Annotated in this window: 207 protein-coding genes, 1 tRNA gene and 9 pseudogenes (1 of these 217 cut by a window edge); 110 read left to right on the top strand and 107 right to left on the bottom strand. The window is 71.1% G+C overall.

The genetic code is table 11. From position 1 onward, the window contains the following. Positions 1-109: 109 nt before the first annotated feature. Positions 110-954, bottom strand: a protein-coding gene (locus ACFYZS_RS24795; RefSeq protein WP_389016484.1) for an IS5 family transposase whose coding sequence is annotated in 2 segments (ribosomal slippage) — positions 110-624 and positions 624-954 — 846 coding nt in all. Because the reading frame shifts where the segments join, the coding sequence is not laid out codon by codon here. 91 nt (positions 955-1045) lie between these two features. Between ACFYZS_RS24795 and ACFYZS_RS24800 the strand changes: the two genes are divergently transcribed. Further along, positions 1046-2329: a HEAT repeat domain-containing protein gene (locus ACFYZS_RS24800; protein ID WP_389016487.1), complete on the top strand. Its 1284-nt coding sequence runs from the start codon at positions 1046-1048 to the stop codon at positions 2327-2329. 173 nt (positions 2330-2502) lie between these two features. Here the strand turns inward: ACFYZS_RS24800 and ACFYZS_RS24805 are convergent, their stop codons facing one another. The 3 genes from ACFYZS_RS24805 to ACFYZS_RS24815 form a co-directional block, all read right to left on the bottom strand. Then, positions 2503-4041, bottom strand: coding sequence for a hypothetical protein (locus ACFYZS_RS24805; protein WP_389016489.1), 1539 nt, complete (start codon positions 4039-4041; stop codon positions 2503-2505). Then, entirely contained in the window at positions 4041-5228 is a 1188-nt protein-coding gene (locus tag ACFYZS_RS24810; protein ID WP_389016492.1) for an FAD-dependent monooxygenase, read from the bottom strand. Before ACFYZS_RS24810 ends, ACFYZS_RS24805 begins: the two co-directional genes overlap by 1 nt. Positions 5229-5655: 427 nt before the next feature. Continuing rightward, on the bottom strand, positions 5656-5943 hold the full coding sequence (locus ACFYZS_RS24815; protein ID WP_389016495.1) for a hypothetical protein: 288 nt from the start codon (positions 5941-5943) through the stop codon (positions 5656-5658). Between the two features lie 746 nt (positions 5944-6689). On the opposite strand from ACFYZS_RS24815, the gene ACFYZS_RS24820 reads away from it, so the two are divergent. Next, entirely contained in the window at positions 6690-7940 is a 1251-nt protein-coding gene (locus ACFYZS_RS24820; protein ID WP_389016497.1) for an esterase/lipase family protein, read from the top strand. Between the two features lie 486 nt (positions 7941-8426). Beyond that, complete coding sequence (locus ACFYZS_RS24825) at positions 8427-8675, top strand: hypothetical protein (RefSeq protein WP_389016500.1); 249 nt, start codon at positions 8427-8429, stop codon at positions 8673-8675. Between the two features lie 170 nt (positions 8676-8845). On the opposite strand, the gene ACFYZS_RS24830 is transcribed toward ACFYZS_RS24825, so the two are convergent. Both ACFYZS_RS24830 and ACFYZS_RS24835 read right to left on the bottom strand, forming a co-directional pair. Further along, positions 8846-10075: an alpha/beta hydrolase family protein gene (locus ACFYZS_RS24830; protein ID WP_389016503.1), complete on the bottom strand. Its 1230-nt coding sequence runs from the start codon at positions 10073-10075 to the stop codon at positions 8846-8848. Between the two features lie 586 nt (positions 10076-10661). Next, positions 10662-10838: a hypothetical protein gene (locus ACFYZS_RS24835; RefSeq protein ID WP_389016506.1), complete on the bottom strand. Its 177-nt coding sequence runs from the start codon at positions 10836-10838 to the stop codon at positions 10662-10664. A 193-nt stretch (positions 10839-11031) separates the two neighbouring features. Here ACFYZS_RS24835 and ACFYZS_RS24840 point away from each other — a divergent pair, with 193 nt between their 5' ends. Together ACFYZS_RS24840 and ACFYZS_RS24845 are read left to right on the top strand one after the other, a co-directional pair. Next, complete coding sequence (locus ACFYZS_RS24840) at positions 11032-11199, top strand: hypothetical protein (RefSeq protein WP_389016508.1); 168 nt, start codon at positions 11032-11034, stop codon at positions 11197-11199. Then, a complete protein-coding gene (locus ACFYZS_RS24845; protein WP_389016511.1) occupies positions 11196-11426 on the top strand; it encodes a hypothetical protein in 231 nt (76 codons plus the stop codon). Before ACFYZS_RS24840 ends, ACFYZS_RS24845 begins: the two co-directional genes overlap by 4 nt. A gap of 56 nt (positions 11427-11482) precedes the next feature. Here the strand turns inward: ACFYZS_RS24845 and ACFYZS_RS24850 are convergent, their stop codons facing one another. The 4 genes from ACFYZS_RS24850 to ACFYZS_RS24865 form a co-directional block, all read right to left on the bottom strand. After that, the gene (locus ACFYZS_RS24850) at positions 11483-12121 is read right to left on the bottom strand and encodes a hypothetical protein (RefSeq protein WP_389016514.1); all 639 of its coding nucleotides are present in this window, start codon (positions 12119-12121) and stop codon (positions 11483-11485) included. A 686-nt stretch (positions 12122-12807) separates the two neighbouring features. Further along, positions 12808-15579, bottom strand: a complete 2772-nt coding sequence (locus ACFYZS_RS24855; protein ID WP_389016517.1) for a PKD domain-containing protein — start codon at positions 15577-15579, stop codon at positions 12808-12810. 685 nt (positions 15580-16264) lie between these two features. Continuing rightward, positions 16265-16801, bottom strand: a complete 537-nt coding sequence (locus ACFYZS_RS24860; protein ID WP_389016520.1) for a GNAT family N-acetyltransferase — start codon at positions 16799-16801, stop codon at positions 16265-16267. A gap of 436 nt (positions 16802-17237) precedes the next feature. After that, positions 17238-17678 carry an SRPBCC family protein gene (locus tag ACFYZS_RS24865; protein WP_389016523.1) on the bottom strand — a complete coding sequence of 147 codons (441 nt, stop codon included), beginning with the start codon at positions 17676-17678 and terminating at the stop codon, positions 17238-17240. A gap of 27 nt (positions 17679-17705) precedes the next feature. On the opposite strand from ACFYZS_RS24865, the pseudogene ACFYZS_RS24870 reads away from it, so the two are divergent. The 5 genes and pseudogenes from ACFYZS_RS24870 to ACFYZS_RS24890 all read left to right on the top strand — a co-directional run. After that, positions 17706-18083 (top strand): annotated as a pseudogene (locus ACFYZS_RS24870) (helicase); the annotation flags it as partial. Positions 18084-18276: 193 nt separating this feature from the next. Then, on the top strand, positions 18277-18951 hold the full coding sequence (locus ACFYZS_RS24875) for a hypothetical protein (RefSeq protein WP_389016526.1): 675 nt from the start codon (positions 18277-18279) through the stop codon (positions 18949-18951). 580 nt (positions 18952-19531) lie between these two features. Further along, positions 19532-21715 (top strand): RiPP maturation radical SAM C-methyltransferase, encoded by a 2184-nt coding sequence (locus ACFYZS_RS24880; RefSeq protein WP_389016529.1) that lies wholly within the window; start codon positions 19532-19534, stop codon positions 21713-21715. A 34-nt stretch (positions 21716-21749) separates the two neighbouring features. Continuing rightward, positions 21750-22013 (top strand): hypothetical protein, encoded by a 264-nt coding sequence (locus tag ACFYZS_RS24885; RefSeq protein ID WP_389016532.1) that lies wholly within the window; start codon positions 21750-21752, stop codon positions 22011-22013. Next, a complete protein-coding gene (locus tag ACFYZS_RS24890) occupies positions 22007-23338 on the top strand; it encodes a hypothetical protein (RefSeq protein WP_389016535.1) in 1332 nt (443 codons plus the stop codon). The genes ACFYZS_RS24885 and ACFYZS_RS24890 overlap by 7 nt, the downstream gene beginning before the upstream one ends. A gap of 712 nt (positions 23339-24050) precedes the next feature. Here the strand turns inward: ACFYZS_RS24890 and ACFYZS_RS24895 are convergent. From ACFYZS_RS24895 to ACFYZS_RS24905, 3 genes are all read right to left on the bottom strand, one after another. After that, entirely contained in the window at positions 24051-24656 is a 606-nt protein-coding gene (locus tag ACFYZS_RS24895) for a hypothetical protein (RefSeq protein WP_389016538.1), read from the bottom strand. 344 nt (positions 24657-25000) lie between these two features. After that, positions 25001-25300 (bottom strand): hypothetical protein, encoded by a 300-nt coding sequence (locus tag ACFYZS_RS24900; RefSeq protein ID WP_389016541.1) that lies wholly within the window; start codon positions 25298-25300, stop codon positions 25001-25003. 191 nt (positions 25301-25491) lie between these two features. Continuing rightward, positions 25492-27756, bottom strand: a complete 2265-nt coding sequence (locus ACFYZS_RS24905) for an MMPL family transporter (protein WP_389016544.1) — start codon at positions 27754-27756, stop codon at positions 25492-25494. A 175-nt stretch (positions 27757-27931) separates the two neighbouring features. Between ACFYZS_RS24905 and ACFYZS_RS24910 the strand changes: the two genes are divergently transcribed. Next, positions 27932-29104, top strand: coding sequence for a sensor histidine kinase (locus ACFYZS_RS24910; protein WP_389016547.1), 1173 nt, complete (start codon positions 27932-27934; stop codon positions 29102-29104). Beyond that, complete coding sequence (locus tag ACFYZS_RS24915; protein ID WP_389016550.1) at positions 29079-29741, top strand: response regulator; 663 nt, start codon at positions 29079-29081, stop codon at positions 29739-29741. The genes ACFYZS_RS24910 and ACFYZS_RS24915 overlap by 26 nt, the downstream gene beginning before the upstream one ends. Here ACFYZS_RS24915 and ACFYZS_RS24920 read toward each other — a convergent pair. From ACFYZS_RS24920 to ACFYZS_RS24930, 3 genes and pseudogenes are all read right to left on the bottom strand, one after another. Next, positions 29716-29880, bottom strand: a pseudogene (locus ACFYZS_RS24920) (transposase); the annotation flags it as partial. The gene ACFYZS_RS24915 and the pseudogene ACFYZS_RS24920 sit on opposite strands and share 26 nt — an antisense overlap. 809 nt (positions 29881-30689) lie before the next feature. Beyond that, the gene (locus ACFYZS_RS24925) at positions 30690-31175 is read right to left on the bottom strand and encodes a hypothetical protein (RefSeq protein ID WP_389017237.1); all 486 of its coding nucleotides are present in this window, start codon (positions 31173-31175) and stop codon (positions 30690-30692) included. 1 nt (position 31176) lies between these two features. After that, positions 31177-31941, bottom strand: coding sequence for an SDR family oxidoreductase (locus ACFYZS_RS24930; protein ID WP_389016552.1), 765 nt, complete (start codon positions 31939-31941; stop codon positions 31177-31179). 95 nt (positions 31942-32036) lie between these two features. Here ACFYZS_RS24930 and ACFYZS_RS24935 point away from each other — a divergent pair, with 95 nt between their 5' ends. Together ACFYZS_RS24935 and fxsT are read left to right on the top strand one after the other, a co-directional pair. Further along, positions 32037-32984, top strand: a complete 948-nt coding sequence (locus ACFYZS_RS24935; RefSeq protein WP_389016555.1) for an AraC family transcriptional regulator — start codon at positions 32037-32039, stop codon at positions 32982-32984. Positions 32985-34384: 1400 nt separating this feature from the next. Beyond that, entirely contained in the window at positions 34385-36823 is a 2439-nt protein-coding gene (gene fxsT / locus ACFYZS_RS24940) for an FxSxx-COOH system tetratricopeptide repeat protein (RefSeq protein ID WP_389016558.1), read from the top strand. Between the two features lie 235 nt (positions 36824-37058). On the opposite strand, the pseudogene ACFYZS_RS24945 reads toward fxsT, so the two are convergent. Further along, positions 37059-37220 (bottom strand): annotated as a pseudogene (locus ACFYZS_RS24945) (IS5/IS1182 family transposase); the annotation flags it as partial. 194 nt (positions 37221-37414) lie between these two features. Next, positions 37415-38170, bottom strand: a complete 756-nt coding sequence (locus ACFYZS_RS24950; protein WP_389016561.1) for a beta-glucanase — start codon at positions 38168-38170, stop codon at positions 37415-37417. A gap of 620 nt (positions 38171-38790) precedes the next feature. Between ACFYZS_RS24950 and ACFYZS_RS24955 the strand changes: the two genes are divergently transcribed. Continuing rightward, the gene (locus tag ACFYZS_RS24955) at positions 38791-40674 is read left to right on the top strand and encodes an exo-alpha-sialidase (RefSeq protein ID WP_389016564.1); all 1884 of its coding nucleotides are present in this window, start codon (positions 38791-38793) and stop codon (positions 40672-40674) included. 296 nt (positions 40675-40970) lie between these two features. Here ACFYZS_RS24955 and ACFYZS_RS24960 read toward each other — a convergent pair whose 3' ends face one another. From ACFYZS_RS24960 to ACFYZS_RS24980, 5 genes and pseudogenes are all read right to left on the bottom strand, one after another. Beyond that, on the bottom strand, positions 40971-41717 hold the full coding sequence (locus tag ACFYZS_RS24960) for a class I SAM-dependent methyltransferase (RefSeq protein ID WP_389016566.1): 747 nt from the start codon (positions 41715-41717) through the stop codon (positions 40971-40973). Between the two features lie 156 nt (positions 41718-41873). Beyond that, a pseudogene (locus ACFYZS_RS24965) lies at positions 41874-42128 on the bottom strand (ATP-binding protein); the annotation flags it as partial. A 50-nt stretch (positions 42129-42178) separates the two neighbouring features. Further along, entirely contained in the window at positions 42179-42379 is a 201-nt protein-coding gene (locus ACFYZS_RS24970) for a hypothetical protein (RefSeq protein WP_389016569.1), read from the bottom strand. Between the two features lie 718 nt (positions 42380-43097). Continuing rightward, on the bottom strand, positions 43098-43319 hold the full coding sequence (locus ACFYZS_RS24975) for a hypothetical protein (protein WP_389016572.1): 222 nt from the start codon (positions 43317-43319) through the stop codon (positions 43098-43100). A gap of 68 nt (positions 43320-43387) precedes the next feature. Beyond that, positions 43388-44002, bottom strand: a complete 615-nt coding sequence (locus tag ACFYZS_RS24980; RefSeq protein ID WP_389016575.1) for a TetR/AcrR family transcriptional regulator — start codon at positions 44000-44002, stop codon at positions 43388-43390. Between the two features lie 37 nt (positions 44003-44039). Here ACFYZS_RS24980 and ACFYZS_RS24985 point away from each other — a divergent pair, with 37 nt between their 5' ends. Further along, positions 44040-44366 carry a rhodanese-like domain-containing protein gene (locus tag ACFYZS_RS24985; protein ID WP_389016578.1) on the top strand — a complete coding sequence of 109 codons (327 nt, stop codon included), beginning with the start codon at positions 44040-44042 and terminating at the stop codon, positions 44364-44366. 161 nt (positions 44367-44527) lie between these two features. Here ACFYZS_RS24985 and ACFYZS_RS24990 read toward each other — a convergent pair whose 3' ends face one another. Further along, positions 44528-45244, bottom strand: a complete 717-nt coding sequence (locus ACFYZS_RS24990; protein ID WP_389016581.1) for a hypothetical protein — start codon at positions 45242-45244, stop codon at positions 44528-44530. Positions 45245-45610: 366 nt separating this feature from the next. Between ACFYZS_RS24990 and ACFYZS_RS24995 the strand changes: the two genes are divergently transcribed. The 4 genes and pseudogenes from ACFYZS_RS24995 to ACFYZS_RS25010 all read left to right on the top strand — a co-directional run. Then, positions 45611-46519 carry a GH25 family lysozyme gene (locus ACFYZS_RS24995; protein WP_389016584.1) on the top strand — a complete coding sequence of 303 codons (909 nt, stop codon included), beginning with the start codon at positions 45611-45613 and terminating at the stop codon, positions 46517-46519. 586 nt (positions 46520-47105) lie between these two features. Next, entirely contained in the window at positions 47106-48281 is a 1176-nt protein-coding gene (locus ACFYZS_RS25000; protein WP_389016587.1) for a molybdopterin-dependent oxidoreductase, read from the top strand. Further along, entirely contained in the window at positions 48278-48775 is a 498-nt protein-coding gene (locus ACFYZS_RS25005) for a hypothetical protein (RefSeq protein WP_389016590.1), read from the top strand. Before ACFYZS_RS25000 ends, ACFYZS_RS25005 begins: the two co-directional genes overlap by 4 nt. 482 nt (positions 48776-49257) lie before the next feature. After that, positions 49258-49374: pseudogene (locus ACFYZS_RS25010) on the top strand (translation factor Sua5); the annotation flags it as partial. A gap of 66 nt (positions 49375-49440) precedes the next feature. On the opposite strand, the gene ACFYZS_RS25015 reads toward ACFYZS_RS25010, so the two are convergent. Continuing rightward, positions 49441-50076, bottom strand: coding sequence for a carbonic anhydrase (locus ACFYZS_RS25015; RefSeq protein ID WP_389016592.1), 636 nt, complete (start codon positions 50074-50076; stop codon positions 49441-49443). 708 nt (positions 50077-50784) lie between these two features. Between ACFYZS_RS25015 and ACFYZS_RS25020 the strand changes: the two genes are divergently transcribed. From ACFYZS_RS25020 to ACFYZS_RS25030, 3 genes are all read left to right on the top strand, one after another. Further along, positions 50785-51522: a dienelactone hydrolase family protein gene (locus tag ACFYZS_RS25020; protein ID WP_389016595.1), complete on the top strand. Its 738-nt coding sequence runs from the start codon at positions 50785-50787 to the stop codon at positions 51520-51522. 376 nt (positions 51523-51898) lie between these two features. Further along, positions 51899-52801: a hypothetical protein gene (locus tag ACFYZS_RS25025; RefSeq protein ID WP_389016598.1), complete on the top strand. Its 903-nt coding sequence runs from the start codon at positions 51899-51901 to the stop codon at positions 52799-52801. Positions 52802-53016: 215 nt separating this feature from the next. Continuing rightward, the gene (locus tag ACFYZS_RS25030) at positions 53017-53877 is read left to right on the top strand and encodes a hypothetical protein (protein WP_389016600.1); all 861 of its coding nucleotides are present in this window, start codon (positions 53017-53019) and stop codon (positions 53875-53877) included. Positions 53878-54306: 429 nt separating this feature from the next. Here ACFYZS_RS25030 and ACFYZS_RS25035 read toward each other — a convergent pair whose 3' ends face one another. Beyond that, positions 54307-54807 (bottom strand): MarR family winged helix-turn-helix transcriptional regulator, encoded by a 501-nt coding sequence (locus tag ACFYZS_RS25035; protein WP_389016603.1) that lies wholly within the window; start codon positions 54805-54807, stop codon positions 54307-54309. A 69-nt stretch (positions 54808-54876) separates the two neighbouring features. Between ACFYZS_RS25035 and ACFYZS_RS25040 the strand changes: the two genes are divergently transcribed. From ACFYZS_RS25040 to ACFYZS_RS25055, 4 genes and pseudogenes are all read left to right on the top strand, one after another. Further along, positions 54877-55587: a hypothetical protein gene (locus ACFYZS_RS25040; RefSeq protein ID WP_389016606.1), complete on the top strand. Its 711-nt coding sequence runs from the start codon at positions 54877-54879 to the stop codon at positions 55585-55587. 5 nt (positions 55588-55592) lie between these two features. Further along, entirely contained in the window at positions 55593-56456 is an 864-nt protein-coding gene (locus ACFYZS_RS25045) for an SGNH/GDSL hydrolase family protein (RefSeq protein WP_389016609.1), read from the top strand. Positions 56457-56478: 22 nt separating this feature from the next. Continuing rightward, positions 56479-57006, top strand: coding sequence for a hypothetical protein (locus tag ACFYZS_RS25050; protein WP_389016612.1), 528 nt, complete (start codon positions 56479-56481; stop codon positions 57004-57006). Between the two features lie 338 nt (positions 57007-57344). Then, positions 57345-57431, top strand: a pseudogene (locus ACFYZS_RS25055) (IS5/IS1182 family transposase); the annotation flags it as partial. A 15-nt stretch (positions 57432-57446) separates the two neighbouring features. On the opposite strand, the gene ACFYZS_RS25060 reads toward ACFYZS_RS25055, so the two are convergent. Then, positions 57447-57647 (bottom strand): hypothetical protein, encoded by a 201-nt coding sequence (locus ACFYZS_RS25060; RefSeq protein WP_389016615.1) that lies wholly within the window; start codon positions 57645-57647, stop codon positions 57447-57449. A gap of 215 nt (positions 57648-57862) precedes the next feature. Here ACFYZS_RS25060 and ACFYZS_RS25065 point away from each other — a divergent pair, with 215 nt between their 5' ends. Then, the gene (locus tag ACFYZS_RS25065) at positions 57863-58285 is read left to right on the top strand and encodes a hypothetical protein (protein WP_389016617.1); all 423 of its coding nucleotides are present in this window, start codon (positions 57863-57865) and stop codon (positions 58283-58285) included. A 127-nt stretch (positions 58286-58412) separates the two neighbouring features. On the opposite strand, the gene ACFYZS_RS25070 is transcribed toward ACFYZS_RS25065, so the two are convergent. Both ACFYZS_RS25070 and ACFYZS_RS25075 read right to left on the bottom strand, forming a co-directional pair. Further along, positions 58413-58841 (bottom strand): hypothetical protein, encoded by a 429-nt coding sequence (locus ACFYZS_RS25070; protein WP_389016619.1) that lies wholly within the window; start codon positions 58839-58841, stop codon positions 58413-58415. 147 nt (positions 58842-58988) lie between these two features. After that, positions 58989-59399 carry a winged helix-turn-helix transcriptional regulator gene (locus ACFYZS_RS25075; protein ID WP_389016622.1) on the bottom strand — a complete coding sequence of 137 codons (411 nt, stop codon included), beginning with the start codon at positions 59397-59399 and terminating at the stop codon, positions 58989-58991. Between the two features lie 95 nt (positions 59400-59494). Here ACFYZS_RS25075 and ACFYZS_RS25080 point away from each other — a divergent pair, with 95 nt between their 5' ends. Then, complete coding sequence (locus ACFYZS_RS25080) at positions 59495-59845, top strand: DoxX family protein (protein ID WP_389016625.1); 351 nt, start codon at positions 59495-59497, stop codon at positions 59843-59845. Positions 59846-60028: 183 nt separating this feature from the next. Here ACFYZS_RS25080 and ACFYZS_RS25085 read toward each other — a convergent pair whose 3' ends face one another. Further along, positions 60029-60517: a hypothetical protein gene (locus ACFYZS_RS25085; RefSeq protein ID WP_389016628.1), complete on the bottom strand. Its 489-nt coding sequence runs from the start codon at positions 60515-60517 to the stop codon at positions 60029-60031. Positions 60518-60856: 339 nt separating this feature from the next. Further along, entirely contained in the window at positions 60857-61282 is a 426-nt protein-coding gene (locus tag ACFYZS_RS25090) for a MarR family winged helix-turn-helix transcriptional regulator (RefSeq protein ID WP_189736115.1), read from the bottom strand. Positions 61283-61453: 171 nt separating this feature from the next. Here ACFYZS_RS25090 and ACFYZS_RS25095 point away from each other — a divergent pair, with 171 nt between their 5' ends. The 4 genes from ACFYZS_RS25095 (at position 61454) to ACFYZS_RS25110 (ending at position 65304) form a co-directional block, all read left to right on the top strand. Then, complete coding sequence (locus tag ACFYZS_RS25095) at positions 61454-62098, top strand: MBL fold metallo-hydrolase (protein WP_389016635.1); 645 nt, start codon at positions 61454-61456, stop codon at positions 62096-62098. A 365-nt stretch (positions 62099-62463) separates the two neighbouring features. Continuing rightward, complete coding sequence (locus tag ACFYZS_RS25100; RefSeq protein ID WP_389016638.1) at positions 62464-63351, top strand: CPBP family intramembrane glutamic endopeptidase; 888 nt, start codon at positions 62464-62466, stop codon at positions 63349-63351. 28 nt (positions 63352-63379) lie between these two features. Beyond that, entirely contained in the window at positions 63380-64618 is a 1239-nt protein-coding gene (locus ACFYZS_RS25105; protein WP_389016641.1) for a sensor histidine kinase, read from the top strand. Next, entirely contained in the window at positions 64615-65304 is a 690-nt protein-coding gene (locus ACFYZS_RS25110) for a response regulator (RefSeq protein ID WP_389016644.1), read from the top strand. The genes ACFYZS_RS25105 and ACFYZS_RS25110 overlap by 4 nt, the downstream gene beginning before the upstream one ends. A gap of 176 nt (positions 65305-65480) precedes the next feature. On the opposite strand, the gene ACFYZS_RS25115 is transcribed toward ACFYZS_RS25110, so the two are convergent. Further along, entirely contained in the window at positions 65481-66323 is an 843-nt protein-coding gene (locus tag ACFYZS_RS25115; RefSeq protein WP_389017240.1) for a hypothetical protein, read from the bottom strand. A gap of 90 nt (positions 66324-66413) precedes the next feature. Further along, positions 66414-66694 (bottom strand): annotated as a pseudogene (locus ACFYZS_RS25120) (YbhB/YbcL family Raf kinase inhibitor-like protein); the annotation flags it as partial. A gap of 99 nt (positions 66695-66793) precedes the next feature. Here ACFYZS_RS25120 and ACFYZS_RS25125 point away from each other — a divergent pair. The 4 genes from ACFYZS_RS25125 (at position 66794) to ACFYZS_RS25140 (ending at position 70072) form a co-directional block, all read left to right on the top strand. Next, complete coding sequence (locus ACFYZS_RS25125; protein ID WP_389016646.1) at positions 66794-67471, top strand: GntR family transcriptional regulator; 678 nt, start codon at positions 66794-66796, stop codon at positions 67469-67471. Between the two features lie 97 nt (positions 67472-67568). Next, positions 67569-68192: a hypothetical protein gene (locus tag ACFYZS_RS25130; protein ID WP_389016649.1), complete on the top strand. Its 624-nt coding sequence runs from the start codon at positions 67569-67571 to the stop codon at positions 68190-68192. A 160-nt stretch (positions 68193-68352) separates the two neighbouring features. After that, entirely contained in the window at positions 68353-68766 is a 414-nt protein-coding gene (locus ACFYZS_RS25135; RefSeq protein ID WP_389016652.1) for a hypothetical protein, read from the top strand. A 553-nt stretch (positions 68767-69319) separates the two neighbouring features. Then, on the top strand, positions 69320-70072 hold the full coding sequence (locus tag ACFYZS_RS25140) for an ASCH domain-containing protein (protein WP_389016655.1): 753 nt from the start codon (positions 69320-69322) through the stop codon (positions 70070-70072). A 284-nt stretch (positions 70073-70356) separates the two neighbouring features. Here the strand turns inward: ACFYZS_RS25140 and ACFYZS_RS25145 are convergent, their stop codons facing one another. Both ACFYZS_RS25145 and ACFYZS_RS25150 read right to left on the bottom strand, forming a co-directional pair. Further along, positions 70357-71199, bottom strand: coding sequence for a MerR family transcriptional regulator (locus ACFYZS_RS25145; RefSeq protein ID WP_389016658.1), 843 nt, complete (start codon positions 71197-71199; stop codon positions 70357-70359). Positions 71200-71835: 636 nt separating this feature from the next. After that, positions 71836-72276: a cupin domain-containing protein gene (locus ACFYZS_RS25150; protein WP_389016661.1), complete on the bottom strand. Its 441-nt coding sequence runs from the start codon at positions 72274-72276 to the stop codon at positions 71836-71838. A 361-nt stretch (positions 72277-72637) separates the two neighbouring features. Between ACFYZS_RS25150 and ACFYZS_RS25155 the strand changes: the two genes are divergently transcribed. Together ACFYZS_RS25155 and ACFYZS_RS25160 are read left to right on the top strand one after the other, a co-directional pair. Then, positions 72638-72835: a hypothetical protein gene (locus ACFYZS_RS25155; protein WP_389016664.1), complete on the top strand. Its 198-nt coding sequence runs from the start codon at positions 72638-72640 to the stop codon at positions 72833-72835. A gap of 292 nt (positions 72836-73127) precedes the next feature. Then, positions 73128-73397 carry a hypothetical protein gene (locus ACFYZS_RS25160; protein WP_389016667.1) on the top strand — a complete coding sequence of 90 codons (270 nt, stop codon included), beginning with the start codon at positions 73128-73130 and terminating at the stop codon, positions 73395-73397. 35 nt (positions 73398-73432) lie between these two features. On the opposite strand, the gene ACFYZS_RS25165 is transcribed toward ACFYZS_RS25160, so the two are convergent. The 5 genes from ACFYZS_RS25165 to ACFYZS_RS25185 all read right to left on the bottom strand — a co-directional run bounded on the left by ACFYZS_RS25165 (position 73433) and on the right by ACFYZS_RS25185 (position 79495). Next, the gene (locus ACFYZS_RS25165) at positions 73433-75685 is read right to left on the bottom strand and encodes a HEAT repeat domain-containing protein (RefSeq protein ID WP_389016670.1); all 2253 of its coding nucleotides are present in this window, start codon (positions 75683-75685) and stop codon (positions 73433-73435) included. Between the two features lie 409 nt (positions 75686-76094). After that, a complete protein-coding gene (locus ACFYZS_RS25170) occupies positions 76095-76442 on the bottom strand; it encodes a hypothetical protein (protein ID WP_389016672.1) in 348 nt (115 codons plus the stop codon). Between the two features lie 175 nt (positions 76443-76617). Continuing rightward, on the bottom strand, positions 76618-78210 hold the full coding sequence (locus ACFYZS_RS25175; protein WP_389016675.1) for a sulfatase: 1593 nt from the start codon (positions 78208-78210) through the stop codon (positions 76618-76620). After that, positions 78207-78590 (bottom strand): DUF1330 domain-containing protein, encoded by a 384-nt coding sequence (locus ACFYZS_RS25180; RefSeq protein ID WP_389016678.1) that lies wholly within the window; start codon positions 78588-78590, stop codon positions 78207-78209. The genes ACFYZS_RS25175 and ACFYZS_RS25180 overlap by 4 nt, the downstream gene beginning before the upstream one ends. Then, complete coding sequence (locus tag ACFYZS_RS25185; RefSeq protein ID WP_389016681.1) at positions 78587-79495, bottom strand: haloalkane dehalogenase; 909 nt, start codon at positions 79493-79495, stop codon at positions 78587-78589. The genes ACFYZS_RS25180 and ACFYZS_RS25185 overlap by 4 nt, the downstream gene beginning before the upstream one ends. Positions 79496-79620: 125 nt before the next feature. Here ACFYZS_RS25185 and ACFYZS_RS25190 point away from each other — a divergent pair, with 125 nt between their 5' ends. Next, complete coding sequence (locus ACFYZS_RS25190; RefSeq protein WP_389016683.1) at positions 79621-80229, top strand: TetR/AcrR family transcriptional regulator; 609 nt, start codon at positions 79621-79623, stop codon at positions 80227-80229. Positions 80230-80405: 176 nt separating this feature from the next. Continuing rightward, on the top strand, positions 80406-80624 hold the full coding sequence (locus tag ACFYZS_RS25195) for a hypothetical protein (protein ID WP_389016685.1): 219 nt from the start codon (positions 80406-80408) through the stop codon (positions 80622-80624). A gap of 433 nt (positions 80625-81057) precedes the next feature. On the opposite strand, the gene ACFYZS_RS25200 is transcribed toward ACFYZS_RS25195, so the two are convergent. Continuing rightward, positions 81058-81570 (bottom strand): hypothetical protein, encoded by a 513-nt coding sequence (locus ACFYZS_RS25200; protein WP_389017243.1) that lies wholly within the window; start codon positions 81568-81570, stop codon positions 81058-81060. A 246-nt stretch (positions 81571-81816) separates the two neighbouring features. Here ACFYZS_RS25200 and ACFYZS_RS25205 point away from each other — a divergent pair, with 246 nt between their 5' ends. From ACFYZS_RS25205 to ACFYZS_RS25225, 5 genes and pseudogenes are all read left to right on the top strand, one after another. Continuing rightward, a complete protein-coding gene (locus ACFYZS_RS25205) occupies positions 81817-82827 on the top strand; it encodes a zinc-binding dehydrogenase (RefSeq protein WP_389016688.1) in 1011 nt (336 codons plus the stop codon). A gap of 235 nt (positions 82828-83062) precedes the next feature. Further along, complete coding sequence (locus tag ACFYZS_RS25210; protein WP_389017246.1) at positions 83063-83194, top strand: Na+ dependent nucleoside transporter N-terminal domain-containing protein; 132 nt, start codon at positions 83063-83065, stop codon at positions 83192-83194. Positions 83195-83549: 355 nt separating this feature from the next. Further along, entirely contained in the window at positions 83550-83981 is a 432-nt protein-coding gene (locus ACFYZS_RS25215; protein ID WP_389016691.1) for a hypothetical protein, read from the top strand. 72 nt (positions 83982-84053) lie between these two features. Beyond that, on the top strand, positions 84054-84395 hold the full coding sequence (locus ACFYZS_RS25220) for a hypothetical protein (RefSeq protein ID WP_389016694.1): 342 nt from the start codon (positions 84054-84056) through the stop codon (positions 84393-84395). A gap of 45 nt (positions 84396-84440) precedes the next feature. Beyond that, positions 84441-85026: pseudogene (locus ACFYZS_RS25225) on the top strand (transposase family protein); the annotation flags it as partial. A 13-nt stretch (positions 85027-85039) separates the two neighbouring features. On the opposite strand, the gene ACFYZS_RS25230 reads toward ACFYZS_RS25225, so the two are convergent. Beyond that, positions 85040-85684 carry a hypothetical protein gene (locus ACFYZS_RS25230; protein ID WP_389016697.1) on the bottom strand — a complete coding sequence of 215 codons (645 nt, stop codon included), beginning with the start codon at positions 85682-85684 and terminating at the stop codon, positions 85040-85042. Positions 85685-85973: 289 nt separating this feature from the next. Between ACFYZS_RS25230 and ACFYZS_RS25235 the strand changes: the two genes are divergently transcribed. Further along, a complete protein-coding gene (locus ACFYZS_RS25235) occupies positions 85974-86519 on the top strand; it encodes a hypothetical protein (RefSeq protein WP_389016700.1) in 546 nt (181 codons plus the stop codon). A gap of 551 nt (positions 86520-87070) precedes the next feature. Here the strand turns inward: ACFYZS_RS25235 and ACFYZS_RS25240 are convergent. Then, positions 87071-88306 carry an RCC1 domain-containing protein gene (locus ACFYZS_RS25240; protein WP_389016703.1) on the bottom strand — a complete coding sequence of 412 codons (1236 nt, stop codon included), beginning with the start codon at positions 88304-88306 and terminating at the stop codon, positions 87071-87073. A gap of 263 nt (positions 88307-88569) precedes the next feature. On the opposite strand from ACFYZS_RS25240, the pseudogene ACFYZS_RS25245 reads away from it, so the two are divergent. The 3 genes and pseudogenes from ACFYZS_RS25245 to ACFYZS_RS25255 form a co-directional block, all read left to right on the top strand. Further along, positions 88570-88737 (top strand): annotated as a pseudogene (locus tag ACFYZS_RS25245) (hypothetical protein); the annotation flags it as partial. A 243-nt stretch (positions 88738-88980) separates the two neighbouring features. Next, entirely contained in the window at positions 88981-89592 is a 612-nt protein-coding gene (locus ACFYZS_RS25250) for a hypothetical protein (RefSeq protein WP_389017249.1), read from the top strand. A 366-nt stretch (positions 89593-89958) separates the two neighbouring features. After that, complete coding sequence (locus tag ACFYZS_RS25255; protein ID WP_389016706.1) at positions 89959-92892, top strand: BTAD domain-containing putative transcriptional regulator; 2934 nt, start codon at positions 89959-89961, stop codon at positions 92890-92892. A 104-nt stretch (positions 92893-92996) separates the two neighbouring features. On the opposite strand, the gene ACFYZS_RS25260 is transcribed toward ACFYZS_RS25255, so the two are convergent. The 23 genes from ACFYZS_RS25260 to ACFYZS_RS25370 form a co-directional block, all read right to left on the bottom strand. Next, complete coding sequence (locus tag ACFYZS_RS25260) at positions 92997-93182, bottom strand: hypothetical protein (RefSeq protein WP_389016708.1); 186 nt, start codon at positions 93180-93182, stop codon at positions 92997-92999. An 81-nt stretch (positions 93183-93263) separates the two neighbouring features. Beyond that, positions 93264-93482: a hypothetical protein gene (locus ACFYZS_RS25265; RefSeq protein ID WP_389016711.1), complete on the bottom strand. Its 219-nt coding sequence runs from the start codon at positions 93480-93482 to the stop codon at positions 93264-93266. Positions 93483-93605: 123 nt separating this feature from the next. After that, on the bottom strand, positions 93606-94985 hold the full coding sequence (locus ACFYZS_RS25270; protein ID WP_389016714.1) for a helix-turn-helix domain-containing protein: 1380 nt from the start codon (positions 94983-94985) through the stop codon (positions 93606-93608). 186 nt (positions 94986-95171) lie between these two features. Then, positions 95172-95864 carry a guanitoxin biosynthesis heme-dependent pre-guanitoxin N-hydroxylase GntA gene (gene gntA / locus ACFYZS_RS25275; protein ID WP_389016717.1) on the bottom strand — a complete coding sequence of 231 codons (693 nt, stop codon included), beginning with the start codon at positions 95862-95864 and terminating at the stop codon, positions 95172-95174. After that, positions 95861-97882: a hypothetical protein gene (locus tag ACFYZS_RS25280; protein WP_389016720.1), complete on the bottom strand. Its 2022-nt coding sequence runs from the start codon at positions 97880-97882 to the stop codon at positions 95861-95863. Before ACFYZS_RS25280 ends, gntA begins: the two co-directional genes overlap by 4 nt. Further along, a complete protein-coding gene (locus tag ACFYZS_RS25285) occupies positions 97879-98724 on the bottom strand; it encodes a hypothetical protein (protein ID WP_389016723.1) in 846 nt (281 codons plus the stop codon). The genes ACFYZS_RS25280 and ACFYZS_RS25285 overlap by 4 nt, the downstream gene beginning before the upstream one ends. 4 nt (positions 98725-98728) lie before the next feature. After that, positions 98729-99460 (bottom strand): class I SAM-dependent DNA methyltransferase, encoded by a 732-nt coding sequence (locus tag ACFYZS_RS25290; RefSeq protein ID WP_389016725.1) that lies wholly within the window; start codon positions 99458-99460, stop codon positions 98729-98731. A 66-nt stretch (positions 99461-99526) separates the two neighbouring features. Beyond that, positions 99527-100774 (bottom strand): ATP-grasp domain-containing protein, encoded by a 1248-nt coding sequence (locus ACFYZS_RS25295; protein ID WP_389016727.1) that lies wholly within the window; start codon positions 100772-100774, stop codon positions 99527-99529. A gap of 108 nt (positions 100775-100882) precedes the next feature. Next, complete coding sequence (locus tag ACFYZS_RS25300; protein ID WP_389016729.1) at positions 100883-101707, bottom strand: 4'-phosphopantetheinyl transferase family protein; 825 nt, start codon at positions 101705-101707, stop codon at positions 100883-100885. Positions 101708-101734: 27 nt separating this feature from the next. Continuing rightward, positions 101735-103012, bottom strand: a complete 1278-nt coding sequence (locus tag ACFYZS_RS25305) for an MFS transporter (RefSeq protein WP_389016731.1) — start codon at positions 103010-103012, stop codon at positions 101735-101737. A gap of 93 nt (positions 103013-103105) precedes the next feature. Next, on the bottom strand, positions 103106-103840 hold the full coding sequence (locus ACFYZS_RS25310; protein ID WP_385575877.1) for an SDR family NAD(P)-dependent oxidoreductase: 735 nt from the start codon (positions 103838-103840) through the stop codon (positions 103106-103108). Next, on the bottom strand, positions 103840-104463 hold the full coding sequence (locus ACFYZS_RS25315) for a class I SAM-dependent methyltransferase (protein ID WP_389016734.1): 624 nt from the start codon (positions 104461-104463) through the stop codon (positions 103840-103842). The genes ACFYZS_RS25310 and ACFYZS_RS25315 overlap by 1 nt, the downstream gene beginning before the upstream one ends. Beyond that, positions 104460-105587, bottom strand: coding sequence for an HAD-IIIC family phosphatase (locus tag ACFYZS_RS25320; RefSeq protein WP_389016737.1), 1128 nt, complete (start codon positions 105585-105587; stop codon positions 104460-104462). Before ACFYZS_RS25320 ends, ACFYZS_RS25315 begins: the two co-directional genes overlap by 4 nt. Further along, positions 105574-106758, bottom strand: coding sequence for an acyl-CoA dehydrogenase family protein (locus tag ACFYZS_RS25325; protein ID WP_389016740.1), 1185 nt, complete (start codon positions 106756-106758; stop codon positions 105574-105576). Before ACFYZS_RS25325 ends, ACFYZS_RS25320 begins: the two co-directional genes overlap by 14 nt. Further along, positions 106755-107036: an acyl carrier protein gene (locus ACFYZS_RS25330; RefSeq protein ID WP_389016743.1), complete on the bottom strand. Its 282-nt coding sequence runs from the start codon at positions 107034-107036 to the stop codon at positions 106755-106757. The genes ACFYZS_RS25325 and ACFYZS_RS25330 overlap by 4 nt, the downstream gene beginning before the upstream one ends. A gap of 2 nt (positions 107037-107038) precedes the next feature. Then, on the bottom strand, positions 107039-107881 hold the full coding sequence (locus ACFYZS_RS25335; protein WP_389016746.1) for a 3-hydroxyacyl-CoA dehydrogenase family protein: 843 nt from the start codon (positions 107879-107881) through the stop codon (positions 107039-107041). Then, on the bottom strand, positions 107878-110952 hold the full coding sequence (locus ACFYZS_RS25340) for a type I polyketide synthase (protein WP_389016749.1): 3075 nt from the start codon (positions 110950-110952) through the stop codon (positions 107878-107880). The genes ACFYZS_RS25335 and ACFYZS_RS25340 overlap by 4 nt, the downstream gene beginning before the upstream one ends. Then, positions 110949-113396, bottom strand: a complete 2448-nt coding sequence (locus tag ACFYZS_RS25345; RefSeq protein ID WP_389016752.1) for a non-ribosomal peptide synthetase — start codon at positions 113394-113396, stop codon at positions 110949-110951. The genes ACFYZS_RS25340 and ACFYZS_RS25345 overlap by 4 nt, the downstream gene beginning before the upstream one ends. After that, the gene (locus ACFYZS_RS25350) at positions 113393-114913 is read right to left on the bottom strand and encodes an FAD-dependent oxidoreductase (protein ID WP_389016755.1); all 1521 of its coding nucleotides are present in this window, start codon (positions 114911-114913) and stop codon (positions 113393-113395) included. Before ACFYZS_RS25350 ends, ACFYZS_RS25345 begins: the two co-directional genes overlap by 4 nt. Next, positions 114906-115937, bottom strand: coding sequence for a phosphotransferase (locus tag ACFYZS_RS25355; protein ID WP_389016758.1), 1032 nt, complete (start codon positions 115935-115937; stop codon positions 114906-114908). Before ACFYZS_RS25355 ends, ACFYZS_RS25350 begins: the two co-directional genes overlap by 8 nt. Beyond that, entirely contained in the window at positions 115934-117190 is a 1257-nt protein-coding gene (locus ACFYZS_RS25360) for a hypothetical protein (RefSeq protein ID WP_389016761.1), read from the bottom strand. The genes ACFYZS_RS25355 and ACFYZS_RS25360 overlap by 4 nt, the downstream gene beginning before the upstream one ends. A 2-nt stretch (positions 117191-117192) precedes the next feature. After that, positions 117193-118152 (bottom strand): transketolase C-terminal domain-containing protein, encoded by a 960-nt coding sequence (locus tag ACFYZS_RS25365; protein ID WP_389016764.1) that lies wholly within the window; start codon positions 118150-118152, stop codon positions 117193-117195. Beyond that, complete coding sequence (locus ACFYZS_RS25370; RefSeq protein WP_389016767.1) at positions 118149-118973, bottom strand: transketolase; 825 nt, start codon at positions 118971-118973, stop codon at positions 118149-118151. The genes ACFYZS_RS25365 and ACFYZS_RS25370 overlap by 4 nt, the downstream gene beginning before the upstream one ends. A 325-nt stretch (positions 118974-119298) precedes the next feature. Here ACFYZS_RS25370 and ACFYZS_RS25375 point away from each other — a divergent pair, with 325 nt between their 5' ends. From ACFYZS_RS25375 to ACFYZS_RS25385, 3 genes are all read left to right on the top strand, one after another. Continuing rightward, positions 119299-120384, top strand: coding sequence for a Gfo/Idh/MocA family protein (locus ACFYZS_RS25375; RefSeq protein WP_389016770.1), 1086 nt, complete (start codon positions 119299-119301; stop codon positions 120382-120384). After that, positions 120377-121201: a hypothetical protein gene (locus tag ACFYZS_RS25380; protein WP_389016773.1), complete on the top strand. Its 825-nt coding sequence runs from the start codon at positions 120377-120379 to the stop codon at positions 121199-121201. The genes ACFYZS_RS25375 and ACFYZS_RS25380 overlap by 8 nt, the downstream gene beginning before the upstream one ends. A 163-nt stretch (positions 121202-121364) precedes the next feature. Further along, a complete protein-coding gene (locus ACFYZS_RS25385) occupies positions 121365-121661 on the top strand; it encodes a hypothetical protein (RefSeq protein WP_389016776.1) in 297 nt (98 codons plus the stop codon). Here ACFYZS_RS25385 and ACFYZS_RS25390 read toward each other — a convergent pair. Next, the gene (locus tag ACFYZS_RS25390; RefSeq protein ID WP_389016779.1) at positions 121630-122535 is read right to left on the bottom strand and encodes an aminotransferase class IV; all 906 of its coding nucleotides are present in this window, start codon (positions 122533-122535) and stop codon (positions 121630-121632) included. The two genes, ACFYZS_RS25385 and ACFYZS_RS25390, sit on opposite strands and share 32 nt — an antisense overlap. A 371-nt stretch (positions 122536-122906) precedes the next feature. Between ACFYZS_RS25390 and ACFYZS_RS25395 the strand changes: the two genes are divergently transcribed. The 9 genes from ACFYZS_RS25395 (at position 122907) to ACFYZS_RS25435 (ending at position 132145) form a co-directional block, all read left to right on the top strand. After that, the gene (locus ACFYZS_RS25395) at positions 122907-123437 is read left to right on the top strand and encodes a GNAT family N-acetyltransferase (RefSeq protein ID WP_389016782.1); all 531 of its coding nucleotides are present in this window, start codon (positions 122907-122909) and stop codon (positions 123435-123437) included. 241 nt (positions 123438-123678) lie between these two features. Continuing rightward, on the top strand, positions 123679-124671 hold the full coding sequence (locus ACFYZS_RS25400) for a DUF4344 domain-containing metallopeptidase (RefSeq protein ID WP_389016785.1): 993 nt from the start codon (positions 123679-123681) through the stop codon (positions 124669-124671). Between the two features lie 410 nt (positions 124672-125081). Further along, complete coding sequence (locus tag ACFYZS_RS25405; protein ID WP_389016788.1) at positions 125082-126383, top strand: PIG-L family deacetylase; 1302 nt, start codon at positions 125082-125084, stop codon at positions 126381-126383. Positions 126384-126498: 115 nt separating this feature from the next. After that, on the top strand, positions 126499-127293 hold the full coding sequence (locus ACFYZS_RS25410; protein ID WP_389017252.1) for a S1 RNA-binding domain-containing protein: 795 nt from the start codon (positions 126499-126501) through the stop codon (positions 127291-127293). A 216-nt stretch (positions 127294-127509) separates the two neighbouring features. Then, complete coding sequence (locus ACFYZS_RS25415; protein WP_389016791.1) at positions 127510-128775, top strand: PH domain-containing protein; 1266 nt, start codon at positions 127510-127512, stop codon at positions 128773-128775. 280 nt (positions 128776-129055) lie between these two features. Next, a complete protein-coding gene (locus ACFYZS_RS25420; RefSeq protein WP_389016794.1) occupies positions 129056-129349 on the top strand; it encodes a DUF5959 family protein in 294 nt (97 codons plus the stop codon). A 277-nt stretch (positions 129350-129626) separates the two neighbouring features. Continuing rightward, positions 129627-130190, top strand: a complete 564-nt coding sequence (locus ACFYZS_RS25425) for a dihydrofolate reductase family protein (RefSeq protein WP_389016797.1) — start codon at positions 129627-129629, stop codon at positions 130188-130190. 114 nt (positions 130191-130304) lie between these two features. Then, positions 130305-131123 (top strand): alpha/beta fold hydrolase, encoded by an 819-nt coding sequence (locus ACFYZS_RS25430; RefSeq protein ID WP_389016800.1) that lies wholly within the window; start codon positions 130305-130307, stop codon positions 131121-131123. 107 nt (positions 131124-131230) lie between these two features. After that, complete coding sequence (locus ACFYZS_RS25435; protein ID WP_389017255.1) at positions 131231-132145, top strand: helix-turn-helix domain-containing protein; 915 nt, start codon at positions 131231-131233, stop codon at positions 132143-132145. Here the strand turns inward: ACFYZS_RS25435 and ACFYZS_RS25440 are convergent. From ACFYZS_RS25440 to ACFYZS_RS25450, 3 genes are all read right to left on the bottom strand, one after another. Continuing rightward, a complete protein-coding gene (locus ACFYZS_RS25440; protein ID WP_389016803.1) occupies positions 132118-133620 on the bottom strand; it encodes a SulP family inorganic anion transporter in 1503 nt (500 codons plus the stop codon). The genes ACFYZS_RS25435 and ACFYZS_RS25440 overlap by 28 nt on opposite strands. 35 nt (positions 133621-133655) lie before the next feature. After that, positions 133656-133853: a hypothetical protein gene (locus ACFYZS_RS25445; protein ID WP_389016805.1), complete on the bottom strand. Its 198-nt coding sequence runs from the start codon at positions 133851-133853 to the stop codon at positions 133656-133658. Between the two features lie 117 nt (positions 133854-133970). After that, positions 133971-134375, bottom strand: coding sequence for a hypothetical protein (locus ACFYZS_RS25450; protein WP_389016808.1), 405 nt, complete (start codon positions 134373-134375; stop codon positions 133971-133973). Positions 134376-134688: 313 nt separating this feature from the next. On the opposite strand from ACFYZS_RS25450, the gene ACFYZS_RS25455 reads away from it, so the two are divergent. Further along, positions 134689-136752 carry a protein kinase gene (locus ACFYZS_RS25455; protein WP_389016811.1) on the top strand — a complete coding sequence of 688 codons (2064 nt, stop codon included), beginning with the start codon at positions 134689-134691 and terminating at the stop codon, positions 136750-136752. Between the two features lie 191 nt (positions 136753-136943). Here ACFYZS_RS25455 and ACFYZS_RS25460 read toward each other — a convergent pair whose 3' ends face one another. Next, on the bottom strand, positions 136944-137420 hold the full coding sequence (locus ACFYZS_RS25460; protein WP_389016814.1) for a cupin domain-containing protein: 477 nt from the start codon (positions 137418-137420) through the stop codon (positions 136944-136946). Between the two features lie 152 nt (positions 137421-137572). Then, positions 137573-138577, bottom strand: coding sequence for a helix-turn-helix domain-containing protein (locus ACFYZS_RS25465; protein WP_389016817.1), 1005 nt, complete (start codon positions 138575-138577; stop codon positions 137573-137575). A gap of 71 nt (positions 138578-138648) precedes the next feature. Between ACFYZS_RS25465 and ACFYZS_RS25470 the strand changes: the two genes are divergently transcribed. Then, the gene (locus ACFYZS_RS25470; protein WP_389016820.1) at positions 138649-139290 is read left to right on the top strand and encodes a DJ-1/PfpI family protein; all 642 of its coding nucleotides are present in this window, start codon (positions 138649-138651) and stop codon (positions 139288-139290) included. 72 nt (positions 139291-139362) lie between these two features. On the opposite strand, the gene ACFYZS_RS25475 is transcribed toward ACFYZS_RS25470, so the two are convergent. From ACFYZS_RS25475 to ACFYZS_RS25520, 10 genes are all read right to left on the bottom strand, one after another. Continuing rightward, positions 139363-139917, bottom strand: coding sequence for a hypothetical protein (locus ACFYZS_RS25475; protein WP_389016823.1), 555 nt, complete (start codon positions 139915-139917; stop codon positions 139363-139365). Positions 139918-140290: 373 nt separating this feature from the next. After that, positions 140291-142150, bottom strand: coding sequence for a M64 family metallopeptidase (locus ACFYZS_RS25480; protein ID WP_389016826.1), 1860 nt, complete (start codon positions 142148-142150; stop codon positions 140291-140293). Between the two features lie 49 nt (positions 142151-142199). After that, complete coding sequence (locus ACFYZS_RS25485; RefSeq protein ID WP_389016829.1) at positions 142200-145187, bottom strand: peptidoglycan-binding protein; 2988 nt, start codon at positions 145185-145187, stop codon at positions 142200-142202. Positions 145188-145289: 102 nt separating this feature from the next. Beyond that, positions 145290-146252: a WD40 repeat domain-containing protein gene (locus ACFYZS_RS25490; protein ID WP_389016832.1), complete on the bottom strand. Its 963-nt coding sequence runs from the start codon at positions 146250-146252 to the stop codon at positions 145290-145292. After that, positions 146249-147967, bottom strand: a complete 1719-nt coding sequence (locus ACFYZS_RS25495) for a hypothetical protein (protein WP_389016835.1) — start codon at positions 147965-147967, stop codon at positions 146249-146251. The genes ACFYZS_RS25490 and ACFYZS_RS25495 overlap by 4 nt, the downstream gene beginning before the upstream one ends. 2 nt (positions 147968-147969) lie before the next feature. Further along, complete coding sequence (locus tag ACFYZS_RS25500; protein WP_389016838.1) at positions 147970-152598, bottom strand: hypothetical protein; 4629 nt, start codon at positions 152596-152598, stop codon at positions 147970-147972. Between the two features lie 57 nt (positions 152599-152655). Continuing rightward, positions 152656-156186 (bottom strand): hypothetical protein, encoded by a 3531-nt coding sequence (locus ACFYZS_RS25505; RefSeq protein WP_389016841.1) that lies wholly within the window; start codon positions 156184-156186, stop codon positions 152656-152658. Beyond that, positions 156183-158873: a DUF6603 domain-containing protein gene (locus tag ACFYZS_RS25510; protein WP_389016844.1), complete on the bottom strand. Its 2691-nt coding sequence runs from the start codon at positions 158871-158873 to the stop codon at positions 156183-156185. The genes ACFYZS_RS25505 and ACFYZS_RS25510 overlap by 4 nt, the downstream gene beginning before the upstream one ends. A gap of 668 nt (positions 158874-159541) precedes the next feature. Then, positions 159542-159928, bottom strand: a complete 387-nt coding sequence (locus ACFYZS_RS25515; RefSeq protein ID WP_389016847.1) for a DUF3592 domain-containing protein — start codon at positions 159926-159928, stop codon at positions 159542-159544. Positions 159929-160004: 76 nt separating this feature from the next. After that, a complete protein-coding gene (locus ACFYZS_RS25520) occupies positions 160005-160847 on the bottom strand; it encodes a hypothetical protein (protein WP_389016850.1) in 843 nt (280 codons plus the stop codon). 715 nt (positions 160848-161562) lie between these two features. On the opposite strand from ACFYZS_RS25520, the gene ACFYZS_RS25525 reads away from it, so the two are divergent. From ACFYZS_RS25525 to ACFYZS_RS25535, 3 genes are all read left to right on the top strand, one after another. Further along, positions 161563-161985: a nuclear transport factor 2 family protein gene (locus tag ACFYZS_RS25525; RefSeq protein ID WP_389016853.1), complete on the top strand. Its 423-nt coding sequence runs from the start codon at positions 161563-161565 to the stop codon at positions 161983-161985. Beyond that, on the top strand, positions 161985-162833 hold the full coding sequence (locus ACFYZS_RS25530; RefSeq protein WP_389016856.1) for an NmrA family NAD(P)-binding protein: 849 nt from the start codon (positions 161985-161987) through the stop codon (positions 162831-162833). Before ACFYZS_RS25525 ends, ACFYZS_RS25530 begins: the two co-directional genes overlap by 1 nt. A gap of 172 nt (positions 162834-163005) precedes the next feature. After that, positions 163006-163611, top strand: a complete 606-nt coding sequence (locus tag ACFYZS_RS25535; protein WP_389016859.1) for a TetR/AcrR family transcriptional regulator — start codon at positions 163006-163008, stop codon at positions 163609-163611. A gap of 40 nt (positions 163612-163651) precedes the next feature. On the opposite strand, the gene ACFYZS_RS25540 is transcribed toward ACFYZS_RS25535, so the two are convergent. Further along, positions 163652-164227 carry a TetR/AcrR family transcriptional regulator gene (locus ACFYZS_RS25540; protein WP_389016862.1) on the bottom strand — a complete coding sequence of 192 codons (576 nt, stop codon included), beginning with the start codon at positions 164225-164227 and terminating at the stop codon, positions 163652-163654. 228 nt (positions 164228-164455) lie between these two features. Between ACFYZS_RS25540 and ACFYZS_RS25545 the strand changes: the two genes are divergently transcribed. The 8 genes from ACFYZS_RS25545 (at position 164456) to ACFYZS_RS25580 (ending at position 172365) form a co-directional block, all read left to right on the top strand. Further along, positions 164456-165154 carry a DUF2306 domain-containing protein gene (locus ACFYZS_RS25545; RefSeq protein ID WP_389016865.1) on the top strand — a complete coding sequence of 233 codons (699 nt, stop codon included), beginning with the start codon at positions 164456-164458 and terminating at the stop codon, positions 165152-165154. A 113-nt stretch (positions 165155-165267) separates the two neighbouring features. Next, positions 165268-165930 (top strand): MBL fold metallo-hydrolase, encoded by a 663-nt coding sequence (locus ACFYZS_RS25550; RefSeq protein WP_389016868.1) that lies wholly within the window; start codon positions 165268-165270, stop codon positions 165928-165930. 124 nt (positions 165931-166054) lie between these two features. Beyond that, positions 166055-166131, top strand: a tRNA-Met gene (locus tag ACFYZS_RS25555). A gap of 422 nt (positions 166132-166553) precedes the next feature. Then, positions 166554-168161: a TROVE domain-containing protein gene (locus ACFYZS_RS25560; protein WP_389016871.1), complete on the top strand. Its 1608-nt coding sequence runs from the start codon at positions 166554-166556 to the stop codon at positions 168159-168161. A gap of 238 nt (positions 168162-168399) precedes the next feature. Continuing rightward, positions 168400-169116: a hypothetical protein gene (locus ACFYZS_RS25565; protein ID WP_389016874.1), complete on the top strand. Its 717-nt coding sequence runs from the start codon at positions 168400-168402 to the stop codon at positions 169114-169116. Between the two features lie 890 nt (positions 169117-170006). Beyond that, a complete protein-coding gene (locus ACFYZS_RS25570) occupies positions 170007-171431 on the top strand; it encodes a cellulase family glycosylhydrolase (RefSeq protein ID WP_389016877.1) in 1425 nt (474 codons plus the stop codon). Between the two features lie 147 nt (positions 171432-171578). Continuing rightward, positions 171579-172067: an isochorismatase family protein gene (locus ACFYZS_RS25575; protein ID WP_389016880.1), complete on the top strand. Its 489-nt coding sequence runs from the start codon at positions 171579-171581 to the stop codon at positions 172065-172067. Between the two features lie 115 nt (positions 172068-172182). Continuing rightward, positions 172183-172365 (top strand): hypothetical protein, encoded by a 183-nt coding sequence (locus tag ACFYZS_RS25580; protein WP_389016883.1) that lies wholly within the window; start codon positions 172183-172185, stop codon positions 172363-172365. Positions 172366-172463: 98 nt separating this feature from the next. Here ACFYZS_RS25580 and ACFYZS_RS25585 read toward each other — a convergent pair whose 3' ends face one another. Further along, positions 172464-172667, bottom strand: a complete 204-nt coding sequence (locus ACFYZS_RS25585; RefSeq protein WP_030861106.1) for a cold-shock protein — start codon at positions 172665-172667, stop codon at positions 172464-172466. 303 nt (positions 172668-172970) lie between these two features. On the opposite strand from ACFYZS_RS25585, the gene ACFYZS_RS25590 reads away from it, so the two are divergent. Beyond that, positions 172971-173279 carry a hypothetical protein gene (locus ACFYZS_RS25590; RefSeq protein WP_389016887.1) on the top strand — a complete coding sequence of 103 codons (309 nt, stop codon included), beginning with the start codon at positions 172971-172973 and terminating at the stop codon, positions 173277-173279. Positions 173280-173405: 126 nt separating this feature from the next. Here ACFYZS_RS25590 and ACFYZS_RS25595 read toward each other — a convergent pair whose 3' ends face one another. Next, a complete protein-coding gene (locus tag ACFYZS_RS25595; RefSeq protein ID WP_389016890.1) occupies positions 173406-174305 on the bottom strand; it encodes a hypothetical protein in 900 nt (299 codons plus the stop codon). Between the two features lie 127 nt (positions 174306-174432). Here ACFYZS_RS25595 and ACFYZS_RS25600 point away from each other — a divergent pair, with 127 nt between their 5' ends. Continuing rightward, a complete protein-coding gene (locus tag ACFYZS_RS25600; RefSeq protein WP_389016893.1) occupies positions 174433-174993 on the top strand; it encodes a TetR/AcrR family transcriptional regulator in 561 nt (186 codons plus the stop codon). A gap of 555 nt (positions 174994-175548) precedes the next feature. Here the strand turns inward: ACFYZS_RS25600 and ACFYZS_RS25605 are convergent. Further along, complete coding sequence (locus tag ACFYZS_RS25605) at positions 175549-176400, bottom strand: LysR family transcriptional regulator (RefSeq protein ID WP_389016896.1); 852 nt, start codon at positions 176398-176400, stop codon at positions 175549-175551. Positions 176401-176481: 81 nt separating this feature from the next. Between ACFYZS_RS25605 and ACFYZS_RS25610 the strand changes: the two genes are divergently transcribed. Both ACFYZS_RS25610 and ACFYZS_RS25615 read left to right on the top strand, forming a co-directional pair. Continuing rightward, positions 176482-176976, top strand: a complete 495-nt coding sequence (locus ACFYZS_RS25610; RefSeq protein ID WP_389016899.1) for a cupin domain-containing protein — start codon at positions 176482-176484, stop codon at positions 176974-176976. A gap of 46 nt (positions 176977-177022) precedes the next feature. Continuing rightward, a complete protein-coding gene (locus ACFYZS_RS25615; RefSeq protein ID WP_389016902.1) occupies positions 177023-177382 on the top strand; it encodes a DoxX family protein in 360 nt (119 codons plus the stop codon). 36 nt (positions 177383-177418) lie between these two features. On the opposite strand, the gene ACFYZS_RS25620 is transcribed toward ACFYZS_RS25615, so the two are convergent. After that, complete coding sequence (locus tag ACFYZS_RS25620; protein ID WP_389016905.1) at positions 177419-178915, bottom strand: IMP dehydrogenase; 1497 nt, start codon at positions 178913-178915, stop codon at positions 177419-177421. Positions 178916-179461: 546 nt separating this feature from the next. On the opposite strand from ACFYZS_RS25620, the gene ACFYZS_RS25625 reads away from it, so the two are divergent. The 3 genes from ACFYZS_RS25625 (at position 179462) to ACFYZS_RS25635 (ending at position 181020) form a co-directional block, all read left to right on the top strand. Further along, complete coding sequence (locus ACFYZS_RS25625) at positions 179462-179701, top strand: hypothetical protein (protein WP_389016908.1); 240 nt, start codon at positions 179462-179464, stop codon at positions 179699-179701. 72 nt (positions 179702-179773) lie between these two features. Beyond that, positions 179774-180331, top strand: coding sequence for a GNAT family N-acetyltransferase (locus tag ACFYZS_RS25630; protein ID WP_389016911.1), 558 nt, complete (start codon positions 179774-179776; stop codon positions 180329-180331). A 107-nt stretch (positions 180332-180438) separates the two neighbouring features. Beyond that, positions 180439-181020 (top strand): hypothetical protein, encoded by a 582-nt coding sequence (locus ACFYZS_RS25635; RefSeq protein ID WP_389016914.1) that lies wholly within the window; start codon positions 180439-180441, stop codon positions 181018-181020. A gap of 150 nt (positions 181021-181170) precedes the next feature. Here ACFYZS_RS25635 and ACFYZS_RS25640 read toward each other — a convergent pair whose 3' ends face one another. Next, on the bottom strand, positions 181171-181479 hold the full coding sequence (locus ACFYZS_RS25640) for a DUF6247 family protein (RefSeq protein WP_389016917.1): 309 nt from the start codon (positions 181477-181479) through the stop codon (positions 181171-181173). A 604-nt stretch (positions 181480-182083) separates the two neighbouring features. On the opposite strand from ACFYZS_RS25640, the gene ACFYZS_RS25645 reads away from it, so the two are divergent. Further along, positions 182084-182575: a hypothetical protein gene (locus ACFYZS_RS25645; RefSeq protein ID WP_389016920.1), complete on the top strand. Its 492-nt coding sequence runs from the start codon at positions 182084-182086 to the stop codon at positions 182573-182575. A gap of 232 nt (positions 182576-182807) precedes the next feature. Beyond that, positions 182808-183368: a hypothetical protein gene (locus ACFYZS_RS25650; RefSeq protein ID WP_389016923.1), complete on the top strand. Its 561-nt coding sequence runs from the start codon at positions 182808-182810 to the stop codon at positions 183366-183368. Positions 183369-183446: 78 nt separating this feature from the next. Here ACFYZS_RS25650 and ACFYZS_RS25655 read toward each other — a convergent pair whose 3' ends face one another. Further along, positions 183447-184055 (bottom strand): hydrolase, encoded by a 609-nt coding sequence (locus tag ACFYZS_RS25655; RefSeq protein ID WP_389016926.1) that lies wholly within the window; start codon positions 184053-184055, stop codon positions 183447-183449. Between the two features lie 152 nt (positions 184056-184207). Between ACFYZS_RS25655 and ACFYZS_RS25660 the strand changes: the two genes are divergently transcribed. The 5 genes from ACFYZS_RS25660 to ACFYZS_RS25680 all read left to right on the top strand — a co-directional run bounded on the left by ACFYZS_RS25660 (position 184208) and on the right by ACFYZS_RS25680 (position 188783). Next, on the top strand, positions 184208-184762 hold the full coding sequence (locus ACFYZS_RS25660; RefSeq protein ID WP_389016929.1) for a DUF6434 domain-containing protein: 555 nt from the start codon (positions 184208-184210) through the stop codon (positions 184760-184762). A 154-nt stretch (positions 184763-184916) separates the two neighbouring features. Next, a complete protein-coding gene (locus tag ACFYZS_RS25665) occupies positions 184917-185960 on the top strand; it encodes an aldo/keto reductase (protein ID WP_389017258.1) in 1044 nt (347 codons plus the stop codon). 199 nt (positions 185961-186159) lie between these two features. Beyond that, positions 186160-187422, top strand: a complete 1263-nt coding sequence (locus ACFYZS_RS25670; RefSeq protein WP_389016932.1) for an FAD-dependent oxidoreductase — start codon at positions 186160-186162, stop codon at positions 187420-187422. Positions 187423-187626: 204 nt separating this feature from the next. Next, a complete protein-coding gene (locus tag ACFYZS_RS25675; RefSeq protein ID WP_389016935.1) occupies positions 187627-188502 on the top strand; it encodes a hypothetical protein in 876 nt (291 codons plus the stop codon). Positions 188503-188564: 62 nt separating this feature from the next. Then, positions 188565-188783 (top strand): hypothetical protein, encoded by a 219-nt coding sequence (locus ACFYZS_RS25680; RefSeq protein ID WP_389016938.1) that lies wholly within the window; start codon positions 188565-188567, stop codon positions 188781-188783. Positions 188784-188880: 97 nt separating this feature from the next. On the opposite strand, the gene ACFYZS_RS25685 is transcribed toward ACFYZS_RS25680, so the two are convergent. The 4 genes from ACFYZS_RS25685 to ACFYZS_RS25700 all read right to left on the bottom strand — a co-directional run bounded on the left by ACFYZS_RS25685 (position 188881) and on the right by ACFYZS_RS25700 (position 193785). After that, positions 188881-189405 (bottom strand): VOC family protein, encoded by a 525-nt coding sequence (locus tag ACFYZS_RS25685; protein ID WP_389016941.1) that lies wholly within the window; start codon positions 189403-189405, stop codon positions 188881-188883. Positions 189406-189628: 223 nt separating this feature from the next. Continuing rightward, positions 189629-190483 carry a patatin-like phospholipase family protein gene (locus tag ACFYZS_RS25690; protein ID WP_389016944.1) on the bottom strand — a complete coding sequence of 285 codons (855 nt, stop codon included), beginning with the start codon at positions 190481-190483 and terminating at the stop codon, positions 189629-189631. Between the two features lie 116 nt (positions 190484-190599). After that, positions 190600-192237 (bottom strand): flavin monoamine oxidase family protein, encoded by a 1638-nt coding sequence (locus ACFYZS_RS25695; protein WP_389016946.1) that lies wholly within the window; start codon positions 192235-192237, stop codon positions 190600-190602. A 15-nt stretch (positions 192238-192252) separates the two neighbouring features. Beyond that, the gene (locus tag ACFYZS_RS25700; RefSeq protein ID WP_389016949.1) at positions 192253-193785 is read right to left on the bottom strand and encodes an APC family permease; all 1533 of its coding nucleotides are present in this window, start codon (positions 193783-193785) and stop codon (positions 192253-192255) included. A gap of 463 nt (positions 193786-194248) precedes the next feature. Between ACFYZS_RS25700 and ACFYZS_RS25705 the strand changes: the two genes are divergently transcribed. From ACFYZS_RS25705 to ACFYZS_RS25720, 4 genes are read left to right on the top strand one after another with little or no spacing between them, the layout of a single operon-like run. Then, on the top strand, positions 194249-195535 hold the full coding sequence (locus tag ACFYZS_RS25705; protein WP_389016952.1) for an NAD(P)/FAD-dependent oxidoreductase: 1287 nt from the start codon (positions 194249-194251) through the stop codon (positions 195533-195535). Further along, the gene (locus tag ACFYZS_RS25710) at positions 195532-196302 is read left to right on the top strand and encodes a DUF1365 domain-containing protein (RefSeq protein ID WP_389016954.1); all 771 of its coding nucleotides are present in this window, start codon (positions 195532-195534) and stop codon (positions 196300-196302) included. Before ACFYZS_RS25705 ends, ACFYZS_RS25710 begins: the two co-directional genes overlap by 4 nt. Then, positions 196299-197663 carry a class I SAM-dependent methyltransferase gene (locus ACFYZS_RS25715; protein WP_389016957.1) on the top strand — a complete coding sequence of 455 codons (1365 nt, stop codon included), beginning with the start codon at positions 196299-196301 and terminating at the stop codon, positions 197661-197663. Before ACFYZS_RS25710 ends, ACFYZS_RS25715 begins: the two co-directional genes overlap by 4 nt. Next, positions 197660-198475: a DUF1295 domain-containing protein gene (locus ACFYZS_RS25720; RefSeq protein ID WP_389016960.1), complete on the top strand. Its 816-nt coding sequence runs from the start codon at positions 197660-197662 to the stop codon at positions 198473-198475. The genes ACFYZS_RS25715 and ACFYZS_RS25720 overlap by 4 nt, the downstream gene beginning before the upstream one ends. 31 nt (positions 198476-198506) lie before the next feature. Here the strand turns inward: ACFYZS_RS25720 and ACFYZS_RS25725 are convergent, their stop codons facing one another. Next, the gene (locus tag ACFYZS_RS25725) at positions 198507-199553 is read right to left on the bottom strand and encodes a MerR family transcriptional regulator (protein ID WP_389017261.1); all 1047 of its coding nucleotides are present in this window, start codon (positions 199551-199553) and stop codon (positions 198507-198509) included. 116 nt (positions 199554-199669) lie between these two features. Between ACFYZS_RS25725 and ACFYZS_RS25730 the strand changes: the two genes are divergently transcribed. Further along, positions 199670-200101, top strand: a complete 432-nt coding sequence (locus ACFYZS_RS25730; protein WP_389016963.1) for an SRPBCC family protein — start codon at positions 199670-199672, stop codon at positions 200099-200101. A gap of 50 nt (positions 200102-200151) precedes the next feature. Here ACFYZS_RS25730 and ACFYZS_RS25735 read toward each other — a convergent pair whose 3' ends face one another. From ACFYZS_RS25735 to ACFYZS_RS25745, 3 genes are all read right to left on the bottom strand, one after another. Next, positions 200152-200883, bottom strand: coding sequence for an oxygenase MpaB family protein (locus ACFYZS_RS25735; RefSeq protein ID WP_389016966.1), 732 nt, complete (start codon positions 200881-200883; stop codon positions 200152-200154). A 304-nt stretch (positions 200884-201187) separates the two neighbouring features. Further along, positions 201188-202438: a cation:proton antiporter gene (locus ACFYZS_RS25740; protein ID WP_389016969.1), complete on the bottom strand. Its 1251-nt coding sequence runs from the start codon at positions 202436-202438 to the stop codon at positions 201188-201190. Positions 202439-202445: 7 nt separating this feature from the next. Beyond that, positions 202446-202916 carry a cation:proton antiporter regulatory subunit gene (locus tag ACFYZS_RS25745; RefSeq protein WP_389016971.1) on the bottom strand — a complete coding sequence of 157 codons (471 nt, stop codon included), beginning with the start codon at positions 202914-202916 and terminating at the stop codon, positions 202446-202448. A gap of 301 nt (positions 202917-203217) precedes the next feature. On the opposite strand from ACFYZS_RS25745, the gene ACFYZS_RS25750 reads away from it, so the two are divergent. After that, positions 203218-204180 carry a HAMP domain-containing sensor histidine kinase gene (locus tag ACFYZS_RS25750; protein ID WP_389016974.1) on the top strand — a complete coding sequence of 321 codons (963 nt, stop codon included), beginning with the start codon at positions 203218-203220 and terminating at the stop codon, positions 204178-204180. After that, entirely contained in the window at positions 204177-204842 is a 666-nt protein-coding gene (locus ACFYZS_RS25755; protein WP_389016977.1) for a response regulator, read from the top strand. Before ACFYZS_RS25750 ends, ACFYZS_RS25755 begins: the two co-directional genes overlap by 4 nt. A gap of 28 nt (positions 204843-204870) precedes the next feature. On the opposite strand, the gene ACFYZS_RS25760 is transcribed toward ACFYZS_RS25755, so the two are convergent. Beyond that, complete coding sequence (locus tag ACFYZS_RS25760) at positions 204871-207102, bottom strand: hypothetical protein (protein ID WP_389016980.1); 2232 nt, start codon at positions 207100-207102, stop codon at positions 204871-204873. Positions 207103-207436: 334 nt separating this feature from the next. Further along, complete coding sequence (locus ACFYZS_RS25765) at positions 207437-207922, bottom strand: hypothetical protein (RefSeq protein ID WP_389016983.1); 486 nt, start codon at positions 207920-207922, stop codon at positions 207437-207439. Positions 207923-208199: 277 nt separating this feature from the next. Between ACFYZS_RS25765 and ACFYZS_RS25770 the strand changes: the two genes are divergently transcribed. The 6 genes from ACFYZS_RS25770 to ACFYZS_RS25795 all read left to right on the top strand — a co-directional run bounded on the left by ACFYZS_RS25770 (position 208200) and on the right by ACFYZS_RS25795 (position 214629). Then, a complete protein-coding gene (locus ACFYZS_RS25770) occupies positions 208200-208796 on the top strand; it encodes a TetR family transcriptional regulator (protein WP_389016986.1) in 597 nt (198 codons plus the stop codon). 98 nt (positions 208797-208894) lie between these two features. Continuing rightward, the gene (locus ACFYZS_RS25775) at positions 208895-210418 is read left to right on the top strand and encodes an MFS transporter (protein ID WP_389016989.1); all 1524 of its coding nucleotides are present in this window, start codon (positions 208895-208897) and stop codon (positions 210416-210418) included. A 342-nt stretch (positions 210419-210760) separates the two neighbouring features. Next, the gene (locus ACFYZS_RS25780; protein ID WP_389016992.1) at positions 210761-211501 is read left to right on the top strand and encodes a CPBP family intramembrane glutamic endopeptidase; all 741 of its coding nucleotides are present in this window, start codon (positions 210761-210763) and stop codon (positions 211499-211501) included. Positions 211502-211523: 22 nt separating this feature from the next. Then, the gene (locus ACFYZS_RS25785) at positions 211524-212870 is read left to right on the top strand and encodes a histidine kinase (RefSeq protein WP_389017264.1); all 1347 of its coding nucleotides are present in this window, start codon (positions 211524-211526) and stop codon (positions 212868-212870) included. Next, positions 212822-213466 (top strand): response regulator, encoded by a 645-nt coding sequence (locus ACFYZS_RS25790; protein ID WP_389016995.1) that lies wholly within the window; start codon positions 212822-212824, stop codon positions 213464-213466. Before ACFYZS_RS25785 ends, ACFYZS_RS25790 begins: the two co-directional genes overlap by 49 nt. Positions 213467-213588: 122 nt before the next feature. Further along, complete coding sequence (locus ACFYZS_RS25795) at positions 213589-214629, top strand: vWA domain-containing protein (protein WP_389016998.1); 1041 nt, start codon at positions 213589-213591, stop codon at positions 214627-214629. Positions 214630-214845: 216 nt separating this feature from the next. Here ACFYZS_RS25795 and ACFYZS_RS25800 read toward each other — a convergent pair whose 3' ends face one another. Next, positions 214846-215268 (bottom strand): winged helix-turn-helix transcriptional regulator, encoded by a 423-nt coding sequence (locus ACFYZS_RS25800; protein ID WP_389017001.1) that lies wholly within the window; start codon positions 215266-215268, stop codon positions 214846-214848. An 88-nt stretch (positions 215269-215356) separates the two neighbouring features. On the opposite strand from ACFYZS_RS25800, the gene ACFYZS_RS25805 reads away from it, so the two are divergent. Then, positions 215357-216208 (top strand): NAD(P)H-binding protein, encoded by an 852-nt coding sequence (locus ACFYZS_RS25805; RefSeq protein WP_389017004.1) that lies wholly within the window; start codon positions 215357-215359, stop codon positions 216206-216208. 192 nt (positions 216209-216400) lie between these two features. Here the strand turns inward: ACFYZS_RS25805 and ACFYZS_RS25810 are convergent, their stop codons facing one another. After that, positions 216401-217993, bottom strand: coding sequence for a CocE/NonD family hydrolase (locus ACFYZS_RS25810; RefSeq protein WP_389017007.1), 1593 nt, complete (start codon positions 217991-217993; stop codon positions 216401-216403). Between the two features lie 173 nt (positions 217994-218166). Between ACFYZS_RS25810 and ACFYZS_RS25815 the strand changes: the two genes are divergently transcribed. Together ACFYZS_RS25815 and ACFYZS_RS25820 are read left to right on the top strand one after the other, a co-directional pair. After that, on the top strand, positions 218167-218427 hold the full coding sequence (locus tag ACFYZS_RS25815) for a hypothetical protein (RefSeq protein ID WP_389017010.1): 261 nt from the start codon (positions 218167-218169) through the stop codon (positions 218425-218427). A gap of 117 nt (positions 218428-218544) precedes the next feature. Next, positions 218545-218787, top strand: a complete 243-nt coding sequence (locus tag ACFYZS_RS25820) for a hypothetical protein (protein WP_389017013.1) — start codon at positions 218545-218547, stop codon at positions 218785-218787. Positions 218788-219497: 710 nt separating this feature from the next. Here the strand turns inward: ACFYZS_RS25820 and ACFYZS_RS25825 are convergent. Further along, entirely contained in the window at positions 219498-219911 is a 414-nt protein-coding gene (locus ACFYZS_RS25825) for a hypothetical protein (RefSeq protein ID WP_389017016.1), read from the bottom strand. A 212-nt stretch (positions 219912-220123) separates the two neighbouring features. Between ACFYZS_RS25825 and ACFYZS_RS25830 the strand changes: the two genes are divergently transcribed. Further along, a complete protein-coding gene (locus ACFYZS_RS25830) occupies positions 220124-221035 on the top strand; it encodes a LysR family transcriptional regulator (RefSeq protein ID WP_389017019.1) in 912 nt (303 codons plus the stop codon). A gap of 129 nt (positions 221036-221164) precedes the next feature. On the opposite strand, the gene ACFYZS_RS25835 is transcribed toward ACFYZS_RS25830, so the two are convergent. The 3 genes from ACFYZS_RS25835 to ACFYZS_RS25845 form a co-directional block, all read right to left on the bottom strand. Then, complete coding sequence (locus ACFYZS_RS25835) at positions 221165-221737, bottom strand: hypothetical protein (RefSeq protein ID WP_389017022.1); 573 nt, start codon at positions 221735-221737, stop codon at positions 221165-221167. A gap of 797 nt (positions 221738-222534) precedes the next feature. Beyond that, the gene (locus ACFYZS_RS25840; RefSeq protein WP_389017025.1) at positions 222535-223110 is read right to left on the bottom strand and encodes a hypothetical protein; all 576 of its coding nucleotides are present in this window, start codon (positions 223108-223110) and stop codon (positions 222535-222537) included. Between the two features lie 222 nt (positions 223111-223332). After that, positions 223333-223905: a hypothetical protein gene (locus ACFYZS_RS25845; RefSeq protein ID WP_389017028.1), complete on the bottom strand. Its 573-nt coding sequence runs from the start codon at positions 223903-223905 to the stop codon at positions 223333-223335. Positions 223906-224277: 372 nt separating this feature from the next. Here ACFYZS_RS25845 and ACFYZS_RS25850 point away from each other — a divergent pair, with 372 nt between their 5' ends. Both ACFYZS_RS25850 and ACFYZS_RS25855 read left to right on the top strand, forming a co-directional pair. Next, positions 224278-225714: a carotenoid oxygenase family protein gene (locus ACFYZS_RS25850; protein ID WP_389017031.1), complete on the top strand. Its 1437-nt coding sequence runs from the start codon at positions 224278-224280 to the stop codon at positions 225712-225714. A gap of 554 nt (positions 225715-226268) precedes the next feature. After that, the gene (locus ACFYZS_RS25855) at positions 226269-226826 is read left to right on the top strand and encodes a DUF3291 domain-containing protein (RefSeq protein ID WP_389017034.1); all 558 of its coding nucleotides are present in this window, start codon (positions 226269-226271) and stop codon (positions 226824-226826) included. A 130-nt stretch (positions 226827-226956) separates the two neighbouring features. On the opposite strand, the gene ACFYZS_RS25860 is transcribed toward ACFYZS_RS25855, so the two are convergent. After that, the gene (locus ACFYZS_RS25860; protein ID WP_389017037.1) at positions 226957-227844 is read right to left on the bottom strand and encodes a hypothetical protein; all 888 of its coding nucleotides are present in this window, start codon (positions 227842-227844) and stop codon (positions 226957-226959) included. A gap of 381 nt (positions 227845-228225) precedes the next feature. On the opposite strand from ACFYZS_RS25860, the gene ACFYZS_RS25865 reads away from it, so the two are divergent. Beyond that, positions 228226-228858: a hemerythrin domain-containing protein gene (locus tag ACFYZS_RS25865; protein ID WP_389017040.1), complete on the top strand. Its 633-nt coding sequence runs from the start codon at positions 228226-228228 to the stop codon at positions 228856-228858. Between the two features lie 83 nt (positions 228859-228941). Next, entirely contained in the window at positions 228942-229847 is a 906-nt protein-coding gene (locus ACFYZS_RS25870; RefSeq protein WP_389017043.1) for a TIGR03619 family F420-dependent LLM class oxidoreductase, read from the top strand. Between the two features lie 39 nt (positions 229848-229886). Here ACFYZS_RS25870 and ACFYZS_RS25875 read toward each other — a convergent pair whose 3' ends face one another. Continuing rightward, a protein-coding gene (locus ACFYZS_RS25875; protein ID WP_389017046.1) for a BTAD domain-containing putative transcriptional regulator crosses the window boundary here: on the bottom strand, positions 229887-230686 show its 3' end. Its footprint extends 2620 nt past the window's final position; only the last 800 of its 3420 coding nucleotides appear in the window; its start codon lies beyond the right edge, outside the window; its stop codon occupies positions 229887-229889.

Raw genomic sequence — 230686 nt, forward strand, 5'->3', positions numbered from 1 at the left:
CTCCCGCTCGGCATCGGACAGCACCACCGGCGGGATCTTCGGTCCAGGACGACTCACACCAGACCAACGACGAATCTCCGACTCAGGACACTAGGCCGTGTCCTGTGGATCACCTCGCTGACCAGATGAAGATGGCGGCGAGGTGGAGTCCGGCGAGGTAGATGGTGGCGGTCTTGTCGCAGCGAGTCGTCAGGCCGCGCCACTGCTTGAGCTTGTTGATGCACCGCTCGACGGTGTTCCGCTGTTTGTAAGCCTCCCGGTCGAAGGCCGGCGGGCGGCCTCCCCGGCTGCCCAGCCGCCGACGGTTGGCGGCCTGGTCGGCGGGCTGCGGGATCACTGCCCGGATCCCTCGCCGTCGCAGATGGCGGCGGATCGCCCGGGACAAATACGCCTTGTCGGCAAGGACAGCAGCCGGTGTGGTCCGAGGTCTGCCGACCGGCCGGGGAACCCGGATCCGGGCCATGACCTGCTCGAATGCGGGAGCGTCACCAGCCTGACCAGGCGTGATGGTGAAGGCGAGCGGCCGGCAGCGGCCGTCGGCCGCGAGATGAATCTTGGTCGTCGGTCCGCCGCGGGAGCGTCCCAGGGCGTGGTCGGCCGGTTCGCCGGCCGGGGCCCCTTTTGGCGGGCCCCGGCGGCGTGCTGATGTGCTCGCACGATCGTGGAATCGACCGCGACGACCCAGCCCAAGTCGCCCTCGGCGTCAGCCTGGGCGAGGAGGGCGGTGAACACCTTCGCCCAGGTGCCGTCGGCCGCCGAGACCCGGAGCCGGTTGTGAACGCCCTTCCACGAGCCGAACTGCTCGGGCAGGTCCATCCACGGCGTCCCGGTCCGGTACTTGAACGCGATCGCGTCGATCACCTGCCGGTGATCCCGCCACCGCCCACCCCGCCTCGGGGCCCGGTCCGGCAGCAGCGGCTCAATGCGTGCCCACTGGGCGTCACTCAACGACACACATCAACCAACGATCAGATGATCCTCAGGAAACGCCCTAGAGCCGCCCCCTCCTGGCGGTCGCGATTCCCGCGGGGGACGCTGACCGTTGATGGTGCTCGTAACCAAGAACTGCCGGAGTAATACCGAGATGATCTGGCACCCGCGCGACCGCGAGGAAAACCCGTTGGCTGTCGGTGTTCCCTGCTGGAACGATCCTGGGATGACCGGCCACCGTGATGCCGTCCTGCTCTTGTGGGGTCGCCAGCTCTACGAGGGTCAGTGCGAGCCACTGGCCTGGGCGGAGGCGGTCCTGGAGGCTACCGGTCGCCCGCCGAGCGCCGTCATCGCGGCGATGTCCGGCCGAATCGACGCCCTCGCTGATTCCCCATCGGACCGCGCATGGCTGCTGTTCCGTACGGTCGCCAAGCTGGCCGCGAACCTGCGGGGCGACGGCCGCTACGACGCGGACGTCGGCACCCGAATCGGCCCACTGGCCCTGCGGTTGGGCGAGCTCGAACCAGCACTCGCCGGCCCGATCGGGGACGCACTCGGCCACCCGCCGGACGGGCCGACATCCCTCGTCACCGTCCACGCCGCCGAGTTGAGCAGGAGCCGCACGATCCGGCTGCGGGCGATCGACTCCCTGCTGGAGTGGGCCGAGCTCGGCCATCCGCAGGCCCGGGCGGCCCTGTCCGAGGTCGCCGCCGACCACCGGACGCAGGATGTCACCGTCTGGACCAAGGCACTCAACCGGATCGCCCTGTTCGGCGACGCGAGCGTTGAACCGGGCCTGCTGCGCGCGCTCGCCGACACCGGGCACCCCGGGGTGCGGTGGTCGGCTCTCGCCTGTGCCGAACTCGGCCTCCGCCGGGCCGTTCCACTGATCATCGCCCTGCTGGAGCATCCTGATCCGATGGTCCGCGAGGGTGCCTGCGAGGCGCTCGGCCTCTTTGAGGAACACGCCGCCGTGCCCGCGCTGGCTGCCCGGCTGAACGACGAGACCAACTGGGTACGCAGCAGCGCTGCCCTGGCGCTCGGCCAAATCGGCGGCGACCGGGCGCTCGCTGTGCTCTGGCAGGCCATGATGGAGCGCAGGAATCCGAAGGCCAGTCATCTCGCTGCAGCGATCGCTGCCTTCGGCCCGCCGGTGGTGGACGACCTGATCGCCCTCACCACCGATCCCGACCCGGACCTCCGAGCACTGTCCTGCCGCGCTCTCGGCTCCACCGCCGACTACCGGGCCCTGCCAGCACTGGAACGCCTCGCCGCCCACGACCTGGCCAGAACCACCCTCGGCGGCCTCGTGGCAACCGCCGCCAAGCAGGGACTGCGAACCGCGCACCGCATTCGGGCGCGCACTGCATCGACCGAGCTCGACGCTCGTATCGACTGACGTTCACGCGGCTGCCGGCCAGGACCCCCTCGCCGCCCATCAGCAACTCGGCGCACCCGATCCCAAGAACGCCCATCCCGTTCAGCCGAACGAGGCGGCGGGCTTCGGAGCGCAGGTGCGGCGTCGCGAGTGCACCTCAGTTCTACGGGCCGCCCGCTCGTGAGGGTGGCCCGTCAGTCCTTCGGCCTCGCCGGTGCCTTGGCGCAGAGGTACGGACGTGCGAGCAGCAGGCCGGCGCCGGCCATGGCGATGCCGACGTAGACCGGCGCGAGGTGGATGAAGTCCGTGTAGTGGATCGCGCCGTGCACCACGACGGCCGGCAGGAAGCCTGCGGCCGCCGCCACGGCCAGGGTCCAGAACACCCATGCCTCACCGCGCCGCCAACCCCACGCGCTGAGCAGAATGATGGCCACCGCGGCGGACATCAGGGCGCCGCCGAACCCGGCGCGGTCATGGGCGACGAACGGCACAAGCCGGGGGTTGACGGTTTCCAGCATCTGCGGGCTGGTGCCCAGGAAGGCCAGGTCGGTCGGTACGAAGACGCCGGTCAGACCGACCAGCGAGATCACCGCTCCCCCGACGAGCAGCCCCGCTCCCGTGACGATCAGCAGCAGCTGGCCGACCAACGCCCGTCGGCGCTCCGGCTCCGGCCCTTCCGGCGCCAGGCGCCACCGCGGTGCGTGCGGGGTCCGGCGGACCGCGGCCACGAACATCGGGAACAGCACGATGGTGGTGGCCGTGTGCAGGGGTTCCACGAAGCCGGTGGCCAGGAAGTAGAGCAAGGTGGGGAAGCCGATCGCCCCCGAGAGCAGGTACACCTCGCGGGCCCAGGGCCAGCCGCGTCTGATTCCGCCCACGGCGAGGCCGGTGTAGAGGGCGCCGATCGCCACCATCGTGCCAGCCATGGTGATCCGGTCGTGCTGGAGGAAGTGCACGAGGTGGTGGTTGGCGGCATGCAGTTCGTGCAGCCTCATGCCGAGGTAGTCGCGGTCGTACCAGAGCAGCACGGGCCCAAGCGTGATCGCCGCGGCGCCGAGTCCGGCGCCCGTCATGCCGAGCCCGACAAGCAGCGCCCACCACCAGGCGGGCCAGCGGCGGGGATCGCTGCCGATGTCCCGTAGCGCCGGTGCGGGCGTGGTGGGCGTGGCCGCCTCGGCGACCCGTGCGAACCAGCCGGGTCCGGCCGCGACGAGCACCCGGGGCCGGGTGAGCACGATGGCGCCCGGCTCTTTGAGCGCGGTGGCCGCCGCGGTGACCGACGGCTCGGACACGCGGACCACGTGCGGGTCATCGCTGCGGGTGAACCCGTCGGCATGGGGTCGGAGAGCGGCCTCGGTGTCCGGGTCGCTGGTGCGGACGACGAGCGGGATCGCGCGGTCGGCCGCGGCCTCGCGTATGGTCTCCGCGTCGGCCGCCGAGACGGGCGCCACCTCGACGAAACCGGCCCCGAGCGGGGGTATGGCGCGTACCGCTTCGCGGACGAGTGAGGGCGGGACGGATATGCCGAGGCGGACGGTCACGGGCACGCCGGCGATCTCGCCGGCGAGCTGCGCGGGCGGGTGGCGGTGGCCGAACCCTCGGGAGATCAGCCGCGCGCCGGCGGGGCGGGAGCCGATCGAGGCCAGCAGCCGCAGCGCGGTGCGCTGCGAACGGCGCCGGCCGAGGACGGCGGCGGCCAGGCCGCGCAGTGGGTGGTAGGTCCAGTCCGGCATCAGTGGCTCTCGTTCTCCGTCTCGGTCACCGGGGCACCGGGCGCGGTCCAGCCGAGCACCGGGGTCATGGAACGCAGCGTTGCCCGCGTCGGCGTCAGCCGGGCGGCGGTGTCTCGCAGCAGCACCGCCGGCGGCCACGACAGCTGGCCGACCGTGCCGAGCCGGGCGGAGCGGCGGGTGATGGCCTGGGTCCGCGGGCGGCGCAGCAGGTCGTACGAGCGCAGTGCGGCGGCCACGTCCGGTGTGGTGTCGAGGCAGTGGGCGAGGGTGACCGCGTCCTCCAGCGCCTGGCACGCGCCCTGGCCCAGGTTGGGGGTCATTGCATGGGCCGCGTCGCCCATCAGCGCGACCCGGCCGCGGACGAAGGAGGGCAGCGGCGGCAGGTCGTGCAGGTCGTGCCGGAGCACCGCACCGGCGGGGACGGCGGCCAGCAGGGCGGGAATGGGGTCCGGCCAGGCCCCGAACCGGCCCAGCAGTTCGGCGTACTCGGACTCGGACGAGCCGGAGGCTGCTCCCGCCGGCAGGGTCGCGGTCGCGAAGCAGTACATCCGCCCGCCCGGCAGCGCCGTGTAGCCGAACCTCGCCCCGCGGCCCCAGGTCGCCGCGCCCTCGCGGGGCGGCTCGGGGAGGGGCTCGGTGACCATGCGCCAGGCGGTGTACCCGGCGTACCGGGGGCCGGCCGCAGCGGGCCACAGCGCCCGACGGACCGCACTGTGCAGCCCGTCCGCGCCGACCACGAGATCGGGCCGGGACTCGCCGCCTCGGTGAACGACGACCGAGCGGTTGCCCTCGTCGCGGATGGTGGACACCTCGCTGCCCGACCGCAGACTGTCGGCCGGCAGCGCCTCTCTGAGCGCCCGCAACAGGTCCGCGCGGTGCAAGACCACCAGGGGATGGCCGAAGCGGCGCGCCAGCTCCGCGTTGTCCGTGCGGGACAGCCAGCGGCCCCGGCGGTCGCGTACGCCGCCTGTGGCCTCGACCGCGCCGAGCGCCCGCACGGCGCCGGCCAGGCCAAGCACCTCAAGAGCGCGCAGCGCGTTGGGCCACAGAGAGATGCCGGCGCCGAGCTCAGTGAAGTCTCCCGCCCGTTCCAGCACCTCGACACGCCAGCCCCGGCGATGCAGGGCGACGGCCGCCGCGAGACCGCCGATCCCGCCGCCGACAACGGTCACGGCGCGCTGCGTCATGGGTCCTCACTCTGGGTTCGAGGGCACCGTCCCCGGTCAAGAGGCTGTCGATCCGGTGCCCGAGCGGCATGCGCCGCGACGCAGGTCCAGCTGAGCGGCGCCGCAGGGCAACATCTTGGCAGATGCCTGTCAGCGGGCCGAAGGGCGGAACGGACAGGTTGGTGAGTGCATGGAGGGTGGGGTGGTGGAGCGGATACATGTGGAGTCCGTCGGTGGTGGTGGCCGGCAATGCGGCATAGCGGAGAAGTCACCCCGTCTGGGGGGACCGCGGTCACCGTCCATCGCGGACGCGTCGGTGCTGTCGCTGGAGGACGGGCGGCAGTCTCCCTCGGGCGCGAGGGGGCATCGCTCGGGGTCGCTCCACCGCCCAGCGTGGTCGTCGGTCCCGCCACGAAACGGAGGCTCCCGGGACTTCGGCCACTGTTGATCAGCTTTCGGCCGTTGGTGCACAGGGCCCGTACCCGCGTGTATCCCGGCAGGTAGACGCATCCAGTGGGCTGAGGTCCTCCCCACCACGGAGGGAATCACCCTCATCGTCCACGAGGCCATTGCGGTCGGCGATGAGGACCACTGCGGCCTGGACACCTTTCCCTGCTTCGACCGGGAGGACGGCGAGGAAGGCGTCGGCCTCCAGATCGCAATAACCGACGATGCTCTCGCGGCCCTGGCCATTCGCTGAAGAGAAGATCGGCGCCGATCGCAGCAGGTGGGTCAACGAAGGCATAGCCGGCGCCGAATACGAATACTGCGTCCGCGCAGGACGTCCCGGCATATTCGTCAGAGACTACCGACTTCAGCTCGTGGGGGTGAATCGTTACGAAGTTCCTGATGATGAGTGTGGGTAGGGATTGCACCCGTGGTGTGTGAGATATGCGGATGTGGGGGCGGACTGACTCCTGCGGGGCGGCGGCGCCGCGAAACGGTACGGATACAGGCGGCCGAACTGTTTGAGCAGCGGATCGCGTTGCCGGAAGTCGCACTCAGGCTGCGGGTAAGCGTGAAGTCGGCTTATCAGCGGCACCAGTGGTGTTCCGTCACCTGATCTTGAGCCACCAGACGCTTTTTCGAATACTTGACGGCTGGTCAGGGACCCGACCACGACCCTTGTGCATACCCGCTCACTGACCGCCCCGCGCTGCGCAGTCACCTTCTTCCGGTCGACGCACACGGCTGACCAATATCACCGTATGCCCGTCATACCAGGGGGCGCTCGAAGCCGTCCCTTCGCCGTACTTCACGCCCGGCCGAATGCTCCCCGGGCCTCGGGACCGCATCATCGTTTCTTCCCTGCCAGCCCTGTGACCTGCAGAGAAAGGGCGTCTGGTCGAAAGAGTGACGTGGTGTGGATCCGCTGGTAGCGGGCATCTGAGCCTCGCAATCATGGATTCCGCTTTCACCTGAAAGCAGCGGCCTCAAGGGTGGCGCAGCCCGGCCGCACCGCGAGAGGGAGGAACTGGATTCATGTCCATGCCTGTTGTGAGCATCTGGGACAACGCCATGCCGGGTGCTCAGCCCGCCTACCCGAGGACTTCCGCGTGGGACACCGCGTGGCCGCTCGAAGGGGGTACCGCCTGGGTGTTCTACAGCATGCCGGGCCAGAGCCGGGTCAGGAAGCCGGTGATCCTCTCCGACGGCTTCTCCGCCGGCAAGAGCGATCCCGACGCCCTGTGGAACGCCCTGGAGAACGGCGAGTACCCCTTCGTCTCCTCGCTGCGCGAGGCCGGCTTCGACCTGATTCTCCTCGGCTTCGACGAGCGGTCCGCGTCCATCATCGACAACGCCGACGTGGCGATCCAGTGCATCAAGAAGGCGATCGACAACCGCGAGGGAACCGCCAAGCTGACGGTCGGCGGCTTCAGTATGGGTGGGCTGGTCACGCGTTACGCCCTCGCAAAGATGCAGCACGAGGGTGACGACCCCCAGACCTCGACCTATCTCTCCTACGACACCCCCCACCGCGGCGCCTGGCTGCCCATCGGGGTACAGGCGTTCGCGCACTGGGTGAAGGACAACTGGGGCTCGATCCCGGGGTTCGGCGAACTGCTCGGCAGCTTCTCCGTGCTGGTCAACAGCCCGGCCGCCCGAGAACTGCTGCGCTGGCACATCGGTACCGTCGACGCCGAGGCCCGCCAGGACCGGGCCCGCACCGACTTCCTCGCCGAACTCGAACGGGTCGGCGGCTGGCCCGAGGGCGTACGCCGGCTCGGTGTCGGAAACGGGACGGGCACCGGCGCCGGAAACAACATCCCGGCCGGCGTGACGGCGATGCGCACCACCGGTCAGGAGCTGACGGGCACCTACCTGGACACGCAGAACACCGGGGAGCAGGTCGTCGCCGTCCTGAAGAAGACAGGAGATCCCGCGATCCGGATCACCACCAGCGGTCTGCCCGACATCGACGGCGCTCCCGGCGGCCTGTTCCCCGAAGCGCACAACCTCCCGGGCCACCCCGGAAACTTCGGAACCGCCGCCTTCCTGGCCGGTCTCCTCGAAGGCCAGCCGGCCGAACTCACCTACAACACCAGCGCATTCGTCCCGAGCGCCAGCGCAGTGGCGGCCGGCGACATCGACGACCGCGACACGCTGTACAGCAAGATCGACCCCGCCGACAGCGAACTCGACGCCTTCATGTGCGCCAGTGACAACGAGGGACACACCCTGATGACCGAGGAACTCGGCGAGTGGATCCTGACCAAGCTCCAGGGCGAATAGCCCACTGCCACGACGAACCTCCCGGCCGATCCGGACGGCCGGGAGGTTCGTGCGCAGGTGATCGGGACGCCTCGGCGGGCGTTCACCGGCTTCGCCCCGAGCCCGGACGAGTACGGCGGTACTCGTGGTCGAAGCCCCGGTCGGCCAGCAGCACGTCCGATCGGTGCCACGGCCGACCGGCCAGGCCGGCAACGGAGGGGACCTTCGCGAGCAGGGGCAACAGCCGAGTGACGCCGTTACGGTTTCCGCCTGCCAGTGGGCGGGATGCCCTGCCCGACGACGCGGACATGGTGCAGCGCGCTGCCCGAACGTGCCCGGTCGACCGGGCCGGGTCCGCGCGGGGCCCCGCCGGGCAGCCCTGACATGACTCGAGTCGATCACCGCCCTCGACCAGTCCGACTGCTTCGCCAACCGCGGTCTCGTCAGCAGGACAGCACCTGCTGGATCTCGGGGGGACTGGCGGCCAGCAGGGTAGGGGCGATTCCCATGAGCGCGGCCGCGATCCGACGTGGCGACGAGAGCGCCTTCATCACCGCCGGGGACATCTCCGAAGCGGAGAGGCTGCTCGGCAACGAACTCCTACGGTCCCACCTCGACTGGGACGAGCCGATCGCGCTGCTGCACATGAGCACGCTGCACCACTACAACGGCGAGGACACGCGCACGTGCAAGGACGTCATACGCGGCGGTCACAGAGCCTGGGCCGGAAATCTGTCGTTCGGGCTGTCCTATTGATTGCTGGACGCGGACGGGGCCGTAATGAAACCTGCTGAACTGCCAGCCTGCGGACGGCCACAGGCGACGGTCCAGTCAGCCGGCATGGGATCGAGTCACGCGTGCGGACCGCCGGGACTTCGCCCGGTGGATGCGGTCGCGAGGGACCGAGGTGATGCTGTCCCGGGTACTCAGAGGAGGAACGACACTGCTCGGAAGGCCGGGGACGGTCCGTCGAGCAGCCGGCTCCGGTGGTGGCGCAGGTGCTCGTCGAAGAACGCGAGCGGGTACGCCTGCTGGATCCGCACGGCCTGGTCGGGATCGAGGGTGCCGATCACGTCCTGGAGCTGCTGCCCGCTCCATCCGTACACCTTTGCCACCTGCGGGAACAGCGCCTCGTGGTCGCCGTACGAGACGTGGACGGCGCCCTGGGCCTGGATGTTCAGCCGCCACCCCCGCAGGTGTGACCAGAACGCGGCGGCCTCGGGATCCGTGGCCCGGGTGAACGCGGCGGACATCATCATGAACGGCCGGTCCAAGTCGCCTGCCAGTGGCGGGTTCATCTGCATCGGGCCGTCGATGCCGAGCCCGGCCCGGATGCGCACGTCCGCGAGCATGGCGCAGGCGGTGGCCGTCCCGCCCTTCGACCACCCGAACGCGCCCATCCGCCCCGGGTCCAGGGAGCCCAACAGTCCGGCCGGCAGCTCCCTGTGGTCGACGTCAGGATTGCACCCTGCAGCGAGCCGCTCGACGCAGTCCAGGACGAAGCGCAGGTCGGCGGCGAAGTCTCCGGGCAGCGTCGGCGCCTGCCGGTCGCGAAGCGGGGCGGCGATCCGGCCGTCGGGAAACTCGGTGTACGTGTCGTGCTGGTGAGCCACCGTCACAACGGCGTATCCGTGGCTGGCGAGCTCTTGTACCACGACGGTGTGGTCGCCCTGGTGGCTGTGCGCGCCGTGCGAAAACACGACGACCGGCAGCCGTCGGCCCGTTCGCAGCACCGGAGCACCCACATGGCCCACAGTGAGCGGCCCCAGCGGGGCCAGTTCGCCGAACCCGACGTCGGCGACGAACGCCTCGAATGCGCCGGCCGGCATCCAGGGCGCCACCGGGTACCGCTCGACAGCACGGGCGGGATACCAGACGGTGGCCATCAGCTCGCGGAAGTGCCCAGGGCCCGCGAGGTCGTCCGGACGCGACCGGTCGACGAGATGCAGCTCGACGGTGCCCACCGGATGCGGTCCGGTCGGCACGGGCAACATGAGGCGGGCCGTGGCGGGGCCGCCGGTGGCCGGGGCGCCGGGATCGGCCCACGCGGGGCAGGCAGCGGCGGCAAGCGGCACGGCAGCCCCGGCAGCCAGCGCGGCTCCCAGCATTCCGCGGCGCGTCAGGCCCTTACGGCTGATGAACGGCGTGATGGTCATGCACTCCCCCGTAGTGACGGATCGTCAACCATGCCGCGACGGACTCTCCGTGGGCACGAAGGAACGCTGTCACGTGCCCCTCCCGCGGAGCATCGGCCCACGGGATTACGCCCTGGGGCTGACGCGTCCGACGGTATCGCCGGGTGGCGGCCGCCCCGCCACCTGACAACGGCAGCGGTCGGCGAAGACGGCCCCGCACCCGCAGAAGCCGGCAGGTGTGCCATCGGCTTCGTCTTCTGGTCCGGCATGGGTCTTGAACCGTTCGTCCGGTCAGCCGCGGCAGAACAGGTCTGCACCTCCTGACCGGTGTCTGCCTCTTGGCTCCGATCCTTTACCGCCGGGAACCTCCCGCCCCTCCTGGAGCCACTGCCGCTCAAGGGCGTCGTAGATCGGCGACTCGGAAACCCGCCCGCCGCCCGCCCTCACATCGGCGAAACCCCTCGGCGCTGGAACGATTCTCTGGTTCATAAGCAGCCCAACGACCCCACACCGGACGCCGTGGCGGGCCGTGACCCATCCGTCACCCACAGACCCACAAGGGAGGCGGTCATCAGGCCTTCCTGCTGGGCGCGGCCGAGACGTGGGCTCAGGATCCGAAGACGCGCAGCACACGCGGAGCGTTGGGCAGGTCTTCGGGGACGGTGGCGGTGCGGGTCAGGGGCATCAGGTGGCCGTTGGGGCAGTCGCCTGGCTGCTGGTGGTCGATCTCCCAGTCCCAACCAGCCCTGGCCGCGAGAGAACTGGTGGCGTAGACGGAGCACATCGACCTACGAGCGGGCCTTCGCCGACCTCGCCGTTCACGCCGCCTACGGAGCCGGCGCCCGCACGCTGATCCGACGGGCCGCCGAAGCACACCGGTGAACCTCCGCAATTTCCCGCGAGGACGTTGAACAGCCACCCACCGGATACCTAGCTTCGGCGGTGTTGGGATTCCAGCAGCGGCACGGAGGCCCCTGATGAACGCACCCACCAACGGCCCGGAACCCGGCTGGCGGAGCCCGGCCCGGCCGGATTTCGGCACCTCTTCCCCCGAGCTTCGGGCCCGCGCGGACCGCGGCCTCGCCCACTTCCTGCGCGCCCCGGACCCGGAACGGGCGAGCGCCACGGACGGGGGCGCGGCATGAAGAGGAGCGCCGGCCTCGGCTTCGGGCACGAGGACCATCCACTGCTGGGCCGCCGGGTCCGCGACCTCGCCTCCGGCACCGAGGGCGAGCTGATGGCCGTCGTCGCCGAAGAGGTACCCACCCACGCCGGCCGACGCTGGACCCGCCGCGCCTACATCCGCCCCGAAGCCGGAGGCCGGGAACTACCCACCGCGGTAGGCAACATCGAACCCCTCGGAACCGACTGAACCAGCACATACTCGGGCACTGGATGGTCGGCGGTACAGCGAACGCCGGCGAGGGGTCAGCTGGAAGTCGGCGTCACCGGGACGGCGTACCTGTACAGGGTGGGGCCGTTCTCGTCACCGTTGTGCTTCCGTCCGACCAGTACTTCTCCCGGTCCGCCCTTCGACTCACTGCTGCTTTCCCGCTGGGGCTCGGTTTCGCGGTATGACCCCAGGTCGACATTCTCACCACGCCAGATCAGGGAGGCGAACGCGTACCGGGTGGGGCCGTTTTCGTCGCCGTAATGGTGGCGCCCGACAAGTACCTGGGAGGGCGGAGCGGTGAAGTCGGAACGGCTCTCCGGCTGGTACTCGCTCCACTCCACCTCGCCCACCTGAGCCGGCACCCCATCGATTTCCACCCGGCCGCAGAAATAGGTGGTGATGCCGTTCTCGTCCCCTGTATGAGCCCGGCCGATCAGGACCTGGTCATCCGAGCAGAGAACGGCACGTCCGGACGACTCCTTCTGGCGCAGGATGTCGCCCTCGATGATGACGACTGCCGCCGCCCTCTGCGGCATATGAGTCGATACCGCAGGCGTTGCCGAGGCTGCGGGCGAGGCGGAAGCGGAAGCGGAAGCGGATGCGGATGCGGGGGTAGTGAGGGCAAGGGCGGCGAGGGAGAGCGCGGCCGTACCGCGCGACAGGTGCTTGATCACGTCTCGCGTTGTAGCCGTCCGGGCCCGGGCAACGGATGGGAACCCGAGGCACGTCACCCGGGCGGGCGCGCCGATTCACCGAAGAATCGGCACTGCTGAAGTCCAGGCGCTACGGGAGGCTGGGGCTGGGGCGGCTCCGCGGTGCCGGGCGGAGTACGCGTGGCGGAGTCAGGGATGAAGGCCGCTCCTGACGTAGCTGCTGGCTGCGGCCTTGCCGGTCGTGGGCGCAGGATCGGTCGAGCCCATCGACGAAGTGGGCGCCCTCTCCGACATCAACAAGTACCGCCACTGCCCCCGCCACCCCATGCACCACAACCCCCCGCACGCAACAGCGCCCGGACCGGCGATATTTCGTGGCGCCTGTCCAGTAGGCGGATTCCGTCCGACGGTCCGCAACGGCCCGGTCGCCCCAGCGCCGGTGTGCGGTCCGCCGGGGTTCTGTGGAGGTCTGGCGCCGTGGCCGCCGTTGTCAGAGGGGTCCGGAACGGGGGCGAGGGGGCCGTCTCCGCGTCGCGGAGGGCGAGGGCTGCGATCACAGGGCCACTGAGGCGCCGGTCAGGGCACGCCTTGCCCTGACCGGCGCCTCAGTGGCTCGGGGGCCGACCCCGTGAACCGCTACCCGCTTCAGACGGCAGCGATCGGCGCCCGTTCTTCCGACCGGTCCGACGCTCGGATCCTGAGCGTGCTCACTTCTTGGTGAAGTAGCCGAGCACGTCGGTGATCACATGGGTGGAGCCGCCGTGACTGTTCCAGATGCTGACGCGGCCGCCCTCGCCGACCGGGGTGGTGACGTGGTTCGGCACGGTCGCGTCGGGGCGGGTGTTGAGACTGCTGGCCTCGGGACGCGTGGCGCCGTATCCGTAGGCGGTCAGGAAGGTCGGGGCCGTGGCATCGGTTGCGGTGATGTTGAGGACCGCGCCTACGGCGTCCGCCGGCAGGCCGGAGACTGTGGTGGCGGTACCGGGGGCCACCTTGCCGGTGTTGCGGGTGTCGGCCAGGCGGCGCGGAAGGGTCGGCGTGAAGAGGGCCTTGCCGTCCTTGCCGTAGTAGCCGACGGCGTCGAGGATCACATGGGTGGATCCGGTGTTGATGTGCAGCGCGACGATGCCCTGCGGACCCACGGGGACGATCACCTGGTTTGACTTGTCCTTGCCCGGCTCCGGGTTGAGGTTCGAGGTGGCGGCTCGATGCGCCGGGTCCGGGTAGACGGCGATGTGAGAGGTGCTGGTGGCGGCCGTGCTGGTCAGGTTGAGCGCGACGGCGGTGGCGTCGGCCGGGATGCCGGCGAGACCCGCGACTTTGACGGTGAAGAAGACGCTTTCGGACAGGGGAACACCGCTGGCGCGGGTGTCCCGGAGGCGGGTCGGCGGCAGGGGGGTGAAGCGTTCACCGGCGTTGGGCTGGTAGTAGCCGACGAAGTCGATGACGAGCGAGGCGCTGCCGGAGTTGAGTTGGGCCAGTACCTTGCCCTCGGTACCGACGGGGACGGTGACCGTATTGGCTGAGGTGCCGCCCGCGACGACGTTCACGTTCGAGCTTGCCGGGCGAGGCTGACCCGCCGGCCACACGGTGAGGTGGGCTTCCTCGGTGGAGTCGGTGACGGTCACGTTCAGTACGGCGGCAGTCATCCCCGACGACAGCTCGTGCCCCGGTACGGCGGTGCCCGCCGGCAGTTGCACGGCCAGGGGCTCGCCGCCCCGGAGCGGGGTGTGGGCGGTGCGGGTGTCCAGGAGGCGGAAGGGCTCGACGGCCACGTAACCGGACGGTGCGTAGTCGACCTTCACGCTCCGGCGGGAGGTGGACCTGGCGCCTTTGACGTCCGTCACGGTGACGCTCACCTCGTAGTCACCGGACGTGCGGTACGTGTGCCGGACCGGTTGGAGGCCGTCGATGTGCTGGGAGGCACCGTCGCCGAAGTCCACGTCCACACCCGACACCTGCCACGGCGCTGCTGTGGTCGACGGGTCGATGGAGAGGGTGAACGGGGCGATGTCGGCCGCCGGGGCGTCCGAGGGCAGCAGGACGGGCGTGGCGGTGAAGGCGGCGGTCAGCGGTCCGGCCGGTCCCACCCGCGTCGGGCGGGAAGCCGAGACCCTCGTCCCGATGCCGTTGACCGCTGTCACCTTGACCACGCATTCGCACGGCGAGGTGTAGACGTGGGCGGCCGTCATGCGGTCGGCGGCGCCCTGCCGCGTGGTCACGGGGGCTGTTCCGTCGCCGAAGTCCACGGTGTAGACGAGGGCTGTGGGCCAGCGGCTGTTCGTCGCCGCCTTCACCGTCACCTGTGTGCCCGCCGGCGCCCAGGTCCGGTCCAGCTCCATCGGCTCCACGGCGCTGAGGACGTCCCCGAACTCGTAAGCGCCGCGGTCGAGATAGCCGCCGTCCCTGCCCGTGTTGGGAACGCGCGCGTCGTCCTCGGCCGGGTGCCCGTACAGGTCGGTGGGCAGCGCTCCGGGCGCTGTCGCGTCGGCCGAGTCGATGGTGGGCGAACCTTCGATCAGACCCACGCCGTCGCGCGACGGGGACACGATGTCGTGAGCGCCCTGGCCTGTGGCGGCCTGATACTCAGCCAGCGTCGGGTATGCCGTGCCGGACCAGTTGTAGGGGATCACCGTGCGCCCGGGCGTACCGGTGATCAGGTTGTAGTCCGCCCGGGTGCCCTCCGCCGCGGTCTGCGACACCGAAATGCCGCCCTGTGGCTCCTTGGGGGCCCTGCACCCGCTGACGACGACACTCTCGAGCACGTTGTTGAAGAGGGCGGAACCGGTCGAACCGCCGGCCACGGAGACGATCGGCCCGCACTCCCCGGTGACGGTGTTGTTGGTGATGACGGTGCCCGGAGCATCCACGATGGTGATCGCCGGGCCGGCTACGGCGCCGAACCCGAACAGGTTGCGGCTGAGCACGGTGCGCTGGGATCCGCCCTCGATGCGGGCCTGCGACAGGCCGCTTCGGATGACCCGCACGTCCGTACTCCGATCGCCGACCACGAGGGAGCCCTCGGTGTCACCACCGGAGAGCCGCTCGAGTAGGACGTCGTCGGAACGGCTGACCTTGACGCCCCTCTTCGTACCCCACCCGCGGAGCACGACGTGCGAGGCTCCGCTGATGGTCAGGGGCCGGTTCAGATCCATCGAGCCGGGTGCGCCCTCACGCGTTTCGACGCTGAAGGTGATCGGTTTGCCCGGGTCTCCGGAGCGGTCGATCGTGACGGCCTCGTCGTAGGAGAGGCCCGGCGCAATCCGCACGGTCTGTCCCGGCTGGACCGCCCTGGCTCCCGCCGATATCGAGCAGTACGGGACGTCCTGCGTTCCCGTTCCCGTGTCACTGCAACCTGAGTTGGCGGCGTTGTTCACGTACAGGTAGTTCGGGGGTTCGGCGGCTGCGGTGCCCGCCGGTAGGCCGAGGAGGGTGGAGAGGCCTGCGGCGAGCAGGACCGTCATACGGGCAGGGCGCACCGGGGCGGGGCTCCTTCGGAGAAAGGGAGAGTCCGGAAAGTCTCCGTTCATGATCTCCTGGTCAACCGCCTTTGTCACCAAAAAATTGAACACGCTCAAAGTTGATTCGGCGGACAGTTCTACCAGCCGCAGCGGCTCCGACAACTCCTGCACGCGGTCCGGCACGTCGCCGTCGGCGGCATCGACAATCCGTGCGGGATGGCCGTCCCGGCCTTCAAGAGGCTCTCACGCCGACGGCGCCGGACCGGCACCTGACCCCACCGGGCGGCTCGCGCCGTCGGGATGATCCGCCCGGTGCGCGACCTCGCCTTGGCCGGCTTCCGCCGGCTCCTGGAGGAGAAGGCGCAGCGCACTTGGGAGCACTCCGACTTCGCCGACCGCCGGCTGCCCCCCATGTAGTGTCGGCCTACTCGTGACCTGCACACCCAAGTACAACTGAACGTGGACAGGGTCGTGCGGATCGACGATGAGACGAGCGGAGGCAGGTACTACGCTTCAACCGAACGCGATCCGACCACCGGACTCAGCGAGACCCATAAGAACGCTCCGGCAGCCGCCGTGGTGTCTGTGTCGCCAGCCCCCCGGCATAGAGCGTGTGCCGCATCCTCTTCTGCCGATGGAATGGGGACACTTGCCGCCTGCCAGCACTCCACGGAGCCGGCTGCAAGGCCGAGCATCAGGTGTGTCAGAGCCGTCTCGTGGTGAACAGGGTGGTCCCGTGCACCGTGTCCACTTCCTTCCGCTCGGTCTCCGTGAACCCGACCTTGGCCAGCACACGGCGAGAAGCGGTGTTCCAGTCCCAGACCGTGGCCCACAGACGTTCGTACCCAGACGATCGCGCCCATTCCAGAACCGCCAACGAGGCCTCGGTCGCATAGCCCTGACGCCAAACTCGGCGTAGCAGCTCGAATGCCAGTTCCGGTTCCCCTGCCGATCCTCGCCCGGTGTCGACCAGCCCGCAGTAGCCGATGACGTCACGGGATGCCTTCCGTTCGACCGCCAGCAACCCGGTCGACCACACCTTGTTGGTGCGGATCGAATCCTCGAGCTCCGCGACCGTGGGGTGTCCGTCTGCGTCGATTCGGCGGTGCGGCGGCACTCGTGGATCACGTTCGGTCCACAGCTCACGCTGGACGACAGCCTCGTCTACCCGCCAAGGTCTGAGCAGCAGGCGACTCGTCTCGAGTACAACCTCGCTGCCCGGAGTCGCGCCAACTGTCATGACAGCAACCATCTCACGGGCGAACGCGCTGTCGTGTCACGGGGCGCTCGGTCGGTCCTGTCGATCGTGGACGCTCGGCATGCGGGACAACCGAGATCAATCCCTGAGCGTCGTCTTGGACCTGTGCACGTGCGGCTGTACCCGGTAGGACACGGTGACCCGCACGCCGACAGCGTCCTTCCTCGCAAAACCCTGCGGGTAGCCCCCGGGCCAGGCACCTGCCGGCATACGACCGTGCAGGCCGCCACCTGGTCGGGGTGGTGGCCCGCACGACCGGAACCGGGCGCACCGGCTCGCTGCTGGTTGCCTTGCCCGAGACGCTGTGCCGGTGCCGCCCCGGCGGTGGGCGACGATCTCCGCGCCGATGGACAGGGCGGTCTCTTCGCGAACCGGCAGGCGCGGCGCATCGGCTCGGTCGCCTGAGGGCCGTCGTCGGTCAGGCTTTCCTGAGCAGTTGGGTCGCCGCGCGGCCAAACATGAGGCGTGCCGTCCGGTTCAGGATGCTGTCGAAGAGGCGGGGCAGGAAGCGGATGCGCAGTTCTTCCCGCCACACCACCCGGCTGTGGCCCCCCGGCCCTGGCCGGACCTCGATCTCCGCCCAGCCCAGGACGACCCGGCCGCGCTTCTCCAGTCGGCACAGGCCAGGCTCGTCGCCCGCCGGCGGGCGCCAGACCGTCACCTCCATGACGTCGTCGACACTCATCGGTCCGAGGCCCGACCGGGCCACGAAACGCGTTCCCTCTCGGGTCGGCGGCGTGGTGAGCACCTCGATCCTGGTCAGCGGGACCACGTCGGCGTGGCGGGGCCATTCCGTCAGCCTGCGCCACGCCTCCGCGGGGGCGAGCGGGGGCGTGCGTTCGAGGGAAAAGGTAGGCACGGCACGATCGTAGGGAATCGGCTCCGTCCAAAGGCCTCGATCGACGTCGAGTTCTACCGCGCTGCAGGCCGGCCGTCCCCGTCCCGCCGGACCGGGTGTGGTCGGCGTGGCTGCGCGGGGACCACCTCGTCACCGAGCGGCGCGAGGTACTGCGGCAGTTCACAGGCGGCATCGACGCCACCGGACGCCGGGTCCACCAGGTGTTCCTCGCCTCCGTGCGCGTCCTGGGCGAAAGGCGTCGACATCACGGGCTAGCTCGGGGCGGAGGGCGTCTGCTCCGCCGACACCCGCGGCTCCCAAGTCGAGAACGTCCACAACATCGGCCGCGCGCTCCCCTTCGACCGCGACGGCAGCACCAAGATCACCGGCACCATCGTGCCAGTGTTCCCGGAACCGGGCGAAGACCGCGGCCGTCCGCAGCGGCCGGCCGACGGCGCGCATGGGGGCGTGGTTGTCGCACGGAATGCCCCGGCCGGGAGGATCGCGGAGTGCCCCCATGGGACGTGCCCGATGGCCGGCCGGGCCGCCGGGCAACCTCTGCGCGGGGCGAACACCCGGACCGAGGCCGCGTGCTACGTTCCAGTACCAAGGGGCCGAGATGGATAAGACTGCGAGCGCACGTGCCGAACTCGACCGGCTGGGCCGGTCGCTGCGCGAGCAACTGGTCGCGCTCATCACCGATTTGACCGTTCGCGTCCACCGGCGCCGGCTGTCCCTCGACGAACCGAAGGTCGCCGACCCGCGCGAGCCGCTGCGCCACCACTACGCGACGAGCTACCAGGGCAACCGTCCGGCGACCGTCACCGCTGCCGAGACGGCCTCCCGAGCAGCCTCCTCCCTGCGCGCGGCCGGTTGGGACGTGACGGCTTCACAGGAGGACGACGACGGGATCCTCTGGACGGTGCTCGTCGCCCACCGGGACGGCAACAGCATCCGCATCCTGACGAGCGACGACACCCCTGCCGTCGCGTTCCGCGGGCAGACGGCTGCGTTGGCTCTGCGCCCGCCGCAACCGGCCCGGCAGTCGGGGCCCCTGCCCACGCCGCAGACCGTCCCGCCCGGCTACGTCGTTTGCCACGAGTGCGATGGCCTCGGCCGGTGTCCCGGATGTGGTGGCCGCGGATGGGTGCTCGGCCAGTCCGACCGTAGGCGGCGAAGCGGGAAATGCGGCACCAGGAAGGCCTGCCCCATCTGCCGGGGCGAGGGTCAGTTGAGTGCCTCCGATTTGTCGGAGTACCGACGAGGCCACTACCCGGGCCTGGACCGGAACTGACCGAGTTGCGCTCGGCTGCTTGTCCCGCGCTAGGTCCACACGGGTAGGGCGAACCGTCCTCCACACTCGACAAGCCCGGCTCAGCGCTGCGGACCGGCTGCGCGCGTCTTCACCCGGCCACGGCGTGGGGAGTCCGGGTCGGAACGCGACGGCTGCGCGACGCGGCGGCCTGCCTGGAAGAAGTCGGGCTACCGGGGCCGGCGTCCCCCTCTCGGCGTCAGGCAGCTCAACTCCCACCTACGGGCATCCGCGTTCGGCACTGGACCCCATCTGAACCAACTGCGGGCGGCGGCACGCACCCGCGGTGCGGTAGAACGCCTTGCAACGCGCGCCAGCGCTTTCCCCTCGTGCACTTGGCCCGATCGGGTGGTAACCGGCGCGTCCCTGACGCTCCGGGCCACGGCTCACCGCTGCAGCTGGCAGAAGTAGTCCCGTGAATGCCCGAGAGGACGCTGCCCCAGACGGCACAAGCCTGTCCGACCCGGTACGACTTAAGCTGCTGCACGTCCTCTTCACCCTGGCCGGGAGCGAGCGCGCCCGCCGCTCGGAGGCAGTTCCTCCGCCTCCGGCGGCCGACTCCATGCCTGCGAGCGCTGACGATGCCTCGCAAGCAGCGCAGCTCAGCGCCGCGCTCAAGGCACACATGGCCTCCCTCGACGGCTCGGAACTGGAGCGGGAGCACCGCCGCCTGGCCGGGTCCTTCCTGCGGGAGGTCGATCGCCGCATCGCGGGATCCGGCACCCTCCCGGGGCAGCGCGTCGACTTCGCGGGCTTGCCGGCTCAGGAATCGCCCGGAGGGGCGCACCCCGCCGAGGCCCGGGTGGCGCTGGTCTCGCTGCCGTGGATGTCGCCCACCTTGCCATCGATCCAGCTCGCGACGCTGGCCTCGTCGCTCCGCCAGGAGGGCATCGCGTCCGACGTCCATGAGCTGTACGTGGACTACGCGGCGCGCATCGGGCTCAACCTCTACAACCTACTGGGCAACCTGCTCGGCTACCTTCCGGAGTGGATCTTCTCTCGGCACTACTACGGTCCCGAGCAGGGCGATCACCTCACGGGCATGCTGGAACAGCGCCCGCTCGGCAGCGACTTCCCCTGGCCGGAGCTGGCCGACTCCGTCCTGGCCGCGCTCGAACCCGTCACCGAGGAATTCCTGGACGACCTCGTACAACAGACCGACTGGTCTCGGTACGACGTCGTCGGCTTCTCCCTGACCATCTCCCAGCTCGGTGCGTCGATGGCCGTCGCGCGGCGACTCAAGCGCGCCTTCCCCTCGCTGCGCGTCGTCTTCGGCGGCTCGCAGTGCGCCGGCCCCATGGGCAGCACCATCCTGCGCATCTGCCCGTACGTGGACGCCGTCGTGCACATCGAGGGTGAGCTGGTGCTGGCCGACCTCGTGAGGCGACTGCGCGACGCGCGTCCACTGACGGGCCTCTCCGGGGTGAGCCATCGGGGAGCCGACGGCGAGGTGGTGACCGAGCCCGCCGCAGAGCTGGTCGTGGGGGGCAGTCGCAAGCTCGACCTCGACTACGACGCCTACTTCCACCGGCTCGTCCGTCTCGGCCTGACCGAGAAGATGAACCCGTGGCTGCCGTTCGAGAGCAGCCGCGGCTGCTGGTACGGGCAGAAGGTGCAGTGCACCTTCTGCGGCCTCCACGACATCATGGAGTTCCGCGCCTGGGATGCGGACGTCGTCCTGGAGCAGCTCGAAGAGCTCCAGCAGCGGTACGGCGTGGGGCGGTTCTACTCCATGGACCTCATCATGCCGAGGGAGTACCTGCGCAACCTCCTCCCCCGGATCGCCGAACGCCACCACGACTGGATGTTCTTCTACGAGATCAAGGCGAACATGCGGCGCAGCGAGCTGGAGACCCTGGCGGCCGCCGGCGTCCGCTGGGTGCAACCGGGGATCGAGAGCCTTGACGCCGATCTCCTGGCGCTCATGCGCAAAGGGGTCAAACCGTTCCAGAACATCCTGCTGCTCAAGTGGAGCCAGGAGCTGGGGATCCACTGCGGCTGGAACCTGCTGTTCGGTCTTCCCGGCGAGACCCAGGCGTCGTACACGCGGATGGCGGAGCTGATTCCGAAACTGACCCACCTGCAGCCGCCCTCCGGCGGCGGCCGGTTCCAGCTGCACCGCTTCAGCCCCTACTTCGAGCAGCCGGAGGCCCACGGCATCCGATGGGACGGAGCGCACAGGATGTTCCGGTACGCCTTCCCCATCGACAAGGCGGACCTCGACCAGCTCGTCTACCTCCACGACTTCACGTTGGACCCGGCCCTGGGCGCACCGGCGGACACCTCGGCGGTGGATGCGGCGGTCCGGGATTGGCGGCGCGCCCAGCAGGCGGGCGCGAGTCTCGCCCTCACCGAGCTGCCCGACGGACAGGGCGTCATCGTCGATCACCGTGACGTCGGGAAGGCGCCCGCCCGCCATCGCCTCGAGCCGGCCGAGACCGTGCTGTACCGCCACCTCGACGCCGGCGTCGCGGAGAAGCTGCTCGCCGCGACCTTCCAGGACGAACACCCCGGCCCGTTCGAGGCGCTGGGCGGGGAGAGCGGGATCGCAGCTCGCGTGGCGCGATGGCTGGTGGACGGCCTGGTGATCCGAATCGACGGGAAGGTCCTCGCTCTCGCCCTCCACGCACACCGCATGGCATCCCGTCACATGCCCCCGTCATCCGCGAGCTGTGCCGCCGGCGATACCGGCACCGGGGCCGCGTCCGGGGCCGGCCTCGCCACCCAGGCTGCAGTACTGACGTAGTTCCCACCACCAGGGGCCACCACCAGGAGGAAGCATGGCCTACGACCAGAACGAGACCGAGCGCGCGATCCTCGAGGTCATCCGAGCCATGCGCGAGGATCCCGAGAAGTACAAGTCCGTCATCCGCGAACTCGAGGCGATGAAGACGGACGAGGAACGGGTGAGCCGCCTGTTCACCTTCGCGACCGGCGAGCGCGATCTCGCCGCTCTCCTCCCCGCCCGCGCCGGGGTGGACGAGGAGGCCGCCACCCCCACGATCACCACGGTCACCGTCACCACGGTTCTGGTGGAGTGCTGAGCGCCGGAACTGCCACCAGCGCCGTCAGGCCCGGGGCACCGGCGGTGGTCCGGGCACTGCCCCACCCCCGCGAGCTCGACGCCCGCATCCCCTACACCGAGTCCGCGTACTGGTACGCGTGCGGCGCGCTCGCCCCCGGCTCCGTCCAGGGGTGGAAGCTCTACGTACCGATGACGCCGGGCAACGCCCGCGAGGTGATGTGCCGCCTGGCCCCTGTGCTGCTGGGGGCCGGGCTGCACTTCAAGTACGTCAAGGACATCGCCACCCTGCAGCAGCTGAACGCGGGGGTGTACGGGTACTCGCAGATCGGCAAATGCCTGGTCATCTATCTGCCGCACCCCGACGTGACCTTCCTGGACATCCTGAAGGACACGCTCGGTCCGTACCGCGACCAGTGCCCGGCAGTCCCCTGCGCCCGGCCCTTCGGCGGCCGGCTCCCGCTCTACTACCGCTTCGGCTGCTACCTGGGCCGCACGCTCGTGCTGGGCCCTGACGAGATCGAGGACAACCGGACCAGCCTCGCCCACGCGGTGCCCGAGGGCGTCGAGGACGTCCTCGCCGCGTTCACCGACCCGGAGCCGGAAGACTCCGTGGTACGGCACTTCTTGCGGCGCTACCCCGTCTTCCGCGCCCTTGCCCAGCAAGGCAAGTGCGGCGTCTTCCATGCCATGGACACGAGCGGCGAAACCCTCAGGGAAGTCGTGCTGAAGGCGGGTTACCACCGCGGGCAGCTGCAGGCCGACGGAACCGACGGCTGCGACCTCCTGCGCCGGGAACTCGCCTGCTACCGGGTCCTCGCCGAACGCGAACTGGACCGGCTGGCCCCTGCCCTGCTGGACGTGCTGGACGTCCCCCGCAAGGTCGTTCTCGTCCTGGAGTACATCGACGGCGGGAGCCTCCTGCACCACAAGCTCACCGGGCGGCTCGCCGTGGGGCACCTGGAGCGCGCGTGGACGCTGCTCGACCGGTTCCACGCGGCCGGCGTCTACCTCGGCGACGCGAAGCTCGCGAACTTCCTCGTCGACGCGGACGACGACGTGCGTGCGGTGGACTTCGAGGCCGCGGGCGTGATCGGCGACCACGCACCGCCGATCCGCACGTTCTTCGTCACCCCGGAGCCGAGCGATCCGCGGCGCTCCGACCTGGCGCACTTCCTCGTCTCGGTCCTCTACCCGTACGCCCAGGGCCGGGACGGCTGGGGCGACCGACACGTCGACCTGCGCGCCTGTCTCGAACACGAGCCGGGCGACGAGGCGGAGGCCTGGGCGCTCGAACGCCTGGGCGTCCTCTGCGGTCGAGGTCCTGATCGACCCATCGGAGGGTAGCCAGGCGCCAGGTCCTCCCCGGTCAGTCGGAGTGCCCGATCACATGCCGCCGGGCTCACCGTGGTGGGAGGCTGTGGCCCCGGCACATGGCGCACCGAGGCCCGCGCCTGGTCCACGAAGCGTCCGGGCCACGGGTAGCCATCGGTCTTGGTCAGGAGGTAGTCCTCGACCAGAAGCCTTCGTGAGGCGATGGTGGTGGCGCCCTGGAGCACGCCGACGGCAGTGACCTCCTGGGCGGTTGAAGATGAAGGCAATCTGGTCGTCCCAGGGCCCGTGGAGAGGCAACCCAGTCGACGACCAGCAGACCACGTATGTCACCTCAGCCCGAGCTCTTCGACGCGCTCCCTGGTCTCGCGGGCCGTCGGTGACGCCCAGTCCGTGACCTTCGTGGCGACCTGCAGCCGACCGGTGCACCGCACCGGCACTGCCGGATGCAACGCCCTGCCGATGGCACTGCGGCGTCCCGATTGTGTTTGAAAATCACACGACGCCCATCACCAAGGCAACTCATCCCGGTGACACCAACTGCAACACATCGAACTGTCCCCCACCAACCACGCACGCAGCCCTGACCAGCAGAAACCAGGCTCAGCCTCCCAGGACAGCCCCTGCAGCCCAACATGGACAATCACGAGCGGTGTCGCCGTCACGTGAACGTCTCCCTCGATGGTCCGGACCCCGGCCCCCGGGCCGGAAAGGCGGCGCCAGCGGACTACTTCACGTAGATCTCGTCGAGGGTGTCGATGACCCCTTCCGCATTCAGGTGGTAGCGGAAGGGGAGGCCCTTGTCCGGGTGGGTGTCCAGCCAGGAGGTCAGCTCGCTGGTGGAAATGGGCTTGCCCATCACCTCCGAGGGGAGGATCGGCGCCGTCGCGGTGATCTTGGCCTTCTCCGAGATCTGGATGTACGTCCACGGGCCCGACGGTTCGAAGCGCCCGGGGCAGCCGTACGTGCCGTGCTGGACGATGAGGCTGGTCATGCCGCCCTCGGGCGTGTAGCGGTGCACTGCGATCGTGTCGGGCGAGACCGGCATCCTGTGGTCGGCGCCGCAGGGCGGGGCGGAGGGCGGGGCGGAGGGCGGGGCCGGGGCGGGCGGATTCTTCCCGGCCGGGGTGGCGCTCGCCGAGGGCTTGGGCGCCGCGCCGGTCTTCGAGGGGGCCGACACGGCAGTCGTGGCGGTGGGCGCCGCCGGTGCGGCCGCACTGGGCTTCGCCTCCGGTGCGGCGGCCTGGTCGTCGCCGTTCTGACAGGCACTCAGCGCCAGCATCCCGCACACCGCGAGAACGGCCATGGCCGCCTGCCCCCGTACCGCTCTCATGGTCTTCTCCCTCTACGAGTTCCGCCGTCGCGCAGACCGTAGCCCCCGGGATCCGGCCGGGGCGATGGCCGGATGTCTTTCGTCACCGGGCCGGGATCGGCTTGTTGCGGAGTACCAACATCCGGCCCCATGCGGCGGACGTCCGTGCCAGCCACCGGGTCGGACCATCACACCCGAAGTCCGAGCCATGCTCCTCTTCGGACAGAACACGAGGACCATCGCCGTACTCCAACTCGACTACCTCGGCGGGCGGCATGCTCACCGGAGCCGTCATCGTCGGCCTCAACAACCAGCCCCGGCTCTCCGCCCTCCTTGCCGGCCCCAGCCTCCTCGCCCTCGCCACCCTATTCGTCCTCAGGAAGAACCACAGAACCCTCAACGCCGGCGTTCAACAGACAGCCCGCGGAGCCCTCAACACCACCCAGCAGCCGCCCCTGCTCAGCGAGCGGAAGATCCTTCAGCCGGTGCTGGTAACGGTCGTGGACCCGGTCCGAAAAGCCGCCGTAGTCCGGACATGCAGCCCCCGCCGCACGGCCTCGCGCCACCATCTCGACCGTGCCGAACTCGGCCGTAACCGCCTCGACATCCACAGCGTCGATCCCTTCGAACACCAGCGAGTCCCAGAACGGTGCATCGGTCTGCATGACCGGCACCATCGCCGTCCACCACCAACTGCCGCAGCGGGCAGCAGGGACCTGAGGGAGCGTCAATTCGGATCGCTGGACGACAAGGCGTACGCGGTCTCACGCGACCGTCTCCTCACAATCGAACAACGGGTAACGCTCCGCAACGGCTCCCCAAGATCTGTGCCAGAACCCGGGAGTTGAGTCAACGGTCAACCAGCCGTGGACGCGGGGACCTCACCCGTGGATTCCGCGTCGGTGTCGTCGGTGCCGACCGGGCCGCGGGGAAGCATCCGGTCCAGCCACTTCGGCAGCCACCAGTTGGTCCGGCCGAGGAGTGTCATGGTCGCCGGTACCAGCACCATGCGTACGACCGTGGCGTCGATGAAGATCGCGGTGGCCAGGCCGAGCCCGAACATTTTGGTGGAGGGGTCATTGGCGACGGCGAAGGACAGGAAGACCGCCACCATGATGAGGGCGGCCGAGGTGATGATCCGGGCGGTGCCCGAGACGCCCTCGACGATCGCCGTGCCGTTGTCGCCGGTGCGCAGGTACTCCTCGCGTACGCGGGAGAGGAGGAACACCTCGTAGTCCATCGACAGGCCGAACAGGATGGCGAAGAGGAACATCGGGATGAACGACACGATCGGAACCGTCGCTTCCAGTCCGATGAGTGCGCCTCCCCAGCCCCACTGGAAGACCGCGACCATGATGCCGTAGGCCGCGCCGATGCTCAGCAGATTCAGCAGTACCGCCTTGAGCGGTACGAGTATCGAGCGGAAGACCAGCATCAGCAGCAGGAACGACATCGCCAGCACGGTGGCGATGAGCACCGGCAGGCGTTGGCTGGTGCGTCGGCCCACATCGGACAGGCTCGCGGCGGCGCCGCCGACGTGGGCTCTGGCCGGGCCGTGCCCGATCGCCGTGGGCAGCACGTCGGTGCGCAGCCGGGCGATGGTGTCGGCCGTGGCCTTGTCCTGAGGGCTGGTGGTCGGGAACACCACGAGGGTCGCGATGCCGGTGGCCCGATCGATGTGCGTCGGCGCGACGGATGCGATGCCCGGATCCGCCGCGACCGCCCCGACGAGTCGCTCCAGCACTCCCGGATCACCGGCGGGGTCCGCGGCGATGACGAGGAGACCGTTGGTGCCCGGGCCGAATCCCTCGGCGACCAGGTCGTAGGCGCGGCGCTCGGTACGGCTGTGGGGCATTGAGCCGTCGTCGGGCAGGCCGACGCGCAGGCCGAGCACGGGCAGCGTCGCGGTCAGCAGCAGCCCCGCCGCGCCGATCGCGTACGGCACCGGGTGCCGGCTGACGTGCCCGATCCAGCGCCGCCACCCGGCGGCGTGGGCGGCGTCTGCCGCCGGCTCCTGCCGCCGTGCGAGTCGGCCCAGCTTCCCGGTCCGCAGAGCCCTGCCGATCCGGCCGGCCCGGGCCAGGCGTGAGCCGGCGACGCCGAGGAAGGCCGGCAGAAGCGTCACCGACGCGACCACCATGGTCAGGACGACGATCGAGACGGCGAGCCCGCCCACCGTCATGAACGGTACGTTCGCGACCGCAAGGCCGAGGATCGACACCACGACGGTGCCGCCGGCGAAGACCACGGGCCTCCCCGCCGTGGCCACCGCTCGTCCGGCCGCCTCGTGCGGATCGAGCCCGCGCGCGAGGTACTCCCGGTGCCTGGCGAGCACGAACAGCGCGTAGTCGATGCCCACTCCGAGCCCGACCATGCTGCCCAGGACCGGGGCGAAGGTCGGGACGTCCGTCACCCCCGCCAGAACCGTCATCGTGGCGACCCCGACGGTCAGCCCGAAGACCGCCATGCCGATCGGCAGCGCGGCGGCGACGAGCGAACCGAACGCCAGGAACAGGATCGCGGCCGCGGCGAGGAGGCCGATCAACTCGCTCGCGCCGCCGTCGGGGTCGGAGAAGGCGTAGAAGAGGCTCCCGCCCATCTCGATGCGCAGGGGCAGTTCGGCGCGCAGCCGGTCGCCGAGATCGATGAGGGCGTCGAGGTCTTCGGCCGACAGCCGGCTCTGGTCGGGGTACTGCACCCGGACGACTGCGATCCGCCCGTCGGCCGATACGAGGCCGCCGCGCACGGCGGTGTCCCCGCCCGCGTCGAGGGCCCCCACCGGGTCGCTCGTGCCGAGCACGTGCGGCAGCCGCTTCACCTCGGTCTGCAGCCGCGTGAGAGCGGTGCGCGCACCGTCGTGGTCGAAGAACGTCGCAGTGCCGTCGAGGGGGGTGACGACCACTTGGGCGGTCATCCCCTCCTGGCCGGTGCCGGCCCGCTCGATCAGTTCCGCGGCCCGCTGGGAGTCCAGTCCCGGAGCGGTCATCGAATCCGCATTCCGCCCGCCGAAGGCGACGGCGGCTAGGACGACGAGCGTGGCGGCGACCAGCCATGCCGCGATCACCCGCCGGGGATGGCGGGCGGCGCCCCCGCCCAGGCGCAACAGGGCTTTCGACAACATCGGGTCCTCCAACCACCTCGTCGGCCGTCCTTGTACGGCCTCCGATGCCGAGGCTCGTCGCCACGGCGCTCCGCGGCATCGGCTCGCGGGTCGCGGATCCATTGGCCCCAAGTCGGAGTGACACCCCGTCCTTTCGGCCGATGCGCGGCACGCCGCGGTCCCTAGGCTGGGAACCGTGCTCCGAGACGACCTGCGAACCCTGTGGACCGAACCCCGGCCGCCCGACGCGCCCGCCCGGGTGCGGCGGGATTGGGCGCTGCTCGCCGCGTGCCTTGCCGGTGTGGCGCTGGAGGCCACCCTGCGCGAGAACGTCGTGTGGCGTCCGGTGGCGGTGGTGTTCGCCGTATGGCTGTGCCTGCTGCCCCTGTGGCGCCGGACCCGCCCGCTGGCGATGGCCACGCTGGCGTTCGGCTCGGTGATCCTGCTTCAGGTGGCCTCGCTCGTCGCCGCACCGCGCGAGCCCGTCGGCCTCTACACCGGCGCGGTCGTGCTCGTGCTGGTGTACGCGCTGCCCCGGTGGGGATCGGGACGGGAGATCGTGCTGGGCGGCGCGGTGATCGTCGCCGCGTGCGCGCTGTGTGCCTTCACGGACGAGACCCCGGTTGTCGAACAGGTCGTGGGCTTCCTCTTCGGGCTGCTGCCCGGCGTGGTCGGGGCTGCGGTGCGGTTCCGGGTGACCGCTCGCGAGCGGCAGTTGGACCAGGTGCGCTCCCGCGAGCGCGAGCAGCTCGCCCGGGAACTGCACGACACGGTGGCCCACCACGTGTCGGCCATGGTGATCATCGCTCAGGCGGGCCGGGTGCTCGCGGGCACCGACCCGTCCGCCGCCGTCGAGGCGCTGGAGGGGGTCGAGGAGGAAGGGGCGCGCACGCTGGAGGAAATGCGCGCCATGGTCGCCGCGCTGCGCGACCGCGGGGTCGGCGCCGAGCTGGCTCCGCCTGCCGGTGTCGCGGATCTGGAGCGCCTGGTGCGCACCCCGAGTGGTCGCCTCAGGGTCGACCTGGGGCTCGACGGCGAGCTGGACGCGCTGCCCCCGGCCGTGGACGCGGCCGTCTACCGGATCGTGCAGGAGTCGGTGACCAACGCGATGCGCCATGCGGTCGACGCGACCGAGGTCGTCGTGCGGGTCGCCGCCGAACGGCACACGGTACGGGTGAGCGTGCGCGACAACGGCCGGCGCACCGGCCGGGGTCGCGACGGATACGGACTTACCGGACTGCGCGAGCGCGCGACGCTGATCGGCGGCACACTACGAGCCGGCCCTGGTACCGACCGGGGCTGGCGTGTCGACGCCGAACTGCCGAGGGCGAGGAGCGAGAGCGGTGTCCATTCGCGTCCTCGTCGCTGACGACCAGACGATCATCCGCACCGGGTTGCGGATCATGCTGAACGCCCAGCCCGGCATCGAGGTGGTCGGCGAGGCCGCCGACGGGCGGGAAGCGGTACGTCTGGCCCGCGAACTGCGCCCCGACGTCTGCCTGTTCGACATCCGCATGCCCGTACTCGACGGGCTCGAGGCCACCCGGCTGGTCGCCGGCCCGGGCGTCGCCGACCCGCTGGCCGTGGTCGTCATCACCACGTTCGACCTCGACGAGTACGTCTACGGCGCGCTGCGTGCCGGGGCCCGCGGATTCCTCCTCAAGGACACGGGACCAGACCTTCTGGCCCAGGCCGTACGGTCGGCGTCGGACGGTGAGGCGCTCATCGCGCCCAGCGTCACCGCCCGTCTGCTCCAGGCGTTCGCGGACCTGCCCGCCGGCCGGCCCGTGGCCCAGCCGGTCTCCCCCGTCACCGCCCGCGAGGAGCAGGTGCTCCTCGCCGTCGCTCGCGGGCTGACCAACACCGAGATCGCCGATGCACTGCACATCAGCCTCAGCACGGTGAAGACGCATCTGGCCAGCCTGATGGCCAAACTCGGCGCCCGCAACCGGGTCGAGATCGCGATGTGGGCCTACGAAACGCGCCGTATCCTCCCCGGAACCTGAGCCGGATCCCGGTATGCAGCACGAACAAGATGCCGCAGAGTGCCTGCCGGTCCGGCACTCGCGGGCGACCCTCCACCTGCTTCGGCACCGGCTCGGGCAGCAACGGCTCGATGAGCAAACACAGTTCATCCGACACGATCCACGGCCGCGACTCACGTTTCCCCACGGCCAGGCCAACGACCACCCGAACCGAAAGTCACCTGATCAACAGCTTCTGTCAGGACCTCTTAGGTCGGGGACGCCTCCCCTACCCCACCTCTCCTTCGAAAGCCGTCAGGAGTAACGGAATTGCGAGACCAGAGCTATCCTGAAATTTGACCGCGCAATCACGGACGCGCCTTCAGGTCATTGCCGCGTCAACAATCAACCACCTGTCATCTCCCTAGCGCGGTTGGATCGCATCCGAAATCGGTGACGTCTCAACCACTCGCCGTGGGTGCGGAAGAGAAACACGGGTTCGTTCGGAAATGCGAGACTCACATGACAATGCGTCCGGGATCCGGGCAAGCCACACAGGACGCCTCCTCGGCTGAAGTGATAGAGGCTGTGCCGCTTGAGCTTGCCGAAGATCCCAAGGTTGGCCCCCGGGGGGCCGCCTTCAGCAAACTCTTCTTTGCGCATGGTGCCTACGGTCGGCTCATCAACGCCCCCGTTGAATCAAACTTTGCGGTAGTCGCATCCATCTGCGAAGTCGACAACCAGGGTCACCCGAAAAAGGGGTCGGCCACAATGCACGTCTCAAACGTCGTCCCCTTCGATGACGGCATAGTCGGGGTATGGGGACACATTCAGTGGGACACCGACCTCAGAGTCCGAATCTCACTACTCTGGTAGGGCGGGGGTGACACTGGAGGCGTCCCCCCATTGAACTGCGGCGTCGGCAGACCGGTCGGCCGGCATGTCCCCGAATCCGCTGATGAGTAGCCCCTGCGGGCCGCCACTCGGCTGTCAGCGCTGATGGCTGCCGTCGGTGTAGAAGACGGTGAAGTCGAGATTGTTGTCGTCGTGCGGGGTGTCGTCGCCCAGGTCGTCGCCCCCGGTACTGTCGTAGTCCCAGACCTGGATCGTGACGGGAACGTTCTGAATGGTGTCGGGCAGGTCAGTGGAGACGACCCAGTACGGGTCGACGCCGGAGACATTGTCGGCCCTGGGCGTAACGTACTCGACCCCGTTGATGAATACCTTCGCGTAGAAATCGGGGTGGCCTTCCAACGCTGCCTCGAGCCCCTCCCAGGAACACGGATCTACGCACCCGACGTGGGTGATGGTGACGGAGAACGGGCGGGTGGGGTCGGCCTGGAACGGCCCGCCCCCGCCCCCTGGATGAATAAATCCGATGTCGCCGCCGGTGCCGCGCTCCTCCTTGGCGTCTCCGACATCTCCGCGGCCCTCGGGCGCAACACCGCTCCGTTGGCCGTCCTTTGTGGCGCCTATGTCACACCAGTGCCGCGCCGCCGTCTATCGCGAGCGTGGTGCCGGTGACGTAGGCGTTGGCCAATACGAAGAGATAGGCCGCCGCGGCTTCCTCGGCAGTGCCTACACGCCGCGTGAGCAGCTCGGACCCGGCGCCCTGGAGGAAAGCCTCCGGGTCCGGGACACTGCCGTCCCACAGCTCGGTACGGATCACGCCGGGCTGGATCACGTTGACGCGCAGAGGCGCGAGTTCCACGGCGAGTGCCCGCGACAGGGCCTCGATGCCGCCGGTGATACCCGCCGTGAGCGCGGTTCCGGACAGGGGACGGATCGCGAGGACGCCAGAACTGAAGGTGATCGAGCCGCCGTCACGCAGCCGCGGTGCAGCGTACTTGGCGGAGAGGAACGCGCCCCAGAACCGGCGCTCGAAGACGGCCCTGGCCTCCTGCGGGGTGGTGTCGACGACCGGCTTCATCAGCAGAGATTCGCCTGCGGTGTAGACGAGGTGGTCGAACTCCCCGACCTGCTCGAAGAACGCGGCGATGGCGTTGCCGTCGGCGACGTCCAGGCGGCGGCCCTCCGCCGGCTCGCCCAACCGCTTCGTCGCGGCGTCCACGCGGTCCTCGTTGCTGGAGGCGACCACGACGTCCGCGCCGGCCGCCGCGGCCTGTTGGGCTACCGCGAAGCCGATGCCGGAGGTTCCACCGATGATCACGATCTTCTTGCCGGCCAGAGACATGGGATCCGTTCCTTCGTCGATGCAGTGCCGGGGCTCGGCAACCGCCATGAGAAGAACGTACGCCCCCACATCGAGACGTTGAATGACTTAAAATCTCGATTCCCTGTCATATCGTCTCGCCATAGAGGCACTAGAGTGGCGACGTGGACATCCTGAGCGACACCCTCGAAGTTCTGCGCACGGGACGCCCGATGGTGACGCGCACCGACGCGCACGCCCCGTGGGCGCTGAAGTTCCAACCCATCTCAGGAGCCGGATTCCACGTGGTCGTGGAAGGGCACTGCCACCTGCTGCCACCGCACGGCCAACCGCTCGCGCTCGGACCCGGCGACATCGTGTTCCTGCAGCGCGGCAGCGGCCACACCCTGTGCGACGCGCCGGGCCGCGATCCGGTGGACTTCGTACCGGACCGCGTGGACCGTTCCTCGCCGATCGGCCAGGTCACCGTGGACGGACCGGGGCTGCACACGGTGCTGGTGTGCGGCGCGTACGCGATCGACGTCGATCGCCCGCATCCGCTGTTCAGCGATCTACCGGAGGTCATCCACCTGCCCGCGGTTCCCGGCCGCCACCCGGTGCTGCGCTCGACGGTCGATCAGCTGTGCGCCGAGTTCCACGCGCCGCAGCCGGGCTCGGACGCGGTCGTAACGGCGCTCATCGATCTGCTGCTGCTGTACGTCCTGCGGTCGTGGTACGCCGAACTACCCAAGGAACGGACCCGGGGTTGGGCGGCCGCACTGACCGACCCGGCAGTCGCCCCGGCCCTGAAGGCGATCCACGACGATCCCGGCCACCCCTGGACCGTGGAGTCTCTGGGCGCCCGCGCCGGGCTGTCCCGCGCGGCGTTCGCCCGCCGCTTCGCCTCGGTGGTCGGCGAGCCGCCGTTGACCTACCTGACCAACTGGCGGATGGCCACCGCGGCGCGGTTGCTGCACCAATCGCCGGCTCCGCTGAGCACAATCGCGCAGCACACGGGGTACACGTCGGAGTTCGCCTTCGCGAAAGCTTTCAAACGACACTTCGGGTCGCCGCCAGGGGTCTACCGCAAGCAGGTCAAGACGGCAGGCGACGAACCAGGCGGATACAACTGACAGTGCGGGCCAGGACATCACCACAAGGGACGGGAAGCGTTGGTCGCTGCCGATCTGGCCTCGCTGTGGCCCCGACGTGGTGGAGCTCCGGGCGGATCGTACCCAAGACCCCGTCGACGCGGTGAGCACGACGATGCGAGACGTGGCGGAGCTTCTGGAGGCGAAGGTACAGGTTGACGACGGCGGTTACCGCGATTCCCAATCGGGATGTCACGCATCTGGCTTGACGGGCGGTACGGGTCCGTACCACGTCCGTCACGCAGGAGACCCGAGAGGACAGGTGTAGGCCGGCATCGCCACGTTCGTGATGCACGGGCCGGGAATACCTGGTCGCGCTGAAGGCGGAAGACGCGATGGCCTCCTCACGATGCACACCTTCACCAGACCGACGAACTCCGCGACCGCACACCGAGGTGCGGGCAGGTGTCTGGATCGCCGCCGCTTCACGGTCGTGCCGTTGGCAGACGCGCGGTGTCCTGCGGGGCACCAGCCGGGCCGGGGCTCGGGCGGGAGACTTCCGGGCATGCACGCGGAGTCGCTGGCGGTGGAGCTGCACCGGCTGAGGCCGTCGGAGTTCACCGCTGCCGATGCGATCCGCGCACTCGTTCGGCCACCGCGGGATCGTCTTCCGTGTCCTGAGCGTGAACGGGCTCGGCAAGGCCGGCTGCCGGGGCTCGCGGCGGGTCAGCCGGAGGTGGGGGCGCGGCCGTGTGCGGTGTCGGGAGCCGGTCGTCGCACCGCAAGCCGGACAGATCTGGGAACCTGCTGGTACTGGTCCAGCCACGTGGGGGGAGGGCGGGGGCGGGCGGGCACAATCTTGTTCATACAGCGAGTCGGCGGCCGCGTCGGTGGACCAGCCAGACACCGAGTCCTCGCCGGCCGCGTCGTCGGCCAGCGCGAGCCACGGGTCATCGAGGCGGAACCGGTGCATGGCGCCTCCTGCCCCGGACAGCACCAGCGAGGCGACCGTCGGCCCCATGGGTACGTCGATCTTGTCGTGGGTGAGGAACCAGGCCACGACCGTGCGGCGGTCGAACTGCGGGTGCACGTCCGTGCCGGCCCCCCGGGTCGGGGAAGTCGAGGGCGACGGCGCCAGTTCACCACCGCGGCCCGGCCCACCCTGGCCATCCGCGCCACCACCTCCACCAACGACGCCCGGTCACCACCGGGCGCGGCTGGGCGGAGGCCGGCGAGCGGGGAGCCGCGGCCGGCCGTGACGGTGCGCACGGCCCGCCAGTCCACGGAAGGGCGGAACCCGCAACCTTCCATGGACGTGATCCAGGCGGGAACATCCTGGTATCGGTGGACGGGGGTGGCAGACCATGGGGCGTAGACGGAGTGCGTGGGCCGGGTCGGCGGTAACGGGAGCAGCCGCAGTGGTGGCGGCTGTGCTGGGGCCGGTGACCAACTACGCCAGTGAGGCGGTGCCTGGCTGGGCGGCGCAGGCGTGGGTGATCTGGCCGGTGTTCGCCGTGCTGGTGGGGGTCAGCACCGGGCTGTTGCTGTGGGGCCGGCATCTGGATGCCGCAGCGAGGCCCCCGGCGCGGCTGGCACCGGTGAGCCGACTGGCCCGAGGCCAGCAGGCTTCGTTACGCCCCCCGTATGTTCAGCGCGTGCGGGGGCGTGAGGGCGAACTCGCCGTGCTGGCAGGCATGCTTCGGCGGCCACAAGGCCGGTTCGCGGTGCTGTGCTCGGTCGGCGGGATGGGCAAGACAACGGTGGCCGCGCAACTGGCCACCCAGGCCGAGGCGGCGGGCTGGCGAGTGTTTTGGGTGCGCTGGCGCGACGGTGCCGAGCTGGCGCAGCAGATGGTACAGGCGGCGCTGGCCTGCGGCCTGCCAGAGGCAGAGCTGGAGGCCGCGCGAGCGGGGCAGGCGAGCCTGCCGGATGTGGTCTGGCGACAGTTGGGCCGGGTGCGGCGGTGGCTGCTGGTGGTGGACAACGCCGACGAGCCGCACGAGATCGGCCCGGCAGGGGAGCCGGTGGCGGACTATCGCGGCTGGATCCGTCCTCACGGCCGGGGCCTGCTGGTGGTGACCAGCCGGGATGGCAGCGAGCAGACCTGGGGTCCGTGCGCACGGCTGCTGCCACTGGAGCCGCTGCCGGTGCGGCCTGCGGGGCAGGTCCTGCTGGACGCTGCTCCCGCCGCCGGCACCACCGAGCAGGCCCGGGAGCTGGCGGCGCGACTGGGCGGGCTGCCACTGGCGTTGCACGCAGCCGGCACTTATCTGGCCGGACCCACCAGCCGCTACCGCACCTTTGCCGCCTACCGCCAGGCCCTGGAACAGGAACTGCGGTTCTTGTTGGGAGCGGCGGACCCGAACGCCTCCCATCCGCAGGTCGCCCGCGCCGTGGTGCGGCACACCTGGGAGGTGTCCTTGGATCAGCTCGCCGGGGAGGGCAACGCATTGGCCCGCCCTGTGTTGCGACTGCTGGCCCTGCTGGCTCAGGCCCCCGTCCCCCTGTCCCTGATCACCCCGGACCTCCTATCCGTCGTCACCGGACACGACGTCACCCCGGTGGCCCTGGACGCCGCGTTCGCCGGCCTGCACCGCTACGGTCTCCTCGGCCTGCCCCACTCTCCCGGCAGCACCGGCCCGGCGTCGGGCAGCAGTGAGGGGGCGCAGGCGGTGCTGCATCCCCTGATCCGACAGATCAACGCTGTCGCCCTCACGGCCGAGACCTCCGATCTCGTCGTGTGGCACCAGGCCCTTGCCGAGCGGCTGACCACGGCCGTGCACGAGGCCGACCAGCGCGGGCGCGCTGGTTGGCCTGCAGCCGTGCTCCTCGCCCCCCACGTGCCGCTGCTGCTCGACTACGCGGATCCGCGCACCGCCACACACCACCGCACCACTGTCAACGCCCTGGCGCAGGTGCTGCAGAAGGCTGGCGCTTTCGGTGCGGCGCGCCTGCTGCATGAACGGGTCCTCGACGTCGAGACCCGCATGCTGGGCCCCGAGCACCCGGATACCTTGACCAGCCGCAACGACTTGGGCAATGCCTTGTTCGGAATGGGAGAGCCGGCAGAGGCAATACGCCTGCTCCGGCAGACCCTGGAGGACCGCACCCGCATCCTGGGCCCCGTGCACTCCGATACCTTGACCAGCCGCAATGACCTCGCATGCGCTTTGGACGGGACGGGTGAGCATGCCGAGGCGGTAGGTCTGCTGCGGCAGACCCTCAACGACCGTACCCGTGTCCTGGGCCCCGAGCATCCGCATACCCTGGCCAGCCGGGACAGCCTCGGTCTCGCGCTGGACGGGATGGGCGAGCACGCACAAGCAGTGCGCATGCACCGGCAGACCCTGGAGGACCGCATCCGTGTCCTGGGCCCCGAGCACCACCTCACCCTGCTCAGCCGCCACAACCTCGCCAGCGCCCTGACCAGGGCGGGTGAACAGACGGAAGCGATACAGCTGCTGCGGCAGGCGCTCAACGACCACGCCCGCATTCTGGGCGACGAGCATCCGCACACGCTGGCCAGCCGGGACAGCCTCGGTCTCGCGCTGGACGGGATGGGCGAGCACGCACAAGCAGCGCGCATGCACCGGCAGACCCTGGAGGACCGCACCCGCATCCTGAGCCCCGAGCACCCGGATACCCTTGCCAGTCGCCACAACCTCGCCATCGCTTTGACCAGTGCAGGTGAGCAGGCCGAGGCGATAGACCTGCTGCGCCGAACCCTCGATGACCGCGTCCGCATCCTGGGCGAGGAGCACACGCATACCTTGAGCACCCGCAACGCGCTGGAGACGGCGCTGGCCATGTCCACCCGACGGCCACAGAGCCGGTGGTGGCACTGGCTGCGGCGCAGGAACGTCGCAGCCAGTGGCGGTTGAGGAGGTCCTGTATCCCCGATCCGCCGCCAAGCGACAAGTAGCACTCTGTAATTATTGTTGCATTGTGTGAGCTGTAGCGGTGGTTGGGTCCACGACTGCGAGTGTCGGCAAACGACCGTTCTCCGACGTTGATCCGTCCGAACGCATCACGACCTACGTTGCCGCACTTCTTCCTACGCGGCGGACCCGGCGGACTCGCTGGGGCTGCTCTGTTTTGACGTGCAGCAGGACCGCCTCAGGACCTGAGCGGGGTGACCAATCGGCGATGGCCGATCAGGACCGCGGCGATCCCGACGAAGGCGAGGAAGTGTTCGGCCTTGCGTTCGTAGCGCCGGTGAAGGCGTCGGCACCCGGCCAGCCATGACACGGTCCGTTCGACGACCCGGCGATGGCGGCCCGGACGCTGACCGAGTCAATCGCGCACCGCGACCAGTCCAACTCACCGCGGGCCCAAGCGCATCGAGGATCACCCGGTGGAGTCGGGCCCCGCGACGCCGACGTGCTCCGTGTGGGCGTCCCCGGGGTCCGGCCCCCGGGGATCTGGGCCGTGACGGCCTCCGCTGCAGTCCGACTGCGGGATGAAGCGAGCTCCTATGGGCGGAGCACGCGGAGGTAGGCCACCTCGTAGGACATGCCCGACACGGCCCGGTCGGGGGCCGGGTGGTAACGGCCCGCGCAGACCGAGAGGTTGACGATGAGGTACGCGCGCCAGCGGCGTCCCACTCCGCGCCGGTCGGCGAAGACCTGCTTGCCGTTGACCCACCACACCACCGAACCGGATCCGAACTCCACCTTGAGGTCCACCCAGCGGCCGGGGCCGATCGCCGGGTCGCGGTGGTAGTGGGAGGCACCCTTGACGTGGTTGGACAATTCGAGGAGGTCCGGGTTGTCCGGGTGGTACTCGAAGACGTCGATCTCGTTGTCGCCGTCCAGCCAGGTCCAGATCGCGGGCCAGGCCCCGCGTTCGGCCGGTAGCCGCACCCGGGACTCCAGCACGTCCCCGGTCCGCACCATGAACCCTTCCTCGCTGCCCTCGGTGGTCAACAGACCGGTGTTCCACTTGCCGTCGGGGCGGCGGGTGGCCCGGAAGGTACCGCTGCGGCTGAAGGACGCGTCCGGCACCAGATAGTCGAGCTTGTTGTCGCCGGGATTGGTGGGCCCGCCGTTCGGATAGGCCCAGGACCGGCCCGCGACCCACTGGCGGGTCGAGCCGAAGTCCGCCGTGAAGACCGGGGTCGGAGCGCTCGCCCGGGCGGCGCCGTCACGTTCGGGAGCGGATGCGGAAGTCGAGGTGGGGGTGGGGCGTCCGAGGAGCCGTCGGATCCGGTCGAGAACCTGAGTGAGCACATCGCTCCTTCCCGAGAACACGATCCCATGCAGCATGCCCGATTCCGGTTAGATACATACCGGGCCACCGGTTTGCGATTTGCCCGGCAGCGAGGAGCCCTGTGGCGTCGACACCGCGATGATCGAGGAGAGCCATCCCCGGCCGTCGTGTCCGGCCTGGCTGGGCAGGTGGGGATCGCCGCGCGTCCGGATCAAGTGCGCGCGGGTGGCGGGGGCGAGGGGTGCGGGCCGGCGGTGCGGCGGATATCGTTCGCTGCGGCTGCAGGCACCCTCGGCGCCGCTCCCCCACAGGCGGTACCCGCCGCCAGGCACGCACGCTCCGGCAGCCGGTGCAGCCGGCAGCCGGCACCCACCCGGGTGCCCCAGGCCACTTCCAGCCAAGAGCTCCGGCGCCCAGGAGACCCGGCCTGCAACCAGCGGCCCTTCCGCGGGCGTTCCCCGACGCAGCCGCCCGTGCCCGACCGTCACGTGCCGCGCCGCAGTACCCGTACGGCACCAGCCCCGTACGCCGATCGCGCCTGCGCGGCGGCAACTCGGAGCTGGAGAAGCAGTAGTGAAAGCAGGAGACAGGATTCATGCCAACCATTCGTCAGAATCGCTCACACGTAGGCCGCTTGGCCATGCCTGCATGGGCGGCCGCCTCGCTGGGGCTCACCGTGCTCGGCGCCACCGTCGTGATCCCGTCGGCTCCGGCCGCGGCGACCGCGGCCGCCGCGGTGGCCTCGGAGGCGTCCACGCCGTTCGCCGCCCGCAGCGAGGGCTACTACTGCTTCAGGATCCCCTCCCTGGTGACCACGCGCTCCGGCGCCCTCCTCGCGTTCGCCGAAGGCAGGGTCAGCACCTGCAGCGACATCGGGCACAACGACATCGTGATGAAGAAGTCGACGGACGGCGGCAAGACATGGGGTCCGTTGACCGTCGTCGCCGGCGCGAACGACGACGACGCGCACGGCAACCCCTCGCCGGTCGTCGACGCCGTGACCGGCCGCATCACCGTGCTGTACGCCACCAGTGACTGGAGCCAGCGCCCCGACGGGTCCCTCGACCGCGGTGTACGGAGCCTGCGGGCGGCGCACAGCATCGACGAGGGAGCCGTCTGGAAGGACGGCGCCCCGCTCGGTCACCTCAAGCCCGCGGACTGGACATGGGTCTCCACCGGGCCGGGCCACGGCATCCAGCTCGGCCGCGGTGCGCACCACGGGCGGCTGGTCGTGACGGGAGACCACGCGACCAAGGAGGGCCAGGGCGGTGGTCAGCTCTACTACAGCGACGACGGCGGCCTGAACTGGGCCCTCGGCGCGCGCTCCGACGTCGAGAGCAGCAGCGCGGTCCCGGGCGAGCTGACGGTCGCGGAGACCACCGACGGCGGCCTGTACGTGAACGCGCGGAGCTCGGCCAGGTGCGACACCAACGAGCACCGGCTCGCCACCACCAGCGCCGACGGCGGTGCGTCCTTCGCGGCGCCCTTCACTCCCATGGCCGACTTCGACACCGCCCCGGCCTTCGGCTCGCTGCTGCGGATGAGCGCCAAGGACATGGGCGGTGCCCGGGACCGACTCCTGCTCTCCGCCCCCGCCCGTCTGGGCCCGAACACCCTCGAAGACCGCCGCGAGTTGGCCGTCCGCTCCTCGTACGACGAGGGCAGGACCTGGCAGACCGCCGGCACGGTGGTGGTACCGGGCCGCGCCGGCTATTCGGACCTGACGCTGTCGCCGAACGGGACCATAGGCGTGCTCTACGAGACCGCGAACAACATCCCGCACGGCAACGTGAGCTTCACCTCCTTCACCGAGAGCCGGATGGACGCGGCCCAGCAGGAGCTCCGCCTGCCGCGCACCACGGACACGGGTCCCAACGGGTACCGCAACCACGCCGTCGTCCACGGCGGGGCACAGCTCACCGACCGCGGCTCCGGCAAGGCCATGGCCTTGGACGGCCAGGACGACTACCTGCGGATCGTCAGCTGCTCACCCTCTCTGCGCCTGGGTCAGGGCGACTTCACCGTCACGGCGTGGTTCAAGCACTCGGCCACGTCCGGCGGGCTGCCCATCGTCTGGGGGTACGGAATGGGTGACGGGGTCCGGCAGTTCTGGCTGAAGGCAGAGCCGGGCAAGAACCAGCTGCGTGCCGCCATCAACACCGGTGATGCATACGCGGAGGTGAAGACCACCTCCTCGTTCAATGACGGCAACTGGCACCATGTCGTCTTCAAGCGGCAGACCGGTCAACTCGTACTGTCCGTGGACGGGGGCCAGGAGTTCACCGCTCCCGCCAAGGCCGGGGACATCACCCCGGCCGGCGAGTTCACCCTCCACGTCGGCGCGCGGCCGGACTTCCCCAACCAGCCGGCCGGGGTCACCGAGCTCTTCGAGGGCGGGCTCGACGACGTCCGGATCTTCGGACGCGGGCTGACGGCAGAGGAAGCCGGCAGCGTCCGCAGTGGCTCACTCGACGTGGCGGCCGACCAGGAACGCCTGCGACTGGGCTTCTCCAGCATCTGGTGATCCCGTGCCGGCAGCACGGTGGTTCAGGGGGCGTCCGGCGGGGCCGAGGCGTGCGCATGCCTCGGCCCGGGGCGCCCCGGCCCGCGGAGTGTCCGGCGGCGCGCGGTGGGTGGCCCATACCGGCGCTCGAACCAGGCTGCCGGGGTACGCGCCCAGTGCTCGCCCAACCTCCGCGCAGTGAGCGAAAGCGGCGCAGATCTGTTTGGGCGGCAGTAAGTGCCGGGCCTCGCCACGATTGTTCACGAGATTGATGGCACCCTGTCCGCTGGTGGTTGCCAACGTGTCGTTTCGCTGTGTCAACGAGTGGCGACGGCCAAGCTGACCACGTACTGCTCCTCGACCATCCGGTTCGGGAAGACCTCGGTCAGGAGGTCGTGCTCCTTGGCGATGAAGGTGTTCGTCGCTTCCTTGCCGAGGACAAGGAAGTCGGAGTAGCTGGCGAGGTTAGCGAGATGCATGTCGAGAGGAACGGTCCGGGTCCACGGCACGTGCCGGTGGACGAAGCCGAGCTCGGGCGGCAGCCCGCGGAAACGGGCCGTGGGGTCGTGAGGGCTGTCGTCGGCACCGAAGAGTCGGCGCAAGCGCGCGTCTTGGTCGGCAATCCACGGAACGGTGCTGTCCGAGTCGTTCCACCAGAGGGCGAGTGCACCACCGGTGCGCAGGACCCGGAGCACTTCCGGGACGGATTTGCGCTGGTCGGTCCAGTGCCAGGCTTGGGCATATGTGATGACGTCGATGGAGGCGGAGGCCAGCGGCAGGTTGTTGCCGTCCCCGATCACAAGGGGGACATCGGGCAGGCTGAGACGGAACTGCGAAGCCATCCCTGGGCCGGGCTCGACAGCAATGACCTTCGCACCGCGGTCCGAGAGAAGCGTCGTCGCCAGTCCGGTGCCGGCCCCGACGTCGGCGACGCGGGCGCCTTCCAAGGGGAAGCCGGTGAGTTCCTCGACCGCCTCGAGCAATTCGGACGGGTATGAAGGACGGTTCGCAGCGTAGCTGGCGGCAGCCGTGTCGAACGAGCGAGCCTGCGAAGTGATGTTCATACGAACATTGTTGACGGCTGCAGGTACTTGGCGCCGTACTTCTGTGCCCTTCCTCCGGCAGCAGGTAGTCACCGGGGGCGTCGGCGGATGCACCAGCGCGGCGGGCCGCCGCCCACCTGAGTGCGGCGACCGTTGGGACAAGGGTGTCGGAGGTCAGGCGGCCTCGACGAACTCGTCGACCAGCTTCGTCGCTGGCACGTACTTGACTCGGTAGCCGGCCATCGCGGCCTCGGTTCCCGGAGCGATCAGCATGTGGGACTTGCCGGTCCCGGAGTCGCCGATCAGGCAGATCGGCCGGCTCTTCTTGATCCATTCGCCGCTGGCGAGTGTGTGGACGGCGGCCGCGGCGATGTTGGGTTACGCGTCGAAGTCGAAGGTCCGCAAGGACGTGTCCCGGGGGAAACCGGCTGCCGGTGCAGGCGCGCTGCGTCACCAGGCCACCGCTGCCGTCCGAAGGCTCGTCACCGCTGGACCATGACCATGCACCGGTTCGAGCCGTAGGTGCTGCGGTACTGCTCGCCGTTGACCACCCACACCGCCGGGTAGCTCTTCTGGTGGCCCTGCGAGACGAAGAACTTCTCCGGCAGCCGATGCGCCCATCCGAGTGCCTTGCGGACTTCCCGCGAGCCAGAGACGCCCGGTGGGGGTAGGTCAGTTCGCACGAGGTGCCTCGGGGATCTGTGAGGAGTTCAGCCGTGTACGCAGTGGTTCGACGGTACGAAGGGGTGACTGATCCTGCCGAGGCGGGGCGCCGGGTGAAAGAGGGGTTCCTACCTCTCCTCCGCCAAGTGCCTGGATTCGTGGCCTACTACTGGGTTGACGCGGGCCGTGGAGTGATGCTCTCCACCAGCGTCTTCGAAGACCGGGCCGGAGCCGAAGAGTCCGTCAAGAGGGCCGCTGACTTCGTACGGGACAACCTCGCGTCGCTGCTACCTGAACCGCCCCAAGTCACGTCCGGCCAGGTTGTGGCTTCCGGATAACGACCTCCGGAGTAGTTCTGTATCCACGCGCACTCCACGCCGGGCACCAGGCACTTCACAGAATTCCTTCGAGATCCGCATCAACACCGCTGGTGCCGGGCGACTGGGACCGCCTCTTGCCCGCGCTGCCCGCCCTCAGGGAAGCAACGATCTTGGGCCCTCGAAGATGGTCGTCAGCTTCGCCCTGCAGGTTCCGGCGAGATCCCGGCGCGGAACGCCCCCCTGGACGGACTCGGCGCCCCGGGACGGATGCGGCGCGGCGACCGTGGCCGAGCAGCAGCGCCGAGTCCTCCCGCGTGGTCGCACGCAGGATCGGGCACGAGGAATGGCGAGAGACCACCGTGACCGGAGGATTCAGCGGCGCCGTACCCAGTTGCATGCCATACCTGAACGCCGTATTTCATCGTCGGTTGTCGGTGACAGCGCCCCTGACCGGTTCGGAGGGCTCCGGCTCCCGGCCCGAGGCGTCCAGCGCGGCCGCCTCGGTGGCGCGCTCGCGGTGCCGGCAGCACGGCGGGACCGAGCGCTCGACCCAACGCGGGGCGCGCGGGGTGAAGCGCGGCAGGGGCGGCAGGACGAAGCTCAGCCCGCTCGGGACGACGATGGCGAGCACGATCCACATCAAGGCGGAGTGCGCCGAATACGCCACCTGCCCGTACGGCCTCTCAAGGGGCCGAGGGGGTGGGTTCATCACGACGCGCGGCGGGCGAGGCGGAGCAGGCCGCTGCGCATCCGCTCTTCACCGAGTTCCGGCAGGAGTGCCGCTACGTGATCGGCAGCCAGGCCGGCAAGCAGGGCATGGGCGGACTGATCGGGGTCGGGTGCGGTGGCGAGGAGGATCGCCACATGGCGGTGCCAGAACCGGTACGCCCCGATCCTGTAACGGGCTCCGGGGCTGGCGGTCTCGGACATCCGGACCAGCGCCAGGTGCTCGAGAAGGTAGTCGAGGTAGGCGTTGAGGAATGCGTCCAAGCGTTCGTCGGCCGGGGCTCCGGGGCCGAGTGGGGGCGGCCCGTGCAGGATCGCCTCCTGCAGTACGCGTTCGCGGGCGTCCAGCAGGGCGGCCGCCAGCCCCGACTTGTCACCGAACCGGCGGAACAGGGTTCCCTTGCCGACGCCGGCTGCCGCCGCAACCTGATCCATGGACACCGCCTCGACGCCCTGTTCTGCGAACAGCCTGGCGGCTGCCTCCAGCACTGCGGCTCGGTTGCGGGCCGCGTCCGCACGCTCCTTGGGCGGCGGCGTGTGCAGCAGTTCCAGCGGCATTGCCGAACCGGACCGTAGTCCGTTATCGTCGTGAGTCATAACAGGACTGTAGTCCGATTCCTTTGGAGGCAGTGGCATGACCGCACTCATCACCCGGGACGAGCTGGCAGCAGCGATCGAGGCCGGCGCCGTGACCGTCGTCGACACGCTCGGCGGCGAGTACTACGCCCAGCGGCACCTGCCCGGCGCCCTCGCGCTGACCCCGGCCGACGTCGACACCCAGGCGCCCGCCCTGCTCCCCGACCGCGACGCCGCGATCGTCACCTACTGCTCCAACCCGGCATGCCCCAACAGCGGACAGGCCGCCGACCGGCTCACCAGCCTCGGCTACACCAACGTCCGCAAGTACCGCGAAGGCATTCAGGACTGGGTCGAAGCCGGGCTCCCCACCGAAGCCGTCTGACCGACGCCCCCCGGGGCGGGGATTCCGTACGGAGTCTTCGCCCCTTCGGTTCGACGACCCGACCGCCAACCACCACGACATGGATGGCCGATCAACGCTCCGCCGGATTCCTCCGCCACGACCTCGACGGCGTCACCGCCGGCCTCACCCTCCATCGGAGCTCAGGCGTCGTCGAAGGCCACTTCAACAGGATCGAAAATGCCACCGCGGACCCGGCTGGGCCTTGCCGTGTTGTAGGCGATGATCGCGCGGGCCAGGTCTGCGGGCTGAAGGCCATCCGGCGCTCCGGAGACGTCCTCCACGGCGACTGTGTTCAGGTTCTGTGGCAGGTCAGGGATGTTCCAGGGGCCGATGAGCTGCTGATACAGGAGCGCGTTGCAGAAAGCCGTACGGTCCAGGAGGAACGCAGGGGTGATCCCGGAAGGACCGCGAAAGGACGCCGGGGCCTGGCGGATGGGGGTCATGCGCCAGCAATCGTTCGCACTGGTGACGGGAGTGACGTCGCGCAGATGGTCGGGCGGGCTGCTCCAGCACTCCCCTCCGTTGCGGGGGTCGTAGAAGGAACCCGAGGCGCACGTCATCGAGTCGGGCAGCGCCGTGAAGCTCTGCTGTAGACCGGCCAGGCCGAGGAGGGTGTCCGGCTGGACGACTCCGGCCATGACGAAGAACTTCCTGGCGTCCTCCCCCGGGTTCCTGGTCAGCGCTGCCCGGTCGCGCGCGATGGCCTCCACGAACAGTGCCCGGGGGTCGGCGAAGTCCCTGAGGTGGTTGCCGACCGGCGGGCTGTCGGCGGGGTGGCTGCCGCGGCCGGAGGAGGTGACGGTGGCATTCCAGGCCAGCGCCCGGTCGGCCAGTCCCGAGTCGTCCAGGAGGATCACGTTCTTGCCCGCGGCGACGCGGCTGCCGTAGGTCGACGTCGGGAGAACTGCTGCTGGGAGGCGATCCTCGCCCGGTCGGCGCCGGGCGGCCCGTGGCGGGCCGGCCCGGGGACGTCGGTGGCCACCGAGCTCCGGCTCATCAAGCGGAATCGATTCTTCGGCTCGGGCGCGTATCGGGCGACGAGTCGCTGGGGAACCTCTTGTGGCACCGATCGTTCCGCATACCTCACCGCCGCCGACCAGTCCTGGCCCCTCGCCCGAGGCGGCGGCGTCACCCTCACCGACCTGGCATACCCGGCCCGCGCTGAAGCACCGGCTGCCGGGCCAGGGCCGGCGAGCCATCCGCGGCAAGAAGGGCAGCGCCTGATGGGCATCTACGGACAGGACTGGGCGTCCTACCAGAGCGACGAACCGAGCCTCGCCGGACTCGACTTCGTCTTCACGAAGATCACGGAGGGCCTCGGCTACACGAATCCGAGGTGGGTTCGCCAGCGCGACCACGTCAAACGCCACGGTCTGGTCTGGGGCGCCTACCACTACCCCCACATGGCAAACGACCCGGAGCGCGAAGCCGACTTCTTCCTCGACCAGGCGGCCTGGCAGCCCGGCGACATCCTGGTCCTCGACTGGGAGGGTTACGACAACGCCAACGCCGGTGTCTCCAAGGCCCGCCAGCGGGCCTACAAGGAGGACTGGCTCCGCTACGTGAAGGGTCGAATGCCGGGGCACCAGGTCGGCATGTACTGCAACGCCGACTACTGGAAGAACGTCGACACCACCAGCTACTGCGGCGACTTCCTGTGGATCGCCACCGCGGGCCGCCGCGCCGGCGACCCCGGAATCAAGGCCGGATGGATGTTCCACCAGTACGACGACAACCCCGTCGACAAGGACTACTGCCCCCTGCTCAGCCGCGAGGATCTTCGCGCCTGGGCTCTCGGTTCCCCGGAGGACGACATGCCCCTGTCCCAGGCCGACCTCGACGCCGTCGCGACCGCCGTCTGGCGTCACACCGAAACCAACGCCGCCACCGGCCGCCCCGTCGACATGGGCGCGGTCATGGCCTGGATGGACAAGGTCCACAACAACCAGACCGACGCCGTCGCACGACAAATCGCCGCGACACAGGCAGCAGTGACCGCACTCGCCGCCCAACTCGGCCAGGAACACGGTGTCGACACCGACACCGTGGTCGCCGCGGTACGGCAGGCCATCGCCGACGCCGTCGTCAACGTGGACATCCACGTGACCAGCACCCCCGCCCCGACCGGCTGAGAGACAACACCCCCGCTCCACTCGCGGGAACGGAGTGAAGGGACCGACCTGGGCGTGGAGCCGGCCGGCTCGCTGCGGTGATCGGTACGCCTTGAACGTAGATCCGTCCAGGTCAGCCGGGTTGACTGAGCGCGCCGGACCCCTTGCCGCTGCGTGCGCGCCCGGACCGCGGGTGAAGACGGGACTCCGCTGTAGGACGCCCGGCCGCCCCGGATCTCCTGTCTGGCGTGTCGCGGGAGCGGTTGCCACACCGGTGGGGCATGTTCATGCGGCAGGCCAAACGTCGCGGATGAGCGCTCCATGGAGGTGCCCGATGAGGGCGAGTGGCGTCGGGGAAGGACAGCCGGAGGACGGGCCCCGGCGCACCGGCAAGGAGCAGGAAGGGAAGCCTGCTCCCCCGCCCGCGGCCAGGCCTTCGTCCGGGCGTTCGGCGGACGCCGGGAAGCCTGCTCCGCCGAGGGTCCGGTCCGCTCCGCTGACGCGGCTGCGCGAGGCCGGAAGGACGGCCCTGGGCGCGGGGCCTCCCCCGGGCCCGTCCCGTCCGGAGTTCTGGCAGAGTCCACTCCGCGGTCCGTGGCTGACCGCCGTGTTCGGGCTGGTCCTGCTGTTCGGGATCACGGTTCTCTTCGTGACGGGCCTGCTTTCGTACGCGGCGTACAATCCCGATCTCGCGCCGCTCAACGACCAGACGCCGGACAAGGGATGGCTCGGCTTCTACCTCTTCTCCTGGCCGACTTCACCGTACTGGCTCTACCGGCTCACCCAGGGCGTCCACGTCACGCTGGGAATCGTCCTCGTGCCCGTCCTGCTCGCGAAGTTGTGGTCGGTCATTCCCAAGCTGTTCGAGTGGCCACCGATTCGCTCGGTCAGCCACGCTCTGGAGCGGCTGTCGCTGCTGTTGCTGGTCGGCGGCGCCGGCTTCGAGTTCGTCACCGGCATCCTCAACGTCCAGCTCCACTACATCTTCCCCGGCTCCTTCTACACCCTGCACTTCTATGGGGCTTGGGTGTTCATCGGCGCGTTCGTCGTGCATGTGGCCTTCCGGCTGCCCAGGGCACTGCGGGCCGTACGACCCCGGTTCGGGGAGCCTGCGGCGGGTACCGAGGATGCGGTCGGGCTGGTCTCGCCCCGCCCCGCGGCACCGACCATCTCCCGCCGGGGCGCCCTGGGCATGGTGGGGCTCGGGTCGGTCGCGCTGCTGGTCGTCACGGCGGGGCAGAGCATCGGCGGATGGTGGCGACGGACCGCCCTGCTCGCCCCGCACGGCCGGGACCCGGGTTCGGGCCCGAACGGGTTCCAGATCAACAAGACCGCCGCCTCGGTCGGCATCCGGCCCAGCGACGTCGGCCCCGCCTGGCGGCTGACCGTACGCGGCCCGGGACGCCAGGTCGACCTGACGTACGACCAGCTCCTGGCCATGCCGCAGCGCGAGTCGGCCCTGCCCATCGCCTGCGTGGAGGGCTGGTCCACCCCCGACCAGCGGTGGAGCGGGGTCCGGCTCACCGATCTGGCCGCCCTCGTCGGACTCGGTGTGAACACGCCCGAGGCCCTTGTGGAGTCGGTGCAGCGTGGCGGCTCGTTCAGCTCCGCCGTGCTCAGCGACCACCAAGTCCGTGACAGCCGCTCGTTGCTGGCGGTCCGCGTCAACGGGGCCACCCTCTCCGCCGACCACGGCTACCCGGCGCGGACCATCGTCGCGGGCGCTCCGGGGGTCCACAACACGAAATGGGTCACCCGCCTCACCTTCGGGGAGCCCGCATGAAGGCCCGGACGGTTTTCCGGAGCCGCTACGGCGCCTCTCCCCTGCACCTGCTTCTCGTGATCGGCTCGTTCGCCCTCGCCGCTTACGCCGGCCTGCGCCTGTTCGAGGGCGATACGCTCGGAGTGGCCGTATGGTTCGTCGGCGCGGCTCTCGTCCACGACCTGGTCTTGCTGCCCCTGTACTCGGTAACGGACAGGGCGGTGCAGACAGCGTTCGATCGGGGACCGGGCGACCGCGGGCCGACGCCGCGGGTGAGCGTGAACTACGTGCGCGTACCCGCCTTCGTCTCCGGTGTTCTGCTCCTGGTCTGGTGGCCGCTGGTCTTCCGTCAGGTCGGGCACTACACGGCCGCGACCGCCCTTCCGGCGGACGGGTTCCTCGGACGCTGGCTGTTGATTACCGCGGTGCTGTTCGCGGCCTCGGCCGCGGTCCTGGTCGTACGGACCTCGCGCTGGAGCCGGGATCAGCGGCAGGCGCGCAGAGCGGCGAAGTGACGTCTTCGCGCGCTGGTCCACCGTTCGGTCTCGGTCCATCCGGACTCCTCGGCATGGCGGCGCAGGACAGTGGCCCCGACCACGGCCCAGGGGAGGACTGCGCTGACCGGCCGTTGCCCGGAGTGGATCCGGACACGTCGTCGCTCGTCCACTTCTCGAGAAGCGGTCTCCACCGGGAGGGGGCCTTCCGGGGCCACGACCTCCCGTACTCGCTGCAGCAGCCGTCGGGGCTCGCCAGGGCCTGCGGGGGAACGAGGCCGGCAGCGAGTACAAGCGGGAGGTCGATGACGTGCGCCGGACGGGCGCGGACCGGCCCACAGCGGCCACTCCGACGATCAGCCGTACCAGTGATCAGCCGGCTCGGGGGCGTGGGACGTCGCCGACGGCTTCGCCCTCGGCGACGAGGTGGCCCACCAGGTCCTCACCACCAAGCTGCGCACCCTGTGACGTGAATGGCGGGGCGGGCGGGGTCCTGTACCCCTCTGAGGCCCGGCGGTGTGACGCGCGAGGACCTCGAAGCGGTGCTCGGGCATTCCATCGGGGTGCCCTCAACGCCTCATGTCCGAGTGCCGGACCGGCACCCGTCGCACTACGCGCCGAACACGCACCGGCTTCGCCGGGCCGCCGGGCCGCGCACTTCCCGGTGAGCGGCCCGGCCCGGACGGTCAGGGAGCGGTGGGGGCCGCCGTAGCGAGGCCGCGGGCGGCGACGAGCTGTGCGCTGCCGTCGGCCAGCCGGTAGGACAGCCCCACCACGCCCAGCCGGCCGTCGGCGACCCTCTCGGCCAGGACCCGGGAGCGCTCCAGCAGCAGGTCCACCGTGTGCTCGATGTGCTCGGCCAGTATCTCCTCGGCCGTCTCGCGTCCTGCGGCGCGGGCCGCCAGCACGCTCGGAGTGACGCGTTCGACGACGTCACGCACGAATCCGCCAGGCGTCTGCCCGTCCTCCAGGGCGGAGCAGGCCGCGGCGACAGCGCCGCACGAGTCGTGGCCGAGGACGACGACCAGGGGCGCGTTGAGGACGCTCACACCGAATTCGATGCTTCCGAGCACTTCCGTACCCGCGACATGCCCGGCGGTGCGGACCACGAAGAGGTCGCCCAGGCCCCGATCGAAAATGATCTCGGCGGCCAGGCGGGAGTCGGAGCACCCGAACACCACGGCGAAGGGCTGCTGGGACGGCGCGGTCTCGGTGCGGCGGGCGGCGTCCTGGTTCGGGTGCTCGGGGGTACCGGAAACGAAACGCTGGTTGCCGGCCAGCAGCAGGTCAAAGGCGCTGCCGGGCATCTGGATCTCAGTCATGTCAGCAGCCTACGAGGCGGCACCGGCCGCCGCTCTGCCTGGTCCCGCGACAGGGCGCCAAATCGGGCAAAGCGGCCGGCCTCGGCATCACCCCCAGACGCCCGGCGAGGGCGCCCTCGACGCGGAACCTTCGCGCGAGACTCAGCTGCCGGACCCGTACGGCATCCCCGGTCTTCCTGCGTCCCGGACACCGGCCCCTGAACCGGAGCCAAGAGCGCGGGGCCGCATACGGCTGTCGCCCGCTTACAGGGGCGTGTCCGGAGCAGTGGCAAGCCAGTGGCTTGGACCCCGTCGGGGTTTTCCACGTTCCGCACCAGTCAGACGCGGCTGGGGTGGGCGCCCCCTCCACCCCGGGACCAACGGTGTCCTCCCAACCGGATCAGTTGCCCGAAGGTCGCTCGGCGCTTTCCAACGCCGGGTCCTGACCGCCGCTTGCTCGCCATCGCGCGGTCTTATCGTCACGCGGCATCATCGAGGGATCATTTTCGTTCGCCCGTCCAGCCTTCCCCTCACCTGTTGCTCCCCGATGGCCGGGGCGTTCTTGGGCTTGAAACGCTCGGCTTCACACCCCGCCGTTACCAGCGGCGCATTGCGAGCGCGGGGACGGGCCCTGAGCCCGGCTCCCGTATTTCAGAGGGACACGCGCGCTGTTCTCCAGCGGCAGAACGGTGGCCGGACCGGGCTTGACGATCACTACAGTCCAGTCTCATGACGACGATTACGACGCGCTCGGTCGAGTACCCGGCGGACGGTTTGACCATGACCGGGCACCTCGCTCTCCCGGCCGGTGTCGACCGCCGACCCGCGGTGCTGCTCGGACCGGAGGGCATGGGGCTCAGCGACGTCGAGCGCCGCCGGGCCGACGCTCTCGCCGAGCTGGGATATGTGGCGCTGGCCTTCGACCTTCACGGCGGGCGCTATCTGGGCGACCCCGAGGAGATGCTGGCCCGTTGCATACCACTGCTTGCCGATCCCGACCGGATGCGGGGCATCGGCCATGCGGCGCTCGACGTGCTGCGCAGTGAACCGCGGACCGACCCCGACCGGATCGCCGCCGTCGGCTACGGAACCGGGGGCGCCGTCGGGCTGGAACTCGGGCGCGACGGTGCCGGCCTGCGCGCGATCGGGACAGTCAACGCAACTACCACGGGCCGACCGGGCGAGGCGGCGCGCATTCGCTGCCCGGTGTGGGCCGGGGTCGGATCGGAAGACCCGATCATGCCGCCCGCGCAACGGAACGAGTTCACCGCCGAGATGCAGGCCGCGGGCGTCGACTGGCGCCTCACGGTCTACGGCGGCGCCTTGCACGCCTTCCACCACCCACCGGTCGACCACCCCACGGTCCCCGGCGTCGGCTACCACCCACAGCATGCACGGCGAGCCTGGCGCGACGTCGTCGACCTGCTCGCCGAATGCCTGCCCGTGACGGAGCCTCTGGGGGCATGACCCAGGCAGACATCCTGGCGCCAAGCCTGGTCCGCGTCGGGCACTGACAGCCCCTCCCCCCTCGAGTCCGCACAGCAGGACCGCATTCGGGCGGATGCTCGATCGCGGAGACGCGTTCGCAACTGCCGCAGTCAATGCCGGTTCTACCGCGACGGAGTGCCTGCCGCGATCGTCGCGACCTGCGGCGTTCCGTTCCGAGCAGGAGCCGAGGGGCGAGTGGCGCCCGGTCGGGGCCGGGGTCGGCGGCCGGCTCCCTGCTGCGTTCGGCGGATCACCGCGGGCCGGGCGGCGTGGCGCGGGCCGGGGTCGGCGGGCGGTGGCCGGCCCTGGGGTTGAGTGGGGCGGTACCCCTTGCTCCCTTCTCCGAGGAGCCGTCGTGAGCGCCCAGAACAAGATCCCTGCCGGTACCATCCTGCTCTCCGATTCCGAGGCCTTCGGCTGTCAGGGCGCCGTACACATGGTCGATCCGGGCACGGGTCTTTCGAGCTTCTTCGCCCTGGGCGGGGATCTCGTGGGCGCCACGGGAATCGCCGTCGAAGCCGACGGCAACGTCTTGGTGAGCAAGGACCGTCAGTATCCGGGCACGGGCAGCCTGTTGCGCCTGTCCAGGTCCGGTGGAACGACGACGCAGAGCGTCGTGGCGGACGGGGGGAACTTCGTCGCACCGTGCGCCGTTGTCGTGGAGGGCAACGGCCGCATCCTCGTGGCCGACCTCTTTTCCAGGGGCCCGGGTGCCATCATCCGAGTCAACCCCGTCACCGGGAAGCAGACGGTGCTGTCAGTGAGCGACAGCAAGATCGATCCGCTGCGACCCGGCGGACTGTGCGTGGCCGCCGACGGCACCATCGTGGTGGTCGAGCAGGCCGGGCCCGTCGCGGAGCCCCCATCTGCCCGGGTGGTCCGGATCGACCCGACCAGCGGTGCGCGCACGGTCGTGTCCTCGGGCGGCGCGCTCGTCAGCCCCGCGGACGTGGCGGTCGACCACGAGGGCAACATCCTGGTCGTCGACGCCAACGCGTTCGACGGCTTCAGCGGCGGTGTGATCAAGGTGGATCCGGTGAGCGGGGCGCAAACCGTCGTGTCCTCCGGCGGAAACTTCGACAGCCCGGCCGCCATCGCCGTCGAAGCCGACGGCAGTCTGCTGATCACGGACAACACGGCTGCTACGGGTGGACCCACCCTGTTCCGAGTGGACCCGACCACCGGCGAGCAGCACGTCCTCGCATCGGGCCTGCCCTTCCGGTCCCTCACGGGTGTCAAGGTCGTCCCCGGCGCCTGAGCCTCGACATCGAGCCTGTGGACCGTATCTCGATGACCCGGGTCAACCGCTTGCCGATCCCTTCCTTCAGGGGCGGCAGTCACGTCAGGACTCTGATGCACCGGAAATGTGTCACCCTATTGATGTGCATCTTCGCAGTGGCGGCAATTTCGGGAATCTGTGCCCCACGGGCGTCGGCTGCGCCCAGCTGCCGCATTGGCGCTTACATCACCGACTTGTACGGACTGGACGTTTCCCCGCGGACCATCAATGCGGATTTCTGGCTGTGGAGCGTGTGTCCGAGTGCCGACCTTGACGCCACCAAGCGCCTGGAATTCGTCAATGCCACGCAGGTGACCCAGAGCGACCGGTCCGTGGAGAAAGTCGGAACCGAATACTGGTCTCAGGTGAAGGTGTCAGGCACTTTCCGGCAGCATTTTGATCTCGGCGAGTACCCGTTCGACAAGCAAGATGTCCGGATCTTGATCGAGGATTCCGAATTCAGCTCCCCTCAGTTCACCTATGTGCCCGACGTCGCGAACTCTGGATATGATCATGAAATCAGCCTGGGAGGGTTCAAGATCAGGGACTTCAGCGCCCGGGTGGTGACGCACACCTATCAGACTTCTTTCGGGGATCCGAGGATCACGCACGGACAGAACAGTCAGTACAGTCAATTCGACCTCAATCTCAAGCTCGTCAGGGATGACGTCGCAGGTTTCGTCAGGGAGTCCTGGCCGGCATACGTGGCCTTTCTCATCTCGTTCATCACCTACTGGATGTGGTCGAAGGACCTCCTGCCTGTCATCGGGGCGCGATATGGGATTCTCGGCGCGTCCCTTTTTAGCGTTGTGGTGAACATGCGCTCCTCAAGCCTGGCGGGGACCCTCTTCGGCGTGACCTTGGTCGATCAAATCCAATTGGCCACCCTCCTCTACACTCTGATCGCCGTCGGCTGCACTACTTACATCCTATGGAGATGGGCCGATCACGAAAGCAACCCCGTGGTGCGGCGGGTCAACAATCTTGTGGCGGTATCGACATCAGCCGTCTATCTGATCGCAAACGCCATCAGTATCGGCTTCGCGATCACATAGAAACACGGCGACGGGAGCGGGGCGGTCGCGGCGGGCGAAGGCTCCCGGTGGTTCCGGACACCCGTGCACGGAGCCGGCTGCGTCGGCACGAGGAGAGCCCGCGGCCCTCGCGTTCTTCGATGCGGGGCGGCCGGCGCGTGACCTGGACGGCGTCGCCCGCCAGGACGCGGGCCCTGCCGGGCGGGGCAGCGACCCGTCCCGCCGCCATCGCCGACCTGCCCACCCCGGCCACCGCCGTGGGACCGCCGGGCGAGGACCCCTCGGCCCGCAGGCGCCCGAGATCCTCACGGCCGGCCGCAGGACACCACCGTCAGGGTCAGCCTCCAGCGCTGGGGCGCTGGCCGACCGGCCGAACCGGCACGGGCCGTCAGCCGTCATCGGCACTTCCTCACGGCCGGGAAGGTGCTGCGCCCTCGACCTGGGCGGGGTTCAGCCTCGGTTGCGGTAGCCGGGGTGGACTCCGGGCGTCAGTTCCTGTTCGGCGGCGACGCGTTCGAGGAGGTCGCGCAGGAGCCCCCGCTGCTCCGGGTCGAGGCCGGCGAGCAGCGCGTCCTCGTGGGCCGCGGCCGCGCGGGAGACCGCGCCGAGCGTGCGTCCGCCCTCCGCCGTGAGGTGGAGCTCGTAGTTGCGGCGGTCCTCGGCGCTGCGCCGCCGTTCGACGAGGTCCTTGCCTTCCAGGGCGTCGATGAGCGCGACGACGCGGCTCGGCACGACGCCCAGGTCCTCGGCGAGGGCCCGCTGACTGCGCCCCGGCTGCCCGGCGATCATGCGCAGCAGTCCGACGTCCGCCGGCGTCAGCCCCAGGTGGCCGACGCGTTCGGCGAAGCGCCCGGCGGCGTGCGCGCCGATCTGGGCGAGGAGGAACGCGGCTCCGCGCGGCCCGGTGGCCGGGGCGGGGTCCGACGTATGCGGTTGCCGGGAGCTGTTCACCGGCCTATCGTAAGCCACGCGAAATGATTCTCCTCAGTGAACGATTATCTTGAGAGAACGGATTCTGCCGTGACCGCCAACGCCGCCACCGCCGCTGAGACACGCAGCCGCCGCGACCCGCAGGCCGGGCCGCCGCTCGGCGTCCTCGCCGTGGTCTTCACCGCCCTCTTCCTCGCCGGGCTCGTGCTCTGCACCCTCCTCGCGGGCGGAGACCCCTTCCCCTCGCCCTTCGGCTCCACCGACACCGTGACCTCCTACTTCCGCGACCACACCGGTGCGGTCCGCATCTCCGGGGCCCTGCAGTTCGCCGCCTCGGTGCCGCTCGCGATCTACGCCGCGACCGTCTCGGCGCGGCTGCACAAGCTCGGGGTCCGTGCTCCCGGCGCCACCATCGCCCTCGCGGGCGGCGTCCTCGCCTCGGCCTTCCTCGCCTGCTCCGGGCTGGTCACCTGGGTGCTGTCCCGGCCCGAAGTGGCTGCTCACGCCGATCTCGTACGGGCCCTGCAGTACCTGGCCTTCGGGCTCGGGGGGCCCGCCCACGTCGTCCTGCTGGGGCTGCTGATCGCCGGGATCGCCGTTCCGGGGCTGCTCGCCGGCCTGCTTCCCCGCGCCCTCGCCGTGGCGGGCCTGACCGTCGCAGCGGTCGCCGAACTGTCCACGCTGGTCCTGCTGGTCGACGGCGCAGCACTACTGCTGCCGGTCGCCCGGTTCACCGGTCTTCTGTGGCTGATCGCGGCCGGGTTCCTGCTGCCGCGCCGCCGTATCCGTACGGAGGGCTGACCACCATGACCAGCCCCACCACGGCCCCCGCCACCGACCCCGACCCCGACCCGGCGGAACGCATGCTCCGCTTCCACCAGCCCGAGAGGGTGCTGCGTCACCTCGGCCCCGCCCCCGACGACGCCGCGCTCGCCGCCCTGTTCGGGCTCGACCCGGCCGGCTACCGGACGCGCCTGGACCGGTTCGAGGACCGGAACCGGGCGGCTGCCGCCGCGCTCGCGGCCGCACCAGGGGCGGCCGCACGCCTGGCCGGGCTGCCGTTCCGGCCGGGCGAACACGTCGTGGCCGTCGGGGAGAGCACCACCGCCGACCGGCTCTCCTGGTTCGAGATCCTGAGGCACCTGCTCCCGGAGGGCGTCCGCTGCACCAACCTGGCCGTGTCCGGCAGCACGACGACCCAGGCCCTCGCGAACGTCCCGGGGCTCGCGTTTCAACGGCCCGACTGGGTGCTGTGCATGCTGGGGGCGAACGACGTCCAACGGCTGGACGGGGTCCCGCTGATCGCCGCCGCCGAGACCCGCCGCGCCCTGCGGGCCCTGCGCGACCTGACGGTCCACCGGACCGGGACCCGGTGGATCTGGCTCACCCCGCCCGGCGTCGACCCCGGGCGGGTCGGGCAGTACATGCACTTCCGGCGGGCGGGACTCGGCTGGGACGGGGCGGACCTCGACGCCGTCGCGGAACTCCTGCTCGCGGAGCCCGAGGTCACGGTCGACACCCGAGCCGTCGCGCACGGCCACGTGGAGGAGGATGGCGTCCACCTCACCCCGGCCGGCCAACGACGCGTCGCGGCGGCCGTACTCGACGCGCTGGGGCCGGGGGTGCTCCGCCCGAAGGACGTCCCCGGCCCGCCAGAGCCGCGGCCGTGACCGTGCGCCCTACGGTGGCCGCATGGACCCCACGGCTGCCGTACCCGCCACCGACGCGGAGGACCCGGACCACGTCCGGCTGTCCGCGGCACGACTGAAGGAACGCCTGTACGCCACCATCACGATGATCGCGGTCGTGGTGGGGCTGGCGTACTCGGCGCACGCGCAGCCCGGGGATGTCGCCCTGTCGGTCGCCGTGACGGCGCTCGGCCTCTGGCTGGCCTCCCTCGTCGCCGACGGCCAGGCCCACCGCGTGGTGCACCGGCGGGGCATCGGCGGGCGGGAGCTGCTGGAGATGCTGTACGTCTCCAGCCCCCTCCTGCTCTCGGCCGCCGGACCCCTGTTCCTGATCCTGCTCGCGGCGCTCGGAGTGATGTCGCTGCACACCGCGCTGCTCACCGCGGCCTGGGTGAACGTGGCCTCGCTGTTCACCTGGGGCTGGTTCGGCGGGGTACGGATGGGCAGCGGGCTGATCGTGTCACTGCTGGGCGAAGTCATCGACGCGGCGATCGGGACCGCGGTCGCCCTGGTCAAGGCCGCCGGGCACTGACCCGGCGGAGGCCCGGCGGCCACCCCGGACCGAAGTCGCTCGAGTGGTCGTGCGGACGGAACGTCGCCGGACGGAAGTGCCGTCAACCCGCCCCACCCGCCCGACCCGATCATGTCGCGCCATGGCACCTCGCGAACCCCGCTCGACGTGGACCTCCTTGCGACCCCGGGTCCTCGGGATGGCGGGCCGCGGTCGTGCCGGCCGCGGCCCGCTCGTACGCTGCGGCGGCAGAACCATTCCCCGGCAAGGGACCGGTCGTCGACGGCGGCGACGGCGCGGGCGTCGTGTGCCCACCGGATCACGCCGGCCAGCCCACCCCCCACGGCAACGCGGACCACTCCGAGGCCATGATCCGCCTCGCGATGATCGACCTCATGAGCAGCCGGCTCACCCGTGAATCCACCCCGAACCGGCGCGATGCCTGAACGCGATGGTCAACATCACCCGGGACTCGCCGACCGCTCCCGCAGCACCGTCAATCGCTGATTCAGCACATCCACGCACTCACGCAACCCTGGTCGAGGCAACTCAGCGCGCTCACGCATCAAAACAATGGCCTGCACGTTCCGCTCGGCGGCAATGAGGCGGTCCACCTCCACCCGGACGTCGACCGAGAGTCTGTCCCACAAGGCGTTCTCCATACCCGCATTGAACCCCTCAGCCGATCCGAGCCACACGACGCCCCTGAGCGGCCGCCTTACCAGACATCATCTACGGAATAGAGCGGTCTTTTAGGGCCGTTGCCCTACCGGTCGCGGTGGGCGTGCGTTCGAGTGTGACTGCCCGGTCGGGTGATCTTTCGGCGGTCTGGGTATCAAGCCAAGGGTGATCGGCGAGCGAGGGGGGCGGACTTCGAATGGGGGCAGCGGACGAGCAGGACCATCAGGAGGGGGAAGGCTGGCTGACGAAGGCCGAAGTCCGGGCAATCTGGCCGCAGATCAGGCCGATCAGCATCACGGCCGTGGCTCGGGCCAACAGCGTACGTACCTCTGCTGCGCCTTCGTCGGACCTGACCGGCGAGCCGACCTACCATGCGGCCGACGTACGCCACGTGGCCGCGCGGATCGCCCGTGGTGAGGCCGTTGTCGCGCCCTGGCAGCGCGCCGGCTCCGACGCTGCACGCGACGACGCCACACCCGTCCCACCGGTTCGACAACCCGTCGGTTGGGGGCCCGAGAACGTGCCGGGGCTGATCCTGCTGGCAATCATCGTGGGACTGATCCTCTGGGGCCTGACCTCTCCCGACAACCACGGCACAGTAACGGACTTCGTGCGCTGAGCGCGCTGACTAAAGATCGCGGGCGCGGCCTCGACCGCGCGCCGCCCACCGCACCACTGGTCGCTGCGCATGGCTCGCTGGGCAGCCCCCACGAACAACAGCCCCCGGAAACCTAGGGCTGTCGCTGTCAGAGGGACAGGGCGACCACCCAGTAGTCGTACTCCTCCGCGGTGACGCCGCAGATGTGGCCGCCGGATGAGGCGCGGGCGATGAATTCGATTCGGCCCTGGTCGTCGAGGAGGCAAGATACATCGGCTGTTTCCGTCAGGCGCACGCAGACCCAGCCGACCGCAGCACTGCCGGTCACCACCGCCGTGAGGAGGAACGTCCCGTCTTCGCCAATGACACCGGCCTGACGGGCGTGGTCGAGCCACAGCTGGTGGACTCCGCCGAGCTCCCCCTTCAAGGGAAGGGTCGCACTGGGCACCACGCCGAACCCTGCCATCGCGCGCCAGGCGGCGTCGACCGACGGACCGAGGTCATTGCCCTCGACGGCGTCCACCTCGAGGCCACTGCTCCGAATGAGCGCGATGAGGTTGTGCTCGCTTGTGGGCACTCATTTCTCCTCGCAAAAGAAGTGGTGGTCTCCACCGGGCTTGCCGATGGCTCGGTAGCTGCCGGAAACGGCGGGGCATCCTCGCGAAGACGGAGAGCAGGCTTCTTGACCTGGGACCCTGTTGATCAGAAACGGCTCAGGTGCGCGTCAACAGGAGGACTCTTCAAGGGGGTCGCCCGGGCCGTCCCGATGGTCCCTGGCCGCGTCGGCTGCTTCCCGGAAGGTGACGACCGCCTCGCCGTTCTCCCGCGCCCATGCGGTGAGCATTCTGATGGGCTCCTCCAGGGTTCGCCCGAGATCGGTCAGGCCGTACTCCACGCGCGGCGGCGCCTCGGCGTACGCGTGCCGCTCGACGAGCCCGTTGGCTTGGAGCCGGCGCAGCGTCTGGGTCAGTACCTTGCGCGAGATGCCACCGCTCAGTTCGACCAACTCGCCGTGGCGCAGCGGGCCATCGGTCAGCGCGAAGAGCGTGACCATGGACCACTTGCTGGCGATGATCTCCATGGCCAGGAGAGCCGGACAGTCCGAGAGGAAGGCAATTCCGGGTCGCAGGCTCATGCCCCGAAGGTTACCTGGAGGTACCTGACTGCCGCCTATCGTCGTCAAGGTGCGCACGTCCCGTACTCGCATCTCGCATGATTGAGGTTTCAGCCATGTTCGTCTCCCTTGCCGTCGTCACCGTGCTCGTGTCGGCGGTTCTCCTGGTATCGGCCGGGGCCAAGTCTCTGCGGACGCGGCACATCACCGAGCAGATGTCCGCCCTCGGAGTGCCGCAGAGCATGATGGCCTTCCTGATCGGCGCTCAGATCGCGGGCGCGGCCGGTGCGATCGCCGGACTCTGGTGGGGACCCCTCGGAGTCGCCGCCGCGATCGGCCTGACGCTCTATTTCGCCGGGGCGGTTGCCTTCCACCTGCGCGTCGGCGACCGCAAGGGCGCGCCGCCGGCGGCGGTCCTCACCATGGCCTCCGTCGCCCTGATCGTGCTGCGCGCTGCCACCCTCTGATCATGGTCCTCTGCGTGGACGCGAAATCGCAGATCCAGGCCCTGGACCGCCGGGGCAAAGACTCTGACCGCGTAGGTCGTTGCGTGCCTCTGCGGCATCGGTATGCCCCGTCGTCCCCCTGTGGGCCGCATACCGCCACCGTACGGTCCCGACCGCCCGAGGCGCGGGACCGTACGGGATGAGTCAGGGCTTCGGGATGGCGGTGGGGAGGCCCGTGGGAAGCTTGCCCGGCTCGCTCTTCTGGTAGGTCTCGGTGCCGACTTCCTGCCAGGTGACCTTCAGTTCGGCCGCGCCCACGGAGGCGACCTGGCCCTTCGCGTGCAGTGCGCCCGCCGGGCACTTGAGGTCGAAGGACTTGCCGTCGGTGGTGCCCTGGCAGGTCAGGCCGGAAGCGCCCTCGACGACCACGGCGGTCTTGCCCTTGACGGTCAGGACAACGGGCTTCGACGGATTCGCCATCGAGATCCAGCCGCCCTCCACACTGCCGCCCTTCGCGTCGGTACCGGCACCGGAGCTGGACGCGGCCGACGGACTGCTCGGCGTCGCGGCCGGCTTCGGGTCCTTCAAGGGGGCAGCCTTGTCGCTGCCGGAGTCGCTGCCGCATGCCGTGAGGGCCAGGGCGGCCGCGATGCCGGCGGTGGCGATGAGGCTGTGACGCAGGTTCTTGTGCACGAGAAGTCCCCCAGTGGAACACGAGTTGATCGAAAGCGTGTGCCAAATTACCAGGAGGGGCGGCACGGACGGCGGCGCCGATGTCACCGGTTCGTCACAGGTACCGGGCGTACTCGGGGCGACAATCACCCTGCCGGGCCGCACTTGCTCGACCCAGGCCCGCGGGATGGAGCGCACGCTGGAGGGGCGCAAAAGCCGGTCGCACGGGCCTCCGTTGGAATCCGGGGCTGTCCGGCACCGTCTTACTCCCAGGGCTTCCCACCCGACTGCGCACATCAGACTCGTGACCTGCAACTTCACAATGCACAGCGCGCGATGACCCACACGACGGCCCCGGGGCTACTTGCCATTCAAGTGCGTGGTCAGGCGTGACAGCAGAGGCAGCGCCGCCTCAAGTGTCTTTCGTTCATCGGAACTGAGGACATCGTTGATCGCGGTGCCGAGCCAGTCCGCACGCCTTCGGCGCTCCTCGGCCAGACGGCCGCTTCCCGTCGGCGTGAGGTGGAGCAACAGCTTGCGCCCGTCGCTGGGGTGCGCCTCGGCATGCACAAGGCCCTGAGCCAGGAGCTCTTTAACCGCCTTGGCGGCCGACTGGTGACTGACTCCCCGCTGTTGTGCGATATCGGCGGTGGTCAACGGGCCGCTGCGGTCCAGGTACCCCAGGACGGCGGCCTCGCCGGGCGGCATCTTGTCGGCAGTGCGCACCGTGCGTACGAGCCGTCCGATGGTCAGGCGAAGTTCCTCAGCCAGCTGGTTCTCGTCCATGGTGCCAGCTTACCCAGACTCGTCAACCAAACTGTACACCTTGGCTACATTACGCGCCTTGGCGCCGCGTGAGCGTCGGAGTCGAGTCCAGCCGACGCTCACGACACGATATCTACAACCTTGTTGTACAGTTTGACTGTAGATATTCGGCCCGCTCGGAAAGGACCCGCGGTGAAGCTCACCAAGCACTCCCATGCCTGCGTCACGCTCGAGAAGGACGGCACCCGCCTGGTCATCGACCCCGGCACCCTCACCCCGGACGCGGCAGAAGCCGTCACCCAGGCTCATGCCGTCCTGATCACTCACGAACACTTCGCCCACTTCGACGACAAGCTCGTCTCCGCCGCTCTCGAAGCCCAGCCCGAGCTGCAGGTCTACGGCACAGCCGCGGTCGCAGCCACCCTCGGCAGCCACGATGGCCGCGTCCGCGCCGTCGCCGCGGGCGACACCTTCAACGTCGGTTCCATCACCGTCACCGTCCACGGCCACCGCCACGCGCTGATCCACGCCGACATCCCGTGCCCCGACAACGTCGGCTATCTCCTCGACAACGGAGCCGTTTACCACCCCGGCGACGCCTACTTCGCGCCCGACGCTCCCATACACACCCTCCTGCTGCCGACCAGCGGCCCATGGACGAAGCTCGGCGAAGCCGCCGACTACGTCCGCACCGTCAAGCCCGAGCGCATCATCCAGATCCACGAACTCATGCTCAGCGACCTCGGCCAGCACTCCACCGCCAATCTCCTCGGCGAGAACGGCCTGACCGGCACCCCGATCGACCGCCTCGAGCCCGGCACCACCGTCAAGCTGTAAGAAAGCACCTGGGCCTCATCCTTCGGGTCGGAGGTAGGCAGCAGGCATGTCCGTTCCCCCGCGCCCTGCCGGACTCGGCACCATCGGTCCTGCGCCTGGGTACCGCCGAGGTCTCTCGGCTTGAGCCCCCACCTCGGACGCGCCGCCGAAGCGGCCGTGGTGCCTGGCTCTCGTAGGGTGCCCGGTGCTGTTCGTGTCGCGGCTGCGTTGCGTGGCGGTCGGGGCTGGGAGTGGTCGGGCGGGAGTGGCGCATCCCCCGTGAGAGCTACGCGGGCTGTCCCTCCGGGGGTGATTCGCGAACGCCGGTTGGTTTCTAGCGTGGTTGCCAGGTCGCCGCCAGTGCGACCACCACAGAGGAGGCCATCATGAGCACGACACCGACTGCCGAGTACGGACGCGCAGCGGACGCCGGTCCGGCAACGGGGCCGGCCGGCTGGGGCGGCGGCCGTTTCGGCCGGATCCTGCGCTCGCCGCTCGGCTGGTCGGTGACCGGGCTGGTCGGAGTCGCTCTGGTCGCGAGTCTGACGGCCACGGGGCCGGGTCCGGTGCCGGTGCTGGGCGCGGCCGCCGCGGTGGCCGTGTACGCACTGGTGATGCGCCGGATCGCGGGACGTGCCACGCCGGAGATCGCCCGGTCCGGGGCGGCGCGTGAGGCGGTGCTCGGCGGGGGGATCGGTCTGGGGTTCATCCTGGCGGCGCTTTTGTTGATCACGTTGTTCGGGGGGTATTCGTTCTCCTGGGCGGGCGGCGGCTACCTGTCGGTGGTGTGGTCCGCGGTGATGGTGCAGATCGGTACCGCGGTCACTGAGGAGCTGATGTTCCGGGGTCTGTTCTTGCAGGCCCTGGAGCAGCGTTGGGGCAGCGGGATCGCGATCGCGGTCACCGCGGTGTTCTTCGGAGCCGCCCATCTGGGCGGGGCGGGGGCGAACCTGTGGAGTGCGCTGGCGATCGCTTTGCAGGCGGGTGTGATGCTGGGTGCCGCGTACGTCTGGAGGCGCAGCATCTGGTTCGTCGCGGGTCTGCACTTCGCGTGGAACACCGTCCAGCAGCTGGCCGGTGTGCCGGTGTCCGGGCATGCCCCGGAGGGGCTGTTCACCGTCGATGCCCATGGATCGGCGGCGCTGACCGGGGGTATCTTCGGCCTGGAGGCGTCGGTCGTGCCCGTGCTCCTCAGTGTGCTGATCACCGTTCCGATGCTGGTCCTGGCCCGTCGAGGCGGCGGCCTGCTGCCCCGGCGGCGGGCGCGGCATTGAGACCGGCCGACCGGAGGATACGGAAGTGATGTCCCGTCAGGCGCCCTGGAGTCCGCGGCTCCAGGCGCCGCTCGACCGCTGGAGGGCGAGGGGCGCCTCCTTCCAGGACGGCCTTGTGGCCGTGGTGCTCGCGCTGCTCGCCTTCATGCCGACCCTGTCGAACATCGGCGCGCAGGTCGGTGATCTGCCCCAGCGGCCGGTGGACGCGCTGGGTATCGGGCTCACCCTGGCCCAGACGCTGCCGCTGGCGGCCCGCCGTCGATGGCCCGCCGCCACGCTGGCCGTGGTCGCGGGCGCGTTCGCCGCGCATCAGGCGCTGGGTTTCGCGACGACGTTCGGCAGCCTGGGACTGTACGGTGCGCTGTACTCGGCCGGGGCCTACCAGGTCCGCTTCCGCCGGCGCCTGGCAGCCGCGGCGAGTGCGGGCTACGTCGCCCTGGCCCTGGTGCTGCACCGTCTGGGCTCACCGCAGGGCATTGCGGACTATGCCGCCTTCCATCTGACTCTGGCCGCGATCTGGCTGGTGGGGAGCAGCGTGCGGATGCGCAGGGCACAAGAAGCGGAGCAGCGGCGGCTGGCCGCCGAGGTGGCCACGGCGACCGAACGGGCGCGGATCGCCCGCGAGCTGCACGACGTGGTCACCCACCACGTCACGGCCATGGTGGTCCAGGCCGATGCGGCGCAGTTCCTGATCACCTCCGCGCCGGAGCGGGCCGGTGAGGGACTGGTGGCCGTCAGCGACACCGGACGGCGGGCGCTGACGGAGCTGCGCCACCTCCTCGGCGTGCTCGAGGCGACCGGCGAAGACGCCGATCCGGCGCGTGCGGACCGGGCCCCGGCTCTGGGACGGGTGGCTGACCTCATCGAGCAGGCCCGCAGGTCCGGCCAGCCGGTCGAGTTCAGCGAGCAGGGCGAGCGGCAACCGCAGCCGGTGGACGTGGAGCTGACCGCCTACCGGGTGGTGCAGGAGGCACTCACCAACGCCATGAAGTACGCGACCGGGCAGTCGACCCGGGTCTCGGTCCGCCACGGCGGGGAGCATCTCGAGATCACGGTGGTCACTGTGGTCACCGGCGGATCCGACAGTCCCCCGGCCGACCCACCGGTCGTGCAGGTGCCGGGGTCGCGGGGCGGGCGGGGTCTTGCCGGGCTGCGTACACGGGTGCGGATGCTCGATGGTGAACTTGAGGCCGGTCCCCGGCCCGGGGGCGGGTTCGAGGTCCGCGCCACGCTTCCCACCAAAGCCCGTCCAGGAGTAGCCCCGTGAGCCAGAGCGACGCGCAGCCGCCGATCCGCGTACTCGTCTGTGACGACCAGGCGCTGGTGCGCACCGGCTACGTCACCATCTTCTCCGCGCAGCCCGACATGGAGGTCGTCGGCGAGGCCGAGAACGGGCACGAGGCGGTCCAGGCCGCACGCCGACTGAGCCCCGACGTGGTCGTGATGGACATCCGCATGCCCCTGCTCGACGGCATCCAGGCCACCCGGCAACTGGCCGGCCCCGATGCCGAGAATCCGCCGAAGGTGCTGGTCGTCACCACCTTCAACGTCGACGCGTACGTGTACGACGCCCTGAAGGCCGGAGCCAGCGGCTTCCTCCTCAAGGACGCACCGCCGGCCCAGCTGGTCAACGGGATCCGGACGGTGGCCCGGGGCGAGGCCCTGCTCGCTCCCGCCGTCACCCGCCACCTCATCGGCCACTTCGCCGAGCACATCCGCCCCACCCGCCCCGAACGCGAAACGGTCGTCAAGGCGCTGACCCCGCGCGAGCTGGAAGTGTTCCAACAGGTGGCCGAGGGCCTTTCGAACGCGGAGATCGCCGAAGCTCTCTTCATCGCTCCGGAAACAATCAAAACCTACGTATCGCGCATCCTGGTCAAACTCGGTCTGCGTGACCGGGTCCAAGTAGTCGTCCTCGCCCACCGCGCCGGACTGGTGTCCGGCACGGCCTGATCGCACACCCTCGACCCGCCCGGAGCCGGGCCGGTCCCGGGGTCAGGCCGCTCCCGGGGCCTGAAAGCTCCAGGGCCCGACGGCGAGGCCCGGGTGGGTCCGTCCGGCCGACGGCCCGAAACACCGCGGTCGGGGTCCGGCGGCGCGTGATGGGGCTTGCTCGCACGAAGGGCCGTTCATGCGAGATCAGACCGTCCATGAACGGCCTGGAACGTTCCCGCCGCGGTGAACGCGTTGGTGATCGGCGCGACGAGCGAGGCAAAGCGGCGTGCACCTACGGTGCCGATCGGTGCCCATAGCGCGGCGCAGTGCTCGTCCGTTTCCACTTCGATGCGCTCGCGTGCCGCACTGCCTGCGTCGGTTACCACGCCGTGGGAGTCGAGCCAGCCGCGCGCGATGAGGCGTGCCGTCGCTGCGCTCCACTCCTCGTCGTCCCATTGACGGGTCGCTCGCGCAAGAGCGTTCGGGAGGCTGCCGGTTGCAGTGTGTAGAACGAGGCAGTCGCACGGACCGAGGCCGTTGTCGGCGAGTACGACGAGATGGGCGTCGCCGCGCCACTCCCGCGCCACGGTGATCTGCTGCCACAGTGCGACAAGTGGATCGGACGGAAGCGCGACGGAGGCGTTCGCGGCGGCCAGCACCTTGCCGGCGTAGTCGGCACCTGCGACGACCGGGTCGATCAGCGAGCGCGCCTCGGCAAGGTGGTCAGCCGTGAGGTGTACGTTGACGCGCCGCATCGCCCGACCGGCGGCCAGGAAACGGGCGGCCTGCCACCGCTCAGGCGGCGCGGCGTCCCACACGCCCGCCATGGCACGCACTGCCCGCGGGCTGAAGTTGTAGAAGGCCGCGAGCGTGACTTGCCACGGAACCGCGCCCATCGCGGCCGACCGGAAGGCCAGATACGCCGGCCCGCGGTCGGTCACGCCGAGCCCGGCGGCCTCCTCGGCGCTCTCGGGGGCAAGGTAGATGAACAGGTGGGCGGCGCTGACGGCGCGGCTGACGTCACGGACGGCGTTCAGTCCATCGGGCCGTCGCCGAGGAGCGCGGAGTGGGGAAGGTCGTCGAGGTGCATGGTGGTGGTGTCTCCGGGGAGTCGGGTGGCGCTGTCAGGCGGGCGGGGCGGCGCCCATGCAGTGGGCCGCTCGGCCTCGTTGGGCAACGGGTAGGCACTCTCGGGCAGTTCTGAGCCGGTGTCGTCGCCGGCGCCCTCGGGGAGCTCCGCGACTGTGGCGAGGATTTCGGCGACCGCCCAGTACCAAACCGGGACCCGGACCCGGACCCGGACCCGGTGGGGGCGTCGGGGCGTAGACGGTGACGCCATGGCTCTTGGTGCCGTCCACATCCCCGCTCCAGGACAGCTGCGGGGTGTGTCCTTCCCGCCAGGCAGGCACGGCGGTCGTTCCTTTCCGGGCGAGGGCGCCCTCATCGGCCATTAAATCGACAGTAACACGAATAATCGATTATTCAGTGGATCGTCTAGGATCGGCTCATGACTCAGACGGCGCACTCCTCCACCCCGCCGGGGAAGCAGATGCTTTCCGAGCAGGTCTACGTACACCTGCGAGACGCGATCATGCGCGGGGACCACGCCCCCGGCGCCCCCCTCAAGCCGCAGGATCTTGCCAAGGAGCAGGGCGTGAGCTTGGCCGTGGTGCGCGAGGCGCTCGTACGGGTGGTCGGCGAGGGGCTCGCCCACCGGCTGCCCAACCGCGGTTTCGCGGTCCCGTCCTTCTCGGACCGCCGCTGGCAGGAGATCGCGGAAGCCCGCCGGACCATCGAACCGGTCGTACTGCGCATGTCCATCGAGCGCGGCGACGTCGACTGGGAGGCGCGCGTGCGGGCCGCCCACCATCGTCTGGTGCGCACTCCGGCGTACGTGCCGCAGGAGAGCGAGTACTACACAAGCGCTTGGGCCGAGGCTCACAGGGCCTTCCACCGCACCTTGCTGGAGGGGTGTGACAACAGCGCGCTGCTGGAGACCTTCGACCGGTTGTGGACCGCGAGTGAACTGGCCCGGCGTTGGTCGGCGCACCGCAACCCCGACCGGGACGGCGCCAAGGAACACCGCAGGTTGGAGGAGGCGGCGCTGGCCCGCGACGCCGACACCGCAGCCGCGCTCCTGACCCAGCACCTCACCTTGACCACGGCTGCTCTGACCGACGATTGAGGTCAGACCACCTAAGGGCTGTCTCGTAGTAGCCGGGCGGCACCCCCTTGCCGATCCCGAATCGGACCGTGCCAGTGGCTGGTGACAGGATCGAGGGGTGCTGATCAAGGGATACGGCGCCGGCCCGTTGGTGCCGGGCGAGTCGCTGCTGGTCCACCCGGGCTTCTGGTCGAACCACCTCTTGGCAATGTGTAGCGACGGGGGGTGCGCCGAGCGCCCGGTTCCGGAGTGGTTCGGTGAGGACGGCGCCGATGTCGATGCCCTGTCCGAGGTGCTCTTTGATCCTGAACGCTGGCCGGTGTTCAGGATGCCGGCAGAAGACGGCCCCGGAGCCGTGGTGATCTACCGCAATTTGGTTGGCGACTACGGCACCGACTACCTCCTCACCCATCCAGGCAGAAGCTACGTCAAGCAGATCGTCGGCTGGGACGGGGACTTCTCGGGCACCGGGCTGACATGGCGCGAACTGAGCCGGATCGCCGACAGCCCGTCCATGGCGGCCGAAGGCGTCCAGGACACGGCCACCCGCTTCCTGCTGCTGCTCCTTCTCCTCACCGATCCGGATGCGCCGGAAGCAGCATCGGCAAGGCTTACCGCCGCCCTGACGGTAGTCGGCGCGCCGCAAGACACTGCCTCCATCGCGGCGGAGCACCTAATGGCCCACCTCACGAGGAGATCCCGACACGACTCCACGTGGGGTTCTCCGCTGAGCGGCAGTTGAGAGGTGGGCCGAGCCGCCGGTCACCCCATGGAACGATCTTGGCGTGACTGGTGTGGTCACGGCGAGATCGTCTCACCTTGATCGCGCTGAGGGGCACACCAGCCTCTGGCGGGATACATCTCGGTCGCCCGGACGGACTCGGCATGAGAGCCTCACGTCCGTGGCTACTGAATCTGAGGTGGGAGAGCTGCTGCACCAGCGCGGCTGGCGGACGGCATTCACGGTCGCTGAACGGGTGAGCGCGTGGGCCGCCCTGGTGAGTGCCATCGAGCGCGGCTACGGCGACGACATCTACGAGTACACCAACGACCTCTACTGCCGAAACTGGCTGCACGAGGCGTGGCTCCTGCTGGACGAACACATCGTCCAGCTCTGGACCCCACAGATCAAAGCCCTGGACGACCAATACAAGGCCGCGACCATCGACGACGACGGCCAAGCACTCGACCAGTTCCACAGGCTGCCCGGCCCCGACCTGTGGTGGTGGCGGCACCACCCCCGCATCCTCACTGGAGACCTCGGGCGTTCGCTCCGTTCCGCCGGCGCCATCGGCGCCGACCCGGACACAGCATGACCCTCAGCCTCGTGGGATTGGGGGACAACTCTTAGCCGGATGAGGCGGCAGGCCGTACAGCAGCCCGCCATGCCCGAGGCGACTCGGAGATCATTTACGGGACAGCCTCCGCCACCGTTCGCCCTTCCACATCCCATCAGTTCGCCGCCGCACCCCGGGCATCACGGCGCGTTTGACCGGCGGCGGTTTGACTTACCGACAGGCACCAGAGCTGTCCCAAACCCGAGCAGCACGATGCCCAGGTTGTGCGTCAAGACACCGCGTTGGACAGGCGGACCCATTCGGCCATGCCAGAAGCTGACAAACGGCGGTCATAAGGCCGAGCCTCCTTCTCGCTCCGTGGATCACCGTCCGTGACCACCACCAGCCTCAGCCATGCCGCTCCGTCCCTGCCCACGGGACCACCATGGGGCCAGTCAAGGCAAGCCGAAATGCCGTGGAACCCATCTGCGTCGCGTGGAATGATCTGCGGCGACTGCTGACAAAGGGGAAGGCTGAAAAGGTGTACGTACCGTCATCGGCACGAGCTCTCGATGATGACGAGCGTGAGCTCGTGGAGCTGGCACGCCGCACCATCGACGCGCATACCGACGCCGGGCCCGACGAAGACGGGATCCACACGATGGGCGCCGCGGTCATGGCTGCCGACTACCGGATGTTCGCCGGCGTGAACCTCTACCACTTCACCGGCGGACCCTGCGCCGAACTCGTGGCTCTGGGGGCGGCGCGAGCGCAGGGCGCCCGCCAGATGCGCTGCATCGTTGCCGTGGGAAACCACGGGCGCGGGGTCGTCGGCCCGTGCGGGCGCGATCGGCAGGTCTTCGTGGACTACTACCCCACCATGCGCGTCATCGTGCCCACGCCCGCGGGACTCAGGTCCGTTCTCGCCGCCGACCTGATGCCGCTGACTCAGCGATGGACCCCGGAAGGCATGGACGGTCTCGACCCATCGCTCTCCCAAGACCCCGAGACGGCCGGTCCCCCGATCATCCGGTTCAACCCCCGCTACCTTGAAGACGTCCGCTCTGGCGCCAAGACCAAGACAACCCGCTTCCGGGACCCGGCCCAACTCGGGCCGGCACGGCTGGTGTTTGAAAGCGACCCCGAAGTCGTCCTGCTGGCAGAGGTGACCGGCAGCAGGCACAGCCTGGTCAGCGACCTCACCGACCAGGACGCCCAAGCCGAGGGGCTGACGACCGCAACCGAACTCCGGGAAAGCCTCAAGGGCCACTACCCGGATCTCGCGGGAACCGACGAAGTCGACGTCATCACCTTCCAGATCAACGACAAGACAGGCGCCGCTTGAACCGCGGAAGCACCAGCGAGGACTGGGCTGCAAGGTGACGACGAGCAGATCTCCTCTGGCGCCCGCACCATACGGCCGAGCTTCCTTCGCTCTCTTGCGGACCCTCGCCCTCGCCCAGCCGCCATGACCGTCACGAAACATCCGCCACAGCCAAAATCAAGGAGCGTGGCCCGGTCGGCGGCTTGGGTTCCCGCTCGTGGAGTGTGCGCCGTCTCGAGACGTCGAGGCGCAGGCTACGTGTCGGCGGCCCAGCCGGGATTCTCACGCACGGCCAACACCTGGGATCAGCTGTCTACGGAGGCGTCCGCGGCAAGGAGTCGGGCCGTGAGTTCCATGCACCGCGTCCGGGCCGCGGAGAAGCCGTAGGGCATCTTGGTCACCGCTTCGAAGGCACTCATCCGGGCGTCCTCCTCCCCGCTCGCCTCGGCGTCGTAGATCTCGAAGAGCTTCTCCTCGGCCACGTCCAGTCCGGCGGCTTCAATGGCCTGGAGCAGGGCCGTGTGGTGGGCGTAGTGTTGCGCGGCGAGTTCCTCGACCTGCGGGTCGTGGGGGTCGACGGTGTCATCGAGGGCGGCGTCGGCCGCGTCGAGGCGGTCTGCCTCGGCTCGTAGGTCGGGATGGGTCGCCAGGGTGATGAACACGCTGGCCTGGATGGCGGCTCCCAGCGGCCCGAAGATCCGTTCCGTGACCAGCAAGGCGTCCAGGTCGGAGGGGCGCAGTGCGTCAGGAGGCAGGTGGCTGAGCCGGTCCGTGACCAGCGGGGAGAGCAAGCCCAGTGGGCTGCCCACGACCCGCAGGCGCTGAACTGCCGCGCGCTGACGCTTGATGTCGGCCTCCTGGGCGGCCAGGGTCTCCTCCAGCCGGCCCAGGATCTCCTCAACGTCCCGGGCTTCGTCGAAGGCGGCCCGCATGTCGTCCAGGCTGATGCCGGCCTCGGACATCTTGCGGATCCACAGCAGGCGGATCATGTCGTCGTAGCCGTAGCGCCGGCGTCCGTCTCCGCCTCGCTCGGGCTCCGGCAGCAGACCGATCTGGTGGTAGTGACGAATGGCGCGCGGGGTGGTTCCGGCGAAGGCGGCGGCATCGCCGATCTTGACCTCGCGGGGATGCGTGGCGGAGGGGTACATCGCAGACAGGACCTTTCGTGCTGTGGTGCCCTCGACGACACCACATGCCGCTACGGCATGTGCAACTACACACCACCCGGACCCTGACGCGGTATCGGCCGGACCCTCGCCATTGGTGTCCCGTCACAGGACAAGCCCGGGGTGGGTGGGGAGTCCGTCGAGCAGGCCTGATGGCACCCTGAGGAGGGGCTGGGGATCTTCAAGAAGCCCCATCAACCCGTGCGGGCACCCGGATTCACCGAAGAAACGATCACTCCGGCCGGCGTTCTCCGCGCTTGCCCACAGTGTCGAATGGCACGTGGACCGTCCTCCATCCGAGTCGTACGCCAGCGCGCCTTGGCCCAACAGGTCAAGGTCCCATCCGGGACCGCTCCATGTCTGGCCTCAATCGGGCAGAAACGGCCGGTCCAGATCACTTTCGTTCGACGGTGGCTCTTCCGCGGACCTTCGGCCGGGCGAGCAACGCCGCGCTCCCACGTAGCCGCAGGCGTGAGCGCGTGACCCGCCCAGCACTCCCCCGCGCGCAGGATGCCGAGGCCACAGGCGCACCGCACGGAGCCTCACATCGCCCTCGCAGTGGGTGCAACTCCTGGACATCGCACCCGCCAGAGCCCAAAAGCCCGCGCCTTGCGCCCGCTACGTCGTTGTGAGGAGTGTGAAGTCGGCGAAGTCAAACCCGGGTGTCACAAGGCAGCTCACCAGGACTTCTTCGTCGCTGGCGGGGCAGGCGCTTTGCCAGTGGCCAGCGGGCACGCACACCTCAAGCTCGGTGCCGGGGGAACGGTGCGATCCCAGGCGGTACTCGGTGACCGTGGTCGGCGTCGGCCCGGGCGGGCTGATGTACAGGGTGAGGGGGCCGCCGTCGCGCCAGAGCCAGATCTCGTCGCTGGCCACCGTGTGCCACTGGGACCGTTCCCCTGGTGCCAGCAGGTAGTGGATGAGGGTGGCCGACGGGCGCTGACCGCGGCCGGCCGGATGCGGAACGGTGACGGGAGAGGTGTAGATCCTCCGGTACCAGCCGCCCTCGGGGTGGGGTTCCAGGTCAAGGGTGCGGGCGATCTCGGGACGGGAAGTCATCGGTGGCAGCCTCCGGTCAAAACGGCGCTCTCTGGGGTGGTGGGCGCACGGTAGGGCTCGTCTTAGTCCAGGAGGGCCATTCTGGCGCAATGAACCACAGAGACGGGTAAGGAAGAACCGGCATCCAATCGGGCGAGGCAGCGGGCGTGCCGCCCGGTTCTTGCGGGGCGTCGGCTTACGATGTCGAGGCAGCCGTGGAGACCGGCTGGAGGCCTGCGGTGCTGCCCGGACAGACCGTTGATGCGCCCAAGGGTGCGATACCCCGTTCTCCGTCACCGCTCGCTGTCCGCCGCCTCGATGCCTTCGCATCGTTCGTCTTCGTCCGGCTGCGGTCCGGGACGCGCCCGAACGGGAACTCGTCATGCCGTACAGCCGCGACAAAGCCGACCTCGCCGTGTGCCGGGAGGAACTGCGGATCCCCGACAACTACCTGCGCCGGATGCGTCAGGCCAACGGGCGCATCCGCCTGGACACTGAGGAGCCCAGGCAGCAGCAGCTGCAGGGGTTGCTGTTCGACTGCTTCTTCAGCCGGGGGGGGCCGAGCACCCTTTTGACCTGACAAACTGTCGGACCTTCCCCGACCTGCTGGCCTACGTGGGCTGGGTTGCTCCCCAACCCGATCGCATCGTCCTCCAGGTGACCACCGCCGCCCGTGTCGTGAGCCATCTCCTCCCTTACGTCAGGACGTTTTCCGACCAGTCCTTCGAGGTCTCGGGCATTCCGGGCCTACGGCTGGAACGGTTCACGCGTAGGGCACTGTTGCTGCGTCACCTGCCCACCGGAGGCAGGGTCGAGGCCTGACACCGGGCGAGGCTGCCATGGCGCACCACTGGGCTCCATCGCCGACCACCATGCTACGCAGCGCCCTCCTGGGCCGTGCCAATCTCTGGTGGAGCGCTCCCCGCCACCGCGCCCACCTCGCGCCGGCCCGCCGGAGCAACGTCGAGCGCTGCCTGCGGTGGGCCAACGGCAGAACCACGGAGGAGATCGGAAGCCTCCTGACCGACAGCCCTGCCAAGATCCCCGCAGCACAGTTCACCCCGCCCAGCGACACCTCCGACATGGGCGTGATCCGCCTTCATGACGGAGCCCTGGAACTCAAGGGCCGGACCGGCTGGTAGCCGACTTGCCGCGCACATGGGGCCAACCGGCGTACTCAAGGGCCACTTGTCGCACACAGCCACAGCACATGACCGCTGTGGCTGAGCGCTGTTGTCGGCCCGTCGGCCAAGTCCGCGCTCAGGGGGTTGCCTGTGTCAGAGGGCCGGTCTGTCAGCGACGTGCGTAGGTCAGGCGAGGCGAGGCGAGCCACGATGGCGCGGCAGGTGGTCTGGAGGTCTTCGTCGTTCGCGGTGCTTCTGAATCGGCCGCTGCGGCGGGGCAGCGCGAGTTCTGTTCGGATGCGGGGAAGGGCCGGCGCGGCGGCCGGGCCCATGCGGTTCAGGCAGGCCAGGACGTGGTTGGAGGTCGCGTCGTTGCTCTCCCAGGCGCCAAGCAGCGTCTCGACGACGGCAGGGGCCTCGGCATCACCGCCAATTGCCCACAGCGCGGCCGCGGCGTGGACCCGGGTCCACTCGTAGCCGGCGGTCAGCATGTGCCGGAGCCGCGGCAGCACTGTTGCGGCGGGCGGACCGATCCGACCGAGCACATCGGCCGCCTCATGATGCCGATGGCTGTCGAGCAGGTCGTGCAGCCGCGGCACGACGCTCTCGGTGTCGCCTTCGAGCTCCCACAGAGCGGCCGTGGCTGCCACGCGGACGTCGACGTCCTGCGCGTCGGCCAGAGGGCGAACCACCTCCAGGGCAGACGTGGCCGCGACACCGAAGGAGGCAAGAGCGTCCAGGGCGGAGGCGGCAATTCGCCACTCTTCATGACGGACCGCGGCGGTGACGGCGTCCGTGATCGCGGGGACGGCTGCGGGGTCCCGCAGTGCGGCAAGTGCGGACACCAGGGCGGCGGCACCCATCCCGGGCCACTGCCGGGAGAAGTCGACGCCCGCGAGACACCGGGTCAGCCGGGGTACGAGTTCACCGGCGGCCGGGCGCATGCGACCGGCGACCTGCACGGCACGCCAGGCGTCGACATCGCCGTCCAGAGCCGTCAGCAGGTCGGGCAGGGCCCGCAGGTCACCCAGGCGTGCCAACGCCAGCACGGCCTCTTGGTGGGCGCGACGCAGGAGCGGCTTCGGCGTCGCCCACACGTCCGAACCGTGCGCCGCACGGTGTCCGGCCACGTAGGAGGCGAGGGCTTCGCGGGCGGGCTCGGAGACGGGCGCCAAGGATCCGAGGCTCTCGGCCGCCGCGGCGGCGGTGTACGGATCCTCGGGAAGGAGGCGGTCCGCGAGGAGCATGACGAGTTCGGCGTGGTCACCGCGCCAGGCCAGGATCAGGTCCTGGGCCATGCGGATCGCGTCGTGGCGGGTGGCGCGGTCGGGGCTGCGGAGCTGCTCGGCGAGCAGAGCGGTGCGCTCGGGCACGCGGGCGTCCAGCGTCGCGTGGAAGGTGCCCAGCAGGGACGTGGTCGGTGCGTGAACACGGTTGTGCCGTTCGAGGTCCTGGAAAGCGGCGGCCACCTGCGGCGGGACGTCCTGGTCCGCCGGGGGTTCGGAGGCTGCCGTACACGCGCATTCTGCGGAACCGGACCGGCATGCCTCGTCGCCGGGCGCGCTCTCCGGGGCGGACGCCGTGAGCTGGCGGAGGAGCCCGATCGCGCTCGGCACGACGTCGCGTCCGATGTCCTGTGGGGCGCAGCGTGCCCGATGGACGAGGGCGGCGAGCCGGATGTCGGGGGACGACCTCGTGTCGTCGGCCAGGGTGTCGAGCCAGGCCGTGGCGGCGGCGTGCGCGGCGGGCAGCCGGAGCGCGAGGTCGGCCATCGTGCTGACGACCAGCAGCCGTTCCACGATCCCGCTCTCGGCCGGCAGCCGGCCGCACAGTATCTCCACCGCCCGGTCGCCGTCGTCGAGGAAGAGGCCGACGCCCTCGATCGCCGCCCGGCGCACGGGCGGTTCCGGGTCCGCCGCGTAGCGGACGAAAGCGTCAGCGCGTTCGCACATCAGCGTCGCGCTGTCCACGTGGGCTGTCGACTCGGTGCCGTCCGGCGCGGTGTAGACGGCGTCGACGTCGCGGTCCATGGATTCGCGTCCGATGCTGACCAGGAGCTCGATGATCGAGGCACGGTCGGGGGTCGCGGGATCCTCGGCCATGTCGAACAGGAACGGCAGGCTCGCCGCAGTGCACGGATATACGTCGCCCTGGTGATGAGCCGCACTGTAGAAGCGGCTGAGGGCCTTGTCCCTGATCCCGGGATCGGACGAGGCCATCTCCCGCAGCCACACGGGGACATCGTCGGCCGGACCGTACGCATGGCTCATCGACGACCAGTCAATGCTGTCAAGTTCGTTGATCATGCACCGCACTATGACGGCGGGCACTGACATCGGGGACTCCCTGCCGCCCTGACAGACCGCCCGCCTCTTCCGGCGGTGACTTGGTGCGCAGGAGCCCGGAGCAGTCAAGCGGCAGGCGCTGGTTCGCCACGGACACGGCCCGTGGCCGGGCCGTCGAGATCGCGCACCGCGGGGCGAGCGACGTGGTGATCTGGAACCCCGGCCCGGAGCTGTCAGCCTCCACGGCCGAGCTGACGGACACGGACTACCGCCGCTTCCTGTGCGTGGAAACCGGACGGATCAACACCCCGCTGACGAGCACGACCGGCCGCCCCAGCCGACTAGGCCGACTCGGCCTCACTCTGCGCCTGCTCTCCAGGCGGTCCGGCTCCGGCATCCGGTGGCGGGCCCGGGGCCTGTTGTCCGTACGTCACCGTTCCTCACCGCCCGGGGTGGAGGACGGGCCGGGGGTACCGGATGCACCGGTGGGAGGCCGGACCAGGAAGGCACCGTGCACCCAGGGGCCGGCCAGAGCCACCACCGCCGCGATCCCGATGCCGACGACAAGGTCCGCGAGGGACGTGTACGGGCGCAGCAGGACCGTCGCGGGGATGGCGGCCGCAACAAGGCAGCACTTGGCGAAGGTCGCCCGAAAGACGGACAGTTGCGGGGCGTCCCGCCGCCCCTGCTTCCGGCGCCGCCGCTGCTGAGCCGCGTGCAGCAGCGGCACCACGATGACGAAGGCCAGCAGCCGGACGGCGTGCTCCCAGACCGGCATGCCCCGGTTCACTCCCCACACGGCTCCGAAGAGCAGGCCGATGAGGAGATACCCGCGTCGCAGCGCCCCGGGCCGAGGGCACGGCGCGCTCGTGCCGGTGCGGGAGGGCCGGTCACCCGCGGTGCGGGGCGTTCGCCCTGTCATCTGCCCTCGCCGCGGGCGTCCTCGTGCGAGGTCATGCGGGTGCCTCGACTTCGAGGGTCCGCGTTTCGCCGGGCAGACTGTCGTGCAGATCGGCGACGAGGTCGGCGCGGAGGGAGGCCAGGGAAGGGTCGTCCCACCGGTTGTGCCACTGGTGGGGGTCGTCATGGACCTGGTAGAGCTCGCCCTCGGTGCCGTCGTACTGGATCCAGGTGGGGGTCAGGACGGCATCCCCCCAGGTCTTCTCCAGCCCGTTGGGCCGCCCCGCCGTGGACGTGCCGTACGCCGTGCAGAGCCAGCCGTCACGGTAGATGGTGCGCATGTGCATGCCGTAGCCGGGAAATTGACTGTCCCATTCGCACAGGACCCGCTCGTGGCGGCCCTCCCCGTCGTTGACGGGGAGGGCGTTGCCCTGCATCCAGTCGGCCGGGGGAATGCCCGCGATGGCGCAGAAGGTCGGGGCGAGGTCCAGCTGGCCGACGGGGTCGCTGATGACGGCCGGGACGACGGGGCCGGCGGAGGGGGCGGGGCGCCACACCAGCGGGAGGCGCATGAGCGCGTCGACGTGGAAGGGCCCCTTGTAGAGGAAGCCGTAGTCCCCCTGCATCTCGCCGTGGTCGGTGGTGAAGACGACGTCGGTGTTCTCGGACAGTCCGAGTGCGCGCAGGCAGGTCAGGATCCGGCCGCACGCCTCGTCGATGAGCTCGTTCATGACGTGGACGCGGGCGTTGATCTCGCGGATCTGGTTGTGCGTCAGCCTCTCGGGCACGAAGGCCATCGGGCCGCCTTCGGCATTGGCCCAGGTGCCTTCGTAGTAGGCGAGCCAGTGGGCGGGCCGCTTCGCGAGGATCCTGCGGATCTCCTCGTCGCTGCCCGGGTGGCCGGCCGGGAGGTCCAGGTCGCGCCAGTCGACGCGGGACATCTCCGACGTGGGCGGGTCCCACGGGTGGTGCGGGTCGGGAAAGCTGACCCAGCAGAAGAAGGGATCGGCCGGGTCCTGGGCGCGCAGCCATTCGACGGTGCGGTCGGCGACCCAGTCGGTGTGGTAGAGGTCGCGGGGAATGACGTTGTGTTTTGCCTCCGGTGCGCCGGTGTCGCCACCGGGCCGGGCGCCGAGGAGGTCGGCGTAGGCGTGGAGGAACTCGCTGTGCTCCGTGGCGATCCAGTCGCCGTAGTGGCCGATCCGGAAGTCGTCGAAGGCCGCTGCGTGTGCGGCCTGGACGGCGTAGTCGAAGCCGCGCCACGAGCCGGTGGCGCCGGTCGCGGCGCGCCGGGTCTCCGTGTAGCGGTACTGGGGGTCGAAAGCCGGCTCGAAGTGGGCCTTGCCGATCAGCGCCGTACGGTACCCCGCCCGGTCGCGCAGGTGGGCCGCCACGGACGGGGCGTCCTCCGGTAACGGGATGCCGTTGGCGACGACTCCGTGGGTGCGTACGTACTGGCCCGTGAGGAGGGTGGAACGGGCGGGCATGCACACGGTGTTCTGGTTGTAGGCGCGCTCGTAGCGGTAGCCGGCCGCGGCCAGCCCGTCGAGGACGGGGGTGCGGGCGATCGTGTTGCCGTTGCAGCCGAGCGCGTCGTAGCGCTGCTGGTCCGTGGTGATGAAGAGGATGTTCCGGGGCGCGGTCACTCCGCTCCCTCCCGTCCTGTGCAGCACAGCAGGACGGTCGCCGCCAGCCCCCGGTCCCGGTAACCGGCCGCCTCCTGGTACTGACTGGACGTCACCATCCTCGTGAACGCCTCCTTGGACGGGTAGGCCACGAGTGCCACGGCATCCCATCCGTCGAGTGCCGGGTCACCGACGACGAGGTGCTCGACGAGGCCGACCCACCTCAGCTCCGCCCCGACGTCCGCGAGCCGTTCTCGGACCAGTTCCTCGTAGCGGCCGTACTCCTCGGGCCGGTCGCTGAACTTGAGCAGGTTGAGCATGACGATCTCCCCGCTCCCCTCGCCCCCGAGCAGTCCGGCGGCCTGCTCGGCGGTGGGGACCAGACCGGACGCGCGCATCATGAAGTCTCCTCGACGAACGAAGCGATGACCTCCACGACGCGATCGGCCGCGTCCTCCTGGAGGAAGTGGCCGGCCCCGGCGACGGCACTCCGGCGGGCTGCGGGAAACGCCTTCCGGAAGGGCTCGTCGCCGCCTCGGGTGATCGGATCGCCGTCGCTGAAGGCGGTCAGGACCGGGCGCTCGAACTCCTTGAAGGCACGCCAGGCGCGGCGTTGGTCGTCCGCGGCCGGGTCGTCGGGCGTGGTGGGGACCAGCGAGGGCATGACCCGTGCGCCGGCCTGGTACGTGGGATCGGGGAACGGTGCGTTGTACGCGGCCTGCACGGCCCGGTCGACGGGGCGCCGGGTGCCGAGCTCGACGATGGCTCCTGCGTCGAAGACCGGTGTGGTCGCGGCGAACCTCTGCCACGACAGGAAGTGCTCGGGTGCCGCGGTGTCGCCGGTCGGCAGTCCGGTGTTCGCAAGGACGGCCCGGCTGAAGCGGTCGGGCGCTTCGGCCAACAGCCGCAGACCGATCATTCCTCCCCAGTCCTGGCCGAACAGCGTGACCTGTCGCAGGTTCAGGCCTTCGAACAGCGCGTGGGACATCCATGCCACGTGCCGTGCGAAGGTGTGGTCCGCCTGCTCGGCGGGCTTGTCCGAGCGGCCGAAGCCGATCAGGTCGGGGGCGACGACGCGATGGCCGCGCTCGACCAGGCCCGCGATGACGTGGCGGTACAGGTAGGACCAGGTGGGCTCGCCGTGGAGCAGCAGGACCGGGGTCGCGCGGGGTGGGCCCTCGTCCACGTAGTGGACCCGTAACCTGCCCGAACTTCCGTCCATCGGCGGGACGTCGACGTAGTGCGGCCGGTACGGCCAGTCGGGCAGACTCGTGAAGCAGTGATCGGGTGTGCGGAGGATGCGCATGCGGCCTCCCGGCCTCGACTGCGAAGATAATTGCAGACTCTCTGAAATTTGTCTGACGCGTCAACCCCTCGTACGAGAACCTCCACACCCGTCCACCCCCTCCTACGCCTGCCGAGGACCGCACCATGCCGAAGGACCACACAGCGGCCGACCACCGTGACGGCCGAGTCGAGCGCGGCCGTCAGACGCGGGCCCGCATCATCAATGCCGTGCTCGAACTCGGAGAAGAGGGGGAGACCGCCCCGACCGTCGCGAAGATCGCGGCCCGGGCCGGCACCTCAGCGCGACTGGTGCACCACCACTTCGGGAACGTCGAGGAGATCATCGACCAGGCCATCGACCACCGCCTTCACGAGTTGGTCGCGCGCCAGCCCGTGCTGCCGGTGAGCGGCCCCCTCGGGCCCCGCATCACCGCCCTCGTCGCGGCACGGGCGGACGCACTGGAATGGATCACCCCTCTGCGACTGACCACCGTGCGGCTGGAACAGCAGTCGGACAAACTGCGCCGGTGCCGCGACACCGCTCTCGGCGTCGCCCGCGCCCAGCTGGAGGCCGTCTTCGCGGCAGAGTTCGCCGCCCAGCCGGAAGGCCGCCGTGCACTCCTCCTCGCCGCACTGGAGACCACCACCTCCTGGGAGGCATGGCACCACCTGCGCTTCACCCGTACCCCCGAAGAAGCACGACAGGTCATGGCCCTGATGATCGAGGCTTTGCTCGCGACCGGACGACCCTGAGGCGGCCGGTACGGGCAGACGCACGACGCACCCCCGGGCCGAGAGATGGCCCGCTGTCGTAGCCGGTTCCGCTCTGCGCCGGAAGCAGAATCAGTCGGGCTCGGGCTCGGGCTCGGGGGCGGGGCAGGCGGGCAGGCGGGACTGGGCGATCCGTCCCGCGGTCGCAGGGTGCAGCCGTGGAGGACGGTGGGGCCGCCGCCGAAGGACACCATGTCGCGGTGGAGTCCGAGCACGCGGATGGCGTGTTCGGCGCGGGACGCGGCCTCGACGACGACCACGGAACGCTCCCCGTCATCGGAGCAGGAATGGCACCGGGGCGGCCGGAGGACGGCGAGCAGCAGTTCACCGGCGCGGCCGGGGTGGAGAGGGGTGCGCATGGCGGGACCTGCGCCTGAGGGCCCGCGCGGGCTGGCCGGACGGGGAGTACTCCCCCGGACTGTCGAGTGGAGCGCGGGCGCGTGACGTAAGGCGCCTGCGGTGTCGGGCTTGGGCGCTACCTACGGCTCATGCCGCGGGCCCATTCGCGGCATGACGGCCCTTGCACGACTCCGTGGGGACCGCGGCGAGGTGGTGGCGGACCGCCCACTCCGCGGAGTCCAGCGAGAGGTGCTCCGCGAGTACGCGCCCCTCGGGTGTACCGACCTCGTACCGGTCGGTGATTCCGCTGATCCGATGGCTCCCTGACCGCTCCGTGCGGATCACGGTCGGCTCCGTTCCGCGATGGCTCGTGTGCTTCTGATCGGTATCGAGACTGTCCGAGTGGCGCCGGTGCGTATTCGACCGTACGGACGATGGCGGGGACGACGCGGAGGCCGGTCCGCTTGCACGTCAGCGATTCCTCCGCCGAGGGATGCGCTTCCCGTCCCCTCGATCGGCCCCGGCCGGCCAGACGATCTCCACGGGGAGCCCATGGGCCTGGGCTGTGGCTACGACGTCCGCCGTCCCACCGCGCCCGCCCTCTCGGCCGTCCCAGACGGCAATCAGCAGCTCAGCGCGCCCCAGGAGCAGACGATTGGCGGCAGCATAGGCATCCGGCGTCGTTCGCCGGTACGGCATCACTTTGATCTCAGCGGCCGCCCGGTACAAGCGATCGAACTCATCGGCGTGGCCCGGATCCACCATGCGCTCCCGGTAGTCCCACGAGGGGATCACCGCCACCAGCCGTGCCCCCATGGCCAGAACGGCGTCCGCGAAGACCCTGTCCGCCCCCGCAGCCAGGCAGGACAAGCCCGTCAGCTCGGCGGCCGGGTGACGGGTGAGCCTCGACACCAGGGCTTCTCTGATCAGAGGCTTGCTCGCATCCGTGATGTTCGCATGCCCGGTCACTGCAATCGATGTCATCTCATTCACTCGGTCCTTCGCAGAGAGCCGATATGGAGGACGGCTGATCGCGGCGCTCCGACAAGGCGAGCGCGTGTACCCGCCACCCTACGAATCCCGGCAGGGCCCACGAACCACCCGCTCGCGCCCGAACAGCGCCGAGCACCGGCGCGTCACGGGATCGATCGGCGTTCCGCCGGGGACCGTGCGCTTCACTCGGTGCAGGCGCACCACCGAGCGGTACGGAGACGAGGGAGAACGGCGGCCGTGGAGACGATGCTGGCCGGAAGGCTCACCACCGGAGGCGGCGGTTTCGCCGTAGAGGAGGCGCCCGTCCCCGAGCCCGGACCGGGCCAGGTCCTGATCCGGGTGAGGGCGGCCGGGGTCTGCCTGTCGGACGTGCACCTCATCCAGGGCATCCTGGAGCCGCAGCCCCTCTCGGGAAACAAGGTGACACTCGGTCACGAGACGGCGGGCGAGGTCAAGGCCCTCGGCGACGGCGTCACCTCTCTCGCCGTGGGCGACCCCGTCGTCCTCCAGGCCGGCGAGCTCCGCGACGGAACCCCCTGCACCCGCGGGGTGAACATCGACGGCGGCTGGGCCGAGTACACCGTGGCCGCGGCCGACGCGGTGGTCCCCCTCCCGCCCGGGATCCCCTTCGAGCAGGCATGCATCATCCCCGACGCGGTCTCCACCCCCTGGGCTGCGATCACCTCCGGCGCGAACGTACGGCCCGCGGAGGCCGTCGCGGTGTGGGGCGTCGGCGGCCTCGGCGCCCACGCCGTCCAGCTCCTCCGCATGGTGGGGGCCTGCCCGGTCGTCGCCGTGGACCCGCTGCCCGCCGCCCGTGAACGAGCCCTGCGGCTCGGCGCCGACGTCGCCCTGGACCCCGCCGACCCCGATTTCGCAACCCTGCTGCGCGACGCCGCAGGCGCCGGCGGCGTCGCCGCAGCCTTCGACTTCGCCGGTGTGCCGGCCGCGCGGGACCAGGCGCTGGCCGCCCTCGCCGAGCACGGTCGGCTGGTCCTGGTCGGCCTCACCGACCAGCCCTTCACCATCCAGAACAACCTCTGGTTCTGCCGCTTCCGACAGCAGGTCCTGGGCCACTACGGCTCTCGGTCCGAGGACCTCGTCGACCTGGTCCGCCTGACGGGCATGCGCCGGCTGGACCTCTCCGGCTCGGTCAGCGGAATCCATCCCCTGGCCGAGGCCGCGCAAGCCGTGGATGCCCTGGAGCGCAAGGAGGGCAACCCGATCCGGTTGATCCTCAGGCCCTGACGGCCGCGGGCCGACAGGGTGCGGGTGAGGGGCGAGCGTGTGTTGAGGGTGCCTGGAGAGGTTGTTCCGTAGGTTCGCAGTGCCGCTCTTGCCCTGGTTCCGTTCCGTGCGGCCATCCGGTCCGCGCCCGTACCTTCCGGACCATCCGCGAGCGCGCCGAGCCACGAGGGGCCAGGCTCGGCCCGGTGAGAAGATCGCGCCTGAGGACGCGGTGACAGGGTTGCTCGCCCTTCTCGTGGCCCAGGGCGGCCTGTGCTTCGCCATTTCACGCCACCGCCGGCAGATCAACTGCCGGACCGTGGGTATCGGCCTCGCCCCGCAAGTGGGGTTCGCCCTGCTCCTGGTGAAGCAGGAACCCGGCCGCTGAGCCGTTTCGCGGACGTGATCGCGAACAAGCGCGCTGCGGCCTCCGGGGCGCGGGCCGACTCGGCCGTGGTCTGCCGTGAAGGGAAACCCTTCAGCCAGCCGGGGCCGATCGGGCCGAAGTACTGGCCGCCGAGTGCGTCCGGGTCGGTGGCGGCGCCGGGGACCACGGGCCGCACTCCTGGGCACCGTGCCCGGCGGCCGCCGGCAGGACCACGCACGCATCGCCGAACGGTGCACGCCCCGTCTCGACCCCGCCCCGCAGCCGCGTCTGCGTGGGGGTGTACCGTGACGAACGATTGAACATGTTCAATTTCAAGATCACTCGGGACCGTCGGGCGAGTAGGGGGGAATGCGCAGTGGCGCGGAAGCTGACGGTCAGGGGGACCCTGTGCGTCGCGGGGTACGCGACAACAGCCCAGTACGCGGTCATCGGCATCGCCCTGATCGTACTGTCCCTGGTCACCGAGGGACTGCCCATCGAGCCCAGCGACTGGCTGTACTCGCTGGTGTGGCTCGCCTTCCTCAGCGTCATCCTGGGGCTGGTCCAAGCCGTGCTGTTCGCCACTCCGACGGCCTTGATCGGCGAAGCCCTGGCCCGGCGGCTACCCGGCAGCCGAACTCTATGGCACCTGGCACCCGTCCCCATCCCGCCGCTCATCCCGGCCGCCATCGCCTACTCCTTCGACGGCGCGGCCTGGGAGTGGTGGATCTACCTGACCATATTGGGCTGCGTCCCCGCTCTGATCTTGGGGCGGGTTCGGGTCCGCACCGCCCTATTCGCCGCCTAAGGGCTGTCCCACGAAACGAAAGTTGGCGGGGCCGCCGCGACTCGGACCTCGCGCCTGTGGCAGCCTGCCGTCATGCCAGCCGAGCTCCGAGAACATGCAGGACGTCACTACGCCATCCAGTTCCACTACGCCTTGCCCGACGATGCCTGGGCTGTGGAGCTCAGCGAGGCCGTGCCGGCTCCAGCCGCGTGGGCCGAGAACCCCAGCGCCGAGAGGCACCTGCCTGGAGCCGCCTTCTTGGTGGCGTTTGTCCCCGACGAGGACCCGGATCTGGAACCGACCGTCCACATCCACAGCCATGATGAACACGTCATCCCCTACGAGATCATGCGCTGGTTCATGGAGCAGGTGGCCGAGCAGGTCGAGCGCTGCCGCATCGCGTTCGAGCAGGACGGGCGCGAAGCACTGACATGATCTCGCCGTGGCTGGCGTGATCACGGCATCGGAGCCGACTGGAGCCGGCCGTGGATCCTTCCGCTGGAGGATCGGGCGCTGCTGGTGACCTTGTGCTGGCGCACGAACTTGACGATGCAGCAGCTCGCTCCGCTGTTCGGGGCCTCGGAGCCGGCGGCGGACCGCATCATCGACCGCCTCGTGCTGCTGCTCGCGCTCCAGCCCCGCAAGCGGTTCACCGAGGGCACCGGGCTCATCGTGGACGGCACGCTGGCTCCCACCCGCGACCACTCCGTGGCGGAACAGTCGAAGAGTGGCCGGTACTCCACCGCTCACCAGGTCGTCATCGGCGCAGACGCCCGCCTCGTCGTCGCGGTGGGCCGGCCGGCCGCTGCCAGGCAACCGGCACGACTCCCGCGGCTGGGAGGAGTCCGGCACCAAGGCCGCCGTCGGCAACACCACCACGATCGCCGACGGCTGCTACCTCCCGTATGGAGGCCTGGAAGGTCCTCCGCGACTGCCGCCTCAAAGGCGATGGAGTCCGCACGCCATGTTCGGCATCGCCCGCCTGCACAACCTCGCCCTCGCCGGATGGGCAAGCGCGACGCAAGACGGTTCGCCGCGCCCGAGGCGACGAGGAGATCATTTTTGAGCCGGGACAGCTGTCAGTTGCCGTCTTCCCGGGCCTCGTACCCTTCGAGGCCGACCCTGAGGAGGGACGGGACGAGGGCGTGCAGGTACCAGGCGAGGTCGGTGAATTTCGACGCGCCCGGGATGCCTCGGCGGTTGATGGTGGGGAGGAAGGAGACTTTCCTGCGCTCGGCGTAGAACATGAGCATGCCGCCAGTCCCGCCCTGCGGGTGGAACACGTTCAGAGCCACGGTGTAGGGCAGGTTCGCCGCCCCATCCAGCTCCGCGAGCACGGCGTCGAGGCGATCGGAGGTGCTGTCGTACCAGTCGTGCATGTCGTCTGCGTCATTGACCATGTACGAGATGTAGCCGGGGCGTTCCTCAGCGGACCAGCCCGCGGGGGTCAGCACCTCCAGTAGGTCGCGCACGGTGGTTGGGTGCGTGAAGGTGAAGTCGATGTCGGCTTGTCGGTTTCCCACGTACGTCTCCGGGTGCTTGATCGGTCGCGTCGCATACTCCCCGCTGTGCAGGGTGCCGTCGACCCGATTTCCCTTGGAACCGCTCCAGCCGTCGAGCGGCGGACGCTTTGACTGCACCGCGCTTGAGCCGGCCGGTGTGGGTGCGTGCGGCGCGGGGCCAGCTCGACATCGCCGGCCCGCCACGCGGAGGGGTCTGTCCATCACTGAGACGGAGCGGTACTCGACCAATCTGCGCAAGCACACTTGACTGTCTCTCACATCCCTTGTGAATTGCGGTTTTAGAGGTGCGCTTCCGTGACAACCAGGTGACGCCGGCCGGTGAAGGCACCTGACCGATTCAGTCTCGCCCTGTCATGTTCCTCTAACGCGCCCACGGCCTGTGCCACGCCAGGCACTCGCACGGCTCTCGCGCGAGCCGGCGTGCGCCAGTGGCAGACTGCTGCCTTGATCGCGGGCACAAGTCCGCGTACCTGAAGGGGGATACGTCGTCGTGCGCAAGGTGAGGTGGGCGGCCGCGGCCGCCGGTGCGGTGCTGTTGATCGCGGGGTGCGGCAGTGAAGGCGAGTCGGCTCAGGGCCGAAACGGTGACGCACCATCGGCCGGTGGCTCCGCACCGGCGAAGGCGGGTTCGGGTGGCAGCCTGGACATCGCGGCGGTGAAGAAGGAGATAGAGGCCGCCGCCACGACGGCCGGGTTCACCGCGAGGCAGCCCGCGGACGACGTTCCGCCGGGCCTCAAGTCCTGCACGGTCAGGTGGCAGGCGGATGCCGCCCAAACCACCGACTCGAGGAAGTCCTACGACGCCACGGTCGCCACGCTGGTCAAGGGGGGCTGGAAGGAGAGCGGGAGAGCCGACGAAAAACAGTCGGTGACCATGGCAATGGACAAGGGTGGCTGGAAAATCCTGGCCTGGCACCACCCCCAGGGCCGAGCGGACGGGACGGACTGGATCAGCTTCATCGCCAACGACACCGGGCCCGCGTGCGAGAAGCCCTTCCAGGAAGACCTGGCGGACAAAACAACGAACAAGAAGTAGCTCCCGCCCCGAACCCGCCGCAGGCCGGGGGTCGCGGGCGTGGGCCTGTGGCTCCCGGCGGCTGCCGGATCAACCGTAATTCACCCGGGAACTGGGCATCGACCGGGCGCGGCAGGCGGAAGCTGCCCGGGCAGAAGCCCGGCGCCGTCAACCGCAGTCCTCCCTGGCATGACCTCGGCCGGCGACCGGCGTTACCGGTGAGCCTTCGCCGTCGACTCCCCGCCCCGTGCGGCCGGCTTCCCCGAACCCCGGAGCATCCCCGGCGCCCAAGTCCACGCACGGGGGGCTTGTAGCGCACAGGGCGACGGAAGACCCCGCCCTGGCCAGCACCTCGGGCGGAAGAAGGTCCCATCGCCCGACTTCATGGGATCGTCCCGGTTCGTCAGCCAGATCGCACAGACCACGCGGTGGTCTTCACTTCGGTGCCGCGGCTCCCCTCCCGTTCCTCAGTCATGCCCCTTTGGGCGTTGCCTTCCTCACCGCCCGCCGCCCGGCCGGAGGGTAACCACCGTCCGGGGGCGAGGCTGAGAGCGGCTGCTTCTTGTGAGTCGTCAGTTGGCGAGGCTGAAGTCGCCGCCGACCGGGGCGGCGATCTTGTCGACGCCGGTCAGCGCGGTGAGAGAGGTGACCGGGGTGCTGCTCTCGGTCGTGGTGCCGTTGCCGAGCTGGCCGGAACCATTGGCGCCCCAGGAACGGACCGTGCCGTCACCGAGCAGGACCATCGTGTACTCCCGGCCGCCGGCCGCCAGCTGAACGCCGGTCAGGCCCGGGACCGGGACCGGGGTGATCCGGTAGTCGGTGGTGCCGTCGCCGAGCTGGCCGGACGTGTTCTGCCCCCACGCCTTGAGCCTGCTGTCGCTGTCGGTCACGGCCAGGCTGTGGTTGCAGCCGGCCGCGATCTGCGAGACCCCGCCCAGCCAGATGCCCTGGGTATCGACCGGGGTATAGCGGTTGATCGTGCTGTTGTCGCCGAGCTGGCCGTTGGCGTTGTAACCCCACGCCTTCACCGCGATACCGCTGGTCGGCCTGCCGCCGCTCGGCGGACCGACCAGGGCGAGATTGTGGTTGCAGCCGGCCGCGATCCGGGTGACGCCGGTCAGGCCGCCCACCTGGGCGGGGACATTGCGGCTGGCGGAAGTGCCGTCGCCGAGCTGCCCGTTGATGTTGTAGCCCCACGCCCACACCGTGCCGTCCTCGCGCAGGGCAAGGTTGTGGTTAAGGCCCGCGGCGATCGCGACGATCTTGTTGAGGCCCTCGACCCGGACAGGGACGCTGCTGTCGCCGTTGGCGCCGTTGCCGAGCTGGCCGTAGTTGTTACGGCCCCAGGCCACCACGGTGCCGTCGTCCAACAGGGCCAGGCTGTGCCAGCCGCCCGCGGCGATGCCCACGGCGTTGGCGAGGTTGACTACCTGGCCGGGGGCATTGTGGCTGAACACCGAGCCGTCACCCAGCTGGCCCGATCCGTTGGCGCCCCAGGACTGCACGGTCCGGTCGGTCAGCAGGGCCAGCCCGTGCCCGGTGGCCGAACCGCCCCCACCGGCGGCGATCTTCACCACCTCGGCGCTGGTCAGCCCGAGCACCGTGGTCGCCGTCGTACGGAAGTCGGTCCATGTGCCGTCACCGAGCTGACCGGAGCGGTTGTTGCCCCACGACTTCAGCCGCTTCTCCTGCTTCGCATGGCTGTGCGGCGCACCGGGAGCGACTGCGTGAGCGGCGACCGGGACGAGGAGGACGGCGAGAGAGCAGAGCGCGGCAGCAAGCCCACGCCCAGTACGGGAGAGGTGCACCAACAAGGTCCTTCCGAAGATCACAAACATTTCGTGATCTTCGTAGCGGCCCCGGCAGGCACCGCGCCCGCGACTCGGCTGCGATTCACCCGGTCAGAGCACAGGCCACATGACCGACAACGAGGTCGCCGCGATCACTGTCCCGCCCGCATCCACCGTCCGCGCCGCCGCCGGACCGGTACGCCGCGGGCCTGATGCGCCAGCGTCTCGGCGCGGACGACGTGACCACCGTCGAGGTAGCCCCCCACGTGGCCGCGCGCTGGATGCCGCCCTTGAAGCCGCGCTGCTACTCCACTTGGACCGTGACCGGGGGCGGCCTTCTTGGGAACCCGCGGCGGGCACCCTACGACCGCGTCATCGCCATCTGCCAAGTCTGCCGCATTCCCCGGACCTGGATTCGACAGACGAAGCCCGGCGGGATCGTCCTGGCCACCGTGGACCTGTGGGCGAACGGGGCCGGAACGGGAGTCGTTCGCGTTGTTCACCGCCGACGGCGACGGCTGGCAGGTCCCACACGTACTGGATCGGCGGCGCGAAAAGGAGTTTGGGGCTACCGGCGCACCTGTTGTACTTGGCTCATGCGAGTCGAGGACGGTCGGATGCGGTTGCGGGTGACGAGTCACCCTGTCGCCCGTCCGGGATCCGGGCTCAGCCGGATCCTGAGCACCGGTCCCATGCTCCGCAATACCTTCCTCCACCCTCCCCACGACCAAGTCGGCTATCTGAGGGCCGGCCGCGCCGATCTCCTGCGACTCGGCGCTCTGTTCCGCGTCGCCGCGACGAGCTCACGCAGCGCGATCCACATCCCGCTCCCGCCAGACTCCCGGCCCACGGCCCTCGCCGGCGGCAACACGCCTGCGCTGCCCGTCCTGCTGGCCCGCGAGGACACGGGACTGCGCCCCTCCGACTGGCCTGATCTGCGGCGAAGCATCCGCCGTTCCTCGGCGCCCTTGCAGGTGACCGCCCCAGCCGCACGTCCTCCCGACCGTCCCGACGACGTTCACCGTCGTACGGACCGCCACCCCGCCCGATTCGCCGAGCACGCCGGGACGATCACCATCACCGCCCGCGCCGAACTCCTGTTCTGGATCGGTGACTGGCTCACCGACCTCGGCGATCGCGTTGCCCAGGACCCCCACATCCACCGGCACGGCGAAAGCTTCCTCGGTGACATGGTCGGATTCTTCGACCCCAGACGCACGGACGAGCCCATGCACGCGTTCTGCGTCGTCGCCGTCGAACCGATCTTCCACCACGACCGCTGGCGGAAGCTGCCGGCGAAGTAGTCTCCGGCTCAGCCCGCTGCGCAGGCTCATGGGGAGCGGCCTGGGGTCCGGCTGCGTGCCGCCCGGACCTCGCCGGCGTGCGTCCATGGCACACGCAACCCGGTGGTCACCCTCGCGGCCTGGTTCACCGGCCGCCACAGTCCGGATCAGGACGCCGGCGGAGGGCCTGGTCACCGAGATCGCGGCCGCCTGGACTGCGGCGACATTTCGTAATCCTCCTCACCTCATGGCCCAAGAGGTGGATCCTCGGCCCGGCGAATCGCGTCTTGCAGAGGACCACAGGCGTCACGTGCCTGTGTCGGTACTGGCTGTTGCGAGGAGAACCACCAAGTGGCTGGAGCATTCCGATTCGAGATACTCGGCGCGGTGCGCGCTTACCGGGGGGACGTCGAACTGCGGGTGGGGCCGCCACAACAGCAGGCGTTACTGTCGCTCCTGCTGCTGCGGGGGAACCAGCCCGTCTCCATGACGCAGATCGTCGGGGCGCTGTGGGGGGACGAGCCGCCCGCCCGCGCGGTCACCACCGTCCGCACGTACGTGTGGCGGCTGCGGAAGCTGCTGGAGCCGGAGGACGCGGCGCCGACCGCCCTGGAGCTGGCCGGTGACGGCTACCGGCTGACGGTGCCCGACGGGGCACTGGACCTCTGCCGGGCGGAAGGGCTGGCGGCCGCGGCCGCGCGCGCCACCTCCGACGGCCGGACGGAAGAGGGCGCCCGGCTGCTGGCTCAGGCGTTGGAGCTGTGGCAGGCGGAGCCCCTGGCCGGGGTGCCCGGGCCGTTCGCGGAGCGACAGCGGGTCCGCCTGGAAGAGTTGCGGCTGACCTTGTGCGAGGAGCACTTCGAGCTCTCCCTGGCGCTGGGCCGGCACCGCTCGGCCATTCCGGATCTGGTCGAACTGACCGAGGCGCACCCGCTGCGGGAGCGTCCGTACGGCCTGCTGATGCGGGCGCTGCACAAGGCGGGGCGGCAGGCCGATGCCCTGGCGGTGTTCGGGCGGGTGCGGGACCTGCTGATCGAGGAACAGGGCATCGAGCCCGGGCCTGAGCTGGCCGAGGTGCACCGTCGGATCCTCGTCGGCGATCCCGTGCAGGCCGGGCCGGAGCCGGTGCCGTCGGCCCCGGTGTCAGCGTCGGAGCCGTCGCCGGGGCACGGGCCGGGCGTGCTGGGGGCCGGGACCGAGGGCGTGGTGCCCGCCCAGCTGCCGTACGACGCGCCGGACTTCGTCGGACGGCGCGATCAGGTCGATGTCTGGCACGCGCTGCTGACCGAGCCGGTGCGCCGGACGCCGGTCGTGCTGGCAGCCGCGGGAATGGGGGGCGTGGGCAAGAGCTGCCTCGCCCTGTACGTCGCCCATCGGGCGCGCTCCCACTACCCGGACGGCCAGCTCCATGCCGATCTGCGGGGCAACGGGCCCGACCCGGCGAAACCGGGTTTCGTCCTGGCCGGGTTCCTGGCGGCCCTGGGGGTTCCGGAGGACCAGGTGCCGGACGGCGTCGAGGACCGGGGCAGGCTCTTCCGGTCGCTGATCGACGGGCGGCGGCTGCTGATCGTCCTGGACAACGCCCGGGACGCCGCCCAGGTCCGCGAACTCATCCCCGGGTCACCCAGTTGCGCGGTCGTCATCACGAGCAGATCGCCCATGTTCGACCTGTCGTTGACGTCCCAGCTGCTGCTGGAGCCGTTCCGCACCGACGAGGCACTGGAGCTGATCGGGGCGATCATCGGCCGGGAGCGGCTGGCCGCGCAGCGGGAGGAGGCGCTGAGGCTGGTCGAGGCCTGCGGTCATCTGCCCCTCGCGGTGCGGATCGTGGCCGCCCGGCTGTCGGCACGGCCCTCGTGGCCGGTGGCGACGCTGACCGCGCGCCTGGCGGACGAGCAGCGGCGCATCGCCGAGCTGCGGATCGGCACGCTGGCCATCGACGCCGTCTTCGAACTGGGCTACCAGCAGCTCACCGAGGCCCAGGCGAGGGCGTTCCGGTTGGTCTCCCTGGCCGGTGCGGCGGACATCGGGGTGCCGACGGCCGCCGCGGCACTGGGCGTCGACGAATCGACGGCAGAGGACCTGCTGGAGTCGCTGACCGATGCCGCGATGGTGGAGTCGGCCAAGCCCGGCCGCTACGGATTCCACGACCTGGTGCGGGTCTTCGCCCGGCAGCGTGCCGAGTCGCACGACCCCGCGGAGGCGGCGGAGGCCTTCGGCAGACTGCTGGACTTCCTGCTGGCGACGGCCGCCAGTGCCTTCCCGCACGCGATCCCCGGCGACGCGGTGGCGAACGCGTTCGGTCCGCTGCGCTCGGTCGGGCTGGAGTTCGGCGACGTGCACGCCGCCCGGGCCTGGGTGGTGACCGAGATCGACGGCCTGATGGCGGCCGCGCTGAGCACCGTCGCCCTGCGGCTGCCGGACGCCGCAGGGGACCGGCTCGCCGGCGCGGTCGACCTGCTGCTCGCGGTCAGCCCGTTCACCCCCGCCGTCTGGTACGAGCGGATGGCACCGGTGGCGCTGACGCTGACCGAGGCCGCGGAGCTGAACGGCTGCCGGCGGACCATCGGGCGGTCGCGGATACTGTGCAGCGGCATCGCCCTGCGCGCGGACAGGATCGAGGAAGCGGGGCGGCACGCCGAGCTGTCCGTGGCGGCGGCCCGCGCCGCGGGCGACGTCTACACGCTCCGCCAGGCCCTCAACGACCTGGGGCTGGTCGCCCAGTTCCTCCACCGCTTCGAGGAGGCGGCGGCCTGCTACGACGAGGCGATCGCCCTCGCGCACACCCTGGGCCACCGGTCCGGTGCGGCCGTGACGAGCGTCAACGCGGCGCTGGCCCGGGTGCGCAGCGGGTCTCCCGCGGAGGCGGTTCCCGCTTGTGAGTCCGCGCTGTCGGTCATGGAGGAGTTGGAGGACCGGGTCGGGGCGGCGTACGCGTTGTACGTGCTCGGGTTGGCGCTGCACGGGGTGGGCCGCTTCGAGGAGGCGGTGGTGCGCTATGGCGAGGCGCTGGCGGTGTGCCGGGCGGCCGGGCTGCGGGAGCGGGAGGCACAGGTGCTGTACCGGCTGGCGGAGACGCTGCGGCGGACCGGGCGGGTGCCGGAGGCGGTGGAGCACGCGGCCGCGGCGGTCGAGCGCTGCGAGGAGGCGTGCTCGGAGCGCGACCGGGCGCAGGCTTCGGTGGCGATGGGGCGGGCGCTTGCCGACCTGGGCGAGACGTACCGGGCCAGGGAGCAGCTGAAGCAGGCCCACGGCGTCTTCACCCGGCTCGGGCTGCCCGATGCGGCCGATGTGTCGGAGCTGCTGGCCACCTTGGCCTGACCGGGGTTCCCGTTACGGGGGACGGGACTCCCGGGTGCGGAGTGCGAAGCAGCCGCCCGGCGCGGGGTACCCGCGCTGCCGGACGGCCGTCCGCGGAGCGTGCGTCACATGATGGGTCCCGGCGGCGTGAAGTCCGACCCGGTGTTGTTGACGGCGACGCTGCGGCCACCGCCCGCCGCGGAGGAGTCGGGGGTGGAACCGACGGAACCGGCTCCCGCGAGGCCCAGGAGGGCCGCGGCCAGAAGGGTCAGCAGGCCGAGGGCGGGGCGGGCAGTGGGCAGCTTGGACATGGGTGGTCCTCCTTGACGGTCACCACCGGTGGTCCACCGGTGGGTGCTGGGGGGGCGGTGCGGTGATGCCGACGGGTCGCGTCAGCAGCACAGCGGGACGTCGCGCTCGGGGCGCAGGCTCTGGTGCCCGGTCGGCAGGACGTCACGGTCCGCCGTCGAGGTGAGGGCGATGTGGACGGGGCACAGGGCCAGCAGCAGGGCCAGGACCACCGCGCGGGCCGTCAGCCGGGGGGCAGGTCTGGTGGCGGCGCCCCGGAGGGTGGTGGGGGCACCGGTGAAGCGGCTGGGGACGTGCGACATGCGGAGCGCTACTTTCGTCGGGGCATGGACCGGGGAGAGGGGACGCGGAGAGGGTCGCGGCCCGTACCGGCCTGTCGTGACCGACGCTAGTCGCCGACGATCAACACAGGATCAGCAACCGATCTACGCCCGGGCCGAACCCTGTTGACCGAGGTCGCCGTTGCCGGACGCCCCGGTGGATGCACCGGCGGCAGGGAGCAGGCTGCTGCGCTGGCCGAGGCAGCGCAGGCTCTGCCGGTACGCCCACACGGCCCGCTCGGTGCGCCCGGAGCGCTCCAGCAGCTCGCCGAGGTCGTTCCACGCGGACGCGGCCTGCCGGTCGGCTTCGGAGGCCTCCAGCAGGAGCGCGGCCCGCTCGCAGCCGGCTTCGGCCGCCGCCGCTTCGCCGAGCTGCAGTTGGGCGCCCGCCAGCACCAGAAGGGTCCGGGCCGTCTCCAGCCGGTGCCCGGACCCCAGCAGCTCCAGGGCCCGGCGGGCGTGCCGCTCCGCCTGGGGGGCGTCGGACTCCAGCAGGCAGGCGCGGGCCAGCGAGGTCTCGCAGTAGGCCATGTCGACGGTGCTGCCGTGGTCGGCGAGGGCCTCCGCGCTCCGTGTCAGCTGCGCCTTGGCTTCCGCGATGTCGGCGGTCTCCGACTGCATGAGCACCGACGCGTAGGCGTTGCGCAGCCGGGACAGGGCGCGGGCGTCGTCGCCCTCGGAGTAGATGGCCAGGGCGCGCTCCAGCAGGAGCAGGGCGTCGGCGGACTCACCGCTGCGGTGCGCCACCACACCGGCGTTCCAGTACGCGGCGCCCAGGGCCTTGCGGTCGCTGACCCCCTCGGCCTCCTCGATGGCGGTCCGGGCCAGCGCGGCGGCGCGGTGCAGGTCGCCGCGTTCGCAGTGCAGTCCGACGAGCGTGGCCAGCAGTTCGACACCCAGCACGGTCGGGGTGATCCGGAGCCGGCGGGCCTCTTCCAGGGTGGTGGTGGCCAGGTCGACGGCGTGGGCGAGGTCGCCCATCTCGCGGTGGCAGCGGCACAGCGCCACCGCGACCGCGAGCCGCGGCACCAGGGACTGCCCGTACCCGGCGTGGTCGAGCAGCGCCTGGTAGCGCTCGGCGGCCTCCTCCAGCCGGCCGTCGTGCTCCAGCGCCTGGGCCACGCCGTACTCGGCGGAGAGGCGGACCGCGTCCTTGCCCTGGGCGGCTGCCGCGTCGCGGACCGCGGTGAAGGTGTCCAGCGCGGTCTTCGGGTCGCCGTTGCGCAGGCTGATCTCCGCGTAGCGCAGATCGGTCTGGAGGGTGTCGGGCCGATCGGTCGCCACCATCTCCAGCAGGTGCTCGGGCGGGCAGCCGAGCCGGGCGGCGATCTGCTCCAGCACCTCCGGGGAGGGGGTCCGCTTGCCGGCCTCCAGCAGCGAGATGTAGCTCGGGGAGAGCTCCGTGCCGGCCAGGTCCATCTGCGACAGGCCCGCCTCCCGGCGCAGTCGGCGGATCCGTGAGCCCAGAGCCTGCGATTCCGCCATGGCGGCTTCCCCTTCATTGTGACTGACTGCGGGACAGAACGAGTGAATATACTCGGTCAAGACCGGGCGGTACCAGGTCGGACGGGTGGAACCCGGTGGTGCGTCAGTCGCCGGCGTGCTGCGGCCGGGCCTCGGGGGCGGGTGGCGGCGCGGTGGTCGGTGCGGGTCGGGCCGGCATCTCGGGCTTCAGCCGTGCCGGTCGAACGGGCACGTCCAGTGCGGGGGGACCGCGCGGCCGGAGTACTGCCGTGCTTCGGAGACCTCGCCGTGCTCGGCGAGCATCGGGTTCACATCGCCCTGGAGCGCCACTTCCTTGCCGCGTATTTTCGTCTGCATTCCCTGATAGACGCCGGTGCGCTTGAGTTCGGCGAACTGGCGGTGGGAATTGAAGACCAGAACGGGATGGGCGAAGCGCCGCGAGATGCGCGAGGCGCGGCGGTGCAGGCCGATGACGAAGAAGGGGTGGCCGCCGACGCTGATCCCGAACCGGGGATCGCGCGGGTCGGGCGAGACCTCGCGGGCCCACGGGTGCTCCGCGCGGTCGGCCCGGTGGAGTGCGGTCAGCTGCTGCCAGAGCAACTCCTCGAACACCTCCTCGTCCGCCGGATCGGACCGCGTGAAGATGGCCGCGAAGGAGTGGAAGCGTCCGGGGCCCGCCAGTGGGCCGGCGGCGAACCGTACGAGGTCCATGCGGAGCCGGTGCAGGTCCCGGCGGTCGCCCAGGGTCCCGTAGACGCCGGTGGCCAGTTCGCCGCGCTGGAGTGCGGCGCGGGCGCCCAGGCAGGTGAACGTGTCGGCGCGCAGCCAGGCGGTGAAGCGCTCCACGACCTCCTCGGCGTGCCCGGGGTGCTCGCGGCCGGGCGTGTTCCGTTCCGTCATCGCCCGCTCCAGCCGCGGTCGGCGAGCGCCCGCAGGACCGCTTCTCGGCGGCGGCGGCGTTCGTCGCGCAGGGGGCCCTCGTCCGTACGGAGGAACTCCGCGCGTACGGTGAGCGAGAGGTGTCCCGCGGGCACCTGCCCGCCCTGCAGCAGGTCCTTCACCGCGACCCGCCGGTCCTCGGTGGCGCCGGCCCGGGCGACGACCCGCAGGACCTCGCCGGCCGAGACGTCCTCGGTCACGACGACGCTGACGTTGAACGCGGGCGGCGGGAGCGGCTCCGGGATCCGCACGGTGGGCGGGACCGGCGCGGGGCCGCCCAGCAGGTCCAGGTCGAGTTCGGCGCAGCACACCCGCTCCCCCGCGGCGTCGGCGAGGGCCGCGGTCTCCTCGGAGAGGATCCCGGCCCGGCCCACGACGGTGCCGTGGACGCGGACGGTGAAGGAGGCGCCCGCCGCGAACTCCGCGTGGGGTTCGGGCATCAGCTCGAGTGCCTCGTGGCCGGCCGCGGCGGCCGCCGTCCGCAGGAGGCCGTTCAGGTCGGCGAAGCCCGCGGTCCGTGGCCTGGGTTCGACCAAGGACGGGGGCGCGACGGCTCCGGCGAGGACGGCGGCGATCCGCCAGGACTCGTCCCCGAGCGCGGCGGAGCGCGGAACCTGGCCGACCTCGAAGACGTGGGCCGCTCCGGTCAGGCGCAGCGCTCGGCCCGCGACGACGAGCAGACCGGGCAGCAGCGAACCGCGCACCCGCATGGCGCGCAGTCCGGCCCGCCCGTGCACGGTGACGGGCTCGGCCGCCGGTGGGGTGCCGACCGCGCCGAGGGGCTCGCCGGAGCGCAGCAGCACCGGGGTGGTGACCTGCTGCAGCCCCCGTCTCAGCGAGGCCGTGGTGAGGCCGCGGCGCAGCAGGCGCGCCCGGTCCGGCCACGGGCCGGCGGCGGAGGGCGGCAGTCGGCGCGGCAGCGTCGGGTAGCCGCGGACCCGGGCGGCCTCCCCCGCCAGCGCGGGAACACCGTCCAGGTCCGGCCGGGCGGCGGGCACCGTGACGTGCAGCGGGCGGCCTTCCTCGGGAGGCGCGACGACCGCTCCGCCGGCGGTCAGCAGGGCGGCCAGCGTCGCGAGGTCGAGATCCGGGTCGACCAGGCGGCGCAGTTCTCCGGGGTCCGGGCGCAGCACGCGCGGTGCGGGCGCGGACGCGCCGGCACCGCCGGCGGCCGTGACGGTGCCGCCCGCCCAGTCGGTGACGAGTTCGGCGAGGCGGGCCACCGCCCGGTCGCAGGAGTCCGGGTCGTGTCCCCGTACGGCGGGGGGCCCGTCGGGGTCGGCGCACGGGCCGGTCCCGGGGGCGGGGTGGGCGGCCGCCGGGTCGAGCCACCAGGCCCACACCAGGGTGTCGCGGCCATCGGCCGGGACGGCTGCCGCCGGGGTGTCCCGACCGAGGACGGCCACGGTGCGTTCGCCGGAGCGGAGCAGCAGTCCTCCGGGGGGCGGCCCGGCGGGCGCCGTGGGATCGGCGGAGTCGGCGGGGCCCGCGGGGCCCAGTCGCAGGCCGGTGAGGTCGAGTTCCCCGGCGGCGGCCGCGCCGAGGGGCTGCCCCGTCTCGAGGCCGACGTACGCCGCCAGGTCGGCCACGGTTCCGGTGAGCGGCACGCCCGCCGCGCGCAGCCGGTCCGCTGCCGCGCCCGGCAGGCGGACCTCGCCCGGGAGCCGGACGACGGCAGCCGCCACGCGGCCGGGGAGGCCGTCCTGGGCCGTCAGGGCGAGGCCGTCCGGGAGGGGCGCCGACCACCGGGATGCCGACCGCTGGGGGGCGGTCGGCCCGGCCGCGGTGCGGGCGCGGACCTCGGCGGCCAGTCCGCGGACGGAGCCGAGGTGGGCGAGCTCGGGCGGGGGCAGCACCTCCACCACGCGATCGGCGTGCAACCCTGCGCGAGCTCCGCTCTCGTGGAGGTGGTCCAGGAGGGCGGCGCGGTCGACGGGGCCGCCGCACTCCTGCTCCAGCCAGGCGAGGGGGATCTTCACGGTCGGTCGGTTCCTTTCTGCGGCGACCCCGCCGGCAGGCCGGCGTAGTCGAACTGCTCCAGCAGGCGCACGTCGTTGACCAGCAGTTCCCGGATGTCGGTCAGTCCGTGGGTGAGTCTGAGCAGGCGCTCGACGGAGCAGCCGAAGCTCAGTCCCACGACCTCGTGCGGGTCGTAGCCCCCGGCGGTGAGCACCTCGTCGCGCAGCAGGCCGCCGGCGCCGATCTCGATGCGTCCGCGGCCCTCGCACTCGTCGCAGCCCGGGGCGCAGCGGGGGCAGGCCACGTCCACGGCGAACCCGGGTGAGGCGAAGGGGTAGTCGCCGCGGCGCACGCGCCACGGATGTCCGTGTCCGAACAGGCCGGACACCAGGCGGTCGAAGAGCCCCATGAGGTCCGGCAGGCCCGCGCCCGGCTGGACCACCAGTCCGTCGATCTGGGTGAACTGGGAGCCCGAGTACGGGGAGGAGAGTTCGTTGCGGAAGCAGGTGCCCACGAGCAGGGTGCGCAGCGGCCCGGGGGCCGCGGCCCGCATGGCCTGCGGGCCGCCGGACGTGGCGTGGGTGCGCAGGACCAGGTCGGGGGCCGGGAAGAAGCTCAGGCGGGTCCTGGTCGGGTGGTCCTGCGGATAGCCGAGCACGTCGAAGTTGTCGCGGGCCGACTCCAGCAGGGGCAGGTCGACCACGTCGAAGCCGAGCGGCACGAACAGGTCCCCGATCCGGTCCACGAGGGCCGCCACCGGGTGGGGCCGCCCGGTGTGCGGCCCGGCCGGCGGCAGCCCGGGGTCGCAGCGGGCGTCGGCCACCTCCGGGGTCAGGGCGGCGGGGGCCCGTTCGTCCGGCACGGTGTCAGCCCGCCTTGCGGTAAACGCCGATGTGGTTCTCGGAGTACGTGTCGTAGGGGACGTTGCCCCAGTCGCCCCAGCGCTCGCTGAGCTCGAGTCCGGCGATCCTGGCCATGAGGTCGAGCTCGGAGGGCCACGTGTACCGCAGGAAGGCCGGGTAGAGCTTGATGCCGTCCTCCCGGATCTCGACGTGGTTCTCCTTGATGTGCTGGGTGGCCCGGTCGAAGGTGTCGGCCTCGATGCGGACGTGGTCGAGTCCGACGTCGTACACGTGGGCGCGGCCGTTGAAGCGGAAGCGGGTCGGGTCGGGCACGAAGGTCTCGACGACGAAGAGCCCGCCGGGCTCCAGGTGGGCGGCCACCGATTCGAAGCACTGGATCTGCTCCTCCTGGGTCTGCAACGCGTAGAGCGAGTTGAGCAGCAGGAAGATGAGGGAGTAGCGGCGCTCGGAGGTGAAGTCGGCGATGTTGCCGATGGACACCTCGATGGAGTCGCCGCCGGGCTTGGTGCGCATCACGTCGACGATCTCGGGGGACGCGTCGAGCCCGTCGAGGGGGACGCCGCGCTGCGCGAGCGGGAGGGCTACGCGGCCGGTCCCGATGGCGAGTTCGAGGGCCCGGCCGCCGCCGACGCGCTTGGCGAGGAAGTCGACGGCTCCCTCGGGCTGCGGCCAATTGATCTCGTCGTACACGCTCTTCCAGCGGGGGCCGTACGTCTCGGGCTTCCAGTCGGTCATGGTGTTGGCCTTTCTCGTGGTCAGGGGTGGTGCGGCGAGGACGGGCGGTGGGATCGGGCGGTGGCGTCAGGAACCGAGGACGCGCAGCTCGTGGTGGGCCAGGAGCAGGCGGTCCTCGACCTCGTCGGCGTGCGGGCCGGTGGCCATGACGTAACCGACGCGCCCGTAGAGGTCCTGCGGAGGGGGCGTCACCGTCTCGCCGCGCGGGCGCAGCTCCCCGATCTCGTGGATCCAGGGGCGGGCGCGCAGCGCGGGGGCTTCGGCGAGGCCGTCGAAGCGCTGGCGGGTGCGGGGGTAGAGGAAGCGGATGCCGGCCGAGCGGTCGCCGCTGGATGCGATCTCCGGCGCGCGGCCCAGGGCGGCGGCGGTGAGCAGGGAGCCCAGGCGCACCCCTCGGGCCAGCTCCACGATGCGGGAGGCGATGTCGCCGCCCGGTCGCGCGTTGAGCTCGATGATGCGCGGTCCCGCCGGGGTCATCTTGACCTCGACGTGGGCCACGGTGCGGTCGATCCCGGCGGCGAGGACGCTGCGGCAGGCGAGGTCGAAGCCCTCGGTCATCTCGGCCCGGCCCAGGGTGCCGTGTCCGGTGATGAAGCCGGCCTCGACCGGGTAGGGGTCGTAGGCCCAGATCTTGCGGGCCCACGAGACGGGGGTGGCCGTGCCGTCGTGGACGAGGCAGTCCACGTCGAATTCGAAACCCTCCAGGAATTCCTCGACGAGGATCCCCTCGCTATCGAGCCCCATCTTGTCCGCGTGCAGTGCGGCGTCGAAGGCGGCGTCGAACTCGGATTCCTCGTCCACCCGGCGCACGCCGGCGCTGCCGGACAGGCCGCGCGGTTTGACGATCAGCGGGTAGCCGATGTCGCGGGCGGCCCGGCGGGCCGCGTCCAGGTCGTGGACGAGGTGGGAGCGGGTCGGGGAGATGCCGGTGTCGGCGAGCAGGGTGCGCTGGCGGTGCTTGTCGCGTGCCAGCTCGGCCGCGGCGACCGGCACGCCGGGCAGTCCCAGGCCGTGGGCCAGGCGTGCGGCGGTGACGACCATGGTCTCCTCGTAGGTGACCACGGCCGCGACCCGGCGGCGTGCCAGCAGGGCCTTCGCGGCCCGCAGGGCTTCGCCGTCGGTGTCACCGCCCGCGGAGGCGTCGAAGACCGCGCAGTCCTGGACCCAGTGCAGCTGCCAGGTCGGCGGTTCGGGGTTGAGCAGGACGAGGTCGGCGTCCGCGGCCATCTGGGCCAGCAGGCGCTCGTGGCCGGCGCGGTAGCCCGAGCCCACGACGAGCAGCGTCTCACGGCTTCCCGCACGGTCGTGTGTCACGTGTCTTCCTCTCGGTCCGGTCGGGTTCCGCAGTCGCCGATCGGGGTGGGTAAAAGAGAGTCAAATATCTCTGTGACTCGCTGTCAAGATAAGTCAGTAAAGCAGTCACTAATATTCTTGCGCAGGCAGTCGGAGGGTCCGGACGGTCACGACCGGCGTACGAGGCGGCTCGTCCGGCGCCGCGATGGCGAGGGCCGCACGGTGGCCGGGCGGCAGGTCGAGGTCGGCGAACGCCCAGCCCCGGGTGGTCGGCTCCGGCCCCTTCCCGTCGGCGGCCGCGTCGGCGGCCAGGCCCACGCACGGGCCGGCCAGGCCGCCGGGCAGCCCCGTGCCGATGGCCTTCAGGTAGGCCTCCTTCCGCACCCAGCAGCTGAGGAAGCCCTCCTCCCGCCGCTCGGGCGGGAGTTCGGCGAGCGCCGCGCGTTCGGCCGGGTGCAGCCGCCGGATCATGCCCTCGAGGGGGCTGGCGGGGTGGCGGAAGGCTCGTGACTCGACGTCGGCGCCGACGGTGACCGCGGCGAGCGCGACGACGGCCAGGTCGCCCGCCCGGGACAGCGAGAACTCGACGGCCGGCCCGTCGCCCGCAATCCTGGGCCGCCCGTGCGGTTCGGCGCAGTGCGGCAGGCCGCAGGGATCGCGGGCCAGGCGCACCTCCCGGGGCCCGATGCCGAGGCATCCGCCCAGGACGGTCCGCAGCGCGAGGTGTGAGGCAACGTAGCGGCGCCGCGCGGGGGCGTCCCGGAACGCGGCCGCCCGGGCCCGCTCCCGCCGGTCGAGCACCCGCTCGAGAAGGGCGTCGGGCACGAAGTCCAGGGGGACGACCCAGACGGCGGCCTCGCCCGGTCCCGGCAGGTCACCGCGCGCGGGCCGGCCGCCCCGGCCGTCCCCCGTCGTCGCGGCCGGCGGTGCGTGCCGCGGTGGTTCGGGGCGCATTCGGGGCTCCTTCACGGATGTGTCTCCCTACGGGGGTGCCTCCTTGCTCAGGACGGGGGCGGCGAGGGGGCGCGCGCTGCGGCCGCGGAACGAGAGCAGGGCGTACAACGCGAGCGCGTAACCGCCCAGTTGCAGGGCCAGGTAGCTCCAGACCCCGCCGCCGTCCACCACCGGCAGCAGCACCAGCGGCGCGACGAACGCCCCGAGGCCGTGCGCGAGCGAGGTGGCGGCGGCGTAGCTCTCCAGCCGGGCCGCCGGGGCGGCCAGCGTGACGAGCGGCTGGACGCTCGGTGCGATCAGGCACTCCCCGACTGCGAAGACCAGCCCGAACAGGGCACCGAGCAGCAGGCGTACGCCGGTTCCGGGCACCAGCACGGCGGCCGTCAGGGCGGCCATCGCGACCACCCAGACCAGGATGGCCGCCATCAGCGCGGCGACGTACCCGATCCGCTCGACGACCCGCAGGGCCAGGCCCTGGAAGGCGATCACGCCGACGGTGTTGCAGGCGACCACGACACTGACGGCGGAGACCGACAGGTGCGCGTTGCGCAGGATCGCGGGCACCACGGCGTCCACCTGGGCCAGCCCGAAGACGACCAGGGCCGTCTGCAGGAGGAGGAGCCGCCGGAACACCGGGTCGCGCAGCGCCGCCGTGCCGCGCTCCCCCGGATCGGCGCGCGGGGCGCCGGGATCCTCGCGGTCCGCACCGGGTCCGGCCGGCCGCCCCACCGCCCGGCGCAGCCGCACGAGCGTCGCACCGTACAGCAGGTAGCTGGCCGCGTTGGCGACCACGCACAGGGTGTAGCCGCCCTCGCCGAGGTGTTCCACGGCCTGTCCGCCCAGCAGCGCCCCCACGGCCACGGTCAGGGCGGAGACGCGGTGCTGGCCGGAGAGGACGCGGCTCAGGTGCGAGGTGCCGAACACCTTGGTGAGCAGCGGGGTCTGGACCGCGTAGTAGGCGCCGGTGCCCGCGCCGGAGAGGCAGGCGGCCGGCACGGTGGCGGCCATCGAGTCCGCCAGGGCCAGCCAGGCCGCGCCGGCGGCCTGGAGGACGGTGGCTCCGATCGCGGGCAGACCGGGGCCGTGGATCCGGCCGATCCTGCCCGCGAGCGGGTTGACGGCGAGTCCGGCCACCGCGAACAGCGCGAAGTACAGCGAGACGCCGGAGGTGGGCAGGCCCAGGACCTCCCGGAGGTAGGCCACGGTGAGCGGCAGCATGAGGCCGGTGCCGAACGTGGTGGCACCCCAGCCGGTGAGGAACCCCGTGTAGAGGGGCAGCGGCTGCCTGCCTGCCGCCGCCTTCACCGGTCCGCACCGCCCGGTGCGGACGCGGGCACGGCCCGGCGCGGCGGTTCACCCGGGGACGCCCGGCCGCGGAGGCCCGGGGGCGGGCGGTTTTCAGAGGTATCCATAGCTGAGCCAGCCTCCGTCGACGACCAGCGTCTGGCCGTTGATGTAGTCGGCCTCCGGGGAGGCCAGGAAGAGCACCGGGCCGACGATGTCCTGCGGTCTGCCGCGCCGGCGGGCGGGGATCCGACCCACGATGGCGTCCTCGGCGAGCGCGGCCGGGTGCGGGGTCTCGATGCGGATCATGCCGGGGGCCACCGCGTTGACGTTGACTCCGCGCGCCGCCCACTCGACGCCCAGGCTCCGGGTGAGCTGCAGGACCCCGCCCTTGCTCGCCGCGTACAGCGCCCGTTCGGGGAAGGCGGTGTAGGAGAGCAGGGAGCAGAAGTTGACGACCTTGCCGTGGCCCTGCTCCAGAAACCGTCCGCCGAACACCTTGCAGGTGAGGAAGGTGCCGATGACGTTCGTGTCGAGCAGGCCGCGGGCGGCGTCCACCGAGAACCCGGTGGTCGGGCCGAGGTCGAACAGCCCGGCGGCGTTGACGAGCACGTCCACACCGCCGAACGCCCGGTCGACCTGCTCGGCGCACCGTTCGACCTGCTGTTCGTCGGCGACGTCGGCCGGCAGCGCGAGGCTCTCGGCGCCGAGGGCCTCGATCTCGGCGGCCACCGACTCCACCTGGGCGGCGGTACGGGCCATCAGGGCGACGCGGGCGCCGCGCTCGGCGAATCCGAGGGCGACGGCGCGTCCGATGCCCCGTCCGCCGCCCGTGACCACGACGCGCATCAGCGGGCCCGGAATTCGCCGAACCAGTGCAGCTGGTCGGGCTTGGCCTGGGTGGGGACGTTGCGGTAGACGTACAGCCCCACGCAGGTGAACCGGTCGGGGCGGAAGGTGGCGAGGATCTCCTCGCTGGTGATGCGGCGCGGGCCGGTGCCCTCGACCATGTGGTCGGAGAAGGAGTTGAGCAGGAACAGGCCGCCCGGCTTCAGCAGGCGGTGGACCTCGTCGGCGTACCGCTCCCGTGCGTCGTCGCGCATGTTGTGGAAGACGAACGAGTCGGTCACGACGTCGGCCGAGTGGTCGGGAAGCGGTACGTCGAGCACGTCGCCCTGGATGAACTCGGCCGGCGCTCCGGCGAGTTCCGCCCACCGGCGGGCACGGGCCACCGCGTCGGGCGACAGGTCGACGCCGGTCACGTCGAGTCCCTGCACGGAGAGGAACACGGCGTCGACGCCCGGGCCGCTGCCCAGGTCGACGAGGCGCTGGCCGGGCTTGAGGGTGCCGTCGATGACGCGCTTGATGAGTTCGAGCCCGGGAGAGGCGTTGAACCAGGACAGCTTGGCGAGCGGCTCCTGCGCGTACACCGAGGAGAAGGTGTCGGTCCAGGTCTGCGTGAAGGCGGTCATGCGATGAGCTCCTGACTCGTGCCGCGCGGGGCGGCGGGGGTGTGTTCGATGACGAGGCGTACGTAGCCGGGCACGGCCGGGCCGCCCGCCTCGGGGAGGGAGAGGACGACCAGGTCGTCCGTGCGGGACTCGATGTTGAATCCCGCGAACCGGTAGGTGACGAGCATCTGCCGGTTGCGGTCGGTGGGCCGGAAGTGGGCGACGGTGCCGGCGCCGTGCGCCGCGGCCAGTCGGGCGACGGCGGCGATGAGGCTGGTGCCGATGTTGCGTCCCATGACGCGGCAGGACATCAGCAGCAGCCGGATCGTCCAGGGGGACGCGTCGTCGCGCGCTCCGGCCCGGCCGGTCGTACCGGTGGCGACGACGGCGAGTCCGATGGTCCCGTACGTACCGAAGCGGTCGTCGAGTTCGGCGACGAGCACGCGGTGGCCCGGGTCCCGGATCAGTGACGCCAGTTCGTCCTGGCCGAAGGTGATGCCGGTGGTGTTGAGCTGGTGGGTGCGCTGGGTCAGTTCGGCGGCGCGGGCGAGGTCCGCGGTGCTCGCCTCGCGCACGCGCAGCGTCATGCCGAGGGACTCCAGGAATTCCGCCGCCGGGCCGTCGAAGGCCACCTCGTGGGTGCGGCGCCTGCTCTCCGCCAGGTACATCGCGCGGCGGCGCCGCGCGTCGTCGGTCACCTGCGCGGGCAGCACCGCGCCGGCCGCCACCAGTGCGTGCAGTTCCTGCCGGGTCATGCAGCGCACGCCGGGCAGTGCACCGGCCACTTCGGCGCGCTCGAACTCGGAGTCGTCCACGAACAGCACGCTCTCGGGCGAGATGTTCAGCTCCTGGGCGACGGCGCGCAGGGAGGCGGACTTGGCCGACCAGCCGACCTGCGGGTACAGGAAGTACTCGTCGAGCCCGAAGGCGCGCAGCTGCTCGGCGGCGGCGTCGGGTTCGTTGCGGCTGGCGACGGACTGGAGGATGCCGTGCTCGTCGAGGGTGCGGACCAGTTGCCGGTTGGCCTCGGGGACGCTGAGGTCGTCGCCCTCCAGGAGGGTGCCGTCCCACAGGGTGTCGTCGAGGTCCCAGACCACGCATTTGACCTGCGGGGCCGGCGGGGTGTCCGGCTCAGTGCTCTGCACGGTGGTCGTCCTCCTCCCGGTACGGCGCCGCCGGGGACGGGGCGCGGTCCGTGGTGCTGTGCCGGCCCCGCAGGAGGTCGGCGGCGATGATGTCCTGGAGTACTTCGGTGGGGCCCTCGATGACCTCGTGGACGCGCGCGGCGGCGTGCAGGCGGGCCAGCGGGTGGTCCTCGGTCTGCCCGGCCGCGCCCAGCAGGCGGGAGGCGGTCGCGGTGGCGGTGGTCGCCGCCCGGCTGGCCAGCAGCTTGGCGCGGGCGGCGGTGACCGCTGCGGACGGCTCCCGGTTCTCGATCTCGTGGGCGGTGTGCCGTAGGTAGCGGGCGGCGGCGTCGGTGGCGAGGGCGGCGTCGGCCAGCAGGCCCCGGACGAGTTGCCGGTCACCGAGGGTGGTGCCGCCGTGGGCGCGGGTGGCCGCGTGGTCGGCGGCCAGGCGCAGGGCGGCCTCGGCGACGCCCACGGCGCCGGCGGCGACGTACAGCCTGCCCAGCGTCAGGCAGGAGGTCACCACGAACGGGATGCCGATGCCGGGGCGGGCGACCGCGCGGGAGGCCGGTGCCGTGGCGCCGTCGAACGTGACGCGGGCGAGCCGGGCGGCGCGCAGCCCCGCGGTGACGGGTTCCACGGCGACGCGCACGCCCGCTCCGGCGTCCACCAGGGCGCAGCTGCCGCGCCCGTCCGTGCTGCCGAAGACGAGGTAGGCGTCGGCGATCTGGCCGAACGACAGCCAGCGTTTGGTGCCGGTGACCCGCAGGGTGTCGCCGTCCCGTTCGATGGTGGTGGTCAGGGCGCCGGTGTCGGCGCCGGCCTGCTGCTCGGTGAGGGCGAACGCGGCGAGCATCCGGCCGGTCGCCAGCTCGGGCAGCAGCTCGTCGCGCAGTTCGGCGGAGGCCCAGCGGCGCACCGCGTGGCAGACCATGGCGTGGACGACGAGCAGGCTGTGCAGGCTGGGCGAGGCGGCGGCCACCAGGCGGTGCACGTCGGTGACGGCGGCCGGGGGTGTGCCGCTGCCCCGGTGGGCGGTGTCCACGGTGAGGCCGAGCAGGCCGAGGGCGGCCAGTTCGTCGATGGCCGCGCGCGGGACGGCTCCCGCGCGCTCCCAGGCGGTGGCGCGGGCGGTGAACGCCTCGTCCCGCAGGGCCGCGAGGAGGGCTTCGGGGGCGGAGCCGGTCACGATGCGGCCAGCCGGCGGTTGACGAGCCCGGCCAGGCCCCGGATGGAGTCGAAGTTGGCGAGTTCGAGGTCCTCGTCGGCGATCTCGACGTCGAAGGTGCGCTCGACGAAGTCGACCATCTGGACGGCGGCCACGGAGTCGAGGACCCCGTCCGAGATCAGCGGCCGGTCGTCCTCGATGCCCGGGCGTCCGCTGAGCCGGCTGATGAACTGCCGTACGGTGGCTGTGACTTCCTCGGGAGTGTGCGGGCGGGGGGCGGTGGTCTGCGGAGCAGCCATGGTCAGTTCCCGTCGTAGGAGTAGAAGCCTCGGCCGCTCTTCGCGCCGAGCCGGCCCTGGTCGACCATCCGGCGCAGCGCCGGATGGGTGACGAACTCGTCGGTCCCGTAGTGCTCGTGCAGCACCTCCAGGGTGCGGACGACGGTGTCGATGCCGATGAGGTCCGCGGTGCGCAGCGGGCCGGAGGTGTGGCCGAGGCAGCCCTTGAAGAGGTCGTCGACCTGGCTCGGGGTGGCGACGCCGTCCGCGACGACGGCGGCGGCGAGGTTGACGACCGGCATCAGGACGCGGTTGATCACGAAGCCGGGGGCGTCCCGGACGACGACGGCCTTCTTGCCCAAGCGCCGCAGCATCAGGTCGACGTCCCGCAGGGCGGCGTCGGAGGTGTCCTCGCCGCGGACGACCTCGACCATGTCGATCCGGTCGACCGGGTTCATGAAGTGGACGCCGACGACCCGTCCCGGGTCGGTGAGCCCTTCGGCGAGCCGGCCGATGGGGACCGCGGAGGTGTTGGCGGCGATGGTCGTGCCCGGGGCGAGGACCTTCTCCAGCTCCGGGTAGAGGGCCCGCTTCGCCCGCTCCGACTCGGTGGTGTTCTCCACGACGAACCCGACGTCCGCGAGGGCAGCGAGGTCGGTGGCGGGGCGGATGTCGAGCGCCGGGGCGCTCGTGCCGCCGAGGAGGGTGGCCAGGCGCTGGTGGCGGCGGACGGTGCGGCGGGCGGTGTCGAGCGCCGCGGGGTCGGAGTCGACGAGCGTCACCGTGTAGCCGGCCGCCGCGGCTGCGTGGGCGACGCTGGATCCGATGACTCCGGCTCCGAGCACGCCGATGGTGGGTGGGGTCATGGCCTGCGGCTTTCGTTGTCGTCGAGGGGTTTCGGCTGCTGTTGCTCCGCGGCGGCCAGCCAGGCCTCCACCTCGCGCGTCATGCCGCCGAGGGTCGCGGAGGCGAAGACGATGGAGGGGGGCACGGCCGTACCGGTGAGTTCCTTCAGGCCCGCGATCAGGTGGACCCCCATCAGCGAGTCGCCGCCGAGGTGGAAGAAGTGGTCGTCGGGGTGGACCTCGCGCAGGCCGAGGAGCAGGCGGAAGCGCTCCGCGAGGTACCCGCCCACCGTCGAGGGCGGCTGCGGGCCGGCCGCCGGATCCGGGCGGTGCTCCGGTCCGTTCCGCTCTCCCCCGGCCGCGGTCGCGGGTGGGCCGGCCGCCAGTACGGGCGCCGACCGCGCGAAGGGGTCGGCGGGCGGCGGTGTGTCGGGGAGGAACCGGCGCCGGACCAGGTTCCGGGGCGGCAGGGTGGTCCTACGACCGGGTGCCGGGTGCAGGCGATCCCACTCGGCCTCGACGCCGTGGGTCCACAGCTCGCCGAGGGCCTCCAGCAGGACCTGCCGGTCGGGCACGTGCTCGTAGGACTGCCGGACGGTCCGTACGCAGACGGCGTCGGGGTCGCTCTGGCCGATCCACGGGCGTGCGGTGCCGGGGCCCACCTCGATCAGGACGCGGTGGCGGGCCAGGACCAGCCCGGCGGCGGCCTTGAACCGGACGCGGCCGACCATGTGGTCGCGCCAGTAGGAGGGCGTGGGCGTCTCCCCGTCGAGCCAGCGGCCGAGGACGCTGGAGGCGATCGGGATGCGCGCCGGGCCCAGCGGCACGTCGCGCATGTCCTCGCCCAGCAGGTCGGCGGCCCGGGTGAGCTGGGGGGTGTGGAAGGGGTGGGCGGAGTCGACGGGCAGGACGGTGAAGCCGTCTTCGCGCAGCCGGCCGGCGAGTGCGGTGACCGCGTCCGGGCGCCCGGAGAACACGCAGTGCCCGGGTCCGTTGTCGGCGGCGAGCCAGGTGTCGTCGGCGGCGTACTTCTCGACGTCCTCGGCGGGGGCGAGCACGCCGAGCATGGCGCCCTCCCCGGCCGTCACGACGAGGTCGGCCCGGCGGGCGACGGCCGCCATGGCGTCGTCGAGGCCGATGACGCCGGCCAGTACGGCGGCCACCCACTCCCCCAGGCTGTGGCCGAGGAGGGCGGCGGGCCGGATGCCGAGGTCGATGAGGGTGCGGGCCATGGCGTGTTCGAGGCAGAACAGCGAGAGGTGGACCTCGCGCAGCGCGCGGCGGGGCGGACGGGCGGCGCCGTCGCGGCGCAGCAGGGCCCGCAGGTCGACGCGGCCGCCGTCACCGGCGGGGCGCGGCCCGGGGGCGGCGAAGGACCGGCCCACGGCTCCGTCCGTCAGTCCGTCGGCGATCTCGACGGCGGCCCGCAGGTGGCTCGCGAACACCGGGTCGGTGGCGGCGAGGCCGGCTCCCATGCCCGGGTAGTGGCTGCCGATGCCCGGCAGGACGAAGACGACCTCGGGCGGTCCGGACGGGGCCCGGCCGTGCTGTACGCGCAGGCGGTCGGCGTCGAAGGCCGCCCGGGTGCCGCCTTCCGGGGTGAGGACGGCGTAGCCGCGGTGCGGGTGGCGGTGGCGTGCGGTCTGGGTGGTCCAAGCGGTGTCGGCCGCACGCGCGGGGTGCCGGTCGATGTGGTCGCGCAAGGCGTCGAGGTCGGCGGTCAGCGCGTCGGGGTGATGGCTGGAGACCAGCAGCAGTTGCGCGCCGCCGTCCGTGCCCTGTCCGTGCTCCTGCGGCCGTGTCGGGGCCTCTTCGAGGACGATGTGGCAGTTCGTCCCGCCGAGGCCGAAGGCGCTGACTCCGGCGCGCCGGGGGCGACCCTCGGCGGGCGGCCAGTCGAGGGCTTCGCCGAGCGGGTGCAGCGGGCCGCCCGTACGGGCGAGGTCGGAGGGCAACCGGTCGAAGTGCGGGGTGGCGACGAGCCGTCCGTGCCGCAGCGACAGCACGGCCTTGACGAATCCGGCGAGCCCCGCGGCCTCCCGGAGGTGGCCGAGGCCGCCCTTGGCGGCGCCCACGCGGACGGGGTGCTCCACGTCGGCGAAGACCTCGCCGAGGGCCCTCCACTCGGTGGCGTCGCCGATGCGGGTGCCGCTGCCGTGCGCCTCGACGTAGTCGATGTCCTCGGGCCGGAGACCGGCGACGTCCAGTGCGGTCCGGATGACCTCGGCCTGTGCGGCGGCGTCGACGCCGGCGAAGCCGGATTTGCCGGAGCCGTCGTTGTTCATCGCGGTGCCGCGGACGACCGCCCAGATGTCGTCGCCGTCGCGCACCGCGTCGCCGAGGCGCTTGAGGACCACGGCGCCGGCGCCGTCGCCCGGTACGGAGCCGCCGGCCGCACGGTCGAAGGGGCGGCACACGCCGTCCGGAGATCCGATGCCGCCGAGTGGCGCGTCGTATCCGCCCGGGGCCGGCACCCGTACGGCGGCGACGCCGGCGACGGCGAGGTCGCTGCCGTGGGCGAGGAGGTCCTGCACGGCGAGGTGGACGGCGGTGAGCGCGGTGGAGCAGGCGGACTGGACGGTCACGGCGGCGCCGTGCAGGCCGAGCCGGTAGGCGACGCGGGTGGCGGCGTAGTCACCGCGGTTGGTGACCTCCAGGGCCTGGGCGTCGACGCCGGGCTGCCCGGCGAGTGCGGTGCCCACCCAGCGTTCGTAGTCGTTGTGGCCGACGCCGGCGTAGATGCTGACGGCCGGGGTGCGGACGCGGTCGACGTTGGCGGCCTCCAGCGCCTCGTCGGCGGCCTCCAGGAGCAGCCGGTGCTGCGGGTCGAGGAGCAGGGCCTCGGAGGGGGCGATGCCGAAGCGTGCCGGGTCGAAGTGGGCGGGCCGGGGTACGGAGCCGTAGGCCGGGACGAAGGTGCCGGGCTTCTGCGTGCGCCGGGTGACGGCGTCCTCGCCCGCCGCGAGGATCTCCCAGTAGCGGTCGAGGCTGTCGCAGCCGGGCAGGCGGACGGCCATGCCGACGACGGCCACGGCGTACTCGTCGTCCGCGGCCGGGGCCGGGGCGTGGTGGCCGGGCAGGGGGGCGCTCACGCGGGTTCGCCTCCTTCGGACGGTCGGGTGCGGGGGGCTGTGACGGTGCCGGCGCGCCGCGGCGGGCGCCGGCGTTCGGCGGGGCGGCGGGCGGCGACGGAGTCGGAGGCGGAGCCGGTCGCCTCGCCGAGGAGCCGGGCGTGGCCGCGCGGGGTGCGGGCGGCGAGGACGTCGGCGAGGGCGATCGCCCGGCCGCCGGCCGACTCCAGCGCGCCGCGCAGCATCATCAGGCGCAGGGAGTCGCCGCCCAGGGCGAAGAAGTCGTCGTCGATGCCCACGGTGTCGAGGCCGAGGACGCGTGCCACGAGTACGGCGGCGCGCTCCTGGTCGGCGGTGGCGGGCGGGGTGCAGGGCACGTCGAGGGCGGGGCGGGTGCGCGGTGACACGCGCAGTGCGCCGCGGTCGACCTTGCCGCTGCCGAGCAGGGGCAGGGCGGGGACCGAGGCCAGGTGCGCGGGCACCATGAAGTCCGGGAGCCGGGCGGCGAGGTGCTCGCGCAGCCGCTGGGGCGGGACCTCTTCGTGCTCTGGCACGACGTAGGCCGCGAGGACGGCGCCCTGGTCGGGGTCCGGGATGCCGACGACGGCCGCGTCGGCGATTCCCGGGTGCGTGCGCAGTACGGTCTCCACCTCGGCGGGTTCCACCCGCTGTCCGCGGACCTTGACCTGGTCGTCGGCGCGTCCGAGGTACTCGATCTGGCCGTCGGGCAGGTGGCGGGCGAGGTCTCCGGTGCGGAAGAGGACCTCGGGGCCGGTGGGGTCGATCCGGTTGGGGCGGAAGCGCTCGGCGGTCAGGTCCGGACGGCCGAGGTAGCCGTCGGCCAGCCCGGGTCCGCCGGTGTGGATCTCGCCGACGACGCCGGGCGGCACCAGCCGGCCCGCCGCGTCGCAGAGGTAGGTCCGCATGTCGAGCGGAACGCCGACGACGGTCCCGACCGCGCCCTCGGGCCGGGGGGCGGTGAGCGGTCCGGTGCGGTGGCACACGTAGTCCGCCTCACTGAGGGTGTACGTGTTGTGGACCTCGAAGCCGAGGGCGCGCAGTTCGTCCTCGAGGTCCTGCCCGAGGGCCTCGCCGCCGACGAAGACGTGGCGCAGTGCGGGCGCGGTGCGGAACGCGGGCTGGGTGAGCAGCAGCCGCAGCATGGACGGCACGAAGCTGACGGTGGTGATGCGCTGGTCGTGGATGAGTTCCGCGAGGTGGCGGTCGTCGCGGTCCTTGCCGGGGGCCGCCAGCACCGCCGTGCCGCCGGTCGCCAGCGGCCAGGCGAACTCCCGGAAGCTGATGGGCGACTTCAGCAGGTGCCGGTCGTCCGGGCCCATGCCGTACATCCCCTGCTCCAGCCGGATGCGCGAGGTGTGCATGCGGTGCGGGCGGACGACGCCCTTGGGGGTGCCGGTGCTGCCGGAGGTGAACAGGACGTACGCGGTGGTGTCGGGGCGGGCCCGGTCCTCGGGGGCGCCGGGCGGGCCGTCGGCCGCGCCGGGGTCCGGCGCGCCGTCGAGGAACACCGCGGCATCGAGGGCCCGGTCCGCGACGGCCCGGTGACCGGTCGCGGTGGTCAGCGTGACCGCGGGCGCGGTGACGCGCAGGACCTCCTCGGCCCGCAGGTCCGGCAGGTGCGGGTCGAGGTGGACGAAGCCGGCTCCGGCCTTCCAGATGCCGAGGACGGCGGTGAAGAGCGCGAGGTCCCGGTCGCCGGTGAGGACCACGAGGTCACCGGGCCCGGCGAGGTGCGGGCTCAGCCCGCGGGCGAACCGGTCGGAGGCGGCGTCGAGTTCGCCGTACGTCAGCTCGGCGTCGCCGTCCCGCAGGGCGATCGCGTCGGGGGTGCGGGCGGCCTGCTCACGGATCATGCGGTGCAGGGTGGTGTCCGCGTGCGGGGTGGGTGGGGCGTTCCAGGTGTCCAGCAGCAGTTCGCGCTCGTCCGGCAGGAGCAGGTCGACGGCTCCCGCGGTGGTCGAGGGCTCCCGCGCCGCGCGGTCGGCGAGCAGGGCCAGGTGCCGGGACACGTGCTGCGCGGTGGTGGCGTCCACGAGGGCGCCGTCGTAGGCGAGGTGGAGGTCCGGGCCCTCGGCGGCGGCGGTCCAGACCGGGCGGCCGAGGGCGGGCGGCTCGGTGTCCGGGCGGGCGGGGAGCACCGCCGCGTACGGTGCGCCGTCGGACGGCAGGGCGGCGTCGACGGGGCGGGCGGCCGCGGTGAGCCGTCCCAGGGTGACGCTCTCCTGGTCCTCGGCGGGGAGGTAGCGCAGCGGTGTCGCGCCGGTGGCGCCGAAGACGTCCCAGCCGGTTCCGTAGCGGTGGAGCAGCAGATGGGTCAGCGCGGCGAGCGCCAGGTGGCCTTCGGGTCCGTCGAGCAGGGCCGCCGCGGGTGCGGACAGGGGGGTGGTGCAGTGCGCCAGGCGGGGCGGGGTGGCGGCGCGTACGCGGTGCGGCAGGACGATCATCGCGGTCCCCCGCTCGCGGCCGGGGCCATGGCCGTGGCCGTGCCGGCCGCAGGTGGTGTGGCGCCCCGGCGCCGCAGGACCGAGCGGGCCGCGGCCATGCCGGTGGCGGCGCCGTACGTGATGCCGATGATCTTCGAGGAGCTGTCGCCGACGAAGTACAGGCCCGGGACGGAGGACTCCAGGTCGTCGGAGAGGTCCAGGTCGGGGAAGAGGCGTTCGACGACGGGCGCCGCGACCGTGGCCGTGCCGGGAACGAGCCCCGGGTGGAGGGTGTTGAGCCGGTCGACCATGGCGAGGACGTCGCGGACGGTGGAGGCGGGCAGGCAGTCGCGCAGGTCGCCGTGGTGGTAGCTGATGAGGCTGGTGGCGAGCGGGCCGTCCGGGGCGGGCCGTCCGGCCAGCTCGTCGACGGTGCTGACGACGGGCTTGCCGGAGCCGTGGGCGGCGACGCGCCGGGCGAAGGCGGCGGCGTGTTCGGTGCCGTCGGTTCCTTCGGGCAGGTCGACGGTGGTGAGGATGCCGAGGTTGGACTTGGTCGTGGGCTGGTTCAGGCAGTGCTGCCCGTCGAGCGCGACGGCGTCGAGGAAGCCGTACTGCATGACGCGACCGCCTTCGCACACACAGAACGTCCGGACCGAGTGGCCCTCTTCGTTGAGGAACGACAGTTTGGGGTTGTGGCAGCCGTCCAGCAGGGGTGCGAGGTCCTCGCGGGCCGCCTCCAGCCGCACGCCCAGGTCGACGCGGCTGCTGGGCCGGTGGCGTACGCCGATCCGTCCGGCGAGGTCGCGCACCCAGGGCAGGCCGAGCTTGCCGACGCCGACGATGACGTCGTCGGCGCGGAACACGGCCGGCCCGTCGGGGGTGTCGGCGCGGACGTGGAAACCGCCCCCGGTCAGCGGCTCCACATCGGTGGCCCGGTGGCGCAGCAGGACGCTGCCGCCACCGTGTTCCAGTTCGGCCTTGAGCCGGGCGATGACGACGAGGGAGTCGTCCACGGTGACGCTCTGCGAGTACGCCGTGTCGACGTGCTGGAAGACCGTGCCGTCGCCGAGCAGGGCGCCGTCGGCCTCGTGCGCCGGTCCGGCGGGCGGCAGGCCCAGCCCGTAGAGGACGCGGTACGCCTCGGAGATGAGGTCCTGGGCACGGTCGAAGGAGCCGAGGGCGCGCTCCAGGCCGCTGTAGGAGCGGACCGTCCCGTCGGGCGCCGTCTCGATCTTGGAGCGGGTGAGCGAGGAGATGTATCCGAGGTTGGTGTCGAAGTGGAACGCCGCGCCGCCCAGTCCGGTGAGGCAGGTGCAGCGCGCGCACTGCAGGCGGAACTTCTCCGCGTCGCGGACCGTGCGCCCCTTCATGCGGGCCACGAGCCGGGGACACAGGCTCTCGCTCATGTCGCCGCCCGCTTCGAGGAGGACGACGCGCCGGCCCGCCCGGACCAGGGTGAGCGCGGCGAACAGTCCGGCGGGGCCGCCGCCGATGACGACCGTGTCCGCGGGCGTGGTGCGGGTCTGCTCAGACATGGCTGCTCCCGTGGTCCGTGGGTCGCCGCTCCAGGTAGCGCTCGACGAAGGTGCGGTAGAAGAGCCCGCCGGTGTCGCGGCCTTCGGCCTCGATGCGCTCGATGAGCCACTGACAGGTGAAGGGCAGCAGGTCGAGGACGCGGCCGGGGTGCTGCCCGGTGAGCGCGGCGTAGTGCTCCAGTCCCTGCCACAGGACGGACCGGAACCAGTGGTCGGAGGCGAAGACCTGGTCGTAGAGCCAGTCGAAGCCGTGTTCCGCGTAGTCCGGGAAGACCGGCAGGGCCGTCGTGACGAGGAGGTTCACGACGTCCATGGCGGCGATGCCGGTGGCACGGTAGTCCTCGAAGTCCAGCACCCGGGCGGAGCCGTCGCGGGCGTCGTAGCGCACGTTCCACGGGCCCAGGTCGCCGTGGGTGGGCGCGAGCAGGGCCGTGCGCAGCGCCTCGTCGGCGTGCGGGACGCCGAACTCGGGTTCGCGGACGTACGCGGCGGCCGTCTCGAGGGCCTGGTCCGGGGTGGTCGCCGGGCCGGACGTTCCGCCGGACAGGTGCAGCTCGGCCACCCGCTCGACGGCGGGGCGCAGTACGTGCCACAGGGCGCCGGGCCCGTCGGTGCCCGCGACGGCGGTGGGCAGGTCGACGCCGGGCAGGTGGGTCATGGTGAACCCGCCGCACAGGGCGTCCAGCGGCACGGGGCTGCCGAGCGGGGCGGGGGCGGGGAAGCCGCGCAGGATCTCCAGCTCCCGGGCGAGTTTGGGATCGGTCACGGACAGCGGGACCTTGGCGACGGCGACGGGCGCGCCGTCGATGTCGAGCCGGACGAAGGTGCGGCGGCGGACCTTGCGGGCGCCGGCCGGTGTCCAGGTGGCCGAGCGCACGCGGTCGGGACCGGGCTCGGGGGTGCCGGTGCGTTCCAGGTGGGCGGCGAGCATCAGCCGGGCCACCTCGTCGGTGTCGACGCTGCGTTCGGTCAGGTCGGCGAGGTCCGCGGGGGCGGGCGGGGGCGGGGTGGGGGTGCGGGTCATGCGGTGCTCCCGGCGGTGGCGGGGGTGAGGTCGACGAGGTCCAGGAGTTCGGCCAGTGCGGGTCCGCCGAGGAGGGCGCCGAGTTGGTCGACGGCGGCGCCGCGTTCCTCTTGCGTCAGCTCCTGGTAGGCGGTCAGGCGCGTGTCCAGGTGGTCGGCGAGCCGGCGGTAGCCGGACTCGTCCGTGAGCAGCTCGCGGGTGAGCCGGTCGAGGGCCTTGGTGCCCTCCAGGTCGTCCTCGGGGACGACGAACCTGCTGCCCAGGTCGGTGAGGCTGGCCGCGATGTCGCCGGCGACGGTGCCGCGCAGGGCCCTGAGGTTGGCGATGTGTCCGTAGTGCTGCTCGGGGAGCAGCAGCGGGAGCCGGCGCAGGATGACGGACTCGTGCAGCGAGGTGAGGCTCGGCGGGACGGCGTAGAGCGGGGCGTGGGCGAGCTGGCGCAGGAACTCCGTCTGCGGCAGGAAGGCGTACTCGACCTCGACCTCGCCGTGGGTCTCGGTGGCGCCCCGGCGGAACGCTCCGCCGCAGACCAGGATGCGGCCGAGTTCGGGCCGGGCCACGGCCAGTTCGGAGACCCAGCGGCGCACGAGGTCGAGGTAGGCGTTGTGGGACTCGTAGTCCAGGAAGAAGTTCTGGAAGCCGCCGAGGTTGATCAGCAGGCCGGCGGGCCGCTCCGGGGGCGGTTCGGTGAGGGCCCCTTCCAGGGCGCCGCGGTCGACGATGGGACCGCACAGCTCGATGTGGTCGGCGCCCGTCGCGGCCAGGGCGGCGATGCGCGCGGGGACTCCGGGGAAGTTCTGCGCGTAGGACCGGCGGGCGAGGAGGTGGGCCAGCAGGATGCGCTCGTGCGGGGCAAGCGTGTCGAAGACGTAGCGGGCGGTGTCGTGGTCGGCCCAGCGGACGAGCTGCGCGCGCGCCGCCAGCTCCTCGTAGCTGCGGTCGGTCAGCCAGAAGCCGAGGAGGCTGTCGAAGAAGAGCACGGGGCGACCGGCGCGCACCGCTCGGAAGACGAGCTCGGCGTCCATGACGCTGACCACGAGGTCGGCGTCGGCGAGGCCCTGTGCGAGGTCCTCGTGCCGGCTGGTGTCGCCTTCGGTGATGCGGTGGAAGCGGTGGCTGTGGCGCCGGGCGAAGTCGAGTGCGACGCCTTGGCCGACGAAGTCGACGCGGCTGCCGGCGAGCAGGGGGGTGATGGCGACCAGCTTGGAGACGGGCCCGAATCCGCAGGCCTGGGCGCTGGAGAGGATCCTCATCGTCACGCTTTCCTCGTGTTCCTGGTGAACCGGCCGAGCACGGCGGACCGGATGCCGCGGCTGTCCACGCCGTAGAAGTGGAGAAGGTCTTCGTGGGAGGCGACCGGCGGGTAGCGGTGGTCGGTCTCCAGGCGCACCAACGGGGGGCCGTCGCGGCCGAGGGTCAGTGCGGTGCGGTCCCCCAGGCCGCCGGGGCCCAGGGACTCCGCGGCGGTGACGACGAGCGCCCGGCGGCGGGCCAGGGCGCGGACGGCGTCCCCGGGGAAGGGGTGCAGGGTGGTCACGGAGGCCACGGCGGCGTCCACTCCGTCGGCGGCGAGGGCCTCGGCCGCGGAGAGGGCCTCGGCCACGCAGCGGCCGGTGGCGAGCAGCAGGACGTCGCCGCCGTCGCGCAGCAGCCGGGGGGTGCCCGGGTCGCCGTCGGACGCCGCGGCGGGCAGCGGCGGGTCCTGGCGCGCGGAGAGCCGTACGTACGCGGGACCGCCGGACGCGAGCGCGCTGCGCAGGACGGCGACGGCGTCGGCGGCGTCCGCGGGGCAGTACACGCTCATGTGGGGCAGCGCCGACATGAGCGTGATGTCGTCGGTGGCGTGGTGGGTGGGGCCGAGGGGCCCGTAGCCGAGTCCCCCGCCGACGCCGAGCAGGACGACGGGCAGTGCGGGCACGCACACGTCGAGGCGCAGCTGCTCGTAGGCGCGGCGGACGAGGAACGGGGCCATGGCGGCGGCGACGGGGCGCAGTCCGCTGCGGGCGAGTCCGGCGGCGACTCCGACGAGGTTGGCCTCGGCGATGCCGACGTCGACGTACCGGCGCGGGTGGCGGGCCATGACGCCCTGGAACAGGGCCTGTCCGTCGGCGCCCAGGGTGATCAGCGCGGGGTCCGCGTCGACCGCCTCGGCGAGTGCGGCGGCGAGTGCGGTGCGCATGGTGGGCGGTGTGGTGGGCGGTGAGGTGGTGGTCACGGCCGGCCACCTCGCGCGGCCGCCAGGGCGGGGACGGCAGGGACGGCGGGTGCGCCGAGGGCGGCGAGGGCCGTCCGGAGCTGCTCCGCGTCCAACGAGCCCATGTGCCAGGCGGGATCGCCCTCGGCGAAGGGGACGCCCTTGCCCTTGACGGTGTGCGCGATCAGTACCGCGGGGCCGTCGCCGGACCGGAGTCCGGCCAGGGCGTCGGTGACCGCGGCCGTGTCGTGCCCGTCGGCCTCGGCGACGCGCCAGCCGAAGGCCCGCCACTTGTCGGCGAGCGGTTCGAGTGCGTTCACGTTCTCGGTGTCCCCCTCCTGCTGGAGCCGGTTGCGGTCCACGACGGCGACGAGGTTGCCGAGGCGGTGGTGCGCTGCGAACTGCGCGGCCTCCCAGTTGCTTCCTTCGTCGAGCTCGCCGTCGCCGGTCACGACGACGACCCGCTGGTCCCGGCCGGCCAGCCGCGCACCGAGGGCCATGCCGCAGCCGAGGGACAGTCCGTGGCCGAGGGCACCGGTCGCGGCCTCGACGCCGGGCACGGAGTCGGAGGGGTGGCCGGGCAGGGTGGCCAAGTCGGCTTCGATGACGCCGAGTTCGGCGAGGATCGCGTACAGCCCGTAGGCACCGTGGCCCTTGCTGAGGACGAGCAGATCCCGGTCGGGCCAGTCGGGCCGGTCCGGGCGGTAGCGCAGGCCTCGGGTGTAGAGGACGGCGAGCAGGTCGGTCATGGACAGTGCGGCGCCGAGGTGGACCGCCTTGCGTGCGGCCAGTTCGACGACCCGCTGCCGGGCACGCCGGGCCAGTTCGTCCGGGTGGAGCACGACGTCCTCCGGTCTGCCGCGACGGGGCGGCTCGTGGGTCGGGTGCGTGTCAGCCGGCGGGGATCCGCTGAGGGGACTCCCCGGGGCGGCCTGCGAGGCGGCGCCCCGACGCCGGGCGAGGCAGAGTCAAGCCGCTCCATGATTGCTTGTCAAGCTCAGTCACTAATCGAGTCACTAACAAGCCCTCACGGATGACCGAGAGAAGTGTCCGCGCATTGACATTCACAAGTCGCGTGACATTGACTGAAGTCGAGAGCCCGCCGCGCGCCGTTCCTTCATTCGCGCTGCCGTCCGGCGGGCAACCGCGAGACCCGAGGAGTTCTCCGTGAAACCCCTTGTCCATGCCGTGGTGGGCTGCGGCCGCGTAGCCCCCAACCACGTCGACGGATTCACCGCGCTGCCGGACGCCGAACTGCGCTGGGCCTGCGACCGCGACCTGTCCCGGGCGCGCGCCCTGGCCCGGGAGTACGGCCTCCCGCGGGCGACCTCGGACGTGCGCGAGGTCTTGGCGGACCCCGAGGTCGACAGCGTCTCCGTCGCCGTCGACCACGCCGGGCACCACGAACTGGTCGCCGCGGCGCTCACGGCGGGCAAGCATGTGCTGGTGGAGAAGCCGCTGGCCATGACCGTCGAGGAGGGCGCCGCCCTGACGGCCCTCGCCGAACGCGCCGGCCGCGTCCTGTCGGTCGTCTCCCAGCACCGCTACGACCCGGTCGTCACCGCCGTGCGCGACTGGATCGCCGACGGCCTGCTCGGACGCCTCGTGTCCGGCACCGTCAGCCTCCAGTGCGGCCGCGACCACGCGTACTACGCCGAGAGCTACTGGCGCGGCACCTTCGCCGGCGAGGGCGGCTCCGCCCTGGTCAACCAGGGCTACCACGCACTCGACGTCACGCGCTGGCTGACCGGCGGCCTCACGGTGGTCGGCGCCGCCACCGGGCACACGGCTCCCCGTGGCGGCATGGAGACGGAGGACACCCTGGCGGCCGTCCTGCGGGGCCCGCAGGGCGCGTTGGTGACGTACCAGGTCACGGTCGCGAGCAGCATCACCTGGCGCACCCGCATCGAACTCGTCGGCACCGGCGGCTCGGTCCTCTTCGACCTGGACCACCCCGGCACGCTGCACCTGGCCGAGGGCGGCGACGCGCTGCGCGCGGCGGCCGCCACGGTGCGGGGGCAGGTCTCGCCCCCACCCGCCGGAATCGGCTACTACGGCATCTCGCACCGCCGGCAGATCGCCGACTTCGCCGCCGCGGTCCGCGACCCCCGGCACACCATGGCCGCCGACGGCACGGCCGGGCTCGAAACCCTGCGCCTGCTCCGGGAGATGTACCGCACGGCCCGCTCCGGGGGCGGGGGCGGGGCGCCGACCGGGACCGCGGCCGTGCGCGCGGTGACGGCTCGTGGCTGAGATCGTCGCGGTCGCCGGGGTCCCGCACACCCCCGGCTTCCCCGCCCTGGCCCGCACCGACACGGCCGCCGGGGCGGACGTGGCACAGCGCTACGCGGCGGTCGGCGAGGTGGTCGAGCGGGCGGACGCGGACGTCCTCCTCGTCCTGACCTGCGACCACATCAACACGTTCACCCCGGACATGTGGCCGACGTTCGCCATCGCCACCGGGGACGGCGCGCTCGGTCCGAGCGACGACGTCCCGGGCGTGCCGCCCACCGCGTACGCGCTCGACGCGGGCGTCGGCGCGACCCTCCACCGGGGCCTGGTGGGCCAGGACTTCGACCCGGTGGCCCTGCGCGGCCACTCGGTCGACCACTCCGTCGTGGTCCCATTGCACTTCCTCAACACGCGCGGGCTGCCCGTCGTCCCGGTGTACCTCAACGGCATGGTGGCGCCCCGCCCTTCGGCCGAACGCTGCAGACGGCTCGGCCGGGTGCTGCGGGGCGCCCTGGAGGACCTGCCGGGCCGCCGCATCGCGGTGGTCGCCAGCGGCAGCTTCTCCCTGGAGGTCGGCGGCCCCCGGATGCTGCCCGACCAGTTGTACGGCGTACCGCGGCCCGGTTGGGCCCGGACGGTCGCCGACCGGCTGCACCGCGGGGACCTGGACGGGCTGGTGGCGCAGACGACGGAGCGGCGCATCGAGGAGGCCGGGACGGTCGCCGGCGAGGTGCTGCCGTGGATCGCCGCCGCCGAGATGGCCGCGGACCTGTCCGTCGCCCACATGGACCACCGGACCGGCGAGGGACACGCCTTCGCGGCGTGGGGTCCGGCCTGAACCTCCGGTGGGGACCGGCCTGAACCTCCGCGGGCCGGCCTGAACCTGCGCGGGCCGGCCGCGCCTCGCCCGCACGGTGCGGGCGAGGCGTACGGCTCCGGAACGCGATCGACGCGTGCCGGAGCCCCACGGGGCACACCACACACGACGAAAGGACCCCCTGATGAGCGTCCACGCGATCGACCGCCTCTGCTACGACGTCGCGCACGAGCCGGGGACCCTGGAACGACTGCGGGCGGACCCGCGGCGGGAGCTCGCGGACCGCCCGCTGACCGCCGACGAGCGGGACGAGCTGCTGCGGGGCGACGTCGCCGCCCTGTACCGCCGCGGGGCCCACCCGGTGCTGCTCGTACGGCTGGCGGCCTTCCGCGTACTGGGCCTCGACCCCGCGCTCTACGCCGCCCGCATCCGGGCGGCCGAGCCGCGCTTCAGCGTGCCGGCGCCGCCGGAACGGGAGTGAGCCACTCGTCGTGCTTGGCGGTGACGGCGCGGACCGTGTCGTGGTAGCACGCTTCCAGCGCCCGGGTGACCTCCCCCGCGGTCTTGCCGTCACCGAGGCGGAACCCGTCGACCTCCACGGCCGGCAGCACCTCCGCAGCGGTGCCCATCAGGAAGATCTCGTCGGCGAGGTACAGCTCCGTGCGCTCCACGGGCCGGGCCTCGACGGTCAGGCCGAGTTCCTCCTCGGCCAGCTGGAACAGGGTCTTGCGGGTGATGCTGTCCAGGACCCCGCTGGCCAGGTCCGGGGTGATGATCCGGCCGCCCTTGACCAGGGCGATGCACGAGCCGGACGACTCCGTGACGTTCCCGGCGCCGTTGAGGAAGACGGGCCAGTCGGCGCCGCGGGCCCGGGCGTCCACATTGCCCAGCCGGCCGTTGTGGTAGTTCGAGAACACCTTCATCGACGCCGGAGAGGCACCCGGGTTGAAGCGGGGCCAGGAGCTGACGGCGAGCGTGCAGGTGCGCCCTCGGCCGAGCTTGCTCTCGAACTCCCAGGTCTCGATGGCTATCTCGGCCGGAGTGCCGCGCGGCACCATCTGCTCCTTGTGCGTCCCGGCGGCGAAGCCCCACGGTCGCACGTAGAGGTCCTTGCCGCTGGACTCCCACGAGGCGAGCAGCTCGACGGTGGCGGCGACGAGCGCGTCCGCGTCGAACTCGGGCTCCAGCCAGCTCAGCCGGAGCGAGTCCAGCAGCCGCTGCATGTGGTCGCGGAGCCGGAAGCCGTTCAGGACCCCCCGCTCGGCGCTCCAGTAGGAGTGCACGCCTTCGAACGCGGCGGAGACCGAGGCGTGTCCGACGGAGCTGATGTGGACCGTCGCCTCTTCCCACGGCATGAAGGTGCCGTTGCGCCAAATCAAATGCCCGTATTCAGAAGACACACTTACCCCTATCGGCAACCATTTGGACGCGGGCCCAGAGGGAGCCCTGACCGAACTCTAGATTTGGCCGTGAATCACTGTCAAGACGGTCACAATCAGCAGTCAATATCCAGTCCATGGGCGCGATTCAGCCCACTGCGGCACCGCCGACGCACCTCGCGCGGCGATCCGACCGCAGAACGACTCAGGTCGAGGAGAACGGGCGCCACGTCCTCGTCCGGCACGCCACCGGCAGTCGGAGCCCGGACGTGGTCGAGTCGGCGGGCAGGTCATCCAGGGCTGATATTCGCTGGCCGCCGCTTGTCGATGGTGGCCATACTGCCGCGATGGACCCAGTGACTCTTGAGACCGACCGTCTGGTGCTGCGGGCCTTCGGGCCTGCCGACGTGGATGCGGTGTACGAGGCCTGCCAGGACGAGGACATCCAGTTCTATACCCCGGTGCCGGTGCCGTACCGGCGTGCGGACGCGGAGACGCTCGTCGGCGAGAAGCTGCCCGGCCAGTGGGCCGAGGACAAGGACTACACCCTCGGGGCGTTCCGCAAGGACACCGGCGCCTTGGTCGGCTCGTACTGCCTGACCCTCATCAGCCGCGGCGTCTGGGAGCTCGGTTACTGGGCGGTCAAGGAGCAGCGCGGACGCGGGTACTCGGTCGAGGCCGCTCGGGCCCTGTGCGACTGGGGCTGGGCCACGCTCGACGTGCACCGCATCGAGTGGTGGGCCATGGCCGGGAACACCGGCTCGCGTGCCGTTGCCGAGAAACTCGGTTTCACCGTCGAAGGGACACTGCGCAATCGCAGCATCACCAACGACGGCAAGCCGCACGACTGGTGGGTGGGCGGACTGCTGAGGCCCTGATGCTCGGGCCGGTGCTTCGCCGGCCGCGTTGGCTCTACTACAGGGAAGTTCCCGGCTCGGACAACTTCCGCAGAACGTCTCGAGCGGTCGACATAATCGGCGCGAAGGGCCTGGTCCGGAGCGCCGGTGCGCCTCCGGAACCGGCGAACAAGTGCGCCCCCCGAACGGGCGGCTCGGCGGGCACCCGCCTCCGGATGGCCGGAGGATCAGTGTGGGGACACGCGACGGGAGCCGACCAGGGATGCCGAACACCGCCGGTTGCTCGAAGAGGGCGCGCATCGTGCTGTCCGGCGTGGTGGTCCTCGCCGGGGTCGCTTTGACCGGGTGCGGCGGCGATGCCCGCAACGCCGGGCAGGGGCCGGGAGCAGGCCCTCACCTCCAGGCAGCCCGATCCGGCAGGGTCACCGTCGTCTACGAGGCCCGGACGGTCAAACCCGAGGACCGGGAGGCCGTGGCATTGATCCGGAACTCCCGCGTGCTGGAGCGGACGGCCGACTGGGTGAACAGGACCCTCGTCCTCCCACACGACATGACCGTCAAGGTCACCGGCGACGTACCGCCCGGCGTCACCGACGCCGTCACGCAGCCCGACGGCAGGACCATCTTCATCCCCCCGGCGTTCCTGACCGACATCGAGAAGGCCCTCGCCAACGTGGTGAAGACGGTCGAACGGCCCGCCCCGGTCCCCGCGTCCGAGTACAACACCGACGATCTGACCGTACTGTCGACCGAGTTCATCTTCGGACATGAGATGGGCCACGCCTTGCAACGTCAGCTCCTCCTGGCCAACCTCGGCCTCGAAGAGGACGCGGCTGACGGCTTCGCGTCCTTCTACACCGTCAACGAGGTCGGGCCGGGCCCCTCCCTGGCGGCCGCGATCCTCTTCGACGAGATCGCCCGCAAGGAAGGCCGGCCGACCCTGGAAGGCTTGGCGAGCGACCACCCCGTCACCCAGCAACGGGCCTTCAACTTCCTGTGCTACCTGGAGGGCAGCGACCCGAAGAAATACCAGAAGTCCCTGGTCGACAGCGGCTACCTCCCCAAGACCCGCGCCCCCTTGTGCCCACAGGCGTGGGCCATGCTGGACTACGGCTGGTGGACCCAGCTCCAGCCCCACTTCAGCGCGGCATTCAAGGCGCAGGGTGGAGCGGAGCAGAAGAAGGCGCACGCGCGGCTGATCGCGGAGACGGATGCTCTGGCGAAGCGCATCGACGAGATCCGCACCGGCCACTGAGCCTGCCCGGCGCAGGCCGTGGTGCCCGCCACGACCTTGACGACCAGTCGGGTCCCGCCCGGCCGGGAGCGCACGCAATGGCTCACGGCCGGGGGGCAACGTATGCCGAGATCGTCGAGGCGGCGCGCGCCGACCGCACCGCCCTTCGGCAGTACGACCGCAGCACCCGTGCCGTCGCGCGATTCGGCTCTTCCGCCAGTCGGCCCATTCGTGTCGCAGGCATTGCACGCTCATTCCTAGGATCGGCCCAGGCGGCATGACACCCGCGAGGTGCCGCTCGCGCCGCGAGTCAGCCGAAGGGATCCGAGGTGAGGTCTGAGCCGCTCGACAGCAGTCGAGGCGCGGGGTCGAGGCGCTCCCCCTACCCGGCGCCCCGAGGAGTCCGGCGCTATCGCTCGCGGGGGCGCCTGGTGGTTCTGGGACTGGTCCTCGGCGCGATGGCTTCGATCCTGCCGGTCGGGAACGGGCATGCGTACGGCGTGGGGAGCGCCGGCGGTCGCAGGGGCGTGGAGCCGGACGCGGGGTGCCGGCCCACACTGGCCGGGGTCGCACACCAGGACGATGACCTCCTCTTCATCAGCCCCGAGGTGCAACGGCTGATACGCGCCCGGTGCTTCGTCGGCACCGTCTATCTGACGGCTGGGGACGCGGGGCGCCCGTTCGCCGGCGGCGACTCCTACGTCCGTCGTCGGGAGCAGGGTCTGCGGGCGGCTTATGCGCGGATGGCGGGCGCCCCGAACCACTGGTTCCGGGCAGACCTCACCGTGCGGGGGCGCGACCTGGTGTCCTACGTCCTGGCCGGCCGCCCCGACGTACGGCTGGTGTTCCTGCGGCTGCCCGACGGGTTCCCGACCGGCGTCGGCAGTCCGCGGTACGCGAGGCAGAGCCTGCTGAAGCTGTTCCGTGGGCAGTCCGCCACCATACGGCCGGTGGACGGGACCAAGCCCTACACGGAAGAGGAGCTGACCTCCGCCCTGTCAGAGGTGCTCGCAGTGCGCAAGGCGGAGCACGTGCTGACACTCGACTACGACAGCTCCACGTTCGGGGTCGGCCCGCCGAAGCCGGCCGATCACAGCGATCACGAGATCACCGGACGGCTACTTCGGAGGGCAGCCTTCCAGTCCCCCGCCCGCCCAGCCGTCACCTCGTACGTCGGCTACGGTCTGCCGCTGCTGCCACCGAACCTGACACCACGGCAGCGCCGCGACAAGAAGGCCGTGTACGAGGCCTACGCCGCGTACGCGGGATGCCTCACACTGCCATGCCCGTCCCGCATCACTCTGAGCCGGAACTATCAGAAGTGGATGGAGCGGGAGCACCGCAGGATGCACCGGCAACCCCGTCCTGGGGAAGTCGTATCGGCCATCGGCCGTACCACGGAGCGGATCGCGGTCGAGCGGTGCCTGACGCTTGGTGTCGTCAAGCGGCCCACGGCCGCCGTGACGACGAAGGACTGTGACGGCAACCTCGCCCAGCAGTGGACCTTCGCCGGTGGCGCCATCAAGGCGGCCGGGTCCGACAGTTGCCTGACCGCGGCTCTGCGCGTGGCGACCTGTGACGGGTCGAGCGGCCAGACCTGGTGGCGCGACGCCGACGGCAGGATCGGGTCGGGCCGGCGGTGCCTCCACCAGGACGATCTGGCGGAAACGGCCCCGCGCCTCACCCTGCAGGCGTGTTTCCCCCTTGAGCCAGAGCTGCGCTGGCTCTGGTAGGGCTGGGGGCCCGCTCGTCGCAGATGCGGTGGAAGGCGGCGTTTGAGGCCTCGACGCAGTGCTGTGGGCACCGACTAGGCTCATCTCCATGCCCGAGCCAGCCCGTGACCCTCGCATGCAGTCCTTGATCGACCGGCTCCGGCCGGGGGCCGTGAGAACGGTGAGAGTCACCGGGTTCGACGGAGCGGACGTCTTGGTGCAGCTTGTGGGTGCCGAGGGAGAGGAAGCCGAGATCGGTCGGATCCCTCGGCATGAGGCGTCGATGCGTCGGACGGAGCATCCGTCCGAGCTGTTTGAGGTCGGCCAGGAGATCGATGCCGAAGAGATCGGGCGTTGGCGCGAAGGCCGGCTTCACCTCTCCGCCAGGGCGTGCGAGATTCCGGCCTTGCGGTCTTTCCTCCTCTCGCTCGAAGAAGGACAGGTCGTCGCTGGGACGGTCTCCGAGGTGCCCGACTTCGGGGTCTTCGTTCACGTCGACGGCGAACCGGACGGCCTGTGTACCGGCTTCATCCGGGTGCCGGATCTGACGTGGGGCTGGATCGTCCATCCCCGCGAGGTGGTCGAAGCCGGCCAGCGGATCACCGCCGAAGTGATCATTGCCGAGACCCGCTCCGGCCAGGTCACGCTCTCCTTGAAGGCTCTGCAGGAAGATCCACTCATTCGGTTCGCGGATCAGGTCGGCCGGGTCCTCACCAAGCCGATCATCAAGATCGTCTCCTTCGGCGTATTCGTACAACTTGCTCCCGACATAGTGGGGTTTCTTCCTCTCTCAGAACTCACTGACGAGCCCGCCGAGACCCCGGATCAGCTCGTACATGAGGGCCAGCTGATCACGGTGAGGGTCGACGAGGTCGACCTCCAGCGTCACCGTGTGCGGCTGGGCTCCGCCGGCGAAGCGGGCAGAACCTGACGAACCGGCCCGGACTGGCGCTCGCGGCAGCCGACCTGGGCCAGGGCGTCTTCGAGGTCGGCCAGTGGGCCGCCCCCTCCTTGGCCCATACAACTCGACTGTTCGGTAACAGTTGTGACGGGGCGCCAGTTCCTCTGTGTTGTTTGATCACCGCCCGTGCTCCAATGTGCGCGCGGGACGGGGGAACCGCGGACGGAATGAGGACGGCGGGGGATCATGGAGAAAGCGGTACAGGTCGCGGTCTGGCTGGCGATCGCACTCGTGGGGTTGTTCGCGGGGGTGGCGTCGGCCATGGAGGTGAGCGGGGCGCTGGAGCGGGAGCGGGAGTACCGGGCTTCCCCGGTCTGCGCCTCCGTACCGATGACGGCGTCGGCATGTGTGTGGGAGCAGGCGTTCACGGTACGCGAGAGCGCCACCAACGCGGGCGCCGATGGGAAGGAGCCGACGGCGACGTTGCTGCTCCCGAACGCCAAACCGTGGAACGTGACGTTCCGTAACACCGGTCCGGTCTTGTCGCGGATGCGGCCGGGTGACCCGGTTGTCGGCGTGGTCTGGCACGGGGGCATCATCGAAGTGCGGGATGCCGACGGGCTGCGGCAGCAGACGACGCTCGGCCCGGTGGGGTGGCCGGCGGACCGGCTGGGGGGCGCTCTCGCCCTCATCTCGTTCGGCGTGATCGCCCTCGCCGGCTCGCTGTGGGCCATCGTCAAGCGCCACGACCAACGGCACCAACGCGCGGCGGCCATGGTGCGCTGGCACGGCGCCGCCCTGGGAGTCACCGCCATTCTGACGCTGTGGGCGCAGTCGAACAACAACTGGCCTGTGTGGGCGATCTGGGCGATCTGGGGGCCGCTCGCACTGATCCTCCTCGCCACGATGGTGGCCTCCGCCATCGCCGCGCTCCACGGCAACGGGGAGGGCTACGGCCTGTTCACCGAGCCACCGGTCCTTCCGGTCCCGTCTACCCGACCGGCGGCACGGGAGAGCTCGATGGCCCCGGACAGCGGGGGCCTGCCGCGTGAATACCGGATGAGCAGGGGCAGAAGGAACGGGCTCCTGGCCATCCTGGTCGCCAAGACTGCCGTCCTGCTGTTCACGTTGTGGACCGAGGACATCCCGCCCTTCTGGCTCCAGCTCGGCCTGAGCGTGCTCATGGCGCCGCTCGTGATCGTCTTCATCGTCCGCCTACCGTGGTCCGCCACGCTGGTCGACAACACCGGCATACGCGTCCGCGGAATCACCCACACACGCCGGGTGGCCTGGGAAGACGTCCAGGACATCAGGGCCGAACCGGTGCGCGGATCCGACGGCGACCTCGCGCCTCGTGTCGTTGCCTACGCCTACCTCACGGGCGGCCGGCGCACGCTGCTCAAACACCTGGACGAGAAGGACTACGACGTCGACAGGGAGATCGCCGTCCTGCTCGCCGCCCGGGCCGAACTCCGCGGCACGGACACCACTCCGGGCGTGTCGGCCGCCTGACCGTCGGGAACCGAGCCGGTACCGGGTGAAGCTCGTCCCCGAGGGCGCTCAAGACCACACGTCCCTTGAGCCCACGCCCGACGATCGCGGCGGCCGGACGGCGGCCGGACTGACATGCCTCTTGCTTGCCCACAGCGTCTGGCGAACCCACCGCGCCCCCGCAAGACGGCGCGGCCGGGGCCTCCCGGCCCTGACCACGGCCGGCTGCACCTTCGTCGCCGGGACGGCCCCTTCCTGCTCGTCTACGGCACAGGCTCCGACTGCCCGTGAAGAGGCAGGGGTGGAGACCGAGACCGTCAACGGCAGCTTTCCCGTCCACGTCACCCCCGATGACCTCGATGACTGGGAGAAGGCGCTTGAGTACCTAGCCGAGGGGCGGTTCGTTTCGTGGCTGAACTTCGGTCGGACGGTCCAGTTCAAGATCAAACCGCTGAGCCCCGGCGTGATCGGGGTTTCGGTCCATGACGGCCCGTCGTCCCAGGTGACGGTCAGTGTGCCTCTCTTCCCGGCAACCGGATGGATCGATGACCAGCGTGCACGGCTTGCACAGGCGCGGCGGGCACTCTCCATCTGACCGACCAGTGGAAGGAGGCTCGCCGCTCGCGACATGTCGATCTCGCGCGACCCGGGCGTTCTTGGCTGTCTCACGGCCTTGTCACCCGTGATCAGTCTCAAATCCGTGGTATTTCCTCGCGAGGGCGAGACCGAGATCAGGCGGCTTGTCCGAGCCGGCCGAGTACACCAAGCCGAGCCCGAGCACGAGCGCCACCGGCGAGCCCGATCGCGCACCGATGAGTTTCCCGCGCCACGCTGGTCCATACGCCGGACACCCACGAAAGGAAGGCTGAGCCATGCGGAAACTGATCTACGGCATGAACCTGACCCTGGACGGCTACATCGCCGCGCCCGGCGACAACATCGGCTGGAGCGTGCCGAGCGACGAGCTGTTCCAGTTCTGGTCCGACCAGTTGCAGGCGACCGACCTCACGCTGTACGGGCGCAAGCTGTGGCAGACGATGAGCTCCTACTGGCCGACCGGCGACGAGCAGCCTGGCGCCACCCCGGCGGAGATCGAGTTCGCGCGACGCTGGCGGGACATGGCGAAGGTGGTGTTCTCCTCGACGGTCGACAAGGTCGACTGGAACACCCGCCTGGTCACCGGCGACGCGGTCGCCGAGATCACCCGGCTCAAGGCCGAGGACGGCGGCCCGATGGACATCGGCGGCGCGACGCTCGCCGGGGCCGCCATGCGGGCCGGGCTGATCGACGAGTACGTACTGGCCACCGCGCCGGTCCTGGTGGGCGGCGGCACGCCGTTCTTCGCCGCACTGGACAACTGGGTGAACCTCAACCTGCTGGAGACGCGGACGCTTCCCTGCGGCGTGATCCTGACCAGGTACGAGACGAGGCGCTGAGCGACCGTCCCGGGTGGCCCGGACCACCGCCCGGGCCAGCTCGAGAGTGCCGTCGGCCCCGTGGACGACATTCGTACAAGACCGGGGGCCGGCAGCCCAGACATCCTCCCGTGTATGAACATCTTCGACGGCAAGAACTTGCACGGGATGCACGGGATGCACGTCGTCCACGACGGCCCGCCGGAGGCGCCGCCTCTGGTGCTCATCCACGGATCGGGGGCCTCGGGCAGCTCCTGGGGCCCGGTGGTGCCGGCGCTGGCCAACCGGCACCACGTCATCCGGATCGACCTCCCCGGCCACGGTCAGTCCGCGCCCGCGCCGTCGTACGAAGTGCCTGAGCAGGCAGCCAGCCTGGCCGCAGCACTCGATGAGCTCGACCTTCGTCCGGTCACCGTGGCCGGGCACTCCAGCGGCGGATACATCGCCACAGCGCTCGCCGAACAGCGCCCGGACCTGGTCGGTTCGCTCGCGCTGATCAGCAGTGGCCCGAGTCCCGACGCGCTCCTTCCACAGCCCGTCTTCCTCCGGGCCCTGATCGCCCCGCCGCTCGGCCCGCTTCTATGGAGAGTCCGTTCCGACGCGATGCTCCGCCGGGGAGTGACCGCGGTGTGCAACCGCCCGGTGGACGTCCCGGACGACCTGGTCGCCGAGGTACGGGGCATCGGCTACCGCACGTTCAGGACGGTGCTGCGCCAAAACGGCGCGTACATCGCCGAGAGGAGCCTGCCCGCGCGCCTGACCGCACTCGGCGTCCCTGTTCTGGTGATCTTCGGCGCTGCCGACCCCCGCTGGGATCCGTCTTCGGCGCACCACTACGACACGGTGCCGAACGCGCGAGTCGAGCAGCTGCCTGGCGTCGGGCACTTCCCCATGCTCGAAGCGCCCGAGGTGACCGGCGAGTTGCTGCTCCGCTTCGCGGCGGCGGGCCGCTGACACCCATCCCCTAGGCTGGTGCCGTGAGGTCCACCCCATCACCACCCGACTGGGCGTCGGTGGAGATCGCCGTGCCCCAACAGCCGGGTCGGCTGCCGGGGGTCAGCATGGCCGGGTTCCGCCAACGTGCTCCGGCGCACGTGAATATCGACATGGTCGCGCACCCCTCGATCACCCTCTTCGTGGACCTGAGCGACGGAGACGGCCTTGTCTACGACACCCACGGCCGGCGCGAATGCGGCAGCACGGTCGTCGGACTGTCACCGGGCGACCTTCGGCTCGGAGGCCGGGCGGCGGCCGGGCGGATCGAGTGCCTCCAGATCCGGTTGTCGCCGGTCCTGGCGGTTGCGGTGCTCGGCGCATCGACCGACCTCAGCGGGACGGTGGTCTCCCTGGAGGATGTCTGGGGCCGCGAAGCCGGGCGAACCGAGGAAAGGCTGCGGGCCGCCGCGTCGTGGGACGAGCGGTTCACGATCGCAGTGGATGCCCTTGGCCGACGGATGAACGCCCGCCCGTCGCTTGATCGAGAGGTGACCGCTGCCTGGCGGCTGATGCTCGCCAGCCGGGGGCGGGTACGCGTCGACAGCCTGGCGAACGAGGTGGGATGGAGCCGCAAGCGCCTGTGGTCCCGCTTCCGGTCGCAGATCGGCCTCTCCCCCAAGCATGCCGCCCGGCTGGTGCGGTTCGACCACGCGGCCCATCTCCTCGCGGCGGGTGACGCCGCCGCCCAGGTGGCGGCCGCAAGCGGCTACGTCGACCAAGCCCATCTCCACCGCGAGGTCAAGGCGTTCACCGGGGTGACACCCACCGGCCTGGCCGCCGCGCCGTGGCTCGCCATCGATGACGTCGCGTGGCCGACCGCGGCCGATCCCACGCTCGGCCGGCCGGTTGGGACGATGGTGGCCGGCCGGCCCGAAGAGATCAGCCCCGTGAACGGCCTGCCGGTCAAGCGGGCTGCCCGGCCGATCCGCCCAGCCGGCGCCCGGCGTGGTGGTCAGGGCGGAGCGACGGCGGTTCCGTAGGTGATGTGCACTTCACTGGTGCGGTTGTGCCGGTCGGCCCACTGGACCAGGGCTGCGCCGCAGGCGTGGTCCAGGTGGCGCAGGGCGGTCAGGTCCAGTTCCACGGCGCGGTGCGCAGGCAGCCGTTCGAGCGTGGCCAGGATCGTCGGCAGCCTCAGGAAGGTCGCATTGCCGCTCATCTCCACGCGAGCCGTGCCGGTGCCGGCGGTGTGGACGCGGAGCTGGATGCGCGAGGTGTCCCAGGCGGCCTTCAGGACGGAGAGTCCGAGACCGAGGAGGACGCCCTCGAACATGTTGACCGCGACGATGGCCAGGGCTGTGGCCATGAGGATCGCCGCCTCGCCGCGGTGCGCGCGCCACAGCGCCAGAAGCCCCCGCAGGGGCAGCAGTTTGAATCCCGCGTGGACGAGTACGGCTGCCAGCGCGGCCACCGGGATCGCTTCCAGGGCCCAGGGCAGGAGGGCGGCGAAGAGAAGGAGCCAGGCACCGTGCAGGACCCGTGCTGCCTTGGTCCGTGCGCCGGCCTGGACGTTGGCGGCGCTTCGGACGATGACGGCTGTGAGCGGCAGGGCGCCGAGCAGTCCGCAGACGGTGTTCCCCGCCCCTTGGGCGATGAGCTCCTTGTCGTAGTCGGTGCGCGGGCCGTCGTGAAGGCGGTCCACGGCGGCGGCGCTGAAGAGGCTCTCCGCCGACGCGATCAAGGTGAGGGCGAGTAGGGCGCCGATCGCCCCGGCGCTGCCGAACAGCGCGAAGTCGGCGGCGCCCGGAGGAGCGATCGCCTCGGCCAGCCCCGTGAATTCCAGGCGCGCCGCACCCGCCCCGGTCGCGCCGGTGAGGGCGGTCGCGCCGGCGACGGCGACCAGCGGGCCGGGAACCGTGCGGAGCCTGGCCGGGGCGTGGGGCCATGCGGTCAGCACGGCCAGGGTCAGGCAGCCGATGCCCAGGGCGGGCCAGGAGGGCGGGGCCATCAACAGCTGCGGGATGCCGGCGAGTTTGGCGAGGCCGCCGGCCGGCTGCGCCGCGTCCGCCATCGTGTAGAGCTGGCCCGCGATCACGACGAGGCCGATACCGGCCAGCATGCCCTCGACGACGGACAGGGAGATGGCGCGGAAGAAGCGCCCGCAGCGGGCCAGGCCGAGGAGCACCTGCAGGACTCCGGCCGCGACGACGAGGGCGGCCAGGCCGCCGAGCCCGTACGTCTGCACGGTCTCGAAGACGAGCACCGTCAGGCCCGCGGCCGGTCCGCTGACCTGGAGACTGCTGCCGGGCAGCAGCCCGGTGAGCAGTCCGCCCACGATGCCCGTGATGAGCCCCTGCTCGGCGGGGACGCCCGAGGCGACGGCCACGCCGACGCACAGGGGCAGGGCCACGAGGAAGACGACCAGGGAGGCGGTGACGTCCCGCCCGTACGGCAGGCTCCGAAGGCGGCGGCGCCGCGCCCCGGACGGGTGGTCCGTACGCGAGTGCCCGGCCACGGCCCGGGCGTCTCGCCTGGAACCGCGTCCCCGGTTCACAGCGGTCCGAGGGCCTGGACGGCCCCGCGGTGGGTGTGGGCGCAGACGGAGATGTCCGGGACGTCCAGGGCGGTGACGGCGTAGACGAACAGGGCTTGAGGGCGCTGTCCGCGGGCGAGCGGACTGAGGTCGACGGCGTGCCGCCGCGCCAGGTCGTCGTGGAAGCCGTGGGCGCGGGCGATGAGTGGTTCCATGCGGATCTGCCTCGTACGGGATGCGTGCTGACAGGGGTGTCGGGCACACGGCGCCCATCGCACGGGCGGCTGCCGGGAGGCTCGCCGGGCGTACGAGAAGGGCGCCGTGCGGCCCTGTCAGCAGCGGAAGGTCTGCAGACCGGCAGGGGTGGGCTCGCCAACGGGTGCGGCGGGCCGCTGGGAGCTTCCCGGGGAGCCGGCGCCCGAGAAGGTGCCGGGTTCGGGCAGACGCGGCAGCAGAGCGGCGTGACGCACGACGGAGCCGGCCCGGATGCCCGCGCGTGCGGGTACCGGCACGGTGTGGGCGCGGCCCCTCATGACGCCGTTGTCGCGCTGCCCGCCCTCGTGGTGGCCGCTCTCGGCGAAGGCGGTTCCCGGCGGCTGAACCTCAGGTGCCGCGGGCGCGAGGGCCGCGACGGGCCGGGGCGGCTGGGCGGCAGCCGGCTGGTCATGGGGGAAGACGAGGTGGAGGAAGACGACGGTCAGCAGCAGCACGAACAACCCCCGGGCGCTACGCCTCACCCCGCCCCCTCCCCGCCTTCTCGTGATGGGCGGTAACGCTACCGATGCCCGCGGGCCCAGCCGTGCGAGTGGACCCGAGATGGCTCGATCGGGTGACCAGCGTGGGGCGTTCGGCTGCGCAGATGCGGCGTGTGCAGTACCGGGGTGGAGCGCTGCGCACTCACGAACAGCCCGGCCGGCAGGGCTCATGTACCGTTCCGCGTCCGCAGCGGTGTCCTGTGCTGCCTCCACGGGTGGGGCCTCGCTTGACTGGTGGACGGCGCGACGGGTAGGGAGAGGCTGTTCATCGCGCAAGGTGTGAAACGGGGGACATATGAAGCCGCTCGAAACGGGGGATCCCACCTCGCTCGGCGAGGGCCGCTACCGGCTGGTGGGACGGCTCGGTCAGGGGGGCATGGGCGTGGTCTACCTGGGCCGTTCCCGGTCCGGCCGTGCGGTCGCCATCAAGGTCGTACGTCCCGAGCTGAGCACCGAGCCCGGATTCAAGCGCAGGTTCGCCGACGAGGTCGCGGCGGCGCGGCGGGTCGGCGGCTTCCACACCGCTCCGGTGGTGGACGCGGACCCGGACGGGGAGCCGGCCTGGCTGGTCACGGCGTTCGTGCCCGGCCCCACCCTGCAAGCGGTACTCGCTCGCGTCGGATCGCTGCCCCTGGACACGCTCACCGTCCTCGCGGCCGGCCTGGCCGAGGCACTCGACGCGATCCACCGCGCGGGGGTCATCCACCGCGACCTGAAACCCGCGAACATCATCATCGCCGAGGACGGGCCGCGTGTCATCGATTTCGGCATCGCGCGCGCCCTGGACGGCACGTCACTGACACAGACCGGCATGCAGGTCGGCACGCCGGGCTTTCTGGCACCCGAGCAGCTCACCGGCGGTAGGGCGCTCACCCCTGCGGTCGACATGTTCGCTCTGGGGGTGGTGCTCACACAGGCGGCGGGCGGCGCCCCCTTCGGCGACGGCCCGTCCGCGGCCAGGCACTACAAGGTGGTGTACGAGGAGCCGGACCTGACCGCGGTGCCCATTGAACTCCGCGAAGCCATCGGCGCCTGTCTGTCCAAGGACCCTGCGGCACGGCCCACCCCGGCCTCCTTCCTCGGTACTCTCACCGTCCGCCACCCGGACGGCGGCTCCTGGCTGCCGGAAGCGGCAACGCAGCTACTCCCGGCCCCGGAGCCGATGGTGCGGCCCACGGCACCGGACAGCCCGTCGGAGACCCGGCTGGACACCCCGCAGAACGTCCCGCAGGACATCCCGGAGGACATCCCGCTACCGGATGCCGCCCCGCCCGTCGTCGCGGACCCCCGTACGGAACAGTCGCGCACCGTGACGGGGTCCGCGGCACAGCTCTCCCCCGGCCCGGCGCAGGTACCGCCAGTCGTCGCGGGGAAGCCCCGGCGCCGCCGCGCGGTGGTGGCGGCGGTGCTCGTGACGTGTCTCGCCGCCGCCGGCCTGTTCGTGTGGCAGCCCTGGAACCGCTCGACCAAGGACAGTTCCAAGCCCCGCGCCTCCTCGCCCTCCGGATCCGCCTCGGCCCCTGCACCGTTCCCGGCCGATCCGCTGCTGATCCGGCAGGACACCGCCCCGGGCTGGCCCGGGACGTGCCACGGCGTCATCGCCCGCCGGGACGCTTCGGCGGAGAAGCCCGTGGGGCTCATCGCGGGCGGCGCAGGCACATGCGACATGCTGCCCCAGTGGTCCCCCGACCGCAGGTCGTTCGCATTCACTCGCAGCACGCCCGAGGGCACGGCCGTCTGGACCGCCAACGCCGACGGCTCGAACGCGCGCCGGATCACCTCCATCGCCGGTGGCAGGGTGTCGTGGTCGCCGGACGGCAGCCAGCTCGCCGTGCTTCGTATGAAGGACGGCGTACAGCAGCTGTTCGCGGTCGGCGTCGCCGACGGCGCCGCTCGCCAGCTCACCTCGGGCGGGAGCCAGGTCGAGGATCCCGCGTGGTCGCCGGACGGCAAGAGCATCGCGGTCTGCCTGCAGACGGATCCCGAAAACTGGCAGATCCACGTGGTCGATCCCGCCGCCCCGAACCGCGCCCCGACGCAGGTGACCCGGCTGCCCCACGCGGCACACGACCCGGTGTGGTCACCCGACGGCGCCACCCTCGCCTACACGGCGGGTGTCTACGGCAAGGGCACCCAGGGCGACATCCACCTCGTGGACTCCGACGGAGGCAACGATCGCGAACTGATCGCGACCAGCGCCCATGAGATGGACCCCACCTGGTCCGTCGACGGCACGTGGGTGGCCTTCGTCCGCGGCCCATACGAGCTGCCCGTGATCTGGGCCGTGCGCGCGGACAAGACCGGCGAGCGCGCGCTCACCACCGGTGCCTCCGCCGAGGGGCATCCCGCCTGGCGCTGAGAGCGCAGGAGGCCGGTCAGGTCGTCCGTCCGCAGGGGACGGGCGCCGACGGCGCGATCGGAACACGCGAGGCGAGCGCTCACCCTTCCCGCATGCCGTCACGACGTACCAGCGCGACCTGCAGGGCGCCCATCCGTCCCATGCGGTGGCTCGGGAAACCAGGAAGTGCTGTCGCGATGGGCCCTCGCTGCTCAGGCGTGCTCGTCCGAGGGCTGCCGGGCAGGCTGGACCGACCAGCTTGGCGGCTCGTCGTCGCCTGAGTCCTCGTCGCGCTCCGCGTCCTCGGCTGTCGCGTGGATCTTGCCCGGCGCGTGGTGGACCGGCGCGTATACGGCGTAGAGCTGCAGGGTCTCTTCGCCGATGTTGGTGACGTTGTGCCAGGTGCCGGCGGGCACGAAGATCGCCCAGCCGTCCTCGACCTCCCGGTCGAAGTCGAGTCGATCCTTCGATCGGCCCATCTGGACGCGGCCCCGGCCTGCGTCGAGTCGTAGGAACTGGTCGGTCTCCGGGTGCGCCTCCAAGCCGATGTCCTCACCCACCGGGATCGACATGAGGGTCAACTGAAGGTACTTCCCGGACCAGGCGACCGCGCGATAGTTCTTGTTCTCGAGCGTCGCCTTCTCAAGGTCGAAGCTTTGAGGTTCCGGCCCGATGTCCTTGATGGTCACACTTCTCTCCCGATCAGCGAAGGCGGTACGTGGTACGCGGTACGCGGTTGCGGTCTTGCGCCGGCCCGCGTCAACACTCTCAGAGCCCTGGGCTCCTCTGGCCGCAAACACGCGAGCCGACGGCGCACAAACACGACACCTCGTCGGTCGGGTCAGGCCTCCGTGGTCATCGAGCACCCGGATGCGCTCGGGGGGTCCGGTGCCTGCCGGAACTGGCGCCGGTAGGCCGAGGGACTGACACCCATGGTCCTGCGGAAGTGGTGTCGGAAGCCGGCGACCGTCAGGCCCACCCGGCCGGCGATCACGTCGACCGGGTGGTCCGCGGATGCCAGCAGCACGGCACCGGCCCGGATCCGCTGCTCCGTGAGCCAGCGTCCGGGCGGCAGACCGGTCGTGTCGACGAAGCGGCGTTCGAACTGCCGTACCGACAGGTGAGCGACCTCGGCGAGTTCGCCGACGGCGAGACGCCGGTGCAGGTTGTCCAGCGCATGGCTCATGGCGCTGCCGATGGGGTCGTCCGCCGGGGCGTCGGCGACCACGGGATGCTCCGCGAACTGGGCCTGGCCGCCCTCGCGGTGCGCCGCCACGACCATGCGGCGCGCGACGCGGGCGGCGACGGCGGAGCCGTGGTCCTTGCGGACGAGGTGCAGGCAGGCGTCGATGCCCGCGGCGGTGCCGGCCGCCGTGATGATCGAGCCGTCGTCGATGTAGAGCACGGATGCGTTGACCGTGACCTGCGGATGGCGTGTCTGGAGCAGCCCGGCGTGCCGCCAGTGCGTGGTCGCCTCCCTGCCGTCCAGCAGGCCCGCGGCGGCCAGGGCGAACGCCCCGCTGCAGATCGACACCACCCGCGCGCCTCGCGCGTACGAGGCGCGCAGCGCGTCCAGAACGGCGGGCGAAACGTCACGGCGTACGTCCGGCACTCCCGGGACGATGACGGTGTCGGCGAACCGGAGCCGGTCCAGGCCGTGGTGCACCACGATGTCGAAGCCGCCCACGACCCGGTGCGGTCCGGGCCTCTCGGCGCACAACTCGAACCGGTACCAGCCGTCCACGTCCAGCTCCGGCCTCGGAACGGCGAAGACCTCGGCGACGGTGGCGAGCTCGAACGGCGCCATCCCGTCGAAGGCGAGGCAGGCGATCCGGTGATGACCCATGGCGGGATCCTAGCGGTGATCGCCGTTCACGACACTGTCACCCGAGCCCGGTCCGCCGGGAGTCTGATGCCATGAACCGTGACACCCTTACCCCGCTCACCTTCGGCATGCTCGTCTTCGACGAGGTCGAAGTCCTCGACATGGGAGGCCCCTTCGAGGTCTTCAGCACGGCGGGCCGACTGGCCCGTACCGCCACCGACGAGCCCCTGCTGCGCGTCGTGACGGTCGCGGAGGCAGCCCGTCCGGTCCGCGCCCGTGGCGGACTGAAGGTCGTGCCGGACCACACCCTCGACGAGGACCCGCCCTTCGACATCCTGGTGATCCCCGGCGGGGTCACCACGGCCGTCGAGGAGAACGCGCAGGTCATCGACTGGCTGGCCCGGCGCCGCAAGACCTCCGCGCTGACCTTCAGCATCTGCACCGGCGCCTTCCTGCTGGCCGCCACCGGCGCTCTGAACGGCCGTCCGGCCACGACCCACTGGGAGGATCAGGACGAACTGGCCGACCGCTGGCCGGACGTCCGGGTGCGCCGCGACGTGCGGTGGGTCGACGACGGTGACATCGTCACGTCCGCGGGAATCAGCGCGGGCATCGACGCCAGCCTCCACATCGTCGGGCGCCTCCACGGTGTCGAGCTCGCCCGCCGCACCGCCCGCCAGATGGAATACGGATGGAACCCCGGAGAGGGAGACGCGCCCGGCGGCCTGCGCTGACGCCCCGATGCCGCCCGTGAACGCGCGAGCGCGCGGGCGGCCGGTGATCGGCAGGCTCCGTACCGCGGGTCGTCAGCGGGTGCGGCGGGGGCCGCCGCGGTACGGGCGGCGGCGGGAGACGGCCTCGGGAGCGGCCTCGGGGGACGAGAAGCCGCCGGCCACCGCCGCACGTGCCGGAGCCGGTGAGGCGGGGAGGGAGGAAGCCGGGGCCCCTGCCGTGGCGGAACGCGGCGGCGCTGACTGCTCGGCGCGGCCGAGGACGGCGGTGTGGGAGATCAGGGGTGCACAGGCCTGACAGATCTCGGCGAGCGTCCAGACCTGGCCGACGGCCGGGTTGTGGATGAGGACGAGCAGGGGGGCACCGGTGCACGAGGCCCTGGTGTCCTCGTGGAATCCGCATTCGGCGGCCCGGCAGGCACACGCCGCGTTGGGGCGGACAGTGGCGAGGCGCGCGTGCGCGCGGCAGTGCTCGGCGGCGAACCGTCGCATGGCCGCCGTGTCCTTGGACCGGGGCGGCATGCGGCATGCCTCGTTGTTGCAGGTGACGGAGACGGTGTGGTCACCGTGGCCGGTCAGACGGACCGTCCACGTCCGCCCCGGGACACGGGATCCGGGAATCGTGGTCAAAGCAGAGTTGTCCGTTCACATCTGTGCGGTGGTGTGCCCACTGTTCGACAGTCGCGAGTCACGCGTGTGGCGACAGTGAATTGTCCGCGGCCCCGGCGTCGGCACGGACCCCGTAATGGCGGCCCGGTCACGCGGAGAACCGCAGCTCAGACGAGGATACCGGCCGAGCGCATGAGGCCTTTGTCGCACGCCGTTCGGCATGTGTCAACGGCTTGCAGCCCCGTCCGGGCCAGATCTGGGACACCCGGAGCCGCCAGCCGCTTCGGTCACTCGGCGGCCACGCCGGTCCGGTGAACGCTGTGGTCATCAGTCCGCCGCAGCTCGGTGCTCAGGGCGGAGCACGCAAAGGACATGGCGTCGCGGCTGACCGCTCTCACTTCGGGCTCAGGGGAGAGAAGCTGAGCGACTGGTCCTTGGCGTTGTAGAAGTACAGGTCGTGTGCAGGACTGCCGTCGGCGTGGGGCATGTCCACCTGCCCGATGGCCGAGGCGCCCACCCCGAAGAGCGACAGTCCGCCGATGCCGGGCGGTGGCACGTGGCACACCGGGTCGACGCCCGTCGCGTCCTCGCGCACGTAATGGATGTACGCGCTGCCGTCGATCCCGGAATACCGCACCAGGTAGGGCTGGTGGTCGATGTCCAGGGGCGCGACGTGCGTGATCGTGCGCTTCCAGAAGCCGGAGCGCGAGGCGAAGGCCATCGTGAAGCCGGTCGGGGTGAGGCGGCGGATCATGACCTCGCCGGTGTGCATGCGGTAGGTCATGGCGTGGGGTTCGCCACGGATCATCAGGGCCACGACGGCCGTGTGGCCCCGTCCCCACTGCATGGTGTTGACGGGTACCGGGTCGGCGGTGGCGCTGTCGAGGCGGAAGAGCCCTGCGTCGCCGCTGAGGTAGTCGTAGCCGATGTAGTGGGGCGCCCCGGCGACGTGAAGCGTCACCACGTGGGTGTGCGTGGCGTGGCCGGGCGGTGTGGTGTGGGTGGGGGTCAGTACGGTCGCGAACTCGTTCATGGCGAAGATCGCCTGGGCTCCCGACCCGGCCTGGTGGCCGAGGTAGTGCAGGGTCCCGCCGAGTTCGAAGGGGACCAGCGAGCTCCAGCCGGCGCCAATGGACCCCGTACCCAAGGAGTGGTTGGTCTCCAAGAGGGGCGGTGTGCCGTCGGGGCGGTGGTGCACTCCGTAGTAGCCGACGGCCGGGGAGATCGCGTAGGCGCCGGTGGCCATGCTGTGGGACAGCATGCGCGGTGGGTGCGACGCGGCCATGAAGCTCTGCACGTGCGTCCAGGATCCCGCGGGGCACGGGGTGGGTCGGCTCAGGCTGAGCAGGTGGCGTCCGATGTCCAGACGTGCCCTCATCTCGCAGACCCGGCAGAACGGATCGTTGCTCTCGCGCATGCGGCACTGCAGGGACGGCCGGAAGACGCCGCAGTCGTGGTGGTCCGCGCCCTCATAGGCGCCGACGGCACCGGCGGGGATCGGCGGATCGGGGTCGGCGATGACGGGGTGTTCGCGCGTGCACGGCGTGCTGGTCACCGTGGTGGGCACCTGCCACGGAGGCACGGTGAGGAGGTCGGACCACTTGATCTTGACGGCGTCCTTCACCTTGGTGACGTTGGGGGCCTCGGGCTCCGGCGCGACGGCCGGGATCACGGACACGGGGTCGGTCCTGTCGCGCGTGTAGGGATACTCGTCGGCGAGCTGAAATGCCTGGTGCCCGAGTTCGTGGACGGCCACGTCCGGCCAGGAAGGTCGGTTCTTGCTGAACCAGCCCACTTCGCCGTGCATGGTTCCGCCGTCGAGGTGCGTGTTGTTGACGATGACGAGGAAGTGGCTCACCGGTTGAAGGCGGGGCTGTCGCCGCACGAACTCGATCACCTTGGCGGAGTTCCCGTAGAGGCTGCGTTCGATCTGTTTGCCCTGGAAGGTGTCGCGGCCGAAGACGGCGCCGAACTCCGTACCGAACGTGGATTCGGCCGCCGCAGGCGTGCGAAGCTGGATGCCCTCCCCGCTGTGTGCCGAGGCCTGGCGGACCATCACCACGTTCAGCAGCGGACGCAGCTCGGGCCGGGAGAACGGCGCGGTCACGAGCAACCTCTTGACGAACTTCGCCACGTCGGCGTCGAACAGCCCGTTCTTCAGGTCGGCTTGCGTATAACCCTCGGGCACCACGGCGACGGTCCAGCCGTGGGCGACTCTGCTGAGGTCACCGAGGACGAACTCCACGACCTTCACGGGTACTCCTTCAGTCGGGCCGGGCGAGCCGTCAGGCCGGGACGATGCGCTAGGCGATGGGCAGGGAGAAGATCTCGGACGCCGCTTCGGTCAGTCTTCCGGCGTCCGGCGGGCTGCTGAGCAGGACGACCGTGGCGCCTTCGCGCAGTACCGGCGCCACCAGCTCGAAGGTGCCCCGAGGACTGTCGATCGGCATGGTGGAGAGACCGACCTCGGGGTGCGGGACCTCCCGGACCACCTCGATCGGCCGATGGCGGCTGCGCCGATAGAGCACCCGGCCGGCGGCGTCGCGGACCTCGTACCAGAACCCGGAACGCCCCTGGGGCGTGTCGTCGGGGTCGGCGCCGCGCGGGGCGGTCATCTCCAGGTCCTCGCGGGAGACGAACCGTACGACCGGGCCGCCCGCGGCCCAGTCCGCGCCGTCGTAGGAGAACTTCAGGCGCATGGCCCTGGGTTCGGCGGGGGTGGGGTCCGGGTCGGGCGGAGAGCCGGCGAGCGCCGACCACGTCTCGGGGGTCATGGTTCCGGTGGTGGCGAGTCCGTGGGCCGCCTGGAAGTCGCGCACGCCCGCCTCGGTGGCCGGGCCGTACGCACCGTCCGTGTCGAGCTGCGGTTCGGCGCCCTTCCGGGTGAGCAGCCGCTGTACGAGGGCCACCGGCGGGCCCGTCATGGGCGGCAGGCGGGGGCCGGGTTCCAGCAGCGGGAAGGGGGCGGCCACGGCGAGCGCGAACCAGACGGGCGTGTCGACCTCGTCCCCGGGGGTGAGGAGCGGGCCCGAGCGGAACGCCTGTACGGCGGCGAGGGTCAGGACTCCGAAGTTGCCGTCGATGACGAGTGCGGGCTGCGCGACCCCGGCGGCGTTCAGCAGGCACTGGGCGAGCTTGACGTGGCCGTCGACGGCGTGCGGATCGGCCATCAGGGCGAGTACGGGCAGCAGGGCCCACTCCAGGACCTCGGGTTGGGCGGTGTCCGCGACCGGCTCGCCCAGCCGGGGGATCACATGGTGGCGGACGGTCGTCGCCTCGGGCGCGAGAGCGCCGGCGCCCGCGTACTCGACGACGATGACGCTCTCGCCGAGCGGCAGCGCGCTCGTCGTGACGGCCGCCCGCCCCTGCTGGTCCGGTTCGGCGGTCCCGAGGATGGGGCCGCCCTGCAGGGAGAACGTGACCGTGCCCTGCGGCCCGGCGGGGTCCGTGGCGTCCGGGTCGGTGGGGCGCACGAACGCGCCGAGGACGACTTCCTGCCCCTCCTCCGACGGATTGGGCGAGGTGGGCGGGCTGACGGCGTAGCGACCGGCGACCGAATACGGGAAGACGACGGTGCCGTCCCGCTCGACGTCGAACCCCCTCCTGAAGACGCCCTTCGTCGTCCGGGGGACGTAGCCGTGGGCGGGCAGGAGTACGTATTGCGCCTCGCGGCCGCCGCGCCGGAAGGGCGGGGGTCCGGGGCTGCTCACCTGGATGTTGTAGATCCCCACGAGGTCGCTGTCCGCGTCGTTCGTGTCGATGACGACGGGGTATCCGTCCAACGCGAGCGTGCCGCCGACGCCCGCGGCGCAGCCTGCGTACTGACAGGCCACGAAGACGTGCCCGTCCCGGTCCACGCCGTAGTGGAAGTCCGCGACGACTCCCGGCCCTGGCTGGAAGCCGTAGAAGTCCGCCGGAAGAAGGGTGAGTTCGTTCACGGTGGCCCTCGGAAGCCACTCGAACGGGCGGGCCAGCCCCAGGGGCAGCAGGTCGTGCGACAGCGCCGTGCCGTCGATGCGGATCGTACGCCCCCGCAGCAGCAGCGTGCTGCCGTCGGCCGCGGCGAAGCCGGAGAACTCCTGGCCGACCGTGACACGTCCCCCGGAGTCCACGCCGTACCAGAAGTCCGCAACGATCCCCGGCCCTGTCTGGAAGCCGTATCCGGATGCCGGAAGCACCGTCAGTGCGTTCACGGAAGCTCGGGGAAGCCACTCCAACGGGCCGCCCAGACCCAGGGGCAGCAGGTCGTGCGACAGCGCCGTGCCGTCGATGCGGATCGTGCGCCCCCGCAGGACCAGCGTGCTGCCGTCGCCGCCGGCGTAGCCGCTGAACTCGGGGCCCACGGCGACGCGTCCTTCTGCGTCCACGCCGTACCTGACGTCCGCGGTGACCGTGCCGGACTGGAACCAGTACCCGGAGGCCGGCAGTACCGTCAGCTCGTTCACGGTCTCCCTCGGGAGGAAGGCGTCGACGCCGGCCAGGCCCCGCGGCAGCACGTCGTGCGACAGCGCCGTGCCGTCGATGCGGATCGTGCGCCCCCGCAGGACGAGAGTGCTGCCGTCGCCGGTGGCGTAGCCGCTGAACTCGGGGCCGACGGTGATGTCTCCGCCGTGGTCGACGCCGTACGTGACGTCCGCGGTGATCCCCGGTCCCGGCTGGAACCAGTACCCGGCCCCCGGCAGTACCGTCAGCTCGTTCACGGTCTCCCTCGGGAGGAAGGCGTCGGCGCCGGCCATACCCCGCGGCAGCACGTGGTGCGACAGCGCCGTGCCGTCGATGCGGATCGTGCGGCCGTGGACCGTGAGGGTGCCGCCGGACGTGGAGGCGTAGCCGGCGGTGTCCGCAGCGGCGTGGACCGAGCCGTCGACGGCCACGGCGAAGTCCAGCTTGCCGTTGCCTCCTCCGAGGCGGTACTGGCTGCACGGCAGGAGGGACAGGTCGTGGGGCCGGTCCGACTTCAGGGGCTTCTGGCCGGCCTCCAGCTTGAGGTCGTGGTCGAGAGCGGTCCCGTCGACGCGGACGGGCAGGCCGTGGAGGGTGAGAAGGCGGGTGCCTCGTCCCTCGGCGATGCCGTCGAGGGCGGCATCGAAGTCGAGCGTGCCGTCCGCGGCCACGGAGAAGACGACGTCGGAGGCGGGTGAAGGGTCCTGCCGCAGGTGGTAGGTGCCGGGTGCCGGGAGCGTCAGGGTGGGCGGCGGGCTCTTCGAGCCGTCGACCGGGCCGATGCCCGCCTCGGGAACACTGAACGACGGCACGGTGAGGCGCGAGGTGTCGATCTGGATGTCGGCCATCGTTTGCTCCCCGCTGTCGGGCGGTCGTGGGGACGGAGGGGCGTGCGGCGAAGGGGCGTCGGAACGGGGCGTCGGATCCGTGCGGCGTCGGACGTCCTCGCGTCAGAACGGCGTGGCGCCGCGGATCAGCAGGCGCGGCGCGGCCACGATCCGGGACCGGTTGCGGGCCTGTTGCAGGATCCCCGGCTCGGCCGGATCGCGCGCCCAGCGGCGGATGAATCCGTCCCAGCCTCCGGTGATGATCTCCCTGCCGTCGGCGGTGACGGTGATCGACCAGACGCTCTGGTGGCCGGTTTCCAGGGGTGCGCCGACGGGCCCGCCGTCGGCCCGCCGCCAGCGGCGTACCGTCCCGTCGTCGCAGCCCGCGACGATCTCTCCGTCAGCGGTCAGTGCGAGGACTCGGACGGGCGCGTCGGCGACCAGAGGGGCGCCGATCGGGCCCCCGCCCACGCGGTCCCAGCGGCGCACCGTGCCGTCCCGCCCTCCGGTGACGAGCTCGCCGCCGTCGGCGGAGACGGCGAGGGCGGGGACGGGGCCGGTGTGGCCGCCGAACCGGGCCAGGAGTGCGGCACTCTCGCGATCCCAGAGGCGGACCTCCCCGTCGTCGCCGGCGGTGGCGACGGCCCGGTCGTCGGGGGTCAGGGCCATGGCGCGGACCGCCCCGTCGTGGGCGGTCAGCGGGTCGGCGAGGGAGGTGCCGTCGGCCCGCTTCCAGCGCCGTACCGTGCCGTCGTAGCCGGCGGTGAGGAGTTCGGAGCCGTTCTGCGTCGTGTCCAGCGCGAGGATCCAGTCGCCGTGGGCCGGGACGGGATCGGCCGCCGGCTTCGAGGTGGTGCGGTGCCAGCGCCTCACGGTGCCGTCGCTGCCCGCCGTGACGATCTCGGCCTCGTCGGGCGTGAGCAGCATCCCCCAGATGCTGCTTTGGTGGGCGACGAGCATCGGGCAGAGGGCTTCGCCGGTCTCCCGCCGCCAGCGCAGGAGCCGGCCGGCGCCGTCCGCGCTGACGAGCTCGGTCTCGCCCTGGGTGAGCGCGAGGGCGGTCACCGCGCCTTCGCCGTGGTTCATCCGGTGGTCTCCTTCGCCGCGAGCACGCCGTCGAATGCCAGCCCCGATGCGCCCTCGCCCTGTCCGGCCCGAGCGCGGCGCCCGGTCCAGGAGTAGTGGCGGCCGTCGTGGCCGCGGGCGGTGGCGGGGATCCGGCCGGCGGTGACGCCGGAGCGCGGGATCTCCTCGTCCCGGAAGTACACGCGGGGGACCTCCGGTTCGAGCAGGCGGCCGCGTGCCCGGGTCTGCAGGGTTCCGTCTGCGGTGGGCAGGGTCATCTTGCCGCGCCGGAACCGGATGGCGGCCGAGCCGGGTTTCAGCGGTACGGGTACCAGGGGGATCCAGTGGTACGGCACGGCCGTCTCCAGCTGGTACATGAGGGCTTCGGGGACGTCGGAAGGGGCGGGCGGGGCGGCGGCGGGGGTCTCGTCGGCGCGCGAGCGCGGTCTTCCGGTCGCGCTCTGCACCGTGCGTTCGACCGCCCAGGCGAGGTTGGCCATCTCGTCGCGCACGAACAGCACTTCTTCCACCGCTGCGCCCTCGAGCCGGGCCGCCGCCCGGGGCAGCACCGGCAGCACGGCGGGGCCGGGAAGGCCGGTGCCGGCGGTGCCGAGCCGGAACAGGGACCAGTGCTCGTCGCCGGCGGCGTCGAGGTCGAGCCGGTCGCCGAAGGTGTCCACGACCGTGAGATCGGTGACGGCATGGACCTGGCCCACCTCCAGATCCAGCGGCACCACCCAGTGGTTGTTGCCGTAGACGTTGGCGAACTCCACGACCAGCAGCCGGGCGAGGTCGGTGGGGCCGGCGTCGACGGAGGGCAGGTTGACGGTGGTGTCCTCGAACTCCCACCAGCGTTCGGCGGGCATGCCGGGGTAGGCGGCGCGCGTGGGCAGGAGGGTGCGGGTGGCGGGGTGCGGGTCCGTGGGGGCGGTGGCTTCGGCGTCGATGTCGAAGTGGTAGCTCTCGGCTCCGCCGCCCGGGTACTCGGGCGCGGTCAAGGTGATCCGCCCGCTGCCGTGGGCGGCTTCGACGGCGAAGTGGTGTTCCAGGCGGTCGCGTACCCAGCTGGAGCGGGTCGGCGGTGTGTGCTCGGCGGCGAACCAGGCACGCCATGCGGTCGCGGCCTGTTTGAAGGCGTTCAGGTCGGCCGTGCCGAGACCGGTCGGGTGCCAGCCGGTGGCCAGTGCGCGGGCGAGTCGGCCGCCGTGCGGGGCCCGGGCGAGCAGGGCCTGGGCGAGAGCCTGACCGGCCGGGTCCGCCGGCGCCCCGGCGTCGGGCTCTTCCTCGGCGGGAGCGTCGACGAGGGGGAACTTGGTCAGGGCCTGGTCGGTGACCGAGTCCCGGACTCCGGCGGGCAGCGCGCCGAGCAGGCCGAGGAAGCGCAGTCCGGCCCGTGCTGCGGCGCGCAGCGGCAGTTCGCGGTCCGCGGGATCCGGGTCGCGGCCCGCCTCGACGAGGTAGTCGAGGGGGACGCCCGGCGGATAGGCCACCGCGGGGCCCGTGTCGCCGGGCCGGAACCGGTCCACGGCGGCCGCCGCCGTGGACACGGAGCAGCCGACGGGCGAGCCGCCGTCCTCGCCGTGGAACTCGGCCAGTTGCCATTGGCGGGCCAGCAGGAACAGAGGGTCGGCGATCCGGGCTTCGAGGGCTTCGTCGAGCTGTCCCCCGGTGCCCTGCGGCCGGACGCCTGGCTCGATGCGGTGGAAGTGGGCGAAGACCGCCTTGTCGTCGGCCATGCTCAGGCCTCCTGGTCTCTGATCTTGGTCATCGCGCCCTTGGCGATATGGGACTTCATGGCTTCCAGGAGCGCGATGCCGGGGAAGGAGCCGAGCGATTCCTGGGGCAGGTAGACGCCGGGCAGATAGCGGCCGAGCCAGCCGAGGGCCTGGAGGTCCACCAGGCGCAGTCCGGTGAGGTCGAGGGCCTCGCGCACGGTTTCGCTGAGCAGTCCGGCCGTCCAGTGGCCGCCCACGACCGGTGGTACGGCGAGGAGGACGGCGTGCGGGGCGCGGGCGCCGGGGGCGTCGTAGTGGAAGGACACCCCTGCCGTGTTGCGCTGGGCGGGGATGAGTTCGGTCCATTCGTCGATCACGAGGACGGCGGCGGGCTCCGCGGGGTCGGCGGCGGGGCGGCCGTGGACGGCGAGGCCGGTGGCGGGGGGCGGCTCGGCCGTGCGGGCGGCGCCGACCCACCGGTCGCCAGGGGTGAAGGGGGTCTGTCCGATGCGCAGGACGAAGTCCCCGCCGGTGCCGATCGCTTCGCCGTGGACGAGCAGGTCGGCGAGGGCGGCGGCGCCGGGGCGGGCGGTGGCGGCGCGTTCGAGCCAGTCCTGCGCGAGGGTGTCGTCCGTGCCGCCGCGGTCGAGGCCGGGTCCGAAGGAGGCTGCCAGTGCGGTCGGCGCGGTGGTGAGGCCGGTGGCGCGGAAGCCGGGTCCGAAGACTTCCTGCAGGGCTGCCACGGCGGCCTGCGGGCCCGTACGGGCCAGAGCTCGTCGTGCGAGGTCGAGCCGGGCGAGGGCCTCCTGGACGGCGGCCTTCGTGCGGGCGGCCGGGTCGTCGTCGGCGGCCGAGACCGGTACGACGATGCCGTGGGCGGCGAGCCGTTGCAGGTCCCCGTCCTGGGCGGCGGCGTCCAGTGAGTCGAGCGTGTGCTGGGCGCGGCCGCGCAGTTCCGTCTCGTCCAGGGCCTGTTCGGGCGGGTCGGCGGCGGGTGCGAGGTCGGCGGGCGCTCCGGGCCGGCCCGCGGCGAGGACGGCGCAGACGGCGCCGGCGAGCGCCTCGAACTCCTCCAGGCAGACCGTCGAGCGCGGCCAGTCGGCGTCGCGACCGTCGAGGGGTTCGGCGACGGCGTCGTCCGGCAGGTCGTCGGGCCGATGCGCGGTGAGCGCCTGGCCGAGGGCGGTGCGCAGGTTTCCGGAGGCGGCGAGGGTGAGGACGTCCAGGGCGCAGTGATCGGTGAGGGGCCAGGGGTGGGTGCGGGTCGCGACCGGGGCGGCGTGGCCGGGCCGGCGCCAGGCGGCGCGGAGTCGGATGCGGTCGGTCCGGCCCAGCTGGTGGCCCGCCCAGGCGTCGAGCCGGGGTTCGGCCGCGGCGCGGGGCCGGTCGCGGCGGCCGGGGCCGTCCCATCCGGCCGCCGGCGGCTGGTTCTTTGCGACGTTGAGGAGGACGCGATGGGTGACGGGAGTGCCTTGGGCGGGTGTGTCGAGGACCTGGGGGCGGGGAGGGGCCTGGCCGCCGGCGGCGAGGCTGCCGAGGGTGGCGCCCGCCCGGTCGGGGTTGCCCTGGGCGAGCTGGTGCACGCTCTCGGCGAGGAGCAGGTCGCTGACCGCGTCGATGTCCTCGTGCAGGGCCGTCAGTGCCGCCTCGACCGCACCCTTCTCGTGCTTGTCCAGATCCGTGAGGCCGCCCTCCACCAGGCGCTGCATCGCGGCCGCGACGGACAGCTCGCCCACGGCGGCCCCGTCGGTGACGTCGTGAGCCGCGACGAAGCCCTGGGCACCGGGGGCCGAGTGGTGCGGGGCGCGCAGTGGCCACTGGGCACGCAGCGGGGCGATGACCCGGTCGAGTTCCAGGAGTCCGGAGGTGTTCTCCCGCGCTTCGTGCAGCCTCCGTTCCAGGCGGTAGCCGAGCAGCGCTCCCACGGGCTGGCCCTGGCGCACGCCGTCCAGGATGGCCATGGCGGCGCGCATGCGGCCGGAGGTCAGGTTCACGGCGAACGCGCCGGGGTCCGCGGGGTGCGACAGGTACCCGCTGTGCAGGACGGCGGCCGTGGCGGCCTGCGCCAGGGACGGGGCCAGTACGAAGCCTTCACTGCGGCGGCCCTCCTGGGGTGAGAGGTCCTGCACCCAGCCGTAGGCCCCGAGTTGGATGCCCGTGGGCCGCCGGCCGTCGGCCCGCATGGCCTGGAGGCGTACGGTGGCCAGCGAGGTGATCCAAGCGTCGAGGCGGTGCGAGGCGAGGTCGAGGCACTCGCCCAGCAGCCGTTCGATGACGGTGAACGGGTCCTCGCCGGCTTCCTTCCAGGCGGGAAGGCGGGTGGCGAGGTAGCGCAGGGCGGCGTCGATCTCGGCCAGCCGGACGCTCCACGGGCGTTCGAGGTCGAGGGGCCGCAGGATGCCCCGGCCCTTGCGGACGGCTTCGGCGACGGCGGGGGTGAGCAGGGCGCGCTCGGCGTCGACGGCGTCGTGCACGGTGTGCACGTCGACGCCGGCGGCGGCGGGCATGGTCAGGCTCAGCGTGGACTTCATGGCGAACGGCCTCAGTTTGAGGCCGGCCTGGGAGACGAGCGTCTGCGCTGCCCCGGACGACAGCATGACCTCGGCGAAGCGCAGCCGCTTGGCCGTCACGAGCTGCGCGGAGTGCGCGGCCGCCGCAGCGGCGTGGCCGTACTCCAGGTTGGCGGTGTGCCGCAGCAGCGCTTCGAGGAGGGTGCGGGCCCGGGCGGGGCGCACCAGGAGGTGGATGAGCTCGAAGTGGTCGACCACCCCTTCCAGGAACGCGGCGAGTTCGGCGACAGGGTCGGCGTCTTCGGGCAGGTCGGTCAGACGGGCGGCGGGCAGCCACAGGCGGCTGGGGCGCGGTGCGTTCTGGTGGTGGGAGACGACCGGCTCGTAGTCGAGGCCCAAGGCCCGGTTCAGGGCGGCGGAGAGCCGGGTCTCGGGTCCGGTGCCGCAGTCGGGCACCAGGCCCAGGAGGCGGTTGGTGTAGCAGGCGTTGAGGGCGCCCCGTACGTCGCGTACGTCGACCGATCTCGACACCGCAGCGAGGCCCAGGGCGCGCAGCACGTCGCGTTCGGGCTTGGGCAGGGGAAGGGTGTCGTCGGGCTGGTCGCGTCCGCCGACCCGGGGCAGGGTTTCGACGCCGACGTGCCAGAAGGGGCGCAGGGTGGTCAGTACGCGGTGCAGTCCGGCGAGTTGGCCGCGTTCCCGGCCGGCCTGCGGGTCGGGCTGCCAGCGGTGCATGACCGTCAGGGGCAGCACGCCGTACGGCTGCTTGCCGAGGCGCAGGACGGGCAGCGGGCCCCGGGCGCGTACGAGGTCCGCTTGGTGCAGGCGCAGCCAGTCCAGGTCGATGCCCGTCTCCTGGGTGTGGCTGTCGCTCTCCATGAGCTGGTCGAGGAAGAAGTCTCCGGTGGCGCTCCACAGGGCCAGTTGGAGGGCGCGCGCGTCGGCCTGTTCCGGTTCGGCGCCGCCGGGCAGTTCGGCGGCCGCGGTCTCGGGGATGCCGAGGGCGGTGGCGAGGCGGGCGGCGTTGGCCCACGGGTCGGGCGCGGGGGCCGGCGCCGCGGGCAGCAGGGCGTCCACGTCGGGGGGCGGCTCCGCGGGGCGGCGGGCCTGCGGGATGTTGTTGGTGGGGGTGCCCTGGGCGACGAACGCGGCTTGTCCGTCGCGGGCCCGGCCGGTGAGCAGCCGGGCCACCCGCTCCGCGGAGGCCTGCGGGTCCAGGGAGGCGGACACCCCGAAGGCGATGACACGGGAGAGCAGCGGGCGGCGCTGCGGGTCGTAACCGGTTCCGTCGAGGGGGACGGTGACGGCGAGGCCGTCGTCGCGGGCGGCGGCGAAGTCCGTGAGCCAGCGCAGGCCCGCTTCGGTCGGGGGGCCGGCGCCGTCGGCTCCGGGCGGGGCGGCCGGAGCGTCGGGGTCCGGACCGATCTGGACGGTGTCCGGTACGGCCGCGCCGCGCTTCTCGCCGACGAGGATCTCGCCGTCGGGGGTCCGCTGGAACGCCTGGACGATGAACTGGTCGGGCAGGGTGGAGGCGGTGGCCGCCCGGTTCCAGCCGCGGGAGCGGGTGGCGACGTCGGCGGGCCAGGCCGGTTCGGGGCCCGTCTCGCTCTCGGCCAGGGGCAGTTCGGGGCGGTCGTCGGCGGTGGGGGCCAACAGGGCGGCGATCCGGCGGGCGCGGGCGGCGCCGAGCGCTCCGCGCAGCTGCTCCCATGCGCCGAGCCTGATGCGGTCCCGGTCTCCGGCCGCGTTCTCGGTGCGCCCGGCGCGGAAGACGGCGCGCCAGTACCGCTTGCCCTGCTGGACCTCGCCTTCGGTGGGCAGGGGTTCGTGGCTGTCGATGTGGAAGTCGTCCGGGAAGATCCGCACGTCGAGACTGTCGGCCGGGCCGCCGGAGGGCCGCAGCCGGGTCTCCAGGCGCACCGGCGCGAGCATGAGCGGCACCTCGGGATCGAGCCCGGCGAGCAGTTCGTCCACGTCGGTCACGGCGGTGAACGTGCGCAGGGCCTCGTGCAGGGCATGGTGGGCGGCCCGGGCCTCCTGGTACGCGGCGCGGCGTTGTGCGGGGGTGGCTTCGGGGCCGAGACCGGCGCGTCGCTGCTCGGCCTCGGCGACGGCCGCGCGCAGAGGTGCCAGGTCAGTCATCCGGTCTGTCTCCCTGAGGTCGGTGCGGGTGCGGGCCTGGCTCGTGGATCGGGCGCGCTAGGGGCGCAGCAGCCGCTCGGCGGGCATGACCACGCGTACGGGCTGCTGGAAGCACTGCCGGGCGATGCCCGCGGCGCCGCCGTCGCCCCAGACGAGGTCGGGGAGTGCGACGTTGGCACGGCGGTCCCCCGGGGCGTGCGTGGCGCGGTCGAAGTCCTCGAAGGAGCCGAAGAAGTGGCTCCAGTCGAGGTTGTTCCAGTCGTCGGCGTCCGTGGGCGGATCGGTCTCGGCGGGCGCGAGGTAGGCGCGGCCCCACAGGCCGGGCGGCGGGGGGCTCGCGAGGACCTCGTCCGTGGGGTCGTCGAGGCCGAAGCGCGGTTCGGTGGGCTGTTCGGCGATGACGAAGCACCAGTCCTTGTCGACGATCTCTCCGATCTTGAGGTCGAAGCCGATGAAGGCGGTGTCGGGGTCCAGGGCGCCGCGGAAGAGCGGCTGGCGTGCCTGGGCGTCGTCGGGTTCCCTGGCGGCCCCGGGGGCGGGTGCCTGGAGCGGTGCCGCGTAGATGAGGGCGCCGGGGTAACGGCGCAGGAGCGCGCTGCGCAGGAGGAGGACGACCCGGTCGGCGGGGACGGTCAGATGGCTGCCGAGCGGGGCGCCGACGGTCCACTCGTGCAGCTTCGGCATCTCGGTGCCGGTGCCCCAGAAGCAGTCGAAGTAGGTGCCGCGCTGGTCGGTGGGGTACTCGCGCCAGCGCAGTTCGCGGGCGAACTCGTGGTTGAGGCCGGTCATGTACGAGGCGACGAACTCGGGGTTGGTGACGACGAGTGCCGCGCTGTCCGGGGGCACCTTGTTCAGGCCGGCGAGCATCCACTCGGTGGACTGGGCGGCCAGCGGCCGCCACATGGCGTCGGGGAAGCGGGGCGCCCACTGGACGGGGGCGGTGCCGGCGCCGCCTTCGGGGCGTTCGACGCGGGCGGCGACGACGGTGTCAACGGTCGTGTGCGGGTGGATCTGTTCGGTGACGGCGGTGTGGGCCTCGGGCGCCGGGAAGGGGTCGCGCGGTGGTACGGGCGGCAGGTCGGCGGGGCGGACGGACTGTTCCTGGGCGTCCACGGCCATACCGTGGGTGTCGCCCGGGGTCAGGCCGAGAACGGCGGGCGCGGGCAGCCGTTCGCCCAGGTGGGACAGGCCGTCCTGCCCGAAGAGGTCGCCCAGGGTGATCCCGCCGCCCTGCTGCCAGCCTCCGAGGATCTCGCCGAGCCGGTCCGGCGTCCACACCTCGCCGGGCGGCGGGGAGCCCTCCGGCAAGCGGTGCCAGCCGCCGGAGCAGTCGGCGCGCCAGGTCCCCTCGCTGGTCGTGTTGTCCCAGTCCCAGGTGCCGGGGCAGGCGCCGTGGAAGACGCCGAAGGCGGTCGGCGACCGCCAGGTGCCGTTGAACGCGCCTTGGGAGACGTCTGCCGGGTCGTCCCAGTCGCCTGCGGCGACGCCCTGCCAGGTGCCCTCGTCGTCGGTGGTCTGCCAGGTGCCGGCGAAGACGAGGTGCCAGACGCCGTCGCGCTTGCCCAGGCCGTTCGAGACGTACCTGCCGGAGAACACGCCCCGCCAGGTGCCCGGGCCGATGCCGCCGGGGCCCAGCGTCCCGCGCGCCTCTCCCTTCCACGGACCGCTGGTACCGGCCGGGGGACCCCAGTGGCCGGACCACATGCCCTTGAAGCCGGTGGTGGTGGCTGCGGCGCCGCCCGCGGCGGTCAGCAATCCGACGGGGGCCACGCGGCCGGAAGGGAAGATCAGGGTGCCCTGGGGGGTGAGCTTCGTGTCGGCGAGGAACGCGGCCGGCACTTCGATCTCCCGTACCGAGCCGAGCCGGAAGACGGCGTCGAGCACGTCGGGCCGCATGGCCGGCAGGGCGCCGAGCTGCCCGGCGGAGAGGTCGCGGACCTCGGCGTGCCGGAGCGCCTCCATGCCCAGGGTCTTCCAGGCGGGCGCCGCGGCCGCCGATGCGCCGAGGGCGGCCAGGACGGCGGGCAACCGGTTCGCGCCGACGACGCGTTCCGGTGCGACGGCGAAGGCGAGGGTTCCGTCGGGACGGCGGGGTACGGTGGCCAGTCCTTCCCCGGCCACGGCCAGCGCCGTCATCACGGTGGTGAAGGGCCGTACCCCGTGCGACGGGTCCGCCGACGGATTCACCCGCTCGACGCGCCGGCTGAGCAGCCCCCGGGGGCGCACGGCGCGCCGGAAGGTGGTGGTGGCCATGGCGTTCGGCAGGCTGCTGGCGTGCACCGTCTGCGCCAGGGTGGCCGCGCCGACGAGGCTGCGGCTGCGCAGCGGCGCCACGAGGTGCAGGAACTCGTCGGTGCTGAGCGGCTGTACGTGCCGCTCGTGCAGCCGGGCGCCGATCAGCTTGGCCAGCCGGGCCAGGTCGAGGAAGCGGTTGACTTCCCGCGCCCCGGCCAGCTGGGTCCAGGCGGAAGCCATCAGCTGTTCCTGTTCGCGTTGGACGGACCGGGTGCCCAGGCCCGCGGCCACGCGCCAGCGCGGGTCCAGATTGAGCGTGTCGAGCCAGCCTGCCGAGCCGGGTAGGGCCTTGTCGGCGAGGGCGTGGAACCCCCCGTACAGCGGCGGCGCCACCTCCGGATCCTCGTCGCTGTCGTCGCTGTACACGCCCCCGATGGAGGCGGCGAGCGACGTCCGCCACTGGCTGCTGTGCGCGTCGACGGGCCAGGGTGCGCGGGGGGCGAGGTCCGGGCTGCACAGCGCGCTCTCGACCTTCTGCACGAGCTGCCCGGGCCCCGGGTCCTGCGGCCTCGGCCTGCTGATGTCCATCGAGCGGCGGCCGGCTCCGGCGACGGACCGGCAGCGGAGGCGGTCGACGAGGCTCTCGAAGTCCCCCGCCTCACCGGTGGAGAAGGTCCACGAGTGGTACACCGGCAGGTCGGACTCGACGGCCGGGTCAGCCTTCCAGGCAGGTGAGAGGTCTCCCCCGGTCTCGTTGTGCCCGGCGCGTCGCCCCGCCTCGAACGAGGGGACCAGGCAGGCCGCGTACTCGGTGTGCGGCAGCAGCCGTCGCGGAGCCAGCAGCCGGGAGACGGAGGTCCGGTCATCGGCCTCGTGCCCGACGATCGTCTGCGCGTGCGCCCACAGGTACAGGTGGTCGGGATCGGGAAGCTCGCCGCCGGACACCCGCAACACGGGCAGCGGCCGCCCGGCCTCCCGCTGCGGACGTGCGATGCGGACGGGCACACAGACCAGCGCGAGCCACGGCCTCAGTTCACCGCCGGGCGCCGCGGCCAGCGGGGTGAACAGCCAGGGCAGGTCGGTGCGGTCGAACTCCACCATCGGGAACTTGGTGGTCTCGGCGTCGGTGGTACCGGGCAGCGGATACCTCCGTACGATCTGGCGCACATCGAGGGAGCGCACGTCCCCGGGTCCGTACAGGTGCATGGGCACGGGCCGTTCGGGACGCTGGTCGACGAACGCGACGGCGGCGAGGTCGCCGCGGACCGGGGTGACACGACCCAGGTCGTCGACGTCCCTCAGGGAGGCCGCGGCTCCCGACCGGTCCCACGAGGAGAAGGCGTACCGGGTCATGGTGTGACCACCGTCTTCAGCTCGTGGGCGGGGATGACGTGGAGCAGCGCGGTGCGCCCGGACGGGGCGTCGAACTGCAGGGCCGCCTCGGTGAAGGTCGCCTTGCGCAGCAGCCCGGCTTCGGTGAGGGTGCCCACGCGGGCGACGGCGAACATGAGGGGTTTCAGGGCCGCCTTCACGGGCGGGCTGTGGTACCGGATCCGGTCGCCGCGGATCGCGCTCGTCGCGACCGCGCCGTGCAGCAGCGCGGCCGCCAGGTGGTCGGCGCCCAGCAGCCAGGGGGTGCCCTGCTGCTGTTCGCCGCTCTTGCCGATCCACTTGGTCTCGTAACGGACGTCCACGGTGCGGCGGGGAACGGCCGGCGCGTCGGCGGGCGGGGTCAGCTCGCTGCCGGACCGCAGGGCTTCGAAGGCGGGCTGGGTGAGCTTCTCGTCGTCGGTGAGGTCGAAGAAGTCCGCCCGGGCGAACTGTTCCAGGACGGGCGAGTCGGCGGCCGGGCCCGCGGCGAAGCGTACGGTCACCTTGTAGGCCGTCGGCGTCGGGAGCCGGCCGGGGCCGAACCGGGTCACCTTGAGTTCCAGTGGGACCACGCGCTGGCTGAAGCGGAGCCTCCCGAGGGGGTGCAGCAGCCGGGCGCTCTCGCCCACCGTGTCGCGGCGCAGCACCGCCAGGCCCGTGGCGCCTTCGGGCAGGACCGGCTCCCAACTGCGGGGGTTGTCGAGTTCCCGTTCCAGGAGCAGCGCGATGTCGGGCGCCGGCGGGGCCGCGGCCACCGCCGTGCAGCCCCAGTGCTCGTCGAAGGGGAAGTCGACGTCGATGAAGAACAGGGAGACCGAGGCCCGGCCGGCGACGTGCCAGCAGGGCGTCGGCCCCTCGACCCGGACCCGCACGCCGACCGAGCACAGGCTCAGGCCGTCGAAGCGGAGATGGAAGGAGCCGTACAGGTCGAGCACGACGCCGAAGCTGGGCTCCCAGCGCAGCAGCGCGTCGAAGCCGAGCTGTCCGCTGACCCCGGTGTCGCGGGTGCCGACGACGACGTTCAGCGTGGCACCGGCCTGGAGCGTGCCGGGGGTGACGGCGAAGTACCCGCTGAAGACGATGCGCACGGTCGGGGAGTCGGCGATGGTGAGGGACAGCCGCCGGGGCACGGGGAACCCCGCGGGCACGGGAAAGCCCGGGTGGAACCCGCCGGCGCTGAGGACGAACGCGGCGTCGGAGCCGGTCTGGAGCCGTACCGCGATCCCGCCGTCGATGCCGGCGGTCAGCAGCCGGGATCCGGCGAGGTCGCCGACCAGTTCCACCAGACCGGCGCCGGAGTCCACGAAGCCCGCCACGGACGCCTTGAGGTCGAGGATCGGCGCCTCGGGCGCGGGCAGCGCGATCCTGAGCCGGCCGAGCAGGGCGATGTCCCCGCCGGACGGCTCCAGGACGATCCCGAGGTCCGCGGTCACGAACGAGAACGGGCGCCCCCAGCCCAGCCGGAGGATCGGCCCGACGACCACCGCGCCCCGTCGGGCCGGGAACACCGAGGCGAGGGTGTCCAGGATCTGCGCTGCGGCCCGCGCCGCATCGTCGGGGAACAGCACCCGGTCGAGATGACCCGACTGTACGGCCGCGCCCAGGCCGGCCCGGTCGATGGCGTGGCCGATGCCGACGATGCCGCCGATGGCGTTGAGGGTGAAGGCGAGGCCGAGTTCGATCGCCGGGGTGAAGTGGGCGCTGAGCGCGACGAGAAGGGCCGGCTGCTGCGGCCGCAGGATGGCGAAGGCCCGTACCTCCACCACGCCGAGGGCGAGTTCCAGTGCGCCCCGGTACTCGTCGCCCCGCCGTTCGAGGAAGCCGCGGCCCCGCGCGGGCCCCACCGACAGGCTCAGTCCCAGGCCGGTCGGAGGGACCGGCGTGGCCGTGGCTCCCGGCATCAGCTCGCTGCCGATGCCGTCGACAGTGCCTTCGGCGAGCCCCAGCAGGGAGGCCCCGAAGGCCGCGGTGAACCGCAATCCTCCGCCGGCCCCCGATCCGGGTGCCGGCCCCAGGTACAGGGTGGGCGCGCGCAGTCCCGGCGGCGGGCTCCGCAGCGGCAGGGACACACCGTTCTTCCCGCCTCCCTGGAAGCGGGCGCCCTGCCCGTCGAACCGGGCCTCGACATCGGCTTCCAGGACGGGCCCGCCCGGTGCGAGCAGACGGATCAGCTGGTCCGCCGGCAGCGTGAGCCGCACGCCGCGCACGGCGAGGCGCAGCGAGGCGGCCGCGGCCTGGCCGGCCGGGGGCGCGGTGAGGTCCAGGTCGATGTCCTGGCGCACCTGGAGGACGTCGGCGAGCTGGAGCGGCCCCATGTGCAGGGAGAAGGTGATGGTGCCGTCGGCGGGTAGCGTCTGGCCCAGGACCTGGACCTCGGACGCGGTCACCGCGAGAACGTCCGGAACGGTGAACGTCCAGTCGGGTACGGCCCCGTCCGCCGCGTCGGCGAGCAGCGCCAGCAGCCCAGGCCAGAGGTCTCCCGCCTGATCGGCGTCCGGCGCGCCGAGGCGGGACAGCAGGGCGCCGGGACTCAGCTGCGCTCCCGGAAGCCCGAGTGCCTCCGCCAGCTTGATGCGCCTCTGTGTGCCGTCGAGGGCGGCCAGAGCGGGCAGGACTGCGCCCAGCGCGCTCCGCAGCTGCCCGGCGAGTTCGGCGACGGTCCCGCTCATGGAATCCCAATCGCTCGCGGCACGACGGCTCCTTACTGGTGGCCCGGCACAGCGCTGCCGGTCCCGCGCCCGACGCACGACTATCCGCGTCGGCCGGTCGCCGGTGCAATGCGGAAACGCCGGGTTCACCCGGCCGGATCAGCGCAATTCCTCCCCCGGCGCGAAGCCCCGCGCTCTGGCGTCCGCGGCGTTCGGCGACACGGGTGAGAGGGTGCGTGTCCTGCGGCCGGACCGGGCGGGGCTCGAACGGATCACGAAGGCTGCCCGCGGCTCCGCGTGATCGGTACCGCCGTCGCCGACCGCTCTCCGACTCTCCGCGCGGATCCCGTCCATGTCGCGGGCGGTGTTCGCGGTGGTGGTGTGCGGCAGCATCCACCCGGTCCGCGAGGTGGCGCACTGCCGGGCGACGGCCTGCGCGTTCTTCGCCTCCCGAGTGACGTCGGCCGCGGTGTGCGCAAGAGGACGCCCCCGAGCACCTCTGTGTCGGGGCGGAGCACACCGTGGATCACCGTTGGAGCGTGACCTGACCACTCCCCCGGCCTGGGCATGCTCCAGCGGCAGCACGCGATCAGGTGAGGCCGCACCCACGTCCGGCGAACCCCACGCAAGCCACCCGGTTCGAGACGCCGTTCGAGGCCGGAAGAAAAGGACCGAGCCGAGGAGCAAGCTCAACGACCGGTGGCGAGCATCCAGATCCCGATGGCCGTGAACAGGGTGCCGCCCGCGAGAAGAGACGCGACCTCCGCAATCCGTCTCCTGCGGAGGTCGATGCGTGCGCCCTGTGGGGCCTCGGGAAGGTAGCGCACCGGGACCCCACCGCCTACGGGAAAGCCCTTGACTCCGGATGACTTGGCCTGGAACGTGTGCCGACTACCCTGCGCATCAACGAACTCGACCACCGCGAAGTAGACAGGGCCACCATCGATTCTGGGGCCATCCGTGTGGTGGCGGACCACCAGGCCTCTGACGCGGATCCCTTCGCGCCGGAGGCGTTGCTGGACCACAGCCTCATAGGTGCCGAACCCGAGGAGCGTGAGACCTGCCAGTAGCGACATCGCAACCCACACCGCTGCTTACCCTTCTTTTGTTCCTGATCGCGCCCGGTGCTCCGGACTTCGGGCGCGCTGCGGATCATGGCTCGGGGCTCGCTGCCGTGTCCGGCCGGACGGGACACGCGGCTCCGGGGTGCTGCCCCCGCCACCGCACCCCGTGCCGCCGCCGCAGCCGGTGGATCTCCCACCAGGCCAGTGCCGTCACCGAAGCCGGGCCACCGAGGAAGGCGCAGACCGCGAGCGGCACCGGGCCCGGCGGCAGGCCGCCCGACGACAGGCCGCGGAAGGCGAGCACCCAGACCAGGACGGTGGTGACCAGCGCGGGCAGCGCCGCGTGCAGGGCGGACAGGTTGAAGGCGTGGCGCAGCGCCGGACCGGAGGCGAAGCAGAGGAAGAAGACCACCCACCAGAACGGTGCCCAGCACACGAACATCACGGACACCCAGAGCAGCAGCCCGACCCCTTCGGCGCGGGGCAGCAGCCCCATCCCCTTGCTCGCCGCCGTGAACAGCAGCGGCACCAGCATCCAGGCGCCGAAGTAGCACAGGGCCGACCGACCGGCCGGCCACAGCTTCGTCCGCATGGCCCTCCGCGTCCCGGGCCTTGCCGCACAGAAGAGCAGTGCCACTGCGACCACCGCGCTGAGCAGCGCCAACCAGGGCGCGAACACCAGCCCTTCCAGGACCTGCCTCTGCACCTCCCACACGTCCTGCCAGCCACCGAACCTGGCCAGCAGCAGCCCCGAAATGACGAGGGCTCCCCAGGACCGCACCCGCTGCACCCGGAACACCTCGGGATCCTCGACCTGTCCTTCCGGGCGTACGGGGAAGACCCGGCGCGCCGCACGGCGGGCCGTACGGGCCAGTTGGTAGCCGACCAACAGCGGCACGGTCAGCCACCACAGGCACGGCAGGAGCAGCACCAGCAACACCCCGGGAGACACCTGCTCCCGCCGCCCCCGCAACACCTCACCCAGCGGCGGCCATTCGTCCTCACGCAGCCGTCGCCACAACGGCGTGTACGGCCGCGGCGGGTCGCCCGGGGGCGGTGGCCCGGATGGACGGGGTGGGCCGATGCTCGCGGGCGGTGGCCCGGAGTGACTGGGTGGGTCGATGCTCATGGCCTTCCCTGCCACGATCCCGGAAAAGGACGCGCCCCGACCCGGCTGCGGTTCCCGACCGCAAACCGCGTGCTGCAGATTCCTGACGATCCGCCCGTACCAGACGAAAGCCTTCCCCCAGCGGGGTCCAGCAGTCCTGGCCGCCGAACCACGTCGGCGCAAGATCGCCGCGAGTTCAATGCCGGCCTCGCCCGTTCTCCGTCTGCCGTACTCACATGACCAGTGCTCGCCAGCATCCACAGGGGAAACGGGGCCACGGGCAGGTTGAAGGGCGACCGACCACCTCGGCGACGTCACGGAGTGTAACGCCCTCGTCCGCGAGGGCATGCAGCCTCGGTGGCGCCGTACCCAACTCGCTCGACCCTTGCGAAACGGACCGACGGTCCGTATTCTTCAGTTCATTCGGACCGCCAGTCCGTTTTACTTCGACCGCCTCGTCTCGGAGAACCGCGCGACAAGCCGCCACACCCAACGACCTGGGATCGCGATGACTTCGAGCAGAACGGAAACCTTGATCATGACAGCGCCAATGACACCCGCCGAGCTGTATCGCCACGGACTGCACCTGCTGGTGGAGAAGGACATCCCCGGCTGGGTGGAACTCTGGGACGAAGACGGTGTTCTGGAGTTCCCCTTCGCTCCGGAGGGCTGGCCCGCGCGGCTGGAAGGCAGGGATGCGGTCGGGGCGTATATGCGCCACTATCCCGACCACGTCGACGTCCACGATTTCCCCGACGTGAAGATCCACCAGACCACCGCCCCGGAGACGATCGTGGTGGAGATGCGAGGAGTCGGCCGTCTGGTGCAGACCGACACCCCCTACGACACTACCTACATCGCCGTCGTCACGGTCAAGGACGGCCTCATCACCTCCTACCGCGACTACTGGAACCCCCTCGCCGTGTCGCAGCCCGGCGCCGATTTCGTGGGAGAGAAGTGATGAACCAGCTCCACGCCACCCTCGTGATCGGCGCCACCGGCACGACCGGCCGCCGTGTCACCGCCGGTCTCGTCGCCGAGGGCCACCGCGTCAAGGCCGCCGGTCGGCGCGCCACCCCGATGGAGGGCGCGGAGGCCGTCCGATTCGACTGGAACGAACCGGCGACCTGGGACGAGGCTCTCGACGCGGTCGACCGCGTGTACCTCGTCCCGCCCATCGGCTCTTCCGACCCCGTCAAGGTCATGCTGCCTTTCCTCCGCCAGGCCCGGGCGGCAGGCGTGCACCGCGCGGTGCTGCTCAGCTCCTCCGCGATCCCCGCGGGCGGACCGGCGGTGGGCCAGGTCCACGAGGCCCTGCCCGGCCTGTTCGAGCAGTGGGCGGTACTGCGGCCTTCCTGGTTCATGCAGAACTTCGCCGCCTCCACCCCCCACGCGCACAGCATCCGCGACGAGGGCGCGATCATGTCTGCTTCGGAAGACGGCCGCGTCGGTTTCATCGACGCGGAGGACATCGCCGCCGTCGCCGTACGGGCCCTGACCGACGACCAGGCCCCCAACACCGAACTGATCCTGACCGGGCCTCAGACACTCAGCTACACCGATGTCGCCGCGATCATCACCGAGGTCACCGGGCACCCCGTCGTACACCGGCAGCTGACCTTCGAGCAGCTGCGCGACCGCTGGGCGGCCGAGATACCGCTGGAGTTCGCCACCATGCTGGCCGGCATGGACCGCGCCATCGCCGCGGGCGCAGAGGACCGTACCTCGGACACCGTCGAGCGCCTCACCGGACGCCCGCCGGGCACCTTCCGTGCGTTCATCGAGCGGGAGGCATCAGGAGGCCATTGACGGCAGGGCCGTGCTTCGCGGCCGCTTCGACCTGTCGGCGGACGAAGGCCGAAGCCGGCCCTGGTGAAACACCACGGATTCAGAGGCACCGGGCAGCCCAGGCCATCCGCCGGGCGAACCCAGCGCATCCCGTTCCCCAGGGCCGGGACGGTCCGGCCACCAAGGAGGACCCGTGACCGAGCGCACGAAACGCGCGGACGCCCTAAGCAACCGGGAAGCCGTACTGGCAGCCGCCGACGCCCTCTTCGCCGCCAGCAGCAGCCCCCGCACCGTGTCGATGGACGACATCGCGGCGGCCGCGGGCGTGGGCAAGGGCACCCTCTTCCGCCGCTTCGGCGACCGCTCCGGCCTGATCGGCGCCGTGATCACCGCCCGCCTCGAACCCCTGCAGCAACCAGTGCAGGACGCAACGGCATCCTCACCTCGACAGCGGGTGCTGAACCTCCTCGACGCCTCACTGCGCTTCAAGATCGTGAATCGGAACCTGATGGCGGCCGCCGAGGACGCCGGGCTCAGCAACCCCTACCAGGCCGGGCACTACGCCTGGTGGCACGACACCCTTCGTACGGCACTGGAGCAGGTGCCAGGCGTCCACGCCCCCGACTTCACCGCCCACGCCCTGCTCGCGGCCATCCACGCACACCTCGTCTCGCACCTGATCGACGATCAGAAGATGACGCCACAAGCCCTGCGGTCCTCGCTCGCGGCCCACATCGACAACGTCCTCGGCAACGGGCCCGACCCGCTCACCCTGCTCGCCCCGCACAAGGAGGCATAGGCGCATGAGCAGATGAGCACATGAGCAACGGACGGTCTCGCTACAGCCCGAACACCGCCGACAGGGTCGTGGCGGCAAGGTCTTCCGGAGGTTCGTCCATGCCGAACCTCTGGTGGGGCTGGCGCAGGCTGAGTACGGCGAGGCCGTGCAGGGTGGCCCAGATCGATCTGGCCAGCAGCTCCGGTGACGGCTCCGCAGGAACGAGCGCTGCGGACTGGGCGTCGACGACAGCCCTCAGAAGCACCTCGAAGGAGTCGTGACCGACCGGCTCCGCTCCCGGCCGGCTGCGGAACATGGTCACGAACAGGTCGGCGTGGTCGTGCGCGAAGCGTACGTACGCCCCGCCCAGCCGAAGTAGCCTCTCGCGCGCGTCGGCCGTGGCAGCCGCCGTCGTCTCGAGGCTCTCGTACAGCGTGGCGTACCCCTGCGCGGCCACCGCCTCCAACAGTTCGTCCTTGCCGCTGAAGTGGCGGTAGGGCGCGGCCGTGCTCACACCGGCGCGGCGGGCGACCTCGTTGAGGCTGAACTGCTCGTGCCCCCGCTCCGCGAGGATCGCCCGGGCCCCGTCGATCAGCGCCTGCCGCAATGCGCCGTGGTGGTACGTCGTCCGTGTCACGTGCTGCCCTTCCTCGCCGGTCCCGCAGTTCCCCGCACCCGCCGGAGACGGTGCGGGGAACTGCGGTCACTTTCATGTTAACGATTCTAACATCGACTGCTATGTCAGAGCCGTTCACATCGAAGCGGCATGAGGACACGAGGAGTTCGGATGACTTCCGTCGCACCCCCCACACCCGTCGAACCGACTTCCCGACCGCGCCGTTCTCCGCAGTGGAGATGGGCCTGGGTGGCCCTGTCCTCACTGGCGATCGCCGGGTACTTCGTGGGCCAGTACGCCCAAGGCACGCTCGACTCCCTGGCCCACCAGCACGTCGGGCTCGCGGACACCTACGCCTCCCGGGCACTGCCCGTCCGCGTTGCCTTCTACGTCCACATCGTCTCCGCCGGACTGGCGCTGGCGCTGGGGCCATGGCAGTTCTCCCGGCGACTGCGCGAGCGCCGCACACGACTTCACCGCGCCATCGGCCGCACGTACCTGGCCGGCGTCGCGATCGGCGCGCTCTCCGCGTTCGTGGTGTCGATGTTCAGCTCGGTGGGCCTGCTGGGCTTCTTCGGCTTCGGCTCACTGGCAGCGCTGTGGGGCTGGACGGCATGGCGCGGCTACAAGGCGATTCGCCGGCGCGACATCGGCAGCCATCAGGCCTGGATGATCCGCAACTTCGCGCTCACCTACGCGGCCGTCACCCTGCGGCTGTGGTTCGGATTGCTGATACTCGTCCAGGTGCCCTTCGCTCACGGCGCGGACCCGTTCCCCACCATCCTGGCGCAGGCCTACGCGCCGCTGCCGTTCCTGTGCTGGCTGCCCAACCTCGTCGTCGCCGAGTTCATGATCCGCCGCCGCGCCCTGCCGGCGCTGCACCTGACGACATCACCCCCGACCGCTCACCGCGGACCATCCGGACAAGCCGCCGCCACTGGTGGCTGACCTGCCGCACGACTACCTGCCGACCGGCCCAGGTCGACCCCGGCAAGCACCGCCCTGAGCCGCGCGCCCTCGCGCCCTCGCACTGCGACAACATCACCTCTCCGGGAGAAGCCATGACCGTTCACACCGTCAAAAACCTCGCCTCGTCCGCCTTCCTCGTCACCGACGAGAACGGCGCCATGATCGTGGACACCGGCGTCGCCGGGCGGGCCCCCGCGATGCTCCAGCAGATCGCCGACGCCGGCCTGCGCCCCGCGGACATCGGACTCATCCTGCTCACCCACCACCACGCCGACCACAGCGGCTCGGCGCTCGCCCTGCGCGAGGCCACCCGAGCTCCCATCGCCATCCACCGCGACGACGCCGACCAGCTCAGGCGCGGCGGCCGCGTCGACCTGCGGCCCACCAGCCTCATGCCTCGCCTCATGAAGGTCATGCTCGCCAAGGCCGAGATCCCCGCCATCGAACCCGACATCATCCTCGGCGACGAAGAAGACCTCACCCGCCACGGAGGAATCGGCCGGTCCTTCGTGACCCCCGGCCACACCCCCGGATCGGTGTGCGTCCTGCTCCCCGATCACAGCATCCTGGCCGGCGACGCCCTCTCCGGCGGCATGATGCGAGCCCGCATGGCCCGCAAGCCGATGTTCGCCGCGAACCCGGACGCCGCCGCACGCAGCATGCGCGCCATCGCCCAGCACGTACCGACCGCGGTATACGTCGGCCACGGAGGCCCCCTGACCGCAGCGTCCGTCACGGCCCTCAAGCCCCTGTGACACCACCGCCCGCCCCCGCCGGCTCCGCCTGAGTCGAACACTCCTCAAGCGGAGCCCGTGGCCGGCGCCCTACGGGAAACCGGTCGAACACCGCCGCGTGGTGCCGTAAGGTGGGGTTCACCGACGCGGGGTGGAGCAGCTCGGTAGCTCGCTGGGCTCATAACCCAGAGGTCGCAGGTTCAAATCCTGTCCCCGCTACCACACTGGAAGGGCCCGGATCCTCAAAAGGATCCGGGCCCTTCCGTCGTTCCGGTTCCCGCCGCCGGGCGTTGGTGGTCGGCGCGGTCTTCACCGTGATGGTCAACCTGCCGGACGGGGATCTGCCCAAGGGGGCACCTGCCCGTCGAAGTCCGCACCGGCCCCGACGTTTAATCACTGGCGTGCGGTTCGTCCGGCCGCATAGGTTGGCCTCGCGACCGCGCCTCCGATGCGCTCGGCTGCGGCTACTTCCTTCCGAAACCAAGTGACGCCGCCGCCTCTTTTGATCTCGGCAGGCGCGGTCCGTCTTCACCCGCCGCCCGGCCGGACCTCGTGGCCGACGTGGTGCCTGGTGCCCGTTCCTTTGAATCCGGGGGGATTCACTGCCTCGCTACACCCAGCGCGTCTCCAAAGTCTGGTCCGAGATGCTCGTGGCCCCGCACATCTCGGCGGCCGCCCGGACGCTTTCCCCACCAGCCGGTGTCCACCACTGTCCGCCTGGGCGCCCCTTGCACACCTACGAAGGCGCCCCAGCCTTCGTACGAGAGCCGCGCGAGGAGCTCTTCCTCCTCGCCGTCGGAAACTTCGTCTCCCAGCGGACCTTCTACGAATCCGCCCGCGAACGCGACGACCGCTACGCCCGCCTCGTGGGCCGACTCGCCGTCGAAGACCCGGTATGGACGGCAAGCCTTCTGCGCTGGCTCCGCACCGAGGGCAACATGCGTACGGCCTCCCTCGTGGGCGCCGCCACGTACGTCCGGGCCCGGCTCGAGGCGGGTTCCTCCGACGGCCCCTCGAACCGATCCGTGATCGACTCGGTACTCCAGCGCGCGGACGAGCCCGGCGAACTGCTCGCCCACTGGACCTCGGTGTACGGGCGCAGGGTCCCGCAGCCCGTGAAGCGCGGCATCGCCGACGCCGTACGCCGCCTCTACTCCTCCCGCGCCCTGCTGAAGTACGACACCACATCCAAAGCCTTCCGCTTCGGCGACGTACTCAACCTGGTACACGCTGCCCCTGACCCGCAAAAGCCCTGGCAGGGCGCACTCTTCCGGCACGCCCTGGACCGCCGCCACCACCCGGACCATGCACTCGTCCCGGCCTCCGACCGGCTGCTGACTACGCACCAGGCCCTGCTCGGCATACCCGTGGACGAACGGCGGGCCGTGGTGGCCGGACCGGACGGCGCCGAGCGGTTGGCCGCGGCGGGCATGACCTGGGAGGCTCTGGCCGGCTGGCTCCACGGGCGGATGGACGCGGCCGTCTGGGAGGCTGTGATCCCCTCGATGGGCCCGATGGCACTCGTACGCAACCTGCGGAACTTCGACGAGGCGGGTGTCTCGGACGAGGTGGCCGCGCAGGTCGCCGCGCGGATCGCCGACCCGGCCGAAGTCGCCCGCTCCCGGCAGTTCCCCTTCCGCTACCTGGCCGCCCACCAGCACGCGCCGTCACCGCGCTGGTCGGCCGCGCTGGAAGAGGCACTGGGCCACTCCCTGGCCAACGTACCGGCCCTGCCCGGCCGCACGCTGATCCTGGTGGACCGCTCCGACTCCATGTTCTGGGGCACCGTCTCGGAGCGGTCCAAACTGACCCGGGCGGACGCGGCGGCCGTGTTCGGTGCCGCGTTGGCGATGCGCGCCGAGCACGCGGACCTCGTGGAGTTCGGCTCGTCGAACGCAGCGGTGCGGTTCAAAGCGGGCGAGCCCGTGCTCGAAGTGCTGAAACGATTCCACAGCCTTGGAGGAACCGAGACCGCGAAGGCCGTACGCACCCACTACCGGGACCATGACCGAGTTCTTATCGTCACCGACGAACAGGCCGCACCGCACTGCGGCTGCCATGGACCGACCGAACCCATCCCGCCGGAGACACCGGTCTACACCTGGAACCTGGCGGGTTATCAGCCCGCCCACTCCCCCGCGGGCCCCCACCGGCACACCTTCGGCGGTCTCACGGACACCGCCTTCCGCTTGATCGGCCTGATCGAGGCCGGCCGCACGGCCACCTGGCCGTGGACCACCGCCCCTGCGTAACGGGTGGCCGCAGACGCGGCCGCTCACGTGTCGGCGGAAGTGGGCGCCGATGCCACACCTCCGGACATGCCAGCCGATCCGGTCCGCAGCAACGGTGGGCGGTCGAAATCGGACGTCGGGGAACTCTGCGTCCCTGCTCACCCGCCTGCAGGTATGGCGGACACCCGGGTGGGAAGGCGGTGAATGGCCCCGGGGGCTGTAGAACCGGAAGATCGACCCGACGAAGAGGACCGACGTCATGACCCGCACTCGCGCCGATGCCCGCACCGCACACCCCCGGCACGAGCGCCGCGGGGAGGCCCGCCTGCCCGCGGTGATCGCCACGCTCGTCGCGATCGGGCTGTACCAGATCCTGCCGCAGCAGCTCCTGATCGGCCCGCGATACGTGCTGCTCGCACTGGAGCTGCTCCTCCTCGTACCGTTGATCGCGATCAATCCCAGACGGCTCACCCGCCAGACCAGGCTCTCCCGTGTCCTGTCCCTGGCCCTCGTCCTGGTCATCGCGGCGAGCAACCTGGTCTCACTGGGGATCCTGATCCACGACCTGGTCTCCGTCAGCGTCAAGGACGGAGGTTCCCTGCTGACAGCAGCGTTCCAGGTGTGGCTGACCAACATCATCGTCTTCGGCCTCGCCTACTGGGAACTCGACCGGGGCGGCCCCGTCAGCCGGACCCAGACCCCCCGCGCCGAGCTGCCGCTGGCCGACTTCCGCTTCTCCCAGGACGAGAACGACGACGCCGTCCAGGAAGTCGCGGACGGCTCCAGCGTCACCTCCGACTGGGTACCCACCCTGATGGACTACCTGTATGTATCGGTCACCAACTCGACCGCCTTCAGCCCGACCGACACCATGCCCCTGTCCACCCGAGCCAAGATCATGATGAGCGTCCAGAGCGTCGCCGCCCTGATGACCTCACTCCTCGTCATCGCCCGCGCGGTAAGCATCCTCCACTAGTGCCCCGGGCCACTTGGGTGGTCCACGATCGCCGCACCCAACGGCGCCGACGCGAACGAACAGCACCTCGGCGGGTTCGCCGTCGCGCAGCAGTCCGTACCCGAGCTTCGCGGCACCGAGAGCGTTCTTCCCGTACGGCGAGGTCCTCGACCCGTAAGGAGCAGGCAGGCCCTGCCGGGAGGGCGTCAGGAGCTGCTGCGATCGGCGACCGGTCGCACGCGGTGCGGGTCTTGCGGGTGCGGGGCTGAGCGTGCGCGCAAGAACACCTGGCGCAGCATCTCCGAGGTGTCGTACTCGGTGCTCCGCGCGGGCGCATCGACGCTGTGGTCGGCTGTGGGATGGGGCTTCATGTCACCTGTCCTGTCTAGGTGGGGGCGAGCACGGATCGGTCGCGGATGTGCGCTCGGCGCCGTGATGGTCAGGTCCAGCGGGTCGCCACCCGTTTCCCTCTCCGGGTCCGGGGTGGCGAGGGCGGGTTGCGGACCGCCCGACGTACACCTGTGCAATGGCCTGGAGTCGCGCCCGCGCCGATGGCGCGCCGGTGATCGCGGCCTCAACCCCGGCCGCGTGGTGCGCGACGCGACAGCGGGTCGGCCGGCCGGCCACCGCAGTGTCGAGCAGGCGCTCGCGCGGCGATCCTTCAACTTCCATAGACAGTGTCTACCAGAATGCGTAGACACTGTCTACGCATTGATCCGTGAGCGTGTCGGCCACGCACCGACCGTGCCGCGGCCCCGCTCCACCAGGCGCTCACCCGAAGGCAACCTGCTCCGCTCACCGGAAGTCTCGTCAACTACCGCTCACCGCTGGGAAGTTGACCCACTCGCCAGTAACATCCGACCGGCCAGTAGCACGCTGCCCGAGCAGCCACCCTCGAAGGGGTCTCCTGCATGCGCTTGACCTCCCGCGTCGCCCCCGTCGCCCTCGCCGTGGCCATGGCCGCCCTCCTTCTCGGCGTTCTCCCCACGCAGGCTCAGGCCCGGCCCGGCCGCGCCCCCGACCGGGTCACGGTCGGCGACCGTACCTTCATCGCCGACGGCCAAGGCCGCGCGCTCCAGTGGCGCGGCTTCAACCTCGCCGACAAGAGCAGCCGAGGCGCCAACGCGTTCGCCGACATCCACGAGAGCGACCTCGAAGGCATGGCCGCCCGGGGCTTCAACCTCGCGCGCCTCGCGTTCTTCTGGGACGATCTCGAACCCAGCCCCGGGCACTACGACCGCGGCTACCTCTCCAAGATGCGACGCATCCTCGACTGGGCCGACCGGTACCACATCAAGGTCATCCTCGACGCCCACCAGGACGTGTACGGGCCCCACTTCGGCGCTCGCGGCATCCCCGACTGGGCCACCCGCGACGAGGGGTTGCCATTCACTCCGATACCCGACGACTGGTTCTCCCAGTACTTCGAGCCCTCCGTACAGACCGCCTTCGACCACCTGTACAAGGACGCCGACCTCCGCGCCGCGCACGCCCGCATGTGGATGACGGTCGCCTCCGCCCTGGGCAGGCACCCGGCACTGCTCGGCTATGACCTGATGAACGAGCCGTTCGCGAAGTTCCTCGAAGGCGAGGACCTCCCCGCCGCCGCGGCCCGCTTCGAGGCCACCGAGCTCACCGAGCTGTGGAACCGCCTTGCCCGGGCGATCCGCTTGGTCGACCACACGTCGTGGGTCTTCGTCGAACCCACCGTCATCGTCGGTCTCGGCGTCCCCACCCGCATGGGCCGCATCGACGACCCGCACGCCGGCTACGCGCCGCACTTCTACGAGACGGCGATGGAAACCGGCGCCGACTACGACCCGAACGGCACGTTCATCCCCGCGTACGAGGCCGCGATCAGCGACTACCCGACCCGCAACCGCATGCCGGTGATCGTCGGGGAGTGGGGCGGCAACCCGTACGTTCCGCACGCGAGCCAGTTCGTCACCGACATGACGGCCTCCCTGGACCGCTTCTCCAGCGGTTGGACGTGGTGGCAGTGGTGCCGGGGCGGCGGCTACTGCTTCCTCGACCAGACGGGCGCCGCGAAGCCGAACAGCCGGCTGCTCGTCCAGCCGTACGCGCGGGCCGTGGCGGGCGACCCGCTGGCGTTCGCGTACGACCCGGCCACACGCACCTACACGCTCACCTTCCGCACCCGCGACAACGCCGGGGGCCCGACGCAGATCACCGTACCCAAAGACACGTACCCAGGTGGCTACCGCGTCGATGTCCAAGGCGGCAGGGCCAGTTGGGACGGCCACGCCCAGACCGTCACCGTGAGTACCCGCGGCAGGGTCGGAGCCACCTACAAGGTCACGATCAGCCCGAAGTAGCCCACCCGCATCGCTCGCGGCCGCGGCCCGCGGTTCCGCATCAACCGTTCCGAGAAGACCGGGGCCACCAGCGGAACTCGACGCTGCGGCGCCGCCACGACCAGTCGACGTAGGCTCTCGCCGACGAAGGGCCCTACGATCTCCGTCATGACCTCCGCCTTGATCCTCATCGACCTGATGCCGCGCATCATCGCCCTCCCGCTCGCACCTCACTCCGGTGACGAAGTCCTGGTCCGCTGCCGCGCGTTGGCCAGGGCGTTCCGGGCGAGCGGGCGGCCGGTGGTGATGGTCCGGGTGGAGCGCCCCAACGTCGTCGAGCAGCCACCGGGCAGCGGCTTCGCCGACGACCTGGTGGAGGACGGCGACATCGTGGTGGTCAAGCGCACCATCGGAGCGTTCTACGGCACGGACCTGAACGAGCAGTTGCGCAAGCTCGGCGTGGACACCGTCGTGATCGCCGGGCTGGTCACCACGATGGGCGTCGAATCCACCGCACGGGCCGCGGCCGACCATGGCTACGAGCTTGAGTTCGTGGCCGATGCGATGTCCGGACTGGCGGCGGATGAGCACGAGTTCGCCGTGCAGCGGACCTTCCCGCGCTTCGGCGAGATTCTCAACACCGCCGACTACAGCTGACCCAGGCCCAGTTACTCAAAAAGGCGGAGACTCGCCGGGAGGAACAGGGCTTCGCACGCTCATGGCCCGGCCCGCACGGGGCACACGATCGGCACCGACCGAAAGGAGCCCTTCCATGCTGGGCATCGCCGCCGCAGTCCTCTTCTTCATCGCGTTCCTCCTCAACGCCGCCGACATCGCCACCAACGATGTCCTGAGCTCGACCAACTTCATGCTGATCGGTCTCGCCGCACTCGCGCTGCACGTCGCCGGCACAGGCGGCACGCGGCCTGCCCACCGATGGGGCCGCAGACGCTGACGGCCGCGAGGTGGGGCGTGGTCACTCGTCGGGTGACGACGACAACGGCGCCCGCCAAGTGGCGGGCGCCGAGTCACGGACTCACGCGTGAGGGCGTATCAGCCGCGAGCGATGTTCTCCGCCTGCGGGCCCTTCTGCCCCTGCGTGACGTCGAAGGTGACGACCTCGCCCTCCTGCAGCTCCCGGTAGCCCTGCCCGGTGATATTGGAGTAGTGGGCGAAGACGTCCGGACCGCCCCCGTCCTGGGCGATGAACCCGAAGCCCTTCTCGGAGTTGAACCACTTCACCGTGCCACGCGCCATGCTCAATCCCTCTGTACGGCCAGGTGACGGCCCGCTCGGGGACCGCCTCGGCGTCCGGGCGGAAGCCTGATCCCTTCCTTCCCACCGGTACGACCGATCACACTCCCCCGCCGAACAAAAGCACATCGCTTCGGTCGCTCGATCCGGAGGAGGACCGGACCACCGGAGCCCCGCCGGGAGGAAGGGATCGGGGTCTTCCCACCCGCAGGCAGCCTCGCGGCGCAAGCGCGCCTGAGGAGGTTTGAAGCGCGGCACCGGGGCATCCGCACAACTCAGCCCTTGTCAGCCGACGGGAGACAGCAAGTGACCACCTACGTCATCACCGTACCCGGCACGTTCCTGACGGACGTCGACGACGCAGCACTCTCCGAGCTGGCCAGGAGGCTGGCCTCGCACCACACCGACCTGAGCGAGACCGAGGACGTGGAACTGCTCACGGTCCACCGGGGCGGCGCCTTCTCCGTCCGGCTCGAGGTCGAAGCCCCGGACCGGGCCACGGCCGAGGGCAACGCCGTCCGCCTGCTGGCCGGAACCCTTGAGAAGCTGGGACTTCCGGCGAAGGACGCGCCCCTGGGCCCGCCGGCGGTCACCGGTGTCGACGGTGATTCCTGAAGTCCTTCTGGAGACGGGTGGATGGGTGGGCAGGCGGGCAGCCGCGCCCCCTCACCTCCCTCAGCGGCAGGAGCACCGCGCGCCGGATGCCGGTCCAACCGAGAGAAGGGCGGGCTCACGAGATCTTCAGGCTCTGCCGATGCCCAACGTGGTCGTCCCAGGCAGCAGCCCCGAGCCGATCACCGCGACCCAGAACTCGCCGAGCAGGTCCGCGAGCCGCGCCAGACCGTCGGAGCCCAGCGCCTCGCAGGGCCCCGCGGCGAGCTCGTCCGTGCGGCGCTCGACCTTCGCGCGCAGCGCACGGCCCGACTCGGTCGCCGTCGCGGCGTCGCCGCGAGGCTCCAGCAGACCGCGCCCGATGAGGCGCTCACGCGCGGCGGCCCAGTCCGGCGCGCTCCACTGCCGGCTCTGGAAGGTCTCCTCGGGCGCCGCCCCGATTGCGGCGAACGACACGAGTGCCTCCACCGGGTCGAGCCCCGCGACAAGGAGAGCCGCGACATGGCCGTCCCCGCGGTGCTCGCGCAGGATCGTCGCCGCCTGCCAGAGCACGAGGTGCGGGGCGTCCGGCCAGGCCAGGGCCGCATTGGCGGCGGCGAGCGGGCGGCCCCCGACGTCGGCAGCCTCGGCCGCGCGACGGGCCAGGTCAGCGGCCTCCGCGAGCTCCAGGCTGTCGATGCGGTCTCCCAAGAGCGCACGGTAGGCACGGTCGACGGCCCGCTCGCGGGCGGCGAGGACGGCCTCGGGGGACGCGACGTCCCATGCGGCGGGGACGTACCGCCCGACCATCTCCGGGCTGAAGCTGTAGAACGCGGAAGCAACCCGACCGCGTCCGGCCGCCCCCAGCGGCGCGGCCCGCCAGGCAAAGTAGCTCGGCCACCGCTCACCGATGTCGAAGCCGAGCCCGGCCGCCTCTTCGAAGGATTCCGGCGCGTAGTACAGCACGGCGTGCAGCGGCTCGAGGAGCTGCCACAAGTGCCGTACGCGACCGAGCTCGATTCCATCCGATACGGCGTTCTGGTCCGTCATGACATCTCCTCAACAGGCTCGCCGGTTCCGTGCACACCCGGGCTCGACCGCTTCGAACTTGACGGTGACTAGATTGCTCACGCCTGTCGAACTTGTCAATGTCTAGACTCTGCGTACTCTGCTCACCATGACGAGTCAGCGCACCTACCACCACGGCGATCTCCGCCATGCCGTCCTGACCGCGGCCCTCGATGTCATCGCCGCCGAGGGCCCCGGCGCCCTGAGCCTGCGCGACCTCGCACGCCGCGCCGGTGTCTCGCACGCCGCGCCGGCGCATCACTTCAAGGACCGTGCCGGCCTGCTCACCGCGATCGCGGCGGAAGGCTACGACTTCCTCGCGGAGGCACTCGCGGACGCGCCGGAGCTGCGCGAACGAGGCGTGCGCTACGTGCGGTTCGCAATGACGCACCCGGCGCACTTCCAGGTGATGTTCCAGCCGGAACTGCTACGCGGAGACGACCCGGACCTGACGGCCGCCAGGCAGCGTACCGGTGAGCAACTGCGCCTGGGCGTATCCCAGTTGCCCGATACGGGACGGGGCGACGACGCCCGGCTGGCAGGCATCGCCGCCTGGTCCCTGGCCCACGGCTTCGCCACGCTGCTGCTGAGCCGGAACCTGAACGACCCGCTGGGCGACCAGGCCCCCGAGGAGGTCTTCCGATCGCTCACCGAACTGCTGTTCAGGTGACCGCGGGCGCATGGCCACCCGGACACCCGTGGCACACGGGTGGCCATGCGCCCTGTCGTGCTTCAGGCGGCCATCCACGGAACACGGCACGCGTGGGGGGCCGTTCCCTCTGGACAAAGAGTCTTGATCACTGTCTTGCGGATCGCCCGCCATGTCCGCAGGGAGCACACCAAGTGGACGCGCAGCTCGGTCAGGTGCCGTGCGCCGCTGCTCTGGGCAGGATGTTCCACGGCCCACTGTTCCGCCAGAAAGTCGTACACGTCAGCGGTCGACAGCTCGCTCCCGAGAACAGTGCGTGCGACGGTCTCACTGACGATCCGGGCGCTCCGGGAGCCCACGGCGTCCTCAACGAATTTCTTGACCCATTCCAGCCCCTGCTCGTCTGCTTACAAACCGAACTTCAGGTCCCGCGTCCTCATCGCATCAGCCCTTCGTGATGGTCGTCCGCGCTCTTCGCGAAGACCGTGGTGAACCAGCAGTAAACGGGAGCAAGCGTCAGTGATGCGGGCCGTCCATTGATCGTTCACGAGCAGCGGCAGCACCCGTTGCCGGCGCTCAGTGACGGTAGGCCGCTGCCGCGATCTCGATGAAGGATCGGATCAACGGGTTGGTGTGGCCTTCGTTGCACACCGCCACCACTCGGCTCGGCGCCATGTCGATCAGCGGTACCACGGCCAGCTCCGCGGGCAGGTCGTGTCCGAGGGGGGCCAGGCCGACCGTGCCGTTCCACAGCACGGCGTGCAGGCATTCCTGGACGGCGCGCACCACGGGGCCCTCGCGCAGCGTGCCGCCGTTCCAGTACGACTGCCAGATCGGGTCGGTGCCCTGCGGGAACTGGAACCAGCGGCGGTCGCTCAGCTCGGCCAGCCGCAGCCGATCGCAGCGGGCCAGCGGATCGTCGGCGCGCAGGACCACACCGACCGGATCGGCTCGCAGCGCACGCACCGTCAGGGCGGTCTCGTCGAAGGGTGCCCGAGTGAGGGCGACATCGACCAGTCCGGTGCGCAGCCCGCACGTCGGGTCGGTCAGATCGGTGTCGCGGATGCGGATGTCGATGCCGGGGTGGGTTCGGCGGAAGGCCGCGGCCAGCCTGGACACTCCCGGATCGGTACCGTCGCCCAGGATGCCGACGGTGATGGTCGCGGCGCCGGCTGCCGCGCTGACGCGTACACGGACACGGTCGGCGTGGTCGAGCAGGGCCCGCGCCTCGTCGAGCAGCACCGCGCCCACCGCAGTGAGCGTGACGCCGGTGGGTGAGCGGGCGAACAGCAGGGCCCCGACATCGGCCTCCAACCTCTTGATCGCCCGGCTCAGCGGCGGCTGGCTCATGTGCAGTCGGGTGGCGGCCCGGCCGAAGTGGAGTTCCTCGGCGACGGCCACGAAATAGCGCAGGGTTCGTAGCTCCACGCTGTCACGATACCCATGGGGTATCAGCGCGGCAGGATGGGTCTTGGACGCCGGCAGGTCCCCGGCTGTGCACTTGTGAGCATGACCGAAGAAGTTGAGGCCAACGCGCCGCAGACCGACCCCGCCGTATCGGTAGTGCGTCCCGGCGAGGGCGAGACGATCGTTCTGGGCACCACGCGCATGCGCGTTCTGGAGGACGGCAGCCACACCGGACACCGCCTCGCCATCGCCGAGTCCGTCCTCGCCCCGCACACCCAGGGACCGCCGCAGCATCGCCACGCCCGGCACGACGAGGGCTTCTACGTCCTTTCCGGGACCGTCCGGTTCACCGTCGGGGACGAGGACCACGACGCCGCCACGGGCACGCTCGTGATGGTTCCGCCCGGTACCCCGCACACCTTCGCCAACCTCACCGACCAACCCGCCGTCCTGCTCAGCACATTCACCCCCGACCTGTACGTGCAGTACTTCCGGGACCTGCAGGAAGTACTCGCCGACGGACGGCCGTTGACGCCTCAGGCGAATGTCGACGCGATGAGCCGCTACGCGACCGAGCCTTCCACCGACCTCGGCTGAAGCAGTCGACTGGCTGCCGTGAACCGATGACTCTTGAACGGGAATCATGAAGATCGCCTACTGGATCGTTGCGGGACTGCTCGCTCTCTTCTACGTCTACGCGGGCACGCTGAAGGTGATCCGCAGCCGCGATCAGCTCCGGCCGATGATGTCCTGGGTCGACCGCATCCCCTTGCCCGCCCTCAGGACGCTGGGGACGGTCGAAGTACTCGGCGCGACCGGCTTGATCCTGCCGCCGCTGACGGGCATCGCCCTGCCGCTGGCGGCGGCCGCGGCCGGCGGCCTCGTACTCCTCCAGGCAGGGGCGATCGCCGTCCACCTGACCGGCGGAGACCGCCGGATCGCACTCAACGTCGGACTCATCACCTCTGCGGCTGTGACCATCTGGCTGGCCACCGGCCTGTGACGGGGCAGAGTCCTCGTGTAGGGACCCGGCAGCTTGTCAGGAGACCGTCGCCGGGGTGTCCCGCAGGGTGACGTTGGCGTGGCTCTCCTGGAAGCTCTGGTCCGAAACGAGGGTCAGCCGGGCCGTGGACTGGAACTCCGGCAGGGTGGTGGAACCGCAGGAGACCATGGTGGTCTTGAGCTTGGCGATGGTCAGGGCGAGCCCTTCGTTGAGGTCGCCGGCGTAGGGGACGTAGCCGTCCACGCCTTCCTCGAAGATCAGCCCCTGGCCACCCTGCCCGTAGCGCTGCCAGTTGCGGGCCCGGTTCGAGCCCTCACCCCAGTACTCCTTCACGAAGCCGTCCCGGGTGGGCAGCTTCGCGCCGGCCGCCTGGTCGAAGCGTGCGAAGTAGCGTCCCATCATGACGAAGTCGGCCCCCATCGCCAGCGCCAGGGCCACGTGGTAGTCGTGCACCAGCCCGCCGTCGGAGCAGATCGGCACGTACTCGCCGGTGCGTTCGCGGAAGGCGTCCCGGGCCGCGGCGACGTCCAGCACCGCGCTGGCCTGGCCGCGTCCGATGCCCTTCTGGTCCCGAGTGATGCAGATGGAGCCGCCGCCCACCCCGACCTTGACGAAGTCCGCCCCCGCCTCGGCGAGGAAGGTGAACGCCTCCCCGTCGACCACGTTGCCGCCGCCGACCGGGATCTCCGGATAGTGCTTCTTCACCCAGGTCAGAGCCTGCGCCTGCCAGTCGCTGTAGCCGTCGGACGAGTCGAAGCACAACGCGTCCACGCCCGCCTCCAGCAAGGCCGGGACGCGCTCCTGGTAGTCGTGGGTGTTGATGCCTGCGCCCACGCGCAGACGCTTGGCAGCGTCCACGACCTGGCTCGGGAAGCGCTTGTTGTCCGCGTAGTCGGAACGGAACACCAGGTGTTGCAGGTGACCCTCGGTATCCAGCACCGGGAGGCAGTCCAGCCGCTCGTCCCACAGCCGTGCGTTGGCCTCGGAAAGCGTGATGTCGGGCCCGCCATGGGCCAGGTCGGCGACAGCGGTCATCCGGCCACTGACCGGTCCGTCCAGATCATGACGCTGGGGATGGAAGTCCCGGGAGGTCACCAGGCCGAGCAGGCGCCCGGTTGCGGTCCCGTCGTGGGTGACCGCAGCGGTGCTGTGACCGGTGCGGCGCATGACATCGACCAGGAGGCTCAGGCTGTCGTCGGGGCGGACGTTGGTATCGCTGGTGACGAACCCGGCCTTGAAGTTCTTCACCTGGCGGACCGCCGCAGCCTGGTCCTGGATCGCCTGGTTGTGGTGGAGGAAGCTGAAACCACCGTTTCGCGCGAGCGCGATCGCGAGATCGGGCGTGCTGACAGCCTGCATGATCGCGGACGTGAACGGGGACTGCAGCTCGATCGCCGACGCCTCGCCCGCGATGTGCCGCACCAGGGGCGTACGCAAGTCAACCGTCGCCGCCGAGCAGTCGGTCCGAGTCCGGTTCGGCAAAAGCAGAAACTCGTTGAACGTCCGTGAGACCTCGGCGACGATCTGTGCCACTTGTTCCTCCTGACCCGTCGGCCGGGGCCCGGCTGCCCCGCCGTGAGGACCGCCCCCGTCCCAGGGCCCGGGCAGGCAGAGATCGGCACGGCAGCCGTGGAGGTGCCACCGACTGCGGCAGAGCCCTGACCGGCCCGTTGATCGAACGGGGTGCGGTCGTGACCTGACACCTTATCGATCACTCAGCCGCTGCACGAATCGTGGCCGTCACCGGCAGCACAACCGCCCTTTGGTCGAATGCCTCGACCAGGCTCGGAGTTGCACGCCACACTCTCTGTATGGGAGTTGGCATGTCGGCACGTCCGTGCGGAGGTTGCGGGCACACGCGTGGGGTCCACGCGCCCTCCCTTCGGCGCTGCCTCGGGGCCCCCGACCGCGAACCGGCCTGCGGCTGCACCCTGTTCTGGCGTGAGGACGAGCCGGTCGACGACCGCCCCGGACCTGAGCCGTGCGAGGAATGCGGGGCATCCCGTACCGCACTGTGCCGCTGCGAGAGCGGGACGTCTCCTTGGGAATCCGGCGAGTGGCTGGTGTGAGGGGCTCGGTGTGAGCGGCGATCCGGAGGCATTGGTGATGCTGGGCATGGGCGCCGTGCCGTTGCTCGTGTTCATCGTCGCCCTCTGGTGCCTGTACCCGGATGCCTGCCGCACTTGTCACCACCTGCCCGGGGAGCACGACGCGGGCACCGGTCCCTGCCACAGCGACCTGTTCGACATCGACGCAACCGAACCCAACGGGAAGCAGTGCAACTGCCCGGCGTACAAGGGCCACCGCACCCAGGGCTGACCATGCCTGACGAAATGCGCGTCGGATAATCCACGTGCGGCCCGGGTGCCCCGCGTGATACTCCTCCCGACTATGGACGATCTTGTGACGGCGCGGCTCGTGCTTCATCCGATGACCGTCAGCGAGGCTGAGCAATTGGTGGCGGGCGAGTCGGACAGCGGTGCCCGGTGGGCGCCCGGATATCCCACCGACGGGGACGTGTCCGCCGCCAGGCGCTTCCTGGGGATCTGCGCCGACACCGGTGATCCCCAGCCGTTCGGCAACTACGAGATCCGTCGCCGCGAGGACGGTCTGGCGATCGGCGGCGTGGACTTCCACGGACCTGCGGACGAGAACGGCAGCGTCACGATCGGCTACGGCCTCGTCCCGTCGGCGAGGGGCAAGGGATACGCCTCCGAAGCCCTCCGCGGACTGCTGCTGTTCGCGCGGGCACGCGGCGTCTCCCGCGTGAAGGGCGACGCCGACCACGACAACATCGCGTCCCAGCACGTCATGACGGCGGCCGGCATGCGGCCGACCGGAGAAGACGAACGCGTCAGATACTTCGAGATCACCTGGACCGACACGACGGCGATCACCGACCCACCCTCCGCCGCGCGGACGTCCGCCCCGCCCCCGGCGGAGACGTAAGGCAGCCCGCGCCAGCACGGGCGGCGAGAGCTGCCGACGGGCGGGAGCCGGCCGGGGTGCCGATGTGTGAGACTCCCTCTGAATGATCACTCGGGGGGAGTTTCGCGTTGAACGCGCTGTTGAAGAGGGTGTGGATCGGGCTGGCCGCGACCTTGATCGTGAGTCTGGCCGCCGTGGTCATGCCGGACCACGTCCAGATAGACGACGACGGGCGCATTCACCTGGGCGCGCCCGCACCCACGCCGCCCCCGTCCACGGCGGCGCCCGCACCGGAGTCCACCTCACCGCCCCTCACACGGGACGAGGTGGATGAGGTGATTCGGACCGCGGTCAGCGCGGCGGGCCTCGACCCGGCGCAGGGCCGCCCGACCGGCGCGGCCGGCGCCAACTCGAACAGGACCGGTTGGATGGCCGTCCGCGAGAAGACCGCCGCACAGTCGGAGATGAAGGCGATCTGTGCGGACTTGGAACGCAAGGGCTGGACGCTGAACCCGAACGGCGACGGCGCCGACACCTCCCGCAGCTACAAGCGCGGGGGGTGGTACCTGCTGGTGAGTACGCGCGGGAAGACCCAGGCGCCCTCCACCACCTCCCCGTTGACCGATTCGCAGACCTACCTGACCCTGACCGGGCTCCAGCTCAACCTGTCCGACATACCGCTCCCCGAGGTCACCGTCCGCATGCGCTGACCCCTTGGTACCGCCGAGGGCAAGGCAGGCTTTGCTACCCGAGCCAGACGATGTCCAGGACGTCGCGGACCATCTCCCTGGCCGGGTCGGGAAGCTCGGCGAGCGTCTTGGCGGCCTGCGGGGACAGACGGACCGCCCACGACCGACCGGTCACCGGCGGCGACCGAGGACGTCGTCCAGGTCCACGAACCCGGACTCGTCGCGGCCGGAATCCATGAAGGCGTCTACGGCCGGGGCCGCGGCGACGCGCAACTGCCAGGTGCGCACCACTTCATGCAAAGGGGTGAGGCTGAAGGAGTCGCGGGCATCCTCCAGGGCCTTGGCCCAGTCCCGCTCGAACGCCGGCACCCACGTCTCCGCACGCCGGTCGGCGAGCAGCAGGGCACGGAGTTCGGCCGCGGCGCCCGGGGCGGGCGCGTACGGCGGGACGGGTGCGTGGTCGGCGGGTTGAGCGCTCACGGGCTCCTCCAGGCGGGTCTTACCGCCACGGTAGCGGCCGCGGCGGTGGAGGGAGGAGGGGTTCTGCCACCTCCGCTCCGCGGACAGACCTGACCGTCCCTAGCCGAGCAAGTGGCTGATGCCGCCCCGGCCGTCTTCGCCGTTCCACAGCACGGCCGCCAGCCAGATCGGTGCCCAACCCACCGACTCGCCCAACTTTCCTGGCAGGAGAGCGGCGGCGAGCAGCCAGGCGACGGGGAGAACGGCGGGTAGCAGGCAGCAGCACCCGCCGCGCTTCCCCGCGTTGGGCCCTGGTGATGTCGAATCTGTGGACATCCTCCGAAGGTAGGCAGCACCAGCGGCCCCGCACATGAGTACCCGTACCTATGAGCCCGCCATGACCGGCTGAAGAATCCGTACAGCCCCAGGCCCGACGACCGCCGAAATCCGCTGATTCCGGCGAGCCGCCCGCCGTCTGCAGCCCACAGCTACTCTTACGATCATGGCTTTGCGACCTGATGAGTTCTACGAGCACGCACGTGCGGCTGCGGACGATGATCTTCGGCTCCCGCTGGCGCGCATGACCGGATGGGACATCAGCCCCTTCGAAGCTGATGGGCTACGCGTGTCCGCGCTCCGCCCGCCCGTCCTGCCCGAGCCCCGACGGCACGGCGAAGACCCGGCGGACTGCGATGAGTGCCGCTCGCGCAACGAAGGCATCTGGTTCAACGACAAGTGGCGACTGGCCCGCATACCGGGCGTCGGTGTGCCGCTGGTGCTGATGCTGTACCCCCGCGACCACTACGACATGGCCGATCTGCCCGACGAACTGGCCGGCGAGCTGGGCGTGCTCACCACTCACATCGTCCGCCACGTGCAGGCACTGGCCCATGTCTCTCGGGCCCACGTCTACCGGATCGGGGACGGGTCCGCACACCTTCACGTGTGGTTCTTCGCCCGGCCCGAGGGACAGACCCAGCTGTACGGGTCGTGGCTGCCCGTCTGGGACGATCTGCTGCCCGAATACCCGGCAGGCGTAGCCGACGCAGATGCAGCCGCCGTTGCCGACGCCCTGACCGCCTCGTACGGGGGTCGCCGCTCAGAGGCCGACGGGTAAAGGGAGTAAGGGAGTTCTGACCCCTCACCTGCTCCGGCCGGCCTCGCCCTGAACGCGATGAGCCACGCCGCACGGTGACACGCCACACGGTCCGTCGGGCGGAGGAGGAGCCGGTCCCCCGCCCGGGGGGCCCGCTCCCTACTCGCGGCGGAAGCCGCGACCGGCGGTCAGGTGGGAGGTTGGAGGCAGTCGGGAAACCTCCCGACGCCCCTCTCCCCAGTGAGGTTTGGCCATGCGAAAGCTCACCACCGCCCTCGCGCTCGCCACCGCCGCCGTGACCCTCGCGGCCGGTGTGGCCGGAACCGCCGCGGCCGCGGTCGCGCCGGCCACCCCCGCACAGGCCCAGCACCTCGCACTGCACAGCTGGACCCTGCTCAACGAGCGCGGCCCGGGCCCCAACCCGGGCGAGCGGCTCACTGCGTCGGTCAGCGCCCGTACGGTCGGCGGCCACGCCCGGGGGCACGTCGTGGTACAGCATGTGTTCGAGAAGACCGGCACTACCCGGGCCGAGTTCGACGTCGACTGCTTGACCGTCGACGGGAGCGGCGCCATCACCGTGACCGGGCCGATCTCCCAGATCGTGGTCACCCCGTTCGGGGGCGATCCGTACCTCTTCGAGGAGGGCCGGCACCCCGAGGCCGGCCTCACCTTCCACCCGCCCGACGAGCAGAACCAGCGCCGGGTCGGCTGGAACTGGGCCAACCCCGAGGCGCACTCGGAAGTCGTCAAGTGCGGCGCGGTTCCCGCCAGCCTCTGGGTCATCGACGGAGGCACCGTCCTGCGACGCCAGTAGCGTCGACGACAAGATGAGACCGCGGTCGGCGCGTGACCGCCCAGGCGGCACCCTCGACGTCGGCTTCGACTGCGCCGCCTATCGGCTCCGGCCGGCCGACCGCGCGTCGAGGGCGGCGACGACCTCGGCGGTCGTGCTGACCTTGCCGATGCGCGGGAAGATCTTGGTGAACGAGTGGGCGTGGGAGGCGGGATCCGTGTCGGCGGTGGCGTCCTCGGCGAAGACCAGCGAGTAGCTGTGCTCCCAGGCCGTACGGGCGGTGGACTCGACGCCCACGCTGGTGGAGATGCCGGCCAGGACGATCCGGTGGATGCCGCGGCGGCGCAGCTGGAGGTCGAGCTCGGTCCCGGTGAAGGCGCCCCAGTGGCGCTTGGTCACGACGACGTCGCCGAGGGCGGCGAGCTCGGCCGGGATCTCCGAGAAGGCGGCGGGCGGGGCGGTGGCCGGGCCCGGGCGGTCGACGTCGGTGGTGGGGAGGTCGCCGCCGTCGGGCGACCAGGCGACCTTGACCAGTACCACGGGCAGCTTGTGCGCGCGGAACGCCCCGGCGAGCGCGACGGCGTTCGCGAGGATCTCCCCGGCGGGTCTGGTGGTCGGCAGCGCGAGGATGCCCTGCTGGAGGTCGATGAGGACCAGGGCGGTGCCGTCGTCGAGGGTCAGGGCGGTGCGGTCGGCTGCGGCGGTCATCGGGACTCCTGCGGTCGGTCCGGGATTCGCGGTCCTGCCCATGAAACCCGGCCCGCGCGCCGTTCGCGGACCGGCCCCGTCGACCGGCGTGGCGACGGCGACGGCGACGACCGGTCGGTGGCTCCTCGGCGGCAGCCCTATAGAATAGGAACGTGAGTTCGAAGGAAAACGAAAACCGGCCCGCCCTGACCCCGGCGCTGACCGGGGCGGAATTGCTGCGCTGGTACTGGACCCTGGCGGAACTCTCGGCGCTCGCCCGGGAGATGGGCCTGTCCGCCGGGGGCGGCAAGGTGGCCGTGACGGCCCGGCTGGCCGCCGCACTCGACGGGAACCGGCCGCCGGAGCCGGTGCGTGCCCCTCGCCGCGGCGGGCGCCGGCTCGCGGCCCCCGTCGACGGCGACACCGTGATCCCGGAGGGACAGCCCTGCAGCCAGGTGCTCCGGGAGTTCTTCGTCCGCGAGATCGGGCCCGGTTTCCACTTCGACGCCTTCATGCGCGACTACGTGGCACAGCACGCGGGACACACCCTCGCCGAAGCCGTCGCCCATTGGCACGCCACCCGCGCCCGGGCCGCCGAACCCCGGGAGGTCGCCGCCCAGTTCGAGTTCAACCGGTTCCTGCGCGACTGGCACGCCCGCCACCCTGAGGGCACCCGGGAGCAGGCCCTGTCCGCCTGGCGGGACCACCGCGCCCTGCCGAGGCACTGAGCCGCCGAGCCAGGGCCGGGCCCCGCCGGATGAGCGCCTTCGACCAGGAGGCCGTCGACGGCTCCATCCGCGCCGTCCCCGCCGCTTTGCCGTCTCACGCGGGTGATGGTTGCGTTCGAGTGCACTCCAGGTCGTAGGGTCCGCCCGTATGACCATGCGATACAGATTCCTGGGCGGAACAGGGCTCGAAGTGAGCGTGCAGTGCTTGGGCACGATGATGTTCGGGGCGGTCGGGAACCCCGACCACGAGGACTGCGTACGGATCATCCACGCGGCCTTGGACGCCGGCATCAACTTCGTGGACACCGCGGACATGTACTCGGCCGGGGAGTCCGAGACCATCGTCGGAAAGGCCCTGCGTGGAAAGCGTCGGGACGAGGTGGTGCTCGCCACCAAGGGCCACTTCCCGATGGGTGAGGGGCGCAATCGCGGTGGCAACTCCCGGCGCTGGCTGACACGGGCGGTGGAGGACAGCCTGACCCGGCTGGGCACCGATGTGATCGACCTCTACCAGGTCCACCGGCCGGACCCGCGGACTGACATCGAGGAGACCCTCGGTGTGCTGGGCGACCTGGTGCGCGCAGGCAAGATCCGTACCTTCGGCTGCTCCACCTTCCCGGCCGAGGAGATCACCGAGGCGCACCACGTGGCCGAACGGCGCGGCCTGCCCCGGTTCCGGACCGAGCAGCCGCCGTACTCGATCCTGGCGCGCGGGGTGGAAAGGGACGTGCTGGCGGTCGCCCGGCGTTACGACATGGGGGTGTTGACCTGGAGTCCCCTGGCCTCGGGCTTCCTCAGCGGGAAGTACCGGGCCGGCCGGGAGGTCGACCTCAGCCGCGGCCGGGCGGCGCTGACGCCCGCGCGGTTCGATCCGGCGATTCCGGGAAACACCGCCAAACTGGCTGCCGCGGGAGAACTGATCGAGGTGGCGTCGGAGTTCGGCTGCACCCTGCCGGAACTGGCGGTGGCCTTCCCGCTGGTACACCCGGCGGTCACCTCGGTGATCATGGGGCCGCGGACCATGGAGCAGCTGGACTCCCTGCTGAAGGGGGTATCGGTGGTACCCGACGACGCGGTGCTGGACCGAATCGACGAGATCGTGCCGCCGGGCACCAACCTGTACCACCCCGATGGCGTCTGGCAGCCCGTCGCGCTCACGGATCCTGCCCTGCGTCGCCGTCCCGTCGGGGACCGCTGAGCCGGGTCGTTCCCCTGGCGGGTGCCCATTTCGGCTACGAGTAGCCCGCAGTCGCCGATTCCTGCGAGCTGCCGGTGCACCCATGGGGAAGGGTCCGGAAGGTACCGGGCGGCGCGTCCGGCGTCGTCGCACAGGAGTCCGCGCATAGCCTGGTGGCAGCCGCTGCAACCCCAGTCGGGCAAGGAATGCGAGGGCATGCGTGGCCAAGACTCAGGACGCCGGGCGCGACAGGCACGACGTGGTGGTCATCGGCGCGGGTGCCGCCGGGCTGGCGTGCGCAGCCGACCTTGCCAAGGCCGGCTTGCGGGTGCGCTTGGTGGAGGCGGAGGACACGGTGGGCGGCCGCATCCGCACCGACCGCGTCGCGGGCTTCACCGCCGACCGCGGCTTCCAGGTCTTCAACACCTCCTATCCGCAAGTGCGGCACCGCCTCGACCTGCCCTCCCTTTTCCTGCGACCGTTCACTCCGGGGGTGCTGGTCCACACCGACGAAGGGAGGATCCGCCTCGCCGATCCCACGCGGCGCCCGCGCGACGGCATGGCTCTGCTCACGGGCGGTCGGGTCAAGCCGCGCGACCTGCTGGCGTTCGGCGTGCTGTCGGCGCGCGCCGCGCTGGCACCCGCCTCCCGCATCCGGGCCCGGTCTGATGTCACCACCCGGACCGCCCTGGCCGACGCGGGGTTCTCCGAGGACTTCGTCGAGACGTTCTTCCGGCCCTTCCTGGCAGGGGTCTTCCTGGAGGACTCCCTGGAAACCTCCGCCCGCTTCTTCCACCTGGTCTGGCGCAGCATGCTGCGCGGCACGCTCTGTCTGCCCCGCGACGGCATCGGCGCCGTAACGGCACAACTCGCCGCCGGGCTGCCCCCGGAGGTGCTGCGCACCTCGTCGCCGGTGACAGAGCTGACGCCAGGGGGAATGGTGCTCGCCGACCGGGAACTGCGTGCGCGGGCCGTCGTCGTCGCCACCGGAGCCGGTGCTGCGGCACGCCTGCTGCCCGGTCTCGAACCGCCTGCGGGCCGGACCGTCACGACCCTCTACCACGCTGTCGGACGCTCACCTCTGCCCGAGCCCACCCTGCTGGTCGACGCCCGCCGCAGGTTCTTGAACACATGCGTCCTGACCGAGGTCCAGCCCGGCTACTCCGGCGACGGCAGGGCCCTGGTGTCGACCTCCGTGCTGGGCACGCCGGGGCCGGTGGAGGAGTACGCCGTACTCACCGCCCTCGCCGAGGCGTACGGCGCGGACACCGGAACCTGGGAACCGGTGCACCGCGTGACGGTACGAGGCGCCCTGCCCGCCATGCCCCCGCCCCTGCTCTTGAGCCGCAGCACCCGCTTCGCTCCGGGCCGCTACGTCTGCGGGGACCACCGGGCAACGGGCTCGCTGCAGGGAGCACTCGCCTCGGGGGCGCGGGCGGCCCGCGAGGTGATCGCCGACCTCGAAGCCACCGGTACGCCCTGACCGGCCTCGAACGCACCAGGGCCTCAGCAAAGGTTCAGGCCAACGCTCTTCGTAAACCGCCATTCGACTGGAATCTCCCCACGTTCGGACGTGTGCCCGCATGATCGGGCCGCCGCTCGGTGAAGCTCGATGGGTCTGGCGGCCGTGGGAGCCGGAGTGGCTCCAAGCCGCCGCTGTCCCCGAAACGGAAGGTCAGCCGCGACCATGCTCATCAACCAGCTCGCGCTCGTACCCGAAACCAAGATCAACGAGATCAGTCCATCACAGCTCAACCGCGTCGCCGCCGCGCTCCAGAAACAGGCGAGTCGCGACTTCTCACCGCTGTGGCAAGTGAACGCGACAGTGGATGCCTTCGACAGCCTGGAGGACGTTCCCGTCGGGTACTGGCCGCTGATCGTTGTCGACGACGTACCCGACGCGGGAGGGTTTCACACGGACGAGAACGGACAGCCGTTCTCCCTGATCGAGTTCAGCGACAGCTGGTCGCTGACCGCGAGCCACGAGATGCTGGAAATGCTGGCCGACCCGTTCGGGAACCGTCTCGTGTCCGGCAAGTCTCCCCACCCCGACCAGGGACAGGTCGAGTTCCTCGTGGAGGTCGCCGATCCCTCGGAGGCGGAGCAGTTCGGCTACACCGTCAACGGCCAGCTCGTCTCCGACTTCTTCACCCCGCGCTTCTACGATCCGGTCACCGTTCCAGGCGTGCGCTACAGCTTCGGCGGTCACATCTCGGCGCCCCGGACGATCCTGCGCGGCGGATACATCAGCTGGCGGGACCCGGTCACGGACGAGTGGTGGCAGCAGACCTGGTTCAAGGGCAAGGCGCCGACGTTCCACAAACTCGGCAAACTGTCGGGCAGCGGCAGCATCCGCGAGGCCATCGACGCCCAGACCAAGACCGTCAGCCGCCTGGCCGCCAGCGGTCCCGCCTCGAAGCCCTACCTGGCCGCGCGGACCCTCACGGCCCGCACCGACGAGTCCACCAGCGCCCGGGCCGACGAATGGCGCGCCCAGATCGAGCGGCTGAAGGGGGCGAACCCGGCGGCGAACGCCTTCAAAGCCAAGACCAAGAGGAAGTAGGGCGAGGTGAGGAGGACAATCGTTGGCGTAGGACCCTCAGCCCGCCTGACAGGGAGGCTGTCGTGAGCGAGGACGCCCAGCAGCGCAAGGAGCGCGCGGAGCGCCTGCGCAAGATGATCCAGCGGCCCGAGCCCAAGCCCGAGCCGCCGGAGCGGGAGAGCCTGAAGGAAGGCGTCGAGCGCCGCATGCGAGAGCTCGACGAAGCCGATCGTGAGAATCGCCGGAAGCGCCAGGGTGACCACGATCGCCCGGCATCCGGGGGCGAAGAAGGCGAAGCCTGAGAGTACTGGACCGCGCCCGGTCGGAGCAGTGCCCGACCGGGCGCACGGGCGCACCCTTGAAGCCGGACCCGGCGCGCCGCGGACCGTACGGGCACTTTCAGTGGGTCGGGCGCTGCGGGGCACTGGCCACCCCTGACCTTCGGCCGCTCAGCGCGGCATCCAGAGTCTCCTGGGCCATGCGCATCGCTTCGGCGTACTTCGGCTCGGACATGCGCTCCCAAGCCCTGTCCGGTGCGACGTCCTCGACCCGGCTCATCACCCACCAGATGTTGCCGAACGGATCGCGCACCCGGCCGCCGCGATCCCCCCATGCGCTGTCAGCGGCCTCGGTGATCACCTGCGCCCCGTGCCTGAGCGCGGCCGCCATGGCGGCGTCCGCGTCAGGCACGTAGACGCGCAGCAGCGAGGGCATCACCGGCCAGTCGGGCCGTCGGTCGAAGGCCAGCACAACGGTGTCGCCGACGCGGATCTCGCCGTGGCCGATGCTGCCGTCCTCGACCGGCACCCGGGCGAGTTCTTCGCCGTCGAAAGCGGCGGTGATGAAGTCGAGCAATGCGCCGGTGTCGTCGGTGACCACCCACGGTGCGACGCTGGTGTAGCCCTCGGGTGCAGTGTCATTCATCGGTCTCGTCCTCTCGTGGGGCTTCGCGATGTGACGACCCTAGAACCCAATGAGGACAACTACCGGCCTAGAAGGCGTGTCTCTCGGAGTCGCGTGGACACCCGCGGCCGCAAGCACTGCGGCCGCGTCTTGTGAGGCCTCGAGCCAGTCGGGATTTGTGACCGCTACGGGGTCCGGTGGCCGGGCGACCCGTCCAGCAGAAGCCGATCGACCGACCACCCGATCAGAGCGACACCCGCCAGTCGTTCCACACCGCACGGACGCTGTCTGCATGGGAGGCCGCCTGGTCACGGCCCGCCCGGGCGGCGGCGGCCCGGCGGGTCTGGTCGAGCATGTTGCGACCGAAGGCCTTGCGCGCCGACCGGTCGGGGGTGATGACGGCCACCAGCGCCCCATCTGCGGCGAGTTGTCTCCCCTGCTCAGTCGCGCTCGGGTGAGGGCCGACGGCTTTGGGGACGGGAGTGATCGCGACGACGCGGCGAAAGCCCTTGGCGAGGTGCACATTGGCGGTCGAACGACTGCCTCCGTCCATCCACCGGCGGCCGCCCACAGCGACGGGCGGCCAGACCACCGGCACGGCGCAGCTCGCCGCCACCGCCTCGGGGAGGGTGACGTCCGAGGCGGAGTCGAAGGCCGCCAAGTCCCCCGTGCGGGCGTCGACGGCGGTCACCCGCAAGGCTGCGGCGGGCCAGTCCCGTACACCGGACAGCAGCACAGTGACCGCGTCGTGGACGGCCGACTCCGGAACAGTACGGGAGGCCAGCGCGGCACGTCCCAGGCGCTGAACGGAACGCCGCGGATCTCGGGATCCGAGGGCGGCCCACAGGAATCGGGCAGTCTGGCCCAAGGAGACGGTGACGTCGATCTCCGGCGCTCCGTCGAGTTCTTCGCGGTACATCTCCTCGGCACTCACTCCGGAGGCGAGTCGCGCGCCGATCACGGAGCCCGCGGAGGTTCCGATCGTTACGTCCGCGCCGGAGAGGTCGATGCCCGCTTGCTGCAGTCCGGCAAGCATTCCGACCGTCCAGGCCAGGCCGACCGCTCCCCCGCCACCGAGCACCAAGGCCGTATCCATCACGCTCCCCTTCCCCGAGCTGAAACGGGGATAACACCCCGCTTCCAGGGAGCACGATAGCACCAGAACCGGGGAGCACTCCCCGGTTCATGGTGAAGCAGTTTGGAGGTCAGGTCAGGTCAGGTCAGGGCGGCGATCACCTCCTTCGCCGCCCGGTCCCCCTCCGTCGCTCCGCCTTCCATGAAGCCCTGGAAGTCGTAGCTGCAGTGCTCGCCGCCGATGTGGATCCGGCCCTGCGCGGTGCCCTCGTACTTGGCGTACTTGTGCAGGTAGCCGACCGGCCAGTACGAGTACGCGCCGAGGGAGTACGGGTTGCGGTGCCAGGCGGACAGTTGCGCCCGGCCGGTCCAGGCCGCCTTGGTGCCGGGGAAGAAGGAGTCGATCCCCGTGAGCATCCGGCCCGCGAGGGTGCGTACGTAGGGGTCGGAATCGGTGGCGAACGGGGTGCCGGGGGTGAGCGAGCCGGCCAGGCTGCCGCCGCCGTACTGGAGGAGGATGCCCGCGTTGCCCGGCTGGACCTTGGTGGTGTCCCAGGTCTGCTGGACGTCGCTGTCGGTGAAGCAGTCGCCGGCGGACACCCCCGGCCAGGGGCCGGTGCCGCGCCAAGGGCGGCTGCTGAACTGCATGTTGAGCTTGGTGCAGTAGCCCATGCGGGCATCCCGCAGGAGGTTCGTCATCAGCGGGTCGAACCCGGCCCCGGTGATGTCGATCCGCTGGAGGATCGGCAACGGCAGGCACAGGACGGTGTGGTCGGCCACCACCGTCCGTGTGGCGCCGGCGTCGTTGAAGGTGAGCGTCTGGGTGCCGTCGGCCGAGACCCGGAGGGCGACCAGCTCGCGGCCCATCACGAGCGAACCGGCGGGCAGGGCCTGGGCCATGGCGTTCGGCAGCCGGTCGTTCCCGCCGATGATGTGGTAGCGCTCGTTGGACAGACCCCAGACGTTGAAGTTGCCCGGGTTGGGCTGGTAGCCCATCAGCAGGACGAGCGCCAGGGCCGACTGCCGGTCGGTGTCGGCCCCGTACTCGACGTTGTACGCGACGTCGAGGAATCGGCCGAGCTGCGAGCCGTGGCCGCCCGGGACCCGGGTCTCGATCCACTCGTGGAGGGTCATGTTGTCGAGGGCGGTCCCGGCCGGGGTCGAGGCGTTCCACGAGACCTCGCCGGCCTCCTGGAGGTCCCGGCGCAGCGCCTGGTAGACGGCCTTGAAGTCCTCGTCGGCCTGGCTGCGCGCGTAGTAGACCCCGTTGAACCGGAGGATTTCCTCGGCGCCGTTGGGGCCGCCGCCGAGGAAGTCCTCGACGGGCAGGTTGAAGCGGCGGCACAGTTCCAGGATCTTCTTGTGGCTGGTGTCGATCAGCTCACCACCGATCTCGGAGGTCTGCCCGTACGCCCACAGGGAGCGCTGGCTCCACATCCGGCCGCCGACGCGGCTCGGATTAGCTTCGTAGAGCGTGCAGGCGACGCCCGCGTCCTTGAGCGTGAGGGCAGCGGTCAACCCTGAGATCCCGGCGCCCACGACGGCCACGCGGGCGGGCGTGACGGGCTTCTTCTCGGGCACGGCCTCCACCGCCTGGGCGCTTGCGGAGGCGCCCGCCGCCGAGGCGACGGCGGCGCCGAGGCCGAGGGCGGCGGCCCGGCCGAGGAGCTGGCGGCGGGTTGAGCCGCGGACTTCGGCGACGGGCAGGCCGAGCCGGCGGGCGGCGGCGTGTTCGGCGGCGAGCCGACGGAGCGCGTGCATCAGTGGCGTACGGGCCATGGCGGTGGTGGCTCCTCAGATGTTCGCGGCGAAGGGGGCGGGGGTGTCGGGGTGCTCGTCGGTGCGCTCGGCCGCGTCCTCCAGGACGACGCGGCCGATGATCTCGTAGCGCTCGGGGGCCTTGTACTTGAGCCAGAGGCCGAGTCCCAGGCCGCCGAAGAATACGGCGCCGACGATCCACGGGATCAGCGTGAAGAAGAACGAGTCCGCGGCCAGCCCGGCCGCCGTGCGCATGTTGACCAGCAGCAGGACGACCACGGCGGCCATGGCGATGCCGCCGGCCAGCGGAGCCGTGAAGGTACGGAACCAGTGCCGGTCCTCGGGGTGGTTCTTGCGGAAGTAGCCGATCACGGCGAAGGAGCACAGGGTCTGGACGATGAGGATCGCCATCGTCCCGAGGATCGCGAGCAGCGTGTAGAGGTGGATGTACGGATCCTGTCCGGTCAGCCAGAACAGTGCGACCAGGCCGGTGGCGATGGCCGTCTGCACCACGGAGGAGATGTACGGGGAGCCGTGCTTGACGTGCGTACGGCCGAGGGCGGGGTGCAGGAAGCCCTCGCGGCCGATGGCGTAGAGGTAGCGGGCGGCGCACTGGTGGAAGGCCATGCCGCAGGCGAAGGAGCCGGTGAGCAGCAGCCACTGGAAGGCGTCCACGGCCCAGCCGCCGATGAAGGTCCGGGTGGGTGCGAAGAACAGGTCGAGCGGGCTCGCGGAGGCGGACAGCTGCACCGAATCGGCCAGGCCGTTGCCCGCGATGGTCATCCAGGAGACGTAGATGTAGAAGAGGCCGACGCCGATGACCGAGATCAGGGTGGCTTTGGGGATGACCCGCTTCGGGTCGCGGGACTCCTCCCCGTACATGGCGGTGGATTCGAAGCCGACCCAGGACCAGAAGGCGAAGAAGAGCCCGAGTCCGGCGGAGGTGCCGGTGAAGGCGTTCTTCGGGTTCACCGGTTCGAGCGGAATGCCGTCCGGGCCGCCGCCGGCGACCAGTACGGCGGTGGCGACGGCGAAGAGGACGGCGATCTCCGCGACGAGCATCACTCCCAGCGCCTTGGCGGTGAGGTTGATGTCGAAATGCGCGAGCACGGCCGTGACCGCCAGCATGGCGGCCGCGTAGACGACCCAGGGCAGTTCGACACCGAGTTGGTCGTGGACGGTGGTCTTGGCGAAGTAGGAGAAGACACCGACGATCGAGGCCTCGAAGACGATGTAGGCGAGGACCGCGAGCATGCCGGAGGCCATGCCCGCGATCCGGCCGAGGCCGTGCGAGATGTACCCGTAGAAGGCGCCTGCCGCGGTGATCCGCTTGGCCATGGCGACGTAGCCCACGGCGAAGACGGTCAGCACCGCCGTCGCGAAGAGGTAGCCGGCGGGGGCGCCGGTCCCGTTGCCGAAGCCCACGGCGATGGGGAGGTTCCCGGTCATCGCGGTGATGGGGGCGGCGGTGGCGACGGCCATGAAGACGACGCCCACCAGGCCCACCGAGTTGGCTTTGAGCCGCTGCACCTGGGGTGCGTCGCCTCCCGTGCCGGTATCCGTGCTCATGGCTCCTCGTTCCTGTCGTGAGGGCGCCCACTCTCACCCCGGGTGACGTACACCACAATCGGCAGTCGGCCCGCTAATTCCGGTGCGCGGACGACGAGTTGTCGAGTCGAAGGTCTCCTCGTGGTGCCGGGTTGCGCCGTGGCGACCCCCCTTGCCCCGCCGCCTCGCCTGACATCCGGGCGGAGAGATTCGATGCGGAAACGCTGCAAGTTGATTCGACGGGGCCGGCCCGGTGACCCTGATCTCATCGCGTCCACCGGGTTCCGGAGGTTGCCTTCCTCCCGCGGTGGCTGTGGCTGTCTTCGCTCCGGCGGGCGCGGTGCACGGCGAGCCGGAGGAGGCGGCGTCATGACTGCGCTGAAATGCCACTCATCCGGCAGGGGCGGCGCACCGAATCATCCGATGAAAGCCGGGGCATCGGGGACGGCATTCCCGAGCCCCCGGAAACGACGGGGTGGAGTGGATGGACCGAAAGAGCATCGCGGTGATCGGATCAGGAGTGTCCGGACTCACGGCCGCGCACGTGCTGTCCCGGGCCCACGACGTGGTCCTCTACGAGGCGGACGAACGCCTCGGCGGCCACGCGCACACCCACGAGGTACCGATCAGCGGTGGCGGGACGGTCGACGTCGACACCGGGTTCATCGTCCACAACGAGCGCACCTACCCCCACCTCCTGCGCCTCTTCCACGAACTGGGCGTGACCACCCAGGACTCCGAGATGAGCATGTCGGTCCGGTGCGAGGGCTGCGGCCTGGAGTACGCCGGTGCCCGCGGGCCCCTCGGACTCCTGGGCGGCGCGAACCTGCTGCGCGGCCGCCACCTGCTGATGCTCGCCGACGTGCCCCGCTTCCACCGCGCCGCCCGCCGCCTGCTCGCCGACGGCGACGGCAACGGCAACGGCAACGGCAACGGCAACGCGGGCCCCACCCTGGGCGATTTCCTGCGCGAGCACCGCTTCTCGTCCTACTTCGTCGGCCACTTCGCGATCCCCCTGGTCGCGGCCGTCTGGTCCTGCGCGCCGGCGACCGCCCTGCGGTACCCGGCCTCCTACCTCTTCCGCTTCCTCGACCACCACGGACTGCTGGCGGTCACCGGATCCCCGCGCTGGAAGACCGTCACGGGAGGATCCAAGGCCTACGTCGAGCTGGCCGCCAAGTCCCCCACCCGCGTCCTGACCTCCACGCCGGTGCGCACGGTCGTGCGCGGAGCCGACCGCGTACACGTGATCACCGAGGACGGGGAGAGGGCCGAGCACGCCGCCGTCGTCATCGCCGTCCACCCCGACCAGGCACTGAAACTCCTCGCCGATCCCTCCGAGCGGGAGCGACGCGTGCTCGGCGCCTTCACCTACTCCCGCAACCCGACCGTGCTGCACCGCGACACCACCCTCCTCCCACGGAGCGGCCACGCCCGGGCGTCATGGAACTACTGGCTCCCCTCCTGCTCGGCCCGCCCGGGATCCGTGCAGGTCAGCTACGATCTGAACCGTCTGCAGCGCCTGCCCGGCCACGAGCCGCACATCGTCACGCTCAACCCCGGTGACCGCATCGACGAGGCCAAGGTCCTGGCCCGGATGACGTACGAACACCCGCTCTACACGGCCGAGTCGGTCGCAGCGCAACGGCTCCTGCCCACCCTCAACGACGGCGTCACCGCCTACGCGGGCGCCTACCACGGATGGGGCTTCCACGAGGACGGCTGCCGCTCGGGCGCCGAGGCCGCCAGATCTCTCGGGGTGATCTGGTGACTTCCGCCCCCGCCCGCCCGGCACCGCAAGTGCCCGCCCTGTACGCGAGCGAGGTGAGGCACACCCGCTCTGCGCCCGTCAGGTACGCCCTGGGACACCGGACCTACCTGTGGCTCGTCGACGTGGACGACCTTCCGGACCTGCCCCGCATCCTGCGCCCGTTCGCCCGCTTCGACGCCCGCGACCACTTCTCGGGCGATGCCCCCGGCCTGCGTGCCGGACTCGACGCCTATCTCACCTCCCAAGGCGTCCACAGCGCCGACGGGCGGGCCCTCATGCTCGCCCACGCACGCGTACTGGGCCACGTCTTCAACCCCTTGACCGTGTACTGGTGCCACGACAGCTCCGACCGCCTCGTCTGCGTCGTGGCCGAGGTCCACAACACGTACGGCGAACGCCACTGCTACCTCCTGCGCCCCGACGACCAGGGCCTTGCCGAGGTGGCCAAGGACTTCTACGTCTCGCCGTTCTTCGGCGTCGAGGGCAGCTACCGGATGAGGCTGCCGCTGCCCGGAGACCGCCTGGACCTCACCGTCCAGCTCCGCCACGGCGACGGTTCACGCCCCCTGACCGCCACCGTCCGGGGAACGCACCGCCCGGCCGGGACCCGCGCGCTGCTCGCGGCCCTGCTGCACAACCCGTGGTCGACGGCCGGAGTGTCGCTCGGCATCCGGCGGCACGGAATCCGCCTCTACCTCAAAGGCCTCCCCGTCCAGCCCCGGCCCACCCGGAACCGAGCCCGTCCCGTCCAGGAAGAAGCGCCGTGACCCTTACCCTCCCACCCGCTCCCGGCCCCGGCCCCGATACCCGCGTCGGCCGCCACCTGGTCGACGCCGGGCTCTGGCCCGACGTCGCCCGCCTGCCGCGCACCTCGGCCCTGCGCACCGCGGTCGCGCGCCGGATCGTGGAACGCGCCCTCGCCCGCCTGCCGTTGCGGGTGCGGATCGCCGACGCCGGGACGCTCTTCCCCCGGCAGCCCGAGGGAACCCCGGGCAGCCTGCCGATTCGGACTCCGAATCCGACTCCGGCTTCGACTCCGACCCTGACTCTGCGCGATCCCGAAGCGTTCCACCGGCGGATCGGCGCGGACGGCCTGATCGGCTTCGGCGAGTCCTACATGGCCGGCGAATGGGACAGCGACGACCTGGTCGGGGCCCTGACCGTGCTCGCCCGCCACGTGGACGACCTCGTACCGCAGGCCCTGCGCCGTTGGCGCGCCGCCTGGGTCCACCGCAGGCCCGCCTCGGACCTGAACACCGTCGACGGAGCCCGCCGCAACATCCACCGGCACTACGACCTGTCCAACGAGCTCTTCGCCACCTTCCTCGACCCCACCCTCACCTACTCCTCGGCCGTCTTCACCTCTCTCCCGGCCGGCACCGCGGATCTGCCCGCAGCGCAGCACCGCAAGATCGACCGGCTCCTCGACCTCGCCGGGGCCGGACCCGGCACCAACCTCCTGGAGATCGGCACGGGCTGGGGCGAACTCGCCATCCGCGCCGCCATGCGCGGCGCCCGAGTCCGCACCGTCACCCTCTCCCAGGAGCAGCGCGCGCTCGCCCTCAGGCGCGTCGCGGACGCCGGGGTCGCCGACCGGGTCACCGTCGAGCTGTGCGACTACCGCCGCCTCGACGGCACCTACGACGCCGTCGTGAGCGTCGAGATGATCGAAGCCGTCGGAGCCGCCTACTGGCCCGCCTACTTCGGCTCCCTGCGCCGCCTTCTCTCCCCCGGCGGCCGAGCCGTGCTCCAGGCCATCACCATGCCGCACGAACGGATGCAGAACACCGCCCGCACCCACACCTGGATCAGCAAGTACGTCTTCCCCGGTGGCCTCATCCCGTCCAGGGAGGCCATCAGCCGGCAGAGCGCGGCCGTCGGACTGTCCGTGGTCCACGACACCGGCTACGGCGCCCACTACGCGGAAACCCTCCGACTGTGGCGCGAACGCTTCCTCGACCAGTCCGCCGAGGTGTCCGCCCTCGGCTTCGACCACACCTTCCACCGGATGTGGGAGCTCTACCTCGCCTACTCCGAGGCCGGCTTCCGCTCCGGCTACCTCGACGTACGTCAGCTCGTGCTCACCGACGGGACAGAGGCACACGACGGGAACGGGGCGCTCGCGTGAACGCGGTCGACACCGGAGCCCTCGCCACCGTCCTCGCCGCATCGGCGGGCACGGCGCTCACCGTCATGCTGCTCACCTTCGCCCTGGCCACGGTCAAAGGGGTGCACAGGATCGTCGACAGCGCCTGGGGTCTGTCCTTCGCGGCCGTCGCCGTCGTCGCCTGGTTCCTCTCGGCCGGCCACGGCGATCCGGCGCGAAGGACCGTGGTGGCCCTCGCCACCGTGGTGTGGGGGCTGCGCCTGTCGGTACACATCGCACGGCGCGGCCGCGGCCAGGGAGAGGACCCGCGGTACGCCCGCATGCTCGCCCGGGCGCCCGGCAGCCGGGCCCTGTACGCCCTGCGCAGCATCTACCTCCTCCAGGGGGCCCTGGTCTGGCTGGTCTCGCTCCCCGTCCAGACCGCCGTACTGCTGCCCCAGGCCTTGGACGCCACGGCCGCGCTGGGGCTGGCCCTGTGGGCTGTCGGACTGTTCTTCGAGGCGCTCGGCGACCACCAACTCGCCCGGTTCAAGGCCGACCCCGCGAACAAGGGCCGCATCATGGACCGCGGCCTGTGGGCCTGGACACGCCACCCCAACTACTTCGGCGACTTCCTCGTCTGGTGGGGCCTGTACCTGACGGCCTGCGCCACGTGGCAGACCGCGGCCGTCACCGTCGTCTCCCCACTCGTGATGAGCGTGCTGCTCATCAAGGGCAGCGGCAAACGCCTGCTGGAGGCGCACATGGCCGGCCGCCCCGGCTACGCCGACTACCTGGCCCGCACCAGTGGCTTCTTCCCCTGGCCACCACGCCCCGGGAGCCGGCCGGGTTGAGGACCGGGACGCTCATTCGGGTTGCCATGCCTCAACGGGGCATCCCTCCTTCGGCCAGAGCCGCGTCCGACTCCGCGTAGAGCGCGGAGATCGCATCCAGCGCCTCCCGCAAACCGTGAGGACGCCCCATGCCCGCAGTCACGGCCCGCACGGACCATCCCGGGCCCGCGAGAAGGACCAGAGGGGTGGTCCTCGCCCCTTTGAGGCCGAACGCCGTCGTGGCCACCATCCGGGCCAGGACACCGTCCGCCGTCGACCGGGACTGTGACCACAGGACGACGGCCATCGGACCCGACCGGCTCACCGCCGCCAGCAGGGCTTCCGCGGGCACGGCAGCGCCGAACATCCGGGTCGGCAGCCCCCGTTCGGCCAGACCCGCGGCCAGCGCCTCCAGAGGCAGCGTGTGCTGCTCCCCGGGAAGGCAGGCCAGCACCACCGGCGCCGCGTGGGCCGACACCCGATGGCCAGTGACGGCCGCCCGCCGCAGCACCGTCGACACGTGCCACGACAGCAGGTGCTCCACCTCGACATACCGGTCGTTCGTGGACTCCCACTTGCGCCCCACCGCGTGCAAAGTCGGCGCCATCACCTCCTCCCACGCGGTCACCAGGCCGTGTGCCTCCATCGTCTGCTGCAGCAAGGTCTCCATGGCCGGACCGTCGAGCCGTACCGCGGCGCGTGCCAGCCCGCGGCACTCCTGCCGCACCTCACCCAGAGGCAGCCCGCCGCCCGGACCGCCCTGAAGGCGCCGCGTCAGGGCGCCCGGCGGCACGATCGCTTCCGCCGGCACGGGCAGCGAGGGTGGTTCGACGCGGACATCCGGGTCGGGCTGACGGCGCAGGGCCGCCGCGGCGCGGGCGGCCTCGGCCGGAGGGATACCGGATGAGGTGAGCCGGCACATCTCCTCGAGCATCGCGATGTCGCCGGGCATCCACCGCCGGTGCCTGCCGCCTTCCCGGACTTCCGGCCCGATGCCGTACCGCTGCTCCCAGGAGCGCACCGTGGTGGGTGATACCCCCAGGCGCCGTGCCACCGCGCCCGTCGTGACACCGAGGGCTCTTTCGGTCATGCCACCCATACTACGAAGCGAATTCGATGCGAGTCGGGACGCGGGAGACCACGGGAGTGCATCCGGGGAGCGGCCGCTACCGGAAGACTCTTTACCGAAGGCGGCCATTTACCGAGGAGGCGCCGATGATCCACGTGGTGCGCACCATGCTCGTTTCCCGCACGATGCGGGACGCCGCGGCCTACTTTGCGGACTTCGCGCACGCCGAGGAGTGGGATCCCGCGACCGTGTCCTGCGTACGCCTGGACCAGGGACCCGTGGGGCCGGGCTCGCGGTGGCGCAACGTCTCGCGCTTCCGCGGGCGCACCAGCGAACTGTCGTACCGGCTGGATGTCCGGGAGGTCGACCGGCTCGTGTTCACCGGCGAGAACGGCAGCGTCCTGGTTACGGACGACCTGCGGTTCACGCCTGTGTCCGCCGACTCGACACGCCTGACCTACAGTGCGACCTTCGGATTCAAGGGCATCGCCCGTCTTGCGGCTCCATTCCTGCGCAAAGAGGTCGATCGGCTTGCGGGCGACATCGCCGATGCCCTGCCCCGCGTCACGGCTCGCTGAATCCCCCTGCCGCCGGGCGGGTGGCCGCTCACTGCGGCGGGGAGCAGCGGCTACGTGTCGGCGGGCGGGTCGTTGGAGGGCAGCGGTGGCGTCGCCCACCGGATGACAGCGGTCACCGCGTGACCGCCGGGTCGCGCCAAGGGCAACAAGAGCCGACTGGTGAGGGGGAGTCCGAGCTGGGCTCTGGCCCACCGGGGCAGCAGATCTGCCGCCGCGGTCGCCAGAAGGGCGTACGGGATGCGTGCGGCGCCCGGCAACGGAGGGTGTGACAGCAGGTAGCCGGTGGTCGCCCGTGATTCCGCGGTGGGCCGGAGCTCCTCGCGGTATGCGCCGAGCCGGGTGCTCAGCTCCTCCCGGGTCTCCGGTGGCGTCTCGGCTCCGAGCCGTCGCGCGACGTACGCCATGTCGGCCACGTACCCGTCCTGTCCGGGGACGTCCAGGGGCCGGCGCCCGTAGCGCTGGTAGGCCCGCAGGAAGCACTCCGTCTCGGCGAGGTGGACCCAGGCGAGCAGATGCGGATCGCCGGCCCGGTATGCCACGCCGTCGGCCGTGACGCCCTTGATCCGCTCGTGCACGCCTCGTACCCGAAGAACGGCCTGCGCCGCGTCCTGGTCCGTTCCGAAGGTGGTGACGGCCAGGAAGGTGCTGGTGCGCTGGAGCCGGCCCCAGGGATCGCCCCTGAACCCGGAGTGCGCCCAGACGGCCGCCATGGCGACCGGATGCAGCGATTGCAGGAGCAGAGCCGCGAGCCCGCCGACGTACATCGAGGCATCCGCATGCACGAGGCGTATCGGGCGACCGGGCTCGAACCAGCGAGGTCCCGGAGCACCGTGGATACGCGCACGCCGCTGATGGGCTGCCGGACCTGCGACCCTGAGCAGCAGTTCCTCTCCCGCCCGGGCCTGGAGCCTGGTGGAGACTGCCCGAGGCCGCAGCATGCGCCCAGCATCTCTCGTTTCGGCTCGTCCCGCAGGCCTTCCCTGCACGGCACCCGGGGGCTCGACCCTCCCGGGAGCTCCGCGGCCCGGTGCGGGTCGCCGTCGCCGTATCACCGCGACCTGTGGTGATCTCGCCCCCGGTCCTCCCTCACGCGCGGCCGGCCCGATCCTGCGCCTGGTCCTTGAGGTCCTCAGGGGATCCGGTCTGGGACGGCACCGCGGTCAGGAACGGACGCGACGGGGTGCGGCGGCGCCCTGCCCAGGCGGCGACGGGTTCGGTGTAGCGGGCGGTGAGCGGGCCGATCACCACGAGGATGAGCACGTACGCGGTGGCGAGCGGGCCCATGGCGGGTTCGATGCCGGCGGTGACGGCGAGGCCGGCGATGACGATGGAGAACTCGCCGCGGGCCACCAGCGTGCCGCCTGCCCGCCAGCGGCCCTTGACCCCGATCCCGGCCCGCTTCGCCGCCCAGTAGCCGGTGGCGATCTTCGTTCCCGCGGTGACAGCGGCGAGGGCGAGCGCGGGCAGCAGGACGGGCGGGATGCTCGCGGGGTCGGTGTGCAGGCCGAAGAAGACGAAGAACACGGCCGCGAACAGGTCCCGCAGCGGGCTGAGCAGGGTGTGGGTGCCCTCGGCGACCTCACCGGAGAGGGCGATGCCGACGAGGAACGCGCCGACCGCGGCGGACACCTGGAGCTGCTGTGCGATGCCGGCGACGAGCAGGGTCAGGCCGAGGACGACGAGGAGCAGCTTCTCCGGGTCGTCGCTGGAGACGAAGCGGGAGATGTGCCGTCCGTAGCGGACCGCGACGAACAGGACCGCTCCGGCGACGCCGAGGGCGATGGCCAGGGTCGCACTGCCGGCGGCGAGACTCACGCCGGCGAGGAGGGCGGTGATGATCGGCAGGTAGACGGCCATGGCGAGGTCTTCGAGCACCAGGATGGACAGGATGACGGGGGTCTCCCGGTTGCCGACACGGCCGAGGTCGCCCATCACCTTGGCGATGACCCCGGAGGACGAGATCCAGGTGACCCCTGCCAGGACCACGGCGGCGACCGGACCCCACCCCATCAAGAGCGCGGCCACGGCCCCGGGGACGGCATTGAGGGTGAAGTCGACCAGCCCCGCCGGGTATTGGGTCTTGAGGTTGGAGACCAGGTCGCTGGCCGTGTACTCCAGCCCCAGCATCAGCAGGAGCAGGATGACGCCGATCTCGGCGCCGATCGCGACGAACTCCTCGCTCGCCCCCATCGGCAGCAGTCCGCCGGTGCCGAAGGCGAGGCCGGCCAGCAGGTAGAGCGGTATCGGGGAGAAGTGGAAGCGGCCGGCCAGTCTGCCCAGCAGACCCAGGCCGAGGATGATCGCACCGAACTCGATCAGGAACACGGCGGAGTGCACGGGCGTCTCACTCCCGTCCGAGTATGGAGGCTGCCGCGTCGACGCCCTCGCGGGTGCCGATCACGATGAGGGTGTCCCCGCCGGCGAGCCGGAAGTCCGGCGCCGGCGAGGGACGGGCCTCCGCCCGGCGCAGCACGGCCACGATCGAAACGCCGGTCTCCGTACGCATCCGGGTCTCCCCCAGCAGCCGGCCGTTCCAGTACGAGTGCCCCGACAGCTCGATCCGCTCGGCCACCAGGCCCAGGTCGGTGGTGTGCAGCACGTTGGGACTGTGGTGGGCCGGCATCAGCGCGTCGATCAGCGAGGCCGTCTCCGCACCCGTCAGGCGCAGCGACTGCGCGCAGGCGTCGGGGTCGTCGGCCCGGTAGAGGTTCACCGTCCGGGTGCCGTCCCGGTGCGCGACCACGGACAGGTGACGGTGTTCGCGGGTGGTGAGGTCGTACTGGACCCCGATGCCGGGCAGTGGCGTGGTGCTCATCCGTGGAGCAGGCACAGCTGTCCCCCTCGTGTTCGCTTTCGTTCGCTTTCGTACGTGACGCCGCTGCGGCGGAAGTTCGGTCTCGGGCAGGAGAAGGGCCGCTCGGCGGGCCCATCGTGCCACTTTTCGCGTGTCCGAAATATGGGTGTCGACACGGATGGACAGCAGCCTTCACCGGCGTGAGGATGGGGCGGGGAAGTGGTTTCCGCTGCAGGTCACAGCACCTGATCAGCTGGAGGATGGGCGGCCGGGCGGCCGGCCGTGGAGGATGCTGGGGGACCGGCTGGAAAGGCGTGTGGCCGTGTCGTTGTACTGGCGGATCTTCCTGATGAACGCGGGCGTTCTGGCCGCCGTGGTGGCCTTGCTGCTGGGCCCCGTCACCGTCTCCACGCCGGTCCTGTTCGGGGAGGCGCTCGTGCTGCTCGGCGGGCTGGCCGCGATGCTGGTCGTCAACGCGGTCCTCCTGAAGGTCGGCCTGGCCCCGCTCGCCCGTCTGAACCGGGCCATGGCCACCGCCGACCTCCTCAAGCCCGCCACCCGCCCGACGGTCAGCGGCGGCGGGGAGGTGGCCGGACTCACCCGGACCTTCAACGCGATGCTGGACCGGCTCGAAGCCGAGCGGGCCACCAGCAGCGGCCGGGTGCTCACCGCGCTGGAGGCCGAACGCAAGCGCATCGCCCAGGAGCTCCACGACGAGATCGGCCAGACCCTCACGGCTGTTCTCCTCCAGCTCAAGCATGCCGCCGACCGTGCCCCCGAACCGGTCCGTACCGACCTGCACCAGGCCCAGGAGACGACCCGCGCCAGCCTGGACGAGATCCGCAGAATCGCCCGCCGCCTGCGCCCCGGTGTCCTGGAGGAACTGGGCCTGCTCAGTGCGCTGCGCTCCCTGGCCGGCGAGTTCACCACCCCGCGCCTGGGCGTCACCGCCCACATCACGCCCGGGCTGCCCCACCTGGACCCGGCCGCCGAGCTCGTCCTCTACCGCATCGCGCAGGAAGGCCTGACCAACGCCGCCCGCCACTCCGGCGCCACCCGCGTCGAGGTCCACCTGCGTCCCCTGCCCCGCGGCGGCGTCGGCCTGCTGGTCCGCGACAACGGACACGGCCTCGGAGAGGCGCCCGAGGGCGCCGGCATCCGCGGGATGCGCGAGCGCTCCCTGCTCATCGGCGCCGAACTCGACGTCGGTGCCGGTCCGCACGGCGGCACCGAGGTCCGACTCGCGATCACCGACACCACCGACACCACGAGGGCCACCCGATGACCCGGCCCGGCCCCAGACCCGCCCGCGTCCTCCTCGCCGACGACCACACCCTCGTACGCCGGGGCGTACGCCTCATACTCGACGCCGAACCCGACCTGACCGTCGTCGCCGAAGCCGCAGACGGAGCCGAGGCCGTCGCCCAGGCCCGCAGCCTCGACGTCGACCTCGCCGTCCTCGACATCGCCATGCCCCGACGGACCGGCCTGCAAGCCGCCCGCGAACTCGCCCGCAGCAGACCGGGCCTGCGCATACTCATGCTCACCATGTACGACAACGAGCAGTACTTCTTCGAAGCCCTGCGCGCCGGAGCCTCCGGCTACGTCCTCAAATCCGTCGCCGACCGCGACCTCGTCGAAGCCTGCCGCGCCGCACTGCGCGACGAACCGTTCATCTACCCCGGCGCGGAAACCACCCTCATCCGCACCTACCTCGACCGCGCCCGCACCGGCGGCCCGATCCCGGAGCGGCCCATCACCGAACGCGAGGAGGAGATCCTCAAACTCGTCGCCGAGGGCCACACCTCCAAGGAGATCGGCGACCTCCTCGTCATCAGCCCCAAGACCGTAGAGCGACACCGCGCCAACCTGCTCCAGAAACTCGGCCTGCGCGACCGCCTCGAACTCACCCGCTACGCCATCCGTGTCGGCCTGATCGAGCCCTAGCCGCAGGCGCAGTCGCAGGCGCAGGCGCTCATCGCCGGGAGCGGGAGGTGGTGAGGTGTTCCTGGAGTTCTCGATGACGGAACTGCCAGGCCGGTCCCGCTCTGCGGAGCAGGCCGCACTGCAGGCAGTGTTCGAGGAACCGCCCGAGCCTCCAGGGAAGGCGGCCCCGTACGCACAGAAGGAACGCGCAGTAGCGCAACCAGGCCCGCCCGGCGAGCCAAGGGCGGGGATCGAACGAGCCCGGGGCCGCCGACACGGGCCCCGAGAACTCCCAGGGTTTGGGTGAGATCGTGAGCCATACCCCGATGACGACCGCTGCGGCGAGGCAGGCCACCGGGGCGGCGCCGAGAACGATCCACAGCGTGGTGCCGACGGCGAACATGATCGTGAAAGCCCGGATCAGGACGACCGCGAGGTCGTCCCGGAGTGGCCGCCGAGGATCGGCGACGGGCTCGTCCCGATCCGTCGGGAGCCCCAACGCGAGCGCCATCGTGTGCTCTTCCTCGGACCGTACCGCGAATTTGAGCACGGCCAGCAACCCGGCAACCACCCCCCACGCGACTGCCAACTCGACCCGCTTCCCCACCCCGTGGTTCAGCATCGCCGCGGAGTAGAATCCGGCGCCGGCGCCGAACAGGACCCACCCGGGAAACAGGAGGAAGCGGGTGTGGGCAGCACGCAGGCGGGCGGAGAGGATGCGCCTCGGCTGCGGAGCTTCCTCCCACAAATCGGCGGCACTGTTCAAGGCGATCATGATGCCCAGGGAAATCAGCGGCACGAAGGCCACCATGCATGCCTGAAGCAGAGGCACGTGCCGCTGCAGGAAGAAGGCCACCACGGCGGCCGGAACAGCGAGTCCCCCGACGGCCGACCAAAGCAGTGCGCGCTCGGCGCGCCCGACCCTGTCCCGGCCGGCCAGGAGCCACAGGTCGTGCAGAACGATGTCGGTGGAGGACAACGCGCGCCCGTCGATGCTGCGGCCTCCGGCGTTGGCGTTGGCGTTGGCGTTGGCGTTGGCGTTGGCGTTGGCGTGGAGATGGTCGGCCAGGAGTCCCAGGTACCGGGTCGTCTGGGCGGCTCCGGCGATGGACCGGCCACCCCCGTCGGCATGGACTTTGAGCGCGGCGTGGATGTAGTGATCGAGAAGGTGGCGATCGAGGGTGCCGTCCTTCGCGTGGACCAGCAGGGCCTCGGGGTCCCGCCCCGTGCCGGGGTGGTAGACGGTGGCGGCCAGGGCCAGGCGCCAGGGCGTGTCCAGGGCGCGTTCCAGAGCGGCCTTCTCCAGACCGCCCAGGCGTGCGACGGTTGCCTCGCATCCAGGCTCGCGGGCGAGGGTGGTCAGCACTCGCCTCCACAGATCCCTGCCGCGTGGCGTGTAGGCGACCCGGGTCTTGAGGTACGCGTGGGCCTGGTCACTGCCGACCCGGTCGAGGGTCAGCAGTGCGACGGTACGGACCGGGGCGTCGGCGCTCAATGCCTCGTACTGCGGCCGACGGCAGGTCAGCACCACCGGCGCTGCCTTTGTGTCCTCCTGGTACCTGTTGACCTCCGCCATCAGAGCCGCGGCACGGGGGGCGACCCCGTGGGCGCTGTCCTGATCCATCTCGTCCACACCGTCGATGACCGGCAGCACCGAGTACGAATCCAGCAGCAGCCTGATCTCCGAGCGCGACCGGTTCCAGTCCCGGTCCAGCTGTTCGGCGAGCCAGTCCCTGATCGTTCCCCCGGGCCAGGACGAAGCGGACAACCGGACGGGAACCTTGACCTCCTGACCTTCTGTCCTGGCGCGTGCCAGCCCGATGGCCAGGATCAGGGCGATCACGGTCTTGCCCGTACCCGCGTCCTCGGACACCCCCGCGGCGGAGGACGCCGGCCCCGTGATGACCAGTCGTCCCGGCTCCAGGCCCCGGTAGAAGGCGATCACGTCCTCCATGCGCCGCCCGAGCACGGTGCCCGACGCATCTTCCGTCGCGTGCGTCCGAACCTGATCCAGGATCTCAGTGGTGAAGCGCAGGTCGATGATTCCATGGATGTCCCGGCCCACGAGTTGGTTGAATTCCTCCGCCTCGGCGTGCAGCACCGACCTCGCCAGCGATTGGGCAACGGCCTGTTGTGCGGACTGCTGTACGGACACCCGGTACTCGACGGATATCCGGCCGATCCCGCTGATGGCCGTACCGCCGTCGGCCGCGTCGGCGTTCCCGCTCCGGTACACGATGAACACCGGCCCGAAGGGGAATCTCCTCGCCGGGCGTGACATCTTTCGCTCTTCTCGCACAGCGGGCCCTCCTTCGGGACTCCCCGTCGTGTCCCAGTCGTCCGAACACGCCACCGCACCTGCTTCGGCGACCGGCGACGTCCGCCGTCAGGACCCTCTACGGCCCGTGCTTCCGGCATCGTCCCAAACCAGGGCATGGGCGGAGGCATGAAGCACCAAAGAGCTTCACCCACCCGCCCGGCGAAGCCAGACAAGGCGGCCCACGCCCTGCCCGATGTCCCGGCACCTGAAGCCGGCACACGGCCACCCACCGCCCGCCGGCCACACCCCGTCAGCGAGGCCGGTGCGGGGCCGGGGGCTCGCCCGCGCCGGGTGCTCATCGCTGCGGGCCGCGGGCAAGGCGGGCACGGCGGGCGGTGGCGAGGTCGAGCACACCGATGGCGGTCCGGGGCGGGCTGTCGAGGTCGACGGCGTGACGGCGCAGCATCGCGACGAGGCGGCGGCCGACGGACGGGGCTTGGGCGGGGATGCCCCGGTCAAGGGCGGCGTCGAGCATGCCGGCGAGTTCGCGGGTGTGGTGGGCGAGGGCCTCGGCGGCGAGCCGGGCGGCTTCGGCGGGGCGGTGTCGGCGGGTGAGCAGTTGCGTGAGGGTGGCGAACGCCTGCCCGGGCAGGGCTACGAGGAGTTGCCCGGGCTCGAGCTCGTCGGCGAGGCGGCGCAGCATGGCGGCGGCGGTGGCGCGCGGGAGGTTCGAGCGGACGTCGGCGGGGCCCTGGTTCGGAAGGGTGACGATCAGGCGGTGAGTGTCGAGGGAAGCGAGGGTGACGCCGTCGGGGGTGACGACGTCGGGTGTGCGGGTCATGGGGGCAGGACTCCTTGTCCGGGTCGGGTGGTGCTCACACACACGGCCAACGGCGAGGGGCGAGGGGCGAGGAGCCAAGGGCACCTGTGAGCTGTTGCGGGGCCGATGGGTCGTGTGCGGGGTGGATGCGATGCGGAACGCGGCGGCTGCGGCACCCCGGGGCGGGCCCTGAGCACGCCCTCGTAATTTCCTCACACATGGAAACTAATTTCAACGTATGCTGAAACTCTCGCCGAGGGGAAGCCCCTCTTGCAACCGTTACGGAAGGTGATGCGGCGTGACCGGTCGAGGCCCTCGGGGTGAACGCGGAGAGCAGGCTGACAAGATCGTCGCCGCCGCCCGCAGATCCTTCGCCACACGCGGTTACGCCGCGACCTCACTCCGGTCGGTCGCCCAGGAGGCCGGCGTCGACCCCGGCCTGGTGAACTACTACTTCCGCACCAAGATCGGACTGCTCGAAGAGGTGATGCAACCCCCCGAGGCGTTCGGCGCCGCCGTGGCCGCCGCCGCCGAACAGCCCATGGACCGCCGGGGGCACGCCTTCGTACAGGCCACCTTGAACTTGTGGGAGGACCCCGTCACCGCCGAGACGCTGCGCTCCATCATCCTCACCGCCGCCCAGGAACCCGCCGCCCTGCAACGCCTGCGGCAGCTGTTCTCCGAACTCGTGCTCGCCGTCGTCTCCCACAGCCTGCCCGATACCGAACGCAACCTGCGGGCCAGCCTCATCGCCACCCAGATCGTCGGCATGGTCATGAACCGCTACATCTGGCAGGTCGGCACCATCGCCACCCTCCCCGGCCCCTCCGTCGCCGACCTCATCGCCCCCACCATCCAGCACTACCTCACCGACCCCCTGCCCGCCACGCCCTGACCGCGGGCGGTCCTGCGGCGATGGCGCAGCCGTGAGCGACATCCTCCGTTCGGCTCAGCGGTGGTTTGGGCAGCCCGGCGGCGGGCAGCCGCGCGTGCATGGCGGAGCTTGGGGATCACTCGGGAAATCGGGGCACGGGGACAGGTACGGGTACGGGTACGGGTACGGCGGCGGGGACAGGTACGGAGACGGTCACCACCAAGGTGCCGGCGAGACTGGACCGGCTGCCGTGGTCACGGTGGCACTGGATGATCGTGGTCGGCCTGGGCACCGTGTGGATCCTCGACGGCCTTGAGGTCACGATCGTCGGCAACATCGCCGGGCGCCTCACCGAGGACGGCAGCGGCCTGTCCGTCACCGACGCCCAGGTGACCGGTGTCGCTGCCGCCCTCTACGTGGCCGGGGCATGCTCGGGGGCGCTGTTCTTCGGCCGACTGACCGACCTCTACGGCCGCAAGAGGCTCTTCCTCGTCACCCTCGGCGTCTACCTCGCGGCGACCGCCTTGACCGCGTTGTCCTTCTCGGCCTGGTGGTTCTTCCTCTTCCGCTTCCTCACCGGATTCGGCATCGGCGGCGAGTACGCGGCCATCAACTCCGCGATCGACGAGCTGATCCCGAGCAAGTACCGGGGGCGGGTCGACCTGATCATCAACGGCAGCTTCTGGCTCGGGGCGGTCGCCGGGTCCCTGCTGTCCGTACTCGCCCTGGACACCGACGTGTTCCCGGCGTGGCTGGGATGGCGGCTGGCCTTCGCCCTCGGCGTGGTCCTGGGGCTGGTGATCCTGCTGGTCCGCCGACACGTACCCGAGAGCCCCCGCTGGCTGCTCATCCACGGCAGAGACCGTGAAGCCGAGGACCTGGTCACGGACGTCGAACGGCGGGTGGAGTCGGAGACGGGCGAGCGGCTGCCCGAGCCCGAGGAAGCGATCACCATCACCCAGCGGCTCAGCATCGGCTTCGGCCTGATCGCCCGGACCGTCTTCCGCTCGTACCCGCGGCGCGCCGTGCTCGGCCTCTCGCTCTTCATCGGTCAGGCGTTCCTCTACAACGCGATCACCTTCGGATTCGGCACGATCCTGATCCGCTTCTTCGACGTCTCCAGCGGCGTCACCGGCTACTACTTCGCCGTCATCGCGTTCGGCAACTTCCTCGGGCCGCTGCTCCTCGGCCGGTTCTTCGACACCGTCGGCCGCCGTCCGATGATCGCGGGTACGTACATCCTGTCGGGGATGCTGCTGTTCGGCACCGCGTGGCTCTTCGGGGCGGGCAAGCTGACCGCGCTCACCATGACCGCCTGCTGGTGCGTCGTACTGTTCTTCGCTTCGGCGGGGGCGAGTTCGGCGTACCTGACGGTGAGCGAGATCTTCCCGATGGAGACCCGGGCCATGGCGATCGCGTTCTTCTACGCCATCGGCACCGCGGCCGGCGGCATCTCGGGCCCGCTGGTCTTCGCCGAACTGACGTCGAGCGGTGTTCCTGCCGACACCGTCCTCGCCTTCTGCATCGGGGCCGGGCTGATGGTCGCTGCGGGACTGGTCGCGGTCTTCTTCGCGGTGGCCGCCGAGGGGCGTTCACTGGAGCGGATCGCGACCCCGCTGTCCGTGCGGACCGACAGCTCCTGAGCAGCTTCGACCCGGCTCGAAAGTCCCTCGCCCTGACCGGGTCGCCGGTCTCGGTCCCGCCCCACCGGTCGGGGGCGCGGGGTGTACCTGGGTACACCCCCCTCGGCACCCACGTCCAAGGACGGCGCGGCGCCGCACCGGCAGAGTCGTCACAGACCGGCGCGACGGAGGCGCCGGACGCGATCGACGGGGAGGCCGGGCACCATGCCGGACGGGGTACGGGTACAGGTACGGATGGGGATGCGGAGTCGGGGACGGGTGCCGACGAGGTGGGCGGCGGAAACCGGGGTCTTCGTCACGGTCGCCTTTGTGGGAGCGGGGATCTGGGGAGCCGTCCAGCCCGTGACGGGGATCCCTCCCGAGGTGGTGCAACTGACCCAGTTCGGGCCCGCGCTGGCCGTCGCGGCCGTGGCGCTGCTGTGGCCCGGCCGGATCCGGGACCGGCTCAGAGGCGCCCTGCCCGTACGGGGCGGCGGACCGGCCGCGCGCGCCGAGCGGATCCCGGCCGGCCGCCGTACGGCGCTCCTGCTCACGCCCGTCCTCATCACCGCGCTCTGCGCGGGCGGCGGCGCCCTGGCGTCGCCGGGCGGCCTGTCCTTGACCAGCCCCTGGGCGCTGGAGAACCCCTTCGCGCTGGTCGTGGCCGCACAACTGGCCGGAGCCTGCGGTGAGGAGATCGGCTGGCGCTGCTACCTCCAGCCGCTGCTGCGCACCCGCTTCGGCCCCCTCGCGACCTCCTGTCTGGTGGGCGTCGTCTGGGGGCTGTGGCACGTACCGGTCCTCGCTCAGGCACCGGCGTACGCGGCCGGATTCCTGCTGGGCGCCGTCGCGTTGTCCGTCGTCCTCGGACTGGCCCTGGAACAGGTGGGCAGCAACCGGCTGTTGCTCGCGGGTACCTTCCACGCGCTGGTGAACCTCGGGATGCTGCTGGTGGCGGACGAGGAGTCCGGGGCGGTGCTGCCCATGGTGCTGTTCGGCGCCGCCTGCCTGGCCGCGGTGCTCCCTTGGCTCGCCGCCGCGGCGGCCCGCCGGACGCCGACACACCCCGATATGATCAACGGGGCGGCGCACGGGGCGCGCTGACGTGAGGGAACCACGGGTGGGCATGGCGCAGCGGGTGGGCAGCCGGCATGACGGGGCGGGTCCCGGCATCCGGGGTGCCGTCCGGGGCGCCCTGGTGGATCTCGGTCGCTGCCAGTTGCTCTCGCTCGCCGCGTTCGCCGTGCTCGGGACGGGCGGCCTCGTGGTGTGCGCGCTGCTCCTGCTGCCCCTCGGGGTCGGCTTCCCGCTGCTCCCGCCCGCCGCGGCGGCGCTGCGGCGCCTGTCCGACCGCTACCGCGACTGGGCCGCCCGCTGGACGGGGACCTCGATCAGCCCTCCGGAGCCGCTCCCGGACGCTGCGTTGCCGCGCGGCCCCATCGCTGCGCCCGTGCCGGGACACCGGTGGCGCCGGGCCCTCGCCGTGCTCGGCGACGAGGGGTTCTGGCACGACCTGCGCTGGGCCTGGGGCGAACCGTGGACGGGTGCGCTGCTCGTCGCCGTGCCCCTGCTGTTCGTCGAGTACGGCGTCTTCGGCGCGCTCGTGCAGCCCTTCGTCTGGCGGCTCCTGGGCGACGGCAACTGGTACGCCTTCGTCCTGGTCGACTCCACCCTCTCGATGCTGGCGGCGCTCCTGCTCGGCCTCGGGCTCATCGTCGCGGGCCTGCGTCTGGCTCCTGCCGTTCTGCGCCTGCACGCCCGCTGGAGTGCGCGGTTGCTGGCGGCCCCGTACACGACCGAACTCCGCCGCCGCATCGAGCACCTCGCCGACAGCCGTGCCGAGGTCCTCGACGTCCAGGCCGCCGAACTGCGGCGCATCGAACGGGACTTGCACGACGGCGCGCAGGCCCGGCTGGTCGCCCTGGGGATGACCCTGGACGAGGCCACGCGGCTCCTCGACACCGACCTCCCGGCCGCTCGCGCGCTGCTGCGCGAGGTGCGCGCCACCTCCCAGCGGGCGCTCCAGGACCTCAGGGAGCTGGTCCACGGAGTCCTGCCGCCCGTCCTCGCCGACCGGGGACTCGGCGACGCCGTGCGCTCGCTGGCCCTGGACAGTCATCTCGACGTCCACGTCGAGGCCGACCTGCCCGGTCGGCTGCCCGCGCCCGTGGAGTCCGCGGGCTACTTCGCCGTCGCGGAGCTGCTCGCCAACGCCGCCAAGCACTCCGGCGCCCCCGAGGTCCGCATCCGCCTGACCCACGCGGACGGCGTGCTGCGGGTCACGGTCGCCGACGACGGCCGCGGCGGCGCGGACCCCGGCGGGAGCGGGCTGCGGGGCGTCCGGCGCCGGCTGGACCCCTTCGACGCAACCTTCGTCCTGCACAGCCCGCGGGGCGGACCGACCACCGCGACCTTGGAGATACCGTGCGCGTCGTCCTCGCCGAAGACCTCTTCCTCCTCCGGGACGGGCTGACGCGCACCCTCCGGGAGCACGGCTTCGAGGTGGTCGCCGCCGTCGACAACGGCCCCGCCCTGCTGCGCACGCTCCTGGAGGAGGAGCCGGACGTGGCCGTGGTCGACATCCGGCTGCCGCCCACCTTCACCGACGAGGGCCTCCAGGCGGCCCTGGAAGCTCGCCGGGTCCGCCCGGCGCTGCCGGTCCTCGTGCTCTCCCAGTACGTGGACCAGCTCTACGCGCACGAACTGCTGGCCGGGGGCCGGGGAGCCATCGGGTACCTGCTCAAGGACCGGGTGACGCACACCGCCCAGTTCGTCGACGCGGTCCGAACCGTCGCCGCGGGCGGCACCGTGATGGACCCGCAGGTCATCGCCCGGCTGCTGGCCCGCGGCGACGCGCGCGGCACCACGTCGGAGCTGACGCCGCGCGAGCTGGACGTACTGGGCCTGATGGCCGAGGGCCGCTCCAACGCGGCCGTCGCGCAGGCCCTGTTCATCAGCGAGAGCGCGGTCGCCAAACACACCGCGGCCATCTTCACGAAGCTGCGGATCGAACCGTCCGCGGACGACAACCGCCGGGTGCTGGCCGTACTGGCCTACCTGAAGCGGTAGGTCGACAGGGCAGGCGGGCCCAGCGTGCGGCCCGGGTCCCGGGTCCCGGGTCTCTTCCAAGATCGATTGTCAGTGGCGGATGGGAGGATCGAAGTATCGAGTCGGAAACAGGGGGAGCCACCATGTCCGGAAAGCAGAACTACATCAATCACGTCGCTCTCGTGCTGGACGCCAGTTCGTCCATGTCGCACCTGAGCAACAAGGTGGTCGAAGTCGCCGATCAGCAGATCGCTTATCTGGCCCGCCGGTCACAGGAACTGGACCAGGAAACCCGTGTGACGGTGTACGTCTTCGCGGACAAGGTCGAATGCGTCATCTACGACAAGGACGTGCTGCGCATGCCGTCCTTGAAGCAGCTGTACCGGGCGGGGGGAATGACGGCTCTGCTCGCGGCCACGCTGAAGTCGCAGCGGGAGCTGGCGCAGACGGCCCAGCTCTACGGCGACCACAGCTTCCTCACGTTCGTCCTGACCGATGGGCAGGAGAACGCGAGTCACCGTGGCCCGGACGCCCCGTCCCGCAGCCCTCGTGACCTGGTACAGGCCGTGGCCACGATGATCGAAACGCAGCAGGACAACTGGACGCTGGCCGTCCTCGTGCCGGACCAGATAGGCAAGCGCGAGGCCATGCAGTGCGGCTTCCCGAAGGACAACATCGCCATCTGGGACGCAACGAGCACGCAGGGCCTGGAGGAAGCCGGCCAGGTCATCCTGAAGGCCACCGAAAACTTCATGATGGGCCGCACCAAGGGCATCCGGGGATCGAAGGCGGTGTTCTCCACGGGTGCCGATGCGGTCAACAAGGAAACCATCGCGGCGGTCGGTCTCACCCCGGTCGATCCGTCGCAATACCAGCTGATTCCCGTGGCTCGCGATGCGGCGATCCGGGAATGGGTCATCGAGTGCGGGCAGGAATACCGGACCGGTTGTGCTTTCTACCAGCTGAGCAAGTCGGAAAAGATTCAGGCCCGGAAGCAGATCGCGGTGCTGGAGAAGAAGACGGACCAGGTGTATACGGGACCGGAGGCCCGGGCCCTGCTCGGCCTGCCCGATACGGAGGTCCGCGTCAAGCCTGACCACAACGACGACTTCACCATCTTCGTGCAGAGCACCAGCGTGAACCGGAAGCTGGTGTCGAACACGCGGCTGCTGGTCATGGTCTGACGCCCGATCACGAACCGCAGGCTGGGCCGGGGGCCGCCGGTCGTCTGGCAGGCCCTGACATACCGAAGGGTTACGCTCCGTCGCGGACGAAGCGGGCGGCAGCCTCATGTATCAGGGCCTCCGCCGCGTCGCGGGCACCCACCCGTCGCTCCTCCAGTGCCTCGCGGGTACGGCGCCCTGACACTCGGACCCGACATGCCGCGACAGCTGCTCGCGTCAGCGGATGTCGTGGTCGGGGTGGGTCTGGTCGTACGCCTGCCGTGCCTCGGCGATGACGACACGATGTGCGAGGGACCAGTCCGCGAGGGCTTTGACCAGGTGGGTCAGACCGGCCCCGGTCCCGGTCAGGCGGTAGTCGACCTTGGCCGGGACGGTCGGGTACACGGTGCGCAGCACGAGGCCGTCCCGTTCGAGCCTGCGTACGGTCAGGGTGAGCATGCGCTGGGAGATGCCGTCGATGGCGCGCTGGAGTTCACGGAAGCGGCGTGGCCCGCCGGCGAGCTCGACGATCACGAGCACCGACCACTTGTCCCCGATGCGATCCAGGACATCGCGGATGCCGCAGTCGGGGTGGTCCTCGCGCCCACACGGGTCGAGGTCGGCGGGGGTGGTGGTTACCTCGGTGTGCCTCAGTGACATCGAACTGCCTTCTTGTGGCCGGTGAGCGTGCGGTCGAGGATCAAGCGTAGTTACTGATGAGAACCACGACGGAAGACTGCGATCGATCATGATTTTGGTGACCGGAGCCAACGGCAACCTCGGCTCGACCACTCTTGCGGCGCTGCACGCCCGTGGCGCCGCTGCGATGGGCGGCAGCCGCACGCCGGGCGAGGGGATCCGGCGTCTCGACTTCGACGACCACAGGCGCCTCGACCTCGCCGGTGTGTCGACTCTGGTACTCGTCTCCGCCGGCTATGCCGAGGACGACCAGGTCGTCGCCCGGCACACAGCGGTCCTGGACGCCGCCGTGAACGACGGCGTCGGCCACGTCGTCTACACGAGCCTGACCACTGCGGGCGATCATCTCGGTTTCGCTCTGGCACACCGTGCGACCGAGCGCCTGGTGCGGGCGAGCGGGTTGCCGTGGACGATCCTGCGCAACGGCCTGTACGCCGAACTCTTCGGCGGTCTGCTGATGTGGACCGGTCACGGCGTGGAGTCCGCCTTCGGGGATGGCGCCTTGGCCGCGGTCTCGCGAGAGGACCTGGCCGAGGCCGCGGCGGCGGTGGCGTCGAATCCCGCACCTCATCGCGGGCGGGTGTACGACCTCGTCGGCACGCCGATCACGGCGGCGCAGGTGGCCGACGAACTCGGCGTCACGCATCGCCCCATCACCCTCGGTGAGTACCGGCGCCGACTCCTTGACGAGACGGCGGGGCTGCTGCCGTTCCAACCGCCGATGCTCGCCTCGATAGCCACAGGCATCCGGCACGGCTTCCTGGCAGGTACCGGATCCGACCTCACCGACCTCCTTGGCCGGGCAGCTCGCGATCCGCTGGCCGCGGCCGCTGCGGCCGCGTCCGTTGCAAGGCCGGAGGCGAGCGAGGAGCGGCGACAGCGCAGCGCGCTCACGGGCTGAGGCTCGCAGCCGCGATTACCTGTAGGAAGGCCTGCCCTCGGCGTCAGGGGTGTGGCTCCAGACGAACAGCGCCGTTGGGGTGCCGGCCGGCGGTACGGCACGCACTCCTCCGTGACCTCGGCGATGTCGACCACCGGATCGCCGGACGGACCGAACACGCGTCAGTGTCTGCGAGCCGGCCGAATCGGGGAGCTAGCGGATGACGGGCAGAACGAGGTGGGAGGGGTGGTCGGCGTCGTGGTGGATCAGGTCGCGGCCCGCCTTGTGTCCGTAGTAGTGGTGGAACAGGCCGTCGGCGACCGCCGAGTCACCATTGGCGATCTCCAGGCGGATCCGGCTGCCCTTGGGGAAGAGATAGGAGGTCGGCCAGATCTCGATCTCGTAGCGGACGACCGCTCCCGGCTCGATCGGCTGGGGCGGTCGGGTGCGGTGGGATGCCTTCAGCCAGCCGCGGGTGACCATGGCGGACGGCGGCGGCACGTTCTTCGCAACCTTGCGCATGAGGGCCTCCCTGAGCTTGGGCACGGCCTTCTGCTCGGAGATCTTGACGTGGAAGTCGGTGTCGGTTTGGTCGGACTCCGCGTACAGCACCAGGGTGATCTTCCCGGTGACCTCGGTGTCGTGTTCCAGGGGCGCGGTGGTGAAGGTGAGGATTCCCCGGGTGGGTTGTGGGATGCCGTCGGTGATCACGGTGGTGCCCACCGTCCACTCGGGGTTGGGGTAGTCGTAGGCGGTCGCCGTTCCTTCCGGTGGGCTGGGCGGGGTGGTGGCAAGGCTGCCGTCGTTGAGTGAGAGGACGGCGTGCGCGGGTTCCGGGTCCAGGTAGAGGGTGACCGGCACGGCACGCCGGGGCGGCCATTCGGACTCCTCCCGCAGTGGGCGCCCGGAGTTGGCGACCTGGATACGGACCGCTGGGCCGTCCATGACGCCGTTGTCGACGCCCTTGAGCCAGTGGTCGTACCAGGGGCGGATGTGGGTGTCGAGGAAATCGGGCTGGTAGTAGCGCTCGTGGCTGTCGGTGCCGTCGAGTACGACGAGTCGCCTGTCGGTGCCCTTGAGCCGTTCGTAGCCGTCGAGCTGACCGCGCAGGTGCAGGCCGATGCTGTACCACCAGGCGATGTTCAGCACCGGGACGTCGATGTCCTCCACCTTCACCGCCCGCTGTTCCCACCAGTCGTCGAAGACGGGCCGGTCCAGGGTCATGCCGACCGGGTCGGCGGTGCCGCCGGGCCGGGGCGGAGTGCTGCCGCCGATCGTGGCGCCGGCGCGGAGCTGGTCGGTCGACCAGAAGTTGAGGAACCCCATGGAGTAGACCCCGCCGTGGTAGACGGCGTCGTGGTAAAGGTTCGTGAATCCGCTGTAGATCAGCGCGCAGGTCAGGTGCGGCGGGCGCTGCGCGGCGGCCAGCCACTGGTTCACGCTGTAGGCGCTCTCCCCGATCATCGACACTTTGCCGGTCGACCAAGGCCGGGAGGCGATCCACTCGATGGTGTCGTAGAAGTCGCGCTGCTCGGCGGGGCCGAACAGCTCGAACCGCCCCTCGGACTTGCCGGTGCCCCGCTGATCGCCGACCACGACGGCATAGCCGTGGCCGATCCAGTAGTCGAGGGGTCCGGTCTCGATGAACCGGTACATCGACACCGCCGGCAGGTGCAGCAGGTCCTTCTGGTACGGCGCCACGGCGTACAGCGCCGGAAACGGCCCGTCCCCGTCAGGCAGGTACACATCAGTGCAGATCCGGACGCCGTCTGACGCGGTGATCCACTCGTTCTTGATCGTTCGCATGACCAACTCCTAATTTCCTCACGCGTGGAAACTAATTTCAACATATGCGGAAACTCTCACCGAGGGGAAGCCTCCCCTTGCAATCATTACGGAGGGTGATGCCGCCCGGCGGGCGGGCGGACGCGGTCTCGGCCCGGCACCGGCCATGCAGGCCGCGGGGCGGTGGGCTCCTGGTGGTCCGCGCGGGCGCGGGGGCGCATGGCGGGCTGCGCCCATGGCCGTGGGGGCGACCCCTCGCCACCAAGGACACCAGCCCCGACGGCTGGGCGGTCGAGGCGGAGCCGAGCACCGGCCGCGTCGCCTCCACGCGCGGCCACAAAGGGCTCTACATCACGGTCGCTTCCGGCAACCCGTCCGAGGGGCATCCGTACAAGCTGCGCGAGTGCATCGTGAAGAACAGCGAGCGCAAGTGGACGCCTTGGCACGCCGCCTGAGCAACAGTGGGGATCGCGGAGCCATTCGCAGTCTTGAAAGAGTGGCTGGGACGGGCGCCCTGCTGAGACCATGCACCGGTGAACTCAGGACTCCCCGCCGGATGGACGATCGATCGTGTGCGCGCTCTTTCCGGAGACCAAAGCGCTGCCACGCTCTCCGTCGATCGGCTCGTGGTCGTCGAGTTGCCCGGGCAGGACGACTACGAGTCGCTCCGACCCGATGTGATCCTCGCGTTCCACGAGTTGTGCCTCGCGAGGGACGGCGGCGAGTGGTACATGGGGCAGCTCGACGATGACGGCTCGGTGATCTGCTGGTCCTCCTACGGATCGGACCTGGCCGAGGCCATCCGCGGTCTGTGAACGACTCCCGGCAGAACACAGCCCCGCCCTGCGCATGCTCCTCGACGAGATCAAGGCGAGTCACCCACCGCTCGCACCCTTGGATGCCAGCGGCGGATACCCGGACGTCATCGGCGGAGGCTCACGGGGCAGGGCGACACGGACATCACGAAAACCGCGCGTCCCAGTAGCACTCGCTGTCCGCCCTCGGCCCGATCATCAGGCATCCGATGTTGAGATGCGGTGGCGTTTTCAGGGAACACCGCAGCTGGTCGCTCCGCCGGGGCAGGTGACGCTGTCGTTGGACATCGAGCCCACGATCATCAGCACCAGGACGATGAGAGCCAGGATGATCACGGGTACGTTGTCGGCAGCCCAACTGCTCTGCTGGCGTGGAGGTTTCGGGGCACTGGGCTGTGGGTTCGCGTCATCGCGTGCCGACTCGCCACCCGGCTCGTCGTGCCCCCCTGTCGCCACCGCGCCACCCGCCGTCGTTGCCCCTTTAACGATGACACGGCATCGATCCTCACCCGTCAAGTCCCGTGCCGTCCGGGCTCTTTGAAGAGATGCACACCGTCGCCCGACAGACCCGCGCCGCTCCCGCGACCGGCCCACCGTCCAGATCGGCGAGCGATCAGAGGCGGGCGCTCCGCCAGAAGCTCGTCAGTGACCCGCATGGACGGCCTGGACGCCGGTGTCCTCGTGCCGTCGGTGCGCTCGAAGGGCGGCGGTCAAGCCAGGTGGGTGGCGATGAGCTCTTCCCAGGAACGGATGAAGGACGGGTACTCGGCGGCGAACTCGTCGAGAGCCCCGGCCGCGGCCGGGGTGAGGGGCGTCATGTCGTAGACGACCGTCGCCTCGCTGCCGACCTCGGTCGCTGCCAGGGTGACGGTGACCGTCCCGGCCCGGACTCCCGGGGTGATCCGGGCGTAGGAGACCGACCGCGGGAAGTCTCGGGAGGCAACCAGCCACGTCGTCTCCTCTTCGTGCGACGTGGTGAGCCAGACGGTTCCCGGCGCCGTGTCGTCCGGCGTCTCGACCGGGAAAACGGGTTCCCAGCCCGGCACCCAGTCGCACTCACCCCGGGCGGTGAAGAGCCGGAAGGCAGCTTCGGGCGGCAGTGAGACCTTCAGCGTGGCGCTCAAGACACGACGGTTCATCGACCCTCCAGTGCATAGGCGTCGGCGGCGGCCGCGCATGCCCTGCAAACCGCCAGGTGCAACTCTGCCAGTACGGGGGCGCCGGCGGGCGCCAGCTCCGGAGCGAGTGGTGCGGTCTGCCTTGCGCTTTCGTTTCGAAGGCGTACAGCCCCTCGATTAGCGCCGAATGCATGTCAAGCATGGCTAGGATTACTCACATGCAACTGGATTTGAATCTCCTCGCCGCGCTCGACGCACTGCTGGAGGAGGGAAGCGTGGCCGGGGCGGCCGCGCGCCTGCATGTCACCGCCCCCGCCATGAGCCGGAGTCTGGGCCGGATCCGGCGTACGACCGGGGATCAGATCTTGGTGCGCACTGGCCGCACCATGACCCCGACGCCTTACGCGATCGCCGTTCGGAAACAGGTGCACGAGCTGCTGCACCAGGTCCAGGGAGTACTGGCTCCGAGCCGTGAGCTCGATCTGGCAACGCTGGAGCGCACGTTCACGCTGCGCTGGCACGATTCACTGGTCGCCTTGAGCGGCCCCGCACTGCTCGCATCCGTACGCGCGCAGGCGCCGGGCGTGCGACTGCGCTTCATCGCGGAATCGAGCATCGACACTCCCGAGCTGCGGCGCGGCGAGGTCGACCTGGAGGCGAACGCCCAGCACTCCGGCGCACCCGACATCCGCGCCGAGAACGTGGGCGAGACCCGCCTCGTCATCGTCGCGAGGCGGGGACATCCCCTCACCCGCGTAAAGACCGTCAGCGCCAAGCAGTACGCCGCCGCCGAACACGTCAACGTCTCGCGACGCGGAAGCCTCAGCAATGCCGTCGACGGCGCCCTCGCACCCCTCGGTCTCACCCGCCGCGTGGTGGCGACCGCACCCACCGAAGCGGCCGCGCTGGAGTTCGCCCGCGACTCCGACCTCCTGGTCAGCGTCCCCGAAGCCACCACTCGGGCAGCGGTCGCCGACCTCGGCCTCGTCGTGCTCCCCCTGCCGCTCGAACTGCCTTCGGCACCCGTATACCTGTCATGGCATCAGCGCTACGACAGCGACCCCGCCCACGCCTGGCTGCGCGGCCTGGCGCGCACCGCGCTCACGATGAGGTCCGTCAACCAGACGTGACCAGGATGGTCGGGACCACTGGCAGCACACGGTGGCCAAGCCCCCCGGTCCGGGTTGACCGGAGGGCTCCAGCAGTACGGTCCAGCGCTTCCCCGGCTGGCCGGTTGGTGAGCTCGGGCAGCTTTCGGGTCAGGTCCCGTTTTCACAGTTCAGCGTCACCGTGAAGACCGCCGACGACACGCCCGTCTCCGATCCCTGGCGGGGCACCTTGAGTTGGGCCTGCACCGAGGGCCGGGGCTCTGCCGGAGTAGAGCGGGCGGGGGCGTTGACGACGAATGCCGGGGTCTTGGAGCTCGGGCCGGTGAACTTCATCGTGGGCTCGGACTGCTTCTTAGTATCCGGGCTCACCCACACGATCCTGATGTCACCGGTACCCGTACCCGTGAGGGTGCCCTCGAACGTCACGGGAGTCATCTGATTGCACTTGACCGTGGGGGTGTCCGGCTTGGTCGCGGCCACGTCGGCATCCGAGATGTTGACGCTCACAGGGGCGGGCGCATCTGTGCACGCGACGTTGGGGCCATGATTGCTGTTGCGTGACTTGATGTTGTAGGTCCCATCGCGCAGGTTCTTCGCGGTCAGGCTGCCCTGCGCATCGACCTGCGCGTTCGACGACCTGCTGCCGACCCGGTTGATCGTGATCTTTTGCTTCGCCGGGAAGCCCGTGATGACCACGTTGACACGGGACGAGGTGCCGCTCACGGGCTTCAGTTGGCATGCCGCGGCGGCAGGGGCCTGCACAGCCGAAGAGGCTGCCTGGGCCGCCATCGTCGGGGGCAGAGCCACCGCGGAAGCCAGGAGTGGGGCGAGCAGTGCACAACGACGTTGCCGATTCATGCGTTTCCCTCCATGGCAGAGATGCTGCCGGGGTGCGTACGGAATCAGGGATCGGGCTCGCCATGGCGGGTGACGCGAGACGTGTCGCGACAAGAAGGGCGCGGCCGGCCCAACCGGTCGGTCAGGGATCGGCGCTCGACGTCGGCTGTCCGCGAATACGGACGGGCTGACGGGCCGTCATGGCGGCCTGCGGTGGCCCCGCGCCATGGGGGCTCTTCTCCGAGAATACCTGCCAGGGCCTGCGGCGGCCTCTCCAGAGCACCCGCCAGCCAAAACCGAGTACTCCGCCAGGAGCCGGTCGCCGGCCCAGGGTCCAGGGGCTACCGGCCGGCGTTGGCGCCAAGGGCAACTGGGACAGGTGTAGGGGCGTAGAAGGGCGTAGAAGCCCGCCGCAAGGCCGTCCCGACGCAAGCACTCGGCATGGGATGGAACCGCCGACGGCCACAGGGAAGCGTCTACGAAAGCGTGGTCGCGGCCCGCAGGAGCAAAAGCGGCCAACCGGAACGTGATCGCCTGCTGCGGCCAGTGTCGTCCTGTCCGGCCTTCCCTACCCAACTGCCAACGAACGTACTGCGACTTGACAGCCAGCACAGCAGACATGGATGTGCGCCGTCTCCACCGACAACACGTGATCGACGGACCGTTCGCCGGCGGGACGCCTGTCAGGAGTGGTCGCTCTTCTTCTCCGTGCAGAAGTGCTTCAGCCCGTCCTCCACGCCCTTGGCGTGGCCTGCCAGGTAGTTCTCGTCAGGCTTGGCCGTCTTCGGCGGCTCGGTGCCGGCGCAGGTGTCCTTGACCGCCCGCAGGCCGTCGCGGTAGCCCTGGTCATAGCTCTTGCGCGCCTCCTCCTGCGTCGTGCCGTCCTCGGTGGTCTTACCCTCGGGTGGGGTCGTGCACGTGCCTGCGCCGGGCAGCGTACCCGGGCCCGCATGTGGCACCAACTGGTACGTACCCGACTTGAGATCGGGAAGCCTGACGCTGTCGGCGGTCACGGGGAGCTGCGCAATGAGGGCCCCGTCCCTCTTGACGTCAACGACGGTGACCCCGACGAGGTCGGTACTCACGAGCTCGAACGAGCCCGGCGACACCTCCGTCAGGGAGCAGCTCACCGCAGGAGCGGCAGGAGCGGCAGGAGCGGCAGGGGCGCGCACGGGCGCTGCGACGGCGCCCGCGGCGGGCCCCAGAATCAGCGCCGCGCAGACCGGTGCGGCAAGGAAGAGGGAGTGGCGACCCTTCATGACAGCCTCCATGGGGGAGAGCGGAGGAAAACGTCGCCTCATTTCGAGGCTAAGCGCTCGTTCCGGGCCCCGCACGCGCACCCGCCAGGGGCGTGGCTCGCTCGAGACAGCAGGGAGAATGAACTCCCGCTCCGAACACGACAGTTCATGGAGCCCTATCGCCCGAGCATGATCAGCCGGTTCGCAGCGGCGCCCGTCCCCCATAGGCCGGAATGAAGCGGCTCACCTGCCGTTGCAGACCTGGTTGAAGGCGCGGTTGGCCGCCTGGGTCCAAGCCTGCCAGTAGGCATCGCTGTGCTGCTGGCCGGACTTGTCCGCCACCGGCTTGGTCGCGCAGCTCTTCTTGGCCGCCGCGGTGCCCGCCTGGGTGCCGGCCGCGCGGCCCTGGGCGATGTCCCGTCGGGAACCGGGCTGGACCGGGGTCGTGTTCTGCGGGTTCTGGGGCTTCGGTGTCGCCGCCGAGCCCACCCTCTTGCAGTTCACGAAGATGAAGTTCTGGTCCTCGTTGACCGCGAGCACCGTGTAGTCGACGTTCTTCCGGAAGCGCTGCACGCGGAAGGTTCCGTCCGGGCCTATCGCCAGGTCCTCGGTGGTCTGGCCGTCGTTGAGCTTGCGGGGTCCCGTGAACCCCTCGCCGGTGATCGTGACGTACGTGTCGTTCGGCCCCGGCGTGACCGTACAGCTGGCGGCCGGGACTGCAGCGCCGGCGGCCGGGGCGAGGACGACGGCGCCACCGCATACGAACGAGGAGACGAGCAGGGACGTAATGGCGGCGCGTCGGGTGCGTCGGTACATGCAGGTTCTCCCATCGGAGGTCGAGCGGGAGGGAGGAGGGGCACGTGACAGGGCGGCCCTCGAGTTCATGCTCCCCCGCCCTTCACGGGGTGTCGACCGGGGACCGGCCCGTACCGCGGCCACGACAGCCGAGCCGGTGTGGCACTGGCGGCCGCCGCACGGCCAGAGACCGGTGTGGGAGATGTCGTACCGGGGCTCGTGCCCACGGCGCGGCCGGCCGGGGCAGGAACCCGTCCGGCTCCCTCGTGCGCAGCCCTGCACAGCTCGGCATTCCGGGAGCCTCCGGGCGCATGGCACCGGTGTCCGTCCCGCGTTTCACTGGAAGGTGCCGGAAGGTGCCGGAAGGCGCCGCACCACGCTCCGGGAGGTTCCGTGAACACGCACACGCCGCCCCGCTTCGATCCCACCCGCGTCCCCCACCTGCTGGGTTCCTTCGCGCCGGTGACCGAGGAGGTCGACGCCGCCGAGCTGGAGGTGACGGGCGAGATCCCGGCCGCCCTGAACGGCGTGTACCTGCGCAACGGGCCCAATCCCCGCTTCACGCCGATCGGCTCGTACCTGTACCCCATCGACGGCGACGGCATGCTGCACGGGGTGTGGCTCTCGGAAGGCCGCGCCCGCTACCGCAACCGCTTCGTACGCACCCCGGCCCTGGAGGCCGAGGAACGGGCCGGGCGGGCCCTGTGGGGAGGCCTGGAGTCGATGATCATGCCGGATGCCGGGCAGGTCGGGCCGGCGCTCGCGGGCACCTTCCGGGACCTGCCCGACATCAACGTCGTACGGCACGGGGGCCGCATGCTGGCCCTCGCCGAGTCGGCCTGCCCGTTCCGGATCGGCGCCGGGCTGGAGACCCTCGGCCGCGAGGACTTCGAAGGGGCCCTGCCCGCGGGGATCACCGCCCACCCCAAGATCGACCCGGTCACGGGCGAAATGGTCGTCTTCTGCTACGGGCTGGAGCCGCCGTACCTGACCTGGTCGGTCATCGGCCGCGACGGCACCGTCATGCGCGGGCCCACCATCGTCGAGGGCGTGGACGAGCCGATGATGATCCACGACATGGCCCTGACCGGCCGCTACGCCGTCCTGGTCCTCGCACCCGCCTTCTTCGACCTGGACGCGGCGATGGCGGGCGGCTCGTTCCTGGCCTGGCGGCCCGAGCGCGGCACCCGCGTGGTCCTGATCCCCCGCGACGGCGGACCGCCGCGCTGGGCGGCCGACGAGGCGTTCTGGCTGTGGCACACCGTGAACGCGTACGACGACGGCTCCGGCGAGGAGGCCCCGGTCGTCCTGGACTACGTCCAGTGGAGCCGGCTGACCGTCGGCGCCACACCGGACGCGGCGCAGGACCCGGTCAGCGGCGGTCTGACACGGGCGCGCATCGACCCCGCGGCCGGCACCATGACCCGCACCCTCCTGGACGATGCCCGGGTGGAGTTCCCCCGCATCGACGACCGCCTCATCGGCCGGCGCCACCAGCACACCGCACTGGCCACCGCAACCGGAAGGACGGACCTGCTGCCGGGCGAGTACGACGCAGTGCGCTTCCACGACGCACGGACGGGGACCGCCCGCATCTGGGACGCCGGGGACCTGTCGGTCGGAGAACCGGTCTTCGCTCCCGAGCCGGGTACCGACTCCGAGGAGCGCGGCTACTGGCTCACCTTCGCCACCGACCGCACCGACGGGGCGAGCTGGTTCCTGGTAGTACCCGCCGAGGACCCGGCCTCCGGGCCGGTGGCACGCGCCCGCATCCCCGTCCGGGTCCCGCTCGGCCTGCACGGCTGCTGGCTGCCCACCGACGGCGGCTGAGCAGCCGAGCGCGGTGGTGCGCGGTACGCCACCCGCTGTCACGTGCCGACCTGGCGAGCGCCCGGCGCCCGCGCGCCGCCTGCACCCGTAGGGGCCACACCTCGCTGATCGCCCGGGTGATCGTGGAGCGGGCGGCGCCGAACCGGCAGGCCGCCAGGTCGTGCGTGGCACGCCGTGGCGGAGGCGGATCAGCGTGGCCAGGAGCCGGTCGTTGAAGACCGGCCGGGGCTTTGCGCCATCGCCGACGGCCCGCTTCCGCGGCGTGGACGTCGTAGGCGGCGAGGCTGGGGTGGCGGCGGCACCGGGCCAAGATCGCAAGCCCCCGTGATGCCTGTGCAAGAGGCCATGTGGGCAGGGAAAACGCAACTTCGACATGGGCCGCAGTGGCAGCTATCTTCACCTGGTCTTCGGCGATCACCCACGGTCGCAAGGGAGTTCGTTCAGGCTGAGCCACCCGCGACGGGATGAGTTGGTGACGCACCACGAATCCTCGCGCCGTGCGCAAGCCACCGAACCGGGTCCACAACCAGGCACCCCCAATCAGGGAGAGACGCATGCCCCATCTTGCGCTGTACACATTCGGCGTCCTGAAGTCACCTCTCGCCGATCCCGGACCCCTCACGCGCGAGTTCTACGCCACTGGTGAGGCCGTCTACGGGAAGATCAGTCAGCACCCCGGATACCTCGCGCGCGCTGAAACGGCAGACGGTGACCCGGGCAAGCTCTTCGGGGCGGACTGGGGCGCATGGGGCGAGTTCGCCGTACCGACCTGGTACGACAAGGGCCGCACGGTGGAAACCACCGCCCTGGCCACGACCCTCTCACTCTGGACCGACGCGCGCTCCGCCTTCGACGCCGTCTACACCGGTCTGCACCGAGGGGCGCTGAACAGGCGTTACGACTGGTTCGAGAGGACAGGCCACCCGAATTACGTGTTCTGGTGGGTCTCCGACGGCGTGATACCCACCTGGCAGGACGGGGTTTCCAGGCTGGAGCACCTCCGCGACCACGGCTCTGCGCCCCATGCCTTCACCTTCCACCACGCGTTCACCCCGGACGGAACTCCGACCAGGAGCGAAGGCGTCGGACCGAAGAGCGACCAGGTTGGCTGACAAGGCGCAGTGGCGGGCCGCCGGCAGGAGGAGCGGCGGGCGGCCCGTATCGGCGGCGTCGCCCGGCCGGCCGGCCGCCCGGCCAACCACAGCACTCTGAAAGCCCGTTCGGTGATCCCCTGCTGCGAGATCACCCGTCCGAGCCAGTGAGCTTCTCGACCTTCCGGCCGGCCGCCTCCCACCGCGCCCGCGCTTTCACAGCCGTACGTTCCGCCTCCCGCACGCGGCCGGCCGCGGCCGTGCTCTCCGTACGGGCGGTCACCAGCCGCTCCTTCGCGGCCCGTACGTCTTCCTCGGCCGCAGCCAGGGCAGCGTCCGCTCGGTCCCGCCGTTCGCGCGCATCGGCCTGCTCCGCCTCCAGGCGCTCCGCCTCCGCCCTGGCCTCGGCCAACTCCGCCTGAGCCGCCTCCACACGCTCGCGGCGCGCCTGCCCCGCCCGACCGTCCGCATCCCCCTTCGGGGGCCGTGCGTGCTCCGTCTCGGATCCGTCCGGCCGGGCCTGTTGCGCCGGTCTCGGCGGAGCTGCGCCGGGCAACGGCTCAAGGCCGGTGAAACCCGACACCGCCCCCGGCGTCTTCGCCAGCTGCCCTCTCGACCACCGCTCGGCTACGTCGGCATCGGCGAGAACCGCGTGGAGGATCTGCTCGACCTCGTGCAACACCGGCTCGCTCACGCTCTGCCCGGCCTCGGCGGCCAAGGCACCCGCCGTACGGGCCAGCTCGCCGATCACCACATGCTGATCATGCGACAGCTTCCGCAGCTGTGCGGCGTCCAGGGTCCGGTGCGCGGTACGCAGCGCCTCGCCGAGCCGGACGAGGCGGTTCGCCTCGTCAGGCCGGCGGCGGGCCAGCAGCCCTGCCGTCCATACCGCGAGCGTCGGCTTCCGCAGCGCCGCGATCGCCGTGACGAGCTGCTTGTCACCCGCCTTGCGGGCTTCGGCCACGTAGGCGTCCCGGGCAGCGGTGAACTCCGACGGCAAAAGCCCGTACAACTCCCCCGCCACCGATTCCACGTCCATACCCGGAAGTCTCCCGCCCCCACGACAGCCCGACCGGCATCCCCGCAGGACACCGCGCGTCGGGCGCCAGACGACGCCCACCCCGCGGCGTCGAGGCGAGCGCCGCAGGCCGTATATCGGCGGGGTACTCGGAGTCCGAGCTCCTGTGTTCCTCGTCAGTCTCCTTCGCCCAGCCGATTGCTCAGTACGACCGCACCACGGATGGGGTCGGAGCCCGAACCGGCGAACAAGTTCCGTCATCTGCACTCCGCCTCGAGCCGACGTTCACGTGAGCCAGGTACGGCAAGTCGGGTGCAAGTGCCCGGCAATCGGGCTCCGAAGACTGGGGGCATGACCACGAGCAATGCTTCAGACTCTGCCGTTCACCCTTACACCCGCGAGATGGCGATGATCCACCAAGTGTTCCGCCGCGAGTCGCGTCTGCTGGCCGACCTCGTCCAGGACGTTCGGCCCGCAGACACCGCCCGCGCCCGGATCCTCGCCGAGCACTGGCGGCTCTACTCGATCGGCCTGCACGCCCACCACACCGGGGAGGACGAGATGCTCTGGCCGGTCCTGCTGCCCCATCTGGACCTCGATGCCGAGCAGGTGCTGGCCATGGAGGCGCAGCACCGGGAGCTCTCCGACGGGATCGGAGAGGTCCAGGTGCTCATGGACCGGTGGCAGGCGAGGGCCCTGTCCGAGGACCGTGACGAGCTGGCCGAGGCGCTGCGCCGGCATCACCGGCAGCTGTGCGCCCATCTTGACGAGGAGGAGCGTCAGGTCATGCCTCTTGTCGCCCTCCACGTGAACGAGAAGGATTGGCACGCGGTCGGGGAGCGGGGTCTCGCCGAGACGCCCCGCAACCGGCTGATGATCGCGCTGGGCGCCATCCTGGAGGACACCTCTCCTGAGGAGCGCAGGGAATTCCTCGCCCGGCTGCCCGTTCCGGCGCGGGTGCTGTGGAAGCTGCTCGGGCAGCGGCAGTACCGCCGCGAGACCGACCGGATCCGGGGCCGGCGTACCACCGCCTGACCGCCGCCCCGCCGACCGGGCCGGATGCGCGCCAGCGCGTCCGGCCCCCGTTGTCCACCCCTCACCGATCGAGGACCTCATCGATGCGCATCGGATTCTCCGTACCCCAGTTCGGCCCGTTCGCCGACCCCCACCTCTCCGCCGGCATGTGCACGGCGCTGGAGGCGCTGGGCTGCCACAGCCTCTGGGTGGCCGACCGCCTCCTGGCCCCGCTCACCCCGCCCGACGGGTACCCGGGCGGGAAGATGCCCGTCCGCTACGGCACCCACCTCGACCCGCTGCTCGCGCTGGGCGTGGCAGCCATGGCGACCGAACGGGTCCGGCTGGGCAGCAGTACGCTCAACGCCCTGTGGCAGCCGCCCCTCGTGCTCGCCCGGGCGCTGACGACACTGGACCTGCTCAGCCGCGGGCGTTTGGATGTGGGCATCGGGCTGGGCTGGATGCGGGAGGAGTACGGGGCCGCCGGAGTGCCCTGGGCGGGCCGGGGCGCCCGGTTGGAGGAGACTCTTGACGTCCTCGACGCCGTATGGCGGCCCGGGTCGGTGGTCCACACCGGCCCGCTGTGGACGATCCCCGAGTCGACCGTCCTGCCCAAGCCCCTCCAGAAGCCGCGGCCGCCGGTGCTGCTGGGCGGATTCACCCCACGTGCCCTGGAGCGGGTGGGCCGGCGTGCCGACGGCTGGCTCGCGGCCTCGATGCCGCTGGAGTACTTCCGCGGTCTGTGGGCCGTGGCTTCCGAGGCGGCCGAACGGGCGGGACGGGATCCGGCAGGACTGCGGCGGGTGCTGCGCGTGAACCCCGACGTCACCAAGTCCGCGGCCGACCTCGCGGAGGGTCACCACCGTGGGACCGTGCGCCAGATCTGCGACCACCTGCGCACGATGTGCGCGGCGGAGACCGACGAGGTGCTCGTGGACCTCCAGTTGACGACGGACTCGCCGGGCCGGTTCCTCGAGCTGGCGGCGGAGTTCATGGCCGAGCTGGCCTAGGGAGCCCGGTCCGGGCTCCGCCGACGTGACCGTCGCGTTCTACTCGCACGCCTGCCCAAGGCGGGCCAGGGCCGCCCGGGCGGCATCCGACCAGTGCGGGGAGTCCCATGCCGCTGCCACCCGCGCGGCTTCCCGGTAGTGGCCCTGCGCTTCCTGGGCATGGCCCAGGAATTGGGCGAGCTCGCCCAGGGTCTGCGCGACGGGCCGGAAGACGAGGCTGAGGCTGCTCGCTCCGCCTGCCAGCCCCTGAAAGGGAAAGAGATCGCGGTAGACCTCGGCGGCCGCTTGCCGGTCGCCGAAGGCGATGGCGGCGATGCCACGCAGGGCGGTCAGGATGGAGTAGACGAAGTCGCGGCGAATCGGCACCCTGCGGGCGAAGACCTCGCGAGCCTCTTCGGTGCGGTCCGCGGCCAGCAGGGCAAGGGCGGTGAGGGCTTCGTTGAGCGGCTGGTACTGCTCCCACACCGCGAGCACCACCGGCAGGACCTCGGCGAGCCGGTCCTGCTGCAGGCGGATGCACCCGGCGGCCAGGCCCGCCAGGCCGCTGAGGTCCACCGCCCCACGCGCTCGCAGTTCCGCCACCGCGGACGCCAGGTCCTGCTCCGCCTCGCCGAACCGGCCCTGGGCCATGGCGACCATGGGGCGGCGCAGCTGGGCGATGGCGAAGGCACCGCGCAGCTCGTAGGTGCGGGCGATCTCGTCGGCGTGCACGAGGCACCGCTCCATCCGCGCCGGGTCGTTGCCGGCGGCGGCGATCCGGGCGGCGGTGTAGGAAGTCATCCAGGAGTACTCGGGGCTGTCCTGGGAAGCGGCGACCTCGGCGAGTTCTTCGTGGAGTT

The sequence above is a fragment of the Streptomyces sp. NPDC001903 genome (assembly GCF_042891345.1).
Lineage (GTDB): Bacteria > Actinomycetota > Actinomycetes > Streptomycetales > Streptomycetaceae > Streptomyces.

Coding starts and splice junctions, on each gene's coding strand:
- ACFYZS_RS24800 (WP_389016487.1), top strand. CDS start 1,046: ATGGTGCTCGTAACCAAGAACTGCCGGAGTAATACCGAGATGATCTGG.
- ACFYZS_RS24805 (WP_389016489.1), bottom strand. CDS start 4,041: ATGCCGGACTGGACCTACCACCCACTGCGCGGCCTGGCCGCCGCCGTC.
- ACFYZS_RS24810 (WP_389016492.1), bottom strand. CDS start 5,228: ATGACGCAGCGCGCCGTGACCGTTGTCGGCGGCGGGATCGGCGGTCTC.
- ACFYZS_RS24820 (WP_389016497.1), top strand. CDS start 6,690: ATGTCCATGCCTGTTGTGAGCATCTGGGACAACGCCATGCCGGGTGCT.
- ACFYZS_RS24825 (WP_389016500.1), top strand. CDS start 8,427: ATGAGCGCGGCCGCGATCCGACGTGGCGACGAGAGCGCCTTCATCACC.
- ACFYZS_RS24830 (WP_389016503.1), bottom strand. CDS start 10,075: ATGACCATCACGCCGTTCATCAGCCGTAAGGGCCTGACGCGCCGCGGA.
- ACFYZS_RS24835 (WP_389016506.1), bottom strand. CDS start 10,838: ATGTGCTCCGTCTACGCCACCAGTTCTCTCGCGGCCAGGGCTGGTTGG.
- ACFYZS_RS24840 (WP_389016508.1), top strand. CDS start 11,032: ATGAACGCACCCACCAACGGCCCGGAACCCGGCTGGCGGAGCCCGGCC.
- ACFYZS_RS24845 (WP_389016511.1), top strand. CDS start 11,196: ATGAAGAGGAGCGCCGGCCTCGGCTTCGGGCACGAGGACCATCCACTG.
- ACFYZS_RS24860 (WP_389016520.1), bottom strand. CDS start 16,801: ATGACAGTTGGCGCGACTCCGGGCAGCGAGGTTGTACTCGAGACGAGT.
- ACFYZS_RS24875 (WP_389016526.1), top strand. CDS start 18,277: ATGGATAAGACTGCGAGCGCACGTGCCGAACTCGACCGGCTGGGCCGG.
- ACFYZS_RS24880 (WP_389016529.1), top strand. CDS start 19,532: ATGCCTGCGAGCGCTGACGATGCCTCGCAAGCAGCGCAGCTCAGCGCC.
- ACFYZS_RS24885 (WP_389016532.1), top strand. CDS start 21,750: ATGGCCTACGACCAGAACGAGACCGAGCGCGCGATCCTCGAGGTCATC.
- ACFYZS_RS24895 (WP_389016538.1), bottom strand. CDS start 24,656: ATGAGAGCGGTACGGGGGCAGGCGGCCATGGCCGTTCTCGCGGTGTGC.
- ACFYZS_RS24900 (WP_389016541.1), bottom strand. CDS start 25,300: ATGCAGACCGATGCACCGTTCTGGGACTCGCTGGTGTTCGAAGGGATC.
- ACFYZS_RS24905 (WP_389016544.1), bottom strand. CDS start 27,756: ATGTTGTCGAAAGCCCTGTTGCGCCTGGGCGGGGGCGCCGCCCGCCAT.
- ACFYZS_RS24930 (WP_389016552.1), bottom strand. CDS start 31,941: ATGGCGGTTGCCGAGCCCCGGCACTGCATCGACGAAGGAACGGATCCC.
- ACFYZS_RS24955 (WP_389016564.1), top strand. CDS start 38,791: ATGCCTGCATGGGCGGCCGCCTCGCTGGGGCTCACCGTGCTCGGCGCC.
- ACFYZS_RS24960 (WP_389016566.1), bottom strand. CDS start 41,717: ATGAACATCACTTCGCAGGCTCGCTCGTTCGACACGGCTGCCGCCAGC.
- ACFYZS_RS24975 (WP_389016572.1), bottom strand. CDS start 43,319: ATGTGGATCGTGCTCGCCATCGTCGTCCCGAGCGGGCTGAGCTTCGTC.
- ACFYZS_RS24980 (WP_389016575.1), bottom strand. CDS start 44,002: ATGACTCACGACGATAACGGACTACGGTCCGGTTCGGCAATGCCGCTG.
- ACFYZS_RS24985 (WP_389016578.1), top strand. CDS start 44,040: ATGACCGCACTCATCACCCGGGACGAGCTGGCAGCAGCGATCGAGGCC.
- ACFYZS_RS24995 (WP_389016584.1), top strand. CDS start 45,611: ATGGGCATCTACGGACAGGACTGGGCGTCCTACCAGAGCGACGAACCG.
- ACFYZS_RS25005 (WP_389016590.1), top strand. CDS start 48,278: ATGAAGGCCCGGACGGTTTTCCGGAGCCGCTACGGCGCCTCTCCCCTG.
- ACFYZS_RS25015 (WP_389016592.1), bottom strand. CDS start 50,076: ATGACTGAGATCCAGATGCCCGGCAGCGCCTTTGACCTGCTGCTGGCC.
- ACFYZS_RS25020 (WP_389016595.1), top strand. CDS start 50,785: ATGACGACGATTACGACGCGCTCGGTCGAGTACCCGGCGGACGGTTTG.
- ACFYZS_RS25045 (WP_389016609.1), top strand. CDS start 55,593: ATGACCAGCCCCACCACGGCCCCCGCCACCGACCCCGACCCCGACCCG.
- ACFYZS_RS25050 (WP_389016612.1), top strand. CDS start 56,479: ATGGACCCCACGGCTGCCGTACCCGCCACCGACGCGGAGGACCCGGAC.
- ACFYZS_RS25060 (WP_389016615.1), bottom strand. CDS start 57,647: ATGGAGAACGCCTTGTGGGACAGACTCTCGGTCGACGTCCGGGTGGAG.
- ACFYZS_RS25065 (WP_389016617.1), top strand. CDS start 57,863: ATGGGGGCAGCGGACGAGCAGGACCATCAGGAGGGGGAAGGCTGGCTG.
- ACFYZS_RS25075 (WP_389016622.1), bottom strand. CDS start 59,399: ATGAGCCTGCGACCCGGAATTGCCTTCCTCTCGGACTGTCCGGCTCTC.
- ACFYZS_RS25080 (WP_389016625.1), top strand. CDS start 59,495: ATGTTCGTCTCCCTTGCCGTCGTCACCGTGCTCGTGTCGGCGGTTCTC.
- ACFYZS_RS25090 (WP_189736115.1), bottom strand. CDS start 61,282: ATGGACGAGAACCAGCTGGCTGAGGAACTTCGCCTGACCATCGGACGG.
- ACFYZS_RS25100 (WP_389016638.1), top strand. CDS start 62,464: ATGAGCACGACACCGACTGCCGAGTACGGACGCGCAGCGGACGCCGGT.
- ACFYZS_RS25105 (WP_389016641.1), top strand. CDS start 63,380: ATGTCCCGTCAGGCGCCCTGGAGTCCGCGGCTCCAGGCGCCGCTCGAC.
- ACFYZS_RS25125 (WP_389016646.1), top strand. CDS start 66,794: ATGACTCAGACGGCGCACTCCTCCACCCCGCCGGGGAAGCAGATGCTT.
- ACFYZS_RS25145 (WP_389016658.1), bottom strand. CDS start 71,199: ATGTACCCCTCCGCCACGCATCCCCGCGAGGTCAAGATCGGCGATGCC.
- ACFYZS_RS25150 (WP_389016661.1), bottom strand. CDS start 72,276: ATGACTTCCCGTCCCGAGATCGCCCGCACCCTTGACCTGGAACCCCAC.
- ACFYZS_RS25155 (WP_389016664.1), top strand. CDS start 72,638: ATGCCGTACAGCCGCGACAAAGCCGACCTCGCCGTGTGCCGGGAGGAA.
- ACFYZS_RS25160 (WP_389016667.1), top strand. CDS start 73,128: ATGCTACGCAGCGCCCTCCTGGGCCGTGCCAATCTCTGGTGGAGCGCT.
- ACFYZS_RS25165 (WP_389016670.1), bottom strand. CDS start 75,685: ATGATCAACGAACTTGACAGCATTGACTGGTCGTCGATGAGCCATGCG.
- ACFYZS_RS25170 (WP_389016672.1), bottom strand. CDS start 76,442: ATGCCGGTCTGGGAGCACGCCGTCCGGCTGCTGGCCTTCGTCATCGTG.
- ACFYZS_RS25180 (WP_389016678.1), bottom strand. CDS start 78,590: ATGATGCGCGCGTCCGGTCTGGTCCCCACCGCCGAGCAGGCCGCCGGA.
- ACFYZS_RS25185 (WP_389016681.1), bottom strand. CDS start 79,495: ATGCGCATCCTCCGCACACCCGATCACTGCTTCACGAGTCTGCCCGAC.
- ACFYZS_RS25190 (WP_389016683.1), top strand. CDS start 79,621: ATGCCGAAGGACCACACAGCGGCCGACCACCGTGACGGCCGAGTCGAG.
- ACFYZS_RS25200 (WP_389017243.1), bottom strand. CDS start 81,570: ATGACATCGATTGCAGTGACCGGGCATGCGAACATCACGGATGCGAGC.
- ACFYZS_RS25220 (WP_389016694.1), top strand. CDS start 84,054: ATGCCAGCCGAGCTCCGAGAACATGCAGGACGTCACTACGCCATCCAG.
- ACFYZS_RS25230 (WP_389016697.1), bottom strand. CDS start 85,684: ATGGACAGACCCCTCCGCGTGGCGGGCCGGCGATGTCGAGCTGGCCCC.
- ACFYZS_RS25250 (WP_389017249.1), top strand. CDS start 88,981: ATGCTCCGCAATACCTTCCTCCACCCTCCCCACGACCAAGTCGGCTAT.
- ACFYZS_RS25260 (WP_389016708.1), bottom strand. CDS start 93,182: ATGTCCAAGCTGCCCACTGCCCGCCCCGCCCTCGGCCTGCTGACCCTT.
- ACFYZS_RS25265 (WP_389016711.1), bottom strand. CDS start 93,482: ATGTCGCACGTCCCCAGCCGCTTCACCGGTGCCCCCACCACCCTCCGG.
- ACFYZS_RS25270 (WP_389016714.1), bottom strand. CDS start 94,985: ATGGCGGAATCGCAGGCTCTGGGCTCACGGATCCGCCGACTGCGCCGG.
- gntA (WP_389016717.1), bottom strand. CDS start 95,864: ATGACGGAACGGAACACGCCCGGCCGCGAGCACCCCGGGCACGCCGAG.
- ACFYZS_RS25290 (WP_389016725.1), bottom strand. CDS start 99,460: ATGACCGACTGGAAGCCCGAGACGTACGGCCCCCGCTGGAAGAGCGTG.
- ACFYZS_RS25300 (WP_389016729.1), bottom strand. CDS start 101,707: ATGCGCCCCGAACCACCGCGGCACGCACCGCCGGCCGCGACGACGGGG.
- ACFYZS_RS25310 (WP_385575877.1), bottom strand. CDS start 103,840: ATGCGCGTCGTGGTCACGGGCGGCGGACGGGGCATCGGACGCGCCGTC.
- ACFYZS_RS25315 (WP_389016734.1), bottom strand. CDS start 104,463: ATGACCGCCTTCACGCAGACCTGGACCGACACCTTCTCCTCGGTGTAC.
- ACFYZS_RS25330 (WP_389016743.1), bottom strand. CDS start 107,036: ATGGCTGCTCCGCAGACCACCGCCCCCCGCCCGCACACTCCCGAGGAA.
- ACFYZS_RS25335 (WP_389016746.1), bottom strand. CDS start 107,881: ATGACCCCACCCACCATCGGCGTGCTCGGAGCCGGAGTCATCGGATCC.
- ACFYZS_RS25345 (WP_389016752.1), bottom strand. CDS start 113,396: ATGATCGTCCTGCCGCACCGCGTACGCGCCGCCACCCCGCCCCGCCTG.
- ACFYZS_RS25350 (WP_389016755.1), bottom strand. CDS start 114,913: ATGTCTGAGCAGACCCGCACCACGCCCGCGGACACGGTCGTCATCGGC.
- ACFYZS_RS25355 (WP_389016758.1), bottom strand. CDS start 115,937: ATGACCCGCACCCCCACCCCGCCCCCGCCCGCCCCCGCGGACCTCGCC.
- ACFYZS_RS25360 (WP_389016761.1), bottom strand. CDS start 117,190: ATGAGGATCCTCTCCAGCGCCCAGGCCTGCGGATTCGGGCCCGTCTCC.
- ACFYZS_RS25385 (WP_389016776.1), top strand. CDS start 121,365: ATGAGCGTCCACGCGATCGACCGCCTCTGCTACGACGTCGCGCACGAG.
- ACFYZS_RS25390 (WP_389016779.1), bottom strand. CDS start 122,535: ATGCCGTGGGAAGAGGCGACGGTCCACATCAGCTCCGTCGGACACGCC.
- ACFYZS_RS25395 (WP_389016782.1), top strand. CDS start 122,907: ATGGACCCAGTGACTCTTGAGACCGACCGTCTGGTGCTGCGGGCCTTC.
- ACFYZS_RS25400 (WP_389016785.1), top strand. CDS start 123,679: ATGCCGAACACCGCCGGTTGCTCGAAGAGGGCGCGCATCGTGCTGTCC.
- ACFYZS_RS25410 (WP_389017252.1), top strand. CDS start 126,499: ATGCAGTCCTTGATCGACCGGCTCCGGCCGGGGGCCGTGAGAACGGTG.
- ACFYZS_RS25415 (WP_389016791.1), top strand. CDS start 127,510: ATGGAGAAAGCGGTACAGGTCGCGGTCTGGCTGGCGATCGCACTCGTG.
- ACFYZS_RS25425 (WP_389016797.1), top strand. CDS start 129,627: ATGCGGAAACTGATCTACGGCATGAACCTGACCCTGGACGGCTACATC.
- ACFYZS_RS25430 (WP_389016800.1), top strand. CDS start 130,305: ATGAACATCTTCGACGGCAAGAACTTGCACGGGATGCACGGGATGCAC.
- ACFYZS_RS25435 (WP_389017255.1), top strand. CDS start 131,231: ATGGCCGGGTTCCGCCAACGTGCTCCGGCGCACGTGAATATCGACATG.
- ACFYZS_RS25445 (WP_389016805.1), bottom strand. CDS start 133,853: ATGGAACCACTCATCGCCCGCGCCCACGGCTTCCACGACGACCTGGCG.
- ACFYZS_RS25455 (WP_389016811.1), top strand. CDS start 134,689: ATGAAGCCGCTCGAAACGGGGGATCCCACCTCGCTCGGCGAGGGCCGC.
- ACFYZS_RS25465 (WP_389016817.1), bottom strand. CDS start 138,577: ATGGGTCATCACCGGATCGCCTGCCTCGCCTTCGACGGGATGGCGCCG.
- ACFYZS_RS25470 (WP_389016820.1), top strand. CDS start 138,649: ATGAACCGTGACACCCTTACCCCGCTCACCTTCGGCATGCTCGTCTTC.
- ACFYZS_RS25485 (WP_389016829.1), bottom strand. CDS start 145,187: ATGGCCGACATCCAGATCGACACCTCGCGCCTCACCGTGCCGTCGTTC.
- ACFYZS_RS25490 (WP_389016832.1), bottom strand. CDS start 146,252: ATGAACCACGGCGAAGGCGCGGTGACCGCCCTCGCGCTCACCCAGGGC.
- ACFYZS_RS25495 (WP_389016835.1), bottom strand. CDS start 147,967: ATGGCCGACGACAAGGCGGTCTTCGCCCACTTCCACCGCATCGAGCCA.
- ACFYZS_RS25500 (WP_389016838.1), bottom strand. CDS start 152,598: ATGACTGACCTGGCACCTCTGCGCGCGGCCGTCGCCGAGGCCGAGCAG.
- ACFYZS_RS25505 (WP_389016841.1), bottom strand. CDS start 156,186: ATGACCCGGTACGCCTTCTCCTCGTGGGACCGGTCGGGAGCCGCGGCC.
- ACFYZS_RS25510 (WP_389016844.1), bottom strand. CDS start 158,873: ATGAGCGGGACCGTCGCCGAACTCGCCGGGCAGCTGCGGAGCGCGCTG.
- ACFYZS_RS25515 (WP_389016847.1), bottom strand. CDS start 159,928: ATGTCGCTACTGGCAGGTCTCACGCTCCTCGGGTTCGGCACCTATGAG.
- ACFYZS_RS25525 (WP_389016853.1), top strand. CDS start 161,563: ATGACAGCGCCAATGACACCCGCCGAGCTGTATCGCCACGGACTGCAC.
- ACFYZS_RS25530 (WP_389016856.1), top strand. CDS start 161,985: ATGAACCAGCTCCACGCCACCCTCGTGATCGGCGCCACCGGCACGACC.
- ACFYZS_RS25550 (WP_389016868.1), top strand. CDS start 165,268: ATGACCGTTCACACCGTCAAAAACCTCGCCTCGTCCGCCTTCCTCGTC.
- ACFYZS_RS25560 (WP_389016871.1), top strand. CDS start 166,554: ATGCTCGTGGCCCCGCACATCTCGGCGGCCGCCCGGACGCTTTCCCCA.
- ACFYZS_RS25565 (WP_389016874.1), top strand. CDS start 168,400: ATGACCCGCACTCGCGCCGATGCCCGCACCGCACACCCCCGGCACGAG.
- ACFYZS_RS25570 (WP_389016877.1), top strand. CDS start 170,007: ATGCGCTTGACCTCCCGCGTCGCCCCCGTCGCCCTCGCCGTGGCCATG.
- ACFYZS_RS25575 (WP_389016880.1), top strand. CDS start 171,579: ATGACCTCCGCCTTGATCCTCATCGACCTGATGCCGCGCATCATCGCC.
- ACFYZS_RS25580 (WP_389016883.1), top strand. CDS start 172,183: ATGCTGGGCATCGCCGCCGCAGTCCTCTTCTTCATCGCGTTCCTCCTC.
- ACFYZS_RS25585 (WP_030861106.1), bottom strand. CDS start 172,667: ATGGCGCGTGGCACGGTGAAGTGGTTCAACTCCGAGAAGGGCTTCGGG.
- ACFYZS_RS25595 (WP_389016890.1), bottom strand. CDS start 174,305: ATGACGGACCAGAACGCCGTATCGGATGGAATCGAGCTCGGTCGCGTA.
- ACFYZS_RS25600 (WP_389016893.1), top strand. CDS start 174,433: ATGACGAGTCAGCGCACCTACCACCACGGCGATCTCCGCCATGCCGTC.
- ACFYZS_RS25610 (WP_389016899.1), top strand. CDS start 176,482: ATGACCGAAGAAGTTGAGGCCAACGCGCCGCAGACCGACCCCGCCGTA.
- ACFYZS_RS25615 (WP_389016902.1), top strand. CDS start 177,023: ATGAAGATCGCCTACTGGATCGTTGCGGGACTGCTCGCTCTCTTCTAC.
- ACFYZS_RS25630 (WP_389016911.1), top strand. CDS start 179,774: ATGGACGATCTTGTGACGGCGCGGCTCGTGCTTCATCCGATGACCGTC.
- ACFYZS_RS25650 (WP_389016923.1), top strand. CDS start 182,808: ATGCGAAAGCTCACCACCGCCCTCGCGCTCGCCACCGCCGCCGTGACC.
- ACFYZS_RS25655 (WP_389016926.1), bottom strand. CDS start 184,055: ATGACCGCCGCAGCCGACCGCACCGCCCTGACCCTCGACGACGGCACC.
- ACFYZS_RS25665 (WP_389017258.1), top strand. CDS start 184,917: ATGCGATACAGATTCCTGGGCGGAACAGGGCTCGAAGTGAGCGTGCAG.
- ACFYZS_RS25675 (WP_389016935.1), top strand. CDS start 187,627: ATGCTCATCAACCAGCTCGCGCTCGTACCCGAAACCAAGATCAACGAG.
- ACFYZS_RS25685 (WP_389016941.1), bottom strand. CDS start 189,405: ATGAATGACACTGCACCCGAGGGCTACACCAGCGTCGCACCGTGGGTG.
- ACFYZS_RS25695 (WP_389016946.1), bottom strand. CDS start 192,237: ATGGCCCGTACGCCACTGATGCACGCGCTCCGTCGGCTCGCCGCCGAA.
- ACFYZS_RS25700 (WP_389016949.1), bottom strand. CDS start 193,785: ATGAGCACGGATACCGGCACGGGAGGCGACGCACCCCAGGTGCAGCGG.
- ACFYZS_RS25705 (WP_389016952.1), top strand. CDS start 194,249: ATGGACCGAAAGAGCATCGCGGTGATCGGATCAGGAGTGTCCGGACTC.
- ACFYZS_RS25725 (WP_389017261.1), bottom strand. CDS start 199,553: ATGGGTGGCATGACCGAAAGAGCCCTCGGTGTCACGACGGGCGCGGTG.
- ACFYZS_RS25730 (WP_389016963.1), top strand. CDS start 199,670: ATGATCCACGTGGTGCGCACCATGCTCGTTTCCCGCACGATGCGGGAC.
- ACFYZS_RS25745 (WP_389016971.1), bottom strand. CDS start 202,916: ATGAGCACCACGCCACTGCCCGGCATCGGGGTCCAGTACGACCTCACC.
- ACFYZS_RS25755 (WP_389016977.1), top strand. CDS start 204,177: ATGACCCGGCCCGGCCCCAGACCCGCCCGCGTCCTCCTCGCCGACGAC.
- ACFYZS_RS25760 (WP_389016980.1), bottom strand. CDS start 207,102: ATGTCACGCCCGGCGAGGAGATTCCCCTTCGGGCCGGTGTTCATCGTG.
- ACFYZS_RS25765 (WP_389016983.1), bottom strand. CDS start 207,922: ATGACCCGCACACCCGACGTCGTCACCCCCGACGGCGTCACCCTCGCT.
- ACFYZS_RS25775 (WP_389016989.1), top strand. CDS start 208,895: ATGGCGGAGCTTGGGGATCACTCGGGAAATCGGGGCACGGGGACAGGT.
- ACFYZS_RS25785 (WP_389017264.1), top strand. CDS start 211,524: ATGGCGCAGCGGGTGGGCAGCCGGCATGACGGGGCGGGTCCCGGCATC.
- ACFYZS_RS25795 (WP_389016998.1), top strand. CDS start 213,589: ATGTCCGGAAAGCAGAACTACATCAATCACGTCGCTCTCGTGCTGGAC.
- ACFYZS_RS25800 (WP_389017001.1), bottom strand. CDS start 215,268: ATGTCACTGAGGCACACCGAGGTAACCACCACCCCCGCCGACCTCGAC.
- ACFYZS_RS25805 (WP_389017004.1), top strand. CDS start 215,357: ATGATTTTGGTGACCGGAGCCAACGGCAACCTCGGCTCGACCACTCTT.
- ACFYZS_RS25810 (WP_389017007.1), bottom strand. CDS start 217,993: ATGCGAACGATCAAGAACGAGTGGATCACCGCGTCAGACGGCGTCCGG.
- ACFYZS_RS25830 (WP_389017019.1), top strand. CDS start 220,124: ATGCAACTGGATTTGAATCTCCTCGCCGCGCTCGACGCACTGCTGGAG.
- ACFYZS_RS25840 (WP_389017025.1), bottom strand. CDS start 223,110: ATGAAGGGTCGCCACTCCCTCTTCCTTGCCGCACCGGTCTGCGCGGCG.
- ACFYZS_RS25845 (WP_389017028.1), bottom strand. CDS start 223,905: ATGTACCGACGCACCCGACGCGCCGCCATTACGTCCCTGCTCGTCTCC.
- ACFYZS_RS25855 (WP_389017034.1), top strand. CDS start 226,269: ATGCCCCATCTTGCGCTGTACACATTCGGCGTCCTGAAGTCACCTCTC.
- ACFYZS_RS25860 (WP_389017037.1), bottom strand. CDS start 227,844: ATGGACGTGGAATCGGTGGCGGGGGAGTTGTACGGGCTTTTGCCGTCG.
- ACFYZS_RS25865 (WP_389017040.1), top strand. CDS start 228,226: ATGGCGATGATCCACCAAGTGTTCCGCCGCGAGTCGCGTCTGCTGGCC.
- ACFYZS_RS25870 (WP_389017043.1), top strand. CDS start 228,942: ATGCGCATCGGATTCTCCGTACCCCAGTTCGGCCCGTTCGCCGACCCC.